This window comes from Tabrizicola piscis (genome assembly GCF_003940805.1).
GTDB classification, from domain to species: domain Bacteria; phylum Pseudomonadota; class Alphaproteobacteria; order Rhodobacterales; family Rhodobacteraceae; genus Tabrizicola; species Tabrizicola piscis.
In genome coordinates this window covers 733,885-956,151 of the sequence record NZ_CP034328.1, presented here as the reverse complement: position 1 = coordinate 956,151, position 222,267 = coordinate 733,885, and the positions used below count along the sequence as shown (strand labels likewise).

At 64.3% G+C, this 222,267-nt stretch carries 229 protein-coding genes, 2 tRNA genes and 3 pseudogenes (2 of these 234 cut by a window edge); 134 read left to right on the top strand and 100 right to left on the bottom strand.

The features are described 5' to 3' along the window. The 3 genes in view from EI545_RS04610 to EI545_RS04600 are tightly spaced (each overlapping or abutting the next) and all read left to right on the top strand, a layout consistent with a single transcriptional unit that may run on beyond the window. A protein-coding gene (locus EI545_RS04610; protein WP_125324382.1) for a response regulator transcription factor crosses the window boundary here: on the top strand, window positions 1-429 show its 3' portion. The gene continues 231 nt to the left of window position 1, outside the view; only the last 429 of its 660 coding nucleotides appear in the window; the start codon falls outside the window, past its left edge; it ends in the stop codon at window positions 427-429. Continuing rightward, on the top strand, window positions 426-1,766 hold the full coding sequence (locus EI545_RS04605) for an ATP-binding protein (RefSeq protein WP_125324381.1): 1,341 nt from the start codon (window positions 426-428) through the stop codon (window positions 1,764-1,766). The genes EI545_RS04610 and EI545_RS04605 overlap by 4 nt, the downstream gene beginning before the upstream one ends. After that, complete coding sequence (locus tag EI545_RS04600; RefSeq protein WP_125324380.1) at window positions 1,763-2,470, top strand: VIT1/CCC1 transporter family protein; 708 nt, start codon at window positions 1,763-1,765, stop codon at window positions 2,468-2,470. Before EI545_RS04605 ends, EI545_RS04600 begins: the two co-directional genes overlap by 4 nt. A 130-nt stretch (window positions 2,471-2,600) precedes the next feature. On the opposite strand, the gene EI545_RS04595 is transcribed toward EI545_RS04600, so the two are convergent. The 4 genes from EI545_RS04595 to EI545_RS04580 are packed head-to-tail and all read right to left on the bottom strand — an operon-like array spanning window position 2,601 to window position 6,257. Further along, window positions 2,601-3,779, bottom strand: a complete 1,179-nt coding sequence (locus tag EI545_RS04595; RefSeq protein ID WP_125324379.1) for a M24 family metallopeptidase — start codon at window positions 3,777-3,779, stop codon at window positions 2,601-2,603. Between the two features lie 3 nt (window positions 3,780-3,782). After that, a complete protein-coding gene (locus tag EI545_RS04590) occupies window positions 3,783-4,199 on the bottom strand; it encodes a cupin domain-containing protein (protein WP_125324378.1) in 417 nt (138 codons plus the stop codon). A gap of 4 nt (window positions 4,200-4,203) precedes the next feature. After that, window positions 4,204-5,040: a phosphoenolpyruvate hydrolase family protein gene (locus EI545_RS04585; protein WP_125324377.1), complete on the bottom strand. Its 837-nt coding sequence runs from the start codon at window positions 5,038-5,040 to the stop codon at window positions 4,204-4,206. Beyond that, on the bottom strand, window positions 5,040-6,257 hold the full coding sequence (locus EI545_RS04580) for a Tm-1-like ATP-binding domain-containing protein (protein ID WP_245990290.1): 1,218 nt from the start codon (window positions 6,255-6,257) through the stop codon (window positions 5,040-5,042). The genes EI545_RS04585 and EI545_RS04580 overlap by 1 nt, the downstream gene beginning before the upstream one ends. 55 nt (window positions 6,258-6,312) lie before the next feature. Between EI545_RS04580 and EI545_RS04575 the strand changes: the two genes are divergently transcribed. The 8 genes from EI545_RS04575 to EI545_RS21530 all read left to right on the top strand — a co-directional run bounded on the left by EI545_RS04575 (window position 6,313) and on the right by EI545_RS21530 (window position 12,849). Continuing rightward, window positions 6,313-6,942 (top strand): TetR/AcrR family transcriptional regulator, encoded by a 630-nt coding sequence (locus tag EI545_RS04575; protein ID WP_125324376.1) that lies wholly within the window; start codon window positions 6,313-6,315, stop codon window positions 6,940-6,942. Between the two features lie 296 nt (window positions 6,943-7,238). After that, window positions 7,239-8,549, top strand: a complete 1,311-nt coding sequence (locus EI545_RS04570) for an ABC transporter substrate-binding protein (RefSeq protein ID WP_125324375.1) — start codon at window positions 7,239-7,241, stop codon at window positions 8,547-8,549. Window positions 8,550-8,622: 73 nt separating this feature from the next. Then, window positions 8,623-9,525, top strand: coding sequence for a carbohydrate ABC transporter permease (locus EI545_RS04565; RefSeq protein WP_216842491.1), 903 nt, complete (start codon window positions 8,623-8,625; stop codon window positions 9,523-9,525). A 1-nt stretch (window position 9,526) separates the two neighbouring features. Next, window positions 9,527-10,489: a carbohydrate ABC transporter permease gene (locus EI545_RS04560; protein WP_125324374.1), complete on the top strand. Its 963-nt coding sequence runs from the start codon at window positions 9,527-9,529 to the stop codon at window positions 10,487-10,489. Beyond that, a complete protein-coding gene (locus EI545_RS04555; RefSeq protein ID WP_125324373.1) occupies window positions 10,486-10,698 on the top strand; it encodes a hypothetical protein in 213 nt (70 codons plus the stop codon). The genes EI545_RS04560 and EI545_RS04555 overlap by 4 nt, the downstream gene beginning before the upstream one ends. After that, a complete protein-coding gene (locus EI545_RS04550) occupies window positions 10,698-11,789 on the top strand; it encodes an ABC transporter ATP-binding protein (RefSeq protein ID WP_125324372.1) in 1,092 nt (363 codons plus the stop codon). Before EI545_RS04555 ends, EI545_RS04550 begins: the two co-directional genes overlap by 1 nt. Continuing rightward, a complete protein-coding gene (locus tag EI545_RS04545; protein ID WP_216842490.1) occupies window positions 11,789-12,574 on the top strand; it encodes an ABC transporter ATP-binding protein in 786 nt (261 codons plus the stop codon). Before EI545_RS04550 ends, EI545_RS04545 begins: the two co-directional genes overlap by 1 nt. After that, window positions 12,541-12,849, top strand: a complete 309-nt coding sequence (locus EI545_RS21530; protein ID WP_216842489.1) for a TOBE domain-containing protein — start codon at window positions 12,541-12,543, stop codon at window positions 12,847-12,849. Before EI545_RS04545 ends, EI545_RS21530 begins: the two co-directional genes overlap by 34 nt. Window positions 12,850-12,902: 53 nt before the next feature. Here EI545_RS21530 and EI545_RS04540 read toward each other — a convergent pair whose 3' ends face one another. The 4 genes from EI545_RS04540 to EI545_RS04525 are packed head-to-tail and all read right to left on the bottom strand — an operon-like array spanning window position 12,903 to window position 16,692. Continuing rightward, window positions 12,903-13,868, bottom strand: coding sequence for an NAD(P)-dependent oxidoreductase (locus tag EI545_RS04540; RefSeq protein WP_125324371.1), 966 nt, complete (start codon window positions 13,866-13,868; stop codon window positions 12,903-12,905). 8 nt (window positions 13,869-13,876) lie between these two features. Further along, complete coding sequence (locus EI545_RS04535) at window positions 13,877-14,566, bottom strand: FadR/GntR family transcriptional regulator (protein ID WP_125324370.1); 690 nt, start codon at window positions 14,564-14,566, stop codon at window positions 13,877-13,879. A 17-nt stretch (window positions 14,567-14,583) separates the two neighbouring features. Continuing rightward, window positions 14,584-15,750 carry a mandelate racemase/muconate lactonizing enzyme family protein gene (locus tag EI545_RS04530; RefSeq protein WP_125324369.1) on the bottom strand — a complete coding sequence of 389 codons (1,167 nt, stop codon included), beginning with the start codon at window positions 15,748-15,750 and terminating at the stop codon, window positions 14,584-14,586. Between the two features lie 54 nt (window positions 15,751-15,804). Beyond that, window positions 15,805-16,692, bottom strand: a complete 888-nt coding sequence (locus tag EI545_RS04525; RefSeq protein WP_125324368.1) for a sugar phosphate isomerase/epimerase family protein — start codon at window positions 16,690-16,692, stop codon at window positions 15,805-15,807. A gap of 246 nt (window positions 16,693-16,938) precedes the next feature. Between EI545_RS04525 and EI545_RS04520 the strand changes: the two genes are divergently transcribed. From EI545_RS04520 to EI545_RS04510, 3 genes are all read left to right on the top strand, one after another. Continuing rightward, window positions 16,939-17,796, top strand: coding sequence for a sugar phosphate isomerase/epimerase family protein (locus EI545_RS04520; protein ID WP_125324367.1), 858 nt, complete (start codon window positions 16,939-16,941; stop codon window positions 17,794-17,796). A gap of 29 nt (window positions 17,797-17,825) precedes the next feature. Beyond that, window positions 17,826-18,884 carry a sugar phosphate isomerase/epimerase family protein gene (locus EI545_RS04515; RefSeq protein WP_125324366.1) on the top strand — a complete coding sequence of 353 codons (1,059 nt, stop codon included), beginning with the start codon at window positions 17,826-17,828 and terminating at the stop codon, window positions 18,882-18,884. Between the two features lie 117 nt (window positions 18,885-19,001). Then, a complete protein-coding gene (locus EI545_RS04510) occupies window positions 19,002-20,171 on the top strand; it encodes a Gfo/Idh/MocA family protein (protein WP_174258185.1) in 1,170 nt (389 codons plus the stop codon). A 166-nt stretch (window positions 20,172-20,337) separates the two neighbouring features. Here the strand turns inward: EI545_RS04510 and EI545_RS04505 are convergent, their stop codons facing one another. Genes EI545_RS04505 through EI545_RS04495 form a run of 3 tightly spaced genes read right to left on the bottom strand, consistent with a single transcriptional unit; the run spans window position 20,338 to window position 23,960 of the window. After that, window positions 20,338-21,237: an alpha/beta hydrolase gene (locus EI545_RS04505; protein ID WP_125324365.1), complete on the bottom strand. Its 900-nt coding sequence runs from the start codon at window positions 21,235-21,237 to the stop codon at window positions 20,338-20,340. Window positions 21,238-21,265: 28 nt separating this feature from the next. Beyond that, complete coding sequence (locus EI545_RS04500) at window positions 21,266-22,729, bottom strand: NAD-dependent succinate-semialdehyde dehydrogenase (RefSeq protein ID WP_125324364.1); 1,464 nt, start codon at window positions 22,727-22,729, stop codon at window positions 21,266-21,268. A gap of 10 nt (window positions 22,730-22,739) precedes the next feature. Beyond that, window positions 22,740-23,960, bottom strand: a complete 1,221-nt coding sequence (locus EI545_RS04495) for an iron-containing alcohol dehydrogenase (RefSeq protein WP_125324363.1) — start codon at window positions 23,958-23,960, stop codon at window positions 22,740-22,742. Window positions 23,961-24,124: 164 nt separating this feature from the next. Here EI545_RS04495 and EI545_RS04490 point away from each other — a divergent pair, with 164 nt between their 5' ends. Then, a complete protein-coding gene (locus EI545_RS04490) occupies window positions 24,125-24,778 on the top strand; it encodes a GntR family transcriptional regulator (protein ID WP_245990288.1) in 654 nt (217 codons plus the stop codon). 62 nt (window positions 24,779-24,840) lie between these two features. After that, on the top strand, window positions 24,841-25,434 hold the full coding sequence (locus EI545_RS04485) for a DJ-1/PfpI family protein (RefSeq protein ID WP_125324361.1): 594 nt from the start codon (window positions 24,841-24,843) through the stop codon (window positions 25,432-25,434). Between the two features lie 275 nt (window positions 25,435-25,709). Here EI545_RS04485 and EI545_RS04480 read toward each other — a convergent pair whose 3' ends face one another. Further along, window positions 25,710-27,509, bottom strand: coding sequence for an NAD(P)/FAD-dependent oxidoreductase (locus EI545_RS04480; RefSeq protein WP_125324360.1), 1,800 nt, complete (start codon window positions 27,507-27,509; stop codon window positions 25,710-25,712). A gap of 214 nt (window positions 27,510-27,723) precedes the next feature. Beyond that, a complete protein-coding gene (locus tag EI545_RS04475) occupies window positions 27,724-28,443 on the bottom strand; it encodes a helix-turn-helix transcriptional regulator (RefSeq protein ID WP_125324359.1) in 720 nt (239 codons plus the stop codon). Between the two features lie 86 nt (window positions 28,444-28,529). Here EI545_RS04475 and EI545_RS04470 point away from each other — a divergent pair, with 86 nt between their 5' ends. After that, window positions 28,530-28,925, top strand: a complete 396-nt coding sequence (locus EI545_RS04470; protein ID WP_125324358.1) for a RidA family protein — start codon at window positions 28,530-28,532, stop codon at window positions 28,923-28,925. 127 nt (window positions 28,926-29,052) lie between these two features. Here the strand turns inward: EI545_RS04470 and EI545_RS04465 are convergent, their stop codons facing one another. Together EI545_RS04465 and EI545_RS04460 are read right to left on the bottom strand one after the other, a co-directional pair. Beyond that, entirely contained in the window at window positions 29,053-31,299 is a 2,247-nt protein-coding gene (locus tag EI545_RS04465; RefSeq protein WP_125324357.1) for a xanthine dehydrogenase family protein molybdopterin-binding subunit, read from the bottom strand. Between the two features lies 1 nt (window position 31,300). Next, window positions 31,301-31,765: a (2Fe-2S)-binding protein gene (locus EI545_RS04460; RefSeq protein ID WP_125324356.1), complete on the bottom strand. Its 465-nt coding sequence runs from the start codon at window positions 31,763-31,765 to the stop codon at window positions 31,301-31,303. 94 nt (window positions 31,766-31,859) lie between these two features. Here EI545_RS04460 and EI545_RS04455 point away from each other — a divergent pair, with 94 nt between their 5' ends. After that, on the top strand, window positions 31,860-32,456 hold the full coding sequence (locus EI545_RS04455; protein WP_125324355.1) for a TetR/AcrR family transcriptional regulator: 597 nt from the start codon (window positions 31,860-31,862) through the stop codon (window positions 32,454-32,456). 103 nt (window positions 32,457-32,559) lie between these two features. Here the strand turns inward: EI545_RS04455 and EI545_RS04450 are convergent, their stop codons facing one another. Genes EI545_RS04450 through EI545_RS04440 form a run of 3 tightly spaced genes read right to left on the bottom strand, consistent with a single transcriptional unit; the run spans window position 32,560 to window position 36,157 of the window. Next, window positions 32,560-33,606: a substrate-binding domain-containing protein gene (locus EI545_RS04450; RefSeq protein ID WP_125324354.1), complete on the bottom strand. Its 1,047-nt coding sequence runs from the start codon at window positions 33,604-33,606 to the stop codon at window positions 32,560-32,562. Between the two features lie 24 nt (window positions 33,607-33,630). Next, complete coding sequence (locus EI545_RS04445) at window positions 33,631-34,653, bottom strand: ABC transporter permease (RefSeq protein ID WP_125324353.1); 1,023 nt, start codon at window positions 34,651-34,653, stop codon at window positions 33,631-33,633. A gap of 10 nt (window positions 34,654-34,663) precedes the next feature. Continuing rightward, window positions 34,664-36,157, bottom strand: a complete 1,494-nt coding sequence (locus EI545_RS04440; RefSeq protein WP_125324352.1) for a sugar ABC transporter ATP-binding protein — start codon at window positions 36,155-36,157, stop codon at window positions 34,664-34,666. 175 nt (window positions 36,158-36,332) lie between these two features. On the opposite strand from EI545_RS04440, the gene EI545_RS04435 reads away from it, so the two are divergent. Beyond that, window positions 36,333-37,298: a LacI family DNA-binding transcriptional regulator gene (locus tag EI545_RS04435; protein WP_216842514.1), complete on the top strand. Its 966-nt coding sequence runs from the start codon at window positions 36,333-36,335 to the stop codon at window positions 37,296-37,298. Window positions 37,299-37,411: 113 nt separating this feature from the next. On the opposite strand, the gene EI545_RS04430 is transcribed toward EI545_RS04435, so the two are convergent. From EI545_RS04430 to EI545_RS04410, 5 genes are read right to left on the bottom strand one after another with little or no spacing between them, the layout of a single operon-like run. After that, window positions 37,412-38,428, bottom strand: coding sequence for a LacI family DNA-binding transcriptional regulator (locus EI545_RS04430; protein ID WP_125324350.1), 1,017 nt, complete (start codon window positions 38,426-38,428; stop codon window positions 37,412-37,414). Between the two features lie 51 nt (window positions 38,429-38,479). Continuing rightward, window positions 38,480-38,815, bottom strand: a complete 336-nt coding sequence (locus EI545_RS04425; protein ID WP_125324349.1) for a putative quinol monooxygenase — start codon at window positions 38,813-38,815, stop codon at window positions 38,480-38,482. Then, window positions 38,812-39,699 (bottom strand): NAD(P)-dependent oxidoreductase, encoded by an 888-nt coding sequence (locus EI545_RS04420; protein WP_125324348.1) that lies wholly within the window; start codon window positions 39,697-39,699, stop codon window positions 38,812-38,814. The genes EI545_RS04425 and EI545_RS04420 overlap by 4 nt, the downstream gene beginning before the upstream one ends. After that, on the bottom strand, window positions 39,696-40,193 hold the full coding sequence (locus EI545_RS04415) for a gluconokinase (protein ID WP_245990286.1): 498 nt from the start codon (window positions 40,191-40,193) through the stop codon (window positions 39,696-39,698). Before EI545_RS04415 ends, EI545_RS04420 begins: the two co-directional genes overlap by 4 nt. Next, the gene (locus EI545_RS04410) at window positions 40,190-40,933 is read right to left on the bottom strand and encodes an SDR family oxidoreductase (RefSeq protein ID WP_216842488.1); all 744 of its coding nucleotides are present in this window, start codon (window positions 40,931-40,933) and stop codon (window positions 40,190-40,192) included. The genes EI545_RS04415 and EI545_RS04410 overlap by 4 nt, the downstream gene beginning before the upstream one ends. A 121-nt stretch (window positions 40,934-41,054) precedes the next feature. Here EI545_RS04410 and EI545_RS04405 point away from each other — a divergent pair, with 121 nt between their 5' ends. Both EI545_RS04405 and EI545_RS04400 read left to right on the top strand, forming a co-directional pair. Beyond that, complete coding sequence (locus EI545_RS04405) at window positions 41,055-42,002, top strand: 2-hydroxyacid dehydrogenase (protein ID WP_125324346.1); 948 nt, start codon at window positions 41,055-41,057, stop codon at window positions 42,000-42,002. Then, window positions 42,002-43,030 carry an L-idonate 5-dehydrogenase gene (locus EI545_RS04400; RefSeq protein WP_125327238.1) on the top strand — a complete coding sequence of 343 codons (1,029 nt, stop codon included), beginning with the start codon at window positions 42,002-42,004 and terminating at the stop codon, window positions 43,028-43,030. Before EI545_RS04405 ends, EI545_RS04400 begins: the two co-directional genes overlap by 1 nt. On the opposite strand, the gene EI545_RS04395 is transcribed toward EI545_RS04400, so the two are convergent. Further along, window positions 43,027-43,449 carry a GlcG/HbpS family heme-binding protein gene (locus EI545_RS04395; RefSeq protein WP_125324345.1) on the bottom strand — a complete coding sequence of 141 codons (423 nt, stop codon included), beginning with the start codon at window positions 43,447-43,449 and terminating at the stop codon, window positions 43,027-43,029. The two genes, EI545_RS04400 and EI545_RS04395, sit on opposite strands and share 4 nt — an antisense overlap. Before the next feature lie 69 nt (window positions 43,450-43,518). On the opposite strand from EI545_RS04395, the gene EI545_RS04390 reads away from it, so the two are divergent. The 9 genes from EI545_RS04390 (at window position 43,519) to EI545_RS04350 (ending at window position 54,015) form a co-directional block, all read left to right on the top strand. Beyond that, window positions 43,519-44,409, top strand: coding sequence for an SMP-30/gluconolactonase/LRE family protein (locus tag EI545_RS04390; protein WP_125324344.1), 891 nt, complete (start codon window positions 43,519-43,521; stop codon window positions 44,407-44,409). Further along, entirely contained in the window at window positions 44,406-45,806 is a 1,401-nt protein-coding gene (gndA, locus tag EI545_RS04385) for an NADP-dependent phosphogluconate dehydrogenase (RefSeq protein ID WP_125327237.1), read from the top strand. The genes EI545_RS04390 and gndA overlap by 4 nt, the downstream gene beginning before the upstream one ends. 383 nt (window positions 45,807-46,189) lie before the next feature. Continuing rightward, window positions 46,190-47,104, top strand: a complete 915-nt coding sequence (locus tag EI545_RS04380) for a UTP--glucose-1-phosphate uridylyltransferase (protein WP_125324343.1) — start codon at window positions 46,190-46,192, stop codon at window positions 47,102-47,104. A gap of 8 nt (window positions 47,105-47,112) precedes the next feature. Beyond that, window positions 47,113-48,264 (top strand): glycosyltransferase, encoded by a 1,152-nt coding sequence (locus tag EI545_RS04375; protein ID WP_125324342.1) that lies wholly within the window; start codon window positions 47,113-47,115, stop codon window positions 48,262-48,264. Beyond that, complete coding sequence (locus EI545_RS04370; protein ID WP_125324341.1) at window positions 48,261-49,238, top strand: glycosyltransferase family 2 protein; 978 nt, start codon at window positions 48,261-48,263, stop codon at window positions 49,236-49,238. Before EI545_RS04375 ends, EI545_RS04370 begins: the two co-directional genes overlap by 4 nt. After that, window positions 49,235-50,086, top strand: a complete 852-nt coding sequence (locus tag EI545_RS04365; protein WP_216842487.1) for a glycosyltransferase family 2 protein — start codon at window positions 49,235-49,237, stop codon at window positions 50,084-50,086. Before EI545_RS04370 ends, EI545_RS04365 begins: the two co-directional genes overlap by 4 nt. Window positions 50,087-50,201: 115 nt before the next feature. Next, on the top strand, window positions 50,202-52,595 hold the full coding sequence (locus tag EI545_RS04360) for an AAA family ATPase (RefSeq protein WP_125324340.1): 2,394 nt from the start codon (window positions 50,202-50,204) through the stop codon (window positions 52,593-52,595). A gap of 124 nt (window positions 52,596-52,719) precedes the next feature. Then, a complete protein-coding gene (locus tag EI545_RS04355) occupies window positions 52,720-52,971 on the top strand; it encodes a hypothetical protein (protein WP_125324339.1) in 252 nt (83 codons plus the stop codon). A gap of 51 nt (window positions 52,972-53,022) precedes the next feature. Then, a complete protein-coding gene (locus tag EI545_RS04350; RefSeq protein WP_125324338.1) occupies window positions 53,023-54,015 on the top strand; it encodes a glycosyltransferase family 2 protein in 993 nt (330 codons plus the stop codon). Here EI545_RS04350 and EI545_RS04345 read toward each other — a convergent pair. Next, window positions 53,994-55,142 (bottom strand): glycosyltransferase family 2 protein, encoded by a 1,149-nt coding sequence (locus tag EI545_RS04345; protein ID WP_125324337.1) that lies wholly within the window; start codon window positions 55,140-55,142, stop codon window positions 53,994-53,996. The genes EI545_RS04350 and EI545_RS04345 overlap by 22 nt on opposite strands. 274 nt (window positions 55,143-55,416) lie before the next feature. Between EI545_RS04345 and EI545_RS04340 the strand changes: the two genes are divergently transcribed. Together EI545_RS04340 and EI545_RS04335 are read left to right on the top strand one after the other, a co-directional pair. Continuing rightward, complete coding sequence (locus tag EI545_RS04340) at window positions 55,417-56,196, top strand: family 16 glycosylhydrolase (RefSeq protein WP_125324336.1); 780 nt, start codon at window positions 55,417-55,419, stop codon at window positions 56,194-56,196. Window positions 56,197-56,273: 77 nt separating this feature from the next. After that, complete coding sequence (locus EI545_RS04335; RefSeq protein WP_125324335.1) at window positions 56,274-57,407, top strand: O-antigen ligase family protein; 1,134 nt, start codon at window positions 56,274-56,276, stop codon at window positions 57,405-57,407. Here EI545_RS04335 and EI545_RS04330 read toward each other — a convergent pair. Next, window positions 57,404-58,627, bottom strand: coding sequence for a polysaccharide biosynthesis/export family protein (locus EI545_RS04330; protein ID WP_125324334.1), 1,224 nt, complete (start codon window positions 58,625-58,627; stop codon window positions 57,404-57,406). The genes EI545_RS04335 and EI545_RS04330 overlap by 4 nt on opposite strands. Next, complete coding sequence (locus EI545_RS04325; RefSeq protein WP_245990284.1) at window positions 58,627-59,259, bottom strand: sugar transferase; 633 nt, start codon at window positions 59,257-59,259, stop codon at window positions 58,627-58,629. Before EI545_RS04325 ends, EI545_RS04330 begins: the two co-directional genes overlap by 1 nt. A 616-nt stretch (window positions 59,260-59,875) precedes the next feature. Here EI545_RS04325 and EI545_RS04320 point away from each other — a divergent pair. After that, window positions 59,876-60,961 (top strand): glycosyltransferase, encoded by a 1,086-nt coding sequence (locus tag EI545_RS04320; RefSeq protein ID WP_216842486.1) that lies wholly within the window; start codon window positions 59,876-59,878, stop codon window positions 60,959-60,961. Continuing rightward, window positions 60,961-62,001, top strand: a complete 1,041-nt coding sequence (locus tag EI545_RS04315) for a glycosyltransferase family A protein (protein WP_125324332.1) — start codon at window positions 60,961-60,963, stop codon at window positions 61,999-62,001. Before EI545_RS04320 ends, EI545_RS04315 begins: the two co-directional genes overlap by 1 nt. Here EI545_RS04315 and EI545_RS04310 read toward each other — a convergent pair. From EI545_RS04310 to EI545_RS04285, 6 genes are all read right to left on the bottom strand, one after another. Then, window positions 61,958-62,878 carry a polysaccharide pyruvyl transferase family protein gene (locus EI545_RS04310; RefSeq protein WP_125324331.1) on the bottom strand — a complete coding sequence of 307 codons (921 nt, stop codon included), beginning with the start codon at window positions 62,876-62,878 and terminating at the stop codon, window positions 61,958-61,960. The two genes, EI545_RS04315 and EI545_RS04310, sit on opposite strands and share 44 nt — an antisense overlap. Further along, window positions 62,875-64,374, bottom strand: a complete 1,500-nt coding sequence (locus tag EI545_RS04305) for a lipopolysaccharide biosynthesis protein (protein ID WP_125324330.1) — start codon at window positions 64,372-64,374, stop codon at window positions 62,875-62,877. The genes EI545_RS04310 and EI545_RS04305 overlap by 4 nt, the downstream gene beginning before the upstream one ends. A gap of 279 nt (window positions 64,375-64,653) precedes the next feature. Further along, complete coding sequence (locus EI545_RS04300) at window positions 64,654-65,352, bottom strand: DUF421 domain-containing protein (RefSeq protein WP_164517208.1); 699 nt, start codon at window positions 65,350-65,352, stop codon at window positions 64,654-64,656. A 64-nt stretch (window positions 65,353-65,416) separates the two neighbouring features. Then, entirely contained in the window at window positions 65,417-65,746 is a 330-nt protein-coding gene (locus EI545_RS04295) for a hypothetical protein (RefSeq protein WP_125324328.1), read from the bottom strand. Further along, entirely contained in the window at window positions 65,743-68,250 is a 2,508-nt protein-coding gene (locus EI545_RS04290) for a cbb3-type cytochrome c oxidase subunit I (protein ID WP_125324327.1), read from the bottom strand. The genes EI545_RS04295 and EI545_RS04290 overlap by 4 nt, the downstream gene beginning before the upstream one ends. Continuing rightward, on the bottom strand, window positions 68,247-68,891 hold the full coding sequence (locus tag EI545_RS04285; RefSeq protein ID WP_245990282.1) for a cytochrome c oxidase subunit II: 645 nt from the start codon (window positions 68,889-68,891) through the stop codon (window positions 68,247-68,249). The genes EI545_RS04290 and EI545_RS04285 overlap by 4 nt, the downstream gene beginning before the upstream one ends. A 39-nt stretch (window positions 68,892-68,930) precedes the next feature. On the opposite strand from EI545_RS04285, the gene EI545_RS04280 reads away from it, so the two are divergent. Beyond that, on the top strand, window positions 68,931-69,458 hold the full coding sequence (locus EI545_RS04280) for a DUF2231 domain-containing protein (RefSeq protein ID WP_245990281.1): 528 nt from the start codon (window positions 68,931-68,933) through the stop codon (window positions 69,456-69,458). Here EI545_RS04280 and EI545_RS04275 read toward each other — a convergent pair. Genes EI545_RS04275 through EI545_RS04260 form a run of 4 tightly spaced genes read right to left on the bottom strand, consistent with a single transcriptional unit; the run spans window position 69,413 to window position 72,882 of the window. Further along, window positions 69,413-69,922, bottom strand: a complete 510-nt coding sequence (locus EI545_RS04275) for a CopD family protein (RefSeq protein WP_125324324.1) — start codon at window positions 69,920-69,922, stop codon at window positions 69,413-69,415. The two genes, EI545_RS04280 and EI545_RS04275, sit on opposite strands and share 46 nt — an antisense overlap. Next, window positions 69,919-70,629: a cytochrome c oxidase assembly protein gene (locus EI545_RS04270; RefSeq protein ID WP_125324323.1), complete on the bottom strand. Its 711-nt coding sequence runs from the start codon at window positions 70,627-70,629 to the stop codon at window positions 69,919-69,921. The genes EI545_RS04275 and EI545_RS04270 overlap by 4 nt, the downstream gene beginning before the upstream one ends. Window positions 70,630-70,639: 10 nt before the next feature. Continuing rightward, window positions 70,640-72,541 (bottom strand): pyrroloquinoline quinone-dependent dehydrogenase, encoded by a 1,902-nt coding sequence (locus EI545_RS04265; protein WP_125324322.1) that lies wholly within the window; start codon window positions 72,539-72,541, stop codon window positions 70,640-70,642. Beyond that, on the bottom strand, window positions 72,538-72,882 hold the full coding sequence (locus EI545_RS04260) for a hypothetical protein (protein WP_125324321.1): 345 nt from the start codon (window positions 72,880-72,882) through the stop codon (window positions 72,538-72,540). Before EI545_RS04260 ends, EI545_RS04265 begins: the two co-directional genes overlap by 4 nt. A 565-nt stretch (window positions 72,883-73,447) precedes the next feature. Between EI545_RS04260 and EI545_RS21305 the strand changes: the two genes are divergently transcribed. Both EI545_RS21305 and ku (EI545_RS04255) read left to right on the top strand, forming a co-directional pair. Next, window positions 73,448-73,588 (top strand): hypothetical protein, encoded by a 141-nt coding sequence (locus tag EI545_RS21305; RefSeq protein ID WP_164517207.1) that lies wholly within the window; start codon window positions 73,448-73,450, stop codon window positions 73,586-73,588. A gap of 86 nt (window positions 73,589-73,674) precedes the next feature. Continuing rightward, a complete protein-coding gene (ku, locus tag EI545_RS04255; protein ID WP_125324320.1) occupies window positions 73,675-74,484 on the top strand; it encodes a non-homologous end joining protein Ku in 810 nt (269 codons plus the stop codon). A gap of 27 nt (window positions 74,485-74,511) precedes the next feature. Here the strand turns inward: ku (EI545_RS04255) and ligD are convergent, their stop codons facing one another. Next, window positions 74,512-76,965, bottom strand: a complete 2,454-nt coding sequence (gene ligD, locus EI545_RS04250; RefSeq protein WP_125324319.1) for a DNA ligase D — start codon at window positions 76,963-76,965, stop codon at window positions 74,512-74,514. Window positions 76,966-76,990: 25 nt separating this feature from the next. Next, a complete protein-coding gene (gene ku, locus EI545_RS04245; protein ID WP_125324318.1) occupies window positions 76,991-77,791 on the bottom strand; it encodes a non-homologous end joining protein Ku in 801 nt (266 codons plus the stop codon). Window positions 77,792-77,999: 208 nt separating this feature from the next. On the opposite strand from ku (EI545_RS04245), the gene EI545_RS04240 reads away from it, so the two are divergent. Together EI545_RS04240 and EI545_RS04235 are read left to right on the top strand one after the other, a co-directional pair. Continuing rightward, window positions 78,000-78,473 (top strand): sigma-70 family RNA polymerase sigma factor, encoded by a 474-nt coding sequence (locus tag EI545_RS04240; protein WP_125324317.1) that lies wholly within the window; start codon window positions 78,000-78,002, stop codon window positions 78,471-78,473. 75 nt (window positions 78,474-78,548) lie between these two features. Beyond that, window positions 78,549-79,046, top strand: coding sequence for a YciE/YciF ferroxidase family protein (locus EI545_RS04235; protein WP_125324316.1), 498 nt, complete (start codon window positions 78,549-78,551; stop codon window positions 79,044-79,046). A gap of 124 nt (window positions 79,047-79,170) precedes the next feature. Here EI545_RS04235 and EI545_RS21300 read toward each other — a convergent pair whose 3' ends face one another. Beyond that, entirely contained in the window at window positions 79,171-79,311 is a 141-nt protein-coding gene (locus tag EI545_RS21300; protein ID WP_164517206.1) for a hypothetical protein, read from the bottom strand. A 29-nt stretch (window positions 79,312-79,340) separates the two neighbouring features. On the opposite strand from EI545_RS21300, the gene EI545_RS04225 reads away from it, so the two are divergent. Both EI545_RS04225 and EI545_RS04220 read left to right on the top strand, forming a co-directional pair. Next, window positions 79,341-80,198, top strand: coding sequence for an SDR family oxidoreductase (locus tag EI545_RS04225; protein WP_125324314.1), 858 nt, complete (start codon window positions 79,341-79,343; stop codon window positions 80,196-80,198). A 77-nt stretch (window positions 80,199-80,275) separates the two neighbouring features. Further along, a complete protein-coding gene (locus tag EI545_RS04220) occupies window positions 80,276-80,626 on the top strand; it encodes a hypothetical protein (RefSeq protein ID WP_125324313.1) in 351 nt (116 codons plus the stop codon). Between the two features lie 211 nt (window positions 80,627-80,837). Here EI545_RS04220 and EI545_RS21295 read toward each other — a convergent pair whose 3' ends face one another. Next, window positions 80,838-80,993 carry a hypothetical protein gene (locus EI545_RS21295; RefSeq protein ID WP_164517205.1) on the bottom strand — a complete coding sequence of 52 codons (156 nt, stop codon included), beginning with the start codon at window positions 80,991-80,993 and terminating at the stop codon, window positions 80,838-80,840. A gap of 91 nt (window positions 80,994-81,084) precedes the next feature. Between EI545_RS21295 and EI545_RS04215 the strand changes: the two genes are divergently transcribed. The 4 genes from EI545_RS04215 to EI545_RS04200 all read left to right on the top strand — a co-directional run bounded on the left by EI545_RS04215 (window position 81,085) and on the right by EI545_RS04200 (window position 82,522). Then, window positions 81,085-81,663, top strand: a complete 579-nt coding sequence (locus tag EI545_RS04215) for a DNA-3-methyladenine glycosylase (RefSeq protein ID WP_125324312.1) — start codon at window positions 81,085-81,087, stop codon at window positions 81,661-81,663. A 103-nt stretch (window positions 81,664-81,766) separates the two neighbouring features. Then, window positions 81,767-81,949, top strand: coding sequence for a hypothetical protein (locus EI545_RS04210; protein ID WP_125324311.1), 183 nt, complete (start codon window positions 81,767-81,769; stop codon window positions 81,947-81,949). A gap of 2 nt (window positions 81,950-81,951) precedes the next feature. After that, window positions 81,952-82,134 (top strand): DUF3008 family protein, encoded by a 183-nt coding sequence (locus EI545_RS04205; RefSeq protein WP_125324310.1) that lies wholly within the window; start codon window positions 81,952-81,954, stop codon window positions 82,132-82,134. Window positions 82,135-82,225: 91 nt separating this feature from the next. Continuing rightward, complete coding sequence (locus tag EI545_RS04200) at window positions 82,226-82,522, top strand: PRC-barrel domain-containing protein (protein WP_125324309.1); 297 nt, start codon at window positions 82,226-82,228, stop codon at window positions 82,520-82,522. Between the two features lie 271 nt (window positions 82,523-82,793). Here the strand turns inward: EI545_RS04200 and EI545_RS21290 are convergent, their stop codons facing one another. Next, window positions 82,794-83,000: a hypothetical protein gene (locus tag EI545_RS21290; RefSeq protein WP_164517204.1), complete on the bottom strand. Its 207-nt coding sequence runs from the start codon at window positions 82,998-83,000 to the stop codon at window positions 82,794-82,796. 284 nt (window positions 83,001-83,284) lie between these two features. Here EI545_RS21290 and EI545_RS04190 point away from each other — a divergent pair, with 284 nt between their 5' ends. From EI545_RS04190 to EI545_RS04175, 4 genes are all read left to right on the top strand, one after another. Further along, window positions 83,285-83,860: a response regulator gene (locus EI545_RS04190; RefSeq protein WP_125324307.1), complete on the top strand. Its 576-nt coding sequence runs from the start codon at window positions 83,285-83,287 to the stop codon at window positions 83,858-83,860. Between the two features lie 117 nt (window positions 83,861-83,977). Then, window positions 83,978-84,478, top strand: a complete 501-nt coding sequence (locus EI545_RS04185; protein WP_125324306.1) for a hypothetical protein — start codon at window positions 83,978-83,980, stop codon at window positions 84,476-84,478. A gap of 669 nt (window positions 84,479-85,147) precedes the next feature. Continuing rightward, window positions 85,148-87,232: a catalase gene (locus EI545_RS04180; RefSeq protein WP_125324305.1), complete on the top strand. Its 2,085-nt coding sequence runs from the start codon at window positions 85,148-85,150 to the stop codon at window positions 87,230-87,232. 69 nt (window positions 87,233-87,301) lie between these two features. After that, a complete protein-coding gene (locus tag EI545_RS04175) occupies window positions 87,302-87,502 on the top strand; it encodes a DUF378 domain-containing protein (protein ID WP_245990279.1) in 201 nt (66 codons plus the stop codon). 57 nt (window positions 87,503-87,559) lie between these two features. On the opposite strand, the gene EI545_RS04170 is transcribed toward EI545_RS04175, so the two are convergent. Then, window positions 87,560-87,871, bottom strand: coding sequence for a hypothetical protein (locus EI545_RS04170; RefSeq protein ID WP_125324303.1), 312 nt, complete (start codon window positions 87,869-87,871; stop codon window positions 87,560-87,562). 288 nt (window positions 87,872-88,159) lie between these two features. Here EI545_RS04170 and EI545_RS04165 point away from each other — a divergent pair, with 288 nt between their 5' ends. The 3 genes from EI545_RS04165 to EI545_RS04155 all read left to right on the top strand — a co-directional run bounded on the left by EI545_RS04165 (window position 88,160) and on the right by EI545_RS04155 (window position 90,465). Further along, entirely contained in the window at window positions 88,160-89,056 is an 897-nt protein-coding gene (locus EI545_RS04165; protein WP_125324302.1) for a PRC-barrel domain-containing protein, read from the top strand. A 171-nt stretch (window positions 89,057-89,227) separates the two neighbouring features. Further along, entirely contained in the window at window positions 89,228-89,812 is a 585-nt protein-coding gene (locus EI545_RS04160) for a hypothetical protein (RefSeq protein ID WP_125324301.1), read from the top strand. Window positions 89,813-89,982: 170 nt separating this feature from the next. Further along, window positions 89,983-90,465, top strand: a complete 483-nt coding sequence (locus EI545_RS04155; RefSeq protein WP_245990278.1) for a DUF2383 domain-containing protein — start codon at window positions 89,983-89,985, stop codon at window positions 90,463-90,465. 68 nt (window positions 90,466-90,533) lie between these two features. Here EI545_RS04155 and EI545_RS04150 read toward each other — a convergent pair whose 3' ends face one another. Both EI545_RS04150 and EI545_RS04145 read right to left on the bottom strand, forming a co-directional pair. Beyond that, entirely contained in the window at window positions 90,534-91,139 is a 606-nt protein-coding gene (locus EI545_RS04150; RefSeq protein WP_125324300.1) for a hypothetical protein, read from the bottom strand. A 53-nt stretch (window positions 91,140-91,192) separates the two neighbouring features. After that, on the bottom strand, window positions 91,193-91,618 hold the full coding sequence (locus EI545_RS04145) for a VOC family protein (RefSeq protein WP_125324299.1): 426 nt from the start codon (window positions 91,616-91,618) through the stop codon (window positions 91,193-91,195). A gap of 280 nt (window positions 91,619-91,898) precedes the next feature. On the opposite strand from EI545_RS04145, the gene EI545_RS04140 reads away from it, so the two are divergent. Further along, window positions 91,899-93,239 (top strand): hypothetical protein, encoded by a 1,341-nt coding sequence (locus EI545_RS04140; RefSeq protein WP_125324298.1) that lies wholly within the window; start codon window positions 91,899-91,901, stop codon window positions 93,237-93,239. Then, window positions 93,236-94,033 carry a COG3904 family protein gene (locus EI545_RS04135; RefSeq protein WP_125324297.1) on the top strand — a complete coding sequence of 266 codons (798 nt, stop codon included), beginning with the start codon at window positions 93,236-93,238 and terminating at the stop codon, window positions 94,031-94,033. Before EI545_RS04140 ends, EI545_RS04135 begins: the two co-directional genes overlap by 4 nt. Before the next feature lie 142 nt (window positions 94,034-94,175). On the opposite strand, the gene EI545_RS04130 is transcribed toward EI545_RS04135, so the two are convergent. The 14 genes from EI545_RS04130 to EI545_RS04075 form a co-directional block, all read right to left on the bottom strand. Then, the gene (locus tag EI545_RS04130; protein ID WP_125324296.1) at window positions 94,176-94,694 is read right to left on the bottom strand and encodes a VOC family protein; all 519 of its coding nucleotides are present in this window, start codon (window positions 94,692-94,694) and stop codon (window positions 94,176-94,178) included. Between the two features lie 51 nt (window positions 94,695-94,745). After that, on the bottom strand, window positions 94,746-94,910 hold the full coding sequence (locus EI545_RS21285; protein WP_164517159.1) for a hypothetical protein: 165 nt from the start codon (window positions 94,908-94,910) through the stop codon (window positions 94,746-94,748). An 11-nt stretch (window positions 94,911-94,921) separates the two neighbouring features. Next, a complete protein-coding gene (locus EI545_RS04125) occupies window positions 94,922-95,254 on the bottom strand; it encodes a hypothetical protein (protein ID WP_125324295.1) in 333 nt (110 codons plus the stop codon). Window positions 95,255-95,266: 12 nt separating this feature from the next. Continuing rightward, window positions 95,267-96,301 carry a ketopantoate reductase family protein gene (locus EI545_RS04120; RefSeq protein WP_125324294.1) on the bottom strand — a complete coding sequence of 345 codons (1,035 nt, stop codon included), beginning with the start codon at window positions 96,299-96,301 and terminating at the stop codon, window positions 95,267-95,269. Continuing rightward, window positions 96,298-97,161 (bottom strand): dioxygenase family protein, encoded by an 864-nt coding sequence (locus EI545_RS04115; RefSeq protein WP_125324293.1) that lies wholly within the window; start codon window positions 97,159-97,161, stop codon window positions 96,298-96,300. Before EI545_RS04115 ends, EI545_RS04120 begins: the two co-directional genes overlap by 4 nt. Window positions 97,162-97,172: 11 nt before the next feature. After that, window positions 97,173-97,298, bottom strand: a complete 126-nt coding sequence (locus EI545_RS21750; protein WP_164517203.1) for a maleylacetate reductase — start codon at window positions 97,296-97,298, stop codon at window positions 97,173-97,175. A 59-nt stretch (window positions 97,299-97,357) separates the two neighbouring features. Then, window positions 97,358-99,886, bottom strand: coding sequence for an ATP-binding cassette domain-containing protein (locus tag EI545_RS04110; protein ID WP_125324292.1), 2,529 nt, complete (start codon window positions 99,884-99,886; stop codon window positions 97,358-97,360). Window positions 99,887-99,964: 78 nt separating this feature from the next. Then, window positions 99,965-101,008, bottom strand: coding sequence for a substrate-binding domain-containing protein (locus EI545_RS04105; RefSeq protein ID WP_216842484.1), 1,044 nt, complete (start codon window positions 101,006-101,008; stop codon window positions 99,965-99,967). A 10-nt stretch (window positions 101,009-101,018) separates the two neighbouring features. Further along, a complete protein-coding gene (locus EI545_RS04100) occupies window positions 101,019-102,053 on the bottom strand; it encodes an ABC transporter permease (protein WP_216842483.1) in 1,035 nt (344 codons plus the stop codon). A 32-nt stretch (window positions 102,054-102,085) separates the two neighbouring features. Further along, entirely contained in the window at window positions 102,086-103,066 is a 981-nt protein-coding gene (locus tag EI545_RS04095) for a zinc-dependent alcohol dehydrogenase (RefSeq protein WP_125324290.1), read from the bottom strand. A 24-nt stretch (window positions 103,067-103,090) separates the two neighbouring features. Continuing rightward, the gene (locus EI545_RS04090; protein WP_125324289.1) at window positions 103,091-104,095 is read right to left on the bottom strand and encodes a Gfo/Idh/MocA family protein; all 1,005 of its coding nucleotides are present in this window, start codon (window positions 104,093-104,095) and stop codon (window positions 103,091-103,093) included. Further along, a complete protein-coding gene (locus tag EI545_RS04085; RefSeq protein ID WP_125324288.1) occupies window positions 104,095-104,379 on the bottom strand; it encodes a YciI family protein in 285 nt (94 codons plus the stop codon). Before EI545_RS04085 ends, EI545_RS04090 begins: the two co-directional genes overlap by 1 nt. 10 nt (window positions 104,380-104,389) lie before the next feature. After that, on the bottom strand, window positions 104,390-105,460 hold the full coding sequence (locus EI545_RS04080; protein WP_125324287.1) for an SDR family oxidoreductase: 1,071 nt from the start codon (window positions 105,458-105,460) through the stop codon (window positions 104,390-104,392). Window positions 105,461-105,491: 31 nt separating this feature from the next. Beyond that, window positions 105,492-106,559, bottom strand: a complete 1,068-nt coding sequence (locus EI545_RS04075) for a 2,3-butanediol dehydrogenase (protein WP_125324286.1) — start codon at window positions 106,557-106,559, stop codon at window positions 105,492-105,494. Between the two features lie 277 nt (window positions 106,560-106,836). Here EI545_RS04075 and EI545_RS04070 point away from each other — a divergent pair, with 277 nt between their 5' ends. Beyond that, on the top strand, window positions 106,837-107,757 hold the full coding sequence (locus EI545_RS04070) for an NAD(P)-dependent oxidoreductase (RefSeq protein ID WP_125324285.1): 921 nt from the start codon (window positions 106,837-106,839) through the stop codon (window positions 107,755-107,757). A 22-nt stretch (window positions 107,758-107,779) separates the two neighbouring features. Next, the gene (locus tag EI545_RS04065) at window positions 107,780-109,519 is read left to right on the top strand and encodes an ABC transporter substrate-binding protein (protein WP_245990397.1); all 1,740 of its coding nucleotides are present in this window, start codon (window positions 107,780-107,782) and stop codon (window positions 109,517-109,519) included. 319 nt (window positions 109,520-109,838) lie between these two features. Here EI545_RS04065 and EI545_RS21610 read toward each other — a convergent pair. The 3 genes and pseudogenes from EI545_RS21610 to EI545_RS04055 form a co-directional block, all read right to left on the bottom strand. After that, window positions 109,839-109,974: pseudogene (locus EI545_RS21610) on the bottom strand (IS6 family transposase); the annotation flags it as partial. Continuing rightward, a complete protein-coding gene (locus EI545_RS04060) occupies window positions 109,973-111,205 on the bottom strand; it encodes a cell wall anchor protein (RefSeq protein WP_125324283.1) in 1,233 nt (410 codons plus the stop codon). The gene EI545_RS04060 and the pseudogene EI545_RS21610, both read right to left, overlap by 2 nt. Window positions 111,206-112,013: 808 nt before the next feature. Continuing rightward, on the bottom strand, window positions 112,014-112,385 hold the full coding sequence (locus tag EI545_RS04055; protein WP_245990276.1) for a DnaJ C-terminal domain-containing protein: 372 nt from the start codon (window positions 112,383-112,385) through the stop codon (window positions 112,014-112,016). 4 nt (window positions 112,386-112,389) lie between these two features. Between EI545_RS04055 and EI545_RS04050 the strand changes: the two genes are divergently transcribed. Further along, window positions 112,390-113,034, top strand: a complete 645-nt coding sequence (locus EI545_RS04050) for a hypothetical protein (protein ID WP_125324281.1) — start codon at window positions 112,390-112,392, stop codon at window positions 113,032-113,034. A gap of 485 nt (window positions 113,035-113,519) precedes the next feature. Here EI545_RS04050 and EI545_RS04045 read toward each other — a convergent pair. Next, window positions 113,520-113,609: transfer RNA gene (locus EI545_RS04045), tRNA-Ser, on the bottom strand. Between the two features lie 285 nt (window positions 113,610-113,894). On the opposite strand from EI545_RS04045, the gene neuC reads away from it, so the two are divergent. From neuC to EI545_RS04030, 3 genes are read left to right on the top strand one after another with little or no spacing between them, the layout of a single operon-like run. Further along, the gene (neuC, locus tag EI545_RS04040; protein WP_125324280.1) at window positions 113,895-115,016 is read left to right on the top strand and encodes a UDP-N-acetylglucosamine 2-epimerase; all 1,122 of its coding nucleotides are present in this window, start codon (window positions 113,895-113,897) and stop codon (window positions 115,014-115,016) included. Continuing rightward, window positions 115,003-116,256: a 3-deoxy-D-manno-octulosonic acid transferase gene (locus EI545_RS04035; protein WP_245990275.1), complete on the top strand. Its 1,254-nt coding sequence runs from the start codon at window positions 115,003-115,005 to the stop codon at window positions 116,254-116,256. The genes neuC and EI545_RS04035 overlap by 14 nt, the downstream gene beginning before the upstream one ends. Then, window positions 116,253-117,575, top strand: coding sequence for a 3-deoxy-D-manno-octulosonic acid transferase (locus EI545_RS04030; RefSeq protein ID WP_125324278.1), 1,323 nt, complete (start codon window positions 116,253-116,255; stop codon window positions 117,573-117,575). The genes EI545_RS04035 and EI545_RS04030 overlap by 4 nt, the downstream gene beginning before the upstream one ends. Window positions 117,576-117,650: 75 nt before the next feature. Here EI545_RS04030 and EI545_RS04025 read toward each other — a convergent pair whose 3' ends face one another. From EI545_RS04025 to EI545_RS03980, 10 genes are all read right to left on the bottom strand, one after another. Further along, complete coding sequence (locus EI545_RS04025; protein WP_164517202.1) at window positions 117,651-118,442, bottom strand: SDR family NAD(P)-dependent oxidoreductase; 792 nt, start codon at window positions 118,440-118,442, stop codon at window positions 117,651-117,653. Further along, window positions 118,439-119,131 carry an acylneuraminate cytidylyltransferase family protein gene (locus EI545_RS04020; protein WP_125324276.1) on the bottom strand — a complete coding sequence of 231 codons (693 nt, stop codon included), beginning with the start codon at window positions 119,129-119,131 and terminating at the stop codon, window positions 118,439-118,441. Before EI545_RS04020 ends, EI545_RS04025 begins: the two co-directional genes overlap by 4 nt. Beyond that, window positions 119,128-120,063 carry a Gfo/Idh/MocA family protein gene (locus EI545_RS04015; RefSeq protein WP_164517201.1) on the bottom strand — a complete coding sequence of 312 codons (936 nt, stop codon included), beginning with the start codon at window positions 120,061-120,063 and terminating at the stop codon, window positions 119,128-119,130. The genes EI545_RS04020 and EI545_RS04015 overlap by 4 nt, the downstream gene beginning before the upstream one ends. Window positions 120,064-120,088: 25 nt before the next feature. Beyond that, window positions 120,089-121,510 carry an amidase gene (locus tag EI545_RS04010; protein ID WP_125324274.1) on the bottom strand — a complete coding sequence of 474 codons (1,422 nt, stop codon included), beginning with the start codon at window positions 121,508-121,510 and terminating at the stop codon, window positions 120,089-120,091. Window positions 121,511-121,642: 132 nt separating this feature from the next. Then, the gene (locus EI545_RS04005; protein ID WP_125324273.1) at window positions 121,643-122,668 is read right to left on the bottom strand and encodes an extracellular solute-binding protein; all 1,026 of its coding nucleotides are present in this window, start codon (window positions 122,666-122,668) and stop codon (window positions 121,643-121,645) included. A 22-nt stretch (window positions 122,669-122,690) separates the two neighbouring features. Continuing rightward, window positions 122,691-123,515, bottom strand: a complete 825-nt coding sequence (locus tag EI545_RS04000; protein WP_125324272.1) for an ABC transporter permease — start codon at window positions 123,513-123,515, stop codon at window positions 122,691-122,693. Then, on the bottom strand, window positions 123,508-124,416 hold the full coding sequence (locus EI545_RS03995; RefSeq protein ID WP_125324271.1) for an ABC transporter permease: 909 nt from the start codon (window positions 124,414-124,416) through the stop codon (window positions 123,508-123,510). Before EI545_RS03995 ends, EI545_RS04000 begins: the two co-directional genes overlap by 8 nt. Next, complete coding sequence (locus EI545_RS03990) at window positions 124,416-125,513, bottom strand: ABC transporter ATP-binding protein (protein ID WP_164517200.1); 1,098 nt, start codon at window positions 125,511-125,513, stop codon at window positions 124,416-124,418. Before EI545_RS03990 ends, EI545_RS03995 begins: the two co-directional genes overlap by 1 nt. A gap of 51 nt (window positions 125,514-125,564) precedes the next feature. After that, complete coding sequence (locus EI545_RS03985) at window positions 125,565-127,001, bottom strand: amidase (protein ID WP_125324270.1); 1,437 nt, start codon at window positions 126,999-127,001, stop codon at window positions 125,565-125,567. Between the two features lie 132 nt (window positions 127,002-127,133). Beyond that, window positions 127,134-127,472 carry a DUF6476 family protein gene (locus EI545_RS03980; protein ID WP_245990273.1) on the bottom strand — a complete coding sequence of 113 codons (339 nt, stop codon included), beginning with the start codon at window positions 127,470-127,472 and terminating at the stop codon, window positions 127,134-127,136. Between EI545_RS03980 and EI545_RS03975 the strand changes: the two genes are divergently transcribed. Continuing rightward, window positions 127,471-128,556: an RluA family pseudouridine synthase gene (locus EI545_RS03975; RefSeq protein ID WP_125324269.1), complete on the top strand. Its 1,086-nt coding sequence runs from the start codon at window positions 127,471-127,473 to the stop codon at window positions 128,554-128,556. The two genes, EI545_RS03980 and EI545_RS03975, sit on opposite strands and share 2 nt — an antisense overlap. 184 nt (window positions 128,557-128,740) lie before the next feature. Then, the gene (gene rpoH / locus EI545_RS03970; protein ID WP_125324268.1) at window positions 128,741-129,637 is read left to right on the top strand and encodes an RNA polymerase sigma factor RpoH; all 897 of its coding nucleotides are present in this window, start codon (window positions 128,741-128,743) and stop codon (window positions 129,635-129,637) included. 51 nt (window positions 129,638-129,688) lie between these two features. On the opposite strand, the gene EI545_RS03965 is transcribed toward rpoH, so the two are convergent. Further along, complete coding sequence (locus tag EI545_RS03965; protein WP_164517199.1) at window positions 129,689-130,306, bottom strand: outer membrane protein; 618 nt, start codon at window positions 130,304-130,306, stop codon at window positions 129,689-129,691. Between the two features lie 218 nt (window positions 130,307-130,524). On the opposite strand from EI545_RS03965, the gene EI545_RS03960 reads away from it, so the two are divergent. The 5 genes from EI545_RS03960 (at window position 130,525) to EI545_RS03940 (ending at window position 134,772) form a co-directional block, all read left to right on the top strand. Next, the gene (locus EI545_RS03960; protein WP_125324266.1) at window positions 130,525-131,217 is read left to right on the top strand and encodes a phosphatidylserine decarboxylase; all 693 of its coding nucleotides are present in this window, start codon (window positions 130,525-130,527) and stop codon (window positions 131,215-131,217) included. Beyond that, window positions 131,217-131,978 carry a CDP-diacylglycerol--serine O-phosphatidyltransferase gene (gene pssA / locus EI545_RS03955; RefSeq protein WP_125324265.1) on the top strand — a complete coding sequence of 254 codons (762 nt, stop codon included), beginning with the start codon at window positions 131,217-131,219 and terminating at the stop codon, window positions 131,976-131,978. Before EI545_RS03960 ends, pssA begins: the two co-directional genes overlap by 1 nt. Before the next feature lie 58 nt (window positions 131,979-132,036). Continuing rightward, the gene (locus EI545_RS03950; RefSeq protein ID WP_125324264.1) at window positions 132,037-132,654 is read left to right on the top strand and encodes a class I SAM-dependent methyltransferase; all 618 of its coding nucleotides are present in this window, start codon (window positions 132,037-132,039) and stop codon (window positions 132,652-132,654) included. 54 nt (window positions 132,655-132,708) lie between these two features. After that, the gene (locus tag EI545_RS03945; RefSeq protein WP_125324263.1) at window positions 132,709-133,692 is read left to right on the top strand and encodes a Gfo/Idh/MocA family protein; all 984 of its coding nucleotides are present in this window, start codon (window positions 132,709-132,711) and stop codon (window positions 133,690-133,692) included. Window positions 133,693-133,923: 231 nt separating this feature from the next. Further along, window positions 133,924-134,772 (top strand): cobalamin B12-binding domain-containing protein, encoded by an 849-nt coding sequence (locus tag EI545_RS03940; protein ID WP_125324262.1) that lies wholly within the window; start codon window positions 133,924-133,926, stop codon window positions 134,770-134,772. Here the strand turns inward: EI545_RS03940 and EI545_RS03935 are convergent, their stop codons facing one another. After that, complete coding sequence (locus EI545_RS03935) at window positions 134,773-136,617, bottom strand: M3 family oligoendopeptidase (RefSeq protein WP_125324261.1); 1,845 nt, start codon at window positions 136,615-136,617, stop codon at window positions 134,773-134,775. It lies immediately after the preceding gene. A gap of 167 nt (window positions 136,618-136,784) precedes the next feature. On the opposite strand from EI545_RS03935, the gene EI545_RS03930 reads away from it, so the two are divergent. Genes EI545_RS03930 through EI545_RS03920 form a run of 3 tightly spaced genes read left to right on the top strand, consistent with a single transcriptional unit; the run spans window position 136,785 to window position 141,050 of the window. After that, window positions 136,785-137,498, top strand: a complete 714-nt coding sequence (locus EI545_RS03930; RefSeq protein WP_125324260.1) for an ABC transporter ATP-binding protein — start codon at window positions 136,785-136,787, stop codon at window positions 137,496-137,498. Beyond that, window positions 137,492-139,852, top strand: coding sequence for an ABC transporter permease (locus tag EI545_RS03925; protein ID WP_216842482.1), 2,361 nt, complete (start codon window positions 137,492-137,494; stop codon window positions 139,850-139,852). The genes EI545_RS03930 and EI545_RS03925 overlap by 7 nt, the downstream gene beginning before the upstream one ends. A gap of 16 nt (window positions 139,853-139,868) precedes the next feature. Beyond that, window positions 139,869-141,050, top strand: coding sequence for an efflux RND transporter periplasmic adaptor subunit (locus EI545_RS03920; RefSeq protein ID WP_164517198.1), 1,182 nt, complete (start codon window positions 139,869-139,871; stop codon window positions 141,048-141,050). Here EI545_RS03920 and EI545_RS03915 read toward each other — a convergent pair. Beyond that, on the bottom strand, window positions 141,047-142,639 hold the full coding sequence (locus EI545_RS03915; RefSeq protein WP_125324258.1) for an ATP-dependent DNA ligase: 1,593 nt from the start codon (window positions 142,637-142,639) through the stop codon (window positions 141,047-141,049). The two genes, EI545_RS03920 and EI545_RS03915, sit on opposite strands and share 4 nt — an antisense overlap. Before the next feature lie 59 nt (window positions 142,640-142,698). After that, entirely contained in the window at window positions 142,699-143,334 is a 636-nt protein-coding gene (locus EI545_RS03910) for a hydrolase (protein WP_125324257.1), read from the bottom strand. A 103-nt stretch (window positions 143,335-143,437) separates the two neighbouring features. Here EI545_RS03910 and EI545_RS03905 point away from each other — a divergent pair, with 103 nt between their 5' ends. Beyond that, a complete protein-coding gene (locus EI545_RS03905) occupies window positions 143,438-143,767 on the top strand; it encodes a winged helix-turn-helix transcriptional regulator (RefSeq protein ID WP_125324256.1) in 330 nt (109 codons plus the stop codon). A 6-nt stretch (window positions 143,768-143,773) separates the two neighbouring features. Here EI545_RS03905 and EI545_RS03900 read toward each other — a convergent pair whose 3' ends face one another. Continuing rightward, window positions 143,774-144,784, bottom strand: coding sequence for a ligase-associated DNA damage response exonuclease (locus EI545_RS03900; protein ID WP_125324255.1), 1,011 nt, complete (start codon window positions 144,782-144,784; stop codon window positions 143,774-143,776). 585 nt (window positions 144,785-145,369) lie between these two features. Here EI545_RS03900 and EI545_RS03895 point away from each other — a divergent pair. From EI545_RS03895 to EI545_RS03870, 6 genes are all read left to right on the top strand, one after another. Next, window positions 145,370-146,761: a circularly permuted type 2 ATP-grasp protein gene (locus EI545_RS03895; RefSeq protein ID WP_125327230.1), complete on the top strand. Its 1,392-nt coding sequence runs from the start codon at window positions 145,370-145,372 to the stop codon at window positions 146,759-146,761. 196 nt (window positions 146,762-146,957) lie between these two features. Next, window positions 146,958-147,908, top strand: a complete 951-nt coding sequence (locus EI545_RS03890; protein ID WP_125324254.1) for an alpha-E domain-containing protein — start codon at window positions 146,958-146,960, stop codon at window positions 147,906-147,908. After that, entirely contained in the window at window positions 147,908-148,714 is an 807-nt protein-coding gene (locus tag EI545_RS03885) for a transglutaminase family protein (protein WP_125324253.1), read from the top strand. The genes EI545_RS03890 and EI545_RS03885 overlap by 1 nt, the downstream gene beginning before the upstream one ends. A 27-nt stretch (window positions 148,715-148,741) precedes the next feature. Continuing rightward, complete coding sequence (locus tag EI545_RS03880; RefSeq protein WP_125324252.1) at window positions 148,742-149,464, top strand: proteasome-type protease; 723 nt, start codon at window positions 148,742-148,744, stop codon at window positions 149,462-149,464. A 55-nt stretch (window positions 149,465-149,519) separates the two neighbouring features. Further along, on the top strand, window positions 149,520-149,846 hold the full coding sequence (locus tag EI545_RS03875; RefSeq protein WP_125324251.1) for a hypothetical protein: 327 nt from the start codon (window positions 149,520-149,522) through the stop codon (window positions 149,844-149,846). Between the two features lie 354 nt (window positions 149,847-150,200). Beyond that, window positions 150,201-150,680: an MmcB family DNA repair protein gene (locus EI545_RS03870; protein ID WP_125324250.1), complete on the top strand. Its 480-nt coding sequence runs from the start codon at window positions 150,201-150,203 to the stop codon at window positions 150,678-150,680. Between the two features lie 49 nt (window positions 150,681-150,729). Here EI545_RS03870 and EI545_RS03865 read toward each other — a convergent pair whose 3' ends face one another. After that, window positions 150,730-150,936 carry a DUF6324 family protein gene (locus EI545_RS03865; protein WP_125324249.1) on the bottom strand — a complete coding sequence of 69 codons (207 nt, stop codon included), beginning with the start codon at window positions 150,934-150,936 and terminating at the stop codon, window positions 150,730-150,732. Window positions 150,937-151,102: 166 nt separating this feature from the next. On the opposite strand from EI545_RS03865, the gene EI545_RS03860 reads away from it, so the two are divergent. Further along, window positions 151,103-151,179: transfer RNA gene (locus tag EI545_RS03860), tRNA-His, on the top strand. 205 nt (window positions 151,180-151,384) lie between these two features. Continuing rightward, window positions 151,385-153,690 (top strand): annotated as a pseudogene (locus EI545_RS03855) (Tex family protein). A gap of 88 nt (window positions 153,691-153,778) precedes the next feature. Here EI545_RS03855 and tldD read toward each other — a convergent pair. Further along, window positions 153,779-155,200, bottom strand: a complete 1,422-nt coding sequence (gene tldD / locus EI545_RS03850; protein WP_125324248.1) for a metalloprotease TldD — start codon at window positions 155,198-155,200, stop codon at window positions 153,779-153,781. Window positions 155,201-155,493: 293 nt separating this feature from the next. On the opposite strand from tldD, the gene coxB reads away from it, so the two are divergent. The 11 genes from coxB (at window position 155,494) to EI545_RS03795 (ending at window position 165,645) form a co-directional block, all read left to right on the top strand. Then, the gene (gene coxB / locus EI545_RS03845) at window positions 155,494-156,405 is read left to right on the top strand and encodes a cytochrome c oxidase subunit II (protein WP_125324247.1); all 912 of its coding nucleotides are present in this window, start codon (window positions 155,494-155,496) and stop codon (window positions 156,403-156,405) included. 100 nt (window positions 156,406-156,505) lie between these two features. Then, complete coding sequence (gene cyoE, locus EI545_RS03840) at window positions 156,506-157,447, top strand: heme o synthase (RefSeq protein WP_125324246.1); 942 nt, start codon at window positions 156,506-156,508, stop codon at window positions 157,445-157,447. Further along, window positions 157,447-157,638 (top strand): hypothetical protein, encoded by a 192-nt coding sequence (locus EI545_RS03835; RefSeq protein WP_125324245.1) that lies wholly within the window; start codon window positions 157,447-157,449, stop codon window positions 157,636-157,638. The genes cyoE and EI545_RS03835 overlap by 1 nt, the downstream gene beginning before the upstream one ends. Then, a complete protein-coding gene (locus EI545_RS03830; RefSeq protein WP_245990271.1) occupies window positions 157,635-158,231 on the top strand; it encodes a cytochrome c oxidase assembly protein in 597 nt (198 codons plus the stop codon). Before EI545_RS03835 ends, EI545_RS03830 begins: the two co-directional genes overlap by 4 nt. A gap of 27 nt (window positions 158,232-158,258) precedes the next feature. Further along, on the top strand, window positions 158,259-159,107 hold the full coding sequence (locus EI545_RS03825; protein WP_125324244.1) for a cytochrome c oxidase subunit 3: 849 nt from the start codon (window positions 158,259-158,261) through the stop codon (window positions 159,105-159,107). A 66-nt stretch (window positions 159,108-159,173) separates the two neighbouring features. Continuing rightward, window positions 159,174-159,848, top strand: coding sequence for an SURF1 family protein (locus EI545_RS03820; protein ID WP_484421911.1), 675 nt, complete (start codon window positions 159,174-159,176; stop codon window positions 159,846-159,848). A 25-nt stretch (window positions 159,849-159,873) separates the two neighbouring features. Beyond that, window positions 159,874-161,259 (top strand): threonine synthase, encoded by a 1,386-nt coding sequence (gene thrC / locus EI545_RS03815; protein ID WP_125327227.1) that lies wholly within the window; start codon window positions 159,874-159,876, stop codon window positions 161,257-161,259. After that, entirely contained in the window at window positions 161,256-162,515 is a 1,260-nt protein-coding gene (locus EI545_RS03810; RefSeq protein WP_125324243.1) for a M16 family metallopeptidase, read from the top strand. Before thrC ends, EI545_RS03810 begins: the two co-directional genes overlap by 4 nt. Continuing rightward, entirely contained in the window at window positions 162,515-163,099 is a 585-nt protein-coding gene (locus EI545_RS03805; RefSeq protein WP_125324242.1) for a GNAT family N-acetyltransferase, read from the top strand. The genes EI545_RS03810 and EI545_RS03805 overlap by 1 nt, the downstream gene beginning before the upstream one ends. A 238-nt stretch (window positions 163,100-163,337) precedes the next feature. After that, window positions 163,338-164,159, top strand: a complete 822-nt coding sequence (locus tag EI545_RS03800; protein ID WP_125324241.1) for an MBL fold metallo-hydrolase — start codon at window positions 163,338-163,340, stop codon at window positions 164,157-164,159. Window positions 164,160-164,235: 76 nt separating this feature from the next. Next, window positions 164,236-165,645, top strand: a complete 1,410-nt coding sequence (locus EI545_RS03795) for an FAD-binding oxidoreductase (RefSeq protein ID WP_125324240.1) — start codon at window positions 164,236-164,238, stop codon at window positions 165,643-165,645. 278 nt (window positions 165,646-165,923) lie between these two features. On the opposite strand, the gene EI545_RS03790 is transcribed toward EI545_RS03795, so the two are convergent. The 5 genes from EI545_RS03790 to EI545_RS03770 all read right to left on the bottom strand — a co-directional run bounded on the left by EI545_RS03790 (window position 165,924) and on the right by EI545_RS03770 (window position 170,065). Then, window positions 165,924-166,463 (bottom strand): adenine phosphoribosyltransferase, encoded by a 540-nt coding sequence (locus EI545_RS03790; protein ID WP_125324239.1) that lies wholly within the window; start codon window positions 166,461-166,463, stop codon window positions 165,924-165,926. Window positions 166,464-166,476: 13 nt separating this feature from the next. After that, entirely contained in the window at window positions 166,477-167,148 is a 672-nt protein-coding gene (locus EI545_RS03785; protein WP_125324238.1) for a DUF2927 domain-containing protein, read from the bottom strand. Beyond that, window positions 167,148-168,023 (bottom strand): S-methyl-5'-thioadenosine phosphorylase, encoded by an 876-nt coding sequence (locus tag EI545_RS03780; protein WP_125324237.1) that lies wholly within the window; start codon window positions 168,021-168,023, stop codon window positions 167,148-167,150. The genes EI545_RS03785 and EI545_RS03780 overlap by 1 nt, the downstream gene beginning before the upstream one ends. Window positions 168,024-168,224: 201 nt before the next feature. After that, complete coding sequence (locus tag EI545_RS03775; protein WP_125324236.1) at window positions 168,225-169,280, bottom strand: Gfo/Idh/MocA family protein; 1,056 nt, start codon at window positions 169,278-169,280, stop codon at window positions 168,225-168,227. Then, window positions 169,280-170,065 carry a ThuA domain-containing protein gene (locus EI545_RS03770; RefSeq protein WP_125324235.1) on the bottom strand — a complete coding sequence of 262 codons (786 nt, stop codon included), beginning with the start codon at window positions 170,063-170,065 and terminating at the stop codon, window positions 169,280-169,282. Before EI545_RS03770 ends, EI545_RS03775 begins: the two co-directional genes overlap by 1 nt. Window positions 170,066-170,209: 144 nt before the next feature. On the opposite strand from EI545_RS03770, the gene EI545_RS03765 reads away from it, so the two are divergent. The 8 genes from EI545_RS03765 (at window position 170,210) to EI545_RS03730 (ending at window position 177,658) form a co-directional block, all read left to right on the top strand. Further along, window positions 170,210-170,572, top strand: a complete 363-nt coding sequence (locus tag EI545_RS03765; RefSeq protein WP_125324234.1) for a winged helix-turn-helix domain-containing protein — start codon at window positions 170,210-170,212, stop codon at window positions 170,570-170,572. A 58-nt stretch (window positions 170,573-170,630) separates the two neighbouring features. After that, window positions 170,631-171,380 (top strand): molybdate ABC transporter substrate-binding protein, encoded by a 750-nt coding sequence (gene modA / locus EI545_RS03760; RefSeq protein WP_425471628.1) that lies wholly within the window; start codon window positions 170,631-170,633, stop codon window positions 171,378-171,380. Continuing rightward, window positions 171,377-172,075, top strand: coding sequence for a molybdate ABC transporter permease subunit (gene modB, locus EI545_RS03755; RefSeq protein ID WP_125324233.1), 699 nt, complete (start codon window positions 171,377-171,379; stop codon window positions 172,073-172,075). The genes modA and modB overlap by 4 nt, the downstream gene beginning before the upstream one ends. Further along, window positions 172,072-173,154 carry a molybdenum ABC transporter ATP-binding protein gene (gene modC, locus EI545_RS03750; RefSeq protein ID WP_125324232.1) on the top strand — a complete coding sequence of 361 codons (1,083 nt, stop codon included), beginning with the start codon at window positions 172,072-172,074 and terminating at the stop codon, window positions 173,152-173,154. The genes modB and modC overlap by 4 nt, the downstream gene beginning before the upstream one ends. A 303-nt stretch (window positions 173,155-173,457) precedes the next feature. Beyond that, window positions 173,458-174,585 carry an extracellular solute-binding protein gene (locus tag EI545_RS03745; RefSeq protein WP_125324231.1) on the top strand — a complete coding sequence of 376 codons (1,128 nt, stop codon included), beginning with the start codon at window positions 173,458-173,460 and terminating at the stop codon, window positions 174,583-174,585. A gap of 177 nt (window positions 174,586-174,762) precedes the next feature. Then, window positions 174,763-175,845, top strand: a complete 1,083-nt coding sequence (locus tag EI545_RS03740) for an ABC transporter ATP-binding protein (RefSeq protein ID WP_125324230.1) — start codon at window positions 174,763-174,765, stop codon at window positions 175,843-175,845. Between the two features lie 3 nt (window positions 175,846-175,848). Continuing rightward, window positions 175,849-176,775: an ABC transporter permease gene (locus EI545_RS03735; protein WP_125324229.1), complete on the top strand. Its 927-nt coding sequence runs from the start codon at window positions 175,849-175,851 to the stop codon at window positions 176,773-176,775. 10 nt (window positions 176,776-176,785) lie between these two features. Further along, a complete protein-coding gene (locus EI545_RS03730) occupies window positions 176,786-177,658 on the top strand; it encodes an ABC transporter permease (protein WP_125324228.1) in 873 nt (290 codons plus the stop codon). A gap of 146 nt (window positions 177,659-177,804) precedes the next feature. Here the strand turns inward: EI545_RS03730 and EI545_RS03725 are convergent, their stop codons facing one another. Both EI545_RS03725 and EI545_RS03720 read right to left on the bottom strand, forming a co-directional pair. Then, on the bottom strand, window positions 177,805-178,623 hold the full coding sequence (locus EI545_RS03725) for an alpha/beta hydrolase (RefSeq protein WP_125324227.1): 819 nt from the start codon (window positions 178,621-178,623) through the stop codon (window positions 177,805-177,807). Continuing rightward, window positions 178,599-180,110 carry a UxaA family hydrolase gene (locus EI545_RS03720; RefSeq protein WP_125324226.1) on the bottom strand — a complete coding sequence of 504 codons (1,512 nt, stop codon included), beginning with the start codon at window positions 180,108-180,110 and terminating at the stop codon, window positions 178,599-178,601. Before EI545_RS03720 ends, EI545_RS03725 begins: the two co-directional genes overlap by 25 nt. A gap of 62 nt (window positions 180,111-180,172) precedes the next feature. Between EI545_RS03720 and EI545_RS03715 the strand changes: the two genes are divergently transcribed. From EI545_RS03715 to EI545_RS03705, 3 genes are all read left to right on the top strand, one after another. Next, entirely contained in the window at window positions 180,173-180,925 is a 753-nt protein-coding gene (locus EI545_RS03715) for a GntR family transcriptional regulator (RefSeq protein ID WP_125324225.1), read from the top strand. Then, window positions 180,922-181,884, top strand: coding sequence for a sugar phosphate isomerase/epimerase family protein (locus tag EI545_RS03710; protein WP_125324224.1), 963 nt, complete (start codon window positions 180,922-180,924; stop codon window positions 181,882-181,884). The genes EI545_RS03715 and EI545_RS03710 overlap by 4 nt, the downstream gene beginning before the upstream one ends. 161 nt (window positions 181,885-182,045) lie before the next feature. Further along, on the top strand, window positions 182,046-182,954 hold the full coding sequence (locus EI545_RS03705) for a PfkB family carbohydrate kinase (protein ID WP_125324223.1): 909 nt from the start codon (window positions 182,046-182,048) through the stop codon (window positions 182,952-182,954). Window positions 182,955-183,122: 168 nt separating this feature from the next. Here the strand turns inward: EI545_RS03705 and EI545_RS03700 are convergent, their stop codons facing one another. Then, on the bottom strand, window positions 183,123-184,145 hold the full coding sequence (locus EI545_RS03700) for an aldo/keto reductase (RefSeq protein WP_125324222.1): 1,023 nt from the start codon (window positions 184,143-184,145) through the stop codon (window positions 183,123-183,125). Between the two features lie 91 nt (window positions 184,146-184,236). On the opposite strand from EI545_RS03700, the gene EI545_RS03695 reads away from it, so the two are divergent. The 4 genes from EI545_RS03695 to EI545_RS03680 are packed head-to-tail and all read left to right on the top strand — an operon-like array spanning window position 184,237 to window position 188,351. After that, window positions 184,237-185,049, top strand: a complete 813-nt coding sequence (locus EI545_RS03695) for a BtpA/SgcQ family protein (RefSeq protein WP_125324221.1) — start codon at window positions 184,237-184,239, stop codon at window positions 185,047-185,049. Then, complete coding sequence (locus tag EI545_RS03690) at window positions 185,046-186,128, top strand: M42 family metallopeptidase (protein WP_125324220.1); 1,083 nt, start codon at window positions 185,046-185,048, stop codon at window positions 186,126-186,128. Before EI545_RS03695 ends, EI545_RS03690 begins: the two co-directional genes overlap by 4 nt. Before the next feature lie 10 nt (window positions 186,129-186,138). Further along, the gene (locus EI545_RS03685; protein ID WP_125324219.1) at window positions 186,139-187,617 is read left to right on the top strand and encodes an FGGY-family carbohydrate kinase; all 1,479 of its coding nucleotides are present in this window, start codon (window positions 186,139-186,141) and stop codon (window positions 187,615-187,617) included. After that, window positions 187,617-188,351 carry a creatininase family protein gene (locus EI545_RS03680; protein ID WP_125324218.1) on the top strand — a complete coding sequence of 245 codons (735 nt, stop codon included), beginning with the start codon at window positions 187,617-187,619 and terminating at the stop codon, window positions 188,349-188,351. Before EI545_RS03685 ends, EI545_RS03680 begins: the two co-directional genes overlap by 1 nt. Here the strand turns inward: EI545_RS03680 and EI545_RS03675 are convergent. The 4 genes from EI545_RS03675 to EI545_RS03660 form a co-directional block, all read right to left on the bottom strand. Next, a complete protein-coding gene (locus tag EI545_RS03675) occupies window positions 188,348-188,803 on the bottom strand; it encodes an RbsD/FucU family protein (RefSeq protein ID WP_125324217.1) in 456 nt (151 codons plus the stop codon). The genes EI545_RS03680 and EI545_RS03675 overlap by 4 nt on opposite strands. A 40-nt stretch (window positions 188,804-188,843) precedes the next feature. Beyond that, window positions 188,844-189,764: a carbohydrate ABC transporter permease gene (locus tag EI545_RS03670; protein WP_125327225.1), complete on the bottom strand. Its 921-nt coding sequence runs from the start codon at window positions 189,762-189,764 to the stop codon at window positions 188,844-188,846. Further along, window positions 189,761-190,864 carry a carbohydrate ABC transporter permease gene (locus EI545_RS03665; RefSeq protein WP_245990270.1) on the bottom strand — a complete coding sequence of 368 codons (1,104 nt, stop codon included), beginning with the start codon at window positions 190,862-190,864 and terminating at the stop codon, window positions 189,761-189,763. Before EI545_RS03665 ends, EI545_RS03670 begins: the two co-directional genes overlap by 4 nt. A 138-nt stretch (window positions 190,865-191,002) precedes the next feature. Then, a complete protein-coding gene (locus EI545_RS03660) occupies window positions 191,003-192,634 on the bottom strand; it encodes an extracellular solute-binding protein (RefSeq protein ID WP_125324215.1) in 1,632 nt (543 codons plus the stop codon). 299 nt (window positions 192,635-192,933) lie between these two features. Here EI545_RS03660 and EI545_RS03655 point away from each other — a divergent pair, with 299 nt between their 5' ends. The 6 genes from EI545_RS03655 to phoB all read left to right on the top strand — a co-directional run bounded on the left by EI545_RS03655 (window position 192,934) and on the right by phoB (window position 197,823). Beyond that, a complete protein-coding gene (locus tag EI545_RS03655; protein WP_125324214.1) occupies window positions 192,934-194,001 on the top strand; it encodes an ABC transporter ATP-binding protein in 1,068 nt (355 codons plus the stop codon). A gap of 72 nt (window positions 194,002-194,073) precedes the next feature. Then, window positions 194,074-194,526, top strand: coding sequence for an RbsD/FucU family protein (locus EI545_RS03650; RefSeq protein ID WP_125324213.1), 453 nt, complete (start codon window positions 194,074-194,076; stop codon window positions 194,524-194,526). A 15-nt stretch (window positions 194,527-194,541) separates the two neighbouring features. After that, entirely contained in the window at window positions 194,542-195,477 is a 936-nt protein-coding gene (locus EI545_RS03645) for a ribokinase (RefSeq protein WP_125324212.1), read from the top strand. 131 nt (window positions 195,478-195,608) lie between these two features. Further along, window positions 195,609-196,406, top strand: coding sequence for a phosphate ABC transporter ATP-binding protein PstB (gene pstB, locus EI545_RS03640; protein ID WP_125324211.1), 798 nt, complete (start codon window positions 195,609-195,611; stop codon window positions 196,404-196,406). A gap of 10 nt (window positions 196,407-196,416) precedes the next feature. Next, complete coding sequence (gene phoU, locus EI545_RS03635) at window positions 196,417-197,127, top strand: phosphate signaling complex protein PhoU (RefSeq protein ID WP_125324210.1); 711 nt, start codon at window positions 196,417-196,419, stop codon at window positions 197,125-197,127. Window positions 197,128-197,130: 3 nt separating this feature from the next. Further along, window positions 197,131-197,823 carry a phosphate regulon transcriptional regulator PhoB gene (gene phoB, locus EI545_RS03630; protein ID WP_125324209.1) on the top strand — a complete coding sequence of 231 codons (693 nt, stop codon included), beginning with the start codon at window positions 197,131-197,133 and terminating at the stop codon, window positions 197,821-197,823. 143 nt (window positions 197,824-197,966) lie between these two features. Here phoB and EI545_RS03625 read toward each other — a convergent pair whose 3' ends face one another. Next, on the bottom strand, window positions 197,967-199,277 hold the full coding sequence (locus EI545_RS03625) for an aspartate aminotransferase family protein (protein WP_125324208.1): 1,311 nt from the start codon (window positions 199,275-199,277) through the stop codon (window positions 197,967-197,969). After that, window positions 199,274-200,329: a phosphotransferase gene (locus EI545_RS03620; RefSeq protein ID WP_164517197.1), complete on the bottom strand. Its 1,056-nt coding sequence runs from the start codon at window positions 200,327-200,329 to the stop codon at window positions 199,274-199,276. The genes EI545_RS03625 and EI545_RS03620 overlap by 4 nt, the downstream gene beginning before the upstream one ends. Before the next feature lie 194 nt (window positions 200,330-200,523). On the opposite strand from EI545_RS03620, the gene EI545_RS21745 reads away from it, so the two are divergent. Both EI545_RS21745 and hemP read left to right on the top strand, forming a co-directional pair. After that, window positions 200,524-200,658: a hypothetical protein gene (locus tag EI545_RS21745; protein ID WP_281275744.1), complete on the top strand. Its 135-nt coding sequence runs from the start codon at window positions 200,524-200,526 to the stop codon at window positions 200,656-200,658. Beyond that, window positions 200,655-200,813 (top strand): hemin uptake protein HemP, encoded by a 159-nt coding sequence (gene hemP, locus EI545_RS03615; protein ID WP_125324206.1) that lies wholly within the window; start codon window positions 200,655-200,657, stop codon window positions 200,811-200,813. The genes EI545_RS21745 and hemP overlap by 4 nt, the downstream gene beginning before the upstream one ends. A 112-nt stretch (window positions 200,814-200,925) precedes the next feature. Here the strand turns inward: hemP and moaA are convergent, their stop codons facing one another. Beyond that, on the bottom strand, window positions 200,926-201,930 hold the full coding sequence (gene moaA, locus EI545_RS03610) for a GTP 3',8-cyclase MoaA (protein ID WP_125324205.1): 1,005 nt from the start codon (window positions 201,928-201,930) through the stop codon (window positions 200,926-200,928). Window positions 201,931-202,015: 85 nt separating this feature from the next. Between moaA and EI545_RS03605 the strand changes: the two genes are divergently transcribed. Then, entirely contained in the window at window positions 202,016-202,495 is a 480-nt protein-coding gene (locus EI545_RS03605) for a D-galactarate dehydratase (RefSeq protein ID WP_125324204.1), read from the top strand. Between the two features lie 18 nt (window positions 202,496-202,513). Here the strand turns inward: EI545_RS03605 and EI545_RS03600 are convergent, their stop codons facing one another. From EI545_RS03600 to glmU, 4 genes are all read right to left on the bottom strand, one after another. After that, window positions 202,514-203,131: a DNA alkylation repair protein gene (locus EI545_RS03600; RefSeq protein ID WP_245990396.1), complete on the bottom strand. Its 618-nt coding sequence runs from the start codon at window positions 203,129-203,131 to the stop codon at window positions 202,514-202,516. A 50-nt stretch (window positions 203,132-203,181) separates the two neighbouring features. After that, entirely contained in the window at window positions 203,182-203,730 is a 549-nt protein-coding gene (locus EI545_RS03595) for a pyridoxamine 5'-phosphate oxidase family protein (protein ID WP_125324202.1), read from the bottom strand. A gap of 110 nt (window positions 203,731-203,840) precedes the next feature. Continuing rightward, window positions 203,841-205,658, bottom strand: coding sequence for a glutamine--fructose-6-phosphate transaminase (isomerizing) (gene glmS / locus EI545_RS03590; protein WP_125324201.1), 1,818 nt, complete (start codon window positions 205,656-205,658; stop codon window positions 203,841-203,843). 2 nt (window positions 205,659-205,660) lie between these two features. Beyond that, window positions 205,661-207,004: a bifunctional UDP-N-acetylglucosamine diphosphorylase/glucosamine-1-phosphate N-acetyltransferase GlmU gene (glmU, locus tag EI545_RS03585; RefSeq protein WP_125324200.1), complete on the bottom strand. Its 1,344-nt coding sequence runs from the start codon at window positions 207,002-207,004 to the stop codon at window positions 205,661-205,663. A 104-nt stretch (window positions 207,005-207,108) separates the two neighbouring features. On the opposite strand from glmU, the gene EI545_RS03580 reads away from it, so the two are divergent. From EI545_RS03580 to EI545_RS03560, 5 genes are all read left to right on the top strand, one after another. Further along, a complete protein-coding gene (locus EI545_RS03580) occupies window positions 207,109-207,762 on the top strand; it encodes an HAD-IA family hydrolase (RefSeq protein WP_125324199.1) in 654 nt (217 codons plus the stop codon). A 169-nt stretch (window positions 207,763-207,931) separates the two neighbouring features. After that, window positions 207,932-209,176, top strand: coding sequence for a TCR/Tet family MFS transporter (locus EI545_RS03575; protein WP_125324198.1), 1,245 nt, complete (start codon window positions 207,932-207,934; stop codon window positions 209,174-209,176). Further along, complete coding sequence (locus tag EI545_RS03570) at window positions 209,173-210,417, top strand: DegT/DnrJ/EryC1/StrS family aminotransferase (RefSeq protein ID WP_125324197.1); 1,245 nt, start codon at window positions 209,173-209,175, stop codon at window positions 210,415-210,417. Before EI545_RS03575 ends, EI545_RS03570 begins: the two co-directional genes overlap by 4 nt. 4 nt (window positions 210,418-210,421) lie before the next feature. Beyond that, entirely contained in the window at window positions 210,422-210,937 is a 516-nt protein-coding gene (locus EI545_RS03565; RefSeq protein ID WP_125324196.1) for a thermonuclease family protein, read from the top strand. Next, window positions 210,937-211,749 carry an MBL fold metallo-hydrolase gene (locus EI545_RS03560; RefSeq protein WP_125324195.1) on the top strand — a complete coding sequence of 271 codons (813 nt, stop codon included), beginning with the start codon at window positions 210,937-210,939 and terminating at the stop codon, window positions 211,747-211,749. The genes EI545_RS03565 and EI545_RS03560 overlap by 1 nt, the downstream gene beginning before the upstream one ends. 289 nt (window positions 211,750-212,038) lie before the next feature. On the opposite strand, the gene EI545_RS03555 is transcribed toward EI545_RS03560, so the two are convergent. Next, the gene (locus tag EI545_RS03555; RefSeq protein ID WP_125324194.1) at window positions 212,039-212,455 is read right to left on the bottom strand and encodes a hypothetical protein; all 417 of its coding nucleotides are present in this window, start codon (window positions 212,453-212,455) and stop codon (window positions 212,039-212,041) included. A 272-nt stretch (window positions 212,456-212,727) separates the two neighbouring features. Between EI545_RS03555 and EI545_RS03550 the strand changes: the two genes are divergently transcribed. From EI545_RS03550 to nuoG, 15 genes and pseudogenes are all read left to right on the top strand, one after another. Then, on the top strand, window positions 212,728-213,093 hold the full coding sequence (locus tag EI545_RS03550) for an NADH-quinone oxidoreductase subunit A (protein WP_125324193.1): 366 nt from the start codon (window positions 212,728-212,730) through the stop codon (window positions 213,091-213,093). Continuing rightward, the gene (locus EI545_RS03545; RefSeq protein WP_174258170.1) at window positions 213,084-213,617 is read left to right on the top strand and encodes a NuoB/complex I 20 kDa subunit family protein; all 534 of its coding nucleotides are present in this window, start codon (window positions 213,084-213,086) and stop codon (window positions 213,615-213,617) included. The genes EI545_RS03550 and EI545_RS03545 overlap by 10 nt, the downstream gene beginning before the upstream one ends. A 3-nt stretch (window positions 213,618-213,620) precedes the next feature. Next, a complete protein-coding gene (locus EI545_RS03540) occupies window positions 213,621-214,244 on the top strand; it encodes an NADH-quinone oxidoreductase subunit C (protein ID WP_125324192.1) in 624 nt (207 codons plus the stop codon). Next, complete coding sequence (locus EI545_RS03535) at window positions 214,241-215,479, top strand: NADH-quinone oxidoreductase subunit D (RefSeq protein ID WP_125324191.1); 1,239 nt, start codon at window positions 214,241-214,243, stop codon at window positions 215,477-215,479. The genes EI545_RS03540 and EI545_RS03535 overlap by 4 nt, the downstream gene beginning before the upstream one ends. Window positions 215,480-215,644: 165 nt before the next feature. Next, window positions 215,645-216,013, top strand: a complete 369-nt coding sequence (locus EI545_RS03530; RefSeq protein WP_125324190.1) for a hypothetical protein — start codon at window positions 215,645-215,647, stop codon at window positions 216,011-216,013. Then, a pseudogene (gene nuoE, locus EI545_RS03525) lies at window positions 216,013-216,924 on the top strand (NADH-quinone oxidoreductase subunit NuoE); the annotation flags it as partial. The gene EI545_RS03530 and the pseudogene nuoE, both read left to right, overlap by 1 nt. A gap of 132 nt (window positions 216,925-217,056) precedes the next feature. Continuing rightward, window positions 217,057-217,641, top strand: coding sequence for an NADH:ubiquinone oxidoreductase (locus EI545_RS03520; protein ID WP_245990269.1), 585 nt, complete (start codon window positions 217,057-217,059; stop codon window positions 217,639-217,641). A 6-nt stretch (window positions 217,642-217,647) separates the two neighbouring features. After that, window positions 217,648-217,875, top strand: coding sequence for a DUF5337 domain-containing protein (locus EI545_RS03515; protein ID WP_125324188.1), 228 nt, complete (start codon window positions 217,648-217,650; stop codon window positions 217,873-217,875). Between the two features lie 10 nt (window positions 217,876-217,885). Next, on the top strand, window positions 217,886-219,181 hold the full coding sequence (gene nuoF / locus EI545_RS03510) for an NADH-quinone oxidoreductase subunit NuoF (RefSeq protein ID WP_125324187.1): 1,296 nt from the start codon (window positions 217,886-217,888) through the stop codon (window positions 219,179-219,181). A 2-nt stretch (window positions 219,182-219,183) separates the two neighbouring features. Beyond that, window positions 219,184-219,936, top strand: coding sequence for a class I SAM-dependent methyltransferase (locus EI545_RS03505; protein ID WP_125324186.1), 753 nt, complete (start codon window positions 219,184-219,186; stop codon window positions 219,934-219,936). Then, the gene (locus EI545_RS03500) at window positions 219,933-220,217 is read left to right on the top strand and encodes a hypothetical protein (RefSeq protein ID WP_125324185.1); all 285 of its coding nucleotides are present in this window, start codon (window positions 219,933-219,935) and stop codon (window positions 220,215-220,217) included. The genes EI545_RS03505 and EI545_RS03500 overlap by 4 nt, the downstream gene beginning before the upstream one ends. A 107-nt stretch (window positions 220,218-220,324) precedes the next feature. Then, complete coding sequence (locus tag EI545_RS03495) at window positions 220,325-220,726, top strand: DUF5333 domain-containing protein (RefSeq protein WP_125324184.1); 402 nt, start codon at window positions 220,325-220,327, stop codon at window positions 220,724-220,726. Then, entirely contained in the window at window positions 220,723-221,226 is a 504-nt protein-coding gene (locus EI545_RS03490) for a DUF3291 domain-containing protein (protein ID WP_125324183.1), read from the top strand. The genes EI545_RS03495 and EI545_RS03490 overlap by 4 nt, the downstream gene beginning before the upstream one ends. A 5-nt stretch (window positions 221,227-221,231) precedes the next feature. Then, entirely contained in the window at window positions 221,232-221,411 is a 180-nt protein-coding gene (locus tag EI545_RS03485; RefSeq protein WP_125324182.1) for a hypothetical protein, read from the top strand. Then, window positions 221,404-222,267 carry the start of an NADH-quinone oxidoreductase subunit NuoG gene (nuoG, locus tag EI545_RS03480; RefSeq protein ID WP_125324181.1) on the top strand. It continues 1,158 nt past the right edge of the window, so only the first 864 of its 2,022 coding nucleotides appear in the window; its start codon is at window positions 221,404-221,406; its stop codon lies off the right edge, out of view. Before EI545_RS03485 ends, nuoG begins: the two co-directional genes overlap by 8 nt.

Here is a 222,267-nt window from a genome sequence, read left to right as displayed (position 1 = left end):
ATGACGGCACTGGATCAGGTGTCCGACCGGATCGAAGGGCTGAACGCCGGGGCCGACGACTACCTTGTCAAACCCTTCGACCTTTCCGAGCTTTCAGCCCGCATCGGGGCTGTGGCACGGCGCTATTCGGGCAATCCCAACCCCTTGATCATACTGGGTGAGCTGTCCATCAACCTTGCCGACCGCCGGGTGACCAAGGCCACGCGCAACATCCCCCTTACCGCCCGCGAGTGGGTGCTGTTCGAAGCCTTCCTGCAGAAACCCGGACAACTTCTGTCCAAGCCGCAGCTGGAGGAACGGCTTTATTCCTTCGACGCCGAGGTCGAAAGCAACACGATCGAAGTGCACGTCAGCCACCTGCGCAAGAAGCTGGGGGCAATGGTCATCTTGACGGAACGCGGGCTTGGCTACCGGCTGGGTCCGGCATGACGCGCCCCTCGATCCGCCTGCGATCTGCTGGCGCCCTGTCGCTGATCGTCACGTTGATCTGGCTGGGCACGGCACTGGTGACGGCGCGGCTGCTGACCTCGGAACTGGATGAAGTCTTCGATTCCTCCCTGCAGGAAACCGGACAGCGCATCCTGCAACTGGCCGTGGTCGATGTGCTTGGGCGTGAGGAGGAAGGGGTGACCCAGCGCGTGATGGCGCTAGACGAGCACGAGGAATACTTCACCTACATCGTCCGTGACGACCGGGGCCGCATCCTTCTGACCTCACATCGCGCGGACCCTGCGCGGTTTCCCGCCTTCAGCGATACCGGGTTTCATCAGGCCGATGACCAGCGGTTCTACCATGAGTCCGCCGTCAGCGGCACAGTCGCACTGACCATCGCCGAACCCCTGTCCCACCGGCGCGAGGTGGCACGCGAGATGGCCCTTTCGCTGGCCCTGCCACTGGTCGTCATGATCCCCCTCAGCATCGCGGGGATCTTCTACGGTCTGGGCTATGGCCTGCGCCCGCTGGTGCAATTGCGCGCCCAACTGGCGCGGCGGGGGGCAAAGGACCTGTCGCCGCTGCCGACCGAGGACATGGCCACCGAACTGCGCCCGATCGCCGACACGCTGAACCAGCTTCTCGCCCGCCTCGACACCGCGTTTGCCGCCGAGCGCAGCTTTACCGCTAACGCCGCGCATGAACTCCGCACGCCGCTGGCGGGCGCGCTAGCCCAGGTGCAGCGCCTGCGTCAGACGGCAACCGACCCCGAAAGCGTGCGTCGTGCGGAAGAGGTCGAGGCGACGCTGAAACGCTTGACCCGACTGTCCGAACGCCTGATGCAACTTGCAAGGGCCGAGGGCGCACGGCTGTTGACCGACACCCCCCAAGACCTGCGTCCGATCCTGCGGATTGTCGCGGGCGACTTCGCCCAAGGCGCAGACGCCGGGCGTGTGACCCTTACGCTGCCAGATACGCCAATCGCCTCTGACATCGACCCTGACGCCGTCGCAATCCTCGCTCGCAACCTGATTGAAAACGCCCTGAGGCATGGGCAGGGACCCGTAGCGGTCACCCTAGACCCGCAAGGCATCCTCACGGTCGAAAACGATTGCCCGCCGATCCTGCCCGATGACCTTGCGGCCCTGTCCGGCCGCTTCGTACGCGGCAAGGATGCCGGTGACGGCAGCGGCCTTGGCCTTGCCATCGTCCACACCATTGCCGAACGGATTGGTTCGCCCCTGCGCCTCGCTTCCCCGCTTTCCGGCAAATCCACCGGCTTTTCCGCCAGCATCCTGCTGCGCGGCACCCCATATCAGGAACCTTCAAGATGACCCTCGCCTATACCTCGGCCCACAAGGAGCTCCACTACCTCGACCGCGCCGGCTGGTTGCGTGCGGCGGTCCTTGGTGCGAATGACGGGATCGTTTCCGTGTCCTCCCTCATCGTCGGTGTCGCCGCAGCCGATCCCAGCCCGACGGCCGTTCTTGTGGCTGGCGCGGCTGGCCTTGCCGCCGGGGCCATGTCGATGGCTGCGGGGGAGTATGTCTCGGTCAGTTCGCAGTCCGACGTCGAACACGCTGACATCGCCCGGGAACGGCAGGCGCTGATCGACACTCCCGAGGCGGAAGAGGCTGAGCTTGCATCGATTTACGAATCCCGGGGCCTCTCGCCCGCCACGGCGGCCCTTGTGGCGCGAGAACTGACGACGAAGGACGCCCTTGCCGCCCATACCCGCGATGAACTGGGCCTGTCTGAGGTTCACGCCGCCAACCCCTTGCAGGCGGCTTTCGCCTCGGGTGTCACCTTCACAATCGCTGCCGCAGTGCCCCTTGCCGCGGCGTTGCTGGCCCCAGCCACGCAGATCATCCCGGCTGTCGTCATCACGACACTGGTCAGCCTTGCGGCCCTCGGGGCCATCGGTGCCACAGCAGGCGGCGCCCCGAAACTGCCGGCCACGGCCCGAGTGTTATTCTGGGGGGCCGCCGCCATGGCGATCACTGCAGGCGTCGGCTGGATCTTCGGCGTGAGTGTCTGATCTTTACCGTTCCCGACGATTGCAAGCCTGGGAAATCCTGGGTCGGCCGTCGATCCGATGGTGGTGCGCCTCGTCTTGGACTCTGTGCACCTTGCGACTGTTCAGCGTTGCAGCCTCAAGAGGGCTTGCCCTACCGGCGTTCGGAAATGTTCCAGCCTCGGCCGGTTGTCCCAAAAAGCTCGTACCCGGCTTCCGTCACCGCCAGTGTGTCCTCAAGCTTGATGAAACCCCGCCTTGGGTGAAGCATCGTTGTCTCCACCGACAGAACCATACCCGCCTCCAAGGCGTGGGATGCGTCTGTGCCTTCATAGGCGACGGGGTGGTTTGTCATGAGAAACGGTGCTTCGTGCGTGATGACTCCCATTCCATGGGCGAAAAAGTCGGTGCAGGCCCGGTTCGGCTGCCGCGCGAGTTCTGCTTCGCCCGCAGCAATCAGGTCGCCCCCAAGGGCGCCGGCGCGGATCTTTGCGAAGGCGGCCTGCTGGACCGTCTCCACCTCGGCCAGAAGGTCGATCAGCTCGGCGTCGGGTTCGCCCAGAACGCCCATCCGGCAGATGTCGCCGATATAGCCTTTGAGGTTGCCGCCAGAATCGATCGACAGCACCTCGCCACTGTTCCAGGTCTGGGACGATGCTGCCCGGTTGTGCGACGCCCCCAGCGTCAGCAGGCAGTATTCGAACTGCAAACCGCGCTCGGTTTCTTCACGGCGGAGCCGGTCGATGATCTGGAACTTGCTGTCGCCTTCACCTGAGGCACGGATCGTTGCCTGCATGGCGCCGGTTATCGCCTCGGACGCCTGCTTGAGCAGCGCGCGTTCGGCATCGGTCTTTACTGCGCGCAGACGCTCCAGCAGGCCGGTTGCGTCAATCAGCGGCGCGTTCGGGAAGGCTGCTTCCAGCACTTTGGCGCTGTTCATCGGCAGGAACGAAGGCTCTACCCCGATGCGGGGCGAGGCGGGGCCGTGGTCCCTGACATGGCGGACAGCTTCGGACATGCTGTCGACCGAGCCCCATGACATCGGCAGGAAATGCGGCGTCCAGAACGGGTGGTTGGCATGTTCGCCGCCTTCCATCTTGTTGGCGACATAGGCGGTCTTGTCCGGCGCGCCCTTCACATAGGCGATGACCGGCAAGTAGCGGCTGTGGCCGATGGCATCCATGGCCGAGAAGAAGATGAAGCGGTAGCCGCCCAGAAGGTATTGGGTATTGTGTTTCGAGGTGACGAGAAGAACGTCGATCCCGGCCTTTTCCATCAGGTCGTCCAGCTTGGCAAAGCTATAGGGCAGGGCGGCGAGTGCGGCTTGGTCCATCGGTCAGGCCTTTCTGGGGATCAGGCGGAAGTCCGGCAGCGTGCGCAGGAATTCTTCTGGGCCCGTGGGGGAATAGACAACGAAAATCTTCATGTCGGCAGCGCCGGTGTTCAACGTCGAATGGAAACGGCTTTCCGGAATGAAGACGCAGGTGCCTGGTTCGACCTGCTCGGTGTGGGGGGTGCCTGCCTCATCTTCCACCATCTGCTCGCCGGTGCCTTCAAGGATGTAGATGATTTCTTCCGCGCCGGGGTGGTTGTGGCGGGTGTGGCCCTTGCCCGGTGGCACGGTGACGACGGCGGCAGAGAACTTCTGCGCGCCGTTGACCTTGGGGCCAAGCACGACCGACAGGTGGCCCCAGTCGAAGCCGAAGGCGTCGACGTCGGTAGGTTTGCGGAACAGGGTCTTGACGTCGGTCATGGTGTCAGCCTTTCGCAGGGATGGATTTGAACGCGCGGATCTGGTCGGCGATGGCGCGCTCGGCCGGCAGGCGTTCGGCGCTGGATGCGCCGTAAAACCCGTGCATCCGGTCGGCGTGGGCCAGCACATAAGCGGCATCTTCCGGCATCGAGATCGGGCCGCCGTGGCACAAAAGGATGATATCCTGGCGGACGGACCGGGCCGCCGCCGCGATGGCGTCAATTTCCGTCACGCATTGGTCCAGCGTCTTGGCCGAGGTGGCACCAATGCTGCCGCCGGTCGTGACACCCATGTGGGCCACGATGATGTCGGCCCCGGCCTTGGCCATGGCGATGGCCTCGTCAGGGTTGAAGACGTAGGGCGTGGTCAGCAGATCCTGCCGGTGGGCTTCGGCGATCATGTCGACTTCCAGACCGAAGCCCATGCCGGTTTCTTCGAAACTTTGCCGCATCTGGCCATCGAACAGGCCGATGGTAGGGAAGTTCTGCACGCCGGAAAAGCCCATGGCTTTAAGCTCGCCCAGAAACTGCGGCATCAGCATGAACGGGTCGGTGCCGTTGACCCCGGCAAGGACGGGGGTGTGCTTGACGACGGGCAGCACTTCGAGCGCCATTTCCTTGACGATCTCATTGGCATTGCCATAGGCCAACAGCCCCGCCGCTGACCCACGGCCCGCCATGCGGTAGCGGCCGGAGTTGTAGATGATGATGAGGTCAATTCCGCCCGCCTCCTCGGCCTTGGCGGAAAGGCCGGTGCCCGCGCCGCCGCCGATGATCGGCTGACCTGCGGCGATCATCTTGTGGAACCGGTCAAGGATGGTCTGGCGGGGTATGGCGGGCATCAGGGCCTCATGAGGGAAAGGAAGGTGTCGGCGGCGGCGCGGGCAAAGGCCGGGTCGTTGATGTGATGCGGCAGGAAGATCAGCCGCGCGGGGTCGGTGATCGTGTCCTTGAGCGCTTGGAAAAGGGCGGCGTCAGCCTTCGGGTCCCAGAACGGGCCGCCGTCGATATCCAGCGCCGAGATGCCCTTTTCGGGGACCAGCAGGCGGATGGGGCCCGGGCAGGCGTTCAGCTTGGCCCCGATCCAGCGGCCCATAGCGGCATTCTCGTCCGGCGTGGTGCGCATCAGGGTGACGTTGGGATTGTGGTGATAGAACATCCGGTCATGATAACGGTCGGGCACGGTCGCCGGGGCCCAGAAGTTCACCATGTCCAGCGCGCCAACCGACCCCACCCAAGGCGCGCCGGTGCGGGCGACCACGTCCAGCCGGTCGGGCAGGGCAGGGAGGACGCCGCCGAAAAGGAGGTCGGCAATCTCGGTCGTGGTGATGTCGATCAGGCCTGAAAGGAGGCGCTGGTCCAGCAACCGCTCCATCGCGCGGCCGCCGGTGCCGGTGGCGTGGAAGACGAGGCAATCGTAGCGGTCGCGCAGGTGGTCGGTGATCGCCGTGACGCAAGGCGTGGTGACGCCGAACATGGTCAGACCGATGGCGGGCAGGTCGGTCGCGGTGGCTGGCGGTGGCGCAGAGACGGCCCCAATCAGCGCATGGGCGGCATTGGACAGGATCACCCGGCTCAGTCGGTTCAACCCGGCGATGTCGGTGACCGAAGGGACCATGACGATATCGGAGGTGCCGACGTAAGGCGCGGTGTCACCCGACGCGAGGGTGGAGACCATCAGCTTTGGCACGCCATAGGGCAGCTCACGCATCCCCGCGCAGGCGATGGAGGTGCCACCGCCACCGCCCACGGCGATGATGCCAGAGATACGTTCGACATTGGCGCGGCACCATGCGGCGAAGGCTGTGCCCATAGCGGCAACGGCGGCCCCACGGTCGGTGGTACTGATCTCGATGCCTTCAGGGTGGCAGGCGGCAACCTCTGCGGCTTGCTCATCGGGTGCAATTGTCGGCGCACGGCTGCCCAGATCGACAATTACCGCCGGATGGCCGGCCGCGACGACAAGGTCACGCAGCCAGGCGACCTCTTCCCCTTTGGTGTCGCAGGTCCCTGCGATGTGGATCGCCTTCACCGGATCATTCCCCCCACCAAGTGGCATCAAGCCGCCTAGGAATCCCCCTTGATCGAAGGTGAGACTGTAGTACCATATTGGCATGCTAGTCCCATTTCAAGCGTCCGTTCCCGACAACCTCGACGCGCCGCCAAAGGGTGCCGCAGCCCGAACGCGGGCGTTGATGGTGATGACCGCCAGCGCGATGATGCGGCGCGGGCTGTCCCCTTCGGTCAGCGAAGTGGCCGAAGCGGCGGGCGTCTCCCGGTCTACGGCCTATCGTTACTTCCCGACGCTGGCCGACATGCTGCGCGCCGTCGTGTCCGAAGCGCTGGGGCCGATCCTTGACTGGGATGACCCGGCGACCGAGGGCGCGGCGCGGCTTGCCTCGCTTTACGGCGAGACCTTCGCGCGGTTGGCCGAGCACGAGGCGACGTTTCGCGCTGCGCTGCGCCAGTCGCTGGAGCCAAGCCTGGAGGCGCCCGGGGACAAGTCGCTGGGCCGGGGTCACCGCAAGGCGCTGCTGGCACGGGCGGTCAGCGATAGCGGTCTAAATCGCGAGCAGTCGGAACGGCTGGTGAATGCTTTGTCGCTGACCTTCGGGATCGAGGCGATGATCGTGTTGAAGGACATCTGCGGGCTGGATGACGACGGGGCGAGCGAGGTGGCGATCTGGGCAGCGCAAGCCATGCTGCTGGCCGCGCGGCGTGAGGCCGAGGTGGAACAAGGTTAGACGCTCTGGTCCGGCCAGAATCAGATAGGATTCTGGGCTGGCGGGGTGGCGTGTGCCCTGCAGCCGAAGTTGATTTGATCCGTTTTGTTCGGATTTTCTAATAATAACAGGGCGATAGGGAGTCGAAGAACGCCCGCGCCTCCAGGTCCTATTCACGGGAATGCATGATTGACACAGGGGCGCATCTGGTATTACCAATTTTGAAGAGTGGAGGAGGCTACCGGTAGCGACATGGGTCCGGGGTGATGTGCACCCCGGGGTCGGGCTGCCTAACAATGATAGCGGGAGGAACTCACATGCATAGATCGTTCTACAAGCTGCTGGCGGGGGCTGCGGCAATCGCGCTGTCCGCACCGGCGGCGTCATCGCAAGAGCTTACCATTTTCTGGGCCGAATGGGACCCGGCAAACTATCTGCAAGAGCTGGTGAATGAATACGAGGCTGAAACCGGCGTCGTGGTCACGGTCGAAACGACCCCCTGGCAGGACTTCCAGACCAAGGCATTCACCGAGTTCAACGCCAAGGGCAGCGCCTATGACATGATCGTCGGCGACAGCCAGTGGCTGGGGTCCGCCTCCGAGGCCGGTCACTACGTCGATCTGACCGAGTTCTTCGCGACGCACAATCTGACGACTGTGATGGCCCCGGCGACCGTCAAGTATTACGCCGAATATCCCGGCAACTCGGGCAAGTACTGGGCCGTTCCGGCTGAGGGCGACGCGGTCGGCTGGTCCTATCGCAAGGACTGGTTCGAAGACCCGGCAGAAATGGCGGCCTTCAAGGAAAAGTATGGCTATGACCTTGCCGTGCCGCAGGACTGGGCGCAGCTGATCGACATCGCCGAGTTCTTCCATCGTCCGGACGAAAACCGCTACGGCATCGCCATCTACACCGACAACTCGTATGACGGCCTTGTCATGGGGGTCGAGAACGCGCTGTTCTCCTACGGTGGCAACCTTGGCGATTACGAGACCTATCAGGTTGACGGCATCCTGAATTCGGAAGCGTCGATTGCCGGGCTTGAGGCCTATCGCAAGCTGTACGGTTTCACCCCACCCGGCTGGTCCAAGACGTTCTTTGTGGAAAACAACCAGGCGATCACCGAGGGCCTTGCGGCCATGTCGATGAACTACTTCGCCTTCTTCCCCGCGCTGGTGAACCCGGCGACGAACCCGAACGCGGATGTGACCGGCTTCTTCGCCAACCCGAAAGGCCCGAATGGCGACCAGTTCGCAGCCCTTGGCGGGCAGGGCATTTCCATCGTCTCCTATTCGGAAAACCAGGAAGAATCGTTCAAGTTCCTTGAGTGGTTCATCAAGGAAGAGACGCAGAAGCGCTGGGCCGAACTGGGGGGCTACACTGCCCATGCAGCGACGCTGGAAAGCGAAGAGTTCCGCAACGCCACGCCCTACAACGAGGCCTTCTATCAGACCATGTTCATGGTGAAGGACTTCTGGGCGGTGCCGGAATACGCCGAGCTTCTGACCGCAGCGAACGAACGGATCTACCCCTACATCGTGGGCGGCGAAGGCACGGCGAAAGAGGTGCTTGATGCGCTGACCGCCGACTGGGAAGAGACGTTCCGCAAGTACGGCCGCATCCAGTAAACCGCAACTCTACGGCGATGGGCGCCCTTGAACCGGCGCCCATCATTTTTCTCAAGATGCAGGATGACCTACCGTGGCAGACGTGATGACCCGGCTGGACCCAGACACGCGCGCTGCTGCGCGCGGCCTGTCCGACCTCTCGATCCGTAACTTGTTCATCATTCCCACGATCGCGTTTCTGATCATCTTCAACGTCTTTCCGCTGATCTATTCCCTGGCGACCGCGTTCACCGATTATCGTGCGTCGACATCAGCGGAATCGAACTGGGTCGGGTTGGCCAACTTTCGTGAGCTTCTGAGCGATCCGAACATCTGGCGGAACTTCACGATCACCGCGAAATACGTCATCATCTCGGTCACCGGTCAGGTGTTTGTCGGCTTTGGGCTGGCGATGCTGCTGAACCGGCCGATCCCCCTGAAGGGGCTGATCACCACGCTGCTCTTGCTGCCGATGATGATGTCACCCGCTGTGGTCGGCCTGTTCTGGAAGCTGCTCTATGACCCGTCGTTCGGGATCATCAACTACTTCCTTGGCCTTGGGAAATTCGAATGGCTCGCCGACCCGCAGATGGCGCTTTACGCGGTGGCGATTGTCGACATCTGGATGTGGTCGCCCTTTGTGATGCTGCTGTCCTTGGCCGGCCTCTCGGCGGTGCCGAAGCATCTTTACGAGGCCGCCGAGATTGACCGCGCCGGACCGTTCTACACTTTCTTCCGGATCACCCTGCCGCTGGTGGCGCCGATCCTGATGATCGCGATCATTTTCCGCACGATGGAAGCGTTCAAGACCTTCGACCACGCCTATATCCTGTCGACCCAGCCCACGACCGAACTGATCGCGATCCGGCTTTACAAGATGGCGTTCCTGGAATGGCAGACCGGCATGTCTTCGGCCTTTGCCTACATCGTGCTGATCGTCGTGGTGGCGATCACCAACATCTACGTGAAATACCTGAACAAGGCGAAGGCGCGCTGATATGGCCGAGGTCAAGACAAAAGGCGAAGTGATCTTCAACCGCGCCGCCGTGATTGCCGTGCTGATTGCGTTGGTCATCATGCTCACGCCGATCTTCTGGATCGCGGCGACGGCGTTCAAGCCGCGTAATCTGGCGACAACCGCTCCTCCGACGGTGTTCTTTGAACCCACGCTGTCGCCCTTCGCAAAGCTCTTCACCAAGCGCAGCCAGCTGCGTGAGCCGGTGGAGGAGGCAACCTACGAAGCCGCGCCCTGGTGGGAAAAGCTGGTCTTCGACGGCGGCGAACAGGTGGTGCGCAACAAGAAGACCGGTGAGGCCACGTCGTCGGGCTATGGCAACCGCTACCTGAACTCCTTGATCGTCTCGATCATCTCGACCTTCCTTGCGGTGTCGATGGGAACGATCACGGCCTACGGGTTTTCAAGGTTCAGGGTGCCGGGGGAGCAGGACTGGCTATTCTTCATCCTTAGTACAAGGATGTTGCCGCCCATCGTGGTCGCGATCCCGATGTTCCTGATGTACCGGGCAGTCGGGCTATATGACACGCATATCGGCCTGATCATCCTTTACACCGCCTTCAACCTGTCCTTCGCGGTCTGGATCATGAAGGGCTTCATCGACGAGATCCCGCGCGAGTATGAAGAGGCGGCGCTGGTTGACGGCTACACGCGGCTGCAGGCGTTTCGCAAGATCGTGCTGCCTGAGGCGCTGACCGGCATCGCCGCCACGGCTGTCTTCTGCTTCATCACCGCCTGGAACGAATACGCCTTCGCGCTGATGATGACCTCGCGCAATGCGCAGACCGCACCGCCCTACATTCCGTCGCAGGTCGGGTCGGGCCTTTCGGACTGGACGGTCATCGCCTCGGGCGCGTTCCTGTTCCTTGTGCCGGTGGCGATCTTCACTTTCCTTCTGCGCAACCACCTTCTGCGCGGCATGAGCTTCGGAGCAATCCGCAAATGACCTTTCGCCAGATGAACGCCAAATACTACGAGCCCGCCGCGCAGTGGACGATGATCTTCGGGGTGATCTTCCTGTGCCAGCCCTGGGTCGAAATCCTGCATCGCTACGGGCTGACGATCATCATTATCGGGCTGGTGGCCTTCCTGATCACCTCGCATGTCCCGCCCGAACCCGAGGCGGAAGAAGAAGAAGAGGAAGAACTCGTCTGATGGCACGGATCGAACTAAGGAACATCCAGAAGTTTTTCGGCGCCGTTCAGGTGCTGCAGGATGTCAATCTGACCATCGAGGATGGGGAATTCGTCGTCATGCTGGGCCAATCGGGCTGCGGCAAGACCACGACGCTGCGGGCGATCGCCGGGCTGGAGACTGTATCCTCAGGCACCATCTCCATCGACGGGAAAGAGGTGCAGGACCTGCGCGCCGCAGACCGGGACATTGCCTTCGTGTTCCAGTCCTTCTCGCTCTACCCGCACATGACGGTGCAGGAAAACATCGCCTTCCCGCTGCGCGCCGTCGGGATGAGCCAGTCAGACCGCGACGCCGCCGTGACCGAGGTTGCCAAGGTGCTGGGGATAGAACGGTTCCTGCATCGCAAACCATCGGCCCTGTCGGGCGGTGACATGCAGCGGGTGGCCATTGGCCGGGCGCTGGTGCGGCGGCCGAAGGCGCTGTTGATGGACGAGCCCATCGGCGCGCTGGACGCCAAGCTGCGCGAACAGATGCGGGCGGAAATCAAACGGCTGCACATCGCGCGGAACTCTACGTCTGTGTACGTCACACATGACCAGATCGAGGCGATGTCGCTGGCCGACCGGATCGTGGTGATGCATGCGGGGCTTCTGCAGCAGGTCGGCGCACCGGAAGAGGTTTACAACCGCCCGGCCAACCTGTTCGTGGCGCAATTCGTGGGCTCGCCCGTGATGAACGTGTCAGACGTCGCGGTTGAAGGTGGGGCAGGGGCGGCGGTGCTGTCCTTCGGTCAGGGCGCGGGGCTTCCCGTGGCTGGCGGCCATGTCGGCCACCTGCCGGGACAACGTCCCGTGAAGCTGGGCATCCGGCCTGAAGCCGTCCTTCTGCGCCATGCGCCGGAGCCGGGGTTTGTCGAAACGGCGACCACAAACATAGAACCCCTCGGCTCGCACGAGATCGTCGATGTTCGGCTGGGCGATGCCACGCTGCGCGCGCGGGTGGAGCCTGGTTTTGTCGGCGACGGACAAAAGGTCTGGGTCGGGATCGACCCGGAACGTGCGCATTTCTTCGACGGGGAATCCGGTATGGCGCTGCGGAGGACTGCCTGATGGCGCGGATCGAACTTAAGGGGATCAACAAATCCTACGGCGCGTCACGCGCCCTGCGCGATCTGGACCTTGTCGTCGAGGATGGGGAATTCTTCGTGCTGCTGGGCCGGACGGGTGCTGGCAAGACCACGACGCTGCGGATGATCGCCGGGCTGGAAAAGCCGGACAGCGGGTCGGTGACCATTGGCGGCAAGGATGTCAGCGACTGGACCGCAGCTGAACGCGACGTGGCGCTGGTCCTGCAGCAATATTCGCTTTACCCGCGCCTGACCGTCCGGGGAAACCTGGAGTTTCCGCTGCGCGCACCGGGGCGAAAATTCTCGGATGCCGAAATTGCCGCGCGGGTCGAAAAGGCCGCGACAACGCTGCAGATCACCCATCTTCTTGACCGCAAGGTCGAACGCCTGTCGGGCGGCGAGATGCAGCGCGTGTCGATCGGCCGCGCCATCGTGCGCCAGCCCTCGGTCTTCCTGATGGACGAGCCTTTGTCAGCGCTGGACGCCAAACTTCGGGAAAGCCTGCGGGTCGAATTGAAGAAGTTGCACAGTAACCTTGGGGCAACCTTTCTGTTCGTTACCCATGACCAGGTCGAAGCGATGTCGATGGGCGACAAGATCGGCGTCCTGCGGCAAGGGCAACTGGTGCAGGTCGGCACGCCGGCCGACATCTATGAACGACCGCTGAACACCTTCGTGGCCAGGTCGGTGGGGTCGCCGCCGATGAACCTGATCAAGGGGCGCCTGTCGGGGGGATGGCTGACTTCGGGTCCTGCCAATTGCCGGTAGCCGCGAACGCAATCGGCAGCGGCACAGTAACCTTCGGCGTCAGGCCAGAGAACGTCGTGCTGGCCCCCGGCGCGCCAGGTGAAGCGCGGATCTTTGACATCGAGGATCAGGGCGTGGTCAAGATTCTGGTCATGGACATGGGCGAAACGCGTCTGCATGTGACCGTGCCCGCGGGCACCCATGTGCAGCGCGACGAACAGGTCCGTTTTGGCTGGAAACCTGACCGGGTGGTGACCTTTGACATCGAAACCGGGGCTAATTTGGCGTTGCTCTGAAAATGGGGCCGGACACTGCTGCCCGGCCCCCAGCGGTCCAGCCTGCGGGAGCGTCAGGCCGGAAACCTGCTGTGGTAAAGTGGCACGGCTTCAGGATTAACCAGGTTTACCGGTAAGGCCCCACTCAGAACGCGCCGCACTTCGGCCACCACGCCCTGTCCCATGCGCAGCATGCTTTCTTCGGTGATCCCCGCCATGTGCGGTGTCAGGATCACGTTGGACAGGCCCATGAGCGGGTGGTCTTTGGCAAGCGGTTGGGTGTCGAAAACATCCAGCGCAGCACCGGCAAGCTGGCCCGAGGTCAAGGCTGCGAGGAGTGCAGGCTCAACCACCAGCGGGCCACGGGCGACATTGATCAGGATCGCCCCAGGCTTCATCTGGGCCAAAGCCGCTGCGTCAATGATCCCCCGCGTCTGGGCCGTCAGGGGCGCGCAAAGAGCAAGGACATCGGACTGTTCCAGCAACGTGTCGAACCCCACGGCCAGCACACCTTCGGCGGTCGCACCGCTGCGGGTATGGGCGATGACCTGCATCCCGAACCCGTGGCGGGCGATGCGGGCCAGTAACTTGCCGATGTTGCCAAGCCCCAGAATGCCCAGCGTGCGGCCCGACAGTTCCCGGCCATGATCGGCATGGGCGCGGGCAACCGACCACCCGGCATGGCGCAGATCGTGGTCAACCTGCGTATGACGCCGCAGCAGGGCCATCGCAGTCCAGATCACATGTTCGGCCACGGTCACCGCATTCGCACCCGGGACATTGGCGACCAGCACCCCTGCCGCCGTCGCCTCATCAACGTCGATCATGTCCAGCCCGGCCCCATGGCGGACAAGTGCGCGAAGACCACGTTCACGCGGCGCGATCCCTTGCGGAATCGGCGCACGGACCACGATGATCTCTGCGCCCACCGACTCGGCAACAATCGCCTCGGCCGTGGGGGCCGAAGCGACCTGAAACGCGCCCAAGGCCTTCAGGTCCGCCGTGACCTCGGGATGCAGCGGGTGGGTCGAAAAGATCATGGGACGGCTCAGCCCTCTGCCGCGGGTTCCAGAAGCTCGGTCCAGTAGCTCATCGCGCCGCGCAGATGCGACACCATCAAGGCCGATGACAAAGCGGAATCTCGGCGCAGCAGGGCATCGAAGATCTGCAGATGCTCATCATGTGACCGCTGGTTCCGCTCGGGGCTGCGGAAATAGACCTTCAGCCGGTTGTGGCTGAGGGCGTAGAACGACGTGCAGATGTTCAGAAAAATCGTGTTCTGCGTCGCGCGGACGATTTCCAGATGAAACTCCTGATCCAGCTGGTCCAGACCTTCGCCGGCCTTCAGGCGTTGCTCTGACCGCGCAAGCACATCGCGCAGGCGGTCGAAGTTTTCCTCGGTTGCGCGGGATGCGGCCAGTTCGGCGGCCTTGATCTCGTGGATCTTGCGCACCTCCACGGCTTCGAAGATCTGCCGGTTCTCCAAGGGCAAGCCGAACCGGGCAAAGAATGACATCGCCTCGATCCCGCCGCTGCCGCCGTTGACATAGATGCCAGACTTCGCCCGGCGTTCGATGACCTGCATCGCCTCCAGAATAGCCAGCGCCTCACGCACTTGGCCCCGGCTGACCGAGAAATGTTCGGCAAGGTCGCGCTCTGACGGGGCCTTCCCGTCGTTCTTCCGGGCCACATCCATAAGATAGGAGGCGAGGGTCGGAAGGAACTCTTCCTGTTGCATGCTTTGCTCCGGCTGCATCAACTTCTGGCGTAGCGCGCGATAACTTCGGTGTCCATGTCGAGACCGAGGCCGGGGCCATCGGGTACGGCGATCGTGCCGTCCTGCACGACAACGGGCGCAAGCGACAGGTCATGGATCATCGGATTGGCGCCCAAAGAGAACTCGACGATGTAACCCGCAGGTGCCGCAGCCAGCACATGCAGCCCGGCAAAGAAGCAGGGCGCCCCGGCCCAAAGGTGCGGGGCAAGCCGCAGGTTGAAGGATGAGGCAAGGGCCGCAATCCGCATCGCCTCGGTGATCCCGCCGCAGAAGGCCGGGTCGGGCTGCAGGATATCGACCGCACGCCCCGCCACCAGCGCTGCAAAGTCGAACCTGGTGCATTCGGATTCGCCAAGCGCGACAGGGATCATGGTCGAAGCACGGAATTCAGCCAGACCGGCCCGGTCGTCGGCACTGACTGGCTCTTCGAACCAGGCAAGATCGCAATCGGCAACCAAGGCTGCAAACCGCTTCGCCTCGGCGACGGTATAGGTGCCATGCGCGTCGACCATCAGCTCTACATCCGGCCCCAGCGCCTTGCGCGCCGCCCGCACCCGTGTGGCTGACACATGCGGCCGGTCGTCCATCGACCCGACGCGCATCTTCACCGCCCGAAAGCCGCCCGAGTCGATATAGGACTGCAACTGCGCCCCGATCCCCGCCGCATCTGCCCAGCCGCCCGAAGCATAGGCCGGCAGCCGGTCCGCCGTCTTGCCGCCAAGCAGCGCCCAGATCGGCTGATCCAGTGCCTTGCCGCGAATGTCCCACAGCGCGATGTCGATGGCGCTGATCGCGGCAATGGTTAGCCCGCGCCGGGCAAGTTCGGGGAGGGGATGCCCGCGTGCGGCCGAAGCCTTGGCCCGGCTGCCGTTATAAAGATCCTCCCAGATCGCCGTGATCTGGCTGGCATCGCGGCCGATCAGGGTTGGCCCGAATTCGTGGTTCAGCAGATGAACCAGCGCTGCATAGTTGCCCGCACTTCCGGCGGCATTCTTGCCTTCGCCCCAGCCGACGATGCCATCTTCCGTCTCGATCCGCAGGATGGCAGCATCAAAGGTGCGCAGGCGGCCGAAGTCGCTGACATGCTGGCGCGCCTCCTCGATCGGGATCTGCACCCACCAGGCCTGAACCGATTTGATCCGCATTCCGAGAGATTCCCTTCGTTGCGGGGCGGCCCTCTGTGGGCCGCCCGCGCCGGTTCACTTGATCAGCGGCAGGATCGTTTCAGCGGTGATCCGCATCTGGTCGGCATAGAACTTCTCGGTCAGCAGGCTAGAGCCGTGGTCCTGAATGAACTTCAACTGCTCGGGCGAGATGTCGACCGGGTTTTTCTCCACCATATCCGGGTAGGGCGCGGCAGGGGTGCGGTCGACCGGGGCCACGAATTCGTTGGTCAGCGCGCCGTCATAGCCGATCTCGCGCAGCGTGCCGATGATCTTGGCCCAGTCGAGGTGGCCAAGACCGGCTGCAAACCGGTTGTTGTCCGCGATGTGAAAGTCGAACAGCCGCTTGCCCGCTAGGCGGATCGCGTCGTGGATGTTCGATTCCTCCATGTTCAGGTGATAGGCGTCCAGACAGACACCACATTCCGGGCTGACGGCATCGGCCAGCGCCAGCGCCTGGGCACAGCGGTTGAAAAGATAGGTCTCGAACCGGTTCAAAGGCTCGATGGCCACCCGCACGCCGACCTTCTGCGCATGGGCAAAGCACTCGCGCGTCGCATCGACCACCCATTTCCACTCCTCCTCCGGGGTGGCATCGGGCGTCACTTTGCCCACGGTGGCGGGAACCAGCGTGATGATCTCGCCTTCCAGTTCTGACACCATGGTCAGCACGGATTTGACATAGTCCACCGACCGCGCGCGCTGGCCTTCATCCTTGGCGGCAAGGTTGCGCTCGCCCAGGGTAAGCGTCACCGCCCCCCAGCAGCGCATGCCGTTGTCCTTCAGAAGCTTCAGCGTGTCCTTCGTGTTGTATTGCGAAGGCTCGCCCGAAATCTCGATGGATTCGTAGCCATATTGCTTGATCCGCCGGACGGTGGTTTCAAGCGGCTCGGCCCGCATCCAGTTGTGCGTCGAAAGATGCATATTCCCTCCCTTGAAGGCGGTTGCACGGCATGACGTTCCGTGGTGCCTTCGCCTTCACTCTGGTTAGACCAGATTGTGCCGGATTGGCAAGACGGTCAAGCGTCCCTTCTAAGGGGGACCGTCACAAAGCCCAAAATAGTGCCGAAAGCTGGTGGAACGGCGCCTGACGGTGAGACGCACAGAAGAGTCTGGCGCGACATATCAAGTTTTGGTAAGACCAGATTCAGATAGTGGCGGGGGGATAGCGTGAAGATTGGAATGTGCATGTTCCTGTGGACGACGCATGTCGGTCCCCAGCACGATGCCCTCCTCGCCGACATCAGGGCAACCGGCTTTGACGGGGTCGAAATCCCGGTTTTCGAGGGCTCGCCCGACGTTTATGCGCGCCTTGGACAGCGGCTTGACGCAGTGGGCCTGCAGCGCACGGCGGTCTCGGCAATCGGTGATCCGGCGCTGGACCTGATCTCGCCCGATGCCGCGGTCCGGCGCGCGGGGGTCGACCGGATGCGCTGGGTGCTGGACTGCAGCGCCGCCCTTGGCGCAGACCGGGTGTCGGGTCCGCTGCATTCGGTGCTTGGGCAGTTCTCCGGTCAGGGACCGACCGAAGACGAACTCGCCCGCGCCGCAGATAGCCAGCAACAGATCGGCGCCCATGCCGCAACCCTTGGCGTGACCGTGGGGCTGGAGGCGCTGAACCGGTTCGAGTGCTATCTGCTGAACACCATGGCCGATCTTGCAGCCTTCATCCGCCGTGTCGACCATCCGAACATCCGCGCGATGTATGACACCTTTCACGCCAATATCGAGGAAACCGATCCCATCGCGGCACTAACCCGCAACCGGGCCGAGGTGGTGCATATCCACATTTCGGAAAACGACCGCGGCGTGCCCGGACGAGGTAATATTCCCTGGGCCGAAACCTTCGCCGCGATCAAGGGCATCGGCTATGACGACTGGCTGACCATCGAGTCCTTCGGTCGCGGCCTGCCCGATCTTGCCGCAGCGACCAAGGTCTGGCGCGACTTCGCCGAAAGCCCCGAGGCGGTCTACCGCGACGGGTTTGCGCATATCACAAGACATCTGCAGACAATCGGCCTGCGATAAAGCGGGCGGGATACTCAAGGGAGACGGGAATGAACACCATCAAGGGTCCTGCGTTGTTTTTGGCGCAATTTGCGGGGGATGCGTCGCCGTTCAATTCGTGGACGTCGATCACGGCCTGGGCTGCGGAGTGCGGGTATCGGGGTGTGCAGGTGCCAAGCTGGGACGCCCGGCTGTTTGATCTGGAAAAGGCGGCGGCGTCGAAGGATTACTGCGACACGTTCAAGGGCGAAGCGGCCGAGAACGGGATCGAGGTGACGGAACTTTCCACCCACCTGCAAGGCCAGCTTGTCGCGGTACATCCGGCCTATGACACCGCCTTTGACGGTTTCGCCGCCCCCGCCGTGCGCGGCAATCCTGCGGCTCGGCAGGACTGGGCGGTGGATCAGGTCAAGAAGGCGCTGACCGCGTCACGCAACCTTGGCCTGACCGCTCATGCCACCTTTTCCGGCGCGCTGGCCTGGCCCTATGTCTACCCATGGCCGCAGCGCCCGGCGGGGCTGGTTGAGGAGGCGTTCGATGAACTCGCCCGCCGCTGGCTGCCGATCCTGAACCATGCCGAGGACTGCGGGGTTGATGTCTGTTACGAGATCCACCCCGGCGAAGACCTGCATGACGGGATCAGCTATGAGATGTTCCTCGACCGGGTGAAGGGGCATGCCCGCGCCAACATGCTGTACGACCCCAGCCATTATGTCCTGCAACACCTTGATTATCTTGACCACATCGACATCTACCATGACCGGATCAGGATGTTCCACGTCAAGGATGCGGAACTCAACCCCACCGGCCGCCAAGGCGTCTATGGCGGGTTCCAATCCTGGGTCAACCGCGCGGGCCGCTTCCGGTCGCTGGGGGATGGGCAGGTCGATTTCGGCGGCATCTTCTCCAAGCTCACCCAATACGGCTTTGATGGCTGGGCGGTGGTGGAATGGGAATGCTGCCTGAAGCACCCCGAGGATGGGGCGCGCGAAGGCGCGGATTTCGTCAACGCCCATATCATCCGGGTGACCGAGAAGGCCTTCGACGACTTCGCCGGGGCCGGCACCGACCGCGCCGCCAACCGCCGCATGCTGGGGCTTGGTGACTGAGCGCGGCAGCGGGGGTTTCACACCCCGTCGTCAGTGGTGCTAGAACCAGTGGCGCACCACTGACGACCCCCGTGGGATATTTCCAGACAGAAAATGAACGACCAGACGAGGTACACCATGCCCATCGACGCCGCCCATACCGCCCGTCCACCCCGCCTCCGCCTTGGCATGGTCGGCGGCGGCCGTGACGCCTTCATCGGTGCGGTCCACCGCATCGCTGCGCGGATTGACGATCAGTATGACCTGGTTGCCGGCTGCTTTTCCTCCAACCCGGAGAAGGCGCTTGCCTCGGCGGCGGATCTTGGCGTGGCGCGCGCCTATACCAGCTTTGCCGAGATGGCCTCGAAAGAGGCGCGGCGCAAGGATGGCATCGACGCCGTCGCCATCGTGACGCCGAACCACATGCACGCCCCGGTCGCGCTGCAATTCCTCAAGCGCGGCATCCATGTGATCTGCGACAAGCCGCTGACCGCCACGCTGGCCGAGGCGAAGAAGCTGGCCAAGGCGGCGGAAGCCAGTGGCGTGGTCTTCGCGCTGACCCACAACTACACTGGCTATCCGATGATCCGGCAGGCCAAGGCGATGATCGCGGGCGGAGAGTTGGGCGACCTCCGCCTCGTCAACGTCGAATATGTGCAGGACTGGCTGACCGAGGCGGTGGAAGCCTCGGGGCAGAAGCAGGCCGACTGGCGCACCGACCCGGCGCGGTCCGGCGCGGGTGGGTCTACCGGCGACATCGGAACGCATGCGTTCAACCTCGCGAACTTCGTCACCGGCCTGACGCTGGACAGCCTTGCCGCCGACCTGACCGCCTTCGTCCCCGGCCGAAGGGTCGATGACAACGGCCATGTGATGCTGCGCTATCAGGGCGGGGCCAAGGGCATGCTCTGGTGCAGCCAGGTCGCCCCCGGCAATGAAAACGCGCTGCGCCTGCGGGTCTACGGCACCAAGGGCGGGCTTGAATGGGCACAGGAGGATCCAAACTATTTGTGGTTCACCCCCTTCGGCCAGCCCAAGCGCCTGATCACCCGCGGCGGCGCCGGCTCCGGCCCCGAGGCCGCCCGCGTGACCCGTGTGCCCCCGGGCCACCCCGAGGGCTATCTGGAAGGCTTCGCCAACATCTACCTTGAGGCCGCCCGCGCCATCCGCGCCGCGAAGTCTGGCACAACGGTCCCCGAAGGCACCACCTTCCCCGGCCTGAAAGACGGCCTGGAAGGGGTCGCCTTCGTCGATGCCTGCGTCAGATCCTCCAACCGAAACGCCGCTTGGGTCAGCCTGAACCTCTGACCCGGCGCATTCGATCAAAACTGTGCTTTCTTTCTGCACAAATATCCCACGGGAGGTCCGGAGGGTGTAAACTCCCCGGGGCCCGCAAGGCGCGCAGCTTAGGGCGTTAGACCCGCGCAGCTACCCGAGCGCGGCCGGGGTACGACCGGCCTGTTCAAGCTGGCGGCTAAACGACACCGGCTCGGGTGGCGCCGGGGAAGGGAAGGGCCACCTGCAATCTGGCGGATTGCACCAGGTTTGCCAGTTTCTGACCAAGAGGTTGGTCGGGATCGGCCAGATCGAGCACGACATTCATGTGATTCAACCCGGGACGCACCATCAGTTCGGTCTTGACCCCCAACCCCCGGCACAGTCGATGCAGGCGACCTGCCTGTGCATGGAAAGGCTCGGTCTCCTCCGCCCCAAGGGCAATAATGCGCTTCGGTCCAATCTGCTGGCGCGCGGTCAGCGGTGACCAGTTTGCAGCCTCGGCTTCGGTCATCCGCGCCTCCTCTTTCAGGAAGCTCTCCGGGATGCCCGAAAGATCATAGATACCGCTCAGAAGCAGCAATCCCGCTACGGGGGTAGCCGGCAGCGAGGCATCGCTCCGACCGGTTGCCGCAAGGTAGCTGGCCAGATGTGCCCCCGCCGAATGACCGCTGACCGTCAGTCTTGCAGGATCCGCACCCAGACCGGGTGCCCGGGCGGCAAGCCAGGCCGCGGCCCGGCGCACTTGGCCGACCAAAGTGCCAAGCCGGGTGCCGGGCATCAGGTCGTATTCCACGATGGCCGCGATCCCCCCAACCGCCAGAACGGGCGCCGCGATGCAAGTGTAGTCGGCCTTGTCGCCCGAGCGCCAGTAGCCGCCATGCACGAACATGTGGATCGGCGCGCCCTGGCGAAGGTTGGGCGGCAGAAGGATATCCATTCGCTCGCGTGCGCATTCGCCATAAGAGCTTCCTGACCAGATCAGTGACCGTGCGGCAAGCGCCTTGCTGCGGGCGGCGATTTCGGCTGTGATGGCATCGAAGTCCGGAACGAAGCTGCGGATGCGGTAGGGGTCGGCATCGGGTTCGGGGCGTGACATGGCGCTGCTTCCCTGCCGGAGCGGTGGGTCAGAAATCAATTGCAAGATACTTTGGCTCCATGAACTCCAGGATGCCGGTGACGCCGCCTTCGCGCCCCAATCCGCTTTGCTTGACGCCGCCGAACGGGGCGGCGGGGTCGGACATCAAGCCTCGGTTCAGACCGACCATCCCGGTCTCGATCGCCTTCGACACCCGCAGGGCGCGCGTCAGGTCGGTCGAGTAGACATAGGCGGCAAGCCCGTATTCGGTGGCGTTGGCAAGGGTGATCGCCTCTGCCTCGGTCTGGAAGCGGTAAACGGGGGCGACGGGGCCAAAGATTTCCTCATGCGCGATGGGGGCGTCTTGCGGGACGTTCTCCAGCACGGTGGGCGGGTAGTAGAACCCCTCGCCATCCAAGGGCACGCCGCCGGTGACCACGCACGCACCACGGGCGACGGCATCGCTGACCAGCCGGTCGATCTTCTGCACCGCCTTGGCCGTGATCATCGGACCGCATTGGGTGGCGGGGTCGGTGCCCGGGCCGACCGTCATCGCCGCCATCCGCGCGGCGAGACCGGCGACGAAGGCGTCATGGATGCCGTCCTGCACATAGAAGCGGTTGGCCGCGGTGCAGGCCTCACCCGCGTTCCGCATCTTGGCGACCATCGCGCCGTCGAGGGCGGCGTTCAGGTCGGCGTCGTCAAAGACGAGGAAGGGGGCGTTGCCGCCAAGCTCCATCGAGCAGCTGACGACGGTCTTGGCGGCTTCGGCCAGAAGCGTGCGGCCGACGCCGGTTGACCCGGTGAACGACAGTTTCCGCACCCGGGGGTCGGCGAGCATGGCTGCAGTCACCGGGCCGGGCCGGGTGGTCGTGATGACGTTGATCACGCCGGGGGGGACGCCCGCCTCTTCCGCCAGCCGGGCCATGGCATAGGCGGTCAGCGGGGTTTCCGAGGCGGGTTTCAGGATCACCGTGCAGCCAGCGGCGAGGGCCGGGCCGATCTTGCGGGTGGCCATCGCGGCGGGGAAGTTCCACGGGGTGATCAGGATGGAAATTCCGATGGGTTCATGGTCGACAAGGATGTTGTGCGACCCGGAAGGGGTGCGGCGGAACTCACCCGGGATGCGGGTGGCTTCCTCGGAGTACCAGCGGAAGAACTCGGCGGCGTAGGCGACCTCACCGCGCGCGTCCGGCAGGGCCTTGCCGTTCTCCAGCGCGATCAGATGCGCCAGTGCCTCGGCCTCTTCGGTCATCCGGGTGAAGATGCGGCGGAGGATTTCGGACCGTTGCCGGGGAGGGGTCGCCCGCCAACCGGCGGCGGCGGCATCTGCCGCATCGACGGCGGCCATTGCTTCGGCAACCCCGGCGTCGGCGACTTCGGCAATCGGGCGGCCGGTCGAGGGGTTGGTCACCGGAATGCCGCCGCCATGCAGCCATTGCCCGCCGATCCACAGGCCTTGGGCATGCAGCGTAGGGTCGGCGTAGTCCCGAAGGGGGGCGTCGAAGGTCATGGGCAGGTCCTCAGGCAGGGGAGCTGGCAGCGGTTTGGGCAAACGCGAGATCGCCGGTGAAAGCCGCGTGCAGCAGGTGGCGCATGTCAGCGGGGGAGATCGGGCGCGGATTGTTCTGCATCAGGCGGGCGATGCCAAGCGATTGGTCGGCAACCCAGTCGATCCTGTCCGCCGCGAGGCCGAGGTCCTGCAGGGTCGCAGGAATGCCGATCCGTCTGAACAGGCCCGACAGCGTCGGGATCACCTGATCGGCATGACCAAGGCCCATTGCCACGGCAATCTCGGCCAGTTCGGGCTGGATCGCAGGGGCGTTCCAGGCCATCACATAGGGCATGAGGCAAGCGACGCCGGTGCCATGCGCGGTATGGGTCAGCGCGCCGATGGGGTACTGGATCGCATGGGCCGCCGCCGTGCCTGCGACGCCGAAGGCCAGACCGGCGAGGGTCGCACCCAGCATCACCTTGCCCCGCGCCTCGGCATTGGTTCCGTCGGTGCAAGCCGCCTCCAGCCCTTCGGACAGAAGCGTGATGGCGCGAAGGGCGAAGTGGTCGGAGGTCAGGTTCTTGCCGACAAAGACCCGTTCTTGCGTCACGCTGGGGGTCAGCGGGCGGCGAATGGCCGTGAAGGCCTCGATGGCGTGGGTCAGCGCGTCTGCACCCGCAATTGCGGTCAGGGCGGGCGGGCAGGTCATCGTCAGTTCTAGGTCACAGATCGCGGTAACGGGGATCAGGTGGGGTGACGAGATGCCCACCTTCAGCGTGCGTTCGGAATCTGACAGGACCGCGACCGGTGTCACCTCGGACCCGGTGCCTGCCGTGGTCGGGACCGCGATCAGGGGAAGGATCGGGCCGGGCACCAGCAACTCGCCAAAGTAATCCTGCGGGCGGCCGCCATGCGTCAGCAGAAGGGCCACGCATTTCGCCATGTCGAGGCAGGACCCGCCGCCGATCCCGATGGCCAGATCAGCCGCAAAGCTGCGCTGCGCCTCGGCCGCTGCGATGGCTGAGGCGACCGGGACATCGGGCAGGGTGCTCGCATCCACCCGGACCTCCAGCCCGGCGTCCTGCAGGTCTGCGACCATGGCTTGGAACATGAGGTCAGCGGCCAGTCGGGCGTCGGTGATGACAAGCGCCCGGGTGCCAAGGCGCTTTGCCACAGCGGCAAGGGCATGGCGTTGACCGGGGCCGAAAAGCACCTCGCGCGGGGATCTGATGGTGGCGAATTGCTGCATTCTTCCCCTCAAAGGACAGGCGTCCGCGCCCGGTTTGGTGGCCGGGTAAATCAGATCGTATATGATAAACGATTTGACATGCGATAGGATATCTGTGACCACTTGCCTCGTGTCAAGCGAAGATGATGGCGATGGAACTGGCAACACAACGGGAAGGTCGACAGGTGTCTTTGCGCCCTGTCAGCATGGTCGATGGCGTCTATGACAACATCTACGAACGGTTGATGTCGCTGGAAATCGCCCCCGGCGCGCGCATCGCCATCGACGTCCTCGCCCGTGATCTGGACATCTCGCAGACCCCGGTGCGCGAGGCGTTAAGTCGGCTGGAACGCGAAGGGCTGGTGCGCAAGGCGCACCTGATCGGCTACTCCGCCGCCCCGCAACTGACCCGCAAGCAGTTTGACGACCTCTACGAATTCCGCCTGCTGCTTGAGCCTGAGGGCGCCAAGCTGGCCGCCCGCAACATGACCTCCGAGGCGATGGCAGCGATTGAGGCCATTGCAGCCGACATGGAAAACAGCGGCACCCCGGTCGACCGCAACAGCCGGTATTCGCGCTTTGCCCGCGCCGACGCGCAGTTTCATGATGCCATCCTTCGGGTAGGTGGCAACAACGTCATGCGGCAGGCGCTGTCTGGCCAGCACGTCCATCTGCACCTGTTCCGGCTGATGTTCCACGCCCGCGTCACTGCCGAGGCGCTGGAAGAACACGAACGCCTGCTTGTGGCCCTGCGCAACCGCGACCCGGATGCCGCCGCCCAGGCGATGCGCGACCACATCCAGCGGTCCCACGACCGACTGCTTGCGGCCTTCGAATAGGCCGGACCGAACCCGCGTCGGCGCAAAGCGCCGTGCGCATCTCACCGAGGAGGAGAAGACAGATGGCTGGCAAGAAGATCCTGATGCTGACGGGCGAGTTCACCGAGGAATATGAGATCTTCGTCTTCCAGCAGGGCATGGAAGCCGTCGGCCACACGGTCCACGTCGTGTGCCCCGACAAGAAGGCCGGTGAGAAGATCCAGACCAGCCTGCACGACTTTGAAGGCCACCAGACCTATGTCGAGCGCTACGGCCACTATGCCGACATCAACAAGACCTTCTCCGAAGCGGAAAAGCAGTTGGACCAGTATGACGCAGTCTATTGCGCCGGTGGGCGCGGGCCGGAATACATCCGCACCGACAAGCGGATTCAGGCGATGGTCCGGCACTTCCACGAGACGAAGAAGCCGATCTTCACCATCTGTCACGGCGTCCAGATCCTAGTAGCCGTCGATGGCGTGGTGCGCGGCAAGAAGGTTGCAGCCCTGGGTGCCTGTGAGCCCGAGGTGATCCTTGCGGGCGGCACATATATCGACGTCAAGCCGACCGAGGCCTATGTCGATGGCACCATGGTGTCGGCGAAAGGCTGGACCGGGCTTGCCGCCTTCATGCGGGAATGCCTGAAGGTCCTCGGCACTCAGATCACCCACACCTGACCACCGAAACATTGCCCGACCAAGGCCATCGCTGCCAAACCGCAGCGATGGCCTTTTCTGTTTGACGCCCGGCGACACGCCGCGTACCTGACCCGCGTTCTTCGACCGCGCCAAGGCAATGGCTTTCTACCGGATCCTTCCCTCCATCCGCGATGGGATCACGGCCCATGGCAAGGACCTGCGATCAAGAAGGAATGACAGACGGAACAGCAGAGCCGGTCGGGGGGCGTCAAAGGTCCCTCTGACGCCCAACATTGCGAAGGGCCGGTTTCAGATCAACTCAGCAGGTGGGTATCGGGGATGCCGTAGACCGTCGTCGCGATGCCCTCCATCCGCGCCTTGAGTTGCAAGGACAGAAACTGCGAATAGTGCCGCGACTGGTGCAGGTTGCCGCCGTGGAACCACAGGCCTTCCTGCTTGGTCGGCTTCCACATGTTACGCTGCTCACCCACCCATGGCCCCGGGTCCTTCGTCGTCGCCGACCCCAGACCCCAGCATTTGCCCACCTTGTCGGCCACATCCTTGCCGATTAGATCTGCGGCCCAGCCATTCATCGACCCATAGCCCGTGGCATAGACGATCACATCGGCGGGCAGCACGGTGCCATCCTCCAGCACCACAGCATCCTCAGTGATCTCTTTCACATTGCCATGGGCCAGTTTGATCTTGCCGTCGATGATCAGCTGGCTGGCGCCGACGTCGATGTAATACCCCGACCCGCGCCGCAGGTATTTCATGAACAGTCCCGAACCGTCATCGCCCCAGTCCAGCCAGAACCCGGCCTTTTCCAGCCCGGCGTAGAACTCGGCGTCACGCTCGCGCATCTGGTTGTACAGCGGGATCTGGAACTCATGCAGGATGCGATAGGGCAGGCTGGCAAAGATCATGTCCGCCTTATTGGTCGTCATGCCGCCCTGCACCGCTTGTTCGGAGTAGAGCCCGCCGAGCCCGATCTCCATCAAGGTGTCAGACCGCACGATGTGGGTAGACGACCGCTGCACCATCGTGACGTCGACATCGTTTTCCCAAAGTGCGGCGCAAATGTCATGGGCCGAGTTGTTCGACCCGATGACCACCGCCCGCTTGCCTTTGTAGGCGTCTGGGCCGGGGTGTTTCGACGAATGATGCTGGTCGCCCTTGAACCGTTCCATCCCGGGATAGCTTGGCATGTTTGCCTTGGCGGACATGCCGGTGGCGAGGACCAGTTGCTTGGGCTTCAGCGTGACCTCGGCACCGTCGCGGTCAACCACCACCGTCCATTCCTGCGTGGCCTCGTCATATGAGGCGTGCTTGCAGGTGGTCTTGGTCCAGTAGTTCAGCTCCATGATCTTCGTATACATTTCCAGCCAGTCGCCGATCTTGTCCTTTGGCGCGAAGACCGGCCAGTTCGGCGGGAAGGGCAGATAGGGCAGATGGTCGTACCAGACCGGGTCATGCAGACACAGCGACTTGTAGCGGTTCCGCCAGCTGTCGCCGGGCCGGGCGTTCTTTTCGACGATGATCGTCGGCACGCCCAACTGCCGTAACCGCGCCCCAAGCGCGATGCCGCCCTGCCCGCCACCGATGATCAGCACATAGGGCTGGCTTGTGTAACCCAGTTCGCGCGCCTCGGCCTCACGTTCTTCCAGCCATGAGGGACGGTGCTTGTCGGCACCATGCTTGGCCCCCAGCGGCCGGTCGTACCCTAGCGGTTCCTCATGGCCCTTCAGTTCGACCATCGAGGTGAGAAGCGTCCAGATCTTGCCGTCCTTCAGACGGATCAGCCCATAGCCCCGGGCAACCTCTGTTTCAAAGCTGATCCAGGCCGTGGTCACGCCGCCATCCTCTGACGCCGTCTCGCCCTCTGCGATTTGCCAGTTCGACGGCTTAGTCGCAGCCAGCTGATGGCGCAACATGTCGGCGACCTCGGCGCGGCCTTCGACCGTCTTGATGTTCCAGGTGAAGGTGACCAGGTCGCGCCAATAGCAATCGTCCTGAAACATCGCCGTCGCGCGGTCTATGTCGCCAGACGAAAGCGCATCACCAAAGTCCGACAAGAACCCGGAGACGTGATCTGTCGCTGTGGAATCGAGCATGGGTTTCCTCCCTCAAGTTCTCCCACATTCAAAGTGACGCACTTCTGCTGCAGCACCAAAGGATATTGCATCGCAAGACTGATAGGCTGGCATCAAACGCACCGCGGGGTATGCCGGACCCAGACCAATCTTATGAACTTCGGATAGTCCGCCTATCCATAGAAGCCCTCATGGATCGAAGCTGTGACAGAATTGAACATCAGCATCGGAACGCTCATCGCGGCAAACTGCTGTACGGGCAGACGTCCTTGTCAAACGGCACATGGCGTTGCCGGAACTTTGTCCCGCCGACGACATTCGGCCTACTGATGCGGTCCATCCGGAAATGCCGGAAATCCTCGCGCGCAGGGTCCCATGCCACCAGATACCACAGGGGCGGCAGGATCAGCATGGCCTGCGGTTCAACCTCGCGGCCCGTCTGTCGGCCTTCAGCATCGCGATACTCAAACCTCAGGCGCAGGCGTTCCAGGAACGCAGTCTCGAAGGTGGGCAACAGATCGGGGTCGATTGATCCCATGTCCGACAAGTCCTGAAACGGCGAAAGCTTCCCAACATGCAGGCAGCCAAGAAACCGGCGCAGATCGCGTACTTTTTCCGGCGGTAAGGTCTTTTCGATCTTGGCGAGTCCGGCATCAGCTAGGCCCGAGAACGGCAGCTGTCCGGCTGCGCGCATTGCGGCCACGCTGATCAGCAGGGCAAAGACCTCGGCCACGGCAAGTCGCGCGGTCGTTTGCATGGACTGTGGGTCGAGTTGCAGGCCGCCGCCGCGTCCGGGCTCGGAGTAAATGACAAACCCCTGATCGCGCAGGGCGACGATGTCGCGCAGCACCGTCCGCCGTGAGGCGCCGACCTCTCGGGCAAGTGCATCGACGGTCGCCGTCCCGGAGCGGCGCAGGCTGCGAACGATGGCATCATGGCGGGCGCGAATATTCATGGGGCCAGCATAGCATGAAAGGTGCCAAAATTTGGCGCCAATAGAGTCTATGGGTTCGGCATGGGCATCAAGAAGGAGAACTTGCCATGCAACGCACTGCCGTCAATCCGTGGGACTGGTCCCTGAAACTGGGATACAATCAGGCCGAGATCATCGAAGGCGCGACGCGCCAGCTCATTTGCGCTGGGCAGACGGCTGTTGATGCGGACGGGAACCCGCAACATCTGGGCGATATGCGCGGCCAGATCGGGCTGGCGCTGGACAATTTGGCAGTGGTCCTTGGTGGCGCGGGCATGGACCTGAGCCATGTCACCCGGCTTGGCATTTTTGCGACGGATGTGGATGAGGCGCTGAGGAATTTCGATTTGCTGGGGATGCGGTTCGGGACGGTGCAGAACGCTCCGCCGATGACCTTGGTCGGTGTGACACGGCTGGCCATTCCGGGCCTGATGTTCGAAATTGAAGCAACTGCCTGCGCCTGACGCAAGTTGATCGCGGAAGCCGCCGTTCACCTTGCAAGGCCGAACGGCGGCTCCCACCCGCACACTGCTATACGTCGGCTCGGTTCACCGTGGGGCGACCGGCAGGGAAGGGCCGACCCTCACCAATCTATAGCGCGAAACTGAACTGCTGGTTCAGCGGCAGGCTCCGCGCGCGGGTTCCGGCAAGGTCGTAAAGCGCGTTCGCAAGGGCTGGTGCTGCAGGCGGCGTGCCGGGTTCCCCCGCGCCGCCGATGTGGCCGAAGGTGCCGTTGTTCTGCAGGATCCTGACCTCGAAAGCCGGGGTCGTGTGCATCCGCAGGGCGTCATAGTCGGGGAAGTTCTGCTCGACCACCTGCTGATCGGCAAAGGTGATCGCGCCCTGCACCGCAGCGGAAAGGCCATAGATCATCGCGCCGGTCATCTGGGCTTCGACAATGCCGGGGTCCATCGCAAGGCCGGGGTCGCAGGCGATCCAGGCGCGGGTCAGCTTGATGCCAGCGGGGGTGTCCTGCACCTCCAGCACCTGAGCGACAGGGGTGCCGAAGGAGTAGCAGAAGGCCACACCCCGCCCGAAGCCCGGGCGTTTCAGGCTATCCCAGCCCGACATGTCGCGCACGGTTTCCAGAAGCGTGGCCGAGGGCGCGTGGGTGTCCTTCATCAGCTCCAATCGAAAAGCCAGGGGGTCGGCCCCGGCAGCGTGCGCGAGTTCGTCGATGAAGCTTTCCAGAAAGAACGCGTTCATCGAGTTGCCGACCGACCGCCAGAAGCCCAAGGGCACGGTCAGGTCGGCCAGATGGCCGTCATAGCGATAGTTCGGCAGGCCGTAGGGTTGGTCAAAGCCACCCTCGACCGTGCCGCGATCCGGGCCGGGGGGCGCAAAACCGACAAGGCGCGCAAGGGCGTTCTGCGCGGCTGAAGGGGCAGCAGCGCGGCCCCAAAGGGCAGTGACCTTGCCATCCTGCAGCCGCCCGGACATCCGGGCGATGGCGGCTGGGCGGTAGAAGTCCTGCGTCATGTCCTCTTCGCGACTGTAGGTAAGTTTCACCGGCGTGTCGGGCATGGCGGCGGCCACGCGCGCGGCAAGGACGGCAGGGACCGGGTCGGTGCGCCCACCAAAGCCGCCGCCCATGACTGGGGTGTGAAGCGTGACCTTGCCCGCGTCGATCTGCAGCGCGCCCGCGATGGCGTCACGGGTCAGGATCGGGGCTTGGTTGCCACACCAGACCTCGACCGCGCCGTCGGGCTTGACCCATGCGGTCGCGTTCAACGGCTCCATCGAGGCGTGGGCAAGGAACGGGATACGGTATTCAGCCTCGATCACGTCACCCTTGGCCAGCTCGGCCTCGACATCGCCGTCATCGCGCAGGCGCGAGTTGGGTTCGGTCGCGAAGGCGGCTTCGATGCGCGACATCATCGCGGCCGTGTCGGCGGGGTAGTCAGCCGCGCCCCACTGGATGTCGACAAGTTGGGCGGCCTGCATCGCCGTCCATGTGTTGCTGGCGACGACGGCGATGCCGGTGTCAAGGTCGATCACCCGGTCAACGCCCGGGAAAGCGAGAGCAGCGGCGGGGTCGAAGCTGGTCATCGCGCCGCCGCGGTTGGGGTTCATCCGGACAGTGGCGAACTTCATGCCGGGCAGGGTGATGTCGATCCCGAAGGTTTCGGTCCCCGTGGATTTGGCGACCATGTCGAGGCGGGGCATAGACTTGCCGACAAAGCGCCAGGTCGACGGGTCGCGCAGGGCCACATCTTCGGGCACCAGTGACGCGGCCTCCTCGGCCAGTTCGGCGTAGGTGAAGGTCTTTTCGCCGATGACTTTGCCACCTTCGGTCTTCAGCGTGTCGGGCAAGACGCCAAGGCGCTTGGCGGCGGCAGCTTTCAACGCTTCTCGTGCCCCAGCACCGGCCAGACGCATCTGGTGGAAGCCGCCGATCGCACCGGTGGAGCCGCCGGTCATCTGCAGAGAGAGGATCTTCGGCAGGGCGGCCAGAATGACATTCGGGGAATTGTCGGCAAGGGAAAGCTTGTAGTCCGGCTCATTCGACATCCGTTCGGCAAAGCCTGCGTTATAATAGGCTTGCGCCGGGGGGCCATGCAGGACGCGGACCTGCGACCAGTCAACGTCCAGCTCTTCCGCCACAAGGGCGGCGAGGGTGGTCGAGATGCCCTGACCCATCTCGGCCCGGGGCGCGATGACGGTGATGCCGTCGGCGTTGATGATGACCCAAGGGTTCAGCGGGGTTGATCCGGGGGCGGGCACAAGCGGGTTCGCCGGAACTTCGGTGACCTTGTAGGCCCCGAAGGCGGCCCCGCCGACCATGGCGGCGCCAAGGACGATGAATGACCGGCGGGTGATGGTTTTCCAGGATGCCATGTCAGCCAGCCTTCATCATTTGGGCGGCCTCATGGATGGCGGCGCGGATGCGAGGATAGGTGCCGCAGCGGCAGAGGTTGCCCTGCATGGAATCGTCGATGTCCTGATCGGTAGGGTCGGGGATTTCGGCCAGAAGGGCGGCCGCCTGCATGATCTGACCCGACTGGCAGTAGCCGCATTGCGCGACCTGGTGCTTAACCCAGGCCTGTTGCAGGGGCGCAAGTGCCTCGGGCTGGCCAAGACCTTCGATGGTCGTGATCGCCCCCGTCGCATCGGAAAGGGGGACCTGACAGGACCGGACTGCCTGACCGTCGATAAGCACGGTGCAGGCCCCGCAGGCCGCGACCCCGCAGCCGAACTTGGTGCCGGTCATGCCCAGACCATCGCGCAGCACCCAAAGCAGCGGCACATCGCCGGGCAGATCCACCTGGTGTGGGGCGCCGTTTATCGACAGAGTAAAGGACATGACTGGCTCCATGGTTTCTGACACTTTAGACGTAATTTGTCAGTCTGTCAATCAGTGATTTGACGCCGGGTGGGGGCTCCTCTATCGTGAAGGAATGACCGCGCTGGATGCCCCTGAGACCGACTCGAAGGAAGCCGCGATCCTTCGCGCGGCCTTTGAGTGCTTTGCGCGTTATGGCTTGCGGCGGACCTCGATGGCCGACATCGCGGCAAGTGCCGGCATGTCCCGGCCTGCGCTGTATCTGCATTATGCGGGGAAGGAAGATATCTTCAACGCGCTGGTCCGCATCCATTTCGAACGGTCAGAAAAGGCCGTGGAACGGGTGCTTGCCGAACCAGGTTCAGCAGCCGAGGTCTTGCTGGCTGCGTTCCACGCGATCGATGGGGAGGCGGTGGAGGTGATGCTGAACTCCCCCCACGCCGATGAGATCCTGTCGGCAAACGGACCGTTTTCGCAGGCCGCCGTTGTGGAGGCGCATGCCCGGATCACAGGGCACATCGCACGCTGGATCGATAAGGGCGTGACGGACGGGCGTTTCAGTCTTGATGGCCTGAATGTCACGGCCGCTGATTTTGCCGCGGCGGTGATGGCGACGAAATTCGGAATCAAGGCCTTTGCCACGGGCTTCGCAGACTACCGCGCAGCCCAGGCGCGCGTGGCCGCGATCTTCGGTAAGGCCTTGTCACGATAGCATCTGAAGCTTTCCTCCAGAGGCGAAGGTTCAGGTGTCAACGACCCTGGAAGAACGAGGGGTGCCACGAACAACTCGCAGCACCCCAAATGTTGCAGAAGGATTACTTGCCCCAGATCGCGGCATAGGCCTCGCGGTAACCGTTGTTGGGATCAAAGGTGTTGCCCGTCGTATTGGCCAGCCCCTCTTCGGTCACCAGCGCAGGCGCGGTGATATAGCCCGAGCAGGCCTCGCCCTGGATCGCGCGGTTCAACTCGTCCACCAGCTGCCAGCCCTGCAGGTTCAGCGGTTCGGCGACCGTGACGGCCTGGTATTCGCCAGTGCGGATGCGCTGGAAGGCGGCCTCCGACCCGTCACCGGCAGACCCAGCCTTTGGCGCGCCCCGGCCGTCGATCCCGGCAGCGGCCAGCGATGGCCCCATGAAGTCGAAGTAGAGATCGTTGATCGCCAACGAGTGGGTCCAGGCCGCACCGTGCTGTTGCAGAAGCGTAGTCGTCAGCGGGCCCATCCGGGTGGAGGTTTCGGCGATGGGCGTGTCGACATATTCCAGAACCGTGCCGCCAGCCTCTTCGATCACCTTCTTCATGCGATCAGCCTTGTCGATGGCGATCTGGTAAGTGCTGTCGGTGAAGATCACGACACCGGGCTTGCCACCCGCATCGTCCAACGCCCATTTCGCGGCTACTTCCGACACCTGCATTGCATCGGTCGAGACGTTTGCGAAAATGCCGCCCGGTGCGTCGCAGCCGATCTTCGGACCGGAATGCCACGAGACGATCGGGATGCCCGCCGCAGTCACGCCTTCCAGCGCGGCCTGCTGTTCGGCGGCGTCAAAGCCGTTGATCACAAGTCCTGCGGGGTTCAGCGCAAGGGCCTGACCCACGGCGGCAGACCGGCTTTGCACCGAGCCTGCGCCGTCAAGGACCTTGACCTCCCACCCGATCTTGGCGGCAGCTTCTTCGATGCCGGTCGTGACGCCAAGGATGCCGCCGTTCTTCAGGTCAGCAGCCAGCACGACGATGGTCTTGCCCTCGGCTGCCTTTGGGCCGGCCGTAGGGCCATCAAAAGCCTCTTGCGCAAGGGCGGTCAGACCCGTCGCGGCCAGGATCGTGCCGGCCATAAGTGTTTGAAGCAGTGTCCGTTTCAGCATGGTGGTTCCTCCCTAGGATGCTGTCTATTTGGATTTCGCGCCCTTCTTGCGCTGCGCGTAACCGGCAATGCCGATCGCGATCAGAAGCGTGGTGCCGTTGAACATCGGCTCGACCCAGAAGCTGCCGCCGAACTGCTGGATTCCCGAGATGCCGACCGCCAGGATCATCACCCCGACAATGGTCCCCCAGACGTTGACGCGCCCCGGCTTGATGGTGGTTGACCCCAGGAACGCCCCCACCAGCGCCGGCAGCAGGAACTCAAGCCCGACCGAGGCCTGACCGATCCGCAGCTTGGAGGCGAGCAGCACCCCCGCCAGCGCCGTCAGCAGGCCCGAGGACACGAAAGCGCCGATCACGAACTTTCGGGTGGGGATGCCGTTCAACTCGGCCGCGCGCTGGTTGGCGCCGATCGCATAAAGGTAGCGGCCTGTGGGCGTGTATTCCAGGATGATCCACAGGGCCAAGGTGATCGCCAGCACGTAGTAAGCCGTGATCGGCAGGCCGAAGACGAAGGTGCCGTTGATGGCCAAAAACGCGTCCGGCAAGGTGCCGACCATCTGCCGCCCGCCGGTATGCCACAGTGCCAGCGCGTAAAGCACGGTTCCGGTGCCAAGCGTGGCGATGAAGCTGTCGATCCGCGCGACCTCGACCAAAAGCCCGTTCAGCGCCCCGGTGATGACCCCGAGGATCAGTACGATCCCGACTGCGACCGGCCAAGGCAGGCCATAAACCGTCTGCAGACTGATCGCGAGGATGTGCCACAGGACGATAGCGTAACCGACGGTCAGGTCGATGCGCCCCGCCACCATCGGGATCATTGCGGCCAGCGCCAGAAGCGCGATGATCGCCTTGTCGCTCAGGATCGACCGCAGGTTCAGGATGGTCGGAAAAGTGTTGGGCAGCAGGATTGAGAACAGCAGGATCAGCCCGACCATAAGGATGACCAAGCCATAGGTCGGTGCCAGTCGCAGCGCCTTCTGCATCACCGACAGACCCCGAAGCTCGTTCTTCGTCGGTTCAACCGCGTTCGATTCAATTCCCGGCATGCATGGGTCCTCAGGCAGCTTCACCGGCCGAAGCGGCCTGGATCAGCGTTTCAGTAGAAAGTTCGACGCCGCTGAGTTCCGCCACGGGCATTCCCCGGCTGAACACAATGGCACGGTGACAGATCGCGGCGATTTCCTCGAAGTCGGTCGAGACGACAAGCACGCCCATCCCGCTGGCAAGTGCCTCGTAGAGCAGATGGTAGATTTCGGCCTTGGCACCGACATCGACACCCGCTGTCGGGTCCTCGGTGATCAGCAGCCTTCGACCGGAATCCAGCCAGCGCCCCACGACAACCTTCTGCTGGTTGCCGCCCGACAACGCCTCGATGGCGAGCGTCGGGTCATTTGGCGACAGGCCGACACGGCGGCCAATGGCCTCTGCCATGTCCTCTTCGCGGCGCGACGACATGACTGATAGCATGCGCCGTCCCGTCGCCGAGGGGTTCAGAAAGGCATTCTCGCGGATCGCCAGCCCCGGTGCCACGCTTTCGCCGATCCGGTCCCGCGCGACCAAACCGATACCGGAGCGCATGGCAGACTGCGCCGAAGCGAGATCAGGTGTCTTGCCGTCCAGACTGACCGTCCCGGCATGGGGGATCACCCCGAACAGCGCCCGACCGATATCCTCATGCCCCGCGCCGCGCAGGCCGGCGAGGCCCAGAAGCTCGCCCCGGCGGATTGCGAAGCTCACCGGGCCGACCGCCGGGGTAGCGAGGCCAGTGACCGTCAGAATATCCGGCCCGTCCAGAACCGCAGGCCGCGCAATTTCACGCGCCTTGCGACCGACGATCAGGCTGACCAGTTCCTCGGGCGTCGTATGGTCAATTGGGCGCATCCCGACCATCTGCCCGTCGCGCAGCACGGCGACCCGGTCGGCAATGCGAAAGATCTCGTCCAGCCGGTGGCTGACGTAGATCATGCCCACACCCTTGGCCTTCAGGGGACGCAGGGCCGCGAACAGCCGCTCCACCTCATCGGCGGGCAGGCTAGCGGTCGGCTCATCAAGCACCAGAAAATCGCTGCTGGCCGCCAGTGCGCGCGCGATGGCGACAAGGGATTTCTCGGTCCGGGTCAGGCTGGACACCCGGGCCGTCGCGGAAAACTCGGCCTCGACCAGCCGCAGCGCCGCATCCGCCGCCGCCTCGGTCGCGGTCCAGTCGATTCTACGGCCTCGGCGGACATAGCCGAGGGCGAGCGCGATATTCTCGGCCACGCTCATCCACTCGATCAGGCCCAGATCCTGATGGATGAAAGCAACCTTCTGCCCACCGGCCTTGCCCGCCTCGTGCGCGTAGGGCACACCGTCGATCGCGACGCCGCCCTCATCAGGCCGATGGATGCCGCCCAGCACCTTGATTAAGGTAGACTTGCCCGCACCGTTCTCGCCGAGAAGGGCGACGATCTCGCCACGGCCAACCGTCAGCGACACACCTTTCAACGCCTGCGTGCCGCCAAAGGATTTGACGACACGGTCAAAGAAAAGGCCGTCAGGCGACGGGTGCATTGCAGGTCCTCCCTTGGCGTAGCGGCGTGGCTGATCTTGCGTCAGGTTTACCGGTAACGTAGCCTAGGGTGGTCCTGCACCCCGTTCATGTCAAGAAGAAAGTTATCGATAACATGAACTCCAGCGCCGCCGAGGAAACACGCCGATGAAGGCCAATTTGGAGGATATCGCCAAAATGGCAGGTGTATCCAAGATGACGGTCAGTCGGGTCCTGCGCGGCGGGACGGGCTTTTCGCAAGACACCCGTGACAGGGTGGTCAAGGTCGCGGAAAAACTGGGATATGTCCCGAACCGCCTTGCTGCTGCCTTCGGCGCGGACCAGGCCGGGACACTGGTCGGCATGTGCGTGCCAAGGCTGGCTTCGGGCCTGTTCGGGCAGGTGCTGGACGGGGTTGACCGCGCCTTGTCGCGGCTGGGCTATCAGCTCATGATCGGTGCCAACAACCATTCCGCCGCCGAGGAAGAGGCCTGGATCCGACAGGTCATCGCCTGGCGCCCGGCAGGTCTGATTCTTTCGGGCCGCACCCATACGCCGGGGACCGTCGACCTATTGCGAAATGCGGCGGCACCGGTGGTCGAGATCTGGGATCTGACGACAAGCCCGATCGACATGTCTGTAGGCTTTTCGCATTTCGATTGCGGGGCGGAGATGGGGCAATTCCTGCTACGCCGTGGTCGACGGCGGGCGGGTTATGTCGGCGCTTTGGCCCGGGCCGACGTGATGGGCGCCGCCCGGCTGGAAGGGTTTGACGCCACCCTATCGCGCGCCGGGCATCCGATAGTCGCGCGCGAGATCCTGCACGACACGCCCGGCTTCTACGCCGGCTACTACGGCCTTGAAACGCTGCTCAGCCGCCAGCCCGCGCTGGATGTCGTCTATTTCCATAATGACGAAATGGCGATCGGCGGCATGGCCTATGCCCAGTCCCGCGGGCTTCGGGTGCCCGAAGACATCGGCATCGCCGGCTGGGGCGGGATGGAGGCCGCCTCGATCCTGCCCCGCCGGTTGACGACCACCGTGGTCCCGACCACCGCCATCGGCAAGGCCGCCGCCGAGGCGCTCGTCGCCCGTCTGAAGGGCGAACCGGGGCTGGACGTGACTGTCGTCCCCACGAGGTTGGAGCCTGGCGCGACGGGATAACCCTTCTTGGGCCGTGGTCCACTACGGCGATGGTGACGGGCGGGATTGAGGCTCTGAGCAAGCAGCCGCCGCTGTGGACCTCAGAAGAGGTGGCGGCAGACCCCGCCCTTTCGTCATCCGCCGGATTGGCGGATCAGCAGTTCCGGGAAGATGGCGATCTTGGTTGGCGCTACCTGCCGGCCGTCCAGCACGTCAAGGATCAGCGCTGCGGCGCGGGTTCCGATTTCGCGGGGGAAGGGGTTGATCGTTGTCAGCGCGGGGACGGCGATCCCTGCGATCTCATAGTCGCCGAAGCCCGCGATCCACAGCTGTCCCGGCACCGCGACCCCGCGCCTTTGGCATTCGCTCAGCGCGCCGAACGCCGACAGGTCGGACACACAGATCACCGCCTCGGTGTCGGGCATCGTGTCCAGAAGGCGCCCCATCGCCTCGGCGCCCTCGCGCATCGAGATCGGCGGCGCGCCCACCGCGATTAGCCGGCTGGCGTCCAGCCCATGCGCCGCCATCGCCGCGACGAACCCCGACCGGCGGTCGGCACCACGGGTGTCGCGGCTGGTGTCGCCGCCGATGAAGGCAATGCTTTTCAGTCCCTTGGCCACGAAATGATCGACCATCCCGCGCACTGCATCGGCGTTGGAAAAGCCGACGACATGGCCGATCGGATCCTCGGGCAGATCCCAGGTCTCGATCACCGGGATGCCTGCGTTTTCCAGCATCCGCCGGGCGCGCGGCGTGTGGCGGCCGCCGGTCACGACAATGGCCTCGGGGCGGCGGCGCAGGAACTGTTCGATCAGGCGTTCTTCCTCGGCCATGTCATAATCGGTGTAGCCCAAAAGGATCTGCAGCCCGCGGGCCTTCAGCCCCTCAGACAGCCCGCGTACTGTTTCGGCGAAGTTGGCGTTGTTGATCGACGGGATGGTGACGGCTATGAAGTCGGTCCTTTGTGACCGCAGGTTCGAGGCCGTGCTGTCGAACACATAGCCAAGTTCATCAGCCGCCTTCAGGATGGCATCACGCGTGGCCTCACTGACAGAGCTGTCGGTCTTGAAGGCCCGGCTGACTGTCATGGGCGAGACGCCCGCAAGACGGGCGACATCTGCCATGGTCCGTGACTTGCGGGGTGTGCTCATTTGGCTTTGGTATCGTTACCCCGATCGAAAATCCAGTGCGGAGGGTGGGCCTTAGATCGGCTCGAAGCTCTGGGCTGTGGTGACATGGTGGTGAATGCGCCCGGTGAAGAAGCGGGACAGCACGCCTTCGGTCGCGGCCCGGCCTTCCTTGCGGATCGGGTGGTCAAGAAAGGCGTCCACCGTGGCGCGGTCCGGCCAGTCGATGGCCAGGATCAGCGGGAACTCTGGCGCGCCCTCATCGCGGTCGTCTGAGAAGGTCACATGGACGGCCAAGGCGCCGGGAAAGCGGCGCCAGACCGGCAGGATCTCGGCAAGAACGGCGGCGCGGAAGGCCTCGGTCTGGCCGGGGCGCACGGTGCCTTCAAACAGGGCATAGCGGGTAATCATTCGAACAGTTCCTTTCGCGGACCCTTGAAGAATTCCATCAGCGCGGCCTGATCTTCACCGCCCAGCCCTGCCGCGGTCAGCATCCGGTGGATTTCGGCGCAAAGGGCAGTCAGGGGCATCGGGGTTTGGGTCAGACGGGCAAGGTCGGCAGCCCCATTCAGGTCCTTGACCATGTTGTCAATCCGGCCCGTACGGCGATAATCGCGCGTAGCGAAGCGGGGCATGTATTCCTGCAGGATGGCGCTATCGGCGCGGCCCCCCTTCAGCGCCTGCGGGATCATTTCGGCATCCACACCCGCCGCTTCGGCAAGCGCAGTTGCTTCGGCCACGGCCAGAAAGCCAAGGCCGCACAGCACCTGATTGATCAGCTTGGTGGTCTGCCCCGCGCCCGGGCCACCCATCCGTGTCTGGTTCGACGCGACCTGTGCCAAGATCACCTGCGCCGCGGCGACATCCCCTGGTGTGCCACCCTGCATCAGGGTCAGATCGCCCATCGCGGCCTTCGGGATCCCGCCTGAAAGCGGACTGTCCACCCATGCGAGGCCCTTGGCTGCGGCTTCGGCTGCCAGCGCCTTCGTTGCCTCGGGGTCGATCGAGGACATGTCGATGATCAGCGTTCCGGGGCCAGCACCTTCGGCCGCGCCGCCGGGGCCAAAGACGGCGGCCCGAACGATATGCGGCGCGTTCAGCGACAGGATCACCGCCCGCGCGCCCTTGGTTGCATCGGCGGCAGAGGTGGCGGCGGTCGCACCAGCAGCCACCAGCGGGGCGACCTTTGCGGGGTCAAGGTCAAACACTGCCAGCCGCGTGCCGGTCGCCACCAGCCGCGCGCCGATGGCGCCGCCCATGGCGCCTGCACCGATCAGGGCGATTTTCTCGGTCATGGGCTGGCTCCCTCCAGATGGATCGCAATTGCAGCGATGAGCGCAGGTAGCGACTGGTCGATGTCGATCGTCAGCGCCTCCTCTGGTCCCGGGGGTTCGAGGGCTGCGAATTGGCTGTCGAGAAGGCTGGTCGGCATGTAATGGCCCGTACGGGTGGCCATGCGCCCGGCGATCAGGTCACGGCTGCCGGACAGGTGGATGAACGTCACCGGCCCGCCCGCGCCCGCACTAAGCCGGTCGCGGTAGGCGCGGCGGAGGGCGGAACAGCCGACGATCACCGGAGCTTCGCTTGCCAGCACGGCGGAAACCCGGTCAAGCCAGGGCCAGCGGTCGGCATCGGTCAGGGGGATTCCGGCGCGCATCTTCTCTACGTTCGCGGCCGGGTGCAGGTCATCGCCATCGCGGTAGTGGATGCCAAGTCGCGCGGACAAGCCTTCGCCGACGCTGGACTTGCCGCAGCCCGACACCCCCATGATGACGATGCGCAAGGTCACAGCGACGCCGTGATGCCGCCGTCGACATAAAGGATGTGCCCGTTTACGAAACTGGCGGCGTCCGACGCAAGGAAGATGCAGGCGCCCTGCAATTCCTCGACCTTGCCCCAGCGACCGGCTGGGGTGCGCTTTTCCAGCCAAGCGGAGAAGGCGGGGTCGGCCACAAGGGCCGCGTTCAAGGGCGTGTCGAAGTAACCGGGCGCGATGGCATTGCAGTTCAGCCCGTACTTTGCCCAGTCGGTCGCCATGCCCTTGGTCAGGTTGCCAACCGCCCCCTTCGTCGCCGTATAGGGGGCGATGGACGGGCGGGCGAGGGCGGTCTGCACCGATCCGATGTTGATGATCTTGCCGCGCCCCCGCGCGATCATGTGGCGGGCTACTGCCTGACCGACGTGGAATACGGATGCGATGTTGGTCTGCAACAACCGCTCGAACGCGTCGGCGGGAAAATCTTCCAGGGGTGCGCGGTGCTGCATACCGGCGTTGTTCACCAGAATGTCGATGGGCTTGCCCGCCGCCTCGAACGCATCCACTGCGGTGCGGACAGCGTCGTGGTCCGTCGCGTCAAAAGCCAGGATTTCCGCCCCCGCGATACGCGCGGCGGCGGCGGCAAGTTTTGCCTTATCCCGCCCGTTCAGCACGACCATCGCCCCCGCTGCGGCCAGACCTTCGGCAAGCGCAAAGCCGATGCCCTGAGACGACCCGGTGACCAGTGCGCGCCGCCCCGTAAGGTCGAACATCTGCTGTCCCAAGTTCTTCTTCCTTTCAGTTCGCACTCGACAACTGTCGTTGCCTCTGTTTATGTTATCGATAACAAGCACTGTCAAGACCAGTCACTGTCAACCCGGGATCGGAAAGAGCATGACCAAGCCCCATATCCTGCAAGTCGGCCCCTATCCCGAATGGGATCAGGTCCCGCTTGATGCAGCCTTCCACATGCACCGATACTTTGAGGCCCCTGACAAGGCCAGCTTTCTGGCCGAAATCGGACCGCAGATCAGGGGCATCGCCACACGGGGAGAGTTGGGGGCCAACGTCGCGATGATCGGCGCTTGCCCGCAGCTGGAGGTGATCAGCGTCTATGGCGTGGGCTACGACGCCGTCGATCTGGCCGCCTGCCGGGAACGCGGAATCCGGGTGACCAACACGCCAGATGTGCTGACCAATGACGTCGCTGATCTTGGCGTCGCGATGATGCTGGTGCAGTCGCGCGGCATGATCGGCGCGGAAACCTGGGTGCGCGATGGGTCATGGGCGGCCAAGGGGCTTTACGCCTTGCAGCGCCGGGTCTGGGGCAAGCGGGCGGGCGTGCTGGGGCTTGGTCGCATCGGGTTCGAAGTTGCCAAGCGGCTGGCGGGCTTTGATCTGGAGATCGCCTATTCCGACGTCGGCCCCAAGGATTATGCCAAGGGGTGGGAGTTCATTGCCGATCCTGTCGCACTGGCCGCGCGGTCGGACTTTCTGTTCGTGACCCTCGCCGCCTCAGCCGCCACCCGCCATATCGTCGGGGCCAAGGTGATCGAGGCGCTGGGGCCAGAGGGCATGCTGATCAACATCAGCCGCGCCTCGAACATCGACGAAGAGGCGCTGCTTGCTGCGCTGGAAACCGGCAAGCTCGGCTCGGCCGCGCTGGATGTGTTTGAAGGTGAGCCGAAGCTGAACCCGCGGTTTCTGGCGCTGTCGAACGTGTTGTTGCAGCCGCACCATGCCAGCGGCACCTATGAGACGCGGCAAGCCATGGGCAAGCTGGTGCGCGACAACCTGATGGCGCATTTCGCCGGTCAGCCGCTGCTGACGCCGGTGGCATGATGCGCGCGATCGTCATTCACGCGGCGAAGGATCTGCGGATCGAGGACCGGCCCGAGGAGACCCCCGGTCCGGGCCAGCTCCGCTTGCGGCTGGCGACAGGTGGGGTGTGCGGGTCTGACCTGCACTATTACAACCACGGCGGCTTTGGCGCGGTGCGGCTGCGCGAACCGATGATCCTTGGCCATGAGGTTTCCGCCTTTGTCGAGGATGCGGGCGACACAGGTTTCACCAAGGGCCAACTGGTTGCCGTGTCACCCAGCCGCCCGTGCGGTGGGTGCAGGTTCTGTCTGGAAGGTCTGTCGAACCAATGCCTGAACATGCGGTTCTACGGCAGCGCAATGCCCTTCCCCCATATTCAGGGCGCGTTTCGTGAAAGCCTTGTGGCCGATGCCAGCCAATGCGTCGATGCCACCGGCCTGACCCCGGGAGAGGCGGCGATGGCTGAGCCCCTTGCCGTGACGCTCCATGCCACCAAACGGGCCGGGGAGATGCTGGGCAAGCGTGTCCTCGTCACCGGCTGCGGGCCGATTGGCGTCTTGTCGATCCTCGCCGCGCGGCGGGCGGGGGCAGCCGAGATCGTGGCGACCGACCTGTCGGACTTCACCTTGGCGCTGGCCCTGAAGGTCGGCGCGGACCGCGTGATCAACACCGGCGCCGAGCCGGACGCGCTGGCCGCCTACAGCCCGGACAAGGGCTATTTCGACGTCCTTTACGAATGCACCGGCGTTGCGGCGGCCTTGGCGGGCGGGATCACGGCCCTGCGCCCGCGCGGGGTGATTCTGCAACTGGGTCTGGGCGGCGACATGACCCTGCCGATGATGGCGATCACCGCCAAGGAGTTGGACCTGCGCGGGTCGTTCCGCTTTCATTCGGAATTCGCCGTCGGGGTGGGCCTGATGCAAAAGGGGCTGATCAACGTCAAGCCGCTGATCACCCATAGCGTCGGGCTGGATGACGCGGAAACGGCCTTCCGGCTGGCCAGCGACCGAAGCCAGGCGATGAAGGCCCAGATCGTTTTCTCCGGCTAGGGTGCGGCGCTTGCGCCAATGGCAGCCAGAGCCGCCTCGGCCACCTCCACATCCTGCGCCCCGGTGCCTGATCCGATGCCGATACCGCCCAGCAGCACGCCGTTCCGCCAGATCGGCAATCCACCGGCAAGGCCGGTCATCGCCCCATCCGTCGCACTTGCGATGGCGGGGCGGACCGCCTCGGGCAGCGCGTCGGACGGTTTGCCGGTCGAGGCCGCCGTTTGCGCCTTGGCCCGGGCCGACCGCAGGGACAGAACCCTTGCCCCCACCATCCGCAGCACCGCAAGTTCCACTGCCGACGGATCGACGATCACGATGCATTGCGGCTGACCCATGGCTTGCGCCTTGGACGCGCCTGCGTGCAACATGGCCAGAAGGGCTGCATCGGTCAGTCTTTCGGTGGGCAGCGTGATCTGCATGGGCCGGCCTTTCGGTTTGACGCTTGGGTCTGGTAACGATAACAATTAGCGGAAGGGGAGACAGCTGTCATGTCATTCTTCGAAGTCCATGATCCTGTATTCGCGACTTATGTGCTTGGCAACGCTCCTGTCAAACGTTTGGCGACCGGGTTTGACTGGGTCGAAGGCCCGGTCTGGTTCGGCGATCTTGGGTGCCTTCTGTTCTCTGACATCCCGAACAACCGCATCCTGCGCTGGACGGAAGACGGCGTAACCACTTTTCGCAGCCCGTCGAACTATGCCAACGGCCATACCCGCGACCGGCAGGGCAGGCTGATCAGCTGCGAACACGGAACCCGCCGTGTCACACGGACCGAATGGGATGGCACGATCACCACCCTTGCCGACAGTTTCGACGGCAAGCCGCTGAACAGCCCCAATGACGTCATCGTCGCCCGCGATGGCGGCATCTGGTTTACCGACCCTCACTACGGGATCATGACCGATTACGAAGGCTTCAGGGCCCCGCAAGACCTTCCCTGCCAAATCTACAAGCTCGACCCCTCGGGCAGGATCGAGGCTGTGATCTCTGACATGGCCTGCCCGAACGGCCTTGCCTTCAGCCCGGATGAGACCCGGCTTTATGTTGCCGACACAGGGCGGATGTTCAGCCCCGACCCCCAGCACATCCGCGTGTATGACATGATTGACGGACGGCCGGTCAACGGGCGCCTGTTCCACAGCATCAGCCCCGGCTGCGCCGATGGCATCCGCTGCGACAGCGATGGCAACCTCTGGTCTTCGGCTGCCGACGGGGTGCATTGCATTGCGCCGGACGGGCGACTGCTGGGCAAGATCCTCGTGCCGGAACTGGTGTCCAACATCTGCTTTGGCGGACGGGCGAAGCATCGGCTATTCATCACCGCGACGACCAGCGTCTATTCGGTGATCCTGAACAGAAGGGGAGTGCAATGGCCATGACCACGCCACAGATCGGGCTGATTGGCCTTGGAACGATGGGGGCAGCGCTGGCCCTGAACATCGCCGAGAAGGGCTTTCCGATAGCGGTCTGGAACCGTACGGCGCAAGTGACGCAGGACTTCCATGCTGCGGCTGGCGATCTGGCTGGACGGATTACCCCGACCGCAACGCTTGCCGATCTGGTGGCGGCGATCTCGCCGCCCCGGTCGATCATCCTGATGGTCCCGGCGGGGCCAGCGGTGGACGAACAGGTGGCCGCGCTCTCGGCGCTGCTTGGACCTGATGACCTGGTGATCGACGCCGGCAATGCGAACTTCCATGACACCAACCGCCGCAATGCCGCTGGCCTGCCGTTCCGCTTCATGGGGATCGGCGTGTCGGGGGGTGAGGAGGGCGCGCGGCATGGCCCAGCGATCATGGCAGGCGGCGCCTCGGCCGATTGGGCGCGCATGGCGCCGGTGCTGCAGGCCATCGCTGCGCGGGCCGAGGATGGCACCCCGTGTGCCGACCACATGGGTCCGGCGGGGGCGGGGCATTTCGTGAAGTCGGTCCACAACGGCATCGAATACGCCGACATGCAGATGATCGCCGAGGTCTATGGCGTGATGCGCGACGGCCTCGGCATGGACGCGCCCGCGATTGGCACCACCTTTGCGCGCTGGAACGAAGGCACCCTGCGGTCCTATCTGGTCGAGATTTCCGGCATCGTCGCCCAGGCCAAGGATGCGGCTTCGGGCGGCCCGCTGCTGGATGTGATCCTTGATGCCGCCGGGCAGAAAGGCACGGGCCGCTGGACCGTGATCGAGGCGCAGAACCTCGCCGCCCCGATCCCGGTGATCGAGGCTGCCGTGATGGCCCGCAACGTGTCATCCCGGGTGGCGGAACGTGCGGCGGGCGAGGCGGTCTTCGGGCCGGGGCCAGAACCTGTCACTGGGCTGTCGACCGGGGATCTGGAGCAGGCCCTGATCGCGGGCAAGATCCTGTGCTATGCGCAGGGCTTTGCGATGATGTCCGCGGCGGGGGGCGAGTTTGGCTGGGCGCTGGACATGCCCGCCATCGCTCGGGTCTGGCGGGCGGGGTGCATCATCCGGTCGGCCATGCTGAACGACATGGCCGAGGCACTGGCCGAAGATCCCGGGCGCAACCTGATGCTGGCCCCCTTCTTCGCCGATCACCTGCGCCTGTCGCTGCCCGCCTTGCGCAAGGTCGTGGCGGCAGGGGCGCTGCACGGTCTGTCGTGCCCGGCACTCGCCTTTGGTCTGGCGTGGTTCGACGCGATGCGCACCGCGCGCGGAACTGCCAACATGATTCAGGCACAGCGCGATTTCTTTGGCCTGCACGGGTTCAAGCGGCTGGACGGACTTGACCTGCCGCACGGCCCCTGGGCCAAGGGCTGATTTGGCTGCAAGTCAGCCTAACTCGCTCTCCACCAGCCGTGTGGACACCACCATGACATGCTGCCCGGGCTTGCCTGCCAAGCGGGTACCCCGGGCGCAGGAATGGGGACACCGGTTTCTGGTTCGACACAGTTTGAACGACCGCAGGCAAAACTGAGCGTCAGGCGCCTGCGCGCAGCGGGCTTCTTCGGAAGTTCGTGAACAATACAATCTGCACAGATTCCTCGCGAACGGCGGACATATGCCTGCGATATGCTGAAATCGGCAGCTTGTCGCCGCACTGCAGCAATTCATTGCGCTTAAGGGGAACGTTCCTCGCTTTCATCTGTTAATACATTCTTAGGTGTTTCCAAAATCACTCACAGCAACCAGGAGATGTGAAAGTGCCGAACAAGGTCACCACTGCCATCTTTCCGATCGCTGGTCTTGGCACAAGGTTTCTACCAGCGACCAAGTCAGTCCCGAAGGAAATGCTAACCATCGTGGACAAGCCGCTGATCCAGTATGCGATGGATGAGGCGCGCGATGCTGGCATTACCGACTTCGTCTTTGTGACCGCCCATGGCAAGTCCGCGCTGGAGGATTACTTCGACGTCAACCGCAGCCTGGAGCAGCAGTTGCGGAAGGATGGAAAGTCCGACCTTCTTGCCACGCTCAAGGATACCAACGTTGGCAGTGGCCATCTGGTCAGCATCCGTCAGCATCAGCCCTTGGGCTTGGGCCACGCGGTCTGGTGCGGGCGGCGGATTGTGGGGGACAGGCCGTTTGCAGTGATTCTGCCGGACGACCTCATCCTTGGCGAGAAGCCCTGCCTGTCCCAGATGGTCGAGGTTTTTGAGGAGTATGGCGGCAATGTCATCGCCACCATGGAGGTCTCGCCCGAACGGACATCGTCCTACGGCATTCTGGACGTGGTCGAAACCATCGGCGACGTGCTTCGGCCGACCGGGATCGTTGAAAAGCCAGCGCTGGGAACCGCGCCGTCAAACCACGCGGTGATCGGGCGGTACATCCTGACCCCGGCGATCATGCATCATCTGAATGCCAAGAAACCCGGTGCCGGGGGCGAGATTCAGCTGACCGATGCGATCGCGCAAGAGATGACAGAGAACCCCGGATCGGTGCTTGGCTATCGCTTCCAGGGCAAGCGCTATGACTGCGGGTCGAAGGCGGGCCTCATTCAGGCGACGGTGGCCATTGCGCTGTCGCGTCCCGACCTGCGCGACGAATTTCGCGCGTTTCTGGATGTCGACATGGCGCCGGTTCCGGCCCGCGCAGTTGCCGCAGCGGCGGAATAGGGCCTGAGATGGCCGAGGCTGGTCCAACGCAGGTCCTGTATCTGGCACACGATCTTGACGACAGCGCCATCTGGCGTCGGCATGACATGCTGCGCCAAGGCGGGGCCGAAGTGCGGCTGGCAGGCTTTCGCCGGGGCACGGGACGTTTGCCCGGCGCAGCACTGGTGCTTGGCCAAACCCGGAACGGGCGCATGGCGGCGCGCGCGGCGGCGGTGCTGCGCTGCCTGCCGGGACTTGCTGGGCGGCTGGGCGATGGCCCTCCGCCCGACGTAATCATCGCCCGGAATCTGGAGATGCTGGCGCTGGCGGTCTCCCTGCGCCGGACGTATCCTGCGGCGCGGATCGTCTATGAACTTCTGGACATCCACCGCTTGCTGCTGGGGCGGGGGCTGGCCTCGCGGATGCTGCGAGCCATTGAGGCTGGGCTGATGCGGCAGGTGGCGTTGGTCATCGTGTCGTCGCCCGGTTTTGTGCGCAACTATCTGACGCCGTTTGACCGTCCGGCGCGGCGGGTTGTTCTGGTGGAGAACAAGCCGTTTCGGACGTCAGGGCAGGCTCATCCCGTCAGGGCTGAGGGGCCGATACGGATTGGCTGGTTTGGCGTGTTGCGCTGCGCGTGGTCGTTGGCGATGCTTGACCGGCTGACGCGCGCGGACCCGGGGCGCTGGCAGGTGATCCTGCGCGGCAAGCCGGCACTGGACGTTGTGCCCGACTTTCACGCCACCGTGCAGGCCAACCCGGACATTGCGTATCTTGGCCCCTATCGCTGGCCGGACGACCTGGCCGAGATCTACGCCGGTATCGACCTTGCCTGGCTGATCGACAGGTATGAGGCGGGGGGCAACTCGGACTGGTTGCTGCCAAACCGGCTGTACGAAGGCTGCGCGCAGGGTGCCGTGCCATTGGCCCTTGACGGCACTGAGGTGGCGGCGCGGCTGCGGTCGCTGGGCATAGGCGTGATCGCCAGTGGCCCCGATGAGGATGACTTGCGCGCAGCACTTGTGGGCGTGGACAGTGCTGGCATTGCAAGCTTGCGGGGCGGGTTGGCAGCCGTTCCACGCTCCACCTGGGAAGCGGGGCCGGACGACAGCCGTGCGCTGGTGGCGCTGCTGGAAGATCGGGACAGCGCCGTGGTTCCAGACGGATGGGTACTGGCATGAGGGTCCTGATCGTGGTTCCGGTCCTGAACGAGGCCGCGCATATCGGCGCGGTCTTGGGCGGCCTTGCCCCCTTTGCACAGCGCAGCGGGGCGACCGTTGTGGTGGCAGACGGCGGATCGACCGATGGGACGCAGGACATCGTGCGCCAGATCGCGCGGACCGACCCGACTGTTCGGCTGATCGACAATCCGAAGCGGCTGCAGGGTGCGGCGGTGAACCTTGCGGTGGCGATGTTCGGCACCTCCGCCGATTGGCTGCTGCGGATCGACGCCCATAGCGCCTATCCGCCCGACTATGTCGACCGCCTGCTGGAGGAAGCACAGCGCACCGGGGCAGACAGCGTGGTGGTCAGCATGACAGCGGTTGGCGACGGGCCGATGCAGCGGCTGATCGCGATGGCGCAGAACTCTCGGCTTGGCAATGGGGGGTCGGCGCACAGGATGCGGGCGCATGGCCGCTGGGTGGATCATGGGCACCACGCGCTGATGCGGATTGCCGCGTTCCGGGAAGTTGGGGGCTATGACGAAAGTTTCAGCCACAACGAGGACGCAGAGCTTGACCACCGGTTGCGGGCGGCGCGGTTTCGGATCTGGCTGACGGCGGAGACCGGGCTGGACTATTTCCCGCGCCGAACGCTTTCAGGCCTGCTTTTGCAGTATTTCCGCTTTGGCAAGGGCCGGGCGCGGAACCTGATGAAACATCGCATGGGGCCAGCGCCCCGGCAGGTGGCAGTGGCGGCCCTTGCTCCAGCGGTGCTGCTGGGCGTGGCCGCGCCGCTTCATCCGGCGTTCGCTTTGCCTGCCGTGCTTTGGCTGATGGCTTGCCTCGGCGGCGGGGTGGTGCTGGCCGTTGCCCGGCGCGAGCCACTGGCCGTCGTCGCAGGCTTTCTGGCGGGGGCGATGCATCTGGCGTGGTCCGCCGGGTTCTGGGCGCAGACGGTCCCCCTGGCCATCGCAAAAGGGGAAACGGCATGACCCGCCCGGCCAAGACAGATGCAGTGATGATCGGCATCTGTACTTTTCGACGGCCCTCTCTGGCGGAAGCCCTCGGGTCGCTGGCCGGGCTGGCGCTGCCAGAGCGCGCGGTAACCGTCGTCGTCGCCGACAATGACGACACCCCAACTGCGTTGCCGCTTGTTGCGGGACTGGCTGCGGCGCATCCCTTGGAATTGCGCCATATTCATGCGCCAGCGCGCAACATCTCGGTCGCGCGCAACGCCATTCTTGCGGCAGGTCGGGGCGCGGGCGCCCGGTTTCTTGCGTTTGTGGATGATGATGAGGAGGTCAGCCCCGGTTGGCTTGCCGCGCTGCTGCGCAAACAGGCCGAGACGGGGGCCGAAGCCGTGGTTGGCCCGGTTCGTGCGATCTACAGCCCGAATGCCCCAAGTTGGATGCAGCGCGGGTCTGTCCATGACACGCGGCCTGAGTTGGGGCCGGGTGGGATCGTGCGGCAGGGCTATACCTCGAACGTCCTGCTGGACTTGGCCGCACCGGCGCTGCAAGGCCTGCAGTTCGATCCGCGACGGGGGCGGACCGGGGGTGAGGACACTGCCTTCTTCCGTGACATGCTGCGGGCTGGCGGCCAGATCGTCTGGGCCCCGGACGCCGTGGTGCAAGAGACCGTGCCGGATGACCGGGCCTCTTTGCGCTGGCTTTTGCGGCGGCGCTACCGGATGGGGCAGACCCATGCCAGCCTCCTGGCCGAAGGCAAAGGAACGCCCGCCCGCGCCACCGCCATGGCAGTTGCGGCCAGCAAGGCCCTTGCCTGCCTTGGCATCGCCGGGGCGCGGTCTTTCGATCAGGGGGGCGGAATCGGGCCCTGATGCGCGGAGCCTTGCACGTTGGCGCCATGGCAGAGCTGGTCGGTCTTGACCGGATCGAGATTTACGGCGACGGCCCCCGGATGCTGCAAGACACCACCCCGGAAGGCGCAGGACGATGACACAGATCGGCCTTCGCCTTGCTGACAGCCCCAACACGCTTTCACCGCGAGCGGCGGAGGAGCGGGCGGACACGATCGATCTGTCGCGTCTGCTTGCCATCGTCAGACGGCGGCGGCGCGCGATCCTTGTGCCGGTTGCGCTAAGCCTTGCGCTAGGGGTCGCCTACCTGGCGACAACCCCGAAAAGCTACCTCGCCTCCTCGACCCTGTTGCTGGACGCAGGCACCAGTGCCGTGGTCCGGGAACTTGTCGCGATGGACAGCAGCCGGCTTTCGGACGTCGCCATCGAAAACGCGCGGCTGGTGATCCGGTCGGATATCCTTGCTGCAGCGGTGGCGCAGAAGCTTGATCTGGCGACAAATGACAGCTTTCTGAACCCGCCCCGGTCGTTGGCATCACGGCTGGTGCGGGGGGCTGTCGGAGTTGTGCGCCTGCCGGTGGACGTGGCGCGGATGGTGTTTCAGCCCGCACCCAGCCCAGCGACTGCGCCGGGCGCCGAAGTGGGACAGGTCCCGCCGCAGATCATTCGCGACCTCAGCGGCAAGATCGGGGTGGAGCGGATCAGTCGCAGTGGCGGCGTGTCGGTCTACTTTCGGTCGCATGACCCGGCGCTGGCAGCAGCGATCGTGAATGCCTATTCCGAGGCCTATATCGCGGATGTTCTGAGCGCCAACTTCGAGTCGACCGAGCGGACGACGGAATGGCTGCAGGGCCGCTTGTCCGATCTTGAGGCTGCCGCTGCCGACGCTGCCGCGGCGGCCGAGGCGTTCCGGGCCGAGAACGGGCTGATGTCCTCAGACGGGCGCTTCATGTCCGAGGAATCGGTCAGCGAGCTGAATGCAGACCTTGGTGAAGCGATTGCCGATGCGGCACGCAGCAAGGCGCTGGTCGAAAGCTATGAAGCCGTCGTGTCGCGGGGCGTCGAAGGGCTGCAATCCGGCGCGCAGGTGGGCACTGGCACCACGGTCGATCCGGCGCTGGAGGAGTTGCAGTCGAACCTGTCCAATGCCGTGGCTGACCTGAACCGGATCACGGCAAGCTTTGGCGCTGACCACCCGCAGGCCGAGTTGATGACTGGCGCGGTGGCCACGGCGGCAGAGCGGCTGTTCACCGGCGTTCAGCAGCGGCTGGAGCGGGCGCGGGGCGAATATGCCGTGTCGCAAGCCAGGGTAGAGGCGTTGCGCGACAGTCTTGGCGTGGCCATGGGCGACAACGCGGCGGGCGGCGCAGCGAGGGTGGAGCTTCGGGCGCTGGAACAGCGGGCCGAGACTTTGTCGACGCTCTACCAGACTTTCCTGACGCAGTTTCAGGAGATCGACCAGCAGAAGGATTTCCCGATCGCTGACGTGCGTATCCTGTCGCTGGCGGAGGTGCCACGCGATGCGGATGGGCCAAGGGCCAGCCGGGTGCTGGCGGTGATGTTGGTGATGGGTCTGTTCTTCGGAACGCTCCTGGCGGCGGTCCGCGAATGGCGCGACCGCTTCCTGCGCACGGGCGAAGATGTGGCGACGGCCTCTGGCCTGCCCTTTCTGGGCTACCTGCCGGACATGACCCTTACGACACCTGCGACCACGTCGCTGCAGCGGGTCTGGCAGGCTGCACGTCGCCTTCTCAACCGAAGTGATCATGACGCGCCGGATGAACCGCCGTTGGAGGTGCAGAACCATGCGATCTACACCGAAACCTTGCAGAACATCCGCCTTGGTCTAAGCATCCTGCACGCCAGCGGGCGTGAGCGGCCGCTTGGGATGCGGCGCGTACGAGAGGTTCCCCCGGGCGGGGAACACCTTGTGGTGGGCATCACCTCGGTCAGGCCGGGTGAGGGGAAATCGACGCTGGCTCTGGATCTGGCCAGCACTCTGGCGGCCAGTGGTAAGCCGGTCCTGCTGATCGACGCGGACATGCGACGGTCAGGCCTCAGCCGGGGGCTGGGCATCACCTCCGGTCCATCGCTGGTGGAGGTGGCCTTGGGTCAGGTTCCATGGACCGAGGCGCTTCGGAAACATGATCTGGCCGGCGTCGACGTTCTGCCCTGTGTCTTTCCTGGCGGAATTGTGCATGTGGCCGAACTTCTGACCTCAAAGCCGGTGCAGGATATGCTTCGCGATGCGCGTCAGACCTATGCCCATGTGATCGTGGACCTGGCACCGCTTGGCCCGGTGGTCGATGCCCGGCTTCTGCTGCGCGCGCTGGATCACGTGGTGATGGTCGCCGAATGGGGCACCACGCCCAAGGCCCTGCTGCGCCGGGTCGTCGAAGCCGAGCAAACCTTGGCCGAGCGTCTGGTGGGCGTGGTTCTGAACCGGGTCGATATGGTGGCCCTGCGCGACTACGTCGACCGCTCAAGTCTTGAGGCTTACTTGGGCACCTACGGCGAGTATCAGTCCTGACTCCCCCGCCCCCATCAGGCCGCATGGCGCCCTTCTCTGCTGAAGTTCTTGCCTTCGGCAGATTCTTGCCCAACAGTTGTCCCATTATCCTTGTAGGCATTCCGAACGATTGGGAGGCGTTCGCTTGCATATCATCGGATTCGTTGTGGGCTCTGCGATCGTTGCGGCTGGCGTCGCTGCGGCGGCTGTTGCCATGGGCTATTCCGGTTGGGGGGCCTTCGGACTGGCCGCTGCAAGTTTCGTCGTTGGACAACTCCTTTACGTGGCGTGGGTTGCTGCCATGGCGCAGTCGGAAGCACGGCGGCGAAAGCTGCAGGGCGCAGAGGCCAGCGGCCTTCCCGCGAAGCCGGCGCAGAACGTCGCCCAAAAGGGCTGACCACCTCGCCTCAGGGCCGTCGTTTGGCGTGATGTTGCCTGAGGTGGCGGCATGACCGGCCCCGTTGCTGTCATCATCACAGCCCGCAATGCCGAAGCCACCATCGGCGATGCCGTGCAGTCGGCGCTGGGTGAACCCGAAGTCGCTGAGGTGATGGTGGTGGACGATGCCTCCACCGATGCGACCGGGGCTACCGCCCGAACGGCTGCGGCTGGCGACAAGCGGCTTGTCGTCCTGCGGCAAGAGGTGAACATCGGCCCCGCCGCCGCACGCAATCTTGCCATCGCGCAGTCGACCGCGCCCTTCATCGCCATCCTTGACGCTGATGACTATCTGCTGCCCGGCCGCTTTGCCCAGCTTCTTTGCCATGCGGAGTGGGACATCATTGCCGACAACATCGTTTTCGTTCCCGAAAGCACGCCCGGCAGGATTGATCCGAAGACTTTGCCACGCGCGACCAGCGGCAGCGAACCGATTGATCTTGAAGGTTTTGTGCAGGGCAACATCTCCCACCGTGCGGTCAAACGCGGGGAACTCGGGTTTCTGAAGCCGGTGATCCGACGCAGCATTCTGCTCAACGGCTTGGTTTACGATCCCGCGCTTTGGCTGGGGGAGGATTATGACCTTTACATCCGGCTTCTGCTGCAGGGCGCGCGGTTTCGGTTGACCCGGCAGATCGGCTATGCCGCGCGGGTGCGGGCGAACTCGCTCAGCGGGCAGCACCGGACGGGCGATCTGTACGCCCTTCTTGGCGCGACGTCGCGGCATATCGCGGCGGCGGTCAGCTTTCCTGCGGCGCAGGCGGCCATGCGGCGACATCAACGGCAGGTCCGCGATCGTTATCTCTTGCGCAGTTTTCTTGACAGAAAGGCGACGGACGGGGTCGGCCAAGCCGCGAAGTTTGCGCTGTCGTCGCCCTCCAGCCTGTGGCCAATTGCTGGCGGTATCCTGTCAGACAAGCTTGCATCCCTGCTCTCGACAAAGCACGAGACATTGCCCCCCCAGCGCGTCCTGTTGCCGGTTCAGAGGTCCTCAGCCGTCTGAAGCGCGGCGAGGAGGTCTGCCGCCCAAGCCCCTGCATCGTCCAGCACGACCGGGGACAGATCGTGAAGCGCGGACAATCGGGACAAAGCCGCTGCCATTCGGGCCGGCGGGGTTTGCCAAGCCTCACCCGGTACCGGAACGGCCGGGCAGGGCAGGGAGAGCGGCTGGGTGTCGCTGAACGGGGCATCAGCACCAAGGCGCAGGCCTGCCGGCTGCCTTTGGGGCGGGGTTTCCGCGCGGCGGGAAAAGCGTTCGGACAGGCTGCGGCCAAGGTTCATGACCAGACCGGGGTGCAGCAGCAGCGCAGCGGCGGCGCGACCGGGGTCACGGTTGCGGATGGCCTCTACAAGCTGTTCGTAGCGCTTCAGCGCGACCAGCCCCCGTCGCCGTTCCTCTAACGCCTGGCGCAATGCAGGCTCTGCCAACGGGGCCATACGGTCATGCGCGGCCAACATCGCATCCACGGCCGGCACGCTCAGCCGGTGCGAGATGGACGCCCCATGGCGGCGGTAAAGATACATCGGATCAGGCAAAGCGACGTAGCGCAGACCGGAAAGGAGCAGGCGGAGGACAAGATCAAAATCCTCACCAATCCGGAGGGATTCGTCGTAGCGGGCCGCGTCCATGCGGCTGCGGCGGATCATCGGTTTCAGATAGCCAAGCGCGGGCATGGTGCGATCTTCGCCACTTGCCTGCAGGAACATGTCGGGGGACACCGCAAGAGCCCCTCGCAGATCAAGCGGCAGAAGCAGCGTCGTGCCGCAGGCCGCCGGTGAGGTGCCGAAGAACATCAAGTCATCGGCAATGATGTCGGCTTCCAAACGATCGGCAGCGCGCAGAAGCCGTTCAAGGCGCTGCGGATGCAGCAGGTCGTCACTGTCGACGATGGCGACCCATTCGCCAGACGCCAGATCCAAGGCACGGTTTCGCGCGGCTGCAGGACCCGCATTCTGCGCGGTTTCAATCAGACGGACGCGGTCATCGGTCGCCATAGCCGCCCGCACGACTGCGCTGCTGCCATCGGGCGAGGCATCATCCGACACGATCAGTTCCAGATCAGCGTAAGTTTGCCGCAACACCGATGCCATGGCGGCGGAGAGGTGCCGGGCCCCCCGGTAATTCGCCATGATCACAGAGACTTTCAGGACAACTTGCCTTCTTCCGGGTATCTTTGCTGCACTGCCGCATCGCCTTGGCAGGGATGCACCATTTGCCGCTGAATGACCATGTCCGCAGGCTGGCCGGTGGCGGAAACCTGACCAAGGCGTTGAATTTCTGGGCAGAGTCTTGCCGCTGCGCCCGTAGATTCAGTTTTGACTATACAACCAAGACGAAAGTTGAGCTACGCAAACTCTCCCCATTTTCGCGGGATGGCCGAATGAAAAAGAAGGATGCTTGCCGATGCCAGTTTTCGCCAGTCGACCCGCCGGGCTGATGTTTGCCTGCGCTCTTGTCCTGCTGCCATCGGCGGTCTTCGCCAACGAACCCGTAGGCGCGGCCTTTCGGGATGAGTTCGACACGCTGGACCCGGGCATCTGGTTCACCTCGGATGGCTGGACCAACGGGCCGCACCAGAACTGTACTTGGTCAAAGCAGGCAGTCACCGTGGTGGATGGCATCCTGCATCTCAGCTTTATGCCCAGTACCGAGGGCCAGTCTGGCCATCTGTGTGGCGAGATTCAAACCAATGCGACGTTCCACCACGGCACCTATGAGGCGCGCATCCGCACGGCAAAAGGCTCGGGCCTGAATGCCGCGTTTTTCACCTACATCGGGCCGGTCCACAACGCGCCGCACGACGAGATCGACTTTGAGGTCCTGACGCGTGACACGGGCCGCATATCGCTGAACACCTTTGTGAGCGGCACCCAGCAGAATGGCACCACGGTCCCAGTCGATCCGCCAACAGACGCGGCGTTCCATGACCTTGCCTTCATCTGGGAACCCGACAGCATCCGCTGGTTCATCGATGGCGTTGAGGTCCACCGGGCAGAGAGCAACCTGCCGGTCACGCCGCAAAAGCTGTACTTCAGCTTCTGGGGCAGCGACACGCTTGTCGACTGGATGGGCCCGTTCGAGGCACCGCAAGGTCCGCTGGTGATGGAGATCGACTGGACCGCCTTCACCCCCCTTGGTGAGGACTGCCAATTCCCCGAGTCCGTGCTGTGCAAGACGCCCTGACCCGGACCATATCCGCGGACAGCGGGCCGGTTATCCTGCAGATATCACCGAATGTCGTGCTGTGCTTTGCCGCACTGATGTGCCTGCACCTTGTGCCGATGGTTGGAACGCTTGCGGCACTTGGGTTTCTGTCCTCTGCGATGGCCTTCGTCGCACGCCGCCCCGCAGCGGTGCCCGCTGAGGTGGTGGGCCAGCCACTTCTGTGGGCCATGGTCGGCTGGTGCCTGCTGTCTGTCCTCTGGTCTGACGACCCGGAGCGCAGCCTGCGGCATGGCCTGCAACTGGTCATCACGGTGCTTTTTGCAACAACGATCGCAGCGCGAATGCCCCCTTTGGCCATGCTGAAGGCGATGGCGGCAGCGTTCCTTGTTGCCTGTGCAGCAAGCCTGGCCTCAGGCCGGGCGCGGGCCGATGGCGAGGGGTTTCTTGGCATCTACAACAGCAAGAATGCCATGGCGGCCTCAAGCTCTATCCTGCTGTTGATCGGTCTGTGCCTGATCGTCGACCGGCAGCTGCCGACACGCTGGCGCGCGGTTGGGGCGATCAGCGTTGGTCTTGGCGGGCTGTTGCTTGTGCGGGCAAACTCGGTTGGCACGGTCGCGGCGATGATCGTGGTCTGCGCGGCGCTGATGGTGATCCTTGCGCTGCGCAGACTGGCGCAACCGCAACGCCTGGTGGCGGTTGGTCTGGCTGTTCTGGCCATTGCAGCCACAGTGCTGGTGATCGCGGCCAGCTTCGATGGCCTCTCTGTGATGCTGCTGGATGCCACCGGCAAGGATGTGTCGCTGACGGGTCGGACTGACCTCTGGCAGGTCGCCCTGGATGAAATTGCACAGCGCCCATGGCTGGGTTCGGGGTTTCAGGCCGTCTGGGTGCCGGGAAACCCATTGGCTGAAATGCTTTGGGACGACTTTGGGGTGGAAAGCCGTACTGGCTTTCATTTTCATAATGCCTATCTGTCCAACGCCGTGGAAATCGGGATCGTCGGCGCTGCGTTGCAAGCCGTTCTGGTTCTTGGTGGATTGGCGGGTGCGCTGGCTTGGGTGATGCGCGACTTGCGTGCCGAAACGCTGTTTCTGGCGCTGTTCATGGTTCGGCAGGCCGTTCTATCCATGGTCGAGGTGCCGTTCTTCCTTCAGTTCGACATCGGGACCATTCTGACCGTCGCGGTACTGGTCTACATCTCCCGGGCCAGAAGGCTGAGGCTTTAGCCGCCACTGCCCAAGGGCATGTCCATGGGCAGCGTGACTTCGACCAGATCACCGGGCTGCAGCACCGTGTCGGGACTATCGGGCAGGACGGAAGACTTGCCATCCATCGTGCGATAGATCGTCACTTCCAAAGCGGTCGCGCCCCCAGCCTCGCCCATGTCCGCCGACAGGAAGCCAGCAAGGGCTCGTTGCAAGGCGAGCCGTTCGCGCACTTCCGATAACGCAACCTCAGCAGTCTCCAGTTCCACCATCAGTTCGGAGGCGCGGCCTTCGACCAATTGGAGCCTTTCCGACTTGGCAACTTGTGACAGCTGCCTTGCCCGCAAGAGTGCTGTTGCCACATCCAGCACCTGCGTTTCGACGGTGACGAGTGTTTCTTCGGCATCCAGCAGCCGGACGTTCGCCGCAAGGCCGCGTTCGGCAAGGTCAGCGATGCCCGCCCGCGCTTCCTCGGCCAAGGCACGCTGCCGCTCCAGCGCCGTCTGCTTGGCGCCAAGGGCAACAATCTCTTCGTCCAGCAGGGCGATCCGGCCATCGATCAGTTCAAGTTCACGTTCCAGCCGCTCTTGCCGCAGCGCAAGCAGCCGTTCCGCGTCCGCACGCAGGGTGGCTACGGTGGCACCCTCGCCTGCCGGCAGAGCAACCGGCGGCAGGACCGAAGCGCCGTCCAGTTCGGCGCGCAGCCGTGCGATGCGCAGCGTGGCTGCGGCTTCCTGATCGCTCAGGATACGGACTTGCGCGGCGGCGGTCAGCATCTGCACCATGACCGACGCCTGATCAGCACCGGGCGTCACGACCCCGCCGGCCTGAGCAATGGCATGGCGTGCGGTCATCCCGGTGGTAAACGGCACCTCACCCGGGCTGCGGACCACTCCACCCACCAGAATGGGCCGACGCTCGGTGATCGAGATGCTGGCGAAGGGCTTGTCGGCCAAGGCGAAGCGCTGTTTCAACTCTTCGCCAATCCGTTCGCCAATCTCGACCGGGGACATGCCTGCCACGGCGATTTCGCCAATATAGGGAAAGGCGGCACGGCCATCGGCTGAAACCGTGTAGGTCCCTGAGATCGCTTCCCATTCGTGCAACTCGCCATCAACCGGCCGCCAGTCGGTCACGCGCATGGTCAAGACGTCCGACGGTGCAATCACTTCGGCTTCGGCACCTGCTGGCCGCGCTGCCACGGTGGAGAGCAGGGCAAGGCACAGAACGACATGTCGCACTAGCTTGCCCCGCGTGAGGAAAGGACCGCCGGAACTGTCAGCACAACGATCCGCAGATCAAGCAGCATAGACCAGCGCAAGACATAGAGCCGGTCCAGAAGCACGCGCTTTTGGTACCCGGTTTCGTTGCGACCGCTGATCTGCCAAAGGCCCGTCAGCCCGGGCCGCGTGCGCAGGTAATGGGCGGCCGACCCACCATAAATCTTGAGCTCATCCGCCACCACGGGACGCGGGCCGACAATGCTCATCTGCCCCATGATGATGTTGTAAAGCTGCGGCAGCTCATCAATGCTAAGCTTGCGAAGGATGGCACCCAGCGGCGTGACGCGGGGGTCATTGCGCAACTTGCGTTCAGCCAGCCAGACGTCCCGTTCGGCGGGGAACTGGCGGAAATACTCCTCCAACACCCTATCGCCATCCACGACCATCGTGCGGAACTTCATGCAGCGAAAACGCCGCCCGCCTAGGCCGACGCGTTCATGGCCATAGAAGACAGGCCCGCGGCTGGTGACCTTGAGCAGCAGGGCAACACCAAGCAAGATCGGCAGCAGCCCGATCAGGGCAATGCATGCCAGCGCAATATCCGATACCCGTTTGGCGTTCCCACCCACAGCCTGGGCCGGCCGCGACACGGGCAACCGGTCCGCGGACGGATGCGCGACGCTACCACGCCTGACCTGTTCACCATAGGTTTGGGCGGTCGTTGCAGGGGCGTTCATATCCATCAAGTGTTGCGCGCGAAGTCCCATCGAATGCCCTCTCTGCCTGGTCAATCGCCATGAACTTGGCATGATCGTTTCAATTTCGTGGACCATTACTCAACCTAGAATTATCAAAACCGAACTTCCACTCATGCCAAGGTAGAAACAGGTTTCGTGCTGTGCAGCAACCGGAGTGATGCTGCTTCAAGTGGCGGGAAGCATGGTTGCGCCTACTGAAAAGGCGCAAATGGCAGAGAACTGCCGCTGCACTGCGGCATGCCTCCGGATCGGGGTACTGTCATGTGGCTGTGTGCTACCTTTGGTTGAGCACCTGCAGAAAACTCACGCTGCGTGATTCGGGGCAGGGACTTGGTTGCTGCGCTGCGGAATAGCCCGGTAGGCCGCATCATTCGAGAAACGGAGGCTTCCTGATGAAGCTTTATCAGACACAGTTTTCAGACGGCCTTGACGGGCAAGCGGCGGAACAGGACGGCGCAACGCCACGCTGGGGGCTTGGCAATCTGAGTCGACGCATGGGAACCGCCCGGTGACGCGGACCTTGGACATCGTCTTTGCCGGCGGCAACGGATATCCGCCGCAGGCGGCCGGTGGGGTGCAAAGCAGCACCCACCATCTGGCGCGCAAACTTGCCGACACAGGCCATCGGCCACAGGTGCTTGCGCCCCTGTACGGCGAGGGTTGGTTCGGATTGCAGGCCCGCGCGCGGCTGAAGCTTTCAGGTAAGGGCTTTGTGACCGACATGACACAGGGCTACCCGGTCCATCGCGCCTGGTTTCCAGATCAGGTTGCCAATACGGTCGTGCGTCAGGTGCAGCCTGATGTTGCGGTCATCCAATGCCACGGGACCGTGCCGATCGGCAGGGCCTTTGCCGCCGCGGGGGTGCCACTGGTAGTCTACCTGCGAAACGTGGAGTTTGCAGAGCTTGGCGGCGATATCCGCAGTCTGCACGGCGCGCGCTTCATCGCAAACTCTGCCTTCACGGCGCACCGCTATGCCGAAACTTTTGGGATCGAGGCCACGATCATCCGGCCCAGCATCGACCGCACCCTGTATGAGACAAGCCCAGACGGCGACCTTGTCACATTCATCAATCCCGTCCCGGCAAAGGGCCTTGACCGCGCCATGGAGATTGCAGCGCATTGCCCGGAGATTCCGTTTCTTTTCGTCGAAAGCTGGCAGCTTTCACCCGACCAGCGCCGGGACCTTGCGAAACGGATCAGCGGGTATTCAAACATCCGGTTCGAACCGCGGACGAACGACATGAAAGGTCTGCTCCGTCGCACCCGCGTGCTCTTGGCACCCAGCCGCTGGGAAGAGGCGTGGGGCCGTGTCGCGTCAGAAGCGCATTGCAGCGGCATCCCCGTGGTCGGATCGACGCGCGGCGGTCTGGGCGAGGCGATTGGCCCGGGCGGCATTGCGCTTGACTATGACGCCCCGCTTGCAGACTGGGTCGGGGCAGTGAGCAGATTGTGGGCCGATCCGGACCACCATGCCGCGCTTTCGTCCGCCGCGCTGAAGTATTCCCTGCGCCCCGAAATGGACAGCGCGCGCCAGTTCGACACCTTCCTGTCAGTGGTGGAAGACGCCGCCCGGCTGCGGACTGCCGCGTGATGTCAGCGGGTCAGGCCAACAGCACACGGACAATCGCGGTGGTGATCCCATTCTTCCAGCGCGCGCCCGGCATCCTTTTTCGCGCGCTGCAAAGCGTCTTTGCGCAGGACCTTCCGCCAAAGACCATGATCAAGGTCTACATCATCGACGACTCATCCCCCGTGCCGGCCGAGGCTGAGCTTTCGGGGCTGGCCCCCGTGCCGAATGTCACTGTCCAGGTCGACCGTCAGCCAAACAGCGGCCCTGGCGGCGCGCGGAACCGGGGCCTTTCGCTGGCCGAAGGCGATGGCGCGGACTTCGTGGCGTTCCTTGATTCAGATGACATCTGGTTGCCGACGCACCTGCGCGATGCGTTGCAGGCTTTGGACTTGGGCCATGACTTTTACTGTTGCGACAACAGCCGTGAGGGTGCCTTCGATCTGTTCTCGCAGGACGTGCCACTGCTTGCCGACAAGGGACGCGCGCTGGTTGATCGCGCAACCTTGCTTGACCCGAAGGGTCCTGTGCTGGGCTTTGCGGCACATGCCCTGGATGATGAGTTCGTCACCGGCTACCTGAGCCACACTTCGACCGTTGTGGTCCGCGCGTCGCGGATCAGGGGCCTGCGGTTTGACCCCGACCTTCGCAGCGCCAGCGAAGACCGTATGTTCTGGCTGACCGCCGTCCTGTCTGGCGCTCCAGTTGCCATATCCTGGCGCTGCAACGTGATCTGCGGCAAGGGCGTGAACATCTTCTTCGCCGCCCATGACTGGAACGCGCCCGCCACGTTGGAGCGGATCGGCTGCCAGCTTCTTTTCGCCGAGAAACTGCTGCGGATGACCAGCATGACACCGAGCCGCAGCGCCTTTGCCCGCGACCGCGCCCGGACGAAACGACGGGAGTACAGTTTTCTGTTCCTGCGCACGCTGCTGCGGGGCCGTCGGCCCCCTATGGCAAGCTTCTGGAAGCTTTTGCAGCATGACCCGTTGCTGCCACTGCGAATGCCGCCGCTGTTCCTTACCGTTCTTTGCGACCGGCGGCCGCAGGCGCGGCAGTTCTAGACCGCACGAACCGGTCCAGTGCCTCAACGCTGCGCTCTGTCGCGCGGTCGATCTCTGCGTCGCCACTCAGCTGCGGCGCGCCCTTTTCCGCCAACCGGCGCAAGCTTAGGGCGGCGCGGTACACCAGCGCCTTGTTGACCGGTGCCGCAGGCCACGACCTGAACATCGCACGCGACCGCTGGCCCTTTCCCGGCAAGCCTGTGAACAGCGTATAGGTCTCCAGCAGGTTCGAAGGCGGCAATGTTGCTGGGGAGAGGGTGACGGCAAGCGATCGGGCCCAGTCTTCCCACTTCGCCCGGTGTTGCGGGAAGAAGGGCAGAATGGGAATCCAGGGCACCCGCAATGCATCGGCCACGATGGCGCCGTGCATCGCCTCGGTGATCATCAGGCGGGCCCCGCGTATCTTGGACAAAAGCTCCACACAGTCACCTCGCGGATCCAGATAGTCGATCCCCGCCAAGGCGCAGACTTTCTGCCAACTGCCACGGGCCGCGCTTTCGAAATGCGGCATGAAAACTGTTCTCCCGCCGCCCAACGGCGGTGGCAGGGTCGTTGCGCGCAAAAGGATGGCAGAGTCACAGATGGCAAGACTTGGGTCGAGCCCCAGCTTTTCGGCGGTGATCGGGCCGCGCAGCCAGACGACATTCCATGATCCGTCATGCACATCTGGCGGGGCGGTATATCCGCCAAAGCCCGACCCCATCACATGCTTGATTGGCGATTTCGGCAGGTGGTCCCACAGGATTGACCCAATCCCCAAGAAAAGCTCGGTTTCATCCTCATCAAGAAACCCGGGGGGCACCAGATTGTGCCACATGAACGCGTTGATCTCGTCACCAAAATTGGCCGGAGTGTTCCGGAAATAGGTCAGCTTCATTGCGTCTTACCCCGTGCGTTGCGCAGCAGTCTGCCGGTCTCAAGCAATGATCGGAACGACGTGGCCGCAAGGACCAACGCATAGACGACAGCGCCCGAAGCGACCTGCAGCAGCAGCGTCAATCCGACCGACGCGCCCGGCCAAAGCCCCGGCAGCAGCAGGACCCAGACCACCATTGCGGCAGACCCAAGCGCTGGGCCCCGCAGGCTGCGGAAGTAGTGCCACAAGGGCATCTCCAGCATCCGCTGTGCCATCAACACGGAATGAGGCCAAAGGAACACTGTTTTCAGGACGATGGCGATCATCACGACGTCCAGACCGAAGCGGTAGAAGATCAGCACGACCGGAACCGTCGACAGCTGGACAACGGCCTGATACCAGAACCACCAGTCCGGCCTGCCAAGATTTCGGATCAACGCGGCCTGCATCTGGCCAAGCCCGGCCATCATGCCGATTGCGCAGAAACACTGGACGGTGAAGACCGCGCTTTGCCATTGCTGGCCGAAGGCCCAAGGGACCGCGGCAGGTGCCACGGCCATCAGCCCCGCGAACAACGGAAACGCCAGTCCGGCCGATGCATAGCTGGCGACAAGATAGGCCCGCCGCCTTTTTTCGACCTCACCCTGCAGGCTGGCCAGCAGGACGCTCGACACAGGAGAGAATGCGCCGACGGTCAGGTCCTTCAGCATCTGAAACAACCGACGCCCGAAATAGAACAGACCAAGGACCGCCGGACCAAGCAGAACCCCAAGCAGGAACTGGTCGATCCGCAGCTCATTCAGAAGCCTGCCGCCCATGGCATAGCCGCCAAAGCCCATCAGATCGCGCAACGATTGCCAGCGCACCTGTAGGCCGGGCCGCCAGCGCGCACCGGCAAATGCCACCACCATGGCCACCAAGGATGCGATGACCTGCGACGCGACCAGCGCCCAAAGCGCATAGTCCATCAGAACCATGACAAGGCAAACGACCGCTCCGATCCCGTTGGCGATCGCCGTGCGCACGGCCACCGCGCGGAACTGCATCCGCCGCATGATCAGCGAGGCCGGCACAGTCAGCAGCCCATCGAAGACCAGCCGCAGGCCAAGAACCGGCAAAATTGACGCAAGCAGGGGAACCCCGCTCAGGTCGGCGATGGCGGGTGCCAGCAAGACCAGAATGCCGTAGCCCATCCCCGAAACCAGAAGGGTCAGCCAGAACAGCGTATCAAGATGGTCGCGCCCTAGCAGTTTGCGCTGAACCAGAGCTTCGCCAAAGGCCGTAGGGGTCAGGACAGCAAGCACGGTGATGATCGAGGCGGCAAAGGCGACCGCGCCAAAGTCATCGGGCAGAAGGTATCGCGACGTGACAAGGAACACCCCAGCGGCAAGAAGTGTCGAGACCGCAGTGTTCAGGAAGCTCCACAAGACGCCAAGCAACGCAGCGCGTGCCCTTCCGGCGGAAAGATGCGCCAGCCCATCGCTCTGGCCATTGGAAGGGGTCGCGGTGTCGGCCATGGCTCAACTTTGTAAGGCCAGCACAGGCTGGGTGACGACAAAGCGCAGATCGCGCAGTCAGCGTATGTCCCTCCAAGGTGGATGCTGAAAGGCCAAATGAGCCCGTCGATGCCGGGCGGGCAAGTCATTGCCGATCTGGGTCGCTGGCGGCAAAAAATCGCGCAAACTGCCTGCCCAGACGGCAGACTGCAGTCCAAAATGCGCGACGCGGGGCAGCCGACCTCCCGGTGCCCGTAGCCACCGCGCCTATGCTTCAGGCACTCAACCTTGGTGCCAGCCTCACGCTGATGAGATTTCCCGGCTTTCCAGCCTTTCGGCGCGGGTGACTTCCGTCGCTCCACATTCGGCACATGTGCCGTCTGCCGTCGCCCGGACCAGACCGCAGGATGTGCAGCATGCCCCTGAAAGCGCGTCGGGCGCAGGAAGGCGGCGCAATTCCAACGGCGGGACAATCGTCAGGCCCGGGCGGGGCTGATCGTAAAGGAAGGTCGATACGGTGCCGGACGGTTCCATATAGGCATATTCCACCTGCCCAAGGTTACGAACGCCTGCGCGCCGCAACATTTCCATAACCTCCGTTGGCCCAATTCCCTTTTTGTCGAGCCCGGCATGGCTAAGATGCCCCTCGCGCAGGATCTCGGTGGGCCTTCCATCAACCAGACGCTTTGCGGTGGTCCAGTACCGGAAGGCGTGGTCAACAGCCTTGTCCGCAAGCACGACGAGCAGGATCGTGAGCATCCCATATAGCAACGGAACGTCAGCTTGGAACATCGGGTCACCAACCGCCGATCCCAGCGCGATGACCAGCAGGAACTCAACCACCGACATTTGTGAGATGCTGCGTCCGCCGACCCACCGCAAAAGAACGATCGTCCAGATCCAGATGACCCCCACCCGCACCGCAATTTCGAGGTAAATCAATGCGGGCGCGCTGCCCCAGATCATGCGTTCAGGATCGAAGGGAATGATCTGGTCCATGGCCGTCTCCGGATGCAGGTGCGAAACGCAATGGGGCTCATCGGGGTTCCCGACCATGGTCCCGTCAGTTTCCGCAAGTTGGCAGCAGGGCGATCGGGACGACCGTCCAGACCGTGGCCACCAAAGCGACGACAGCAAGCGCCAGGCTCGTTTGCCGCACGAACCCAGAAGCGGCGCCGACCCGGGATCCGAGAAGCAGGAAGATCATGGCCCCTTGCGTCAGTAACGCGACGGCAGCAGCGACAAGCAGGGCTGTTCGGCCAAGGGGCAGGCTGCCAAGCCCGGGGTCGGCCCCCCAGTTACCAGCGCAGATCAGCCCGTGCAGCCCATAAAGCGCGCTGAAGGTGATCAGCCAAAGGGTCAGCGGCAGCGACAGGCGCAAGACATCCCTCATGCGAATGCCCCCGGGGCCCATGCGGCAGCCAAAGCCATCACTGCGGTCAGCGCGGTGAAATCGGCCCACAGTTGGACGATCCGCGCCTCGCCCACCCGACCGGAGGAAGCGTAGCCCGCCCAGATGCGGGCAGACAGGAATCCCAGCATGATCAGCGTGATCGTGGTGTGCAGCGCGACATGGCCTGCCAGCAGCCAGAGCGTCGCGTTGTAAGCATGACCCGCCGGATCAGGCAACGAAAGCCAGACGGACCCCGCAGCCATGGTCAGGGCAATGGTGCCCAGGATGGCAAGTCCAAGCCCCGGCCAGGCCCAGCGGTCTGCGGCAACCGCCGACACCACTAGACGCGGCCCGACGACCAATGCGGCAATCCCTCCAAGCGCCAAGAGCGGTGCCGTTGTCCCCGGTTCAACCCAGGCGGGGGGCGGCCAGTTCGGCGCGATGGTCCACAGGAACGCATAGCCGAACAAGAGCGATCCGAAATGCACCCCGTCCGCCAGCAACAGCATCAGCGACCCCCACCATCCGGGTGGGTCGGCCACCTCCCACGAGGTTGGCAGATTTGCGCCATGGCCGGCGTCAACCGGGCCCTCGACAGTCTTTGCCCCCAGACCCCAGCACCAGATCAGCGCGATCACGACCACCGCCCCCAAGGCGATGCCCGAGACGATATAGGCCCCGAAAAGGGGCGCAAGGAACGAGGCGCTGGTGGCCACGGCCAGCGGGAACGGCAGCCAAGAGTTTCCGGGAAGGATCGCGACCTGTGCTGGCGACCCCGTCGCGGTATCGACAATCAGCGTCTCGCGTCGGTTGCGCGAGGCGTTGGCCAGATACCCCTCGCCCCGCGCGATGCGGTGGGCCAGTTTCGGGTCCTCGGCCAGCGGGTAGCGGCCGTCCACGATGGGAACCGACGCGAACCCATAGGCCGGAGACGGCAGGATCGTCGCCCATTCCAGCGTTCCCGCGCCCCAGGGGTTACGGCGACCGCGGACAGCGACGACGCTGTTCACCACGATGTCCAGAATGACCAGCGCAAAGCCGATCGCCATCACGAAGGCACCGATCGAGGCGACCAAGTTGATCGCCTCCCAGCCCTGGCCTGCATCATAGGTCGAGGTCCGTCGCCGCTGACCCAGAAGCCCCACCCAATGCACCGCAAGGAAGGTGACGTGAAAGGCGGGAACCGTGATCCAGAAGGCAATCTCGCCCAGACGGAAGAACCGCGTCCGGCCGGTAAGCGTCGGCAGAAAATAGTAGACCGCAGCGACCATCGGGAAGACGTAGCCGCCGATGAGAACATAGTGGAGATGCGCCACCACGAAATGCGTGTCATGCGCCTGCCAGTCGAAGGGCACGATGGCCAGCATGACCCCCGTCAGCCCGCCGATCACGAAGGTGGCGAAGAACCCCATGATCCACAGCATCGGCAGGTGCATGGTCGGACGACCTTTCCACAGCGTGCCGATCCAGGAAAAGATCATCACCGCGGTTGGCACCGCGACCAGCGTCGAGGCGGCCGAGAAGAAGGCAAGGCTCAGGTGCGGGATGCCGGTGGTGAACATGTGATGGACCCAAAGCCCGAAGCTGAGGACCGCCAGGGATATTGCCGCCGTGACGACCCAGCCGTAGCCTAGCAGTGTCGTCCGCGCCATCACCGGCAGGATCGTCGCGATCATGCCGGCTGCGGGCAGGAAGATGATGTAGACCTCCGGGTGGCCGAACAGCCAGAAAAGGTGCTGCCAAAGCAGCGGGTCCCCCCCGTTTTCCACCTGAAAGAATGGCCAATCCAATGCGCGTTCGACCTCTAGAAGCAATGAGCCAAGGATCATCGGCGGAAAGGCCGTCAGGATCATCACCGCCACGACAAGAATGAACCAGGCAAAGATCGGCATCCGCGCCAAGGACATTCCTGCGGCCCGGTACCGCAGCACCGTCACGACGATCTCGCAGGCGGTGGCGATGGCCGACACCTCGATCGAGGTGATCCCCAGAAGCCAGACATCCGCCCCTATCCCCGGCGAGAAGGCGGCAGAGGATAGCGGTGGATACATGAACCAACCGCCACTTGGGGAAAGACCCATCAGCATCGCGATGATGACTGCGCTGCCGCCGAAGATGTAGACCCAAAGACCGTAAGCCCCCAGACGCGGAAAGGCCATGTCGCGGGTGCCCAACATCCCCGGCAGCAAAAGCATGGCCATCGCCTCGAAGAACGGGATGGCGAACAGGAACATCATCACCGTGCCATGCATGGTGAAGATCTGGTTGTAGACCTCGGGCTCCATGAAGGCCGAGCGGGGTGACGCCAGCTGCGCCCGGATCAGCAGGGCAAGAATTCCACCGATGATGAAGAATGCCGTGGCCACGCACAGGAACAGGACACCAATGTCATTGTTGTTGTTGGTCGTCAGCCAACCCCGCAGGCGCGGATCGGACGACCAGATCGGCATCAGCCGTCGGTGCAGCCGCAGTGCAAGGGCGCGGCGGGGCTGGGGCGCGGTCATGGCAGGTCCGCCGTCAGGAATGCGGCCCAGCCCGCCGGATCATGCGCGCGGACGGTGAAAACATGGTCGCGGTAGCCGGTACCGCTGAACTCGGCGCTTGCGCCGGCGTAATCGCCGGGATGGTCCGCCTCGATCCGCAGGCGGTTGGTCCGGCCGGGAATGGCATCCAGCTTGCCCGCCAGACGTGGCACCCAGAAGGCGTGGACCACATCCCGGCTCGTGATCTCCACATCAACCGGTCTGCCGGCGGGGATATGCAGGATGTCATCGGTCCTAAGGCCGGGGGCGTCGGCATAGCCAAAGGACCAGGCCCACTGCCGCGCTTCAGCCCGGACGACAACGACATCCGGGCTTGCCACCGGGCGCAGCCGTTCCCCAAGAACAAGGCCATAGGCCGTCAGGGCCGTCAACGTCACCAAAGGAAAGGCAAGCCCCAAGCCCCAGAACCACACGCGATCATCGGCGCGCGCGCCGTTGCCGCGCCAAGCCATCACCAACAAAAGCATGACGAACAGGAAGATTCCCCCCGCCCCGATCAGCATCACCGTCCACAACGTGGCGATTTCGCGCGCGGCCGGGCCAGCAGGATGCAGCGCCGACAGCGTTTCCGTGCAACCGGCAAGCCCGTTCAGCGTTGTCATCGCAGCAAGCGAGAAGGCAAGGCGACGATGGCGCAGGAAATGATTCAGCCTGAAGGCAAGCCCGCACCGGGGCTGGACGATCCGGTCGCCGACTCGATCAACTCTGGAAGCAGCGAATCCAGAATCGCGATCTGGGGCCATCCGCTGCACGCGATGACTGTGGCGTTCCCGGTCGCGCTTACCTTTTGCGCCTTCGGGGCTGACGTCTTTTACTGGTGGTCCGGCGCGGCCCGCTGGGCCTGGGCGGCCTACTGGGCCTCGGGCACGGCATTTCTGTTCGGGCTCATGGCCGGGGCGACCGGCACACTGGAGCTTTTGAGCGTCCCCGGTATCCGCATTCGCGCGGCGGCTTGGACCCATTTCATCATCGCGGTCATGCTTCTGTCGCTTCTTGGCCTGAACTGGGGCTGGCGGCTGACCGGATACCAAGAGGCCGTGCTGCCCTGGGGCATTCTGATGTCCGGCTTTTCGGTGCTGGTCGTGATTGCGACGGGTTGGCATGGTGGGATACTCGTCTTCGACTACGGATTGGGCACGTCGAAGGGCAAGTCGCGCCCCAAGGGCTGAGCGAGCCAAGCGGGCACTGGCAACTCGTCAAGTTCTGGCTTGGCAAGCACCAGGGTGAGCACGGCAATCGCCAGAACGCACAGGATCACCGTCGGCAGGAAGGGACCGGGTGGCTCATGTCGCCCCTCGGTTTCGGCCACCGCGACGATGGTATGGCCGACCCAGGCGTGGACGGTGACCAACCCGGCGACGCCGACGAGCTTGACGAACATCCAGCCGGTGAACACGTCGCGCAGAAAGATCAGCGTGGTTCCCGTGGCCACGGTCAGCACAGCGGCGGGGGTCAGGAACCAGATATAGCCGTAATGCGTGGCCCGCCGGATGCGGGCAAAGTCGCCCTGTCCAATGGCGCGGTCGTGCCGGGCAAGCATGGCAGGAAGGGCCGCCAGCCCCGCAATCCAGACCGCCATGAACCCGACATGCAGAGCCTTCAGATGGGGGATGATCGCGTCGAATGCGGTCATGCCAATGCCCCCAGTCTGCGCCATCCCCGCCTGCCAATCAGGCCGATGATGACAAGAAAGGGCAGCCCCGCCGGTATCCACATGATCAGGCCGCCAAGCTGCTGGTCAGCAAGTTGCGACAGCCCGAAGGCCATCGGCGCAGTCGTGTGGATTGCGTACAGACCCTCAGGCGCGAAAGTCAAAAGTGCGCCCAGAAGCGCCATCTGCACGAAGGCCCCCAGCGTGGCCATGATCGCCAGATGCGGCGGCTGCGCAGGGTGCAGGACGCTTGCCCAGAAGGCGACTGCCGTGCCCAGTAGCGATGCCTGCATCAGCCAGTAGACCGCGATGTTGCCCAAGGCCAGGTCATAGGCCGCAGGCAGATGCCACAGCCATAGGACCGCTGTCGCCGCTACAAACGCCAGAACCGTCGACCGAGCTGTCCCCTTTGCCATCCCTGCCGCCAGCAGGGGGGCTGCCACGGCCACCAAAAGGACGTGATGGACGACGCGCGCTGAAAACAGCGCAGCCGACAGCGCGCAAAGCGGGGACACGAAGGCCACCGCCAGCACAGCGACCCCAGACAGGGCCATGGGCTTTCGCCTGACTGAAACCGCCATCAGCGACAAGGCCGCAAGCAGCGCCGGGTCCAGGTTCCACCGCGACCACAGCCCCGCCGGGTCCGGCGCTGGCCCGCAGTAGATGCCCTGAAGCGCCGCAAGGTCCATCAGGGTCCGCCTACTGTTCAGCCAGACGGTAGGCCACCACCTGATCTGCCACCTGTGGTTTCAGGATCGAATTTCCGCCAGCGGTGAAGACGACGTAGTCCACCCCTTCATGCGTGAAGACGGCCGGGATCGACACCGAAGGTGCGGCCACGATGTCGGACCAAAGCTCACGCCCCGTGCTTGCCTCCAGCGCCCGAACCCGGCTGTCCATCGATGCGCCGATGAAGACGACGCCGCCAGCCGTAATGACCGGTCCGCCAAGGGTTGGCGAACCCCAGTCGCGCAGGCCGTAGAAACCCCACTGCTGCGTCAGCCCGAACGGCACTTCGTAAAGTTGCTCGCCCGTAGACAGGTCATAGGCGGCGAAGGTGCCGAAGGGCGGTTCCCAACAGGGCAGCCCCAGACTGTTCGTCCATTCGAAAAGTTCGATCCCGTAGGGCGAGCCTTCCTGCGCATGAAACCCCCCTTCATTGCCGCCCTCGACGCTGCCATTGGTCGCGTCGCGCACCTCGGCCTCATAGTTTTCGCGCGGGATCAGGCGGATCACCTGCACGACGCGGCTTGTGTTGACGTAAAGGATCCCCGTACGCGGATCAACCGCAGCCCCACCCCAGTTGTTGGCGCCCGCCGTTCCCGGCCAAAGAAACGTGCCTTCCACGGATGGTGGTGTGAAAAGGCCATCGTATCGGTAGGTCTGGCGATCCTCGGAACACTGACCAAGCGACAGCGTGTCGGCCAAGGCCCAGACATCAGGCATCGCCTCGACCGGCGCGGTGGGCGCGGGGGTGGTGACGAAGGGCTGTGTCGGGGCCGCCACTTCGCCATCTGCGGTGGAGGCGGGAACCGGGCGTTCCTCGATCGGGAAAAGCGGCGCGCCCGTGCGGCGGTCAAGCACGAAGATGAAGCCCTGCTTGGTCGTCTGGACCAGCGCCGGGATCGTTTCGCCATCGCGCGAGATGTCGACAAGCGTCGGCGCAGAGGGCGTGTCATAATCCCAGATGTCATGGTTTATATGCTGGAAGGACCAGGCGATTTCACCAGTCTCGATGTCGACCGCCGTGATCGACGTTGCCAGCGGGACACCTTCCAGCCGGTTTCCGCCCCAGTAATTCGGCGAAGGCGAGGATACGGGCACATAGACCAGCCCAAGGTCAGGATCGGCGGACATGGAGGACCAGATGTTGGCGGTCCCCGTTTGCGGGATCAGGTCGGTCGGGATGAAGCCTGTATCCCAAAGCAGTTCGCCGGTCCGCGCGCTGACGGCCATCAGGTTGCCCGGGGGCTCGACGGTATAGGCCCAATCCTTGCCGGCCCAGCCGATCAGGATGGTGTCACCCACGATGGTTGGCGGCTGCAGCAGGGAGAAGGGAAAGACGTCGTTCGTCTCGTTCCACTGGTTTACGTTTAGGATGCCGTTCTGGCCGAAGTCCTGACATGGCAGACCGGTATCGGCATCGACGGCGTGCAGGGTCGCGTCCATCGTGCCAAGGTAGACACGCTTTTCGCACACCCCCTCGGCCCCGCTTTCCCAATAGGCGACCCCGCGGTTCTTGAGCGCGGCCTGGGTCAGCGCCTCAAGGGTCGACTGGCTGTCGTAGCGCCACCGTTCCTCCCCCGTCGCGGGATCCAGCGCCAGGATGCGGTAGAACGGCGTGCCCAGATAAAGCGTGCCGTTTGCATAGATCGGCGTGGCTGACCAAACCGTTTCCGGCAGGTCCCCGGTACCGTCGGCGACATCGCCGGTCCGCACCTCCCATGCGCGCTCCAGGTCGCCTACATTTTCCGGGGTGAATGTGGACACATCCGCGAATTTCGTTGCATCCAGCCTGCCGTTGAACGTGTCCCAGCGGGTTTGGTCGGCATGGGCCGGGGCTGCGCAGGCGAAGGCCAGCAAAAGCGCGAAACGTGTCATACGGTGTGAACCTTCCGGCTGTAAAAACGGCCACTTGCGACGAATGGAATGGCGAGGCAGACAAATGCCATGAGGGCGGCCAGGATGTTCTGCATCAGGAACCATGCCGCCACGGCGGTAAGTCCTGACGCGAGGACTGCGGTGACTGCGACCAGCCGCTGCATGCCGCGTCCCAGCCTTACGCCCGCAAGAAGCACCACGCCAACCAGCGCTGCCGCCGCGCCGAGAACGGCAAGCCACGCGCCCAACGTGCCTGTCACACCAGTCCCCTCCATCACAACCGCCAGAAGCGCCAACGTAAGACCAGCGACAGCCGCCAAAGTGACAAGGGGATTGAGCACGTTTTCTTCTCCTGACTGGCGACCATCATTGGTCGAACTGGACGTGCAGGCGATCACACGGATCCGGGTTCACGCCCGAGGAACACCCGCATTCCAAGCAGCGTCACGGCTGTGAAGGAGGCTGCGGCTCGTCCGTTGTTGGTGTGGGTGTCACGGCTTGCGGGACAGGCGCTGTTTCCGGCACCGGCGCCGCGGTATCCGCGGCATCTGCCGGAGGCACGTCGGTCGCATCGGTCGCGCCACGCGTTTCATAAAGCAACCAGCCCAAGAAAAGGACCGCGACAAAGCCCCCTACGGCCAACATGCCAAGAAGTGGCCCGCGGTGACGCGAAACCTGGCGATCAATGTTCGTTTTTGGTGCGGACATGCGCGGCCTCCTTTGGCAGACTCTCACCGATACAACCGGCGGTGGCCAAAAAGGTTCCAACTGAAGTTACCCCTTCAGTCCAACAGTGGCAGAGGCTGCCAAGTTTCGGCAGCCCCTGCCTTTGTGCGATCGGCTTTACCGGCGCTGCTCTTGATTGCGGTCTTGCTGGCCTTTCGGGTGGTCATTCTTTTGCTGGCCTTGTCCAGCGCCGCCGCCTTTCTGTTGCCGGTCCTGGTCGCGCTGGCCTTGGCGAGCCTGCTCGCCCGGCTGGTCCTTTTGCGGTTTCTTGTCCTGATTTTGGTTTGCCATCCTGCGATCTCCTCTGTTTCAGGTGGATAATCGACAAAACCAGTGGTCTCCGGTTTTGTTCCCGGGAACCAACTGGCGGACGGCAGGTTGAATTCTGTGCGGGAACGGAGTTTGCCATGCCAAGACAGAGTTTCTGGAAAGGCTATCTGAAGCTGTCGCTTGTGACCTGTCAGGTGGCGATGCAGCCCGCAATTTCGGACAGCGCGCGCGTCAAGTTTCACACGATCAACCAAAAGACCGGCAACCGCGTCCAGCGCAGGTATGTGGACGCGGAAACAGGCAAGCCCGTGAAAGACGAAGATCAGGCCCGCGGTTACCCGCGCGGCGAGGATGACCATGTCGTGCTGGAAGAGGAAGAGCTTGATGCCGTGGCACTGGACAGCACGCGCACGATCGACATTCTGGAATTTGTGCCGTCCGAACGGATCGGATGGATCTGGTTTGACCGTCCCCACTTCCTGTTGCCCGATGACGGCGTTGCGGAAGAAGCGTTTTCCGTCATCCGTGAGGCGATGCGGTCCACCGGAACCGTCGGCATTGCCCGGCTTGTCCTTTACCGACGCGAACGCGCGGTGATGCTTGCCCCGCGGGGAAAAGGCATCATCCTGTGGACGCTGCGCTATGGCGACGAGGTGCGCGATGCCAAGACGTATTTTGACGGCACCGGCGACGAAAAGCCTGACGCGCGTGCGCTTAAGCTGGTCAAACAGTTGATTGAACGCCGCACCGCCGAATGGACCCCGAAGATGGCGGAAGACCCGGTGCAAGACCGCTTGCTGGAGCTGATCGAGTCAAAGCAGAGCGGTCGCAAGCGTCCGCGCAAGGTTCAGGCGAAGGAACCGCAGCAAAGCGGCAAGGTCATCAGCATCATCGACGCCCTGAAGCGAAGCATCGATGCGGAAAAGGGCACATCCCGCAAACGCTAACCGAAAAGCCGGATGAAGGGACGCGCCTTAACCCGGCAGTGGTCGGGCAGACGCGGCAAAGTCGCTCCACGGATCGCGGCGCAAGGCGGCCAGTCGGGCGGGCATCGTGCGGATGGTGAAGTCGGCGGGGGACAGCCCGCTGTCCAGTTCGTCCCAGCTGACGGGGGCCGACACCAGACCCCCCGGCCGTGCGCGGGTAGAGTAGGCGGCCACCGCAGTCGCCCCGCGCTGGTTGCGCAGATAGTCGATCAGGATCTTTCCCTGCCGCTTGGATTTGGTGATCGTCGCCACATAACGTGCGGGATCGTCCCCTGCCATGCTGCGTGCAAACTGGCGGCAGAAGGACTTGACCGCAGGCCATTCGGCCTTTGCGACCAAAGGGGCCACGACATGCAACCCTTTGCCGCCCGAGGTTTTGACAAAGGCCGCAAGCTCCGCGTCTTTAAGGCGTTGCCGAACCTCTTGCGCAGCAAAGGTCAGGTCATCCCAGCCGACACCGTCACCGGGATCAAGGTCAATGACAATGCGGTCAGGCCGTTCCCAATCCGCAAGGGTGCTGCCCCAAGGGTGAATCTCCAGACTGGCCGCTTGGGCAAGGGCGGTCAGGCCGTCAAAGTCGGCGATGGCAATTGACGGCGCGTCCTTCGGATCTGTCGGGTCCGCCACGCGCAGGATGGCAGCATTCATGCCCTTCCAGTCGTGTTTTTGAAAGAATTTCTGGCCGCTGATCCCGTTCGGGCAACGCAGAAGGGCCAAGGGCCGGCCACTGACATGCGGGGCGATCCAGGTCCAGACGTCGGCATAGTAGTCGGCAAGGTCGGCCTTGGTGATGCCTGCGTCTGGCCAATAGACCCGGTCGGGGTTGGTCAGCTTGATCCGCCGCACTGGCAGGGCAGGGGGCGGTGTCGTGTCCTCTGGCGCAGACGGGGGCGTCGAGAGGCCCTCGCCCGTGACGTCCTGCGGGTCCTTATCCTCGCGCAGGCCGCGGAAGGCGGCGTGGCGCAGGTTGCCGTCATCCGTCCAGGCGCGGAAATCGACTTCGGCGACAAGATCGGGCCTGACATGGCGCACCCCGCGCTTTGCCTGACCCGTGAGCGGCGGATCAAAGGGCGACTGCGGCGTTTCCAGCGCGGTCAGCCGGGTGTAAAGGTCCTCGGCCACGGCAACGGAAAAGCCGGTGCCGACACGCCCCACGCTGCGCAACCGGTCGCCATCATAGACACCCATCACCAGCGACCCGATCGCACGGGGCGAGGCGGTGGAAGGCACGAAGCCGCCGATCACGAATTCTTGCCGGGCCGAGCATTTCGACTTGACCCAGGCATTGCTGCGCCCTGACCGATAGGGACTGTCGCGCAGTTTCGAAATGATCCCCTCAAGCCCCATGCGGCAGGCGTGGCGGAGGACGATGGCACCCTGGTCCGACAGGTGCTCGCTAAGCCGGATCGGATCCTTCGCGGACCGCAGGATAGTCGCCAGCAGGCGCTTGCGTTCGACCAGCGGCAGCGGCGTCAGATCGCGCCCATCAAGGTGGAGCAGATCGAAGGCATAAAAGGTCATCCGGTCGGTGCGGCCTTCAGCCAGATCAGCCTGCAGCGCAGAAAAGTTGGACGAACGACCGCCTGTTTCCACCACCACTTCGCCGTCCAGTACAGCCTGACTGACCGGCAGCGCAGTCAGCGCATCGGCAAGGGCCGCACCGAAGCGGTCAGTCCAGTCCCGCCCCGACCGGGTGAAAAGACGGGCCTTGCCGTCCTCCACATGGGCCTGAATCCGGTAGCCGTCGAACTTGATCTCATGCAGCCAGCGGTCGTCGCCCGGCGTGGCCTTGACAAGTGAGGCGAGCATTGGCGGCAGAAAGCCCGGCATCGGTTTGTCCGTGCCTTGCTCCGTGGTCTTTCGGGTGCGGGTCTTTCGCGCCGGGGTCTTGCGGGCGGGTTTGCCGGCAACGGCCTCGATCGTGCGACCAGACGTCACCGACTGCGGGCTTTGTTCCAGAATATCCGGGGCGGACGGGTCGCGGGCGCTGGCATCCTCGCCCTTGATCAACAGCCAGTTTTCGCGCTTGTCCTTGGGCTTGCCGCGCATGCGGATCAAATGCCAGCGACCGGTCAGCTTTTCGCCCTTGAGCTCGAACTCCAGATGCCCCTTGGCATAGCCCTTGTGCGGATCGATAACCGGGGTCCAGGTGCCACGGTCCCAGACAATCACCGTGCCTGCGCCGTACTGGCCTTCCGGGATCGTGCCTTCGAAGTCACCGTAGTCCATCGGGTGATCCTCGACATGCACGGACAGTCGCTTTTCACCCGGAACAAGGCTGGGGCCGCGGGTGACGGCCCAACTTTTCAGAACGCAATCCATTTCCAGCCGCAAATCGTAATGCAGCCGGCGGGCGGCGTGTTTCTGGACGACAAACACCAAAGCTCCGGTGGATTTGTGCTTGCGCCCCTTGGGTTCCGGGGTTGCCTTGAAGTCGCGCATCGACTGATAGGTTTCAAGCACCCTGTCACCCCGCTTTGCGCCGCGGGGCCTTTGTCGCTTTGACGCTGTCCCTGAGCGCCGCCATCAGGTCGATAACCTTGGCCTGCGGTTCCGCTTTCCGGCGCGGTGGCGGACGGCCTTGCAGTTTCGCGCGGACCAGATCGGCCAAGGCGGCTTCGTACCGGTCATCGAAGGTCGAGGGGTCGAAATCGCCAAGCTTGGTACTGATGATGTGTTTGGCAAGGTCCATCATCTCGGCATCAATCTTCACATCGCGGATGTCAGTGAAGGCATTCTCCGGTGACCGAACCTGATAGTCGAAGTTCAGGGTGTTGGCGATGAACCCCTGACCATGGGGCCGGATCATCAAGGTCCGCAGGCGGCGGAATAGAACGGTCCGCGCCAGGCCGGCGACCTTCTGCCGTTCCATCCCATCACGCAGCAGCGAAAAGGCATCGACCGATGCGGCTTCAGCCGGGGCAAGGTAGTAGGGTCGGTCGAAGTACAGCGTGTCGATGTCCTTGCAGGGCAGAAATGCCTCAATTGCCAGGGTCTTGTCCGACTCGGGCACAGCCGCGGCGATTTCCTCCGGGTCAAGGTGGAGGTAGTCGTCGGTGTCGACTTCGTACCCCATCACCTCGTCTTCCTTGTCGACAGGTTTGCCCGTTTCGGCATCGACAAGTTCCGCCCGCAGACGGTTGCCCGTGGCGCGGTTGATCATGTGCAGGGCAATGCGGTCTGACGTGACAGCTGCAGTGTAAAGCGCAACGCCGAAGCCCACTTCACCAAGCCTGATCCGGCCCTTCCAGTTTGCGCGCGGTGCCATCCCGACTTCCTTTTCTGCGACCGGCCACAGCCGGTGCTGAACATTGAACCGGTTTGCGCAGCGGTTGGTTCCGATGACCGGATCATTTAGGTCCGCGACATCGGCAAGATCGTGCCGCCTGCGGCGGATTTTGGGGTGGGGGGCGGAACCGGCAGGCGGCCGCGGCATTAATTTTCCGTTAACCTTGCCGTCCCGCAGGAGGGAACTGATGTCCGACGACGTGCTAAGGCATATCCCGGCCTTGCGCCTGTTCGCGCGGTCGTTGACCGGACGCTACGGAGATGCAGATGATCTGGTTCAGGATACGCTTGTAAGGGCGATTTCCAGTGCCGCCCGCTATACCCCGGGCACCAATATGCGCGCGTGGCTGTTCACCATCATGCGCAACCATTTCTACAACCAGCGGGTAAAACTGGTCCGGGAACGCCCCGGACTTGAAGATTGCGTGTCGGGGCAGCCGACCACGCCTGACCAGCAATATTGGCACGTTCGTGGCCGCGAAATCGAGGGCGCTCTCTTGGCACTGCCACGCACCTACCGCGAGGCGGTGATGCTGGTGCTGGTTACCGGCGAAAGCTACCAGTCGGCGGCGGATATTCTGGAAGTGGACATCGGCACGATCAAAAGCCGGATCAATCGCGGACGCCGGATGCTGCAAGATGCCTTGGGGGAAGAGGTCTAGCGGCGTCTGGGAACAATCCGGACAGCGAACGGTTGAAGCCGAACCAACGCTCAACCGGATTGGCAGGAGATGACCATGAAAACGAAGACCCTTGAAGACCTGTTCCACGAGACGCTGAAGGACATCTACTACGCTGAACGCAAGATCCTTACGGCGCTGCCCAAGATGGCACGGGGGGCGCAATCCTCGGAATTGCAGGCGGCATTCGAAAAGCGCGCAGAAGAAACCCAGATGCAGGTGGAGCGTCTGCAGCAGGTATTTGAGCTGATCGGCAAGGCGGCGCGGGGCAAGACCTGCCCGGCAATCGATGGCATCCTGGAAGAGGGCGAAGAGGCCCTGCAGGCCTTTGCCAACAGCCCGGCGCTGGACGCAAGCCTCGTCGCAGCAGCGCAGGCGGTCGAGCATTATGAGATCGCGCGCTATGGAACCCTGCTGCGCTGGGCGCAGGTGATGGGGCTGAAGGATGCGGCCAAACTTCTGGAGCAAACCCTGCAGGAAGAAAGCATGACCGACGAAGCATTGACCCAGATTGCCGATGGGTCGGTCAATCAGGCGGCGCTTGAGGCCGCGTGACACCAACTGTGTCCTGTCCCGCGCCGGCGTTCCCGTCGGCGCGGACAAACTGGCGGGTCGGCAGAACGAACCGCCCGCGCCAAGGAGGAGGCTTCCGATGAGCCGGGACCAAAAGTCACAACCGTCAAATGAAGACCTGCGGCGACCGAAGGCAAACGTGATCGACCAGCGCCAGCAGCAGATCGATCCGTCCGGACAGGAGCGCCTGGACCCAAACGCGCGCCCCGATGCCAACCGCAAGCAGCCCGGTGGTCACATCCACCATGGCGAACGCACTGACGAAGGATCCGCATCATGAACGACCATCCCAAGCCGCCCTTTCCGAAGCAGACGCAATCCGCCCCGGGCACCTTTGCTTCGATGCAGCCGCGCCCCGACCATGGCGAAACAACCTGGGTTGGGGCCGGTCGGCTGCAGGGTCGCGTTGCGCTGATCACCGGGGCAGACAGCGGCATCGGCCGCGCCGTAGCCATCGCCTATGCCCGCGAGGGCGCAGACGTTGCCATGTGTTTCCTGAACGAGTGTGACGACGCCGCCGATACGGCAAGACTCATCGAAGACGAGGGCCAGAGCTGCATGAAGATTCCGGCCGATCTTTCCAACCCTGACGAATGTCGCAGCGTAGTGCAGCAGGTGGTGAACACCTGGGGCCGGATCGACATCCTGGTCAACAACGCCGCCCACCAGACTGTCTGCGACCGGTTCGAGGACCTGACGCCCAAGGAATGGGACAAGACCTTTGCCGTCAACATCGACGCGGTCTTTCATGTGGCCCAGGCGGCGGTGGCCCACATGGGTGCGGGCAGTTCGATCATCAACACCGCCTCGATCAATTCCGACAAGCCGAATCCGTCCTTGCTGGCCTATGCCACCACCAAGGGCGCCATCCGGAACTTCACTGCGGGACTGGCCCAACTGCTGGCCGACCGGGGCATCCGCGTGAACTGCGTCGCCCCCGGCCCGGTGTGGACCCCGCTCATCCCGGCCAGCATGCCGGGTGAAAAAGTGGCCAGCTTCGGTCAGGACAGCCCGATGAAACGTCCGGCCCAACCGGTGGAGCTTGCCTCCGCCTACGTGATGCTGGCCGAGCCGATGTCGAGCTACGTCTCCGGCGCGACAATCGCGGTCACGGGCGGCGCGCCAATGTTGTAGGGGCTGGCGGTCGGGAACAATCTCGGCTGGTTCCGGTTCTATCGGGCAGGACGCAATTGCGACAGAAAGGATACCTCATGACCGATATTCCCCCCAGAACCCCGCCCGGCAAGGTGGATCGGCGCACCGATACGCGCCCGCCCCAGACGGGCATGTGGCTTGTCTTGCTGGTCGTCGTTGCCCTGATCGTGGCCGTCGTGGTCTTCACCTTTGATCGGTCGGCCAGTGTCCTTGATGAGCCGGATACAACCCCGGCATCGACGGCGCCTGACCAAGGCGGCGTGGGTGCGCCCGAGACTGCCCCGGATCAGACAGGCACTCCCACCGGAACAACCACGGACACAGGGACCGATGACGGCGCCGCTACGGTCGACCCGACTGCGCCAGCGCCGGGAACCGCGGTCGAAACGCCGCCTGCCGAACCGTAAGCACACTGACATCTCCCACCAGGAAAAGGTCGCGCCCCGTCCGCGCGGCCTTTTTCAGAAGTATGCTGCGGGGATAGCTGTGTTCGCGCATCCTTCAATCGCGTTTGGCCTGCGCGAGACGGGCCAACATCCTGAACTCATCGGCCCGGGCCAGTTCCAGTTCAACCCCAATACTCGGCACAGCGGCCGGATCCTCTTGCCCGTCCTGCAACTAGGTGCGCTCCTCCATCCACTCGATGAGCTCATCAAATCGGTCGCCGGGAAGACGCTGCAGAAGTTCGATCAGAAGGCTGCGGTGGGCAAGCACCCGCCCTTCCAGCGACAGCGAAATGGGATTGAGATTTTGTTGATCTCTGTCTTTTGTCATCTTGATCGCCTCCACCGCTTTCAGTCCAGAACGCCTATCAGGACCAATATGTTCCCTCGCGGCCGGGGGCAGTGCTATTCCAAGGATCACAATGCTGATCTACGATCAGGACATTCCCAACCTTGCCCGCGCCTTGATCGGGGCGCGGCTTTTGGTGCGCGGGGTCGGCGGCACCGTCATTGAGACCGAGGCATACGGACGCGATGATCCCGCATCGCACAGCTTTGCAGGCAAGACGGCGCGCAATGCGGCCATGTTCGGCCCTCCGGGCAGCGTCTATGTCTATCTGTCCTACGGTTGCCACCTTTGCCTGAACGTCGTCGGTCGTGCCGGTGAGGCGGTGCTGATCCGGGCGATCCGTCCCGAAATCGGGGTCCCGCTGATGCAACAGCGCCGAGGCCGGGAGGATGCACTTGCCACGGGCCCCGGTCGCTTGGGCCAGGCCTTGGGGATCCGTCTTTCCGACAATGGCAAGCCTTTTGGGGGCAAGCAGTTCGGGGATAAGAAGTTCGGAGGGGACGAGTTCCTGCTTGATCCGGGCGAAGCCAACGCGCCTTTGCTCGTCGGCCCCCGGATTGGCATCACCCGGGCCGCTGACAGGCCGTGGCGTTTCGGACTGGGCGGGGCAGGGGGGTTCAGTCGCCCGTTCCCGGTCGTGCCTGGCCCTTGAACCGGCGGAAGTCCGCGATGTTCCGGACGTTTGGCGAATAGACCGGAACAAATGGCCGGGGTTGCGGCTTGAAGCACCATCAGGTCGCCTGAGGAGCACCCGAATGCCCAACGAACCGAAGCCCGCCGCGCGCAAGCGCACGCCGCCGGAAGACCGGCGGAACGCGCAAAGTGACCATGAAGGCTCTCCGCACCGGCCGGAAGAGTTTGACGACGTCAATCCAGCGAAACAGGTCCCGCCAGTCAAGCCGACCGGGTCCAAAGACCGCAGAAGAAAGGAAATGTGACAATGCCAGCAAAATCCAAAGCTCAGCAAAAGGCGGCAGGCGCAGCCCTGGCCGCAAAGCGGGGCGAGGCGGACCGAAAGTCGCTTGTCGGCGCGTCCAAAGAAATGGCGAGCTCGATGACCGAAAGCGAGTTGGAAGACCTGGCCAGCACCTCGCGAAAGGGCCTGCCAGAGAAGAAGAAATAGGACTGTCGCCTCAGTTGGAACAATTTTCCCACATGCGCGTTGATTGTCCATACGGCCGAACCGCATTCGGCTTAGCGCGAGGAAACCTGACATGGACCACAATACGCAAAGCTCATCAGGCAGTTTTGACCTGAACGAGGCCGATCTGATCGGCACCCCGATCTACGACATCGACGGCGAGAAGGTCGGCAGCATTTCGCATCTCCACCATGCGGCGACCAGTCGTCAGGCGGTCGTGGATGTTGGCGGCTTTCTGGGCATCGGGACGAGACCGGTTCTGGTCAGTCTGGACGACCTGACCATCCAGCAGGACCCGGATGGGAATGTGTACGGCGTGACGTCATGGACCAAAGACCAGATTACCGCGTTGCCCGAACACTACGACTGAATTGCCGCGCCAGCACATCTGGACCCCGTCAAGCCACTGCGGTGCGTGATCGGGGGCAGGACTTTCACAGGAAGGACACCGACATGCAGATGTTTCAAGAAGGACGCCCCGGGGAAAAACCGGACCTCCCGTCACCGCCCGACCTTCCCGTCCCCGGCGAACCTGCCGAGCCGGACGTGTACCCCGACCCGATGCCAGACCCGCAGCCGATCCCGCCACAAGACCCGATCCCGCCCGGTCCCGGAGAGGTCACGCCCCCGGTATATGGAGGTCAGCGCGGTGGTTTCGCAACCTTATCGTGATTGCCGCGATCCTGACTGGGGTCTGCAGCCAGATCGGAGATCGCGCTTTCAAGCTTGTGGGCAAGGGTGATGAGCGCTTCGGGAATTGGCTCCGCTTCCGCATCTTCAAGAACGGTCTTGGCTAAAGCGGCCATGCTTGCCGCCCCCTTTGCATCGGTTCCTGAATCTTGCGGCATCCAACCCTCCGCGCGCCAACGTCACGCCACGTCCTCTGATCATAGCCCACGGTGGCCGTCAGCGGCGATCGAAAATCATCCGCCCACCACAATGTTACTCCCTGATATGATTAAACTAAAGCGCTGTTTCCAAAGTAAAGCCGCTGACCGCGCCTTTCCGCCCGGTTTGCCGGCCCTTTGGCTGATCCCACACTCCGAAATGCCCGAAACGACAGCAGCCAAAGTTTTGGCTGCCGTCGTCCGCCACTGTCCCGTCCCGAACTTCGCCGAAGGGAATTCCGAAGATGCCATTTGATTTCCAGGGAAAGCGCATCCTTATCCTGCAGGACAATCCTGTCGCGGGGGCCGAAATTGCCATCGCTCTGTCGACCGCGAACGCCACCGTGCTGGGGCCGTGCCATGATCTGGGTACTGCTGAAATGCAGGTGATGCACAGCGAACTGGCAATCCTTGATGTCGACGTCCGCGGCCGCAGGACCTTTGCGCTGGCAGACCGACTGGCGGTGCAGAACGTGCCTTACGTCTTCTTTTCCGCCACTGCCGGCTGCCGCCTGCCGGAGCGTTTCGCCAGGATCGACTGCATAGCACGACCGTCCTCTCCGCTCGTTGCGGTCAGGCGTCTGGAACTCCGGTCACGCGAAGCCGAACCGCCGACCTTCCCTGACCTTGTCCCGCTTCTTCGCCAACGTGCGTGCGGCATCCTGAAGGACCCGCTTGCCGCAGATCGGCTGGTGGAGCGTACCCTGCAACTCGCCCTCGAAGACAGCGGCACCCTTCCTTGCCAGTCAGGTCTGCTGGCTTGGTTGCATGGCCTTATGGACCGTGCGCTGCAGGTGGGCAGGTCTCAATTCCTCAACTGATCCGCTGCTGCGGGAACAATTCACCGCCCTTTCGGTTGGAAGAATTGGCAACTTCAGGCCAACCGTGGAAACCGCACGTTTCCGCGCCTTATCCAGCAAAGACTGAAAGGATGGAACATGAAACACCTCCTTGCGGTACCGGCACTGGCCCTGTTTGCGGCGACTGCCATGGCCCAGACCGATACGACCACAGGCGTTGCAACCGGCACCGACGCGACGGCTGGTTCTGGCGAAACCTTTGGAACCAACTGGTCGCTCTCTGTCGGGACGACCTTTTTCACCGATGGTGAGAACGGCACTCTGCGCCCCTCCGAAGAGCTTGCTTCGGGTTGGCAGTCCCTGTCGCAAGAAGATCGCGACATGATCACAGCAGATTGCCAGACCTTCGAAGCCGCGCATGGTGATGCCGCCGCAGCCGGTTCGACCGAAACAACCGGCACAGCCGCCACCGATGGCACTGCGGACACGACGGCAGGCACCGATACCGGCACGGCGACGACAGACACGACCGCCACGACTGACACTGGCACAGCTGCAGGCGGGACGGATACCTCCATGGCAGTAGGGTACGACATGGCTGAAATGCAGGCCATTTGCGACGCAGTCGGCCAGTTCTAAGCGGACCAGCCGCCCCAAATTGCCCCCTGTCTGACTTTCGGCAGATGTAAGCCCTCAACATCTCGCCGAGCCGGTGACCAATATGCGGAAACGCTGGTCACCGGTTTTTTCATGAATGCGAGCTGCGGGATAAACCGCCATCTGGCTGGAACATTCCGAACCCGCGCCGGTTGAGAAGATGGCCGCAGAACGGGACGACCACAGTCCTGTCAGCGGACACTCAACGGGAGAGGACCATGGCACAAAGATTTGAAGTCGACCCACAGCGCATGCGCTCGTTCCGTAATGATCGTGACGACCACCGCAGCCCACAGGGCGGCTACCGGGGGCGCACGCGCGAGCAGTCCGGGCAGGGCGCGTCGGTCGGCGAGGGCCATCAAGATGACTTCGACGGTAGCAGATCCCGGCGCGGATCGGCATCGCGGTGGCCCGAGGAGGACGACCACTCAGGGAACGATCATGACCAGCAGGGCGCAGATCCATCATTCCGTGCCGGTGACGACCGTAACGACCGCAGCCATAGCGGTTGGATCGGAGATTCAGATGGCCACCGGGATGCGGCCCGTCGCGGTGGGCGCAACCGCTGACTGGCCGCGCTGGCCCCGGCAGCTCCCCACGTCGGGGCCAGCTTCACAACTGCAGGCAACTTAGCCCACTGGAGAGAAGACAATGAAAATCAACACCCAACTGCAGAACGGAACGGACGGCGGACCAGCCGAAGTCCACCAGACCGTTGCCGCCGGGGCCGATGCGCTGACGACCTCGCAGGGGGTAAAGATTTCGGATAATCAGAACAGCCTCAAGGCAGGCGTGCAGGGGCCGACGCTGCTGGAAGACTTTGTCCTGCGCGACAAGATCTTTCATTTCGACCACGAACGTATTCCGGAACGCGTGGTCCACGCCCGCGGCTTTGGCGCACATGGCACGTTCGAATGCACGCGCGATCTGTCGCAGATCACCCGCGCCGCGCCGTTCCAGAAAGTCGGCAAACTGACCGAGACTTTCGTTCGGTTTTCCACCGTTGCCGGGTCCAAGGGGTCGATGGACCTCGCCCGCGACGTGCGGGGCTTTGCGGTGAAGTTCTACACGGATGAAGGCAACTGGGACCTCGTCGGCAATAACATCCCGGTCTTTTTCATTCAGGATGCGATGAAGTTTCCCGACCTTGTCCACGCGGTCAAACCGGAACCCGACCGGGGCTTCCCGCAGGCCCAATCGGCGCATGACACATTCTGGGATTACATCTCACTGACCCCTGAATCGATGCACATGGTCATGTGGCAGATGTCCGACCGCACGATCCCCCGTTCCTTCCGCACGATGGAGGGGTTCGGCGTCCACACCTTCCGCTTGGTCAATGCGGCGGGCGAGTCACAGTTCGTCAAGTTTCACTGGAAGCCACGGCAAGGGCTGCAGTCGGTGTTGTGGGATGAAGCGGTCAAGATCAACGGCGCCGATCCCGACCACCACCGCCGCGACCTGTGGGAGGCGCTGACCACCGGCGACCATCCCCAATGGGACCTTTGCCTGCAAGTCTTTGACCAGGCCTTCGCCGACAGCTTCGACTTCGACATTCTGGACGCGACCAAGCTCATCCCCGAGGAACTGATCCCGGCCGAACCGGTGGGCACCTTGACCCTTGACCGCGCCGTCGACAATTTCTTCGAATTTACCGAACAGGTTGCCTTCTGCACCCAGAACGTCATCCCCGGCATCGACTTTTCCGACGACCCGCTGTTGCAGGGGCGGAACTTTTCGTACCTCGACACCCAGTTGAAGCGGCTTGGCAGCACGAACTTCACCCAGTTGGAGGTCAACCGCCCACGGGGATGCCCGATGCACAACTTCCAACAGGACGGCCATATGCGGAAAGGCAACCGCAAGGGTCAGGTTATGTATGAGCCGAACGGCTTTGAAGTTGGCCCGCGCGAGGATCCGCTTCAGGGCTATGTCAGCTATGCCGCCCCGGTCGAGGGGGCAAAGGTCCGCATCCGGGCGGAAAGCTTTGCCGACCACTACAGTCAGGCCCGGCAGTTCTATCTTAGCCAAACCCCGGTCGAGCAGACTCACCTGCGCGATGCCCTGGTGTTCGAGCTGTCGAAATGCGAGCACACCCGCATCCGCGCGGCCATGGTCGGCCATCTTCGCAACATAGACGAAGACCTTGCCTCGGGCGTGGCAAGTGGCCTTGGGCTGCCCGAACTTCCGCCACCGGCAACGGCGGCGCGGCCAACCCGGCAAGACCTTGTGCTATCGCCCGCACTGAGCATTCTTGCCAACGGACCGACCAGCTTTGCTGGCCGCGTTATGGGCGTGATGGTCAGCAACGGCTTTGACGGAACGGTGCTGGATAGCCTGACGAGTGCCATCACCGACGCAGGGGGCAAGGTGAAACTCATCGCGCCCCGCGTCACGGGCGCGCTGGATGACCGGGGTGACCTGCACGAGGCGCAGTTCTCCATTCCCGGCGGCCCATCCGTTCTGTTCGACGCTGTGGCCGTGATCCTAGGTGCGGATGATGAAAAGACAGTCGCCGAAATGCCCCAGGCCCAGACTTTCCTGCGCGATGCCTTTGCGCACGGCAAGTTCATCGGTCACGCAAGTGCTCAGGCACTGTTCCAGAGTGCCGGCTTGGACACTAAGATTGACGACGGCTGCTTTGACCTTGGCCTGATCGACGACGGCGACACGATGGCAAGGTTCATCTCAAGCTGCGCGGATTTGCGCTACTGGGCGCGACGCGGAATGGTATGATCCAGCCCACCCGGAACCCTGCGGCAAAAGGAGCTTGCCTTGCGGACAATCCTTGCCATCGCGCACCTGATGCTGATCGTCGGCGGTCTGAACTGGCTTGCGGTCGGCATTGCGCAAATCGACGTGGTCGCCGCAGTCTTTGGCGGGCAATCGGCGCTGCTGGCGCGCGTTGTCTACGTGCTTGTCGGACTGTCGGCGATCGTGGTGGCCATGACGATACCGCGCCTCCTGGGAACCGCAATCTTCAGCGACCTGCCAAGACGCAGATAATTGATCCGGGCCTTTGTCCGGGCCGTGGCAGTTGCTGCACGAACGCGGCGCGGTACGTCAACCGCTTCGGGTTTTTGCGCCAGCCTTTTCAAGCTCATCCGCAATTTCCCGGAACAGGTCGGGAAGCTGCCGCGCCGCTGCCGTTTCTACGGTCACCCGGTCAGCGAAACGTCCTTCCGATTGCACCGTCGTCGTAAGCTCAAAATGCTCGGTCGCACCGCGGCCGACCTCCTCCCGACTGACGGACAGGTCGAACGTCACCTCACAAACCAGCGGCAATGGTTTGTCCGAGGATGAGGTTCGCGATTGGTCCCGATCTGGCCGCGATACCACCGCTACTCCTGCACATTTTTGTTCAAGCAGTTTCATGCGATCCTCCGTCCTGCCACCCAGTCCAGAGCGTCAATCATGCTACAAATCTTCCAGATTCGGCTTGCCGCTTTTGCTGAATCCCAAGGGCTTTCGGCCAAACTTCGCCGATGCAAGGCAGTCAACCAAGGCGCGTTATTGGCCAATGATCCGGATATGGCTGCGCGATCAGAAGCATAGCCGAATTCGGTGCTGGAACGCCGCGCCATGGGAACAAAGCGGCGCGCCAACTGTTTCTCTCCCAAGCGTCCCTTCTGGGCGCCACCATCTTAAACCATGGAGAGAGAGATGAAAAATCTTATGCTTGGGACCGCAATGGCGTTGGCGTTCGGAACGGTAGCGTCGGCACAGGACCTGTTCCGTGCCGAAATGGATCCCGTTGCCATTGCTGCGTCCGATTTCATCGGCATGCGCGTCTACGCTGCCGAAGCCGCGGTTGACGCGGAAGAATACGCCGGCGTGCAAGACGGCTGGGAAGACATTGGCGAGATCAATGACGTGATCCTGACCCGCGATGGCGCCGTGGATTCCGTGCTGGTCGACATCGGCGGTTTCCTTGGCATGGGCGAGCGTCAGGTCGCACTTGGCATGGAAAGCATCCGCTTCGTCTCGGACAGCGCGACGGCGGATGCGGCGAACGACTTCTTCGTGGTGATCAATGCCGACCGTTCGGTTCTTGAAGGCGCGCCAGACTACATGCGCACCGGCGAAATGTCGGCTGATCCCGCCGCCACCGAGCCTGCCACGGAGACCGCCATTACCGATGCGGCAACCGCCGATGACCCGGCCACCACGCCGGTAACGGAAGATGCGGCGATCGATCAAGGCCAGGTCGCTGCCACTGATGGTGCCACCGACGGCGCTGTCGTCGACGGCGCGGCCCCGATGGAGGGTTATGCCTCGGTTGACGTGGCGGGCATCACCGGCGACCAACTGCGCGGCGTGCGCGTCTATGGTCCGAACGAAGAGGACCTTGGCGAAATTTCGGAGGTCGTTCTGACCGAAGCAGGTGCGCCCAACCAGGTCATCGTGGACGTCGGCGGGTTTCTTGGGATTGGCGAAAAGCCGGTTGCACTAGATATGACCGCACTGCAGCTGGTCCAGTCCTCAGACGGTGGTGACCTGCGCGCCTACGTGCGGATGACGCAGGAAGAGCTTGAGAGCCTGCCGAAAGCAGAAATGTAATCTGCGCCACCCCTTGCAAAAAGGCCCGCACACTGCGGGCCTTTTTCGTTTGCTCTGATCGCCAAGGTATCAGGGTCCGCACCACATCCCGACCGGCACTCAAAGCTGACGTGGGAACAATTCCCGCGAGTTGCTGTTTGACTCACTGATCGCTGACGGAAAGGATTTCAGATGTTTCGATACGCACTATGCGTGGCCTGTGTGGCCGCAACTCCCGCCTTGTCCCAGACTGCTGGCGATGACCAGCCATCGACCGAGAACTGGTGGGATCGCGTGGGCTCAGGATTTTTCAGTGACGAGGGGCTGACTGTCCTTCGTCCCGAGCCTGAAATTCGGGCGCACTGGACCGCCTTGAGTTCAGACGATCAGGCGGCCGTTCTGGAACGGTGCGCGATCCTGATGAACCAGGCCGGAACGCCGGACACCAGCGGTACATCCGTACCGTCAGAGCAACTGGGTTCCAACACCGAGCTTGGTGAAACCACGACGGACGGCCTTGCCACCGGGGACGCCGGTGATGGTGCCCTGCAAGACGACAATGTGGAACTGCCCGCCGATGAAGGCGCGCCGCGCGCTGAGGCGACGGCAGACACTGCCACTGGTGCGGCAAATGAGACATCCGTGACCGGCGCGATTGACGGGGCCGAGGTTCACAGCCCGGACGATGACGTGCAGACCTATACCGGGCTTGCGGGCGGTGTCTCACCCGAAGACGCGCAGTTGCGCCCGGTCTGCAGTGTAATCGCAAGCATCTAGCCTTAAGTCTTCGGGCCTTTCACGGGCACCCGCAAAAGATGCTGCCTGCAGCGGTGTCGGCGCATCCCACGGGAGAGGCCGCTGAACTTGCGGCCCGCGAAAGAAGGAACCGTGTTGCCGCTTTCGCGTTGCCGACAAGAGTTCGCATGATCAGACAGGAAGGATCCCCGATGACCACCCCCTTTGTAGCCGGCATGATGCTTGATGAAACTGCCAGCGAGCCTTCCGCTGGCGTGCCCGACGCTGAAGCCGCACTTGCCACGCTTCACACGCGCACGGTCGATGCGCTCAAAGGCTTCGTGAAGATGGTCGAGAACGCCGAGCCTGAGTTCCGGCCCGTTGTCCAGAAGTTCCACGATCTGCATGTCCGACATGCCGAAGAAATCGGTCGCCTTCTGATGGCCAGAGGCAAAACGGTAGACGCCGATGGGTCGTTCATGGGGACGATCAACGAGACCGTGGTCGGCCTGCGCGCCTTCTTCGACGAAATCGACGAAGAAGTCATGAGCAGTGTGCGCAGCGGCGAAGGCCATGTTCTCAAGGCCTTTGATGAGGTGCTCAAATCGCCCGTTGAAGCCCATGAACACTCGGACATCGCGACGATGCGGGCCGAGTTGGCTCAGTTGCTGCAGGAAACGCGGCACCTCGATTGACGCACCTAAGCCAGATGTGAGGGAAAGCTTGGCTGGCGCGCAGCTTGTCGCGCGCCAGCCGTGCTGGGTCAGGACCAGTTGCGATCGTGGTCGGCATGGGTCGGCAGATAGGCACCCGGCTCGAAATGCGTGTCGTAGAACCCGGTATCCAGCCGATGCGCTTGCAGGTAGGTGTTGATGAACACCGCCGGGGCCGTGGCCGGGAACCGCCCGAAGGTCGAAAACACGTATTCCGCCATGATCGTCGCAATCTCCACCGCCTCGGCGTCGATCTTTGCAGCCGCCCCACGGACAGCGGCATTCTCCCGGTAGGGGCCACTTTGGCCCGCGTCAAACGGACCCCCCGCGCCGAACTTTCGGGCCACCACCGCCTCGACCGCCGCGCGCATGCTGGCGTGATGCGGCGGCACATGCGCCTCGAACACGCCGGGCAGGCCCGTGATATAGGGCAGGGGGCTGCCCTCGCGCATCTGGAACTGGAACCCAAGGCCCGGCACTGCCGGATCGCCGCTGGCACCCAGCACGACGAAGGGGTTGATCCCGGTATACATCCAGCCCCCCAGACCCAGCGCCTGCAGCATCAGCGCCCCGGCATAGCAGGCGGTTCCAGTCTCGGTCGCCACATCGGTCATCGCCACCTGTTCCAGAAAGGTCATCGGATAGGCGACCGACATGGCTGGCACGAAAAGCGCGCTCTCGCCTGCCAGCCAGTAGCCAGGACAACCCCTCAGTCATCCGGTGGAAGCAGCGCCGGATTCCAGACGATTTCCCACAGGTGGCCGTCGGGGTCGCTGAAATAGCCCGCATAGCCGCCGTAGAACGTGTCCTGCGCGGGCTTGATGACTTCCGCCCCCGCCCGCGCGGCAGCCTCCATGCCCTGATCCACCTCCTCGCGCCGCGCCACATTGTGGCCGATGGTGACGGCAGTCGGGCTGACGGGCTGCATCTGCAATCCGGTATCGTGCGCAATGTCGCGCTGCGCCCAAAGGGCGAGTTTCACCCCGCCCGCGAGGTCAAAGAAAACAACCGCGCCATGCTCGAACTCCCGCCCGATGATGCCATCGGTCGGCAGCCCAAGCCCGTCACGGTAGAAGGCAAGCGATCGTTCAAGATCAGCGACGCCAAGCGTCACGACAGAGATTCTGGGTTTCATTCCACGCCCTTTCTATCGGTCCCCGCACCAAGCAGAGACCCTGATAGTCTTGGGCCGTTGGCTTGCAACGGAAGGACCCGCGAGGACGGGGGCCGGGCCAACCTTCCCGCGCCTAACCTGTTTCAGACGGGTCGAGCATAGGCCGGTGCCTATGGAGGGTCAACGAACGCGCTAACGCCGTTCTGACAATTCTGCGAGTAGCCCGAAAACGGTGATTTTGGCGTTGTGTGGGCAGAGCACTCCACCCTAACCTCGTCAGCTTCGGCAATCGGGGGCGACAATGGACGACAACCGTGAGCGACAGATGTCTCAGGCTGAAGCTGTCGGGCTTCTCCAGGCGAAAGAGATTGAAGGACACCTGACCGCACTGGACAGCTTCGCCCCCATGGCGCTGGGTGTGCTTGCGGTCGCGTCGGGGATCTACACTTACCTCGGCGTACGCGCCCAGCTTGATGGGTCCGGCGCGCTGACGCTCTTCGCCGCCGTTGCCTATTCTCTTGCCGTCTCCGTCGCGATCTTTGTGTTCTGGAGCTACATGCTGCGCTTGACCCCCGCCATGCGCACGGCCCGATCTCGGCTTGGAATGCTGCTGACAATGGCTCTCGGCTCGCTTGCGATTGTCGCCATGTCATCCTGGCTGAATGCTGCGGCATTGGCCGGATCGGCGGCGGTCGAGCAACATCTGGCGCTGACCGTGCAGGACTATCAGACAGAGCTGGAGCAAGCGAACCGCGTTGCGGTCGCGTCACAGGGGCTCCAGCTTGACGTCAGCCGCGCGCGGCAGGCCTTTGAGGATCTCTCAACGCAAGAGGCTGCAGGCAATCTGTCGGGGACGTCCGGGCGCGGTGCCGTCTTCCGCGTCCTGACCTCAAAGGGCGACGAACTCGCCGCCCTGGAGTCACAGATCGAAGCGCAGGGACCGTTGATCGAGGCGGCCTTTTCCGAAGGCAATGCCATCCTGTCACGGATGCGCGAGCTGACGGCCGCCGCTGGGCCGGTAAGCGAGCGATCCGTCGTCTTTGCCGAAGAGTCGGTGCGGCTGGCCGGCTTGATCGCCCGGCTCAGGCAGCTTTCGGTGGCACCGGTCGTGGACCGCGCAGCCCGCGATCTTGCCGCCTCTGTCGTGCTGCCCGAACTTGATGGCCCAAACGACAGCATTCGTGGCGCACAACAGACCACGATCGAGTCCGTGCTGGAGCTTTTGGGTCAGCGTGCGGAATCCCTGCGCGACGCGGCCCAGGAAGTGATTGCGCTTCCCGCCGCAGAAGAAACGACCTACCAGCCGATTTCAGCGGCAGACGCCGTCTTGCGCTATGCCGGCGACTTCATCCCGTCCTGGGCAGGCGCGATTGCCATCGACCTTTTGCCGGCGGTCCTGGTGTTCATGATGATGGTTGCCCAGTCCGCCATCCGCGAAGATCGGGCCATGACGAACCCCGAGGACACGATGACTTTGCGTGAGTTGCGGGCCGCCATGATCGCCTATCGCGGACTGGACTCCGCAGGCTTGCGCGACGACACGACCGTGCCGGAGGCTCAGGGGACGGATCTGCCGTCCCAAGCGGAAACGGACACCGCGTTCGACAAAGTCGCACCCATAGACCGAAGCCTGCGCAAATGAGCGACGCCGTCGTATCGGTCCGCAATGCCAAGCGCTGGAGCGGGGCCAGGATACTCAAGCTGACACTCGTCGCTCAGTGCGCCCTTGGGGTGTTCGTCGTGCTTGCCGACCTGCCGAGGGAGTTTCTGGCTGGACTGACCGGTACCGAACGTTCCCCCGAGATGGATGTCCCCATCGCCCCGGGAAATCAGACCCGCCGTTTCGAGCCGCGGCGCGCTCCCCTTGACCTTCCGGCACCTCCAGGGTTTCAGGGCGATGACTCCGTCCCCTCCCGACTGGAGTTCACCAGTACCGATCTCGAAAATCGGGACGGCGCGGCCCTGCTGAACGGCACCATCGCGGAAGGCGACGCCGAGCGTTTTGCGGACTGGCTACTGGCCTTGCCTGCGCTGCCTTCGGCCATTGCCTTGAACTCTCCGGGCGGCAGCGTGGGTGACGCCCTGACGATCGGCCGCCTGGTCCGCGAAAAGGCGATCCCGATGGTCATCGCACCAGGCGCTTTCTGTTTCTCTGCCTGTCCCTACATTCTGGCGGCCGGCGTTGAGCGTGAAGTGTCAAAAGAGGGGTTCGTGGGCGTTCATCAACACTACTTCGGCGAGAACACCTATCTCCCGGCGTTCCTTCTGGTGTCGGATATTCAGGCCGGCCAAGGCGAGGTCATGGCCTATCTGGAGGAGATGGGGATCGACCCGATGATCATGGCCAAGGCGCTGGTGACGCCGCCGGATGACATCTACATTCTGCTGCCGGAAGAGCTTGAAGCCTTCAGACTCGCAACCGAAGTGACCGAGTAAACCAAGCGCCTGAACCGCTGGGGCGGTCCGCCGGCTGCCGGCTGAAGGCTCTTGCAGAACCGTATCCGATCCGCCCCACAACGTCGTTCAAAGACTGACTGCCCACGCGCAGAAGGCCTCTCGCGACCGTCATGCGCCAGCATCAGCCCATAAGCTTTGCACTCCAGATGCGCTGCGTCGTGTTCGTTTCGTACCCCAGAGACGAGAAGCTCGCAATTTCCAGGGACTGCCCCCATGGCGAGTTGAAATAGATCCAGTTGAAGCCCGCCAGCGGTCCTTCCGTCACGGTGTTGGGGCCGTCCAGGAACTCGATCCCTTCAGCACGCAGTCGCTCCACTGATGCGAAGACATCTTCCACCTCAAAGCACAGGTGCGTCCCGCCAATCTCTGAATTTCGTCTTGGCCTGGCAGAGCTGTCCTCACCTTCGTATTCGAACAGCTCAACGTTCGTGCCGGCTCCACAGCGCAGGAAAACCAGATCGCGGATGCGGGTATGTCCGGGCGTTCCCAGTTTCCGCTGCATGAACGCCTCATCCACATCGAAAGGGCCTGTGCGAAACACATCGACAGCCCCGAAAACAGCTTTGAAAAAGCGGATGCCTTCTTCGATGTCCGGCACTGTGATGCCGATGTGATGCATCCCATAGACGTGTTCAGCCATGATCCCGTTCCTCCCTAAAACTGCAGTCAGCTGCGAATGTGATGTTCCCCGTCAGACCCGTTCCAGTGCGATGGCGATCCCTTGGCCCACGCCGATGCACATGGTCGACAAGGACCGCCGTCCCCCCGTCAGGGCCAGTTGCAGCGCGGCGGTCCCGGTGATGCCATCGGCGATCCCGGCAACCGCAGCCTTCAGGTCGGGAAGTATCTTGTCCATTTGGTCGCTTCCTATTTCAGGGCGATGTAGGTTTCGGGGTCCAGCGTGGTGACCCGGACAGCCACTTGGGCGCCCGTCGCTGCTCCCAACATCTCGCGCAGTTTCGTGCTGACCCCCAGTAGCACCGCCCGCGTGCGTTCCGGGCGCGGCATGATCGCGATTTCAACATTGACGGGCGGCAGGCCGGGCATGGCCAGCACAGGCATCACCGCCAACTGGCAGGCCGGACGATCAACGCCGAGGTCATGGCACAGCATATCAAGGATCGGACCCAGCGCGGCAGGCAAGCGGCCACGACAGGAGGGATAGATCACCTCGTCGACGAAGATCTTTACGTTTGGCATTTTTCCCCCGGATCACCGCGGCATGAGCAGGTGCACGTTTTCCGGCCGCGGGGCCAGCTTGCCGGCCTCGATCTGCAGGGCTGTCTCGACCACCCGCCGGTTGACCGGTGCATCGCGACCATGGGCGGCCAGCGTGTTCACGACCCAGCCGTTCACCTCTTCCACCTCGGCCCGGCGGCCCTTGCGCCAATCCTGCAGCGAGGTGGTCAGCGTATCCTCGCGCGAGAATGTGCGGAGAACTTCATCAAAGATCTCATCGACATATCGCTCGGGATCGTTGCTCATCGTGGGTGGCATCCCGATGATCGGCATGATCGTGGCACCATCGGCCAGCGCGGCCTGCATCGCCTCGTACCCCGCTTCGCGCATCACCTCCAGCATTCCCGGCGCGCGGGCGGCGTCGTTCAGTGCGGTGTCGATGATGGCAGAGGGGATCAGTTCGGCGGCATTGACGACCAGCTTCATCCATTTGGCCGACCGGATGTTATCGGTCATCTCGACCCGGCCGGAATGGCGCAGAAGGTCGGCCACGGCCTCGACCCGGTGCTGTTGAGCGAGGTCCAGAGCGCCCATGGCAAACCAGGATTCGTCATGGTCATTCTGGCGGTTGGTGACACCGGGCACCCACATGTTCGACGCAATCTGGATCACCGCGCCAATCGTGCGGTGGCGGCCGACGACGGCGGCAATGTCTTCGTGGGTCATGCCGTTTTGCAGACCGATCACAAACCCGTCTTCGGCCAGAACCGGCTTGATCAGCTGGGTGGCCCAAGTCGTGTCATAGGCTTTGACCACCAGAAAGATCAGATCGAAGGGCTGCTTGATTTCGGCCACCTCGCACAGATGCAGGGCGGTGACGCGGGCGTTGATCTGTCGTGTCGGCAGGTTGACCGTGATGCCATGCGCGCGGATCGCCTCGATATGGGCGGGCCACTGGTCGATGAAGGTGACGTCCAGCCCCGCCAGTGCAAAATCAGCGGCGATGGAGGCTCCCTGCGCCCCGGTTCCCAAGAACGCGATGCGGGGGCTTTTGTGATGCAGCGTCATTCTGCTGCAACCTTGTTCAGGACGAAATCGAAGGTCGAAAGCCACTTCGTGTCGCCCCCGGCCACCGGTTCAAACGGCGCGATCAGCGATTGCTTGACCCCAAAGACAGCATCCGATTGCAGGTAGTCATCACCCGCCACAAAGCTGTGCGTGACGACGGTTTCAAACCCCTCCCGGCTGACGATGAAATGCATGTGCGCCGGGCGGAAAGGGTGACGACCAAGCTTGCCAAGCATCTGCCCAACCGGCCCGTCGTCTGGAATGGGATAAGACACGGGCTTGATCCCTTTGAACCAGTAGCGCCCATCTGGGCCGGTGACGAAAACACCCCGGTTGTTGTGGATCGGCTGCGTCCCCGGCTGCTGGACATCGTAAAAACCGTCCTCATTGTCGGACCACACATCGATCCGCACCCCTTCCAGCGGGATGCCGTCAAGATCTTTCACCTGGCCCTGAAAGAGGCACGTCTCCCGCCCGCCGTCCTGTGAGATATTTGCCCCCATCGGATATTTCGGCACGCCCTCCACATGGAACGGCCCCAGCACGGTGTTCTCCGTGGCGCCTGAGGGGCGGCGGTTGTTGATCGCATCCACCAGCATCGACACGCCCAGCACATCCGACAGCAGGATGAATTCCTGCCGGTTGGCGTCACAGATCTGACCCGTGCGGGTCAGAAAGTCGATTGCCGTCGCCCATTCCTCTTGCGTCAGTCCGACATCCTTGATGAAGGCATGCAGATGCGCCACCAGCCGCGCCATCACATGTGCCAGCCGCGGATCGGTGGCCTTGCCCATCCGCCCATTCACGGCCTCGACCGAATGGCTTTCGGTGAAATAGTCATTGGCGGCAGTTGCGGTCATGGTTTGTCCCTTCAGTTCAGATCGCGCCCGATCCGGGCGGCACGCGCGTCGGCATCGTCTTTCTGGAACGATGTCGAAAGGATCAGGGCACGGGTGCCGCCGATGAAGTCGATCACTTCGGCAAGGTGGCGCAGCATGCCCGCTCCGCACCGCCCCCGGATGGACGGCGACTGACAGATAACCGCATCGCCCCTCATCAGTTGCCCGCTTGCCGCCGCGCCGTGGAATAGATCAGCGCCGCCGCCAGTATCAGGGCGCCTTGGAAGAGGTATTGATAGGTCTGCGACAGCCCCAGGAAGGACACCGCATTCAGCACTTCGGTCAGCAAGACCGCGCCCATCACCGTGCCGATGAAGGTTCCCCGCCCACCACGCAGGCTGGTGCCGCCCAGGACCACGGCTGTAATGCTGGCCAGCGTGTAGTTCACGCCCTGCGCCGGATCGCCCACGCCGATCTGCACCATCAGCATGACCGCCCCGAGTGCGGTGAACAGCGACACGGCGATGTAGCCCCCGATGATCACCAGATTGACGCGGATACCCATCCGGCGGGCCGACTCCTCATGCGAGCCAACGGCGCGGAACTGCCAGCCAAGGCGACGCTTGCGCAGCACATACTCCGCCAGCAGGGCCACGACGACCAGCACAAGAAAGGCAACCGGGAGCGGCCCAAGTTTCCAGCCGATGGTGTCCATCACGGCGAAATTGATGTACCCGCCCGGCCCGTCACGCAGCACGAAGCTAAGGCCCTGCAACCCGATATACATCGCCAAGGTCGCGGCGATCGGGGTGAAATTGGCAAAGCGGATCAGGCAGCCATTGATTGTCCCCACCGCCAGCGCGGCCAGAAACATCAGCGCAAAACCAAGCGCGATGGTCTGCGGCGATTGCCCGTCATTGATGAAGAATGACGCGACAACCACCAGAAACCCGGCCAGTGGCCCGACCGAAAGGTCGATCCCGCCCATCAGCAGCGCGACGGTCTGACCAAGGGCGATGAACCCCAGCGCCGTCGCCAGCAGCAGGATGTTCGAGATGTTGAAGGCCGACAGGTAGTTTTCGTTCTGCCCGAAGACGTAAAGCCCCAGCATGACCACAACCGCAGCCAGCGGCACGACTGTGGCATTGTCGCTTTGCAGGAACTGACGCAGGCCGCCGCTGGCAGATTTTGCGGCCTTCGTCGCCTCACCCACACCCGCGACATGGGACTGCGCCTTGACGGCAGCCGCCACGATGCGGCCTTCGGTGACATCTTCGCCGCGCAATGTCTCGGCGACCCGCCCCCGCGACATGACGATCACCACGTCGCACAGACCCTCCAGTTCAGCCGCGTCGGATGAGTTCACGATCACCGGCGTACCGGATTGCGACACTTCGCGCAGGATGCGGTAAATCTCGAACCTTGCGCCAACATCCACGCCTTGCGTCGGCTCATCCGCCAGAATGAAGCCGGGGCGCGACATCAGCGCCCGCGACATCACCACCTTCTGCTGGTTGCCGCCGGACAGCGACAGGATGCCCGCATCCAGCCCCGGTGTCTTGACCGAGAGCGATCCGAACACGCGGCCAACCTCACCAAGTTCCTTGCGACGGCTGAGAATGCCCAGATGGCTGAATTGATCCAGCGCCGAGAAGGTCGCATTTTCCCGCACGGTCAGGTCGGCGATGATCCCCTCTTCGTGGCGATCCGACGGCATGTAGGCCGATTTCGCTTTCACCTCGGCGGCGGAAAGCGGGACGCCTTTCAGAAGCACCTCCCCCTTCCAGGGTTCCAGCCCGGCAAGGGCGCGCATCACGCCCGACTGGCCGTTGCCTTCCACCCCGGCGATGCCGATGATCTGCCCGCGCCCGATGGCAAAGTTGATGTCATGGAACTTGCGACCCGACAGGCCTTTGACGACGAAATTGATTTCGGGGTCCGCTTCCTGGGCCTTTGGCGGAAAGGCGGACGCCAGACTGCGCCCCACGATCATGGCAAGCAGATCGTCGTCGGTCACATCCCGAACCAAGGCGCCACCGGCATACTGGCCGTCGCGCAACACCGTCACGCGGTGGGCGATTTGGCGCAGTTCGGCCAGACGGTGGGTGATATAGATGACGGCGGTGCCTTGCGCCGCGACGCTGCGGATGCGGGCGAACAGCATCTCGGTCGCATCCTGATCCAAAGCCGCCGTCGGCTCATCAAGGATCAGCACGGGGGGCCGGGTGGCAAGCGCCTTGGCAATCTCAAGCAAGTGCTTTTTCGCCACGGTCAGACAATCGGCGCGCGCAGTCAGCGGCACATGCAAGCCCACGTCGTCCAGCATGGCGCGGGCAATCTCAGCCGGGTTGCCAACAGCAAAAACGCGGTCCGGAAGCGCCACCCGCAGGTTTTCCAGCACCGAAAGGTCATCCAGCACGGCCGGATGCTGATAGGAAATCGACACGCCCAAGGCAGCCGCGCGTTCCGGCGTCATCGGAGAGATGACCTCACCGTTGAATTCGATCACGCCGATGTCTGGCTGCAAAACGCCCGAGATGATGTTCATCAGCGTGGACTTGCCCGCGCCGTTCTCGCCCAGAATGGCGTGAACCTCGCCGGGCAGAATTTCGACCGACACGTCAGACAGGGCCACAACGCCGGAAAACAGCTTGGTGATACTGGACAGCCGGATCGTCGGCGCTGCCTCAGGCGCGCTGCTCAAAGGTGCCGTTTCCACAAGTTTCATCGCTGCGACCTTGGGCATATCACGTCCTGCCATACCTGCGGGTGTTCGGAACGGGGGGGCGGCCCCGGGGCATGGTGCCCGGGGCCGCGAGTTTGATCACTGACCGACAGCTTTCGCTTGCGCGTCATCTGCCATCTCAGCCGACAGGTAGATTGATCCGGGCAGATCGGGGCGGCAGGTCACCGGGTTCGGCGTGCCCGAGACCGAGTTTTCATAGACCGGAGCCTTGAAGATCTCGTCGGTGGGCGGGGTGCCCCCGGTGGCCAGAGCGACCGCCCATTGCACGGCCAGACGGACGTTGTCGTTGCCGGTGGCGACGGTGAACAGTTTGAAGTCCGGGTTGGCCTCCTTGTTCTCTTCCCAGAAGCAGGACAGCGAATTGCCGTCCGACGTGGCAAGCGCCGGGATCGACCGGCCGAATTCCGCAAACACCGGCAGCGCGCCGACCAGCGACGGCCCGAAGTCCGACACGATCACGTCGATCTTGTCGTTCTTGGCAATCTCGGCCGACAAGACCTGCTGCGTCAGCGACGGGTCCCAGTTGGTGACGGCAAAGGGTTCGGGGTTGATGAAGACATACTTGTCATCCAGCACCGACTTCATGCCAGCCAGTTCATCCGTGCCCTGGCTGTTGCCGGCCGGGCCGCTGAGGAACAAAAGGTTGCCACCTTCCGGCAGGATTTCCTTGATCCAGTTGCCCCAGCTGACGCCATCCTCGAAGAAGGACGAGCCGATGAACTTGGCATAGTTCTCGCCCTCGGTGCCGCCCACGTTGACACGGTAAGGAACAACGATGGTTCCCGCGCGATGCGCATTGGTCAGCGCCGGCAGGACAGCGGGGCCGGCATCGCCAAACACGACCATCGCCTTGATCCCGCGTGCGGCCATCGAGTTGATGTCCGAGATGGCCTTCTGGGTATCACCCTGACCATCGGCATATTCATACTGGGTGATGCTGGGGCATTTCGCGGCCTCTTCCGCACCCGATGCCGTGGTGACCAGACGCCAGCTGTTGCCGCCAAAGCCGTCCAGCAGCGCCAGCGACGCCTCATTGGGCCCGCACCAGGACGGGGTCTGCGCCAGGGCGGTCGAGGCCGCAAGTCCCATGGTCAGCGTGGCCACCGCACATGCGGCAGTCATCTTCATTGCCTTAAACTTCATTGTCCGTTTCCTCCGTTTTGGACTTTAGTGCACGTTTGGTTGCCGCCTGTTTCCAGCGCAGCGAGTAGACGCCGATCCCAAAGACCAACGCCAATGCCTGAATGATGGTCTGCGCCGAGAAGGGCACCCCGACCGCCAGCGCGAACTGGCTAAGCTGGTTCAGAAAGAACGCCGCGATCACGGTCGAGATGGGAAAGCCGCGCCCGCCCAGCAGGGATGTCCCTGCCAGCACCACCACGGCCACCGAAGGAAGAAGAAGGCTGTCGCCCTGAAAGGCGGTGGGTTCGCGCGTGATCCCCGAAATCAGAATGCCCGCGACGCAGTAATGAAGCTGGGCAAAGACGTACGCCATTGCCTGATAGAGCTGCACCTTCAGGCCCGCCGCATGGGCCGCTGCCGGATTGGCCCCGATCGCCTCGAACCGCCGCCCGATGACCGTCTTTTTCAGAACGAAGCTGACCAGCAGCATGATGCCCAGGGCAAAGAGGACAGAGTTCGGAATGCCAAGCGTCTTTCCGGCGGCAATCTGCGACATCAGCGGTGTGGTGATCCGCGGCACGCCGCCGGAAACCGCAAAGACAGCGCCGTAGAGCAGCGCGTTCATCCCGATGGTGGCGACAATGGCGTTCAGCCGCAGCACGCCCACCAGGACGCCATTCACCACCCCGGCCACCACCGCGCAGCCAAAAGCGAAGGCGATGGACCCAAGCAGCTGCGCGTCATCGCCGCCCGACATATGTGTGGTGATCACCACCGCCAGCGACACGCCCCCGGCCAGCGACAGGTCAAACCCGCCCTGCTGCACCACCAACATCTGCCCCAGCCCGACGATGGCGATGATCGCGGCGAAGGGCAGGCTGCCTGCCAACCCCCCCGCCGAAATGGCCGAGGGCGCGAAAATGGCACAGACAGCAACCAGCGCCATGGTCGAGATGACAACCGTCACGAACCCCCGTGCCGGTTTCAACGACCGCAGATCAAGGCCAGAGCCGTCCTGTCCCGCTATCTGTTGGTACTGTGCCATGATCCCCTCCCCCCGTTTGGCGCCAGCTGGCGTCAAGCGATTTCCAGCGTGATCTTCACCGCCTTGGTCGGGTCTTTCCCGAGGTCGTAGGCCTTGATCGCATCGTCCAGCGCAAAGCTGTGGGTCTGGATCGGCGACAGGTCGATCCCCGTCCGCTCCAGAAACCGGATCGCCGCAGGCCAGACACCGGGCGACCCGATACAGCCGCGCACGGTCAGGTCCTTGATCTGGATCTTGCCCAGTTCCACCGGGATCTTCTGGCCGATGCTGATCCCCACCATCGACACAAACCCCTCGGGCCGGGCATAGTCGAACACATTGGCCAAAGATGATGGATGCCCGGCCGCCTCGACCACAAGGTCGGCGCCGCCCTTGGTCATCTCGGTCACCGCTTCAACCGGGTTGCCCGCCGTTGGGTCCACCGTGCCGGCAGCCCCCAGCTTCATCGCAATCTCGCGGCGCAGCGGCACGGGATCGACCACGATCACCTTCGCCCCCATGCCAATCGCCGCCGCCGCCGACACCAACCCAATGGTCCCGCCGCCTGACACCACCACGGTCTGCGACGCATCGACCCCGCCGTGCCGCAGCACTGCGTAATAGCCGCAGGTAAAAGGCTCGATCAGCGCGCCTTTGGCGTCATCCACGCCGTCGGGCAGCTTGTGCAGCCATTCGGGCCGCGCGGCAAAAAACTCGCGGTTCGCCCCGTCCATCGAAAAGCCGAAATGGTGGATACGCTCGGGCGTGCGGATCACGCATTCGCCGACCACCCGATCGCCGCGCTGCAATCCTTTGACGTTGCGGCCTACTTCGACCACCTCGCCCACCCATTCATGGCCGGGCGTCACCGGGTAGGAAATCGGGATGATGTAGTTGCCCGACAGAAGCTCGTAGTCGGAATGGCAGATGCCAACGCGGCGCGAGCGGACCATCACTTCATTGTCGCCGATGCTGGGCATCTGGATGTCGGTGACGACAGGCTTGTTCGGTTGATCGAAAATCAGCGCTTTCATCGGTGTCTCCGTCAGCTTGGCGGCTTACGCCACGGTTTCGATACGGCCGCTTTTCGCCGAGGCGAAGACCGCCTCCAGCAGGGCAATGTTGTTCACCAGATGGTCGGCGGTGATCGGATAGTCCGCGCCGCGCACGGCCCGGGCGAAAGCCACCAGATTATCCTTCACCGGTTCGGCCTTGCCGATTTCGCGGGTGACAATCGGGCCACCGGCCATGGCTGAAGTGACGATCCAGCCATCAGGCGCCTCGACATGCGCCTTGTCGCGGATGTCGATCCAGCCCTTCGATCCGAACACCGCAAAGCGCGAGATGAACGGGTTGGCGAGAGAGGCCGAGACATAGGACGTCCCGCCGCCCTTGAACTTGACGAAGGCCGCCACCGTATCGCCCTGCGGCAGGTCCGACGACAGCTGCTCACAGATGCACAGCACGCTTTCCGCAGCCCCCAGCAGCCGCACCGACAGATCCAGAAGGTGGATGCCGGTCGCCGTCATCCCGCCCGCCGGGGCCTGATCGGCCTTCAGTCGCCAGTTGTCGCGGGCAAGGGTCAGGAACTTGTCATGGCTGAAATTCGCCTCGATCTGGTGGATACGGCCCAAAGTGCCCGCATCGGCCATTGCCAGCATCTCGGCCACTGGCGGCTCAAACCGCCGCTCGTGGCCCATGCCCAGCACCAGCCCTGCATCGCGGCACAGGGCAACCGACCGCTCCGCCTCGGCCTTGGTCAGGGCCAACGGCTTTTCGCAGAAGATGTGCTTGCCCGCCGCCACCGCCTTGGCGATCTGGTCGGTGTGCAGCGAATGCGGCGTGGCCAGCACCACCGCCTCGACCGCAGGATCGTTCAGCGCATCGGCATAGTCCGCCGACAGCGCGATGCCTTTGTCCGCGCACAGCTGGCGAACGGTGTCGATGTTGGGCTCCACCGCGCGCACCACCTGAATGTCCTCAGGCGCGGATTGCAGGACCGAGAGCATCTTCTGCCCCCACCACCCCATGCCCACGAGGGCGATCTTGACCGGATGTGCCATCAGCGGTTGTCCACCCGCTTGGAGAACGGGCGGATCGACACGGTCTTCCACAACCCCACCTTTGCGAAGGGGTCGTTGCTGTTGAACGCTTCCACCTCGGCCAGGCTGTTGGCCTCCAGCACGAAGCAACTGCCGATCATGGTCTGTTCGTCATCGGCCAGCAGCGGGCCAGAGATCACGGTTTTCACGGGTGCGGCGGCCAGATAGGCCTTGTGCGCGTCGTAATTCGCCAGCCGCTTGTCGACGGCGCCCTCATGATCCAGGCAGTGAACAACGTAGTGCATTTCTGTCTCCTCAGGCCGGGATGATGCGACGGGCGCGCAGTTCGTCGAACACGTCGGTGAAGCTGCTGCGGGTCGACTGATAGGCATCGAACCCCAGCGTCCGGCTGTTGGTCATGTCGGTGAAGCATTCCAGCGTGCGGCCAAGGTCGGCGTCGCTGTGCCACCAGGACGCCAGCTTCGACACCGGAATGTCCTGCAAGCCGTGCTTGGCCACGATCTCGGACCACACAGTCTGCGCGTCGGCCATCTGGCCTTCCAGCGGCGTCGGCTGGCCCGGATAGGCGGCGGCCTCGATCCCGAAATAGTCAGCGATCTGCTGCCAAAGCCAAGTCCAGCGGAACACGTCGCCGTTCGACGTGTTGAACGGCATGTTCGCCGCCGCGGGCGTGGTGGCGGCCCAGTGCAGTTGCTTGGCCAGCAGGCGCGCGTCGGTCACGTCGGTGACGGCATTCAACTGCTCCGGCGATCCCGGATAGACGAAGGGCCGCCCGGTGTGCTTGCAGATGCTGGCATAGACCGCCAGCGTCACCGCCATGTTCATGGCGTTGCCGATGACAAAGCCAATCATGGTATGCGGGCGATGGACTGACCAGGTGAACCCGCGCTTCTCCGCCATTTCGAACAGGACGTCCTCCTGTGCGTAGTAGAAGTTCAGACCGGGCAGACGCGGGCTGCTTTCCAGAAACGGGGTGTAGGGCTTGACCTTGGCATAATCGTCGAACGACCCAAGGTAGTGCTTCAGCCCCGTCACCAGCGCTGCATGCTTGATCGTCGCATGGCCCAGCCCGTCAAACAGGTTGCGGATCATCCCGGCATTGACGCGGACATTCTCTGCTTCATTCGCTTGCCGTGACCAGGTGCAGAAGAACACATGCGTGACATCCCCTGCCGCCTTCAGTGCCGTCGCCGTTAAGGCCGCGTCTTGCAGGTCGGCTGCGATGTGGCGATCGGAAAACTCCAGATCTGCCGCACCGCGTGACAGCGTCACCACTGTCCAGCCCTGTTCCTTCAAAAGCCGCCCGGTGTAGCTGCCAGACAGCCCCGTGGCGCCGACGATAAGAGCGACGTTTTCTTTGGTCATTGGTCTTTTCTTTCTGTTCTTGGTCCAGAGGTCAGGTCGTGACCAGAATCTTCAGATGCTCGCCCGTCGGGTTCAGCAGCGCCTCGAACCCCTTGGCCACCACATCCTTGGCGTCGATGCGGGCGGTGATCACCTTTTCCACCGGGAATGTGCCTGCCGCGATCATCCGGGCGATGCGCGGCCAGATCTGCGTCGGATAGCACCACGTTGCCTCAACCGTGATGTCCTTTAGCGCCCAAAGCATCGCGTCAATGCTGGCGGGCTTCATGTGCAGCCCCACCTGCACGACCTTGCCCTGCCGCCGCACCGCCTGCACGCAGGCGTTCAGCGACGCTTCAAGCCCGACGCATTCCAGCGCCACGTCAACGCCCACGCCTTCCTCGGTCAGGTCGCCAACAACCTGTGCCAGCGTGCCATCGCGCGGGTCCACGACATGGGCATAGGGCGCGATCTCAGAGATGATGCGCCGCCGGTTCGGGTTCGGTTCGGACACGATGATGGTCGATGCCCCCGCCGCCTTGGCCGCAAGGATCGTCAGCGCCCCGATTGGCCCTGCTCCCGACACCAGCACCGTTGATCCCGCCGTGATCCCGCCGCGATCCACCCCATAAAGCGCCACCGCCGCAGGCTCGATCATCGCGGCCTGATCGTCGGTGATGCCGTCCGGCACTGGCTGGGCATTGTAGTCTTTGACGATGGCCTTTTCGGCCATCCCGCCCCAGGCCCAGCTCAGGCCCACACAGCCCATCTTCGGCGACAGGTGGTAAAGACCACGCTTGCCGTAATAGTCATTGCGCGGCGACAGAAGCGGCTGGATCGAGATGCGATCCCCCGCCTTCACATGGCTGACGGCATCGCCCACCGCCAGCACGCGGGCGGAAAACTCATGCCCCAGGATCTGCGGATTGCTGGCACCAGTGAAGATGTGCGGCTCTTTCGGGGTGACGATCGGCCCAGCGATGTATTCATGCAGGTCGGTGCCGCAAATGCCGGTGACAGCAGGGGCGATCAACACGTCATCCGGCGCAAGTGGCCCTGATGGTTCTGCCACATCCTCAACCCTGATGTCCTTGGCACCGTGGAACCGAATTGCTCTCATCCTGTCTTCCTCCCTCAGACCCGTAGCCGCAGCCACGGCACCCAATGCCACCGTCGCAGGTCAGCCGTCAGCAAGCGGACAAGGGCACCCTTGGCCTGCAACCCCATGGGGCTGGCTGCGTCTGGCAAACATAGTGGCGATGACTCACTCCCACGTTGATTGCTATCAAATCTCGATAAGCTGTTTTGATGAAATTTAGCCGATCCGAAGAAATTACCCCAACCACCGCCGCTCCGGCGATTTACAGTCGGGGGCGGAGCGAGGGGTGGAATTCGGCATGCAATCGAAGATGGCAGAGGCAGCGCACGCGCAACCGGGCGGCCGGGGCATTGGCTGGATCGGCGCCGGGAAGATGGGCGCGCCGATGATCCGCAACCTGCTGGCCGCCGGTACCAAGGTGGCCGTGACAGAGCCGGACCGGCAGGTCATCCGTGATCTTGAACGCGCAGGCGCTGTCAACGCCGGTTCGCTTGACCAGCACAGCCGGAACGACGTCGTCTTTTCCACGCTGCCCAATGACAAGGTCCTGCGCGAAGTGGTGCTCGGCACCCAGGCCGCGACAGGACTGATCCATCACATGACCCGTGGGTCGATCTTTGTCGAGATGAGCACGGTCTCGCCCGGTTGTTCGGCGGAAATAGCCGCAGCGCTGCGGGAATGTGGGGTCGCATACCTGCGCGCGCCGCTTTCTGGCAGTACGGCCCTTGCCGAAAAGGCTGCGCTGACAGTCCTCGCTTCAGGCGATGAGGCGGCTTGGACCACCGTCCTTCCCATGATCCGTTTGCTGTCGGCGCGGCAATTCTACCTTGGGGCCGGCGAAGAGGCCCGATACATGAAGCTGGTGATCAATACCCTTGTCGGCGCCAGTTCGGCCATTCTTGCCGAGGCTGTGGCGCTGGGCGAAAGCGGCGGCCTGTCCCGCGCCAGCATGATGGACGTGATCTGCGAAAGCGCCGTCGCCTCCCCCCTGTTCAAGTACAAGTCTGATGCGGTGGTGTCCGACGACTATGCGCCGGCTTTTACCATCGCGCAGATGATCAAGGATTTCAGCCTTATCAGCGATGCCGGACGCGCCAACGGCGTGCCCTTGCTGACCACCGGGTTGATCCTCGAGCTCTATCGTGCTGCGGCCAATTCGGGGTTGCGGGATCAGGATTTCTTCGCTTTGGTGAAATGGCAGACCGACATCTCCACTTAGCAGGGTTTCGCCCGTGCAACAGATGAACACGTCAACCGCTTCTGGGACAGCCCCACGATCCGAGCTTACCAGCCACGAACTGTCGCGCATCGTCGACTTCCTGCGCAAGCTGCGCGCGCCGTTTGACACCGGCGTGCCGGGGGCCAGCAAGGATGTGTTCTGGAACATCGTACTAGAGCTTGTCGATGCCCACCTGCACCGCCGGCCCATCGACAAGTCGGGCCTGGTGACGCTGGCTGGCGTGCCCTACAGCACTGGCAACCGGATGATCACCAAGATGATCGCCGACAACCAGATCCGCCAAGTGCCACGCGGTGGTGGGCTCAAGACGCACTTTCTGGAACCAACCGACACGCTGCTGCACGCCTTCATGGACTATGCCACGCATGTGAAGGGTCACCTTGCCAAGACCTTCGGCTTGCGCAAAGGGACCGAGGCGAACGAGTATTACTTCGGGGGCAGCTATTTTGCCGCGCAGATCATCTCTCCCGTTCAGGGCGATGATATTGCCGTCAAGGTGCCCGGCGATATCCGGTTCCTTCTGAACGACGACAACTACTTTTCCGCCATGCGGAACATGTGGTCGGATTTTCGCAATGACCTGAGCCGCAAGAGCAGCTTCCAACTGCACCGCTTGCCCGACCTTTACACCAATGCGCACAAGGCCTTTGCCGCGCCGACACCCGACCATGATGTCGTGGCGCTCAACATGCCGTGGCTTGGTGAATTTGCCGAAAAGGGCTGTCTTGCCCCTCTGGATGAGCTGCTCAATGACGCGGCCATCAACCCTTTGGATTTTCATCCCTCCGTCTGGGGCACCGGAAACTGGAAGGGCACTCAATACGGCATCCCGCTTTACTGCACGATCGAGATTCTGGCCGCCCGCCGCGACCTGTTTGAAGACCGCGGCCTGACCTATCCGCGGACCTTCGACGAGACCATCGCCGCGGCCAGGGCGCTGCACCGCCCGGCGAATGATTTCTACGGCATTGCCTGGAACGGTCAGCGCGGCATGCCGATCGCCAATTCCTTCATGTTCTTCTTGGCCGCATGCCAGAAGACCATCATCGACATTCCGATGCACAATCGGGAAAGCTGGACCTATGACCGCTTCGAGAAACTGAAGCTGCAGATCAACACGGACGATTCAGTCGATGTGATTGAGTACATGAAGCAGCTGGCCGAAGTTTCGCCCCCCGACATCGCCGAGGTCGACTGGGAACGCGGGCTGAATTACTTCATGTATGGTCAGGTCGGATTGGCCTATTGCTGGACGATGCGCGCCGCCCGGTTCGAACATGAGCTCAGCTCGCAAGTCGCCCGCCGCGTGGCCTATCTTCCCCCACCGTCCCGCCGGATGCGCCAGATTGCTGCGCCGGTGGGTGGCTTTCTGATGACCATCCCGGCGCGCGTCCCACCGGCCCGGCAACGCCAGATCATGAACGCGCTTGCCTGGATGGTGTCACCCGAAGCGATGAAGGCCCATGTGAAGAACGGCTTCCCCGTCGCGCCCCGCTTTTCGGTCTGCGCAGACCCCGAGGCGCTGGCTTCATCACCAATCGTCAGCATGGTGGATCAACTGGCCCGCAGGAACGAACTCGTCACTTGGGCAAGACCCCCAATACCCGAGTTTAGTCTGATCGAAGCGATCCTCGGAACCGAGATCCACGATGCGGTCTTTCATGGAAAGGCGGCGCGGCAAGCGCTCCGAGACGCCGAGAACCGAATTCACAGCGGTCTTCAATTGAAGGGCGGGGTTTAGACAAGCTCGGCGCCGGCCAATCCCCAGTACCCAACCCGATAGTGTCTGCGTCTTGCCGTCATAACCCGCATTATTCGGTGCTCGAGCAGAGAGCGAAATGTAGACTCTCCGGACTCTGGTCGCGACCGCCCGAACCCTGATCACCAGTTCTTCGCGCACGGCAAATCTGTCCGTCCAAGGCATGGATTTTGCGCGTCTTCTACGGCGTAGGGGCGATAGACTGGCCCCTGATAGCTGCGCGCGAAATGCAAACAACTCCCTGTCATCTCGGGAAGAACAGCGAACTCACCTGCTACGAAGCCAGCTGGAGAGGCAACGTCCCATCTCGCGAGATAGTGCGTCACCCCGTTGATCTTCACGCAGACCTCGTCCAGGGGCCATTGCCAGTGGCGGTGGGCGCGCATCGCCTGTACGCGTTGCCCTCTGATCTCGGCGGCGAACATCGGGCCGAACTTAGCTCTTGCCGCCGTCGCCCTTGTCGCCGTCGCCCTTGTCGCCGTCGCCCTTGTCGCCGTCGCCCTTGCCGCCGTCACCCTTGCCGCCGTCGCCCTTGCCGCCGTCACCCTTGCCGCCGTCGCCCTTGCCGCCGTCGCCCTTGCCGCCGTCGCCCTTGCCGCCGTCGCCCTTGCCGCCGTCGCCCTTGTCGCTGTCGCCCTTGCCGCCGTCGCCCTTGTCGCCGTCACCCTTGCCGCTGTCGCCCTTGCCGCTGTCGCCCTTGCCGCCGTCGCCCTTGTCACCGTCGCCCTTGCCACCGTCGCCCTTGCCACCGTCGCCCTTGCCACCGTCGCCCTTGCCACCGTCGCCCTTGTCACCGTCGCCCTTGTCGCCGTCACCCTTGCCGCCGTCGCCCTTGTCGCCGTCGCCCTTGTCGCCGTCGCCCTTGCCTTCGTCGCCCTTGCCTTCGTCGCCCTTGTCGCCGTCGCCCTTGCCGCCGTCGCCCTTGCCGCCGTCGCCCTTGTCGCCGTCGCCCTTGCCTTCGTCGCCCTTGCCGCCGTCGCCCTTGCCGCCGTCGCCCTTGCCTTCGTCGCCCTTGTCGCCGTCGCCCTTGCCGCCGTCGCCCTTGCCGCCGTCGCCCTTGCCGCCGTCGCCCTTGCCGCCGTCGCCCTTGCCGTCGTCGCCCTTGCCGTCGTCGCCCTTGTCGCCGTCGCCCTTGCCGCCTTCGTTGTCGGTGCCATTGCCACCGCCTCCGCCATTACCGGTGCCGCAGTTTCCGCCACAGGGGTTGCCACCGCTACCGCCACCAACGTCGGTTGTATCGGTCGGATCGGTCGTGTCAGTGGTATCCGTAGTATCGGTCGGATCGGTCGTGTCAGTGGTATCCGTGGTATCGGTCGGATCGGTCGTGTCAGTGGTATCCGTGGTATCGGTTGGATCGGTCGTGTCAGTGGTATCCGTGGTATCGGTCGGATCGGTCGTGTCAGTGGTATCCGTGGTATCGGTCGGATCGGTCGTGTCAGTGGTATCCGTGGTATCAGTTGGATCGGTCGTGTCAGTGGTATCCGTAGTATCGGTCGGATCGGTCGTTTCAGTGGTATCCGTGGTATCGGTCGGATCGGTCGTGTCAGTGGTATCCGTCGTATCGGTTGGATCGGTCGTGTCAGTGGTATCGGTCGGGTCGGTGGGGTCGACAGGAATGATGTCATCCGGAAGTTGCCGCTTGATCCCGACAGGCTCGGCGCTGCCCAACAGACCCTGGCAAGCCAACTCGTGGCAGATCAACTTTGTCTGGCGTCCATTTTCCTGTGACAAGGCGATCCACGGACGGACACTGCGATCCAAATGTCTTGTCTCTGCTGCCGCGTGATCTGCGAACGAGATCGAGGCAAACGGTGCCAGAGAAAACGCGACTACGAATCTGAACTTTTCCATATCTGACGGTTCCATAATTGATGCCGGTTGCGTGTTTGTGACCGGGAATGTCGTCTTTCTAGACGGCGAGTTCGTCCCTCCTTCGACCAAAAGTAGGTATTCTTATGTTTCATTAGAATATCTACTATTTTGCGTGCGAAGTAGCCTCTTGGGTGCCGCTGCGCAGATCAAATCCAAATAATTATCAATATTTCCAATAAATTAGAAATTCCCAATGGCGCAAGCCAGCAAGCACGAGCGTGTCGCAACGATGTTCCAGGATTGGGCTTCAGCAACTGGAACGCCACCCTCCGCCACTTTCTCGACATCGTCATCAGCCCAAATCTGCCGCTTGCTCGCTTCCATCTGAGCATCAACGAACCGGACATTCGGGCGTCGTGCACCATCTGGAACGGTTGAAGCTCAGCTATGCGGATCATGCGGACCTACATGCAGACCGGCCCAACTTGCGTATTCGGCCCATAGCCGACACTCGTGCTCAACAATGGGATGCCGGGCTGAACCGAGCAGTCACCCTTTCCGCTCCTAAGGTGAACCTGTCGCGGAATGAGACTTCGAAGAGCGCCAATCGATCCCGCGTCTGCTTGACGTCCAAGGGCCGACCGGGCGTCTAGCCCGATGTCACTCATGGGACCGCCTCTTTCAAAAGCTCGGCACGGATATCGTGGTGGTGTCCGATGCGCCAGTTGGTCAGCAAGTCGCGCAATTCCGGGTCAATCTCCTTTGGAACGACGATCCGCAAGTCGACAAGCTGATCGCGGACACTTTTGCCAACCGTCCTCGCAAGCCCTCGCCCGCGCAAGCGCAGCAGGCGGCCCGAACTGGTGCCGGGAAGGATTGTTAGGCTGACCGGGCCGGTAATGGTTGGGGTGCTTACCTTGCCGCCCAGGATGGCTTCGTCGATGGTGATGGGAAGCGTGACCAGAATGTCGCCAAGCTGCTCACCGCAGGCGCGCGACCTCGGGGGCGCAGTCCCAACCGCAACAGATGCGCGCATCCTCATGGGCAAGCTCCGGGACGAGACCGGCGATCATCTTACCCCGACCCATACAAAGCGGCGCAGGCGGCGCTTTGCCTACTATGTCTCCAACCGGCTGATTACGGGTGGCACAAACCCCTCTGGCTCGCGGCTGCCCGCCGAAGCCCTGGAGGCGGCCATCGGGCAGATCATCGCCGGGCATCTGCGCAAGGCAGCCGCGGGCCATGCGCTTCTGGCAGCGTCCGAGGCAAGCAGTGCCACGGAGCTGCTGCACCGCGCGACAGCTCTTGCAGATCGGGTCGAGGGCGATTTAGCGCTTCTTGGCAAGATCATCGCCTCCGGTACCTTGGCGCTAGGCCAGTTGCAGCTTGACCTTGATCCGGTCGCGATGGCGGGGGCGCTGGACGTACCCGCAGCGGCCCTGTCGGGCAAGCTTCTCCACGTCATCTCTGCCTTCGCCCTTCGGCGCCGGGGCGTCGAGACCCGGATCATCGCGGGAGAGACCATCCCGGCTCCGGACGAAGTCCTGCAGCGGACCATGGCCGAAGCACATCTCTGGGCGCGGGCCTTGCGCGCCGGCACTTCGCTCATCGAGATCGCTCGCCAGACCGGACGATCCGAACCCTACATCCGGCCTCGCATTCCGCTCGCCTTCCTTGCCCGATAGGTGCAGGGAGCGATCCTGGACGGGCGCCAACCCGCGGATCTCTCCGTAGCGCAACTCATCCGCGACGGCATTCCGATGGGCTGGCGCGAGCAAGCGCAGCTCTTCCAGATCGCCTGATCCGGCGAGAGCCGCGGCATCGTCATCGACTGCGGCGTCTGCCTTGAGGATCGGGCCGTAGGGCCGGAATTCGTGCCTTCCCTGTTCCTGTCGAGCAGGGACTTCGCCCGTAACCCGCTGAAAACGCGCGTAGATTTGAGGCGCATGATCGCCAAACTGGCTCTGGAAAGACCGAAACTCCCTGATAATTCCCTGTTCTTTGAGCGTGGGCACACCGAACGAGACGCCCCGGCCACGGAGACGAGAGGCGCGTTTGCAGGCAAAAGAAGGAAGGAGGGGCGTCTTTCCTGCAGGTAAACCGCCGTAACCTGCGGTTACTTGGGGTAAAGGCCTGCCAGAACGGAAATAGCATAGATATCAATGGGTAATGGCGGACAGTGAGGGATTCGAACCCTCGAGACGGTTCCCCGCCTACACACTTTCCAGGCGTGCGCCTTCGACCACTCGGCCAACTGTCCGTCGCGCCCTTCTGCCAAGACCGGCCAGTTTATGCAAGAGCGAACGGGTGGCATTTCTGTCAAGGCGTTTCGGCTTTGGACTGTCTGGCGGGGCAGGGTGGCCGTCCACCCGAGCAGCCCGGCAGCCTGGGTGCCTGCAAAAGGCCGACCGGGGCCGCGCACAGCCGTAGCCCAGCGAGGGCGGACCCTCGCCCAGCCCTGTGGCGCAACTGGACAAACCGGCGCTTTCTGGCCATAAGCCCAAGTCCGTCCCCGTACCGCGCCGCCAAGGACCAAGGCCCCCGCATGACCCGCCATCTGCTTTTCCTCACCGGGACGCGCGCCGACTTTGGCAAGCTCGAACCCCTTGCCGCCGCCGCCCGCGATGCCGGGCACCGGATCACTTTCTACGTCACCGGCATGCACATGATGGACCGCTATGGCCTGACCCGGAACGAGGTGCGCCGGATGCCCGGTGTCACCACCCACGAATGTGCCAACCAGACCGAAGGCCAACCGCAGGACCTTGTCCTTGCCCAGACGATCACCGGCTTTTCCGCCTTCGCCACCGCCAACCGGCCCGATCTCATCGTCCTGCACGGCGATCGGATCGAGGCGCTTGCCGGGGCCCTTGTCGCCGCGACCAACTACATCCGCTCCGCCCATGTCGAGGGGGGGGAGGTGTCGGGCACCATTGATGAGGTCTTTCGCCACTGCAACACCAAGCTCTGCACCCATCACTTCGTGTCCTCCGACGCCGCCGCCCGCCGTGTCATGGCCCTTGGCGAACCGGCCGAGACGATCCACACCATCGGCTCGCCCGAGCTTGATTTTCATGCCCGCCCCTCGGGGGTGACGCTGGAGGATGTGCGCACCCGCTATGCCATCCCGTTCACCGACTACGGCATCGTGGCCTTCCACCCCGTGACCAGCGAACAGGCCACCATCGGCGCGCAGGCCACCGCGCTGTTCGGCGCCCTTGCCGACAGTGGCCGCAACTTCGTCGTCATCGCCCCGAACAACGACCCCGGCTCGGCGCAGATCTTCGCCACGCTTGACACCCTGCCGCAGGACCGCTTCCGCATCCTCCCCTCCATGCGCTTCGCGCATTTCTCGGAACTGATGAAGAACGCCGCCTGCATGGTCGGCAACTCCTCCGCCGGGGTGCGTGAGGCGCCGTTCCTTGGCCTGCCTTCCCTTGACATCGGCACCCGCCAGACCAACCGCTCAGACGCCCCGTCCGTCACCGCCTGCGAGGCTGCGGATCGTCCGGCGATCCGGCAATTCCTGCAAACCCACTGGGGCCGGCAGGCCACGCCACATGAAGGTTTCGGCCAGGGCACCGCGGCCGAGCGCTTTGTCGAGGTCCTCGCCCGCCCGGAATTCTGGACGCTCAGCCTGCAAAAGGCCTTCCGTGACCTTGCCTAAGGCCCCGGGGCCCCAGCTTCGGGCCTATCTCATCGCCTCTCGCGCGATCCCGCTTGTCGCGCCCGCCGTCCTGAAACGCCGCCTTGCCAAGGGCAAGGACGACCCCGACCGCTGGCGCGAGAAACTGGGCGAGGCCAGCCAACCCCGCCCGAATGGCCCGCTGATCTGGTGTCACGCCGTGGGTCTTGGCGAAACTCTGGCGCTGCGCGGCCTGATTGCCGAACTTGCGGCACAGGCCCCGCAGGCAAACTTCCTTGTGACCTCCACCACCCGCGCCTCGGCTCAGGTTTTCGCCCAGAACCTGCCGCCGAAAACCCGCCACCAATTCCTGCCCCTCGATGCGCCCGGCTACCTGACCCGTTTCCTTGACCACTGGCGCCCTGCGCTGTCGATCTGGGCGGAACAGGACCTTTGGCCCGGTGCCGTTGCGGCGACCGATGCCCGCGGCATCCCGCTTGCGCTGGTGAATGCGCGCATGAACGCCGACGCCTTCGCCCGCCGCTATCGCTGGCGCGGGTTGTTTGCCGATCTTTTCGCCCGGTTTCAGCTTGTCACCGCGCAGGACAGTGCGACGGCCCAGAACCTGCAAGGCCTTGGCACCAAAGGGGTCCGCACCACCGGGTCGCTCAAGGCCGCCGCGCCGCCGCTTGCTGCCGACCCTCAGGCCCTGCGGGACACCCGCGCCCAGCTTGCAGGCCGCCAACCTGTGCTTCTCGCCTCCTCCCACCCGGAGGATGAGCTTGTGGCCCTGACCGCCCTGAAGTTGGCCCAGCACAAGCCGCTCCTCCTCATTGCCCCACGCGATCCGCACCGGGGGGCCGAAATCGTCGGCATGGTCCATGACCACGGCCTTTCCGCCACCCGCCGCAGCTTGGGTGAGGGGCCGGACAAGGATGTCTGGGTCGTCGACACCTTTGGCGAGATGGGGCTTTGGTTCCGCCTTTGCCCCGTGACGATCATCGGCGGCACCTTTGGCGCGACTGAAGGCCACAACCCGTGGGAACCCGCCGCCCTTGGCTCTGCCATCCTGCATGGTCCCCGCATCGCCAATTTCGCCGCCGATTTTGCCGCCTTGCATGGGGCAGGGGGGGCGCTTTCGATCACGCCCGAAGCGCTCGCCTCCGCCTTTGGGGATGACCACAGCGCCATGGCCTCCCGCGCCAAGGCGCTGTCCGACAGCGCGCAGGGTTCCATTGCGCCCCTAGCCGCTGAACTCCTTGGCCTTGCGGGGCTGGCATGAGGCTTTGGGTCTTTCTCCGCCTCTGGTCGCTCCTCTGGCACCTTGGGCTGCCCGTCGTGCTGATCTACCTCTGGCGCCGGGGCCGCAAAGACCCGCTCTATTCCCAGCGCCTTGCCGAACGCTTTGGCCGCTACCCCCAGCGCCTGCGTGGCGCCATCTGGGTGCATGCTGTCAGTCTTGGCGAAGTGCGCTCTGCCGTCCCCCTGATCCGGGCGCTGCTCGACCGGGGCGAAACGGTTGTCACGACCCATTTCACCCCCGCTGGCCGGCGTGAGGCGCTCCGCGTCTTTGCCCCCGACATCGCCGCCGGGCGCCTTGCCGCCGTCTGGGTGCCGTTTGAAACGTCCTGGGCCTACGCGGGCTTCTTCCGCGCCTTCCGCCCCCGCGCCGGACTGGTGATGGAGATCGAGATTTGGCCCCGCATGATCTTCGCCGCCAAAGGGGCAGGCGTGCCGCTTTTCATGTGCAACGCCCAATATCCAACGAAATCAATGGCCCGCGACGCGCGCTTCACCTTGCGTCACAAGTTGATGCAGGGCTACGCCGGGGCCTTCGTCAAATCCGACCTCCAAGCGCAGCGCTTCGCCTCGGTCGGTGTCCCGAACATCACCGTGACGGGTGAGCTGCGCTTTGACCAACCCGTCCCCCCCGCCCAGATCGCCGCCGCAACGGCGCTTCGCCCCGCGCTGTCAGGGGATCGTCCCGTCATCACCTTCGCCTCGGCAGTGGAAGGCGAGGATGCGCTCTATCTCGATGCCATCACCGCTGCTCTCAACCACCCCTCACACCCTTTCGTGGTCTACGTCCCGCGGAAGCCCGAACGCTTTGACGAGGTGGCCGAACTCCTTGCCACGCGCGGCCTGAACACGATCCGCCGCAGTCAGGCCCTTGATGCAGCGCTGGGCCTCAGGCACCTCCCCTCGCCCTCCTGGGGCGGGGATGGGGGTGGCGGGCCACCGCCAAAGGCCGACATCCTTCTGGGTGACTCCTTGGGTGAGATGTATTTCTACATCGCCCTCTCCGACCGCGTGGTCACCGGCGGCGGCTTCACCCCCCACGGCGCACACAACATCATCGAACCGCTGGCGCTGAAGCGGCCGGTGATCGTCGGCCCCGAAATCCACACCATCGAATACCCGGCGGTCGAGGCGATTGCCGCTGGCGTCTGCCTCCGAGTGGAAACCCCCGCCGCCCTGACCGCCGCTTTGACCGACTGGCCCGGCCCCGATGCGCAGGCCATCTCAAGCTTCTTCACCGCCCATTCGGGGGCTGCGCTCAAGACGCTGCAAGCCCTCGACGCCCGCCTTGGCCAAAAGTGAAGGCCGGGTTAATGGCTTTGGCCAAGTCATTGAAACTACCTGATTGCAAGACCTGTCCCTGCCCGGGACACCCCCTCACCAGCCGCTGAAACCCCCATCCACATTGACCATCTGCCCGGTCATATACCCCGCCTGCGCGCTTGCCAGAAACAGCATGACATCGGCAATCTCGTCCGGCTTTGCCATCCGGTCCAGCATGATCAATTCCCCCACCCGCCGCTGAAACTCCTCCGAGTGGTTGTTGAACACCGCCCCCGGCGCGATGGTGTTCACCGTCGCCCCCCGCGCCGCCCAATACCCCGCCAGCCAGACCGTCAACCCATGGATCCCCGCCTTCGTCACCCCGTAGGCCGAGAAATTCTTGAACGGCATCCCCTCATAAATCCGATGATGCGCCCCATTCAGCGCGTACATGCTGGCCACGTTGATCAGCGTGCAGGGCCACTTGCCCACAATGTCCCGGTCCATCTGCCGCGCCACCATGAACGGCCCCGTCAGGTTGGTCCGCAGCGTCTTCTCCCAGTCGCTGACCTTCAGGTCGGCAAAGTCCGGAAACGCCTGCCCCGCCCCCATCAACAGCTCACCCGTGATGGCCGCGTTGTTCAGCACCACATTCGGCTCCCACCCATCCTTCAGGATGCGCTGGAAGATCGCGGTCACTTCATCTTCGCTCGCCACATCCAGCGGATAGAACCGAAAGCGGTCGTTCGCCCCATGCGCCTCGACCAGCGCGTCGGCCCGGTGGCCGGGAAGGTCCGACCCGATCACCCGCGCGCCCTCGGCCAGCATCCGGCGGACATAGGTCGACCCCAGCACCCCCCCGGATCCGGTGATGAAGACGGTACGTCCCTTCAACTGGTCAGTCACGGGTTGGCCTCCTGCATGAGAAATTCGACAAGGCGGAAATCGAACGGCGTGTCGATGTCGACGCAGCGTTCCGGCGGCATCAGGTAGGGGATCACACGCCCCGCCCACAGCCCGCCCGCCCGCTTCAGATAGGCGGGCGACACGACATAGGTCGACGCCGCGTGTTCGTAGACAACCGGAGCCTGCTGCCGCGCGACCACGCCCCCGGGCAAGGGCTTTGACACATGCAGCGCCCCACTGGCATCAGGCTCCACAAGGTTGAAATATGGATTCTTTCGGGCCTCACAACAGCTCATCACGAGGTCTGGATGTTCGATATTGTAAAGCTGCAAAGCCGCCGAGATATCCTCGGGCAGGCGCAGGGGGGACGTGCAATCAAGGTCAAGGAAGGCCGAGACTGGCCCGATCAGCGCCTCTGAAGCCTCCAGCGCATGCTGCCAGACGCCCCACTTTCCTGCGGTATCGGTCGCAAGATGCGCCGGCCGCAGCCCGATTTTCAGGGCACCCTTGGCCACCGCATGATCGTAGATTTCTTCGTCATCGGTCGACACGACCACTGCGTCCACCTGCGGATGCGCAAACAACTGGTCCAGCGACCAGTCGATCAGCGGTTTGCCATGGATGATCCGGAAGTTCTTGCGCGGCACGCCTTTGGAGCCTTTGCGCGCACCGATATGCCCAAGGATCATGGGATCTCCTTCGTGATCACACCGACGAATTCGCGCGCCGCCCAAGCCGAGGCGACCAGGCGGGCCGAGGGCAGGCACAGGTCAAGGCGCGGGATCAGCGGGTTGCCCGAGGTCGGCAGCCCACCGGCAAGCGCCAGAAAGTCGCGCATCGCATCCAGAAACATCGCGTTTCGTTCTAGGGGCAAGTCCAGTTGGCGGGGACCCTCGCTTTCCACCACCTGATAGGTCTGGGTGGCAAAGTCAAAGTCATGCATCCGTTCATGCCCCCGCAGGATCGTGCGGCGATGCAGTCGGGGCGTCAGATAGTCCATCGACACATCGCCCACACACCCCTGATTTTGCAGCGAAATCCGGCTGGCGAAATCCACGCCCGGAAAGTCCGGCTGGCCGATGCTTTCCACCCGCGTGACCTGCAAGCCGGGGAACAGACAGACCGCCAGATCAAGCTCGTGACACAGGTCCAGCAGCACGCCGCCGCCGTCGGCCCGGGCGGCGTAGCTTTCGGAAAACCGCCAGTTCTCGCGCCATTGGGTCACGTCATGGCCGATGGTCAGCGCAAACTGGAACACGTCGGACAAGTCCGCCGCGGCAAGGGCACGAACGGCCGGGTGATAGCGCAGCATCAGGCCCAGCATCGACCGATCCGCCACCGGCGCAGCAACGGCGGCAATCGCTTCCACCTCCGCAGGCCGAAACGCCAGCGGCTTTTCAACATAGATTGGCAACCCGCGCGCTGCGGCAGCTTCGATCAGGGGCAGGCGGATATCCGTGGCCGTCGCGATGACCACGGCGTCGGTCTGGTCCATCTCGGCAACCGCACCGTCCAACCCGGCCGCGCGCCACGACACCAGCCGCGAGGCCGCGCCAAGCGTTTGAAGATTGTCGTGGTGCCTGCGGCCGATGGACCCGGAACCGATGACGAGAACCCGCATGATCCCCCCTTTGCCTTGGGCAGGCCTAGCGCGAAACGTCGCCGCCTGCCAGAGGCGGGCGCTGCTGTGGCCATTCCGTCGCGCGGTGCCAGGCCTGGCCGATCGCCAGCACCCCGGCGTCATCGCCCGAACGGCCAATGATCTGCATGCCCATCGGCAGGCCCTGCGCGCCAAATCCCACCGGAACGGACAGCGCGGGAAGGCCGATCAGGCTGGCGGGGATCACCACCTCCATCCAGCGGTGATAGGTGTCCATCGGCTGCCCGTTGATCTCTTTCGGCCAGCGCCAGTCGGCGGGGAAGGGCCAGACCTGCGCCGAAGGCAGGACCACGGCATCAAACCGGTCAAACAGCCGCGCGGCATGGGCGTACCAGCGGCTGCGGATCACGCTGGCCTCATGCACCGCCTGCGCGGACAGGGTCAGCCCCTGCTCGATTTCCCAGATCGTCTCGGGTTTGGTCAGGGCGCGCTTAGCAGGGTCCTCGGCCAGGGCACGCTTGCCCCCCGCGTTCAGCATGGCGCGCAGGGTGGTCCAGGAGTGCCACAGCTTTTCCGCCGGGAATGGCGGTGGCAGCGGTTCGACCACCGCACCCATCTCTTCCATCTGCTTCAGGGCCGCGTCACAGGCGTCAAGGATCCCCGGCTCCATCGGGTAGGCACCGCCCCAATCGCCCAGCCAGCCAATGCGCAGGCCCTTGATGCCCCGGTCAAGGCCCGCCAGCAGGTCTGGGACCGCGCGGGGGAAGGGCACTTGCGGATTTTCGCCCGCAAGCACAGACAACAGCCGCGCCAGATCCTCGACCGTGCGCGCCATCGGCCCTTCGGTCGACAGGGTGGCAAGGTGGGTGTCCCCCTCGGCATCCGCAGGCACAAGGCCCCAGGTCGGACGAAAGCCGTAGACGTTGCAAAAGGCGGCAGGGTTGCGCAGCGATCCCATCATGTCGGACCCGTCGGCCACCCAGAGCATCCGTGCCGCCAGCCCCGCCGCCGCCCCGCCCGAGGACCCCCCGGCGCTGCGTGCCAGGTCATAGGGATTGCGCGTCACGCCGAAGACCGGGTTGAAACTGTGCGACCCCTGGCCCCATTCCGGCACATTGGTCTTGGCGGTGAACAGCGCCCCCGCCGCGCGAAGCCGGGCGGCAACCAGATCATCCGTCAAAGGCACATGGTCGGCGTAGATCGGCGACCCCCAGGTGGTCCGTAAACCCTTCGTCGCCACCAGATCCTTGACCGCAAAGGGAATCCCATGCAGCCAGCCTGCAGGCTTCACATCATCCAGCGCCCGCGCCTCGGCCAAAAGCACGTCAGGGTCGCGCGTTGATACCAGCGCGTTCACACTGCCGTTCAGCGCCGCCACCTGTGCCAGATGGGCGGCCATGACCTCGGACGGGGCGATCTTGCGGGCGTGGATTGCGGCCGAGAGGTCGGTGGCGGATGCCTCAAGCATGGGCTTGCTCTTTTCCAAATACTCTCTGGGGGTGCGGGGGGCGAAGCGCCCCCGCCGCGCGCGCGGCGGCGCGCGCCAGTGAAGGGGGTGTGCCGGGGCCTTGGCCCCGGCACTCCGGTTGGTGACGTGCGCTTACTTCTGCAGTTCGGTCCAGATCGCGGTCATGTATTCCCGCGCTTTTTCGCTGCAGACCGGCAGGAAGACGCCATTGGCCTTGTGCTCTTCCGGGATCACGACTTCGGGCGCGGTGGCCATGGCCGGGTCCATGAAGGGTTCCGACCCGGCAATCCCGTTCGCGTATTTCGCGAAGTTCGAGATCAGCGCCGCGTTCTCGGGCTTCATGATGAAGTCCATGAAGGCGTAGGCCTCATCCACGTTCTGCGCGTCTTTCAGCAGCATGACGCTGTCCATCCACAGGGTGTAGCCCTCTTTCGGATAGCCATAGACCACGGTCGGCACGTTTTCACGCACCCGCATGGTGGACCCGTTCCAGTTGACCGAGGCCGCCCAGTCCTTGTTCGACATCTTCTCGGTCGCGCCGTAGTCCATCGCGATCCAGTTCGGCTTGGCGGCCAGAAGGCCGTCGCGGACCTTTTTCAGGACCTCAAGGTCTTCGCTGCACGGCTCGCCACCGTAATAGAGCGTCGCCAGGCTGATGATGTCGGTCATCTCTGGCACGACGTTGATCTTGCCCTTCAGCTCATCCGGGACTTCCAGCCAGACGGCGCTGGTGTTGATGTCGCCGGAATAGACCGCGGTATCGACGGCGATGCCGACCGAGCCCCACTGCCACGGGATGGAGTTGGTGCGACCCGGATCCCAGACCACGTCCATCCATTCCGGTGCGATGTTGGCGTGGTTCGGCAGGCGGGCGAGGTCGAGGGGCGTGGTCAGGCCCTTGTCGGCGAAGATGGTCACATAGTTGGCCGACGGCACCACAAGGTCAAACCCATGCCCGCCCGCCTCGATCTTGGCCAGCGCCACGTCGTTGCTGTCATAGTCGGTGACCGTGACGGTGATCCCGGTTTCGGCTTTGAACTTCTCCAAAAGCTCCGGCGAGGTGTAGTTGCCCCAGTTGTAAAGCTGCAGCACCCCTTCGGCCGAGGCGAGGCCGGTCGTGGCCATCAGAAGGGCGGTTGCGGTCATCATTCTTTTCATCAGAAGTCTCCCGGTTGGTTTTTCAGGTTTTCTTGCGCGTCAGAAGAAAGAACGCGGTCAGCAGCACGACCGTCAGGCCCAGAAGCATGGTCGAGACGGCGTTGATTTCGGGCGTCAGCTGGCGCCGCATCTGGCCCAGCATGTAGGTCGGCAGAGTATCCTGCCCGCCTGATTTCACGAACTCGGTAATCACCACATCGTCAAGGCTGATGACAAAGGCCAGCATCGCCCCGGCAATCATCCCCGGTGCCAGAAGCGGCAGGGTCACCCGCCGGAAGATCTGCCAAGGTGTAGCATAAAGGTCGGCGGCGGCAGTTTCCAGCGTCAGGTCCATCCCTTCCAGCCGTGCGCGGATCGGCAGGTAGGCGAAGGGAATGCAGAAGGCCGAATGGGCAAGGATCAGGTAGCCCAGCCCCGTGGTCAGCGCACCCATCCCGTTGGCCGTCAGCCAGACCTTCACGAGGCCAAAGACGATCATAAGGGCCACGGCGGTCACAATCTCGGGCACCATCAAGGGCTGGTTGATCATCACATAGATCAGGGTCTGACCCTTGAACGCCCGCCGCCGCGTGGTGCCCAAAGCCGCCATGGTCGCCACGGTGGTTGAGATGACGGCGGCAAAGCTGGCAATGATCAGCGACCGCAGGGTGGCGTCCTTCACTTGGCTGTTGTCCCAGGCCTTGGCGTACCAATCCAGCGAAAACCCGCCCCAGATCGCCAGCGAGGTGCTGGCGTTGAAGGAATAGGCGACCAGCGTGAAGATCGGCAGGTACAGCGCCACGAACACGATGATCGCCGTGGTGGCAAAGCCCGGCAGACGGGCGACCTGAAAGCCACGCTCAGCCATGGGACGACCCCTTGTTGGCATAGCGCACATAGACCAGCAGCGCGACCATCACGATCACCAGCAGCAGCATCGACAGCGCCGCCCCGAGCGGCCAGTTCTTGCCCTGCAGGAACTGCAGTTCGATGAAATTGCCGATCATCATCTGCTTGCCACCGCCCAGCACGCGCGGCGTGACATAGGCCCCCAGCGAGGGGACAAAGACGAGGATCGACCCGGCGATGATCCCCGGCTTGACGATGGGCAGGATCACCCGGCGCAGCACCTGCATCCGGCTGGCGTAAAGGTCATACCCGGCCTCCAGCAGTTTCATGTCAAAGCGGTCGATGGCGGCGAACAGGGGCAGGACCATCAGCGGCAGGTAGACATAGGTCATCCCGATGAAGATCGCGGTCTGGGTATAGAGCACCTCGATCGGCGAGTCGGTGATCCCAAGGCCCATCAGGACGGTGTTCATCAAACCTTCCTTCCGCAGCACCTCGTTGATCGCGTAGGTGCGGATCAGAAGGTTGGTCCAGAAGGGAATGGTGATGAGGAACAGCCAAAGCGCGCGTTCCTTTGGCGGCCTTGTGGCGATGAACCATGCGGTGGGAAAGCCCACCAGAAAGGTGAAGGCGGTCGTCATCAAGGACAGCCAGAGCGACCGCCAGAAGATCGCCAGATGCGCGTCGGCCAGCATCCATTCTTCGCTGAAGATGTCCTTGGACCACAGGATGCCGACCCAGCCATTGGTCGAGAAATCCCAGACCACGTTGCCATGTTGGCCCGGGGTCAGGAAGGAATAGATCAGGACGATCAGCAAGGGCCCCGAGGCCGCGAAGAACAGGATCACCAGCGCGGGCGTGGACAGGATCCAGCCATTGCGGGCCGACGTGCGGATGGCGTTGTCTTCGGCGGGGCTCATCAGTCCTCCACCCGTTGTGTGGCGCCGGGGATGAAGGTGATGCCCACCTCTTGCCCCTGCACAAGGCCACTTTCGCCGTCCGCCGGGCTTTGCAGACGGGCGACCACCTCGGTCCCGTCGGCAAGGTGCAAATGGCAATGAGTGTCCGTGCCGAAATAAACCAGCGAGGCGACCCGCGCCTTGATCGCCCCGGCATCCGCCGCCCCAAGGCGCAGCTGTTCCGGCCGGAGCGCCACGGTGATGGGCCGTCCGGTGTCTGCCGCAGGCAAGGGCAGGGCGATCAGGTCCCCCGTTGGCAGCCGCACGCCATCCGCCTCCGCCACACCGGTCAGAAAGTTCGTCTCGCCGATGAAGCTGGCGACAAAGCGGTTCTTCGGGCGGGTGTAGATGTCCTTGGCGCTGCCGACCTGTTGCAGCTTGCCGTTCGACATCACGCCGATCCGGTCCGACATTGTCAGCGCTTCTTCCTGATCATGGGTGACAAAGACAAAGGTGATGCCGGTTTCCATCTGCAGGCGCTTAAGCTCGATCTGCATCTCCTTGCGCAGCTTCAGGTCGAGCGCGGAGAGCGGCTCGTCCAGAAGCAGGACCTTCGGCTGTGGTGCCAGTGCCCGGGCCAAGGCCACGCGCTGCTGCTGGCCGCCGGAGAGCTGCGCCGTCTTGCGGCTGGCCAATGCCTCAAGCTTCACCAGTGCAAGCATCCGGTCGGTCGTCGCGCGCACCTCAGCCGCCGGTTTGCCCAACATCTGCAGGCCGAATGCCACGTTTTCCGCCACCGTCAGGTGGGGAAACAGCGCGTAGCTTTGGAACACCGTGTTCACTGGCCGCTTGTTCGGCGGCAGCGTGGTGATATCGGCCCCGTCGAGCAGGATCGTCCCGGCCGAGGGCATTTCGAACCCCGCGATCAGGCGCAGAAGTGTGGTCTTGCCACAGCCAGAGGGGCCAAGCAGCGTGAAGAACTCCCCCCGCCGGATATCGACCGACACATCGTCCAACGCCCGCATCTGCGCGGCACCCTGGCCAAAGGCCTTGACGACATTGCGGGCAGAGATCGTCACCTCATCGGCCAAGGTCAGACCTCCTTCACTTTTGTTCATTTGATCATATTGAGACGCTGGATTGTGCGCTGACAAGCGATTCCTTCCCCGTCACTGCGACATCGGTGCCCGAAGAGCCCCCCATGGGGCGGCTTGCTCAAGCTCTGCGCACAGGGAAATCAGGGTTTCGTCCTGCCCGAAGGCGGCTGCCAGATGGATGCCAATCGGCAGGCCATCCGCCGAGCATCCCAGTGGCAGACTTGCCGCTGGCTGGCCCGAGGCATTGAAAGCGGCACAGAAGGGCGAATAGGCGAAGATCCCCTCGGGCCCGGTGCGGTAGGCGACGTAATCTTCGGTGGCGTGGTCGAAGCGGCCCACTTTTGCGGGCGGTTCGGCGAGGGTGGCGGTCAACAGGATATCCGGCCCCTGATCGAAGAACGCCGCCATCTGGCGCCCGAAGGCGTGGATTTCCCCCACCGCTTCCAGATAGCGGGTGGGATGCAGGGTTTCGGCATGGGCGCAGGCGCCGCGACTGACGCCCTCCACAAGGTCGGCGGTCAGGGGCCGGCCTTTCAGCGCCGACCGGATGCCAAGCGCGGTGCCCACGGCAACGATGTCTGTCCAGGCCCGCATCATGCCCAGAACATCAGCACGCGGCTGGGCAGGTTCGACAACATGCCCGAGCGATTCCAGAAGTTTGGCTGCCGAACGGACCGCCGCAGCGACCTCGGGGTGGATCGGGTCCCCGGTCAGGGTGGTGTCACACACTGCGATCCGCAACCGCCGGGGTGGCCGGCTGATCGCGGCGGCATGGCCGCGCGCCAAGGGCGGTGCCCAATAGGGTGCTCCAAGGTCTGCGCCTTCGCAGGCGTCCAGCATGACCGCAGTGTCGCGCACCGACCGGGTGAGGAACCCGTCAATCGCCATCCCGGCCCACCCCTCGCCGGCATAGGGGCCATCCGGCAGCCGTGCCCGCGTCGGCTTGAACCCGAAAAGCCCGCAGCTTGACGCCGGGATCCGCACTGATCCGCCCCCGTCCGACCCATGCGCGAAGGAGACGATGCCGGCTGCCACCGCCGCCCCGGCCCCGCCGGACGAACCGCCGGGCGTGTGGTCAAGGTTCCACGGGTTCCGCGTCGGGCCGCCATAGACGGCTGCCTCGGTCGCGGCACCGATCCCGCCTTCTGGGGCGGTCGTGCGTCCGAAGGTCACGACGCCTGTGGCCTTGATCCGCTTGAAGATGCTGCTGTCACCCCGGTAGACCGTATTGGCCAGCAGACGACTGCCGTTGTGGCTGGGGAAATCCTTCGCCTCGATCCCAAGGTCCTTGATCAAAAAGGGCACACCCCGGAACGGCCCCCTTGGCAGGCCTTCGGCAATCGCCTTGCGGGCCACACCTTCTTGCATCAGGACCACCGCGTTCAGCGCACCATTATGTGCCTCGACCGCTGCAAGGGCTGCGTCCAGCAGTTCATCGGGCGTCACCTCTCCCGTTGCCACAAGGCCCGCCAAGGCCGTTGCATCTGCCGCGCCAAATTCCCAGGTCATCCAGTCCCCCATCGGTTTTCCCGAACCCTGCAGCCGCCACCGCCAAGTGGCAAGTCCATACCCGTCACCACGGGGTCGGTTTCCGGACATGGCCCGAATGCGCCGAAAAGTTCGACCTCCGGGCTCCGGGGGTCAGGGTGCGATGCTGATGTCCTGGCGCAAGGTGCCGTCAGTGCCAAAGACCAGAATGCGGTCGTCCTCGGTCACGACTGCGACCCAGCCCTTGCCAAAGGTCACGGCAGCAGCCTTCGTGCCCTGCGGCAGGACAAGGTTTTCCGGCACAATCGGGGCTTGGGTGGCAAAGGCCTGCGGCATCCGGGTGACAATCAGCGCCACCACCGTTATGAGCCCGCAGATCAAGGTGATCGTCAGCACAATCACCAGCCACTTCAACAGCCGCAGGCTGGGCGGCAGCGCCATCTCCTCCGGATCATCGGGAGGGGCGGACAATTGCGGGTCAGGATCGGACATGGACGAGGCTTTCGAGGATGGTGACGATGTGGCGGCCGACGGGCTTTCCGCAGGCGGAACCCTTGCGGTCACGATTGGCGAAGATGCGCCCTCGCGTCTTGATAAGGCGCTTGCCGCCGCGGTGCCAGAGGCAGCGTCCTTGTCCCGCTCACGCCTGATGCGGATGATCGCGGACGGAGACGTCTTTCGCAACGACGTGGCGGTGACGGACCCAAAGGCCAAGGTTGCGGCAGGTGAGGTCTACGTTCTGACCCTTGCCCCCGCCGCGCCGGTTGAGACTTTGGCCGAGGACATTCCCCTTACCGTGCTGTTTGAGGATGACGACCTGATCGTCATCGACAAGCCTGCTGGAATGGTGGTGCATCCCGCGCCCGGTTCACCTTCGGGAACGCTGGTCAACGCGCTCTTGCACCACTGCGGTGACACGCTTTCGGGCATCGGCGGGGAACGGCGGCCGGGGATCGTTCACCGGATCGACAAGGACACGACCGGGCTTCTGGTGGTCGCGAAATCAGACAGGGCGCATCACGGCTTGGCCCGGCAGTTCGAGGATCATTCGGTCACCCGCCGCTATGTCGCGGTGGTGTACGGCGTACCGCAGGCGTCGGACCCGCGGCTGCGCGGCTTGCGGGGGGTCACCTTCGAGGCGGGGGGCATCCTGCGGATCGCCACCGGCCTTGCCCGCCACAAGACCGACCGGCAGCGTCAGGCGGTCGTGTGGGAAAGTGGCCGCCATGCGGTCACCCGTGCCCGGGTGATCGAGGGGTTTTCCGGCGAAGCCGCGCTGGTGGAATGTTGGCTGGAAACCGGGCGAACCCATCAGATCCGGGTGCACCTGTCCTATGCGGGCCACGGGCTTGTGGGCGACCAGACCTATGGCGGCACGCGGCGGCTGTCGGAAAAGGTCTTTGGCGCAGGGGCAGGGCGGGCCAACACCTTCCCCCGGCAGGCGCTGCATGCGGCAAGTCTTGGCTTTGATCATCCGGTCACGGGAGAGAGGGTGGAATTCACCTCTCCGCTCCCAGAGGATATGGCCGAATTGATAGCGGGATTGCGGGGCCAGCCTGTGCCAGCAGAACCGTGACTCGTCGCAAGATTTTGGTGACGTTTTCGTGAGTAGAATGTCACAACGCTTCACATACCGGGCACTGACGCACATTTGCCATCGAAAGAGGGTATAAGCGGAACGGTTGCGTCCGTCCGATAGTTACCTCAGATTACGCGATCTTCCGGGGGCACAATGCACCGGAACGACAAGGGGGCATGACATGAGCACCTATACAAACCTTCCTGCACCCAGCCCGGAACAGGGGCTGAACCGGTACATGCAGGAAATCCGCAAGTTTCCGCTGCTGGAGCCTGAGGAAGAGTACATGCTGGCCAAACGCTGGGTGGACCATCAGGATACCGAAGCGGCGCACAAGATGGTGACCAGCCACCTGCGGCTGGCGGCCAAAATCGCCATGGGCTATCGGGGCTACGGGTTGCCGCAGGCCGAGGTCATCAGTGAGGCGAACGTCGGCCTGATGCAGGCGGTCAAGCGGTTTGATCCCGAAAAGGGCTTCCGCCTTGCGACCTATGCAATGTGGTGGATCCGCGCGAGCATTCAGGAATACATCCTGCGGTCGTGGAGCCTGGTGAAACTTGGCACCACCAGCGCGCAGAAAAAGCTGTTCTTCAACCTGCGCAAGGCAAAGGCCAAGGTCGGCGCGCTGGAAGAGGGCGACCTGCGGCCCGAAAACGTGGCCCAGATCGCCAAGGATCTGAGTGTGACCGAGGCCGAGGTGGTGGACATGAACCGCCGCCTTTCGGGGTCGGATGCCAGCCTGAACGCGACCGTCGGGTCGGATGGTGACAGTTCCACCCAATGGCAGGACTGGCTGGAGGATGAAGACAGCGATCAGGCCGAAGCCTATGAAGCCAAGGATGAACTTGATGCGCGGCGGGCGCTGCTGTTTCAGGCGATGTCCGTGCTGAATGACCGCGAAAAGGACGTGCTGATGCAACGCCGCCTGTCGGAAGAACCGGTCACGCTGGAGGAGTTGAGCGAAAGCTATGGTGTCAGCCGCGAGCGGATCCGCCAGATCGAAGTGCGGGCCTTTGAAAAGCTGCAGGCCAAGATGCGGGAACTGGCCAAGGGCAAGGGGATGGTGATCCCCGCCTGATGAAATTTGGGCGGGCCATTTGGCCCGCCCGCCGTCAAATCACCGGTCCGGTCAGAACTGCAGCGCGTAGCCGACCGAAACGCGCGTGGCGTCCATGTCGTATTCGTGGATGTCGTCGCCGTAGAAGTTGATCTCGTGCTCGCCATACCGGGTGCGTTCCACTTCGAACCGCACCAGCGACCGTTCCCCCATCGACCAGTCAACCCCAAGCGCTATCGACGTTCCGTTCGCCTTGTCGCCCCAGATATCGTCAGCCAATCCGTCGCCTTCATGGTCGGCTTCCCAGGCGGTGCGGGTCATGCCAACCGAAAGGTAGGGCAACATGCGACCGGTGACAAAACCGACGCGGCCCCGCAGGCCAAGCGACCATTCGGCGGTGGCCGGCACCAGAAAGTCACCGTCGTCGCCTTCGCCGGAATGCGTCGCGGCCATCACCTCGGCGCCATAGACAAGGTTGCCGGACTGGAGATTGTAGCCGGCAAAGATCCCGACACCGGCACCGTCAAGGTCGACGGGCCCGTCACCATAGGTCAGATCGTTCACTTCGATCTGGTCATAGTTCAGCGTGCCGCCCGCATAAAACCCGGACCAGTCCTGCGCCAGCGCCGGAGTGCCCAGACAGATCAGTGCCAGCAAGCAGGCCTGAGTTCGCACAATTTTGTTCGACATTTGTGTGTTCCAGTTCTGAATATGGCTGTTTTTTGCGCCAAGTATTTCGATTGATGTACGATAATTGAAAATTCGTATTTTTGTGTGTAAATCAGCCCGGTCCGAATGCATGGTTTCGCAAGGTGTGGCAGACATGCCCGCTTTGCGGGTCCAAAGCGTTTTCCGTTGCCTGTCCTCGGCTGTGGAAGTAGTAGGCGACCCTCAGAAGGGTGAACCCAATGCGCATGGTCGATACGTTCCTCAAGCCGATGCACCCCGAGGGGTGGAAATTCGTGGCGGTCTTTGCCGCGATCACGCTGGTGCTGTTCTGGCTGTGGGAGCCGCTCGGCTGGATCGGCGCGGGCCTGACGGTCTGGTGCTATTACTTCTTCCGCGACCCCAAGCGCGCCGTGCCGCAGAATGCGGGGCTTCTGGTCAGCCCGGCGGATGGGGTGGTCAGCCTGATCGAACGCGCGGTTCCGCCCCCCGAACTTGGGCTTGGGCCCGAGGCGCTGATGCGGGTCAGCGTCTTCATGTCCGTCTTCAACTGCCATGTGAACCGCGCGCCGATTGCGGGGAAGATCACCGCGGTGGCCTACCGGCCGGGGACCTTTGTCAACGCGTCGCTGGACAAGGCGAGCGAGGACAATGAACGCAACGCGCTTGCGATCGAGATGGCTGATGGCCGAACGATTGCAGTGGTGCAAATCGCGGGACTGGTGGCACGGCGGATCATGTGCTGGAAAAAGCCGGGTGACGTGGTGCGGACCGGGGAACGCTTTGGCCTGATCCGCTTTGGCAGCCGGCTGGATGTGTATCTGCCCGATGGGGTCGAACCGCAGGTGGCGCTGGGCCAGACCATGGTGGCGGGTGAAACGGTCCTTGCGCTGATCGGGCAGGACGCCCCGGCGCGTGCGGCGCGGATCGAGTGATGGGACGCCGTCCGTCAGAGGCCCCGCGCGAGCTTCTGGTGCTGAAGCTTTTGCCCAATCTGGTGTCGATTCTGGCGCTTTGTGCCGGGCTGACGGCCATCCGCTTTGCGATTGCGGGGAATTTCGCCATGGCGATCCTGCTGATCGGGACGGCGGCGGCGCTGGACGGGCTGGATGGTCGGCTGGCGCGGATGCTGAAATCGGAAAGCGCGATTGGGGCGGAACTGGACAGCCTGTGCGACTTCGTCAACTTCGGCGTGACTCCGGCGCTGGTGCTGTACCTATGGGGCCTGCGGCCCGAAACCAGCCTGGGCTGGATTGCCGTGCTTGTCTATGCGGTCTGCTGCATGTTGCGGCTGGCGCGGTTCAATGTCGGCAACCGCGCGGTGGGGGAACCGGCGGAGAAGACGGTGTTCATCGGCGTGCCGTCCCCTGCGGGCGCGATGCTGGCGCTGGCGCCGATGTATCTGGCCTTTGCGCTGTCTGATGCGCTGGGCGGTATCGTCCCGCTGCCTCCGGTTCTGGTGGCGCTGTGGATGGTGGGAATCGGCGCTTTGATGATCAGCCGGGTCCGCACACCATCCCTGAAGCGGATCACGATCGCGACTGACTATGCCCGCTATGCGCTTGTCGGGTCAGTGATGGTGGTTGCAGCGCTGTTGACCTATCCTTGGGTCACGCTTCTGGCGTTGTCGTTGGGCTATCTGGCGGCGATCCTCGTGATCTTCCTCCGCTCCATCCGGGCAGGGACGTCCATCTGACTTGCATTTCCGTGCCAGCTGCGCAGGCTGGGGTTGAAAGACCAAGGGAATCATATGCATGCAAGTGGACACCATACAGAAAACCTATCGCCGCTGGGCGCCGGTCTATGATCTGGCGTTCGGCCGGATCACCCAGGGCGGGCGCATTCTGGCGGCCCGGCATGTGAATGCCACCGGCGGATCGGTGCTGGAGGTGGGCATCGGGACGGGTTTGGCGCTGGGCTATTATTCCCCGAAGATTCAGGTCACGGGCATTGACGTCTCCGCCGAAATGCTGCGCGGGGCGGAGGCGCGGGCGGCCAAGCTGGGCTTGCGCAACCTGTCGGGGCTGCACCAGATGGACGCCCGCGCCATCGACCTGCCCGACGCGTCCTTTGACCATGTGGCCGCCATGCACATCATGTCCGTTGTCCCCGAACCCGAGCGGGTGCTGGATGAAATGGTGCGCCTCTGCCGCCCCGGCGGGTCGGTGCTGATTGCCAACCACTTTGCCGGTCGGGTCGAGGGCTGGTCGCTCGCCGTCCGGATGGCCGCGCCGCTCGCGGATTTTCTGGGCTGGCATGCCGATTTTGCCATCGACCGCGTGCTGGGCCACCCCGGCCTGATGCTGGAGGAAAGCCGACAGGTGCGACCCTTCGGCCTGATGACGTTTCTGCGCTTTCGGCGGGTTGATTGATCGGCGGAATTCTGGACAACTGCCCGTCGTAGGGAATACGGGGGGGAGATTGCCATGAAACCAGTCAGATGGGGCGTGCTTGGGGCTGCGAAATTCGCGCGTGAGCATATGGCGCCCGCGATCCACGCCGCGCAGGGGGCCGAACTGGCCGCGCTTGCGACATCGGACCCGGCCAAGGCCGACGGCTTTCGCGCCTTCTGCCCCGGAATTGCGGTCCATTCCAGTTACGACGCGCTGCTGGCCGACACCAGCATTGACGCGGTCTACATTCCCTTGCCGAACCATCTGCATGTGGAATGGACGCTGAAAACCCTTGCCGCCGGCAAGCATGTGCTGACCGAAAAGCCCATCGCCATGAAAGCGCGCGAGATTGACCAGATCATCGCCGCGCGCGACCGGACCGGGCTTCTGGCCGCCGAGGCCTACATGATCGTGCATCACCCGCAGTGGCAGCGCGCGAAAGAGTGGTTCGAGGCGGGCGAGATCGGCACGCTGGTCCATGCCGACGTCGCCTTCAGCTTCAACCTGACCGAGGGGGGCAATATCCGCAACAAGCCGGAAACCGGTGGCGGGTCCTTGCGCGACATCGGCGTCTACACCTTCGGCTGCGCCCGGTTTGTGACCGGGGCCGAACCCGTCGACCTGTCGGCGCGCATTCACCGTGAAAACGGGGTGGATGTGTTTGCCCAGGTGGCCGGGGTGATGGACGGGCCGGGTGGGCGGTTCACCTATGGCTCGATGACCTCGATGCGGATGTACAACCGGCAGGTGGCGACGTTTCAGGGCACCAAGGGGATGATCCGGCTGGAAGGCGGGCCGTTCAACGCCAACGTCAATGACTTGGCCGAGGTGGAACTGCACCAGAATGGCAACCGGGTGATCGTGGAACGCTTCCCCACCGCCAACCACTACAAGCTGCAGGTCGAGGCGTTTGGACGGACCGTGCGCGAGGGCGTGGCCTATCCTTGCCCGCTGGAATTCGTGCGCGGGACGCAAAGCATGATGGACCGGGTTTATGAGGTGGCGGTCGAGATTTGATTGCCGTGGCGATCGTGTCCGGGATGGCAAATGGCCTTGCTGCAGCGCGGCGGCGAATTTGGTTCCATGGTCACAGCGCTGTGATAGGCTCACCCAACGTCGCTGGATCAGCCTCAGGGCCGCTGCCACCCGACTGCTTCTGCGACAGTGCTGAGTTTTGCGCGAAAAACTGTGTAACTGGTTCTTTTATTGCCGGTTTACTCCCCGTCGCTTCAGTTGGAAGGCCCGCCAATGTCTGAAGAATTCCACCCCATTCCCGGCTTTCCGGTGCCGCAGGTGGCCCGCGCGCACGAATCGCTGGTCAGGCGAGGTGAGACCCTTTCCGTCACGGCGCTGCGGGTTCTGGCGCGTGAGGTGATCTTGCGGGTCAGTCGCAGCGAGGCGCCTGTCGCGCTGCACAACGACCACCCCGGCAGCGCCGCAATCGAGCTTCTGTGCGACGCGCTCTTATCGCGCGATGACACTGCCGCCGCCGATCTGGTGCAAAGCGCGCGGCTGGATGGGATGTCGGCTGACACGATCTATCACGTCTATCTGGCCGAAGCGGCCCGCCGTCTGGGCCAGCGCTGGGACCGGGATGAGGCGACCGCGGCCGAGGTGATCCTTGGCGCCGGGCGCATCTATGCCATTCTGCGCGACCTTCGGACGGTGTTTCTGGCGCAACGCCTGGTGGCACCTCCGGGGGCCGAGGCGATCTTCGCCAGCGTCCCGGGCGAGGTGCATGGCATTGGTGCCACCATCGCGGCGGATACCATGCGCCGCCGGGGGTGGGATATCTCGTTGCGGCTGGGGCTGGGCCATGACGCGCTGGTCGAGGAAATCGCCCGGCTGCAGCCGACGATGCTGGGGCTGTCCGCGTCGCTGCCGTCGATGACCTTTGCCACCGCGCGGCTGATCGTGGCACTGCGGATCCGCTGCCCGCATATCTGGATCCTCGTCGCCGGACAGATCGTGGCGCATGACCCCGACATTGCCCGCATCGTCGACGCCGACGCCGCCGCGGCCACGCTGGACGAGGCCGAGGCGACGCTGACCGGACATCTGGCCGAGTTGACGCGGCTTTCCGTCCGGCAGATGTGATCAGCCTTCCATCGACTCAAGCTCGTCGATGAAGCCTGCGATCATGCTCAGGCCCTGATCCCAGAACGCGGGGTCCGACAGGTCAAGGCCGAAGGGCGCCAGCAGGTCCTTGTGGTGCTTTGACCCGCCAGCTTTCAGCATGTCGAAATACTTGTCCTCGAACCCCGGCATCCCATTGGCATAGGCCGCATAAAGCGCGTTCACCAGCCCGTCGCCAAAGGCATAGGCGTAGACGTAGAACGGCGAATGGACGAAGTGCGGGATATAGGCCCAGAACGTCTCATACCCGTCCATGAACTCGAACGCATCGCCAAGCGACTGGGCCTGAACCGACATCCACAGGGCGTTGATGTCATCGGGCGTCAGTTCGCCCTGGGCCCGGGCAGCGTGAAGTTTGCATTCAAAGTCGTAAAACGCGATCTGGCGGACGACCGTGTTGATCATGTCCTCGACCTTGCCGGCAAGAAGGGTCTTCTTTTCCGCCGGGGTCTTGGCGTTGTCCAGAAGCTTGCGGAAGGTCAGCATCTCGCCAAAAACGGATGCGGTTTCGGCAAGCGTCAGCGGGGTGGAGGCGAGAAGTTCGCCCTGGCCGGCCGCCAGCACCTGATGCACGCCATGGCCAAGTTCGTGGGCCAAGGTCATCACGTCGCGCGGTTTGCCAAGATAGTTGAGCATCACATAGGGATGGACGGTCGTCACCGTGGGGTGGGCAAAGGCGCCGGGGGCCTTGCCGGGTTTGACGCCTGCATCAATCCAGCCCTTGTCGAAGAAGGGTGTCGCAAGGTCGGCCATCCGCGGATCAAAGGCGGCGTAGGCGTCGGTCACGGTGGCCCGGGCCTCGGCCCAGTTGACAAGGCGGGGGGCTTCGGTCGGCAGGGGCGCGTTGCGGTCCCAAACCTGCAGCTTCTCCAGCCCCAGCCATTTCGCCTTCAGCCGATAGTAGCGGTGGCTCAGCTTCGGGTAGGCGGCGACGACGGCATTGCGCAGCGCTTCCACCACCTCAGGCTCAACATGGTTCGAAAGGTGGCGGCCGTGCTGCGGGCTGGGCATCTTGCGCCAGCGGTCGTGGATTTCCTTTTCCTTGGTCAGCGTGTTGTGGATGCGGGCGAACAGTTTGACGTTCTTGCCAAAGACGTCGGCCAGCGCATGTGCCGCCGCCTCACGCCGCGCGCGCACCGGATCGGTCAGAAGGTTGAGCGTGGCTTCAAGGTTCAGCTCCTCAGCCTCACCGGCGACGCTAAACATCAGACCGGCCATCGTCTCATCAAACAGCTTGTTCCAGGCGCTGGCACCGACCACGCTTTCGTCATGCAGGAACTTTTCCAGCTCGTCCGACAGCTGGTGCGGCCGCATGGCGCGCATGCGGTCAAAGACGGGCTTGTAGCGGGCGAGGGCCGCGTTTTCCGCCATCAGCCGGGTCAGATGGGCATCGTCCAGCCGGTTGAATTCAAGGCTGAAGAACACCAAGGGCGTGGTGGCCGTGGTCACCTTGTCCTGCGCGTTGCCCATGAACTGGGCACGCTCGGGGTCCATGGTGTTCTGGTAGTAGCGCAGGCCCGCATAGGACATCAGCCGCCCGGCGATCACGTCGATGCGTTCATATTCCTGCACGCAGGCCAGCAGCGCGGCGGCGTCCAACTGCCCAAGCCGCCCTTCGTAAGCCGTCGCAAACGCGGCGCAGGCGCGCTCAAGCTCGGCCATGTCGGTGGGAAAGGCCGGGGCGTCGGGGGCGGGGTAAAGGTCGGTCAGGTCCCAGTCGGGCAGATCGCCAAAGCCGCCTGCACCGCCGCTGGCATGGGCGTCAAAGGCGGGCAGGGAGGCGGGCAGGATCTGGGGCAGGGGCATGGGACACTCCGGGGTAAACTGGCTGATGTCATCTAGGGGGCAGTTGCGGGCGGGTGCAACCCCGGTTGCCCGCCCGGTTGCCGGATCGTGAAGCGCGGTTTGATTTATGTCACCGCCTGATCTGGCCCACTGGTCTAGAATTCCACCTGCAGAAGGACATCAGCACTATGGCAGCAGCGGAAACCGTCTTTCGCACGACTGGCCTGACCAAGGTCTACCGCAGCGGCGCGGGCGAGGTGCATGCCCTGCGCGGGGTCGATTTTCAGGCCGCCCGGGGCGAGTTCATCGTGATCCTTGGCCCCTCGGGGTCGGGCAAGTCCACCTTTCTGAACATCGTCGGCGGCCTTGATACCGCAACGGGGGGCGAGGCGTGGTTTGAGGACCACCAGTTGACCGCACTGGATGAGGCCGGGCTGACCCAGTTCCGGCGTGACCATGTGGGCTTCGTCTTCCAGTTCTACAATCTGGTGCCCAGCCTGACCGCCCGCGAAAACGTGGCGCTGGTGACCGAGATTGCCCGCCGCCCGATGACCCCCGACGCGGCCCTTGCGCTGGTCGGCCTTTCCGACCGCGCCAACCATTTCCCCGCGCAGCTTTCCGGCGGCGAACAGCAGCGCGTGGCGATTGCCCGCGCCATCGCCAAGAACCCCGAGGTGCTCTTGTGCGACGAACCCACCGGCGCGCTGGATTCCGCCACCGGCATCCGCGTGCTTGAGGCGCTGACCGAGGTGAACCGGACCGTCGGCGCCACCACCCTTGTCATCACCCACAACGCCGCCATCCGCGAAATCGCCGACCGCGTGGTACGCTTTGCCGATGGGCGGATTGTCGAGGAGACGGTGAATGCCACCCGGAAAACCCCGGCGGAGGTGTCATGGTAATCTCGCCCCTGCGCCGCAAAGTCCTGCGTGATCTCGTCCGGCTTTGGGCGCAGGCGCTGGCGATTGCGCTGGTGCTGGCGGCGGGGGTGGCGACGCTGATCCTTGGCAACGGGGCCTATGCGTCGCTGTCGGAAACCCGGGATCGGTACTACGACAGCTACCGCTTTGCCGATGTCTTTGCCGACGTGACCCGCGCCCCCCGCGCCCTGATGGGCGAGATCGGGGATATCGACGGCGTGCTGGCGGCCGAAGCGCGGATCGTGAAGCTGGGGCTCTTGGACATGCCGCAGATGGTGGAACCGGGGACGATCCTTCTGGTGTCGCTGCCTGCGGCGGGCGGGTTGAACCGGCTGCACTTGCGGCAGGGGCGGTTGCCTGACCCGCAGTCAGCCCGCGAAATCGTGGTGTCAGAAGGCTTTGCCGCCGCGCATGGCTTGCGGCCCGGTGCGACGTTGAACGTGGTGATGAACGGCCAGCGGCGCGAACTGACCATCACCGGCATCGCCCTGTCGCCCGAGTTCATCTATGCCCTCGGCCCGGGTGAGATGATGCCCGACCCGCGCCGCTTTGGCATCGCCTGGCTGCCCCTCCCCAGCCTTGAGGCGGCCTATGACCTTGAGGGCGCGTTTTCCAATCTGGTGCTGAAGCTTGCCCCCGGCGCATCGGTCGACCGGGTGATCGAGGCCGTGGACCGGCTGACCGCGCCCTATGGCCGGGTTGGCGCAACGGGGCGCGAGGATCAGATCTCGCACGCGTTTCTGGACGCCGAGTTGAAGCAGCTTTCGGCCATGGTGAAGGTCTTGCCGCCGATCTTCCTTCTGGTGGCGGCGATGCTGGTGAACATGACGCTGTCCCGCCTGATCACGCTGGAGCGCGCGCAAATCGGGCTGTTGAAAGCAATCGGCTATACCTCACGCGCGATTGCGCAGCATTATGTGGAGTTTGTGCTGGCCATTGCCGTGGTCGGCATCGGCATCGGCTTTGCGGCGGGGGCATGGCTGGGGGCAGGGCTGGCGCAGCTTTATGCCAAGTTCTTCTCCTTCCCGTTTCTGGTCTTCACGCGCGATCCGCAGATCTACGGTCTGGCCGCCATTGTTACGGCGGCGGCGGCGGTCGGGGGGGCCATCATGGCCGTGCGCGCGGTGCTGGCGCTGCCGCCCGCCGTGGCAATGGCGCCGCCGGCCCCGGCGGATTACCGGTCCGGTGGTGGGGTCTTCTGGCGGCTTCTGGCCTTCCGGCAGACAGCGGTGATGGTTGCGCGGCACCTGTTGCGCTGGCCCATGCGCACGGCCTCGGGCATCCTTGGGGTGGCGATGGCGGTGGCCATTCTGGTGGCCTCGCTCTGGTCCTTTGGGTCGATCGACCACATGATCGACGTGACCTTCGCCCGGTCCGAACGGCAGGACGCGATGGTGGCCTTCGGCGCGCCCGAACCGGCCCGCGCCCTGAACGCCGCCCGCCAGATGCCCGGGGTGCTGGTGGCCGAGCCCTTCCGCGCCGTGGCCGCGCGGATCAGCAACCGCAACCTGTCGCGCAAGCTGTCGATCATGGGCAAACCGGCCGAGGCAAGGCTGTCGCGCGTCCTTGACCCCGACCTGCGCCCCATGGCGATGCCAGAGGCCGGGCTGATCCTGTCCGAAGCGCTGGCCGAGGCGTTGCAGGTCCGCCCCGGCGACCTTGTTACGGTCGCCTTTCTGGAAGGCGCGCGGCGGACGGTGACCCTGCCCGTCAGCGGGGTGTCGCTGGGCTATGTCGGCCTTGGCGCTGCGATGGAGATTTCGGCCTTGAACCGCGCGGTTGGGGAAGGGGCAGTGATTTCCGGCGTGAACCTCCAACTGGACGCGGCGGAGCAAGCCGATTTCTATGCCGCCACAATGGCCGCGCCGAAGACCGGGTTTGTCACGGTGATGGCGCTGACCGTCGGGCGCTTTCGCGAAACGCTGGCCGAAAACATCACGGTGATGATCACGGTCTATGTCGGCCTTGCCAGCATCATCGCGGTCGGGGTGGTCTACAACTTCGCCCGCATCGCCCTGTCCGAACAGGGGCGGGAACTGGCCAGCCTGCGGGTGCTGGGCTTCACCCGGGGCGAGGTGTCGGGCATCCTCTTTGCCGAACTGGCGATGATCGTCCTTCTGGCGCAACCGCTGGGCTGGGTGATCGGCTACGCGATCGGGCTGGGCATGGTCACCGCCTTTTCATCCGACCTTTACCGCGTGCCCTTCGTCATCGGGCGCGACGTCTATGCCACCGCCACGCTTGTCGTCCTTGCCGCAGCGCTTGCCTCGGCCTGGGCGGTGCGGTGGCGGATCAACAGCCTTGATATGATCGAAGTCCTTAAGACACGCGAATAAAGACTGGGGAATGACCATGCGCCGATTGATCCTTGTGCTTGCCGCCCTGTCGCTGGTTGGCCTTGCCTTCTGGGCCTTCAAGCCCCGGCCCATTGCGGTGGAACTGGCCGAAATCGCCCCCCGCACCCTCGAAGTCGCGGTGGAGGAGGAGGGTGAGGCGCGCATCCGCGAAGTCTTCACCATCTCGGCCACCATCGGGGGCAAGCTGCAGCGGATCGGCCTGCATGCGGGCGACGACGTGGTGGCCGAGGAAACCGTGGTGGCAGTGATCGGCCCGGCCGCCCCCGCGCTTCTGGACGCCCGCGCGCGCGCCGTGGCCGAGGCGACAGTGGCCGCCGCGCAATCCGCGGTCGATCTGGCCCGCGCGCAGGTGGCCCAAGCCGAAGCGGCAGTAGAATTCGCCACGGCCGAGGCGAGCCGGTCCATCGCCCTTTTCGAACGCGCCGCAGTCTCCGCCCGGCTGCGGGATACCGCCATACTGGACCAGCGCACCGCCATTGCCGCACTGGACAGCGCCCGCGCCAACCTTTCCGTGCGCGAGCGCGAGTTGGAAAGCGCCCGCGCGGTTCTGGGCACCCCTGACGCCGCTGCGGCCGAGGCTTGCTGCATCAGCCTGACCGCTCCAGTTTCCGGCAAGGTCCTGCGTGTGTTAAGCGAGGATGAGCAGGTGGTCGCCCCCGGCACCCCGATCCTCGAAATCGGCAATCCCGGCAATCTTGAGATCACGGTCGATCTTCTGTCGCGCGATGCGGTCCGGGTGCGCGAAGGCGCCTCGGCGACGGTCAGCGGCTGGGGCGGGCCGCCAATCCCGGCGCGGGTCGAACGGATCGAACCTTCCGCCACGACTCGCGTCTCGGCCCTTGGCATCGACGAACAGCGCGTCGGCGTGATCCTGACGCTTGAGGGCGATCCGCAGGACTGGCAGCTCCTCGGCCACGGCTTCCGCGTTGTTGCGCGCATCACCCTGTGGAAAGGGGATCAGGTGCTGTCGATCCCGGTAGGGGCCCTGTTCCGTGACGGCTCCGACTGGGCGGCTTTTGTCGTGCAGGGTGGCCGGGCGCGGTTGCAGACCATCACCCTTGGCGAACGGAATGAGGATTTTGCACAAGTGTTGACCGGCCTTGCGGCAGGCGACACGGTGATCCTGCACCCCAGCGACACGGTGGCCGACGGCGTTGCCGTCGCGCCCTTGCCCTAACCCGCCGCCCGCAGCAGCGCGCGCAGGCTGTCCAGCGTGTCGATTTCGTTCACCGGCTTGTCACGGCGCCAGCGCAGCATCCGGGGAAAACGCAGCGCGATCCCGGATTTGTGGCGCGGGCTGGCCTGAATCCCCTCGAACCCGATCTCGAACACCAGTTCGGCGGGCACCTTGCGCACCGGCCCGAAGCGTTCCAGCGTGTGGGACTGGACCCAGCGGGTGATCTCGGAAAATTCGGCGTCGGTCAGGCCGGAATAGGCCTTGGTGAAGGGCACAAGCTCATTGCCGTCACGGATGCCAAAGGTGAAATCGGTAAACAGGTTCGCCCGCCGCCCATGCCCGGCCTGGGCGTACAGCATCACGGCATCCACCGTGTAGGGGTCCAGCTTCCATTTCCACCAGTCACCCCGCTTGCGCCCGGTGAAATAGGGGGAAAGGGCGCGCTTCAGCATCACGCCTTCGGCCTCCCGTTCGCGTGCCGTGGCGCGCGTCCGGGTCAGGCTTTCCCAAGTGTCGAACGCCACCACGGGCGAGGCAGCCAAGGGCAGGCCCGGCGGCAGCGCTGCAAGGATCGCCTCCAGCCGTGCCCGGCGCTGCGCGAAGGGGCGGTCGCGGATGTCGGTCCCGCCGTCCTCCAGCAGGTCATAGGCCAGCATTCGGGCCGGGGCGGATGCCAGCAACGCCTTCGGCACGGTCTTGCGCCCGATCCGCTTTTGCAGGGCGGCAAAGGGCAGGGGCTGGTTGGCCGGGCTGTCCCAGGCGACGATTTCGCCGTCAATCACCGTGCCGGGGGGCAGAAAATCGGCCAAGGCGGCAAGCTCCGGGAAGCGGTCGGTGATCAGTTCCTCCCCCCGGCTCCACAGCGCAAAAGCGCCGGGGCGGGCGATCAACTGCCCCCGGATGCCGTCCCACTTCCACTCCGCCAGCCAGTCCTGCGGGGGGCCAAGGCTGTCTGGCCCGTCCTCAAGCTGGCTGGCAAGGGCAAAGGGGTAAGGGCGCGCATCGCCGCCTGCATTGCCCTCGATCAGGGCGGCAAAGGGGGTGTGGGCCGGGTCCCAGTTGCCCATCAGGCGGTGGGCAAGGGTGGCTTCTTCCACCCCCGTAGCCTGCGCCAGCGCGCGGGTCAACAGGCCCTGCGCCACACCCATGCGAAAGCCCCCGGTCAGCAGCTTGTTGTAAAGGAACCGCTCCGTCGCGGGCAGTTGGGACCAGGCGGACAGGACGGCGGCCCGGCGCACCTCGACGGGTTGGCCCGTCAGGCGGATCTGGCCGCGAATGGTTTCATCCAGCGTGATGCCCGTGGTGATTTCTGGCGGCGGTAGCAGCAGGGCAATGGTTTCGGCCAGATCGCCGACCACGGTATAGCTTTCCTCAAACAACCAGTCGGGAATGTCTGCCGCCTCGGCCGCCCAAAGACGCAGTTCGGTGGAATTGACTGCCCGCCTTGGCCTTCGCCCGGTCAGAAGCGCCACGGTCCAGACCCGGTCCGCTTCGGGGGCCGCACGAAAATAGTCGGCCAGCGCGGCTGTCTTGAGGCCGGTCTTCGTGGTGCCGTCAAGAGCAGCGAAAAGGGCGGCAAAGCGGTGCATTGTGGGGGAAGGATAGCGCCTTTCCCCGGCAAGGCGAATGCGTGATGGCGCAACCGGCGTCAGCCCGCTTGGCGCGGCAGGTTTGCCATGATGTATTCCACCGCCCATTGGACCCCGCCCCCATGGGCCAGCGCAATCGGATACATCCGTGGATATTCCGGCGCGGTGTTGTCGGGGCACCATTCGGCGGCGACCGCGAACCATGTCATCGGAACCGCGCCGGCCTGGATCATCCGCTGGCAGGCCCGTTCATGCGACTCGGTCGACAGCCCGCCTGAGGCGTCTGAGACGAAATAGACCTCATACCCTGCGTTCAGCGCAGAAAGGGCAGTCTGGGCCAGGCAGACCTCGGTCCAAAGCCCCGCCATCACCAGCTTCTTGCGGTCCGTCGCCTGCACGGCGGCCACAAAGGCCGGGTCGGCCCAGGCGTTGGTGTTGCGCCGGTCAATCGGCTCTGCCCCGGGGTGAAGGTCGGACAGCCCGGCAAAAAGGGGATCGTTCAGCGGCCCGCCCTTGGCGTTGATCGTGCTGAGGATGGTCGGAACCTCCAGCGCCTTTGCGGTCTTGGCAAGGGCCAGGACATTGTTTGTCAACACCTCAGGCGTGATGGAGTGGATCGGAAAGGCAACCCAGGGCTGGTGGTCGATCAGGCAAAGGACAGAGTTCTGGGGTGTGAGCGTGTTGATCGATTGCATGGAGCCCTCTTGATCATCGATTACTATAAGTAAGTATGTATCGTTAGCTATGGCAGTTTCAAGCAGGGTCGAAAGCAGATGTGAAATCGGCTAGCGTCACGGAATGGACAAGGCGCGTGATCAGGATGGCTGGATCGGCAAAGGGCCGTTCGACGCGGCGTTTCAGGACGCGGCAGAGCTTGTGGGCAAGCGTTGGGTCGGCGCAGTGATCTGGGCCGTGGTCCATGGCAAGCACCGCTTTGCCGAGATCCGCAACGCCATCCCCGGGATCAGTGACCGCCTGCTGGCCGAGCGTCTGAAAGAGCTTGTTGATCGGGATATCCTTTGCCACCGCGACACGGGCGACCCGGTGCCGGGCTACCACCTGACCCCACGCGGGGCAGCCTTGCGGCGCGTGCTGATCGCGCTGCATGACTGGGCCAAGCAGCGCTGAGCCTGATCAGCCGGTCACAACCTCGGTGTCAGCGTCGTCGCCGGTGAACTGGGTTTCCACGATCCCGGCGTCATAGCCTTGCGTTTCCAGCCAGTGCCGGAACGGGGCGGTGTAGCCGTGGGTGACGAAAACCCGTTCGGCCCCGGTCGCGCGGATCGCTTCGTTCAGACCGGCCCAGTCGGCGTGGTCGGACAGGACAAAGCCGGTGCCAAGCGCGCGGCGGCGGCGGATGCCGCGGACGGCCATCCAGCCGGACACGAACGCCTCCTCCGCCGGGCCAAGGCGGGTGGCCCAGGCGGAGCCAAGGGCGGACGGCGGGGCGATGACCAGCGCGCCGGGGTGCGTCTTGGCGGTGACGTCGGCCGTGGCGCGGATGGTGGGGGGCAGGGGGTAGCCCTGCTGACGCAGGACCTCGGTCATCTCCTCAACCGCGCCGTGGGTCAGGATCGGGCCGATCCGGGGCAGACCCGCCATCAGGCGCTGAGCCTTGCCGAAGCTGTAGGCCCCAAGGATCGACGTCTTGCCCGCGGCGGCATTGGCGGCCCACCAGTCGGCGATGCCCGACATGACCTTTGGCTGCGGGTCCCAGCGGAAGACGGGAAGGCCGAAGGTGCACTCCGAGATGAAGGTGTCGCAGGCGACGGGGGCGAAAGCCTCGGCCAGGCCGTCGGGTTCGGTCTTGTAATCGCCCGAGACGACCCAGACCTCGCCCCCGACCTCGACCCGGATCTGGGCGGAGCCCGGCACATGGCCTGCGGGGTGGAAGGAGACGGTCGCGCCGCCAACCTCGCGGGTCTCGCCGTAGGGGATGCCTTCGGCGGTGATGGGGCCAAGGCGGCGGCGGATCACGGGCAGGGCGTGGGTGGTGGCAAGGTAGGCCCCCATGCCGGAGCGGGCGTGGTCAGAATGGCCGTGGGTGATGAGGGCGCGGGGGACGGGGCGCCAGGGGTCGATGTAGAAATCACCAGCAGGGCAGTAGATGCCGCGGTCGGTGAAGGTGAGGACGGGCTGGGCCATGTGGAGAAGGTAGCACGGGGGCGGGGGGGTGCAAGGGTGTGGGGGAAGTGTCCCTGCAAGGGACACATATGGTAGTTTAATGATTTCAAGGTGTTAGTGGGCCGCGTTAAGGAATTTTCAAGGAACGGGCGGTTGTGGCGCTGGCGCGGGTTGAGCGATGGCTTGTGGTGACATGGGCTGCGCGGACCTTTGTACACCAGGGCGCGCGGTCAATTGGGCGGGGCTTTGCAGATGGTGCCTTGCACGGGGGCATGGCAGACGGGGCCCAACAGACGGGGTCAGGCACATGGGCCCAGCAGACGTGCCCAGCGGCGGACCCAGCAGACGGGCCTTGTGGACGTGGCCTTGCGGAGGGTGCCATGCGGATCGGACAGCAAGGGCAAATCCGGGCGCTGGTGCGGCGGCGGGCGGCAAAAGCGCGGACGACCCCAGGATGGGGACCGGTGTCACACAACAATTGCCCAAAACATGGGCGGATGGTCACATGGCGGGCGAAATTTCCGAAGAGGGGACTTTTCGTGGCCGAAGCCGCCTGTTCTAGTGGGGCGGCAGAGTGGGGGTGACGGCGTGACGCAGTTCAACGAAATGTATCAGGGCACGGGCGTGCGCCCCCCCTATGCGCGGCTTGACGATTGGGTGGCGGCGATGCCGCAGGAACTGCGCAGCCTGAAGCAGGCGGAAGCCGAGGCACTGTTCCGGCGGATCGGGATCACCTTTGCCGTCTACGGCGAAGGCGGCGACCCGGATCGGCTGATCCCCTTCGACATGTTTCCCCGGGTGTTCGCTGCGGCCGAATGGGCCAAGCTTGAACGCGGGATCAAGCAGCGGGCCCGGGCGTTGAATGCCTTTCTTGTCGATGTCTACGGGCGGGGCGAGATCATTCGCGCCGGCCGCATCCCGGCGCGGCTGGTCTACCAGAACGAGGCCTATGAAAAGGCCGTCGCGGGGTTTGTGCCGTCAAAGGGGGTCTATAGCCACATCGTCGGCATCGACATCGTGCGCACCGGACCGGACGAGTTCTATGTGCTTGAGGATAACTGCCGCACACCAAGCGGGGTCAGCTATATGCTGGAATCCCGCGAGATCATGATGCGGATGTTTCCCGAACTGTTCCGGGAAAACCGGATCGAGCCGGTGGATGGCTATTCTGAAAAGCTGCGGCGCACGCTGGCCAGTGTGGCCCCAAAAAAGTGCAAGGGTGAGCCGACGGTCGTGATCCTGACGCCGGGGCATTTCAATTCTGCCTATTATGAACATTCGCTGCTGGCGGACCTGATGGGGGTCGAACTGGTTGAGGGGCAGGACCTGTTCGTTGACGGCGAATATTGCTGGATGCGCACGACGGAAGGTCCGCGCCGGGTGGATGTGATCTATCGGCGGATTGATGACGCTTATCTGGACCCGCTGTGCTTTCGCCCCGACAGCATGCTGGGCATCCCGGGGTTGATGGACGTGTACCGGTCTGGCGGGGTCAGCATCTGTTCCGCGCCGGGGGCAGGCGTGGCCGATGACAAGGCGGTCTACTGCTATGTGCCTGATATGGTGCGGTTCTATCTGGGCGAAGAGCCGATCCTGAAGAACGTGCCAACCTGGCAATGCGGCAAGTCGGACGATCTGAAATATGTGCTGGACCAGTTGCCGGAGCTGGTGGTGAAAGAGGTCCATGGCTCGGGCGGCTACGGGATGCTGGTCGGGCCGAAGTCCAGCCGCGAGGAGGTGGAGCGCTTCCGCGCCAAGATTGTCGAGGACCCGGGCAATTACATCGCGCAACCGACGCTTGCGCTGTCCTCGGTGCCGACCTTTGTCGAGGAAGGCGTGGCACCCCGGCATGTGGACCTTCGGCCTTATTGCCTTGTGGGGGAACGGATCGAACTGGTTCCCGGCGGGCTGACGCGGGTTGCGCTGAAGGAAGGGTCGCTGGTCGTGAACTCTTCGCAAGGGGGGGGTGTCAAGGACACCTGGGTGTTGGCGGAATGAGCTTGGGTTTTATGTTGGTCGCTTGCCCCCCCACCCCATCCCTCCCCCACAAGGGGGGAGGGGGGCGCGGAGCGCAATCGTCGTGCTTGCCTTCGGGCGGATCATTTGGCTTTGCCGGCAGGGAGGGGCACCTCCCTCCCCCCTTGTGGGGGAGGGATGGGGTGGGGGGGCCTGCCCAAAGGCTGGAGGGCTACTCATGCTGAGCCGCACCGCCGACAACCTTTACTGGATCGCCCGCTACATGGAACGGGCCGATACGGTCGCGCGGCTGCTGGAAGTGGGCAGCCGGATCAGCCTGATCCCATCGGTTCACGGCTATCGCAGCGAATGGGACAGCCTGTTGCAGGCCACGGGGATGGCCGATTCCTTCGCCAAGAAATACGGCGACCCGGTGCAGCGGAACATCGAAAGCTTTCTGTTCTTTGACCGTGACAACCCGTCCTCGGTCGCCAGTTGCTTTACGGCGGCGCGGGAAAACGGGCGGATCGTGCGGACGGCGCTGACGACGCAGGTCTGGGACGCGCTGAACACCGCGTTCCAGGAACTGAAAGCGCTGGAACGCACGCCAAGGTCAGAACTGGAACTGTCGCGCCTGACCGAATGGGTGATGCGCCACGCTGCGATGGTGCGGGGGGCGATTGACGCCACATTGTTGCGCAATGATGGCTATAACTTTCTGAACATCGGGTATTATCTGGAGCGTGGCGACAATACCGCGCGGCTGATGGACGTGAAATACTATGTCCTGCTGCCCCGGGTGGATTTCGTCGGCTCGGGTCTGGACAACTATCAATGGACCACGCTGTTGCGCGCCATGGGGGCGCAGCGGGCGTTTCACTGGGCCTATGGGGGCGAAGTGACGGCGGCCAAGATCGCCGACTTTCTGATCCTGAACCCGCAGTCGCCCCGGTCGCTGGCCACCTGCTCGGCCGGGTTGGTCAATCACATGGGGCGTGTGGCCAAGGCCTATGGGCGCGAAACGGCGGCGCAGGACAAGGCGCGGGTGCTTCAGGCGGAAATCGAGGGCGCGACGGTTGAGGCGATCTTCGAAGAGGGGCTGCACGAATACCTGACGCGGTTCATCGCCGAGGTGGCGGTGCTCGCCCAGGCGATCAACGAGGCCTATCTGAGCGGGGAGATGCGCTGATGCGGCTGACGGTGGATCATGTGACGCGCTATCACTACGACCGCCCGGTGCGGTCGGTTGTGCAAAGCCACCGGCTGCAGCCATCGGTCTTTGCCGGGCAGAAGGTGTCCGAGTGGGAGGTGACGGTCACGGGCGGGGTGCGCGGGGCGGCGTTCCGCGATGGGGCGGGGGATCAGGTGCAGGGCTGGACGGTGGCCGGGCCGGTCAGCGAAGTGACCGTGCGGGTGCAAGGCACGATCGACACGGTGGACTTGACGGGCGTCTTGCGCGGCCACAAGGAAACCGTGACGCCGGACTGCTATCTGCGCGCGACAGTTCCGACGCGGGCCGATACCGCGCTGGCCGGGCTGGCCATGCAGGCCGAGGGGGCGGATCCCCTTGCGCTGGCCCATGCGCTGAGCGCTGTGGTGGCGGATGCCATCGCCTACAAGCCGGGGGTGACCCATGCCCACACCACGGCGGCCGAGGCCCTCGCCTTGGGTGAAGGCGTGTGTCAGGACCATGCGCATGCGCTGATCGCGGTGGCGCGGGTGCGGGGGCTGGCCGGGCGCTATGTGTCGGGCTACCTCTTTGCCGATGCGGACGGGCAAAGCCATGAGGCGGCGCATGCCTGGGCCGAGCTGCATCTGCCCGGTCTGGGCTGGGTCGGGTTTGACCCGGCCAACCGCTGCTGCCCGGATGACCGCTATATCCGGTTGGGGTCAGGCTTTGATGCACAGGATGCAGCGCCCATCCGCGGCATTGCGCGGGGCGGCGGCAAGGAAGAGATGGATGTGACCGTTGCGATCCTGCAGGCAAGCCAATAGGCTGACCGCCGGAATAGGGAGACGGGAATGACCTACTGCGTCGGGCTTTTGCTGAATGAGGGCATGGTGCTCTTGTCGGATACACGCACCAATGCCGGGCTCGACAATATCTCGACCTACCGCAAGATGTTCACCTTTGAAGAGCCGGGTGAGCGGGTGATCGTCATCATGACAGCGGGCAGCCTGTCAGTCAGCCAGACCACGCTGGCGCAGCTGCGCGAGGCGATCGAGGATCCAGAGGCGACGGCCGAGACCAGCATCATGCTGGCGCCGACCTTGCTGAAAGTGGCCGAGATCGTGGGCGACCGGCTGGCGAAGGTGCGGGAAGAGATCGACCACAAGCTGTCAGCCGCGCAAGGAGCCAGTGCCAGCATGATCGTCGCGGGGCAGCGCAAGGGCGGCGCGATGCGGCTGTTCCTGATCTATCCCGAAGGCAACTTCATAGAGGCGACCGAGGACGCCCCGTTTCTGCAGATCGGTGAACACAAATATGGCAAGCCGATCCTGGACCGGGTGGTGAAGCCTTCGACCAGTCTTTCCGACGCCCAGAAGGCCGTGCTGCTGTCGATGGATTCGACGCTGCGGTCCAACCTGTCCGTGGGGATGCCACTGGACCTTGCCGTCATCGAGAAGGACGCCTGTCAGGTCACGCTGCGCAGGCGGATCGAGGCGGGCGACCCGGCGTTTCGCGCGATGAGCGAGGCATGGTCCACCGCGCTGCGCGACGGATTCGCAAGAATTGTCATCTGAGGCTTGGCAATCCGGCGCTGCAGTCCTACGTTCCCCTTGCAGCATGGAGGTTCCGATGCCCGAACTCGTCCGTCTTTACATCCGCAGCGTGGCGATCGGCTTCGGCGTCGCGGTGGTCTTTACCGCAGGTCTTGTGTGGCTTGATGTGGCCGGGATCGGCCATCTGATCCTTGGGTCTGACATCGGCTGGGTCGCTGCCCTGATGATGGTGTTCTTCAACGGCATCATTTTTGGCGCCGTGCAGTTCGCCTATCAGATCATGGGTATGGCTGAAGATGACGGCAAGATCGGGGGCCGGGGCGTCTTTGAACGCGCGGCGGAACCGGTTCTGATCCCGGTGACCGTTCCGGCGAAGGAAGCCGCGAAGGCACGTCGGTCCTAAGCACTGTCCTGAGCGTCTGGCCCCGATTTCTTTGAAGAAATCGGGTCGGAGCCTTTGAAGGCTCCGGTCCGGAGTTTTTGAAAACTCCGGCGTGCGGCGTCAGATCGGTGGAAAGGGTGGCGGGCCCGCAGCAACCGTGGAGTGCCGGGATTTTCCCGAGAGCCAGAGGTCTCAGGTGGGAGCCAGATAACAGGACCAGGATCCTGTCAGAGCCAGCCCCCGTGCGTTTGCTTATCGGCCACTGGAAAAAAGGCCTCGCACGAGAGGAGCAGCACCCGCCGTCCTGATAGATAGGCCTTACAAGCACGCGCTGCAAGGCTGGACAGATGTTCACCTTTGGTTCATGATTTCCCAATGGACCAACCGGTTGACAGTTTGCCCGAGATCCTGCCGCCCCTGCCGGGGCAGCGGCTTGGCCGTGGCGTCTGTCGCGGGTTGCGGGCGCTGGATTTCGTTTGCGTCGAGGAATTGGTGCCTGCCCCCGGCTTGCGCGTGGACGTCATGGCCTTGGGTCCGAAAGGCGAAGTCTGGGTGGTGGAATGCAAGTCCGGCCGGGCGGACTACCGGGCTGATCGCAAGTGGGCGGGTTATCTTGACTGGTGCGACCGGTTCTTCTGGGCGGTGGACGCGGCCTTTCCGGTGGATTTGCTGCCGGAAGGCACCGGGCTGATCCTTGCCGATCCCTACGACGCCGAGGTGGTGCGCATGGCACCGGAAGTGACCCTGTCACCGGCGCGGCGCAAGGTGGTGCTGCGGACCTTTGCGCGGACGGCGGCGGCGCGGTTGCAGGGCCTGCGCGATCCGGGCTTTGTGGGCGACGTCCGGTTTTTCTGAGATGGACAGCGGGCAGCGGCCCGGTTCAAGGGGCTTGCGCCCCTGGGCGTCAGCGCTTCTTCGGCTTTGATCCGATGGCGCGGGCCGCTTCAGCCGCTGCGCGCAATTCTTCGGCGATTTCGTCGGCTTCTTCAGGGTCGAAATCCATGGGAAGTTCGATCCCGCCATCGGCTTCGACAAAGATGCGGACCATGCCAGAGTCGGTCGGCCCGATCTGGATGTTGGCGGCGATATCACTGGGAGAGTTGATGCCCATTCCGATTGGCTAGCGCAGGGCGCAGGCGCTGTCCAGAGGGGTGATGCCAGACCGTGGGGTTTGCATCGCGGTGCAAGGCCCATCCCAACGGAAGCGAAACAGGGCTGGGAAATCACGCTCGAAGGCTTGCATCGCCGCCGCCTTGGCGCTATGTGCCGCACCGAGTGCAGCTTTAGCTCAGTTGGTTAGAGCGCTAGATTGTGGATCTAGAGGTCCCCCGTTCGAGCCGGGGAAGCTGTACCATTCTCCTCATCCATTGCTGTCTTGCCCAAGGGTCGTCTTGGGCGGTGGCCGCGTTGCGGGATTATTCCATCCCTTCATGGGCTTGTGCGGCCACGGACCCCTGTTCGGCAGGATTGCGGGTGAGGCGGTGCGGAAGGTGGGGTGGCGGTCTTCACCCCCCTTGCCCAAGCGGCTAAGGTGACCGCCCCTGCCTTTGAGGAATCGCATGAGCCTTGCCCTGATCCCCCGCACCATCGCCACCGAGATTGCTGCCACGCCGGCTCAGGTGACGGCGGCCATCACGCTGCTGGACGAAGGTGCCACGGTCCCTTTCATCGCCCGCTATCGCAAGGAGGTGACCGGGGGGCTGGATGACACCCAGCTGCGCAATCTGGCCGAACGGCTGGGCTATCTGCGCGAGTTGGAGGCGCGGCGGGTGGCGATTGCGGGGTCGATCACCGAGCAGGGCAAGATGACGGATGCCCTGGGCGCGGCGATTGCCAAGGCGGTGACGAAGGCGGAACTGGAGGACATCTACCTGCCCTATAAGCCCAAGCGCCGGACCAAGGCGATGATCGCGCGGGAGAACGGGTTGCAGGGGCTGGTCGACGCCATTCTGGCGGACCGGGCGGCGGATCCGGTGGCGCTGGCGGCGGGGTATGTGACCGAGGCGGTGCCGGACGTGAAGGCAGCGCTGGAAGGCGCGCGGGACATCGTGGCGGAGGGGCTGGCTGAGGACGCGGGGCTGCTCGGGCGGTTGCGCAGCCACATGAAGCAGGTGGCGCGGCTGACCTCGGCCGTGGTGGAGGGCAAGCAGACCGAGGGGGCGAAGTTTTCGGACTATTTCGCCCATTCCGAGCCGTGGGCGGGGGTTCCAAGCCACCGCGCGCTGGCGATGTTCCGTGGGCGGAATGAGGGGTTCCTGACGCTGGATCTGGCGGTGGACCCGGATGCCGCGCGGGGGGACAGCCCGGCAGAGCGGGCCTGTGGTGCGGCTTTGGCGGCTACCGGGCAGGGCGCGGGGGACCGCTGGCTGCGCGAGGCGGCGGCCTGGGCCTGGCGGGTGAAGCTGCGGACCTCGCTGACGCTTGACCTGATGGCGGAACTGCGTGAGGCGGCCGAGGCGGAGGCGATCCGGGTCTTTGCGCGCAACCTCAAGGACTTGCTGCTGGCGGCTCCGGCGGGGGGGAAGGCGACGATGGGGCTGGACCCCGGCATCCGGACGGGTGTGAAGGTCGCGGTGGTTGATGCGACGGGGAAGGTGCTTGAGACGGACACCGTCTATCCGTTCCAGCCGAAGAACGATCTGCGCGGCGCGCAGGTCGCCTTGGCGAAGCTGATCGGGAAACATGGGGTAAAGCTCATCTCCATCGGCAATGGCACGGCCAGCCGCGAGACCGAGAAGATGGTGGCCGATATTCTGGCGGTCCTGCCGGGGGAAAAGCCGGTCAAGGTGATTGTCAGCGAGGCGGGGGCGTCGGTTTACTCGGCCAGCGAACTGGCGGCGAAGGAGTTTCCGGGGCTGGATGTATCGCTTCGCGGCGCGGTCAGCATTGCGCGGCGGTTGCAGGATCCCCTGGCGGAACTGGTGAAGATCGAGCCCAAGGCGATTGGCGTCGGGCAATACCAGCATGACGTGGATCAGCACCGTCTGGGCCGCAGCCTTGAGGCGGTGGTGGAAGATGCGGTGAACGCGGTTGGGGTGGATTTGAACACCGCCTCGGCCCCCTGCTGGCGCGGGTGTCGGGCGTGGGGCCGGGGCTGGCCGAGGCGATCGTGGCGCACCGCGATCAGAACGGGCCGTTCGCCACGCGGAAGGACTTGCTGAAGGTCGCGCGGCTGGGGCCGAAGGCGTTTGAGCAGGCGGCGGGGTTCTTGCGGATTTCGGGCGGGAAAGAGCCGCTTGATGCCTCATCCGTGCACCCCGAGGCCTATGACCTCGCGCGGCGCATCGTGGCGGCCTGTGGGCGTGACTTGCGGGCGGTAATGGCGGAGCCTTCGGTGCTGAAGACGGTAGAGCCGCGGGATTTCGTGGATGATCGCTTCGGTCTGCCCACGGTGAAAGATATCCTCACGGAACTGGAAAAGCCGGGGCGCGACCCCCGGCCAAGCTTCCGCACGGCGACATTTGCGGATGGGGTGAACGACATCAAGGACCTGAAACCGGGGATGCTGCTGGAAGGCACGGTCACCAATGTCGCGGCCTTTGGGGCCTTTGTCGACGTGGGGGTGCATCAGGACGGGCTGGTGCATGTGAGCCAACTGTCCGACAGCTTTGTGAAAGACCCTCATGCCGTGGTGAAGGCCGGGGATGTGGTCAAGGTCCGGGTGGTAGAGGTGGATGTGGCACGGAAACGCATCGGGTTGACGATGAAATCCGGCAGTGCCGACGCGCGTGAGGCGGTGCGGGAACGTGCGCCTGCCCCGGCAAAACCGGTGCGCGGGCCGATGAACGCGGGGCCGCAAGTTGGGGGCGCTCAAGCGGGTGGAAATGCCTTTGCGGATGCCTTGAAGGGCAAGTTCGGGCGGTAGGTCGAGTCCGGAATTTTCGAAAATTCCAGTTCGGAGCCTTTGAAGGCTCCGGTCCGATTTCTTCGAAGAAATCGGTGCTGCGCTCCGCTCAGGCCGCAGCACCCCCGACCGTGAGGCCGCCGATCAGCAGCGTTGGTTGGCCCACACCCACCGGCACCCACTGCCCGGCCTTGCCGCAGTTGCCGATGCCGGGATCAAGCGCCAGATCGTTGCCGATGGCGCGGATGCCTTTCAGCGCGGTCGCGCCGTCGCCGATCAGCGTCGCGCCTTTGACCGCAGCGCCGATCACGCCGTTCTTCACCCGGTAGGCCTCGGTGCAGGAAAAGACGAACTTGCCGCTGGTGATATCCACCTGTCCGCCGCCAAAGCCCACGGCGTAGATGCCATCCTTGAGGCTGGCGACGATCCCGGCCGGGTCATCCTTGCCTGCCAGCATGTAGGTATTGGTCATCCGCGGCATCGGGATATGCGCAAAGCTTTCGCGCCGCCCGTTGCCGGTGGGGGCGACACCCATCAGGCGGGCGTTCTGGCGGTCCTGCATGTAGCCGACCAGCACGCCATCCTCGATCAGCACGTTCTTGCCGGAAGGGGTGCCTTCGTCGTCTATCGAGATACTGCCGCGCCGGTCGGGGATTGTGCCGTCATCAAGGACAGTCACGCCTTTTGAGGCGATCTGTTTCCCCATCAGGCCCGCGAAGGCCGAGGTTTCCTTGCGGTTGAAGTCGCCCTCCAGCCCGTGGCCGATCGCCTCGTGCAGCAGGATACCGGGCCAGCCGGGGCCAAGGACCACGTCCATCTCGCCCGCCGGGGCCTCGACCGCGCCAAGGTTCACTTGCGCGATGCGCAGGGCTTCGGCCAGCAGCGGCTTCCAGGTTTCGGGCAGCATCAGTTGGGCCAGCCCGTAGCGCCCGCCCATGCCGGTGCCGCCCTGTTCGCGGCGGCCGCCGTCTTCGATCATCACGCTGACGTTCAGCCGGGCCATCGGGCGGATATCAGCCAGCCGCTGCCCGTCAGGGCGCAGGATCTCCACCTCTTGAATGCTGGCGCTGAGGGTGGCGGAGACCTGCACGACACGCGGGTCCAGTGCGCGGGCATGGGCGTCAATCTCGCGCAGCAACTCGATCTTCACGGGGAAGGTCGCGTCGGCCATCGGGTCATCGGGGCGGTACAGCCGGGTGTTGGTGCCGCGCGGGCCTTCGGCCATGGTGCCGCCCCCGGCACCGACGGCAAGGCGCGCCGTTTCTGACGCCCGGCGCAGGGCGGTTTCGGTAATCTCGGTCGAATGGGCGTAGCCCGCAACCTCACCCCGCACGGCGCGCAGGCCGAAGCCTTGGCTTGCATCATAGGTCGCCTGCCGGATGCGGCCGTCATCCAGCATGATCGCCTCTGCCCGGCGGCGTTCAAGGAAAAGCTCGCCATCGTCAGCCCCATCGGTGGCCGCGCGCAGGGTGGCAAGGGCAGCGGCTTCGTCGAGGTGGGTTTCGAAGGGGCGGAAGGGGGCGTCGGTCATCGGGGGAGCCTTTTCGCGGGGAATGTCACAGATGGGCCGGGCAAGGCCCGGGGTCAAGGCCGCAGGCTGAGCGGTGGTCTTTCGACCATGGGACGGCGTCGGCCCGGGTGCGGCACGGAAAGGCCCCGTTTTCAGCCGGGCACGCCAGCCATGGCGCTGCTATGTCGCAACGGTTTCGCTTGTCGCGGCGCTGTCATTATGGTTTGAAGCGTTCGGGATACAACGGGATTCTGTCCTTGATGGCAGACCTGAAAAAGGGCGGCGGCAGGCCGCCTCACGAACGGGAAACAGACATGCGCCTTTCGACTGCGATGACCGGTATTGCCGCGGCCTGTGCCGCAAGCCTTGCGGCAGGGGCCGCCCTTGCCCAGCAAGCTCTTGAGATCGTTGGCCAGCCGGTCGATGGTGCCATGGGCTTCCAGCCTGCTGGCACCCCGGGTGCCGCCGATCTGCAATGGCTGGACGGGATGATCCTTTATATCATCACCGCCATCGTGATCTTCGTCACCGGCCTTCTGATCTACGTCATGATCCGGTACAATTCCAAGACCAACCCGACCCCGGCGCGGTTCACCCACAACTCGCCGCTGGAAGTGGCGTGGACGGTGATCCCGATCGTGATCCTTGTGTTCATCGGGGCGTTTTCGCTGCCGGTGCTGTTCAAGGACCAGGAAATTCCGGTTGGCGACGTGACGATCAAGGCCACGGGCTATCAGTGGTACTGGGGCTATGAATATGTCGATGAAGATGTGGCTTTCGAAAGCTACATGATCGGCTCGCCCTCGCTGGGTGGCAACAACATGCTGACGCCCGAGGTTGAGGCGGAGCTTGTCGCGGCGGGCTATACGCGGGAGCAGTTCCTGCTGGCGACGGATACGGCGGTTGTGGTGCCGGTCGGCAAGAAGATCGTCATTCAGGTGACGGCGGCGGATGTGATCCATTCGTGGAAGATCCCGGCCTTTGGCGTGATGCAGGACGGGGTGCCCGGCCGGATCGCGGCGCTGTGGTTCCAGCCGGAGCGGGAAGGCATCTACTTTGGCCAGTGTTCGGAACTTTGCGGGCAGATGCACGCTTATATGCCGATCACCGTGAAGGTCGTGTCGGAAGCGGCCTATGCCGAATGGCTGGTCAAGGCCAAGGCGGGCGATGTGGAACTGTCGCATCTTGAGGCGGCCGCGCCGGTGGATGTGGCGCTGAACGACTGACCCGCCGTCTGGGCGCGGCAAGGGCGGGGCCAGTTTCGGTTGGCCCGCTTTGCGCTTCAGGCAAGGACGAGAAAACAGGACGACGAAAAGCAGGACCTGGATGAGCGATATCGGAGCATATCAGGCCACACCCGCGCCGTATGAGGCAGGGTTCGGCGATTACGTGCAGCTGTTGAAGCCGCGCGTGATGTCGCTTGTGGTCTTCACCGCGCTCGTGGGTCTGCTGGTGGCTCCGGTCTCGCTCCACCCGGTTGAGGCGTTTGCCGCGATCCTGTTCATTGCGCTGGGGGCCGGTGCCTCGGGTGCGTTGAACATGTGGTGGGACGCGGATATCGACGCGGTGATGGCGCGTACCGCCCGCCGTCCGGTGCCTTCGGGCCGGGTGCAGGCAGGTGAGGCGCTCGCGCTGGGGCTTGGGCTTTCGGGCATCAGCGTGGTGATGCTGGGGCTGGCGACCAACCTGATGGCGGCGGCGCTGCTGGCCTTCACGATCTTCTTCTATGCAGTCGTCTATTCGATGTGGCTGAAGCGGTTGACGCCGCAGAACATCGTCATCGGTGGGGCTGCCGGGGCGTTTCCGCCGATGATCGGCTGGGTCGCCGCGACGGGCAGCGTGTCGATTGAGGCGGCGCTGATGTTTGCGCTGATCTTCATGTGGACGCCGCCGCATTTCTGGGCGCTGGCCCTGTTCATGAAGGCTGATTACCACACTGCAGGGGTGCCGATGCTGACCGTGACCCATGGCCGGCGGTCAACGCGGCGGCATGTGCTGGTCTATACGCTTCTGCTGGTGCCGGTGGCGGTTGGCGCGGCGCTGACCTCGCTGGGCGGGCCGCTGACGCTGGCGGTGACGGTGGCGCTGAACCTGTGGTTCGTGCTGGGTGCCTACCGGATCTGGCGGCGGGACGAGGCTGTGGCCGAGGCTGACAAATACGCGGTGGAAAAGGCGTTCTTCCGCTTTTCGCTCCTCTACCTGTTCCTGCATTTCGCCGCCTACCTTGTGGAAGCGGCACTGCGGTCCTTTGGCGCTGGGGGCTGGTGATGGCCTTTCCCCCCACCCACGAGCTGCACAAGCGCCGGTTTTCCCGCAACCTTGGTCTTGGCCTGACGCTGGCCGCCTTCGTGGCGCTGGTCTTTGCGCTGACCGTGGTCAAGGTTCAGCGCGGCGATCCGTTGCAGGGCTATGACCATGTCGTCCAGCCCGAGGCTGTGCCGCAGGAGGACGCCGGATGATGTTCCCCCGTCTGCAAGGCAACCAGCGCACCTTGGCCCAGCTTGTGGCCCTTGTCGTCACGCTGACCTTCACGACCATCGTCATCATCCCGCCGTTCTATGACTGGTTCTGCCGGGTCACTGGCTTTGGCGGTGCAACCTCGGTCGCCGAGGCCGGGGCTGACACGATCCTTGACCAGACCGTGAAGGTGCGCTTCGACGCATCGCTGGAGCAGGGGATGCCTTGGACGTTCAAGCCGGTCGTTCATTCGATGGACATCCGGATCGGCGAAACCGGGCTTGCCTTCTATGAGGCGCACAACCCGGCAACCCGCCCGGTGGCCGGCACAGCCAGCTTCAACGTCTATCCCTATGCAGCAGGCGGCTTTTTCACCAAGATCGAATGTTTCTGCTTCACCGAACAGATCCTGCAACCCGGTGAGACTGTGCAGATGCCGGTCAGCTTTTACGTTGACCCCGCCATGGTCACGGATGAGGAAGGCCGGTTTGTGAAAGAGATCGTCCTCAGCTACACTTTCCACGAAACACCGCTGCCTGAAGAACAGGCGGCGCTGCCAACTGCCGCAGCACCCAACGCCGGTGCAGTGAACTGACCTAGAAAAACGAGGGAACCGTCGGCCATGGCCAACGCAAAGAACCACGACTACCACGTTCTGCCACCGTCGATCTGGCCTTTGGCCGGGGCGCTTGCCGCGATCATCATGCTGTTTGGCGCAGTGATGGGGATGCATGCGCCCGATGCGTCGCCGGATACGCCCTATGGCTTTGTCGATTTCGTCAGCGGCTACTGGCTGGCGCTGCTTGGCCTTGCCGGTGTGCTTTACGTCATGTTCGCCTGGTGGTCGGAAGTCGTGCACGAAAGCAGCGTCGGCGACCATACGCCGGTCGTGCGGCTGGGCCTGCGCTATGGCTTCATCCTGTTCATCATGTCCGAGGTGATGTTCTTCGCGGCCTGGTTCTGGACCTTCTTCAAGCACCGCATGTATCCAATGGGGCCAAACAGCCCCGCGGTTGACGGTGTCTGGCCCCCTGCCGGGATCGAGACGTTCGACCCCTGGCACCTGCCGCTCATCAACACGCTGATCCTGCTGTTGTCGGGCTGTGCGGCCACCTGGGCGCACCATGCGCTGGTCCATGAAAACAACCGCAAGGATCTGGTCAACGGGCTGATCCTGGCCATCGGCCTTGGCGTCGTGTTCACCGGGATGCAGGCCTATGAATACAGCCACGCGGCCTTCGGCTTTGCCGGCAACATCTATGGCGCCAGTTTCTTCATGGCGACGGGCTTCCATGGGTTCCACGTCATCATCGGGACGATCTTCCTGACCGTCTGCCTGATCCGCGCGCTGAAGGGGCACTTCACCCCAGAAAAGCATGTCGGGTTTGAGGCCGCCGCCTGGTACTGGCACTTTGTCGACGTGGTCTGGCTGTTCCTTTTCGCCGCCGTCTACGTCTGGGGCCAAGGCTGACGCCCACACCGGTTTGAACAGGAAATTGCGCGGGCCTTCGGGCCTGCGCGTTTCATTTCTGGGGGAATGATGCTGCGCAACACGATCTTCGCTTTGGCGCTGGGGCTGTCGGGGGTCGGGGTCCTGATCGGCCTTGGCCTCTGGCAGATGCAGCGGCTGGCGTGGAAGGAGGGCATCATCGCCGGGGCTGAGACGATGATCGCCGCCGATCCGGTGGCGCTTGGGTCCAGCCTTGATCCGGTGGCCGATCGCTACCGCTCGGTGGTCGTGAACGGCGCCTTTACGGGCGAGGAGGCACATGTCCTCACCTCATCGCGTGAGGCAGGGCCGGGATTCCTGGTGATTGCCGCTTACCTTACCGACGACGGCCGCCGCATCCTGATCGACCGGGGGTTTGTGCCGGAAACCGAGAAGTCCACACCGCGCGCGGGGCGGGAGGTCACGGTGACCGGCAACCTGGCCTGGCCCGATGACATCACCGGATCGACCCCGCCCTATGACGCCCAACGCGCCATCTGGTATGGCCGCGACCTGCCCGGGATTGCAGCGCTGCTGGGGACCGAACCTGTGCTGGTCATCGCCCGCAACGATACGGGTGACGGCATCCTCCCGCAGCCCGTCACCGTGGCCGGGTTTCGCAACAACCACTGGCAATATGCCGTGACCTGGTTTTCTTTGGCAGCCGTGTGGCTGGGGATGACAGTCTTTCTTCTCTGGCGTATCAGGTTTCGGACTGTTTGACGGCAGGATGACTGAAAGTAGAATGATGCACTACGTATCCACGCGCGGCTCGGCCCCCGTCCTTGGTTTTGGCGAGGCGATGATGACTGGCCTGGCCCGCGACGGCGGGCTTTACGTTCCCGACACGGTGCCGGAGCTTTCCCATGGCGACATCGCCGCCATGGCGGGCCTGCCGTATGAGGAGGTGGCCTTTCGCGTGATGCGCCCCTATCTGGGTGGCTTTTTCGGCGATGACGAATTTCGCGGCCTGATTGACGCGGCCTACAAGGGCTTTCACCACACGGCCCGCGCGCCGCTGGTGCAGCTGGCCCCGAACCATTTCCTGCTGGAGCTGTTCCATGGGCCGACGCTGGCCTTCAAGGACTTCGCCATGCAGCTGATCGGCCAGATGATGCAGGCGGCCCTTGCCAAGTCGGGCGAGCGGATCACGATTGTCGGCGCCACCAGCGGCGATACCGGGTCGGCGGCGATGGAGGCGTTCCGGGGGCTGGCCAATGTGGATGTGTTCATCCTGTTCCCGCATGGCCGCGTCAGTGACGTGCAGCGGCGGCAGATGACCACTCCGGTCGAGGCGAACTGCCATGCGCTGGCGATGGACGGCGACTTTGACGCCTGTCAGGCCCGGGTGAAGGACATGTTCAACGATTTCGCCTTCCGCGATGGCGTGCGGCTGGCCGGAGTGAACAGCATCAACTGGGCGCGGGTTCTGGCGCAGGTGGTCTATTACTTCTACGCGGCCACCGCCTTGGGCGCACCGCACCGCAGTGTCAGCTTCACCGTGCCGACGGGCAACTTCGGCGACATCTTCGCCGGCTACATCGCCCGCCGCATGGGGCTGCCCATCGAAAAGCTGGTGATCGCGACCAACCAGAATGACATCCTTGACCGGGCACTGCGGGCCGGGGACTACCGGACCGATGGGGTCAAACCGTCGATCAGCCCGTCGATGGACATTCAGGTGTCGTCGAACTTTGAACGCGCGCTGTTTGATGCCTATGGCCGCGATGGCAATGCCGTTTCCCAACTGATGGCCGAACTGAAAACCGGCGGCTTTCATATCAGCCAAGGTGCGTTGGAAACGCTGCGCGCCACCTTCGCCTCGGGCCGCTGTTCCGAGGAAGAGACGCTCGCCACCATCACCCACCAGTTGCGCACGACGGGTGAGCTTTTGTGCCCGCACTCCGCCGTTGGTGTGAAGGTGGCGGAAGACCACCTTGGCGCGGTGCCGATGATCACACTTGCGACGGCGCATCCGGCCAAGTTTCCCGATGCGGTAGAACGCGCCACCGGCATTCGCCCCGGCCTGCCGCCGCATATGGCGGACCTGTTTGACCGTCCCGAACGGATGACCCGCGTGCCGAATGACCTTGCCGCGCTTCAGGCGCTGGTGCGCGAAAGGATTGCGCCTTGACCGAACAGATTCACACGCTGCCGAACGGCTTTCGCATCGTGACCGAGGCGATGCCGGGCCTGCAATCGGCCAGCATCGGCCTCTGGGTCGAGGCTGGGGGGCGGCATGAGACGCCGGCCCAGAACGGCATTGCGCATTTTCTGGAACATATGGCGTTCAAGGGCACGCGCCGTCGGTCTGCCCTGCGCATCGCCGAGGAAATCGAGGACGTGGGCGGCTACATCAACGCCTACACCAGCCGCGAGATGACGGCCTATTACGCCCGCGTCCTGTCCAGCGATGTGGTCATGGCGCTGGACGTGATTGCCGATATCGTCCTGAACCCCTTGTTCCGCAAGGCGGATATCGAGACGGAGCGGCACGTCATCCTGCAGGAGATCGGGCAGGCGCTGGACACGCCCGACGACATCATCTTCGACTGGCTGCATGAAGTCAGCTATCCCGACCAGCCCTTCGGCCGCACGATCCTTGGGCCGGAAGACCGGGTGGCCTCGTTCAAGAAGGCGGATTTCGAAGGCTTTGTCGGCCATCACTATGGACCGGACCAGATGATCCTGTCCGCCGCCGGTGGGGTTGACCATGCCGCCATCGTGGCTGCCGCTGAACGCATCTTTGGCGGGCTGAAGCCGGTTGGCGCCTCGACCGTGCAGCCAGCGCGGTTCGAAGGCGGTGAGCGGCGGGAAGTGAAGGATCTGGAGCAGGTCCACTTTGCCCTGTCCTTCGAAGGGCCGGGCTACCGGGATGACGCGGTCTATGCCGCTCAGGTCTATGCGACCGCGATGGGCGGCGGCATGTCGAGCCGCCTGTTCCAGAAGATCCGTGAGGATCGCGGTCTGTGCTATTCGATCTATGCCCAGTCCAGCGCCTATGAGGATACCGGCCAGATCACGATCTATGCCGGCACCTCGGCCGAAGAGATCGGCGATCTGACGCAGCTGACCATTGATGAGCTGAAACGGGCCGCTGATGACATGTCCGAAGCCGAGGTGGCCCGCGCCCGGGCGCAGTTGCGGGCCGGGCTGCTGATGGGGCTGGAAAGCCCCTCAAGCCGTGCCGAACGCAACGCGCGGCTGCTGTCAATCTGGGGCCGTGTGCCTGCCGTCAGTGAAGCCGTCGCCAAGATCGACGCCGTCAACACCGACACGGTGCGCGCCTATGCGGGCCGCCTGACCACGGCGAAATCGGCATTGGCGATCTATGGCCCGGTTGCCTCTGCCCCGGGGATAGACCGCATCCGCCGTGGGTTGACCGGCTGATGCTTGGCCTGAAGCGCCGGGTCCGGGTCGAGACGGAGCGGATGACGCTGCGCTTGCCGGACCATGGCGACTGGCGGCAATGGTCGGAATTGCGCGAAACCTCGGCCGAGTTTCTGGCGAAATGGGAGCCGGTCTGGGCCAATGACCACCTGAGCCGGCGATCCTTTACCAATCGCGTCTACTGGGCGCAGCGGGCCGAGGCGCAGGGGACGGCGCTGCCGATGCTGCTGATCCGGCGCGAGGACAATCAGCTTCTGGGCGCGCTGACGCTGGACAACATCCGTCGCGGTCCGGCACAGGCGGGCACGCTGGGCTATTGGATCGGCCAGCCGTTTTCCCGGCAAGGCTATATGCGCGAGGCGATCCTGGCGCTGAATCACCACGCCTTCACCCGGATGGACCTGTCGCGGATCGAGGCTGCCTGCCTGCCGGAAAACGCCGCCTCACGCGGGGTGCTGGAAAAATGCGGCTTCAAGTATGAAGGGGTCGCGCAAAGCTATCTGCAGATCAACGGGCGCTGGCGCAACCATGTGCTTTACGCCAACCTGCGCGGCGACCGGCGCGGTCGGACGGATGTTGGCTGACCGGGTGCGGGCGGTTTTCAGATTGAGCGCGTGCCGCGCAAGGTTCTTGTCTCTCGCTTTTGCGTGAAGAACGCAAAAGCGCTCGGGCCAAGGGCCTCCGGCGGGGATATTTGGGCCAATGTGAAAGGCGGGAGTGGTCGAGGCCGTGGGGTCCGGGGGTCCTCGCGCATCCGTGATCCAAGGAGTGGGTGACGCAGCGGCAATCCGGGTTACCCTTCCCAAAATCCGGAGGTGAGTGATGCGCCCAGCCTTGATCCAAGCCGTTGTTTTCGCTGCCGCGGCCCTTGGGGTGGCGCCCCCGGTGCTGGCGCAGGAGCGCATCCCTTCGCATTGTATCGCCCTGGCGGCCGGTGAAGCGACCGTTCAGCCCGCCGCCCTGAACGACGGGCTTGAGGACGGCAGTGTGCTGATCCGCTATATCGACCATGCCAGCTTTGCCATTGTCACGCATGACGGCACCGTGGCCGTGACCGACTACACCGGTTACATCGGCACGCAGGATGTCGTTCCGGACGTGGTGACGATGAACAACGCGCATTCCACCCACTGGACCGCCGCCCCGGACCCTCGCATTCCGCATGTGCTGCAAGGCTGGGCCACGGGCAGCGCGGCGGACCACCGGCTGGACCTTGGCACCATGCTGGTCCGCAACGTCCCGACCGATACGCGCGGCCCGTTTGGTGAGGGCGCGCGGGCCAACGGCAACTCCATCTTCATCTTCGAGGCGGGGGGGCTTTGCATCGGCCATCTTGGCCACCTGCACCAGATCCCGTCCGACGCGCAATATGCGGCCATCGGGCGGCTGGACGTGGTCATGGTGCCGGTGGATGGCGGCTATACCTTGCGTCTGGGCGATATGGCCGGCGTCGTGCGGCGGCTACGATCATCGGTCGTGATCCCGATGCACTGGTTCAGCCGGGCGTCGCTTGACGCCTTCCTGACCGAGATGTCCGCCGAATTCACCGTGGTTGAAACCGGCGGCGCGCAGCTTGCGCTGTCGCTGGACGATCTGCCCTCGGCCCCGACGATCATGGTGCTTGAACCAGCCTATCTGGATTGATCCCCCCTCTGGCGCAGGGATGCTGCGCCCGCTACCACTGTCGGGCCACCGCACCCCAGTCGGGAAGGAGCGCCCGATGCTGAACCCCTGCGACGACGCCTTCATTGCCCGCCTGCAGGGCCTTTTGCCCGAGGGGCGCCTGACCGCGCCCGAGCCGCGGTATCTGGAAGAACCGCGGGGCCGGTGGCACGGGCTGGCCGGGGTTCTGGCCCGGCCCGGGTCAGTGGAGGAGGTGGCCACGATCATCCGCGCCTGCGCCGATGCGCGGGTTGGGGTCGTGCCATGGGGCGGCGGCACGGGGCTGGTCGGTGGGCAGGTCATGCCCGAAGGGCCCGCGCCTGTTCTGGTGTCGCTGGAGCGGATGGCGGCCTTGCGCGGGGCCTATCCGGCGGAAAACGCGCTGGTGGTCGAGGCGGGGATGATCCTTGCCGATGTGCAGGCCGAGGCGGCACGGATCGGCCGTCTGTTCCCCCTGTCGCTGGCGTCGGAGGGGTCGTGCCGGATTGGCGGCAATCTGGCTTCAAACGCCGGGGGCACGGCGGTCCTGCGCTATGGCAACGCGCGCGACCTGTGCCTTGGGCTTGAGGCGGTGATGCCCGATGGCAGCATCTTCAACGGGTTGACGCGGCTCCGGAAGGACAATGAGGGCTATGACCTGCGCCATCTGCTGATCGGGTCGGAAGGCACGCTTGGCGTGATCACTGCGGCCAGCCTTCGGCTGTTCCCGCGCCCAGCCGCCACGGTGGTGGCCATGCTGGCGGTGCCCTCACCCATGGCGGCGCTGGACCTGCTGGCCTTGGCGCAGGGGCGACTGCCGGGTATGGTGTCGAGCTTCGAGATCATCCACCGGATGGGCTTTGACTTTCTGGCCGAGGTGATGCCCGAAGTCCGCGCCCCCTTTGACCCCTTGCCCGACTGGCTGGTGCTGGTTGAACTTGGCCTGCCGATGGGGCTGGATGCCGAGATGGCGATGGCCAACCTTTACGACGCCGCCGATGATGCGGGGCTGGTGACGGATGGGGTCATTGCCACCTCTGACGCGCAAGCGGCGGCGCTGTGGCAGCTGCGCGAGATGATCCCCGAGGCGAACCGTCGGATCGGCGCAATCTCCAGCCACGACATCTCGCTGCCGTTGTCGGCCATCCCGGGCTTTGTCACCGCAGCACCTGATGCCCTGCGCCCCTTGGGTGAGTTCCGGATCAACTGCTTCGGCCATCTTGGCGATGGCAACCTGCATTGGAACGTCTTTCCGGCGCGGGGGGCTAACCGCAAGGTCGATGAGGCGCTGCGCGACAAGGTGAAAGCCACGGTGCATGACATGGTGCATGCGCTTGGCGGGTCGGTCGCGGCGGAACATGGGGTGGGGCGGTTGAAGACGGGCGACCTGCAGCGCTACGCCGACCCCGGCAAGCTGGCCGCGATGCGGTCGATCAAGGCGGCACTGGACCCGCAGGGTATCATGAACCCCGGGGCGGTGTTGGGCTGACGATCTTTGGAATGAAATTACCCCGCCGCAGAAGCTGCGACGGGGTGCTTTGGGGGGTGTGTGGATCGCGCCGTGGGTAGCGGCGCGGTCAGGCTGGGTAGGCCTGACAAGACCCGGTGTAGGGCGATTCTCTTTCAGGACGGTTAACCGATCCCGCTTTGGCCGAGCGGTAGGCGATTTCTTCGAAGAAATCGCAGCGGAGCCTTTGAAGGCTCCGAACCGGAGTTTTCGAAAACTCCGGTGTCACGACCGGGCGTCGGGCCGGGATTGGTGGGGTGCTAGAGCCCTTCGAAAGCGCACAGGGCGTGGACGTCCATGCCCATCGCCTCCAGCTTCTTGCGGCCGCCAAGGTCGGGCAAGTCCACGACGAAGGCGCAGCCCACCACCTCGGCCCCAAGGCGTTCGATCAGCCGAATGCCCGCCTCGGCCGTGCCGCCGGTGGCCAGAAGGTCATCGACGAGCAGGATCTTTTCACCCGGCTGCATCGCGTCGTCATGCACTTCGACAACGGCCTCGCCATATTCCAGCTTGTAGGACTGGCTGATCGTCTGGCCGGGCAGCTTGCCCTTCTTGCGGATCGGGACAAACCCGGTGGACAGCTGATGCGCGACCGCACCCCCAAGGATGAACCCGCGCGCTTCCAGTCCGGCGACCTTGTCGATCCGCATCCCGGCATAGGGGGCGAGCAGTTGGTCAACGCACATCCGGAACCCCCGCGGGTCGGCGAACAGGGTGGTCACATCGCGAAACAGGATCCCCTCATGCGGGAAGTCCACGATAGTGCGGATATAGTCCTTGACGGTCTTCCGTGCGGTCATTGTCTGGTCCTGTTCAGGGGTTGGGCGGATAGTGCAGGCGCAGCAGGGCGGCATCCTGTCCGACAAGGGTTACGGTACTGTTCGATGTCTGCGACAGGATCGAGCGACCCTCATAGGCCGGGCCATCGATATCATAGAGAAAGCCAAGCGACTGGGTCACCTCTTCCAGCATGACCGAGGGCAGGTCTGCATCGGTGATCTTGGTCGAGATCAGGATGACACCCTCCTGAATCGTGTTGGTCTGATCCGACCAGACGGTCATGTAACCCACGCCCATGATCCCGTGGCCGGAAAACCCCGGCGTTTCGGTGAGGACGGTGCCTTCGGGCAGGTTTGTGGGGCGCAAGGTGATATCGGCTGCCGTTGCTGCCGTCGGGCGGATGCTGATGCCGGACCCGGTGCCATTGACCTCGGCCAGCGCGTCCAGAAGCGCGGATTTCAGCCGTGCCTCAAAACCTTCGGGGACCGGAGCGCTGCCAAAGTCGATCCGGATGGTCAGGTCGGGCTTGCCCCAGCGCAGGGCGGCGGTCTGACAGGCCCCGCCGGGTGGGGCGCCGCAGGTCGCCAGGCGGTAGAAGTCGGCGTCCGACACCAACCCGGAGACTGCAACCCCATCGGTCAGCGGCGGCTCGGCTTGGGCGGGGGCTACCAGACCGCACAGGGCAAGGACGAGGTAGCGGATCATCACAGGGCCTGAAGCACCCGTCCGGCCACGGCATCCAGCCGGTCCAGCAGGGCGGCGTCGCGCTTGTCGGGGGCGGTGATGATCGCGTGGTCCAGCGCCCGGTCGCAGCCGTGCGGGCAGGGGCTGCGGTCAAGGTCCAGAAGCCCGGGAAGCTGCGCCACCAGCCCGCGGGCGGAGTCGGCATTGGCGCGGACCACGGCGATGACCTGCGCGACATCCACGGCGCCATGGGTTTCGTGCCAGCAGTCGTAGTCGGTGACCATCGCGACCGAGGCATAGCAAAGCTCGGCCTCGCGGGCGAGGCGGGCTTCGGACATGCCGGTCATCCCGATCACATCGGCCCCCCAGCTGCGATACATCCGGCTTTCGGCGCGGGTGGAAAACTGCGGGCCTTCCATCGACAGGTAGGTGGCGCCGGTGTGGACGGTCAGGCCCTCGATCCGGGCTGCGGCGGCACATGCCGCGCCAAGGCGGGGGCAGGTGGGGTCGGCGAGGCTGACATGGGCCACGCAGCCGTGGCCGAAAAAGGACATCGGGCGGTGGTGGGAACGGTCGATGTACTGGTCGACGATCACGAAATCCCCCGGCGCGAAGTCTTCGCGGAGGGACCCTACGGCAGAGACGGCGACGATGTCGGTGCAGCCCAACCGTTTCAGCGCGTCGATGTTGGCGCGGTAGGGGACGGTGGCGGGGTCGTGGACATGGCCGCGGCCGTGACGGGGCAGGAAGGCGATGGGAAGGTCGTTGAGGCGGCCGACCAGCACCTCGTCCGAGGGGCGGCCCCAGGGTGAGCGGGCCTTGACCCAGCTTGCCCCTTCCAGCCCGTCGATCTGATAGACCCCCGATCCGCCGATGACGCCGAGCATGGTTTGCATGGGCCTCTCCCTTTCACTGGATGGGGCGAGGATAGACGGCCCGGGCGCGGGGGAAAAGGGGGATGTCCCTGCAAGGGACATCATTGTGAGACAAGGAAATTCAACAGGTTGTCGGCGGGCATTCACATTTCGGTAAGGTTTGCCCGCCAGACCTGTGGCCCCCGGGACGGCCACTTGCAACAGCCGCCCCGCAAGCCTGTGTCAGACGGACAGAAGGCGGCCGTCTTCGGTGGCCGAAGCCTCGGCCTTGTCCAGCAGGCGTTGCAGCGCCGCGCCACGGGCAAAGTCGGGGTCGGCCACGCCTTCGCCCCGGATCGCGGCGATGAAGCGCTGGTAGATCGTCGGGACAGGGGGGCAGTCGATATCCACCCAAGTGCCGGACTGGATATTGTCACCAAGGCAGGCGCGCAGATGGCTGTGGGCCTTTTCGAACGTCACCTCAAGCCCGCCGGTCTGGCCGTAAAGGCGCAGGCGCAGGTCGTTGAGATGGCCGGTGGCAAAGCGCGTGGCAGCCACGGTGCCAAGCGCGCCATTGGCAAGGCGCAGCTGCAGCGTGGCGCTGTCATTGGCGTCAAGCGTGTAGTCGCCGATCTTGCCGCCCGGTGCCTTGTCGAAGGTGGCCAGCAGGCAGGAGACCTGCACCGCGTCCATGCCCGCGATGAAGGTGGCGAAGTCGAGGATGTGGATACCCACATCGCCCAGAACCCCCTTGGACCCATGCGCGGTGGACAGCCGCCAGAGCCATTGCGCCTCACGGTCCCAATGGCCCCATGCGGGCTGGGTCAGCCAGCTTTGCAGATAAGACGCCTCAAAATGCCGGATAGGGCCGATGGCACCATCGCGGACCATCTGCGCTGCCTGCTGCAGGGCGGGGACATTGCGGTAGCTGAGGTTGACCATGTTCACCACGCCGGCCTGAGCGGCGGCCGTGGCCATGGCCTCGGCGTCGGCAGCGTTGGTCGCAAGGGGCTTTTCGCACAGCACATGCTTTCCCGCCGCAAGGAAGGGCAGGGTGGTGGCGTAGTGGGCGGCATCGGGGGTGACGTTGGTCACCGCGTCGAATTCGCCCCAGTTTAGCGCCTCCTGCACGGACTGAAAGCCGTGCGGGATGTTGTGGGCCTGCTGAAACGCGGCCAGCCCGTCAGGGCGGGTGTCGATGCCCGCGACAAGGCTGACACCGGGGATGGCGGCGAAAGCCTCGGCATGGTTTTTCGCCATGCCGCCAGTGCCAAGGATCAGAAGGCGGAGGGGTTGCATCAGCGGTATCCTTCCTCGCCATCATGGTGCAAGCGGGGGCCGCGTTCGGTGATCGGCTCCAGCGCCTTTGCCACGGGGGTGTTCGGTGCGTCGTTCGGGTTCAGTATCCGCGCTTCGGGGTTGTGCGCCCAGCGGACGGCATTGGCGATGACCTGCTGCACCAGCGGCTGGTGGTAGGTGGGGTAGGTTTCATGCCCCGGGCGGAAGTAGAAGATGTTGCCCGCGCCGCGCTTGTAGGTCAGGCCGGAGCGGAACACTTCACCCCCGGCGAACCAGCTGACGAACACGGTTTCTAGGGGTTCGGGGACGCCGAAGGGTTCGCCGTACATCTCTTCGTGTTCAAGTTCGAAATGGTCGGGGATGCCGCGCGCGATGGGGTGCTGGCGCGAGGTGACCCAGAGGCGTTCGCGTTCCCCCGCCTCACGCCAGGTGAGGTTGCAGGGGGCGCCCATCAGGCGTTTGAAGGGTTTGGCGAAATGGGCGGAGTGCAGGAAGATCACCCCCATGCCCCCCCAGACGGCGTTGCAGACGCGTTCCACCACGTCATCGGCGACGTCGCCATGGGCGGCGTGGCCCCACCAGATCAGGACATCGGTTTCCGCCAGCTTCTGCGGTGTCAGCCCGTGTTCGGGGTCTTGCAGCGTGACGGTGGAGGCGGTGATGCCGTCCTGCAGGTTCAGCGCTGCGGCGATCGTGCCATGCATGGTCGCAGGGTAGACTTCGGCCACCACCTTGTTCTTCTGTTCATGGACATTTTCGCCCCAAACGGTGACGCGGATGGACATCTGTCATCTCCCTGCTGCGGCGCCGAGGGGGCGCGCTGGAACGGTCGGCGGATCGGGTGACTCCTATTGTCCAAACCGCTTTGGGTCAAGGGTGGCCGCCCAAGGGCGCTTGCCAGTCGGCGGTGTTGCGGTGATCCTAGGGCCATGACACCTGACGCCACCTTGCGCCTGCGGCTGCTGTTCGGGGACCGGCTGGTTCTGGGGCCGGGCAAGGCCGAACTTCTGGCGCGGATCCGCGACACCGGGTCCATTTCCGCAGCCGGGCGGGCGATGGGGATGAGCTACAAGCGCGCGTGGTCCTTGGTGGAGGAGATGAACGCGGCCTTCCGGGTGCCGCTGGTCACCAGCGCGCGGGGCGGGGCGGGTGGCGGCGGGGCCAGTCTGACCGAGGCGGGCGGCGAGGTGCTGGACGCCTACCAGTCGCTGCTGGCGGCCAGCGTGGCGGCAGCGGCCCCCGATGTGGCGCGGATCGCGGCGCTGCTGCGGGATATGTCTGGCCAGAAATAACGCTTGCATCCGGGCGCGGGCTTTGCCGATATGTTCGGGCGAACATATGGAGGTGTCGATGCTGCGCGCAATCCTGCTTGTCCTGATGATGGCCACCCCGGCGCGGGCGGCCGAGGTGACGGTCTTTGCCGCCGCCAGCCTGAAGACCGCTTTGGACGAGATTGCCGCAGAGTGGCAGGCCGACACGGGGCACAGCGTGGTGGTGTCCTATGGGGGAAGCTCGGCGCTGGCCAAGCAGATCATCGAGGCGGCGCCGGCAGACATCTTTATCTCAGCGTCGATCGAGTGGATGGATGCGGTGGCGGAGGCCGGGCTGGTGCGCGACGGCACGCGGGTTGATCTTCTGGGCAACCGGCTGGTGCTGGTGGCGCATGGGGCCGGGGCGGCCCCGGTGGCGCTGGACGCCGGCACTGATCTGGCGGGGATGCTGGCGGGGGGGAAGCTGTCGATGGCGATGGTGACATCGGTTCCCGCCGGGCAATACGGGCGTGAGGCGCTGACAGCGCTGGGGCTGTGGGACAGCGTGGCGGGCAGCGTGGCGCAGTCGGAAAACGTGCGGGTGGCGCTGCAACTGGTCGCGCTGGGGGAGGCGCCGTTGGGCATCGTCTACGCCAGCGATGCGGTGGCAGAGCCGGGGGTGACGGTGGTGGCGACCTTTCCTGAAGGCAGCCATAGCCCGATCATCTACCCGGCGGCGGTGCTGCAGACCGCGGTGCCTGAAGCTGAGGCCTTTCTGGACTATCTGAGCGGGCCGGATGCGCGGGCGGTGTTCGAGGCGCAGGGCTTTCTGCCGCTGGGCGCCCCGTGAGCGACTGGCTTTCCCCGGAAGAATGGCAGGCCGTGGCGCTGTCCTTGCGGGTGTCGTTCTGGGCGACGGTGCTGAGCCTGCCGCTGGGTGTGCTGGCGGCGGTGGCGCTGGCGCGGTGGAGTTTTCCGGGCAAGGCGGTGTTGAACGGGCTGGTGCATCTGCCGCTGATCCTGCCGCCGGTTGTTACCGGGTATCTGCTGTTGCTGACCTTTGGCCGGATGGGGCCGGTGGGGGGTGCCCTGTACGACTGGTTCGGCATCACGCTGGCCTTTCGCTGGACCGGGGCGGCGCTGGCGGCGGCGGTGATGGCCTTTCCGCTGATGGTCCGCGCGATCCGGTTGGCGGTCGAGGCGGTGGACCCGAAGCTGGAGGAGGCGGCGTCGACCTTGGGCGCCTCGCGCCCGGTGGTGTTTGTCACGGTGACGCTGCCCCTGATCCTGCCGGGGGTGATTGCGGGGGCGATCCTTGCCTTCGCCAAGGCGATGGGCGAGTTCGGGGCGACGATCACCTTCGTCTCCAACATCCCCGGTGAGACGCAGACGCTGCCCTCCGCCATCTATGCCTTCCTGCAGGTGCCGGGGGGGGATGCGTCGGCATTCCGGCTGGTGGTGATTTCCATCGTGCTGGCGATGGGCGCGCTGATCCTGTCTGAGTGGCTGGCGCGGCGGGTGCAGGCGCGGGTGGCGGGGCGATGAGCCTTTCGGTCGAGATTGCGCATCGGTTTCCGGCGTTTCAGCTGGAGGTGGCCTTTACCGCGCCGCCGGGATTGACCTGCCTGTTCGGGCGGTCGGGGTCGGGCAAGACGACGATCATCAACGCGGTGGCGGGGCTGCTGCGGCCCGATCAGGCGCGGATCACGCTGGACGGGGTGGCACTGCAGGATCTGGCGCCGCACAAGCGGCGGGTGGGCTATGTGTTTCAGGACGCGCGGCTGTTTCCGCATCTGACGGTGGCGCAGAATCTGGCCTATGGCGCGAAGGTGCGGCGGTTGCCGTTGACCGGGTTTGACCGGATCGTGGACCTGCTGGGGATCGGGGGGCTGCTGGAGCGTCGGCCAGCCACGCTGTCGGGCGGTGAGAAAAGCCGGGTGGCGATTGGGCGGGCGCTGTTGTCCGGCCCGCAGATCCTTTTGATGGACGAGCCCTTTTCGGCGCTGGATGAGGCGCGCAAGGCTGAAATCCTGCCTTATGTCGAGGCGCTGCGGGATCAGATGGGGCTGCCGATCCTGTATGTCAGCCATTCCCTGCCCGAGGTGGCGCGACTGGCCACCACGATTGCGGTGATTGATGCCGGGCGGCTGGTGGCCTTTGGCCCGGCGGCCGAGGTGCTTTCGGACCCGGTGACCGCGCCTCTGCTGGGGTTGGCGGATGCCGGGGCGATCCTGACGGCGCAGATTGCGGCGCATGAGGCGGACGGGCTGACGCGGCTGGAGACGGGGGCGGGGCCGTTGTGGTTGCCACGGCTTGCGGGCGCCATTGGGGGCCAAGTGCGGGTTCGCATCGCGGCGCAGGACGTGATCCTGGCAAGGGCGCGGCCCGACGGGCTTTCGGCGTTGAACATCCTGCCCTGCCGGGTCAGCGCGGTGCAGGAGGGGCGGGGGCCGGGTGTTCTTGTGCAGCTGGACCTTGGGGGGGCGGCGCTGTTAGCGCGGATCACACGGCGGTCGGCGCAGGCGCTGGAGATCGCGCCGGGGCTAGCCGTTTTTGCGGTGGTCAAGACCGTGGCGGTGGCGCAGGGGGACGTGGGCGCCGAGCGCGGCTCACCCTTGGGTTGAGGCGGGGCGAATCGGGCCGAGGCAAAGGGCAGGGTCGCCGCGCAGTGACGGCGCGCAAGTGCCTGAAAAAATGGCAGGAAACCTGGGCTGTTTGGCCGTGGTGAGCGCCCATCCGATGCCACATTGACAGGTGCCCTGAAAACCAGATTAGACTTGCCGCGTCCGTGCCTTTTCGGCCGGGTGACACAGCCTTGTTACGGGGTTTCGTTACCGCAGGAAAAGCGCGCACCGCGTGCGTAACCACAACCAGAAAAACCGGGGACAGCCCGTGCCTCTGAACGACTCAAACCAGGGAGACTATTCGTGAAAAACTCAACCTCAGCCTTCAACCGTCGCCGGTTCCTGCAAGGCTCTGCCGCAGGTGCGGGCATCCTTGCCGCCCCGGCCATCATTTCGTCCAAGGCGCTTGCGTCGTCGGGCGAAGTGAATTTCGTCGGCTGGGCGGGCTATCCCGCGCTGGTCGAAAAGGTGTTCCCGGCGTTCGAAGCCGCGACCGGCATCAAGGTGAACTTCAAGGAACTGCCCGATCAGGACACCATGTTCGGTGAAGCCAAGGTCGCGCTGGAAGCCGGCGGGATCGACCTGATCGAGCCGACGATCGACCGCGTCGGCGCATGGGATTCGAACGGCCTGCTGGGCGCGTTTGACGAATCCAAGCTGGCGATGGACAACTACCTTCCCGGCCTCGCCGATGGCGCGGCAGGCGAACGGTCGCGTCCCGGCGGGATGCTGAAATATGTGCCGTCGAACTGGGGCACGGAATCGCTGGTCGTGAACACGGCTGACGCCAAGCTGTCGACCCCGCCGTCGCTGGGCGACCTGTTCAGCCCCGACAACCAGTCGACGCTGCGCCCGCATTCGGCGCTGGCTGCGATGGGCCGCTGGCTGGATGCCACGGGCCAGCTGCCGCGTCCGTGGATGGACGGCTACAGCGACATGGGCGCCATGGTCGAGCTTTGGGACATCGCGCTGGCCAAGGCCGTCGAGATGAAGGGCAACGTCGTCCAGTGGTGGTCGGGCGAAAACGAGGCGAACGCGGGCTTCACCGCCAACGGCGCCACGGTTGGCCTGTGCTGGGATTCGACCGGCTTCAACCTGCGCAATGACGGCTATGCCTATCTGGCCCCGGTCGAAGGTGCCTTTGCCTGGCACCAGGGCTTTGTGCTGATGAAGAACGCGGCCAACACCGAACAGGCGCATGAGTTCGTCAAGTTCGTGTCGACCCCGGAAGGGGCTTCGGGCTGGGCTTCGGCCTTCTCGTCCAACCCGGTCGGCAAGGGCGCGTCGGATCTGATGAACCCCGATGTTGCCACCTATTACAACGGCACTTTCAACGACGAAGCGCTGTCCAAGCTGTGGTGGTGGCCCGACCAGTCGGCCGAGTTCCTCGCCAAGCGGGCCGAGTATTCGGACAAGTACAAGGCGGCCTGAGCGCGCTGCATTTGACTGGACGCCGGGCCCGAAAGGGTCCGGCGTGCCTTATTCATGTGCTGCGATGTCGTTCTGGACCCAGTGACAGGCCCAATCTGGCGATACCGATTGAACGGGGCCGGTTGCCTGCTAGCCTGAAGCGACAAAAAGACGACATACCCAGGGGAGCCACGCGGCATGAGCGCCGGAATTGATCTAGAAAACGTCTGCTGCGACTTCGGCACCTTCCGGGCCGTGGACAACGCCAATGTGTCCATCAAGCCGGGCGAGTTCTTTTCGTTCCTCGGGCCATCAGGCTGCGGCAAGACCACGATCCTGCGCATGGTTTCGGGGTTCATCGAGCCGACGCAAGGCATGATCCGCATTGGCGGCAAGGACATGAAGGGCCAGCGCCCGAACCAGCGGCCCACGGCGCTGATCTTCCAGAACCTGGCGCTGTTTCCGCTGATGCCGATCTGGGAAAACATCAGCTTCGGGCTTGAGGTGCGGGGCGTGGACAAGGCCACCCGCCGCGCCAAGGCGGAAGAGCTGTTGCGGCTGGTCGATCTGCCGGACGCGGCCGACAAGTATGTCAGCCAGCTTTCGGGCGGCCAGAAGCAGCGCGTGGCGATTGCCCGCGCGCTGGCGGTGGAACCGCAGGTGATGCTGCTGGACGAACCGCTGTCGGCGCTGGACCTGAAGCTGCGCCAGCACATGCGGGCGGAGCTGCGGGCGATCCAGAAGCGGACGGGCGTGACCTTCATCTACATCACCCACGATCAGGGCGAGGCCTTGGCGATGTCGGACCGCGTCGGCGTCATGTCCCAGGGCCGCATCCAGCAGATCGCCGACCCGCGGGAGATTTACAACAACCCGGTCAACGGTTTCGTCGCCAGTTTCGTGGGCGAAAACAACGTCTTTACCGGCGATGTGCAAACCGCCGCCTCTGGCATGGCCAGCTTTGCTACGCCGCACGGCACCTTCCGGGCCCGGCTGGGCGACATCGGCAGTGACAGAAAGGCCAAGCTTTATGTGCGGCCGGAACACACGCTGATCTCGGCCACCGCCGCGCCCGAGAATGCGATTCCGGTCACGGTGGGGGATGTGTCGTTCGAGGGCAACTTCATCGCGGTGCATGCCATCAGTGACAGCGGGGCGCATCTGACCTCGGAAATCCGCAATGACGGGTCGGCGACCGTGCCGGAGAAGGGGGCGAAGGCGTTCATGTCCTTCGACGCCACCCGCGCCTCGATCCTGCCCGACGCGAATGTGAGGTCCTGATCCATGCAGGACATGCTGCGCCGCTATGGTCTGGGGCTGACCGTGACGATGTGCCTGCTGGTGGCCTTCTGGCTGATCATGCTGGTGATCGTGCCGAACATCACGCTGCTGGAGCAAAGCTTTCGCCCCTATCTGCCGGTGGTCGACATCGGCGGTCCGCGTGACACCTACAGCTTCGACAATTACCTCAAGGTCTTTGACGGCAATGTCGACAAAAGCCTGTTCGGGATCAGCTTTTCCATTCCGGTGCACGTCTATACCTTCGGGCTGACGATCCTGTATTCGATGCTGGTGACGGTGATCTGCTTTGCGATGGCCTATCCGCTGGCCTATTTCATGGCCAAGATCGTCAACCCCCGGTCCCTGCCGACGCTGATCCTGCTGCTGTTCATCCCGCTGTGGGTGTCCGAGGTGCTGCGCGCCTTTGCCTGGTGGATCATTCTGGCCTTCAAGGGTCCGCTCAACGCGCTGCTGTTGGCGGTGGGGGTGATCGAAGATCCGATCCGCTGGACCAACCTGGGCTATACCGGCGTGGTGATCGGGCTGATCTACACTTACGTCCTGTTCATGCTGTTCCCGATCTACAACGCGATCCAGTCCTTGGACACCAACCAGATCGAGGCGGCGGAGGACCTTGGGGCGCCGTGGTGGAAGATCCACTGGAAGATCGTGCTGCCTCATTCCAAGCCCGGCATCGCCAGTGGGTCTGTCATGGTGTTCATGCTGTCGGCGGGGTCCTTGCTGGTGCCGTCGATCCTTGGGTCCACCACCTCGCAATGGTTCACCCAGACCATCGACCAGTGGTTCAAGGACGCCTTGGACTGGAACACCGCGTCGGCCTATGCCTTCATCCTGCTTCTTCTGTGCACCGTCTTCGTGAGCGTCGCGATGTGGCTGTTCAAGGTGAAGCTGTCCGATATCGCGAAATAGGGGGTCTGCGATGCACAAGTTCCGACAGACTCTGGCGCGGGCCTATACGGTGCTGTTCCTGATCTTCCTGCTGGCCCCGCTGGTGGTGATGTCGGGGGCGGCATTCAACGACAGCAAGTTGCCCTCTATCGTGCCGTGGAAGGGTTGGACCACGATGTGGTTCAGCGAGATGATTCAGGACCAGCGGATGATGGTGGCCTTTGCCAACACGCTGTGGGTGGCGGTGGCCGTGGCGGTGATTGCGGTCATCGTGGGGACAGCGGCGGCGATCCTGATCAACTCGACCTCTGGCCGGGCGCGGACGGCACTTTACGGGATGATGATCTCGACCATCCTGATCCCCGGCGTGGTGATCGGGATTTCGACGATGATCCTGTGGACCAAGATGGGCGGGGTTCTGTTCGGGCCGGAAGGCAAGCCCTGGCCGTTCATCCCCGGCCTGCACCTGAGCGTGCTGGGGCAGGTCAGCTATATCGCGGCGATGGTGATGCTTCTGGTGCTGGCGCGGCTGCAGTCCTTTGATGCCGGGCTGGAGGAGGCGGCGCTGGACCTTGGTGCCAGCCATGCGCAGGTGATGCGGCGGATCCTGTTGCCGCATCTTTACCCGGCAATCGGGGCTGGGGCGGCGGTGGCCTTCTTCCAGTCGATCGAGAACTTCAACGTGACGCAGTTCACGCGGGGCGGGGCGGATACGCTGACGGTCTATGTCTTCTCCAAAGTGCGGGCCGGGATCACGCCGACGATCAACGCGCTGGCGTTCCTGTTGATCATGGTGACGCTGGTGCTGGCCGTGATCTACGAGATCAACCGTCGCCGCCGGGCGCGGGTTGAAGCCGCGCGTGAGGCCGAGGCGCGCCGGGCGGAAGAGGCGATGTTGCTTTGATCTTGCCGCACTTGTGAAGCGGAGCGCGTTCCGCGCGAAGTCCCTTTATCTCGGCCCTCGCGCGCGGAGCGCGCGAGGACCTCGGTCACTGGGGGTTTCACACCCCCAGACCCCCGTGGAGTATTTCCAAAAGAGCAACTGCCTGCCTAAAGCGGACCAAGCAGCGTTTCAACAAGCAGGGAGGCGGGGTCCGTCAACGCATCGATCACGTCGAAGTGGTGGCGGTCGGCGTCGGCGGTCCACGGACAGGCCCATTCCTCGGCCAAGGTACGGGCTTGCCACAGGAAGGCAGGGCGTTCGGCGGCACCCACCCAGACATGAGCGGCCACCTCGGGCCGCAGGCCAAGCCGGGCGGGGCTTTCGCTGGCGGCCTCTGCTTCATCTAGGCGGAGTTTGGCGTTCATCGTGGTGGCCATCAGGGGGCCGAGTTCGGTCAGGGGTGAGATCGGCACAACCCGCGTCAGCGGCAGGGCGATGTCGGTGCAGGCCATCCGCGCGGCGAGGTGGCCGCCGGCGGAATGGCCGGTGACCACCAGCGGGCCCGCGATCCGGGTGGCGACAAACCAGCAGGCTTTTGCAATCTCGGCCGTCATCGCGCTGATCCGCGCCTCGGGGGCGAGGGTGTAACCGGGCATGGCGACGGCAAACCCGCGCGCCAGTACCCCTGCCGCGAGGTGTGACCAATGGGATTTGTCGAACAGGTGCCAGTAGCCGCCGTGGACAAAGACCATGGCCCCGCGCGGCGGGCCTTCGGGCAGGAAGAGATCAAGTTTCTGCCGGGGGGCGGGCCCATAGGGCAGGTCAAGTTCGGCGCGGGGGCCGAGGGCCGCGCGGAAGGCTTCGGCCTTTGCCTGCCAGCGCGGCGGGTAGTCGGCAGCGCCGGGGATGAAGGCGCCGTTCGTGTAGTCGCGGTCGGGGTCGGGCCAGCGGTAAGGAGGTCTCACATCACTGCCCCGATCTGCCATGGCACGAACTCCGCGCCGCCAAAGCCCAACTCCTCGGACAGGGTCTGCTGGCCGGAGGCGGTGGCGATGATCTTGTCGAGGATCTCCTCACCCTTCGCCGCGATGCTGACGCCATCGAGGATATCGCCGCAGTTGATGTCCATGTCTTCCTTCATGCGGGCGTACATTTCCGAGTTGGTGGCCAGCTTGATGCAAGGGGAGGGTTTGTAGCCCGAGACCGACCCGCGCCCGGTGGTGAACACGATCAGGGTGGCGCCACTGGCGATCTGGCCGGTGACAGAGCACGGATCATAGCCGGGGCTGTCCATGTAGACGAAGCCGGGGGTCGTGATCGGTTCGGCGAATTTGTAGACGCCGGAGAGGGGGGCGGTGCCGCCCTTGGCCACCGCGCCGAGCGACTTTTCAAGGATCGTCGTCAGCCCGCCGCGCTTGTTGCCGGGGGAGGGGTTGTTGTCCATCTCACCCTCATTGCGGGCGGTGTAGTCTTCCCACCAGCGGATGCGTTCAAGGAGCGTCTCGCCCACGTCACGGCTGACGGCGCGGCGGGTGAGGAGGTGTTCGGCCCCGTAAATTTCGGGCGTTTCGGACAGGATCGTGGTGCCGCCCATCTGGACCAGAAGGTCCGAGGCATGGCCAAGGGCGGGGTTGGCGGTGATGCCGCTATAGCCGTCCGAGCCGCCGCATTGCAGCCCGACCACCAGTTTGGACACCGGGGCGGGCGCGCGGGGGGTGCGGGCGGCGACCTCGGCCATCTCGCGCAAGGTGCCGAGCGCGCGGTCGATGGTAGCGCGGGTGCCGCCTTCGCCCTGGATGGTCATGTAGCGGAAATTGCCATCCGGGCGCAGGCGGCCCTGGCCGACAAGGTCGGGGACCTGCATCACCTCGCACCCCAGGCCAACGAGAAGGATGCCGCCGAAGTTCGGGTTGCGCGCATAGCCTTTCAGCGTGCGCATTAGGGTGGCGTAGCCTTCATTCGTGCCGGACATCCCGCAGCCGGTCTGGTGGACGATGGGCACGATCCCGTCGATCCCGGGCATGGCGGCAAGCACGGGGTCTTTCTCGGCCGCCTCGGCGATGAACCGGGCGACGGAGCCGGAGCAGTTCACCGACGTCAGGATGCCAAGGTAGTTGCGGGTGCCCACAGTGCCATCAGGGCGGTGGTAGCCCATGAAGCTGCGGGGGGACAGCGGCGGCAGGGGGCGGCATTCGCTGCCGATGGCATAGTCGCTGCTGTGGGGCCCCATGCCAAGGTTGTGGCTGTGGATATGCGCACCGGCCGGGATGTCGGCGGTGGCCTGTCCGATGATCTGGCCGTAGCGGATCACCTCATCCCCCTTGGCGATGTCGCGGGCGGCGATCTTGTGGCCGCGCGGGACGGCGCCCGGCAAGGGCGCGGCTACGGCCGCCACCACGGCACCTGCCGCAAGGTCCTGAAGGGCGATCACCACATTGTCGGACCCGTGCAGCCGGATTACCCCATCAGCCATTGCAAACCCTTTCCTGACGGCCCCATTCTTGACAGGGCGGCGCAGTCGCCTAACATGTTAGCATGTTACAACCAGCCGCCGCCGCCAAACAAGAGCCCTCAGCGCCCGCACCGTCAAAGCGGCTTCGGCCCTTGGCCGAGTTTTCGGGGTCGCTTGGGCAGCGCGTCTATCAGACGTTGCGGCAAGGGATCCTGTCGCTTGCCTATCGCCCGGGAGAGATCCTGCGCAAGCCCGAGGTCTGTGCGGCCCTTGGCGTCAGTCGCAGCCCGGTCGCCGATGCAGTGGCCCGCCTGCAGGCCGAGGGGCTGGTCGATGTGATCCCCCAGGCCGGCACCTTCGTGGCCCGTTTTTCGATGGAGGACATCCGTGAGGGCGCCTTTCTGCGCGAGGCGATCGAGGTCGCTGCCATCGAACGCGTGGCCGCCCGCATCACGGACGATCAGCTGCAGCTTCTGCGCCGCAATCTGACTGTGCAGGCGGCTTTGGTTGCCGATGGGGACATTCCGGGGTTTTACGCCATGGATGCCGCCATGCATGAGCTGCTGTTGTCATTCACCGGCTTTCCCAAGCTGTCACAGGTGGCCGAAACCGCCTGGCTGCATGTCAACCGCGCGCGGCAGCTGATCCTGCCGGTGCCGGGGCGGATTGCCGCCACGCTGGCCGAACATCAGGCGATCCTGACGGCGCTTGAAGCGCGTGACCCCGACGCGGCCCGCGCTGCCATACAGGCGCATCTGCGGCAACTCCTGACCTATCTTGAACCCTTGGAACGCGACCGGCCCGAGTTGTTCAATCCTGACCGAGGGACAGCATGATTCCCAATCGCCCCCGCTATGCCGCGCGGCTGAATGCCTTCAAGGTCAGGGGCGGCTCGGTGGCCGAGATGATCCTTGGCGTGGGGCAGGTGGGCGGGCTGTCCGCCGCCGACCTCAACTATCCCGACCATTTCGCCGCGCATGACCCGGCGACGCTGACCGGGTTGCTGTCGGATCAGGGCCTTGTGCTGAACGGGCTGGCGATGCGCTATTACACGGAAAGCGGCTTCAAGCTGGGGGCCTTTACCCACCCCGACCGTGCCGTCCGGCAGGCAGCCATCGACCTGACCAAGCGCGGGATCGATGCCTGCAGCGCGATGGGGGGCAGCCAGATGACCCTCTGGATGGGGCAGGACGGGTTCGACTACAGCTTTCAGGCCGATTATGGCCGGATGTGGGATGATACCATCGCCGCGATGGTCGAGGTTGCGGACCACAACCCCGCCATCGACATTGCCGTCGAATACAAACCCAACGAACCCCGCGCCCATGCGCTGATGCCCGACATGGCCACCACACTTCTGGCATTGGAGGAGGTGGATCGCCCCAATACCGGCGTGACGCTCGACTTTGCCCATATGCTTTACGCGGGCGAGATGCCGGCCAAGGCCGCGATGCTTGCCGCGCGCCGGTCCCGCATTCTGGGGCTGCACCTGAACGATGGCTACGGCAAGCGGGACGACGGCCTGATGGCCGGTTCTGTGCATCCCGTGCAAACGGTGGAGCTTTTGGTGGCCATGGCCCGCGCGGGCTATGCCGGGGTGATCTACTTTGACACCTTCCCCGACCTGTCCGGCCTTGATCCGGTGGAGGAGGCGCGGACCAACATCCGCCTGACCGACCGGCTGGTCGATCTGGCAGCACGGTTGGCGGATGATCCGGCGCTTGAGGCGGCACAGGCGCGTCAGGATGCGGCGGCGGCGACGCGTCTGGTGATGGCCGCGCTGTTTGGTGCATGAACCGGCGTTGACCTGCATTTTCGAGTCTTGCCAGTTGCATACCATGGTCTACAATTCCGCCAATGACCGCGCCCGCAGCCCCTGCTGAATGACCCGCCACAAATGACTCGTCCTGTGCCTTTCTGTCCTGCCCACCCTTCACCAGTTCCGACGATGCCGTGATGCGACCGAAGCCCGTTCTACTTTGCGCAGGGTCCCTGCATCATGACGTGATCGTCGACGCCCCCGGCTTGCCGCGGGCGGACCAGACGATGGTGGGCAGCGCCGTCCGCTATGCCTTTGGCGGCAAGGGCGGCAATCAGGCCGCCGCCGCCGCCCGCGCCGGGGCCGAGGTGCATATGGCCGGGGCGGTCGGGTCCGATGACGCGGCGATGCTGTTGCGCAGCGCTTTGGACATGGCGGGGGTACGCCGGTCTGCCGTGCAGACCCATCCCGGACCCTCTGGCATGTCTGTGGCGATCTCGCTGCCTGACGGGGCCTATGGGGCGGTCATCGTGTCGGGCGCGAACTTGCTGTTTCGGCCCGAGGCCGTGCTGTTCCCCAAGGATTGCGCGGCGCTGCTTTTGCAAAGCGAAATCCCCGAGGCGGCGAACCTCGCGCTCGCGCGGCAGGCGCGGGCGGCGGGCGTCCGCGTCATTCTGAACGCGGCCCCCGCGCGCGCGGTGGCCCCTGACCTTCTGGCGCTGACCGATCTTCTGGTGGTGAACCGGGGCGAGGCGGCCGATCTCCTTGGCCGTGCCGAGACGGGCCTCGATGCGACCCGGGCCGCAGAGGACCTCGGCAAACAGGGCCCGCGCGCGGTGATCGTGACCTTGGGGGGCGACGGGCTGGTGATCGCCGAAGCGGGGCAGCTGGCCCTGCAGTCTGCCAATCGGGTCAAGGTGGTCTCCACCCATGGCGCGGGGGATGCCTTCATCGGCGCGCTGGCGGCGGAATGGGCGGGCGGTGCCAGCCTTGTCGCTGCCGCCGCCTTTGGTCAGGCCGCCGCAGGTCTGCATGTCAGCCTGCCATTGGACCAGCGCCCGACGATCGACGCCGCCATGATTCGCGCCACCCTTGCCGGGGCCTGATGACCCTGCGGGGGCTGTCCCGCAACACGTAAACCCAGTTGCTCTTTTCGAAATACTCCCCGGGGGTTTTGGGGGCAGGATGCCCCCATCACCCCGAGCCGGTTGGCGCGCGACTTCGCGCGCCAGAGGCGAGACAAAGGCTTGCGCGCAAGCGCTCAATCAAACGGGTCAGCGACCGGGGGTGGTTTCGGGGATCAACCCTTCGGCTGACAGGGCCTGCCACAGGGCTTCGGGGATCCGGGCTGCGGAAGCCTTGATGTTGCTGGTCATCTCAGCCAATCCCTGCCCGCCGGGGATGACGCTGACGACCGCCGGATGCCGCAGTGGAAACTGGAAGGCCGCGTCGACCAGCCGCACCCCCTGCGCTTCGCACAGCGTCTGAAGCCGGGCCGCGCGGTCAAGCACGGCCTCTGGGGCCGGGGCATAGTTGTAATGCGCCCCGGGTTTCGGACCGGTGGCCAGAATGCCGGAATTGTACGGCCCGCCGATCACGACCCCCACCCCCTTGGCATGGGCGCGGTCCATGAAGCCCGCCGCCCCCTGTTCCAGCAGGGTATAGCGCCCGGCCAGCAGGAAGAGGTCGAACTCGCCCCGCTCCAGCAGCCAGTCGCAGGGTTCCCATTCGTTCACACCGGCGCCAAAGCCCGCGATCACGCCTTCGTCGCGCAACCGGGTCAGCGCCCGGTAACCACCGGCCATGAATTCGGCCAGCGGCGCGGCCTTGGCGGCCTCGGACCCGTGGGTAAAGATGTCCAGATCGTGGACGTAAAGCACATCGACCCGGTCCAGACCCAACCGCTCCAGACTGGCCTCAAGGCTGCGCAGCACGCCGTCATGGCTGTAGTCAAAGGTTTCGCGGCGGCTGGGCACATCAATCCACTTGCCGATGCCATCCCCGGTTCCGTGGGGCACAGCCGACAACAGCCGCCCGACCTTGGTCGAGATCACATACTCCGCCCGCGGCTTTCCGCGCAGGAAGTGGTTGATCCGGGTTTCGGACAGGCCAAGGCCGTAGAGAGGTGCCGTATCGAAATAGCGCACGCCTGCGGCCCAAGCCGCCTCAAGGACTGCCTGCGCTTCATCCTCGCTGATCGCCTTGAACAGGTTGCCCAAAGGCGCCGCGCCAAAGCCGAGTTCGGTGAAGGAAAGTCCCCCGGCCCCGCGCCGATCCCACTGCCGCCTTGCTTGCATCCCTGCCTCCACTGTTTGCTGACATGCTAGTATGTTGCGCTCTTCCCGACCACCCGCTTTCGCGCTAGCCTTGCCGGAATGGGGGGATGTCATGACACGTTTCGAACAGGTTTTCGGGCAGGGGAAGCCCGTCATCGCGATGGTTCATCTGGGGGCGATGCCCGGCACGCCGCTGCATGACGGGGCAGGCGGGGTCGAGGCGATCCTTGCCGGGGCAGAGGCTGATCTTGCGGCATTGCAGGCCGCCGGGGTCGATGCGGTGATGTTCGGAAATGAGAATGACCGGCCCTATGAGTTGAAGGTCGACGCTGCCTCAACCGCGACGATGGCCTATGTGATCGGCCGGTTGCGCGACCGGATTGCTGTGCCCTTCGGGGTCAACGTGCTGTGGGACCCGATGGCAACCATGGCGCTGGCTGCGGCCACCGGTGCTGCCTTCGTGCGCGAGATTTTTACCGGCACCTACGCCAGCGATATGGGCCTTTGGGCACCCGATGCCGGTGCGGCCCGGCGCTATGGCAGCCGGCTGGGGGCGGGGAACGTTGCCACCCTCTACAACGTCTCGGCGGAATTCGCGGGGTCGCTTGACCCGCGACCCCTGCCGGATCGGGCGCGCAGCGCTGTCTTTTCTTCGATCCCGGATGCCGTGCTCGTGTCCGGTGCAATCACCGGCGAAGCCGCCCGGATGGAGGATCTGGAGGCGGTCAAGCGTGTCCTGCCCACCACGCCGGTGCTGGCCAATACCGGGGTCAAGCACGCCACTGTCGCTGACGTGCTGCGGATTGCCGATGGCTGCATCGTTGGCAGCGCGTTGAAGCACGGGGGCGACACTTGGGCCGCCGTTGATGCCGAGCGCGCCAAGGATTTCATGGACCGTGTCCGTGCGGTGCGGGGGGGCAGATGATCCGCGATCTCTTGACCGAGTTGATGCTGATCCCGGGCCTGTCCGGGTATGAGGGGCGTGTGGCCACGGCCATCGCCGCGCATCTTGACCGGCTGGGCCTGCCGCATCGGTCTGATCGGCTGGGCAATCTGATGACCACGATCCCGGGCGATCCGGCCCTGCCCTCGGTGATGGTCTTTACCCATATGGACCAGCTTGGCTTCATCGTCCGCAAGGTTGAAGCCTCGGGGTTGATCCGGCTGGAACGCCTTGGCGGCGTGCCGGAACGCGCTTTGCCCGCGCAGGCGGTGGTTCTGAGCACGGACAAGGGCGACATTCCCGGTGTCATCGCCAACAAGTCGCATCATGCGACGGGACCGGAGGAGAAGTACAAGGTCCTGCCCTATGCTGACCTTTACGTTGATGCGGGATTTTCCTCGGCGGATGAGGCGCTGGCGGCGGGTGTCAGGATCGGCACTCCGGTCACCTACCTGCCACGGGTTCTGCCGCTGCATGGCAACCGGATCGCCGGGACGTCGGTCGATGACCGGGCAGGGTGCGCCGTGCTGCTGGCGCTGGCGGCGGCGCGGTTGGGCAAGCCGGGGCCGACGCTGCACCTCGTCTGGTCGGTGCAGGAGGAATACAATCTTCGCGGGGTTCTGCCTGCGGCAACCGCTTTGCAGCCCGACATCGCGCTGCAGATAGATTTGCTGCTGGCCTGCGACACGCCCGACATGACCGGACGGGGTGAGGTGACCCTGGGCGGTGGCCCCGGCATCAGCCTGTATTCCTTCCACGGGCGCGGCACGCTGAATGGGGTGATCCCGCATCCCGCGCTGGTCAAGCTGGCCGAGGCGGCGGCGGAGGCGGGCGGGCTGCCCTTGCAGCGGTCGGCCCATACCGGGGCGCTGACCGATCTGTCCTATATCCAGTTCATGGGGCAAGAGGGGGTGGCCTGTCTCGATGTCGGCTTCCCCATGCGCTATTCGCATTCGGCGCTGGAGGTGGTGGATACCGCCGATCTGGACGGGCTGACCCGGCTGCTTGATGGCATGCTGGACGGCATCACCCCCGACCTTGCCCTGACGCGCAGCCCATAAGGCCCGGACCATGACCTACACCCTCGGCATCGATATCGGCACGTTTGAAACCAAGGGCGTTCTGGTGGCAAGCGACGGGACGATCACCGCCACCGCCTCGCGCCCGCACAAGATGATCGTACCCCGCCCCGGCTGGGCCGAACACCGGGCGGAGGAGGATTGGTGGGGCGATTTCGTCCATGTGACGCGGACGCTGCTGGCGCAGTCCGGGATTGATCCAAAGGCGATCCGCGCCGTGGCCGCCAGCGCCATCGGGCCCTGCATGCTGCCGGTGGACAGCGCGGGCGCGCCGTTGATGAATGGGGTGCTTTACGGTGTGGATACCCGGGCATCGGCCCAGATCGAGGCGCTGAATGCGGCGATTGGGGAGGATGTGATCCTGTCGCGCTGCGGCAATGCGCTGACTTCGCAATCGGTGGGGCCAAAGATCCTGTGGCTGAAGGAAACGCACCCGGAGCTTTTTGCACGGACGGCAAAGGTGCTGACCTCGACCAGCTACCTGACATGGAAGCTGACCGGGGAATATGCGATTGACCACTACACGGCGGCGAACTTCTCGCCGCTTTACGATGTCAACAGCTTGGGATGGACGGCCGAGCTTGCCGATATCCTACCGCTGGACCGGTTGCCGCGCCTGATGTGGTCCACCGACATCGCCGGGCATATCACGGCAGCTGCCGCGGCGGAGACCGGGCTGGCCGAAGGCACGCCCGTCACCTGCGGCACGATTGATGCGGCGGCAGAGGCGGTCAGCGTCGGCGTTCAGGCCCCGGGTGAAATGATGCTGATGTATGGGTCAACCATCTTCATCATTCAGGTGACCGCCGCCCCGGTCCGCGATGCGCGGCTGTGGTATGCGCCGTGGTTGTTTCCGGGTCTGCATGCGTCAATGGCGGGGCTGGCGACGTCGGGCACGCTGACCCACTGGTTCCGCGACCAGTTGGCGCGGGACAGTGACTTTGCCACCCTTGCGGCTGAGGCGGCGGCCAGTCCGAAGGGGGCCAAGGGGTTGATCTGCCTGCCCTATTTCTCGGGTGAGCGGACGCCGATCCATGACCCGCTGGCCAAGGGGGCGTTTTTCGGGCTGGACCTGACCCACACCCGGGCCGACCTTTTCCGTGCGGCGCTGGAGGGCGTTGCCATGGGCACGGCGCATGTCTTTGACACCTACCGTGAGCTGGACGCAGCCCCCTCGCGAGTGTTGGCCGTGGGTGGGGGCACGCAGAACGCGGTCTGGATGCAGGCCACCTCGGACCTGGCGAAGATCCGGCAACTTGTGTGCGAAAAGACCATGGGGGCGAGTTACGGCGATGCCTTCCTGGCTGCCGTGGCCATCGGGGCTGCGATGCCGGACGAGATCAGCCGCTGGAACCCGGTGTCCCGCACTGTGACGCCCGAGGCGGTTGCGGCCTATGACCGGCAATATCCGCTGTGGAAGGCGCTTTACCGCCAGACCAAGGACATTGCTCACGCGTTAGGGGCAGAGTGATGCAGTTCGACCGGATGCGCCCGCACCAGATTGCCGAGGCCATTGCGGCGGGGACTCCGGTGGTGTTGCCGATTGGCGTGATGGAATACCACGGGCAGCACCTGCCCGCCGGGGTGGACCTTTTGATCGTGACCGAGACGCTGAAGCGGCTTGGGGACCGGATCATCCTGCTGCCGCCCTTCGCATATGGCGCGGCGAGCCATGCGGTTGCGGGGCCGGGGGCGGGGACGCTCCATCTGGAGCCCGCCACCTTCCTGCCCATGGCTGAGGCGCTGTTTGCCGGGTTGCTGACGACCGGCTTTCGCAACCTGCATGGGGTGATCCATCACCAGACCGAAAACTTCTCCCAAGGGATGCCCACCGATCTGACCTTTCGCCTTGCCGCCCGCAACGCGATCTTCCGGTATCTTGAGGCGGCGCGCGGCCCGGGCTGGTGGGGCGACCGGGGGATGCAGGACTACTATGCCCAGCACGAGGCTGGGGCGGACCCGTTCAACTGGATCAGGATCCATCCGCTGTTCCCGAAAGGGGCCGATTTCCCCTTTGACCATGCCGGGGTGGGGGAGACGTCGCTGATGCTGGCCCTGGCGCCCGACACGGTTGACATGGCGCGGGTCGCCGAAGGCGGGCATTGGTATACCGAGACCGCGCCTGCGGCCACGGCGGAGTTAGGCGAGCAGGGCGTGGGGATTGCGCTGACGCATATGACCGGGGTGCTGGGGCTTGAGCCTTAAAGCTCGGGCAGGTCGATCACGCCTTTTTTCAGGATGAAACAGCCGTAGGGGCCCGAGTCCGCCGTGCGGATGATGGCGAAGGCGCGTTTCGCGGCCTCGTAGAACGCGAAGCGGTCGAGGGATTGCATGGGGACGGGGCGGCCCTCTGCGCTGTCTGCGACAGCTTGCATTCGGGCGAAGATCGGCCGGTCGGCCGTGGGGTCACCGACCACCTGCATGCGGGTGATCGGGGCGTCGACGAAAGTGTCGAGCGGCATCAGCGTCAGGATCGCGCGGGCGGCGGTGGGGATGTCGCAGCCGGGCATGTCGACCAGCCGGCCGTAGGTGGTTTCGGCGGCGATGGTGGCGGCGGGGTGGTTCACATCGCAGATCACCAGATCATCGCCATGACCCATCAGCATGAGGACATGGACGATTTCCGCGCTTAACCGTTGGTCGATGCCTTTCAGCATCCGGGGCGGGCCAAGAATTTTCGGCGAAAATTCTTGGGTGTCATTTGACGGCACCCGCGGCCATGCCCTTGATGATGAAGCGTTCCAGCACCACGCCGATCACGATCAGCGGCAGGATCGCGGCGGCGGACAGTGCGGCCATCGACCACCAGGAAATGCCCTGTGACCCCGTCTGGCTGGCGACCATCACCGGCAGGGTATTGGCATGTGTCGAGGTGATGAGGGCGGCGAAGAAATATTCGTTCCACGTCAGCACCAGCGACAGGATGAAGGCCGCGACCATGCCGGGCAGGGCGATGGGCAGGATGATGGTGAAGAACGCCCCCCAGACGCCAAGGCCGTCGACCATGGCCGCTTCTTCCAGTTCGGTCGGGATGCCGGCGAACTGGTCGCGCATGATCCAGATGACGATGGGCAGGACCGAAAGGGTGTACAGCAGGATCAGGCCGATCCGCGTGTCGAGCAGTGCCAGTTCCTTGTACAGCACCAGAAACGGCAGGGCGAGCACGACGGGCGGCAGGATCAGCTGGCTGAGGAAGAAGAACGAGATATCGTCATTCTTCATGAAGCCGAACTTGTAGGTAAAGCGGGACAGGCCATAGGCGGCCAGTGAGCCGAGGATGACGGCAAGGGTCGAAGATGACAGCGAGGTGATGACGGAGTTCAGGAAGCGTTTCATGAACTCCTCCCGCACGGTCGATTCAGCGCCGATGGTGTCGGGCGACAGGCCAAGCGACCGCCAGCCCAACCATGCCGGGTTGTAGTCGACCCATGGCACCAGATTGCCCTGCATCACGTTCGGGGCCATCTTGAAGCTGGTGGTCAGCGTCCAGTAGATCGGGAACAGGCAGATGACCGCCCATAGGATCAGCACGCCATAGACGGCAAAGCGGTTGACCCACCATTTGGCGCGAAAGCTGCGGTCCGCCTCGGAATCCTTGAAGATCGCGGTTTCGGTCATGTTCTGGGTCTTGTCCAACGGGCGGCGAGTTTCATCAGCGCGGTCATGAAGATCACGATCAGCACAAGGTAGACCATGGCCAGCATCGTGCCGTAGCCGACGTTCGACCGGTCGCGGTATTCGCGGAAGATGAAGCTGGTGACGGTATCCGTGGCACCGCCCGGACCGCCGGAGGTGACGTTGATGACGATGTCGGCCAGTTTCAGCTTGAAGATGATGCGGATCAGGATTGCCGTGATGCTGACGGGCAGCATCAGGGGAAATGTCACCTCCCAGAACGACCGCCAGCCGGTTGCACCGTCGACGCGGGACGCCTCGGTCAGTTCCTTGGGGATCGCCTGCAGACCGGCCAGCAGCATGATCATCATGAAGGGGATGAAGGTCCAGGCATCCATCAGCATGATGGTGATCTTGGCCACCTCGGGCGAGCCGAAGAAGGACGGGTTTTCCCAGCCCAGCCAGCGGGCAAGCCGCGCGATGGGGCCGAACCGTGCCTCAAGCATCGATTTGCCGATCATCCAGCTGACGGCGACGGGGGACAGCATCAGCGGCAAAAGGAAAGCGACGCGGAAGAACTTGCGCGCCCTGATCTGGCTGTTGAGGAGGAGGGCGAGGCCGAAGGCGATGGCGTATTCCACAACGATGGCAAGGGTATACCAGACCATGTTGGTCATGGCGTTCCAGTAGAACGGGTCGTTCCACATCTGCACAAGGTTGGCTATGCCGTTGAACTGGCGGCCGTCCGGGCTGGCAAGGTTCCAGCTGGAAAAGGCGATGATCAGGCCGAAGAGAAGCGGGAACACGGTCAGCGAAATGACGAACAGGGCGGCGGGCAGGACAAACAGGGTGCGCTTGCCCTGTTCGCCGCGCAGGATGACCTGCGCCCAGCACAATGCGGTGGCCCAAAGGCAATAGGCGTAAAGCGTGGGCCGCCAGGTGGTGAAGCCCGCGTCCCACCAGCCCAGCGTCTGGCCCAGTTGCGCCAGCGCCACAAGGCCCAGCACGGCGGCCGAGCCCCAGATCATCGCATGGCCCAGCCGTTTGCGGCTGTCGGTGATGGTGTCGCTGGTGACGACGTGAAGGGCTGCGCCGCTGCTCAACTGTCTGTGCCTGCAAGGTAAGGTGCCGTGCCACCGGACTGGTGGCGTCTGGCAAGGGAATTTAGGGTGGACAGGCCTGTCCACACCGCGGGAAGGGGCGTGCAAGGCGGGCATTGCTGCCCGCCTTGCAGTTTAGGGTCACATCCCCAGCGAGGCTTTGTAAAGCGCGATCTGGCTGTCGCGGCCGATCTGGTCGGTGATCTTCTCCCAGGCGGCGGCGATGGCATCTGCCGTTTCCTGCGCCGATGCGTACTGGCCGGCAAAGCCCTTGGCCAGTTCATCCTCGGCAACCGAATAGTACTGGAAGATGCCGGGGATGCGCGGTTCGATCGCGGCGTTGGGGTGGTTGTAGCTGTCGGCGTTCGACCCGAGGTAATCCTCGATATAGGCGCGGTCGTAGCCGGCGGTTTCCCATTCCGCATAGTCGAAGTGAGAGTTGCGGTAGGGCTGGAAGCCCGACGGGTAAGCGGCGGTCCAGAGCGACAGGTCCTTGCCGCCCAGATGGGCAGCGGCGGACCAGGCGGCCTTGCGCTTCTTCTCATCAGCCGAAACGCGGGAGGTGACGTAGACGCCCCAGCCGATATAGGCCATGAGCGGCGCTTCGTTTGCGGTTTCCTCCCATGCGCCGGCGGCGGAGTTGTAGCGGCGGGTAGAGCCGGGGTTGATCCCGAAGCCCACGACATCGCCCACGACCGAGGTGTCGGAGGTGCGCGCGGACGACCCCACGTCACCCCACCACATCAGCATGGAGCCCGTTCCGGCCAGGAACTGGCTGAAGGCCGTGGTGCCGGGATCGGCGTTGATCTGGTCGGCGGGGTAGGCGCCAGCGGCGATCAGGTCCATCACGTCCTGGATCGCCTGCACCCAGCCCGGGTTGTTGACGCGCGGCTTCATCGTGTCGGGGTCGAACAGCCATGCCGGATCATCAGGGTGCTTGACGTAAGCGGTGGCACGGTTGGCGATGAAGTACATCCCGAACCCGCCCCAGCCTTTCAGCGGATCAAGATAGCCATGCGCGGGCAGGCCGGTCAGCGGATCGGTCTGGCCGACAAGGGCCTTGGAGACTTCGTTGACGGCCTGCCATGTGGTCGGAACCTCGGCCCCGCCAATCGCGCCTTCACCGAAGTAGTCCTTGCGATAGGCGAAGGTGTGGCAGTCGCCGTCGATGGTGACGCGGTACTTCTTGCCGTCCCAGGTGCCGACAGGTGGCTTGAGATAGCCGACAAGGTCCTCTTCATCGATCTGGGCCGAGACCCAGTCGGGCATTTCGTCTAGAAGGCCCTTGCTGGCGGTATCGCCTTCGAAGGGGGCGCCCATTTCGAGGATGTCAAAGTCAACCGTGCCGGTGGCGATGGCCTGCTGCAGGCGGCTGTTGTAATCGGCTTGCGCGAGGTCGATCCAGTTGATCTTGGCGCCGGTATAGGCCTCCCACGGCTTGAGGAAACCGCGGAACAGGAAGTTGTGCAGGTTCTGGTTGTTGAGGCCCATGAAGGTGAGTTCGACCCCGGCGAATTCGCCTTCGGTGACGCTTGCCTTGGTGGCGGCAAGGCACATCTCGCCGACCTTCTGCCAATCGGCATCCGTGGGCGAGCCCATGCCAACGCCGGGAATCTTCAGGATTTCGGCACGCACATTGCCATGCGCCTCGGCAAGGGCGGTTTTCACGCTGGCAGGCACCATGGCCATGGCCGAAAGCGCGGTCGCGCCCTGCAACATGCGGCGGCGGCTGATCTGTGCGCCCATGAGCGCGTTGTAAAGTCCTACTTTCACGAGTCGTCCTCCCTTTGAGTGGACCCTCTGCCCGGCACAGATCGGCGAGGGCGTGGTCCTTTTTCGTTGCGATTTTCGTCTTCCGGAATTCTGGCACCCGCCACCGAAGCCCGTCACATCGCGCCAGCGGCAAAGAGCACTGCCGGGCCTTCCCCCCCCCAGCGGCAGCAATCCTCGGGGCGTAGCTTGGCAAGGGGCGCAGGGCCTGTCAAGATTCTAACATGTTAGTATGATCAGCCGGTGGACAGGCCCGCGCGTCGCCGCTAGCCTTGCCAAAGTCTGAGGGAGGGGAAAGGCCAATGGCCGAAGTCACGATCCGCGAGCTGAAGAAGTTCTATGGCGGGGTACAGGTCGTCCACGGCCTTGATCTGGATATTGCGGATGGTGAATTCGTGGTGCTTGTCGGACCGTCGGGCTGTGGCAAGTCCACGCTGCTGCGGATGATCGCGGGGCTGGAGGAAATCTCCAGCGGCGACATCCGGATTGGCGACCGGCGGGTGAACAACCTGCCGCCAAGCGAGCGCGACATTGCCATGGTGTTCCAGAACTATGCGCTTTACCCGCACAAGACCGTGGGCGCGAACATGGGGTTCGCCCTGAAGATGCGGGGAATGGACAAGGCCGTGATTGCCGAGAAGGTGACCCGCGCGGCAGGGATCCTTGGCCTGACGCCCTATCTGGACCGTTACCCTCGTGCGCTGTCGGGTGGGCAACGCCAGCGCGTCGCCATGGGCCGCGCCATCGTGCGCGACCCGCAGGTGTTTCTGTTCGACGAACCGCTGTCAAACCTGGACGCCAAGTTGCGCGTCCAGATGCGCACCGAGATTCGCGAACTCCATCTCCGGCTGAAGACCACCACGGTCTATGTCACCCATGACCAGATCGAAGCGATGACCATGGCCGACAAGATCGTCGTCATGCAGGGCGGCCGGATCGAACAGGTCGGCGCGCCGCTTGACCTTTATGACCGGCCCGCCAATGCCTTTGTCGCAGGCTTCATCGGCAGTCCGGCGATGAACATGCTGCCGGGCATCGTCCGGCGCGGCGTGGTCGAGATTGACGGCGGCGCACGGCTGCCGCTGCCGGCAGGTTCGGCACTGGCCGAGGGGCGCGAGGTGACCTATGGCATCCGGCCGGAGCACCTGACGGTGGGCAGCGACGGGATTGCCGGCAGCGTGGCCGTGGTGGAGCCGACCGGGTCAGAGACCCATGTCGTCCTGCGGTTCGGGCAGGACGGCGGCGGTCGGGATGTGGTGGCGATGTTCCGCGACCGGGTGGCGTTCCGGCCGGGCGACGCGCTGACCTTTGCGCCCGATGCGGAAAAGGTGCATCTGTTCGACAGATCCTCGGGCGTGCGGCTTGCGTGACATCTCGCGGAGCGGGGGCCAGCCCCCGCACCCCCGGGATATTTGTGGACAGAAAATGAAGGGGGAGCGGGGATGCTCAAGGGAATCGACAACCGGCTGAATGCCGAAGTGCTGGCCTGCCTGCGGGGCATGGGGCATGGCGATGTGCTGATCGTGGCTGATACCAATTTCCCATCCGATTCCGTGGCGCGGGCCACTGTGACGGGCAAGCTGTTGCGGATGGAGAACCTGAGCTGTGCCGAAGCGGTGCAGGCGATCCTTTCGGTGCTGCCGCTTGACACTTTCGTCGACGATTTCGCGGGCCGGATGGAAGTGGTCGGCGCGCCGACCGAGGTGCCTGCGGTGCAGGCCGAGGTGCAGGCCGAGATCGACCGGGCCGAGGGGCGCGCGCGGCCCATGGTCAGCATCGAGCGGTTTGCATTCTATGACATGGCGCGGCAGGCCTATGCAGTGATCCAGACCGGGGAACGGCGGTTCTACGGCTGCTTCATGTTCCGCAAGGGCGTGATCCCGCCGGACGCCTGAGAAGGAAGACGTGAGATGACAAAACCGATCGTGATTCTTGGGATCTTCGTGGCCGATACCGCCTATCGGGCGGAGCGGCAGCCGAAGATGGGCGAGACGATTCTGGGCAATTCCTTCGTGTTGGGGCCGGGGGGGAAGGGGTCGAACCAGTCGGTCGCTGCGGCGATGGCGAGCGCTGGGAATGGCGGCAAGGTGCATTTCATCACCCGGCTAGGCCGCGATGCCTTTGCCGATATTGCCCGCGCCACCTGGGCCCGGGCGGGCGTGGTACCCGAAGTCACCGAGGATGGCGAAAGCTACACTGGGGCGGCCTATATCTTCATCGAAGCGGCCACGGGCAATAATGCGATCATCGTGGCCCCCGGTGCGGCAGGTCGGGTGTCGGTGGAGGATGTGGAGGCAAAGCGCGCGTTGATCGAAAGCGCGTCCGTCTTCGTGACGCAACTGGAACAGCCGATCCCCGCCGCGCGGCGCGCGCTGGAGATTGCGCGGGCGGCAGGTGTCGTGACGATCCTGAACCCGGCCCCGGCAGCACCGCTGGACGATGCCATGCTGGCGTTGTGCGATTTCGTGACGCCGAACGAATCCGAAGCCGAGGCTTTGACTGGTCTTCCGGTGACCAATGTGGCCGAGGCGGAAGCCGCCGCCGATGCGCTGCTTGCCAAGGGCGTGGGCGCGGTGGTTGTCACGCTTGGGGGGAATGGCGCGCTGTATCGCGATCGGAGCCGGTCGGTACATGTGCCGGTGATCAGCGCCGGACCCGTGGTGGAAACCACTGGCGCTGGCGACGCCTTCAACGGCGGCTTTGCCGTGGCGCTGTCGGAAGGCCGCGACGTGGTCGACGCCGTGCGCTTCGGCTGCGCGACGGCGGGGATTTCCGTCACCCGACCCGGAACCGCGCCCGCCATGCCCGCGCGGGCGGAGATCGAGGCGCTGCTCGCGCGCTCCTAGGCCGAGACCGGCCGTCCTGTCATGCAGCTGTTACAAAATCGACGCATAGGGGTCATCATAGCCGCTTATGCGCAAGGTGAGGGCTGACGCGGCCAGCGCAGGTAAGGGCGGCCAGAGACGGAGCAGGGCTGATGGACGACGTGCGGACGGCGGGACGGGGCATCGTGGCCGCCACGGCAAAGATCGAGGCGCGTGGGGTTCAGGTCCACTACGGGACGACCCATGCGCTGAAGGATGTGGATGTGTCGATCCTCGACCATGCGGTCACGGCGTTCATCGGGCCGTCGGGCTGCGGCAAGTCCACCTTCCTGCGCTGCCTGAACCGGATGAACGACACCATCGCCTCCTGCCGGGTGACGGGCAAGATCACGCTGGACGGCGAGGATATCTATGCCCCCAAGGTGGACCCGGTCCAACTGCGCGCCAAGGTGGGGATGGTGTTTCAAAAGCCGAACCCATTTCCGAAATCGATCTATGAAAACGTGGCGTACGGGCCGAAGATCCACGGGCTGACCCGCAACAAGGGCGAGCTTGACCAGATCGTCGAAGCCTCGCTGCGCAAGGCGGCGCTGTGGGCTGAGGTGAAGGACCGGCTGGACAGCCCCGGCACCGGGCTTTCCGGCGGCCAGCAGCAGCGGCTGTGCATCGCGCGGGCGATTGCGACTGGGCCCGAGGTGCTGTTGATGGACGAACCCTGCTCGGCTTTGGATCCGATCGCCACTGCGCAGGTCGAGGAGTTGATCGACGAGTTGCGGTCCAGCTTTTCGGTCGTGATCGTGACCCATTCGATGCAGCAGGCCGCGCGCGTCAGCCAGAAGACGGCGTTTTTCCACCTGGGCCACCTGGTGGAATACGGCGAGACGGCCGAAATCTTCACCAACCCGAAAGACCCACGCACCGAAGCCTATATCACCGGGCGCATCGGGTAAGGAGACAGGGATGAACATGGCGCATATTGCAACCGCCTTTGACCGCGATCTTGAATCCACCCAGGCGCTGGTCCTGCGGATGGGGGGGCTGGTTGAAACCGCCCTTCTGGACGCGGCCGAGGCGCTGGATGCACGGGATGAGGATCTGGCCGCGCGGGTGCGGGCGGGCGATGCCGCCATCGACGCGCTGGAGGACCAGATCAACAGCGAATGTGCGCGGCTGATCGCCTTGCGCGCGCCCACGGCGGGGGATTTGCGCACGGTCCTGACCGTGATGAAGATTGCCGCTGCATTGGAACGGGCCGGGGACTATGCCAAGAACCTGGCCAAGCGCACGGCGATCTTGAGCCAGATGCCGCAAGTGCCGGGGGCCAGCGGGTCGATCCGGCGGCTGGCCAAGGCCGTGGTGGTGATGCTGACCGATGCGCTGGATGCCTATATCCGCCGGGACGCACGGCTGGCCGAGGATGTCCGCCAGCGCGACCGCGAGATTGACCAGATGTACAACTCGATCTTTCGCGAGTTCCTGACCCATATGATGGAGGACCCGCGCAACATCGGGCCCTGCATGCACCTGCACTTCATCGCCAAGAACATCGAGCGGGTGGGTGATCATGCGACCTCGGTCGCCGAACAGGTGATCTATCTGGTGACCGGTTCGATGCCCGAAGATGACAGGCCAAAGGTGGACAGCACCGGTGCTGTCGTGGCGAGGGGGTAAGGCATGGCACGCAGCGGACAGCCACGGGTTCTTCTGGTCGAGGATGAGCCGGCGCAGCGGACGGTTCTGGCCTATAACCTTGAGGCCGAGGGCTTTGCGGTCACGCAGGCCGACAATGGCGAAGATGCGATGGTGCTGGTGGACGAGGAAGAGCCGGACATCATCATTCTGGACTGGATGATGCCGAAAGTGTCGGGGATCGAGGTGTGCCGGCGGCTGAAGATGCGGCCGGATACGCGCGGCATCCCGATCATCATGCTGTCGGCCCGGGCGGAAGAGGTGGACCGCATCCGCGGGCTTGAAACAGGCGCGGATGACTATGTGATCAAGCCCTATTCGGTGCTGGAGCTGATGGCGCGGGCCAGGGCCCAGTTGCGCCGGGTGCGCCCGTCCACCGCCGGCGTGGTGCTGGAGCACGAGGATATCCGCCTCGATCCCGAAAGCCACCGGGTTTATCGGGCGGACAAGGTGCTGAAGCTGGGCCCGACCGAGTTCAAGCTTCTGGTCACGCTGATGGAGCGGCCGGGGCGGGTGTTTTCGCGGGAGCAGCTGCTGGATCTGGTCTGGGGGCGCGACATCTATGTCGATACCCGGACGGTGGATGTGCATGTGGGACGGCTGCGGAAATCGCTGATGCAGTTCGGCGGCGCGGACCCGGTGCGGACTGTGCGCGGGGCAGGCTACGCGCTGGGCTGATCTTCTGCAGCGGTTGGTGAATTGAGCGCTGGCGCGCAAGCCTTTAGTCTCGCCTCTGGCGCGCGGGCGCGCGCCAACCGGCTCGGTCAGCGGGGGTGTTCCACCCCCGCACCCCCGGAGAGTATTTGCAAAAGAGCAAGGGCTTAGGGGCGCGTGAGCACGCGGTCGAGGGTGGTCAGGAACTGATCGGCATTGGCCAGTGAAAAGGGCAGGGGCGGGCGGATCTTCAGGATGTGGCCCTGTGGGCCGGTCGCGCTGATCAGGATGCCGTTCTGGCGCAGCGCGTTCACGATGCGCCCGGCGCGGGTAGCGTCAGGCTGGCCGCCCGTCAGGATGTCGGTGCCGAGAAACAGGCCAGCGGCGCGGGTTTCGCCGAGGGTTTCGTGCCGGGTGGCAAGATCGCGCAGGCCCGCGGCGAAGGCGGTGCCCACGGTGGCGGCGTTTTCCATCAGGCCTTCGTCGCGGACGACATCCAGCACGGCAAGGCCCACGGCGGCGGCGACGGCGTTGCCGCCGAAGGTGTTGAAGTAGCGTGCCTTTGTCCCGAAGGCCTCGATGATCTGGGGTTGCAGGACAAGGCCCGCCATCGGATAGCCGTTGCCCATAGGCTTGCCCAAGGAGACCATGTCCGGGATCAGCCCGTGACGGTCAAAGCCCCACATGTGGCTGCCCGTGCGGCCGAAGCCGGGTTGCACCTCATCGGCGATGAACAGGCCACCTGCGGCGCGGATCGCGCTGGCGGCGGGGGCGAGGAACCCGGCGGGGTCGGGCAGGACGCCATCGGAGGAAAACACCGTGTCGACGATCAGGGCGCAGGGTTTGATCCCTTGGGCCTGCATCCGGTTGCAGGCGGCGGTGACGGCGGCGGCGAAGCCTGAGGCGATGCCGTCTGGATAGTTCGTGGCGCTGGGGGCGGGAACTGGAAACACGGTTGGCCCGGGGGCCACGGCGGGGCCAAGCGACATGGACGCCTCGGCCGTGACGAGCGTCACGCCATGGTAGGCGTTGTCGGTGACGATGATCCCGGTGCCGCCGGTGGCGGCGCGGGCGATGCGGATGGCAAGGTCATTCGCTTCGGACCCGGTGCAGGTGAACATGACATGGGCGAGGGCGGGGGGAAACAGGGCAAGCAGACGCTCGGCGTAGTCAAGGATGCCGTCGTGGAGATAGCGGGTGTGGGTGGCCAGCGTGGCCGCCTGACCAGCCATCGCGGCGACGACGCGGGGGTGGCAATGCCCGACCGAGGCCACGTTGTTGTAGGTGTCAAGGTAGGCGCGGCCGTCGCGGTCGTAAAGCCAGACGCCTTCGCCCCGGACAAGGTGCAGGGGTTCTTCGTAAAACAGCCGGTAGGCGGGGCCGAGGAGGGCGGCGCGGCGGGCGATCCGCGCGTCGTCCTGCGGATCAAGGCGGATCGCGCCGGGGGTATAGGCGTTGGGCATCTGGGGGCGGGTCATGGGCTTGGCCTTTCGCAGGCGGCTTGGATATGGGCGGGGGTCAGGCTGGCGGCGGCGGTCAGGCCTGCCCGGGCTGAGGGGGCGTTGCGCAGGATGTAGGCCGCATTGTCCGGATAGCGCGCCGCGCGCCAGGCCGAGATCGTGAGAGTGGTCAGCATCCGCGCGGTGATCAGATCGGGGAGAAGCGCGATCTCATCCTCGGTCAGCGGCAGGTTGGCATGATAGGCGGCAAGGAGAGGGGAGAGGAGGGCCAGCGGATCGTCCGGGTCGATCTGGTAGGAGCAGGCGGTGGCAAGGTCGCAGATCCGGTGGCTGCGGACCATGTCGCCAAAGTCGAGGATGCCGGTCAGGGTGTCTGGCTGGGCGGGGTCGGCCAGAAGGTTGTGTGGGTTGAAATCGGCATGGACGACTTGCTTGGGCAGGCTGGTCAGTGCGGGGGCAGTTTCGGCGGTGAATCGGTGCAGGAATGCCTTTCCCATGGGCTGGAGATCGGCGGGCAGGGCCGGCAGGAGCGGGGCCAGGCGGGGGAACTGGCGGATGTCCCACAGGAGGACGTGGTCGGCGGCGGGGTGGTCGAAGGCGGCAAGGGCGGTCGTCAGGCGGGCGAGGGCGGCACCGATGGCGCGGGCCAGCAAGGGCGTGCGGGGCAGGTGGGCGATGGGCGTGCCGGGGCACCAGGTCAGCAGGCGCAGCGCGCCGTCCGGCAGGGGCAGGATTGGGCGGCCGTCAACGGTTGGGACCACGCGGGGGGTGGGAAGGCCTGCGTCGGCAGCGGCGCTGTGAAGCAGGGCCTGCGTCTGGAAATCGGTCAGCGCCGGGGGTTCTGCCGGGTTCGAGAGCTTTACCGTGTAGCTGGCGGAGCCAGTGTCGAGGCGGTGGTTCAGGTCCCGTTCCGAGGTGAGGAGTGTGAGCGTTCCCGTCAGGTTCCAGTGGGCCGTGACGAGGCGGGCGAGGGTGGCCGTGTCCATCTTGGGCGGGGGCAGGCTGAGGAGATGGCCCACGACATCTATATCTGTGGCGTCAGCATCTGTCGGCTCAGGATCTGTTGGCATCGGGCTTGACGGCATGACGGGCGGCTTTCTTGCAATGCCGCGACGATAGCGGCTTTGCCGGGCGGGGCCAGTGGAAAGCGGTGTGTGGTCGAGGGTTGACAATGGTGACTAAAACACTCAGGTTAACGATCATGCCCAGCCAGCCGCTCTGATCGAGGGGCACGCCCGGTGTCCTTCAAAAGGTGGAGTTCACCATGCCCAACCCAATGCCACTGCCCGACCCGGCACCCGCCTCCGAGATATTGGAACTTTTGCTGAGCGCGGCTTCGGGGATATTCCCAGGCCCGGTTCTGGAAGCGCTGATCGCGCGGCTGGAGGTGGGAAAATGAATGCGCAGGTGGATATCTGGCTGACGACCGATGCAACGCCCGTGCATGAGGCGCGGGTCTTGACCGAGGGTGGCAGTCTGGCGCGGATCACCCTGGACGGGCAGGTCTACAGTTTGCGGATCACCCGGGCGGGGAAGCTGATCCTGACAAAGTAGGGGCGGTCGGCCCGAGGCTTCCTGCTTTGCAGCGGTGGGGCTTGCTGGGCCGGCGGATGCCTCCGGCGGGGATATTTGCAGAAGAGAAAGCCGCTTTCGGGCACGAATGGGCTTAGCCGCCGGTATGGCTCATGTGGCGGGTCATCTGGCCTTTGATCTTCTGCCGCGAATAGTCGAAATCGTGGCCTTTCGGCTTGCGGGCAATCGCCGCGCGGATGGCCTGTTCCAGTGGCGCATCGTCGGGGCTGGCGCGCAAGGGGGCGCGCAGGTCGGCCATGTCTTCCTGGCCAAGGCACATGTAAAGTTCGCCCGTGCAGGTCAGCCGCACGCGGTTGCAGCTTTCGCAGAAATTATGGGTCAGGGGCGTGATGAAGCCGATTTTCTGGCCGGTCTCTTCCAGCCGCACATAGCGGGCCGGGCCCCCTGTCCGTTCGGCAAGATCAATGAGGGTGTAGCGGTCTGCCAGACGCTGGCGAAGATCCTTCAGGGGCCAGTACTGATCAAGCCGCAGGCCGTCGCCCATGTCTTCGCCCATCGGCATCACCTCGATGAAGGTGAGGTCGTGGTCATTGGCGGCGCACCAATCGGTCAGGGTGAAAAGCTCGGACTCGTTGAAATCCTTGAGCGCCACGGCGTTGATCTTGACGCGCAATCCGGCAGCCTTGGCGGCAGTGATCCCGTCAAGCACCTGCGACAGGCGACCCCAGCGGGTGATCTTGGCGAACTTTTCCGGGTCCAGCGTGTCAAGGCTGACGTTGATGCGCTTGATCCCCAAGGCGGCGAGCGGTTCGGCGAATTTCGCCAGTTGGCTGCCGTTTGTAGTCAGGGTCAGTTCCTTCAGCGCGCCGGAGTGCAGATGACGGCTCATCGCTTCGAAAAAGGTCAGGATGCCCTTGCGGACAAGTGGTTCGCCCCCGGTGATGCGCAGCTTTTCCACGCCCATGCGAACGAAGGTGCTGCAAAGCCGGTCCAACTCCTCAAGCGAGAGGAGGTCGGCCTTGGGCAGGAAGGTCATGTTTTCCGACATGCAATAGCTGCAGCGGAAATCGCAGCGGTCGGTGACCGACACGCGCAGGTAGGAAATCGCACGGGCGAAGGGGTCGATGAGCGGGACCATGGCACAAAGGTAGGCTTGCGCGGGGGGCCGCACAAGGCGGAAAGCGGCAATTGCAGGGGCGGAGGCGGCAGGGTAGCCTTGGGGCATGAAACATCATGCCCTTAGCCTGTCGCTGCTGCTGGTCTTGCCCGGCTGCGCAATTTTGTCCCCCGGCGGGGGGAATGGACCCACGTCGATCACCGGCCCGTCCGAACGCGAACCCGCGACCGAAATGGCGGCCGCCGCTGGCACGACCGCGCTGGGGGCGCGGGCGGTGCGGGCCGAGGTGCTGGACACCACAACGGCCGAGGAGAAGGCCGCAGCACTGGCCGCCCCCGCTGCAAGTGGCGAGCGTGAGCTGGGGCGGGTGGTGGTGGCGCTTGGACCCCCGGCCGAACAGGGCATCTGGCTGAAGACGTCGCTTGTCAGCGAAGTCGTGCAGGGCCGGGTGGAAACCGCGTCGGGCAAAAGCTTGACGCTGGAACTGCGGCCGGGCACCGGTGGCGCCTTGCTGTCGCTGGCGGCGTTTCAGGCGCTGGGGTTGAACCTGACCGAGTTGCCGGAGGTCAGGGTTTTCGGGCCCTGAACTCGCGCGGCGAGGTAGTTAGGATTCGAGATGGCGTGCGGCTTCCTTGCGCGCAAAGGGTTTCAGTGTTTCGCCATGCGCTTCAAGGAATGCTGTCGCACGCGGGGCGTCATGCTTTGACAGATCGCGGACCCACCAGGCGATGGCTTTCTGAATGAACCAGTCGCGATCGGTGGCAAGGGTGGCGCACCAGCCAAGCACACGGTCGCGGATGGCCAGTTCCTCGGGCTTGGGGTGGTTCTGCTTGGTCCATGGCAGCGTCATTACCAGCGCGGCACGGCGGGTCCACATGTGCGGCGAGGCGATCCAGCTTTCCACCGTCTCAAGGCGTGTGGGGTCTGCGACGAGGCGCTTTTGTCCGGCGATGCTGGCGTGATCCGCCAGGGCCCAGCCATCGAAATCGGACACCCAGGACAGGATCAACTCCCATGCGGCATCGTCGGGGCGAATGCGGGCCTGGGTCAGAAGTTTGGCGGCGGCGACCCGGGCCTCGTGGATGTCAGTCGCCCAAAGGCTGGCGGCGAGGGCGAGACGGTCCTCCAGCGTGAGGTCGGCGCGCCACTGGTCAGTCAGGCCCTCAATCTCGGGCACGGGGATGCCGAGGTAGCGGCGGGGGACCTTGTGATAGGCCTCCATCTCCGACGCCCTGGCAGGGTTTTCCAGCGCTTCGAGTTGGGCGAGGGGGGTCACAGGTTGGCCTCGGTCCCGGTGGGCAGCCCGTCGATGGTTTCGCGGTTGCGCGTGTCCCAATAGTCGCGCAGGCCATCGGGGCCCTTGTCCGTTGCCCATTTCTGCAGAACGGGGCGGTCTTCGCGGAAGTCCATGAAGGGGACGGCAAAACCGCAGGAGGATTGGACGAGGTCGATGGTTACATCCACGATCTGCCGCGCGCCGGGCTGGTCGGGAAGATGGGGCTTGAGGCTGGACCAATCCGGGTCGCCATGGTGGACCGCGCGCGCATTGCCATAGGCGCGCAGGATGATCGGGCGGGTGGTGAAGCTGCACCACATGAGGGTGATGCGGGGGTCAAGCTGCAGATGGGCGGCGGTTTCGTTGCCCGAGCCAGTAAGGTTGAGCCACAGGATGCGGGTCGGCGTCAGGACGCGGAGGGAGTCCATCCCCTTGGGCGACAGGTTGACGCGCGCCCCCGGCGCGGCAGTGCCGACAAAGTAGACGTGCTGGTCCCCGATGAACGCGATCTGGTCGGGTTGCAGCTGGTCGTAGCGCTTGCCCATTGGCGGGTCCTTTGCAGGCCGGGGACTGGAGGGTTTCACACCCTCCAGACCTCCCGTGGGATATTTGGCGAAGAGAAAGACGAAATTTTAGATAGATTTTAAAGGCTTGCCTATTCGACGGTCACGGATTTGGCCAGGTTGCGCGGCTGGTCCACGTCTGTCCCCTTGGCGATGGCGGTGTGGTAGGCGAGGAGTTGGGCCGGGACGGCATAGAGGATGGGCGCGAAGGCGGATGACACCTCGGGCAGGGTGATGGTCTGCCAGGCGCCTTGGCCAGCCTCGGCGATGCCCTTGGCGTCAGAGATCAGCAGGACGCGGCCGTGGCGGGCCATCACCTCTTGCATGTTGGAGACGGTCTTGTCGAAGAGCGCGTCTTTTGGGGCCAGCACGATCACCGGAACGGCGGCGTCAATCAGGGCGATCGGGCCGTGCTTGAGTTCACCTGAAGCATAACCTTCGGCGTGGATGTAGCTGATTTCCTTCAGTTTCAGCGCGCCTTCCAAGGCCAGCGGATACATGGTGCCGCGCCCGAGGAAAAGCACGTCCTGCGCGCGGGCCAGATCTTCGGCAATCGCGGCGATCCGGGGCGACAGGCTGAGGGTGTGGTTCATCAGCCCCGGCAGGGCGTTCAGGTCGGCGACATGCCGGGCCAGCGCTTCGGGGGTCAACCGGCCCCGGTCGACGGCCGCCTTGAGCGCGAGCAGCGCCAAGGTCACCAGCTGGCAGGTGAAGGCCTTGGTCGAGGCGACGCCGACCTCCACCCCCGCCATGATCGGCAGGGCAAGGTCACTTTCGCGGGCGATGGAGGAGGTGGGGACGTTCACGACCGACAGGACCCTGGCCACCTTGTCGCGGGCGTAGCGGAGCGCAGCAAGGGTATCGGCGGTTTCGCCGGACTGGCTGACGAACAGCGCCCAGGAATGGGGCGACAGCGGCGGTTCGCGGTAGCGGAATTCCGACGCGATGTCGATTTCGGCGGGCAGGCCGGCGATCTGTTCGAACCAGTATTTCGCGATATGGGCTGCATAGGATGCCGTGCCGCAGGCCACCAGCGTGATCCGGTCAACCCCGGTGAAGTCGATGCCTTCGGGCAGGTTCAACTGGCCGTCCGGCGTGGTGTAATGCTTCAGCGCCTCGGCGATGACCACGGGTTGTTCGGCGATTTCCTTGGCCATGAAATGCTTGTAACCGGCCTTTTCGATCCGCGTGGCGTCGATCTGGATCCGGGTTTCGGCGCGGTTGGCAAGGCGATCTGCCGCGTCAAAGATCTGGGCCCCGGCACGGGTGATGACGGCCCAGTCGCCTTCTTCCAGATAGGTAATGCGGTCGGTCATCGGGGCCAGCGCGATGGCATCTGACCCCACGAACATCTCGCCCGTGCCGTGGCCGATGGCGAGGGGCGAGCCCTTGCGGGCGGCAATCATCAGGTCTTCCTCGCCATCAAAAAGAAAGCACAGCGCGAAAGCACCGTGCAGACGTTTCAGGGTGGCGCGGGCGGCCTCGACCGGGGTGGCGCCGCGGTCGAGTTCGCGCCGGGCGAGCAGGGCGACGGTTTCGGTGTCGGTCTCGGATTCCTGGGCGTAGCCGTCCGTCGCCAGTTCGGCGCGCAGGTCGCGGAAGTTTTCGATGATGCCATTGTGAACGACAGCCACACCCCCGGCCCGATGGGGATGGGCGTTGGTCACGGTGGCCGCGCCATGGGTGGCCCAGCGGGTATGGCCGATCCCGGATTTGCCCGCCAGCGGTTCGTGGACCAGAAGGTCAGACAGATTGACCAGCTTGCCAACCGCGCGGCGGCGGTCCAGCTTGCCCTTGTGGACAGTGGCGATCCCGGCGGAATCGTAGCCGCGATACTCCAGCCGTTTCAGCGCCTCAACCAGCAGGGGGGCTGCTTCATGGTCGCCCAAGACCCCAACAATACCGCACATCTTTACCGCCCCTTCGCCTTTTCGGCCCGTAACCTGTCAAACATCCGCGTCGCAAGACCGGGCTTGGTCACCTGGCGAGCCCGGCCGATCGCCACCGCCTCGGCGGGGACATCTTCGGTGATCACCGACCCGCTGGCCGTAAAGGCGTCATCGCCCACGGTGACGGGGGCGACCAGCATCGTGTCCGACCCGATGAAGGCGCGCTTGCCGATGGTGGTGCGGTGCTTCATCACGCCGTCGTAGTTGCAGGTGACGGTGCCCGCGCCGATGTTGGTGAAGTCACCGATATCGGCATCGCCCAGATAGGTCAGGTGGCCAACTTTAACGCCCTCGCCCAGAATGGCATTCTTGACCTCAACGAAATTGCCAACATGCACATCCTCGGCCAGTTCGGCGCCGGGGCGCAGTCTTGCGAAGGGGCCAACGGTGGCACCGCGGCTGATGTGGCAGCCCTCCAGATGGCAGAAGGCCTTGATCTCGGCACCGGATTCGATGGTGACGCCGGGGCCGAAAATCACGTTCGGCCCGATCACCGCATCGCGGCCGATATAGGTATCCAGCGCGAAGAACACGGTTTCAGGGGCAGTCAGGGTGACGCCGTTTTCCAACGCATCAGCCCGGGCGCGGGACTGGAAGGCGGCCTCGGCCTCGGCCAGCTGGGCACGGGTGTTGACGCCAAGCGTCTCGGCCTCGTCACACAAGACAACGCCTGCGGACAGGCCGCGGGCGCGGGCAAGCTCGACGATGTCGGTCAGGTAGTATTCCCCGGCGGCATTGGCATTGCCGACCTCGGCCACCAAGGACAGAAGAGTCTGCATATCAGCACAGACCACACCGGAGTTGCACAAGGTTATCTTGCGTTCTTCGGGGGTTGCGTCCTTGAATTCGCGTATTGCACGAAGGTCGTCGCCCTGCGTGATCAGCCGGCCGTAGCGGCCCGGGTCCTTGGCGTGAAAGCCAAGGATGACGACGGCATGCCTTTCCCGGGCGTCCAGCATGGCGCGAAGGGTCGCCTCGCGGATCAGGGGGGTGTCGGCGTAAAGGACGATGGCATCGCCTTGCGCATTGGCCAGCAAGGGGGCAGCCTGCTCGACTGCATGGGCGGTGCCAAGCTGGGGGTCTTGCACCACCGTTTCCACCGCGTCGGACCAGGCGAGGGCGGCGGCGGCAACTGCCTCGCCGCCATGGCCGGTGACGACGACGATGCGCGACGGTTCAAGGCTTTGGGCTGTGGCCAGCGCGTGGTGCAAAAGCGGTGCAGCCGCCACGGCATGCAGAACCTTGGGCAGGTCGGAGTTCATCCGCGTGCCCTGACCCGCTGCCAGCAAGATCACTGAAACCTGCATTCTGCCCCTTCCTTTATCGTTGCGCCCGTTTTACCCCCGTGGCGCGGGGTGGCAAGGGGCCTCACCCTCACGCTGTATTTCAGGGCCGTCACAGGATTTTCGCAATGCGCTGTGTTGTTTTCGATCTGGATGGGACGCTGGCCGACACGTCGGCCGATCTGCTGGCGGCAGCGAATGCCTGTCTGCCGGGGGGCGCGGTCCTGGGGCCGGGCGACGCGCTGACGGCGTTTCATGGCGGTCGGGCGATGTTGCGGCTCGGCTACACGCGGCTTGGCCGGGACTGGACCGAGGCCGATGTCGATGCGGCCTATCCCGTGCTGCTGGAGGCGTACCGGGGGGCCATCGCGGTGCACACGCAGCTTTACCCCGGCGCGATGGAGGCGGTGGAGGTGCTGAAGCGGCAGGGCTTTGCGGTGTCAATCTGCACCAACAAGCCCGAGGCGCTGGCCGAAACCCTGCTGCGCGCTCTGGGAGTGCGGGAGGTGTTCGATGCCATGATCGGCGCCGATACCCTGCCGGTGCGCAAGCCTGACCCGGCACCCTACCGGGCGGCGGTCGAGCTTGCCGGGGGGCTGGTCACCCGGTCGATGCTGGTCGGCGATACCGAGACGGATGCCAAGACCGGGGTTGCCGCGGGCGTTCCGGTGGCGCTGGTCACCTTCGGGCCGGAAGGCGCGGGGGTCAGCCGGTTTCAGCCTGCCGCCCTGCTGGACAGATACGAGGACTTGCCGGCGATGGCGGCGCGGCTTCTGGCTTAGCGTAGGTTGACGCGGTGGACTGGGGGGTTTCAGACCCTCCAGACCTCCCGTGGGATATCGTCGCAGAAAGAAAGGGGCAGGGGCATGACATCGGGCCGTTATCCCTTGGGTCGTACAGGTCGTTTCGACGGGTTTGACAGGGCATGTTGCCGCTCATACGGTCGCGGCCATGAGTGACGCCGTCGTTCCCCAGGCTGCCGGGCCGCAGGTTTCGCGCCATGCGGTGACCTTTGTGTTGATCACGGTGTTTCTGGACATGGTGGGCTTTGGCCTGATCATGCCTGTCCTCCCCGCGCTGATCGAGGAGGTGGGCGAGGTCGGGATCGACCGGGCGGCGGTAATCGGCGGCTGGATGTTTGCCGGGTTCAGCCTCGCGCAATTCGTCTTTGCACCCCTGATGGGGAACCTTGCGGACCGGTTCGGTCGGCGGCCCCTGTTGTTGCTGGCGATCTTCGGGCTGGGGATGGATTTCGTCCTGTCGGCCGTGGCCCCGACCCTGTTCTGGCTGTTCGTGGGCCGGATCTTCGCGGGGATCTGCGGCGCAAGCTGGATCATCGCCAGTGCCTTCATCGCCGATGTCACCACGCCAGAAGAACGCGCGCGGGCTTTCGGCCTGATGGGCGCAGCATTTGGGGTGGGCTTCGTCATCGGTCCAGCAATCGGCGGGCTTCTGGGTGAGCTTGGCCCCCGGGTGCCGTTCTGGGTGGCGGCGGGAATTTCGCTTTTGAACTTCGTCTACGGCTGGCTGGTGCTGCCGGAATCGCTGCCCCCGGCCAAGCGGCGGCGGTTCGAGCTTTGGCGCGCCAACCCGTTTGGCGCGTTTCGGGTCTTTGCAACCTATCCCGGCGTGCTGCCCATGGTGCTGGTGCTGGGGCTCTTTTTCTTCTCGACCTCGGTCTACCCGGCGATCTGGGCCTTCTGGGGGATTGCCAAGTTCGGCTGGTCCGAGGCGGTGGTCGGTCTGACGCTGGCGATCTTCGGGCTGATCGCGGGCGGGTTTCAGGGGTTCCTGACCGGCCCGGCAGCCGCGCGGTTCGGAGAGTGGCGGGTGGCGCTGTTCGGGATGATCTGCGCCACGCTGGTGCTGGTCGGCTATGGCATGGTCGGCAGTCTGGGCGCAGTGGTCGCGCTCATGATCCTGCACGGGCCTGAGGGGTTTGTGCACCCGCTGATGACCGCGATGCTGACCAAGCGCGTGCCCGAGGATGCGCAGGGCGAATTGCAGGGCGGCATCTCGGCAGTGATGAATGTGGCGATGCTGTTCGGCACAGTGTTCTTTGCGTTCCTGTTCGGGCATTTCATGGCCGAGGGGCGCAACTGGCAATCGCCCGACGTGGCCTATCTTGTGGCGGGGGGGTGTATGGCGATAACCACCCTGATGTTTGCGGTGTTGAAGCGGGCGGAGAAGGCATGAGCGAACGGTTTGGCGGCAGTTTCACCCAGCAAGAGCCGATCCCCGAGGCGGGGATTGAGGCGGCGATGGCGGTGCTGCGGCATGGACGGCTCCACCGCTATAACACCGCGCCGGGCGAAGTGGCGGAAACCGTGCTGCTGGAGGAGGAATTCGCCGCCTATGTGGGGGCCAGGTATTGCCTCGGGCTCGCCTCTGGCGGGGCGGCGATGGCCTGCGCGCTCAGGGCCTTGCAGGTGCAACCCGGCGATCCGGTGCTGTCGAACGCCTTCACGCTGGCGCCGGTGCCGGGGGCGATTGCCAGCCTTGGCGCGCGCCCGGTCTTTGTCGAGGTGACGGAAGACCTGACCATCGACCTTGCGCATCTGGAGGCGCAGGCCATGGCCTCGGGGGCGAAGGTTCTCCTCCTCAGCCACATGCGCGGGCATGTCTGCGACATGGAGGCTTTGGTTACCCTGTGCGACCGGCTGGGCGTGCGGGTGGTCGAGGATTGCGCGCATACGATGGGCGCTGCGTGGAAAGGTGTGCCATCGGGCCGGCATGGGGCTATCGGCTGTTATTCGACGCAGACCTATAAGCATATGAATTCGGGTGAGGGCGGGTTTCTGGTCACCGATGATGCCGAACTGGCCGCGCGGGCGATTTTGCTGTCAGGGTCCTACATGCTTTACGCCCGCCATCGCGCGGCCCCGGGGCCTGAGGTGTTCGAGGCGCTGAAGCTGGATGTCCCCAATGTCTCCAGCCGGATGGACAATCTGCGCGCGGCGATCCTGCGACCGCAGATCGCGATGCTGGATGACCGCCGCGCGCGCTGGCGGGTCCTCTATCAGGCGATGGAGGCAGGGCTGGCCGGGGTGCCGGGGCTGCGGCTGATCCCGCGGCCGCAGGTGGAAGACTATGTCGGGTCAAGTTTCCAGTTCCTGCTGCCGGGCTGGGACGGCGCGCGGGTTGCAGCACTTGTGGCGGCAGCAGCGGCGCGGGGGGTCGAGCTGAAATGGTTCGGCGCCGCCGACCCGCTGGGCTTTACCAGCCGCTACGCCCATTGGCGCTATGCCGCCCCCGAGGCCTTGCCGCAGACCGACCGCATCCTTGCCGGGCTGATCGACATGCGCCTGCCCCTGACCTTCACCCCCGAGGATGTGGCGCTGATCGCCCGCATTCTGGCAGATGAAGTGACCAAGGCCACCAAGGCGGGGACGCCAGCCCAGGTGGCAGCCCCGGTCGCAGTCCCGGCGGCGGACTAGGGCTGTGGCGCGGCTGCTTCGCCCGGCGCGTGCCCCCGGACCGGTGACGCGGCTTCTGCAGCGGCTGGTGTCGCCGCGCTTCTACCTCAAGACCGCCATGACGGCGCTGGTGCTGGGCCTGATCCTGGTGCCCACTGTGGCCGATCTGGTAAACGCCGCGCTGAAACCGGTCTCGGGTGAGGGTGAAACCTGCCGGATCCTGCGGGTGATCGACGGTGATACCGTGTCGCTGATGTGCCCGGAGGAGGGGTTGGAAAGCGCGCGCCTGATGGGCTTTGACACGCCCGAGAAATACGCGCCCCAATGCCTGTCCGAATTCATTGCGGCGGAACGGGCCAGCTGGGCTCTGCGCACGATGATCCAGAAGGCCGACCAGCTGGCGATCACCCGCGACGGCACGGACCGGTTTGGCCGGGCGCTTGTCCGGCTGGAACTGGACGGCGTCGACGTGGCGCGGCTGATGGTGCGGGCGGGACATGCCCGCATCAACACTGGTGGCCCCCGTGGGAGCTGGTGCTGATGCGGATCCTGCGGCAGGGGCCATTGTCGATCGAGGTGGAACTGGCGGACCTGTCCGTCATCATGCTGTCGGATGGCGAGACGGGGATGCCGCCTGCGCATCTGCGCGGACCTGACGGCGCCGCGCTGCCTGCCGATGACCTTGCCGGCGCGGATCTGGTGGCAGGCAAGCTGCGCCTGCCGGTGCGCGCCTTCGTGGTGCGGGGTCCGGCGGGCTGTCTCCTGATCGACAGCGGGGCAGGGCGGGCCTGGCACCCGACGCTGGGCCGACTGCCAGCCGCGATGGTTGAGGCCGGGGTAGGCCCGAACGAAGTGACCGACATCGCCTTGACCCATACCCATATCGATCATCTTGGCGGGCTTGTGGGTGACGACGGCGGTCTGGCCTTCCCCAATGCCCGCCGGGTGCTGGTCGCAACCGAAGAGCTGTCCGCGTTCCGCAACACCCCCCGCATGATCCCGGTGCTGCCAAGGGTCATTCCGCTGGAACAGGGGGATGGGCCGATGCGGGGTGTCACCGCGATCAATGCGCCGGGCCATTCCCCGGGCCATATGGCCTTTCTGGTCGACGGCCGGCTCCTGATCTGGGGCGACCTCGTCCATCACGCCGCCCTCCAGTTTCCCCGGCCCGAGATCACCTGGACCTTCGACGAAGACCCCGCGCAAGCCCGGGCCAGCCGGATCGCCCTGATGGAACAGTCGGTCGAGGCTGGCTGGCTGGTCGCAGGGGCGCATCTGCCGTTTTCCGGGATCGGCAGGATCTCACGCCAAGGCGACGGCTATGCCTTCCACCCCATCACGCGGGGCGCCTGACTCAAACACAGGCAAAACGGGCTCCACCAGAACAGAGCGGCGTTCCGCCGCACGTCCTTTGTCTCGCCTCTGAACAACTGCGCCAACCGGCTCGGGATCGGGCAGGCGTGTCGCCCTCAAACCCTCCGGGTGGGGTCACAAGCAAAACCTGATCGCTTGCTCTTTGCCAAATACTCCCCGGGGGTTTGGGGGCAGGATGCCCCCATCAGCCGAGGCAGAGCGCGCAAGCGCGAGGCCGAGACAAAAGGCTTGCGGCGGAACGCCGCGCTGCAAGATTACCGCGGGCTGGTCACTGCGGATAGGGTGAGGTTCCGCCAAGGCTGGCGTTGGTGTGGTCGATCAGCACGGCACAAAGGCAGGCCGCATCCGTGCAGGCGTCACGGGCGGCCAGAAAATCGGCATCGCGCGGCGGGGAATAAAGGTCAACCTCCTGACCTGTCGCGTTTTCCAGCGCATAGACCCAGGCCAGATCATCCAGCCGCCCCATGCGCCACAGGTCGTCCTCCGGTGTCTCGGCGGCAGTGCACATCAGTTGGTGTGCGGCCACCGTAGGCATGTCGCAGCCGATGTCGGACAGCACCAACCCATAGCGGCCCTCCAGATCGGCAATGCGCGCCTCGACGCCGGCAAGGTCGATACCGCAGCTGGCCGCCTGCAGCGGCAAGGCGGGCAGGGCGCAAAGCAGGAAAGCAAGACGGGTCCGCATGGCAGGTCCTTTCACAGGGTCCGTTTGGCAAGTCAGGGCGCTGCCTCAGGCGCCAACACAAGTCCCGATCGCCCCTTCGGTCAAGGTGGGAAGAACCGCCCCCCCTCTTGCCATGCCTGCCCATGCCCGCCGCATTTTCTGCATCTGCAAAGTGGCCTTTTCCCCCTGCCTTCGGTTGACCCTGACCGGGGGGCGGAGTAAACGGGCGCAGAGATCAAGCGGTCCGGTTCGAGTCCGCACGCTCGCGTGTCGCCAGCATCAAGGAGCCCCTCGTGGATCTGCTTCTCCGAGAGTATCTTCCCATACTCATTCTTCTGGCCATCGCCATCGGTCTGGGCCTAGTGCTGATCCTGGCGGCTGCCGTCCTCGCCGTGCGCAATCCTGACCCCGAGAAGGTGAGCGCCTACGAATGCGGCTTCAACGCCTTTGACGACGCGCGGATGAAGTTTGACGTGCGGTTCTACCTCGTGTCGATCCTGTTCATCATCTTCGACCTTGAAGTTGCGTTCCTGTTCCCCTGGGCTGTCGCCTTTGGTGAAATCAGCATGGCGGCCTTCTGGTCGATGATGCTGTTCCTTGGCGTGCTGACCATCGGTTTTGCCTATGAATGGAAGAAGGGGGCCCTGGAATGGGAGTGATGACCGGTGCCAATACGGCGGGCGGCGACCATGACGTTGCCGTGCAATCCCTGAACCGGGAACTGGCCGACAAGGGGTTCCTCCTCACCTCGACCGAAGACATCATCAACTGGGCCCGGATCGGGTCCCTGCACTGGATGACCTTCGGCCTTGCCTGCTGCGCGGTCGAGATGATGCACACCTCGATGCCGCGCTATGATCTGGAACGCTTTGGCACCGCGCCGCGCGCCAGCCCTCGCCAGTCGGACCTGATGATCGTGGCGGGCACGCTGACCAACAAGATGGCCCCGGCCCTGCGCAAGGTCTATGACCAGATGCCGGAACCGCGCTATGTGATCTCGATGGGCTCCTGCGCCAATGGCGGGGGGTACTACCACTACTCCTACAGCGTCGTGCGCGGCTGTGATCGGATCGTTCCGGTCGACATCTACGTTCCCGGCTGCCCGCCCACGGCCGAGGCGCTGCTTTATGGTATCCTGCAGTTGCAGCGGAAAATCCGCCGCACCGGCACCTTGGTGAGGTAGAAGATGAGCGAAGCCCTGCAAGAACTGGCCGCGCTTATCGGGTTGAAACAGCCCGAGGCTGTGCAATCCTCAGCCGTCGCCTTTGGCGAGTTGACGCTGGTGGTGAACCTGCCAAACCTTGTGTCGCTGGTCGAATTCCTGCGCGAAGATCCCGCCTGCCGCTTCACCAGCCTGGTCGACATCACGGCCATCGACCTGCCGGAACGCAGCGCGCGGTTTGATGTGGTCTACCACTTCCTGTCGATGTACCGGAACCACCGCATCCGCCTGAAGGTCGCCGTGGCCGAGACGGACATGGTGCCGTCGCTGGTCGATCTGCACCCCAGCGCCAACTGGTTCGAGCGTGAGGTGTTCGACATGTTCGGCATCCTGTTCAGCGGCCACCCCGACCTGCGGCGCATCCTGACGGACTACGGCTTCCGGGGCTATCCGCTGCGCAAGGACTTTCCGACCACCGGCTATACCGAGGTCCGCTATGACGAGGCGCTGAAGCGGGTGGTCTATGAACCGGTGAAGCTGGTTCAGGAATACCGGCAGTTCGACTTCATGTCCCCGTGGGAGGGGGCGGATTACATTCTTCCGGGGGATGACAAGTCGCGGGCCGGCGCACCGGGAGAGAAGCCATGATGGACGGCGATATCCGCGTGAACACCTATGACGACGGCTCGACCGATTTCGAGACCGGCGAACAGCGCATCCGCAACTTCAACATCAACTTCGGCCCCCAGCATCCGGCGGCGCATGGCGTGCTGCGGCTGGTGCTGGAGCTGGACGGCGAGATTGTCGAACGCTGCGATCCGCATATCGGCCTTTTGCACCGCGGCACCGAAAAGCTGATGGAGTCGCGCACCTATCTGCAGAACCTGCCGTACTTCGACCGGCTGGATTATGTCGCGCCGATGAATCAGGAACACGCCTGGTGTCTGGCGATCGAACGGCTGACCGGCACGATAGTGCCGCGCCGGGCCAGCCTGATCCGGGTGCTTTACAGCGAAATCGGCCGGGTGCTGAACCACCTTCTGAACGTGACAACCCAAGCCATGGACGTGGGCGCGCTGACGCCGCCGCTTTGGGGCTTTGAGGAACGCGAAAAGCTGATGGTGTTCTACGAACGGGCCTGCGGCGCGCGGCTGCACGCGGCCTATTTCCGGCCCGGCGGCGTGCACGTGGACCTGCCCGATCAGCTGGTTGAGGATATCGACCTATGGGCAGTGGAATTCCCCCGCGTGCTGGACGACATCGACGGGCTTCTCACCGAAAACCGCATCTTCAAGCAGCGCAATGCCGATATCGGCATCGTCACCGAAGCGGATATCCAGAAATGGGGCTATTCCGGCGTGATGGTGCGGGGCTCCGGCCTTGCCTGGGACCTGCGCCGCGCGCAGCCCTATGAATGCTACGACGAATTCGACTTCCAGATCCCCGTCGGCAAGAACGGTGACTGCTATGACCGCTACCTCTGCCGGATGGAGGAGATGCGCCAGTCGACCAGCATCATCCGTCAGGCCTGCGCCAAGTTGCGGGTCGAAAAGGGCGACGTGCTGGCCCGTGGCAAGATCACCCCGCCAAAACGCGGCGAGATGAAGACCTCGATGGAGGCGCTCATCCATCACTTCAAGCTTTACACCGAAGGCTTCCACGTCCCCGCGGGTGAGGTTTATGCCGCGGTTGAGGCACCGAAGGGCGAATTTGGCGTCTATCTGGTGGCCGATGGCACCAACAAGCCCTACCGCGCCAAGATCCGCGCGCCGGGGTTCCTGCACCTGCAGTCGATGGACTATATCTGCAAGGGCCACCAGCTGGCCGACGTCAGTGCCATCATCGGCACGATGGACGTCGTCTTTGGGGAGATCGACCGGTGATCGCCGCCTTCTCGATCGCTCCGGTCGTGGTGCTGATCCTTCTGTCATCGCAGCCTGTGCTTCTGCCGGCTATTGTCGGCGCAATGATGGGTGCGGCCTGATGCGCGGCCTTACCCAGATCGTCACGGCCGCGCTGATTGCCTCCCAGATGGCGGAGCGTTGCGCATGACGCTGGCTGTCCTGACCATGGTCTGCGGGGTGATCACGCTGGGGATCCTTGCCGTCATGGCAACGGCCTTCTGGGCCAGCCCGGAGCGTGGGTTGCAGCTGACCACCCACCGGGTTGACCTTCTGCCGCGCGTGATGGCCGGGCGCTACACCGCCTTTGCCTTGCTGGCCATCTTTGCGCTTGTGCAGGGGGACGCCGCCCTCTTTGCCGCCTTTTTCGCCATCTGCGCCTTCATGGGCTTTGCCGATGGCCTGATCTATGCCCGTGCCGGGCTTCCGCATATGAAACACACGCTCTCGGGGGTATTGTCGGTGATCGCGTTTGGCGTCGCCATGGCAAACCTGCTGGTCGAGAAAGGGTCCTGATGCTTCGTCGACTTCACCCACAGCAGCCCGCCTCGTTTGCCTTCACGCCGGCAAACTTGGCCTGGGCACAGGGCCAGATCTCCAAATACCCCGAGGGTCGGCAGGCCAGCGCGATCATCCCGCTTCTGTGGCGCGCGCAAGAGCAGGAGGGGTGGCTGTCCCGCCCCGCCATCGAACATGTCGCCGAAATGCTGGGCATGGCCTATATCCGCGCGCTGGAAGTCGCGACCTTCTACTTCATGTTCCAGCTGCAGCCGGTGGGCAGCGTCGCCCATATCCAGATCTGCGGCACGACCAGCTGCATGATCTGCGGGGCCGAGGATCTGGTGGCCGTCTGCAAGGAATTGATCGCGAAGCAGCCCCATGCCCTGTCCGCCGATGGCAAGTTCAGCTGGGAAGAGGTGGAATGTCTGGGCGCCTGCGCCAATGCGCCAATGGCCCAGATCGGCAAGGACTATTACGAGGATCTGACGCCCGACGGGTTGCGCAAGCTGATCGCCCGGTTTTCCAAGGGCGAAGTGCCGCTGCCGGGTTCGGAAATCGGGCGCTATGCTGCGGAACCGCTAGGGGGGCTGACCAGCCTGACCGAATACGAAAAAGGCCGGAATCCCTACAACGCCAGCGTTCAGGCGGCGGTGGACCTTGGCGATACCGTCAAACGCATCGACGGAACCGAAGTGCCGCTGACAACGCCCTGGCTTGGCAAGGCCGCCCCGGCAAAACCGGCGCGCGGCAAGGCCAAGGAAGCCAAACCCGCCGCAGGCCTTCCCGCCGATGCAACCGGGGTGACGGTGCAGGAAGCCCCCGCCGTGTCGACCGGCAAGCCCGAGGCTGACGGCAATGCGCCAGAGGCCACCCCCGCCGCGACCCCAGAGGCGAAGACCCGCACCAGGACACCCAAGGCAACCGACACGGCCGCCCCGACGGCCAGCAAGCCGCGCCCGAAGAAGGCGTAGGCAAGACCCGAAAAGACGTAAGGAAGCAAGGACACGGCAACACGGCAACCACGCCCGAAAAGGGCAAGTAAGGGAGAGGGACGGAAAATGCGCAAGGCTGAGAACATGAATGCCCCGATGCTTGCGGGATGGATCATAGGCGCCGCTGCCGGTCTGGTGGCTTTTGGCGTGCTGGTCGTTGTCGGCAAGTTCGATCTGTTTCCCGCGGCTGCCTTGGGCGGCGGCGTTGCGGCGGTTGCCGGTCTGGTCCTTGGCATGCCTTGGGGCGCCTCGGCCCCCGCGCCGATGCCTGCCGCCAAGGCCCCTGCGGCCAAGCCTTCCGCAGCCCCGGTTGCCGAGGCCGTCGTGGCGCCCGCCGCGTTCGTGTCGGCCCCGGTTGCGGCTGCCAGCGCAGGTCCGCTGCGCCTGAAAGCCGCCCGCGCGGGTGTGGCCGACGACCTGAAGGAAATCGAAGGCATCGGCCCGGCGATGGAAAAGCTGGTCAACGAACTGGGCTTTTACCACTTCGACCAGATCGCCAGCTGGTCTGACGCCGACGTGGCGCTGGTGGATGCCGAGATGAAGGGTTTCAAGGGTCGCATCACCCGCGACAAGTGGGTGGCGCAGGCCAAGATCATCGTAACCGAAGGGCTTGAGGCGTTCCGCGAACGCGCCAAGACCAACAACTACTAAGGGCCCATGGTGGACCAGCGTCCCGATCCAGCCGAGGTGAAGCGTGCCGCGCAGGCTCGGCTGGTCGCCATCGTCCTTGCTGCGACGATGGTGCTTTGGATGGGGGCGCAATGGCTGGGCGGGCAGATGGGATGGGAAACGCGCTTTGTGTTTCTTTTCGACTTTGCCGCATTGGCCGCATTCCTTTGGGCCATGGTGGTGACGTATCAAATCTGGCGTGGACGCCAGAGTTAGGAAGACTGTGATGCTCAAGGATCAGGACCGCATTTTCACCAACCTCTACGGGATGCATGACCGCAGCCTGAAGGGCGCCATGAAGCGCGGGCATTGGAACGGCACGGCCGACATCATCAAGCGCGGCCGGGATATGATCATCGAGCAGGTCAAGGCCTCGGGCCTGCGCGGCCGGGGCGGGGCAGGCTTTCCGACCGGCCTCAAGTGGTCGTTCATGCCCAAGCAGTCGGACGGGCGGCCCAGCTATCTGGTGATCAACGCCGACGAATCCGAACCCGGCACCTGCAAGGACCGGGAGATCATGCGGCACGACCCGCATACGCTGATCGAAGGCGCGCTGATTGCCAGCTTCGCGATGAATGCCAACGCCTGCTACATCTACATCCGCGGCGAATACATCCGTGAGCGTGAGGCGCTGCAGGCCGCGATCGACGAATGCTATGACGCGGGGCTGCTGGGCAAGAACGCCGCGAAATCCGGCTGGGACTTCGACTGCTACCTGCACCACGGTGCGGGGGCCTATATCTGCGGTGAAGAAACGGCGCTGCTGGAAAGCCTGGAAGGCAAGAAGGGCATGCCCCGGATGAAGCCGCCGTTTCCGGCAGGCTCCGGCCTTTACGGCTGCCCGACCACGGTGAACAACGTCGAATCCATCGCCGTCGTCCCCACGATCCTGCGCCGGGGGCCGGAATGGTTTGCCGGCTTTGGTCGGCCCAACAACACCGGGACCAAACTTTTCGGCATCTCCGGCCATGTGATGAAGCCATGCGTCGTCGAGGAATCGATGTCGATCCCGCTGAAGGAACTGCTGGAACGCCACTGTGGCGGGGTCCGGGGCGGCTGGGACAACATCAAGGCGGTGATCCCCGGCGGGTCCTCGGTGCCGCTCCTCACCAAGGCACAATGCGACGACGCGATCATGGATTTCGACTGGCTGCGCGAGCAGCGGTCGGGCCTTGGCACGGCGGCGGTGATCGTGATGGACCAGTCCACCGACGTCATCAAGGCGATCTGGCGGCTGTCGAAGTTCTACAAGCACGAAAGCTGCGGCCAGTGCACCCCCTGCCGTGAAGGCACCGGCTGGATGATGCGCGTGATGGACCGTCTGGTCCGCGGCGAGGCCGAGGTTGAAGAGATCGACATGCTGCTGTCGGTGACCAAGCAGGTCGAAGGCCACACCATCTGCGCCCTTGGCGACGCTGCCGCCTGGCCGATCCAGGGCCTGATCCGCGCCTTCCGCGATGAAATCGAGGACCGGATCAAGGCCAAGCGCACCGGCCGCGTCAGCGCCGTCGCGGCGGAGTAGGCATGCAAGTCGGCTCTCTCCTGTCTGAACTCAGGGCACGGTATCTGGCACCTTCGCTGCTCCGTCGCTTTACGCATGACGGAGAACGCCCCGACACGCGCAGGCCTGCGACCGTGTTCGAAGACCTGTTCTGGACGCATGACGGGCCGGTTGTCGACAAATGGCATCACTACCTGCCGCTGTACGACAGGTATCTGACCCCTTGGCGCAACACGCCGGTGCGGATGCTGGAAATCGGTGTCAGCCGTGGCGGGTCGCTTAAGATGTGGCGCAAGTATTTTGGCCCGGACGCCGTGATTTTCGGCATCGACATCGACCCCCGCTGCGCCCGCCTGAACGGCGACGCAGGGCAGGTCCGGATCGGATCGCAGGACAACCCGAAGTTCCTGAAACAGGTCGTCGCCGAAATGGGCGGTGTCGACATCGTGCTGGACGACGGCAGCCACGTATCGGCCCATATCCGCGCCAGTCTGGACACGCTGTTTCCGATGCTGGCGGACGGCGGCCTCTACATGATCGAGGATCTGCACGCCTGCTACTGGGCGCCCTTCGGCGGGGGGTATCGGCGGCCGGGCAGCTTTGTCGAAACCGTCAAGACGATGATCGACGACATGCACCACTGGTACCATGACCAGGGTGAAAGGATCGGCGCGACGGCGGGTTCCCTCGCGGCGATCCACGCCCATGACAGCATCGTGGTCCTTGAAAAGACAACCGTTGCCCCGCCGCGCCGCAGCCAAAGGGGGCGGGCATGACCGTGGCTTTGCATCCGCCCCTCGGCCAGCGGCGGCTGACGCCGGTTGCCTTGACGCTCGCCCTCCTGGCCTCGGGCTGCGTTGCCGGGCAGGAACCGCCTGTGGCGTCTTCTGACCCGGTGCGCGTCACCAATGCGGGGCAGCCGTTCCAGATGTGGGACGGTGCCGCCGCGCGCAAGGCTGCTGACGCCCAGTGCGGCCCGCGTGGCGTGCGTGCGTCACTCTACGACCGCTTTGATCGGGCCACCGGCGCTTGGGTCTATCCGGGGGGCTGCGCATGACAAGTGCCGTCACCTTCGGTCACAAACCGCTGATGAATGCCGTTTGTCATGGCATATCAAAGGGGTTCTCCCCCATCTCTGCGGCAGTTTCAGCCAAGGAGGCCTTCATGAAACGCTTCACCCTGACCCTTGCAGCGCTGGCCATTGCCGCGCCGGCCTATGCACTGGTGCCGATCAACGAAGAACCGGTGATCGTCGAAACCCTGTTGCAGGGCTTTATCGGCGACGCCATCGACGACAACTGCCCAACGCTTGAGGCCCGCAAACTGCGCGCCCTGTCCGAACTGACCAAGCTGCGCGACTATGCCTTGAAGCAGGGCTACTCGGCCTCGGAAGTCCGCGCCTTCGTCACCTCGAAGGAAGAAAAGGCCAAGGGCAAGGCGATTGCCGCCGAACGCCTCAAGGAACGCGGGGCTGAACCCGGCAACCCCGACGCCTATTGCGCCATCGGCGAGGAAGAGATCGCCAAGGACAGTCTGATCGGACAATTGCTGAGGTCGACGAAATGATCCAACCGCCCGGGCATCATCTGGCCGAGTTGAACGTGGGGCGCCTTCTGGCCCCCACCGACGACCCGCGCGTGGCCGAATTCATGGCCGCCCTTGACCGGGTGAACGGCATGGGCAAACGGATGCCGGGCTTTGTCTGGATGATGGAAGGCTCGGGCGAACCGGGCACGGGGAACACCGAGGCGAAGATTGGCGGCGACCCGCAATATGTGTCGAACCTGACGGTCTGGAAAAGCGTGGAGACGCTGGAACATTTCGTCTGGAACACCGTCCACCGCACGTTCTATGAGCGGCGGCAGGAATGGTTCGAGGTGCTGGGGAAGATGCATTTCGTCATGTGGTGGGTGCCCGCAGGCCACCGCCCCACACTGGACGAGGCATTGGAACGGTTGGAGCATCTGCGCGCCCATGGCGACAGCGACCATGCCTTTGGGTGGAAATATCTGAAAGACGCGCAGCTGTGGAAAACCCACGGCTGCGCGCAAATGGCGGCGGAGTGACGGGCATGTGCTACGGCAATCTCGACCCGAAATACATGATGCGCGACATCGAAGCGCGTGTGAAACACCTGTCATATGAACAGGATACGATGAAACAGGCAGCCCCCGCGCGCCATGCCGGGGTGTTCGCCCGGCTGCGGCTTGCGCTTCGCGGGCTGCTGCGGAAGGACCGGGCCCATGTCTAACCTCAAGAAAATCAGCATCGACGGGATCGAGGTCGAAGTTGATGGCGCGATGACCATCATTCAGGCTGCGGAAGTGGCCGGGGTGGAAATCCCTCGCTTTTGCTACCACGAACGGCTGACCATCGCCGGGAACTGCCGGATGTGTCTGGTCGAGGTTGTTGGCGGCCCGCCAAAGCCCGCCGCAAGCTGCGCGATGCAGGTCAAGGACCTCCGCCCCGGCCCGAACGGTGAGGCTCCGGTCGTCAAGACCAAGTCGCCCATGGTCAAGAAGGCCCGCGAAGGGGTGATGGAGTTTCTGCTGATCAACCACCCGCTCGACTGCCCGATCTGCGATCAGGGCGGCGAATGTGACCTGCAGGATCAGGCCATGGCCTACGGCGTGGACTTCAGCCGCTTCCGCGAACCGAAGCGCGCGACCGAAGACCTGAACCTTGGCCCCTTGGTCGCCACCACGATGACCCGCTGCATCAGCTGCACCCGTTGCGTGCGCTTCACCACCGAAGTCGCCGGGATCACCCAGATGGGCCAGACCGGGCGCGGAGAAGACAGTGAAATTACCAGCTATCTGAACATGACGCTGGATTCGAACCTGCAGGGCAACATCATCGACCTGTGCCCTGTTGGCGCGCTGACGTCGAAGCCCTACGCCTTCACCGCCCGCCCGTGGGAACTGACCAAGACCGAAACCATCGACGTGATGGACGCGCTTGGGTCCAACATTCGTGTTGATGCCAAGGGCCGCGAAGTCATGCGCATCCTGCCGCGCAACCATGACGGAGTGAATGAGGAATGGATCAGCGACAAGACCCGCTTTGTCTGGGATGGCCTGCGCCGCCAGCGGCTTGACACGCCCTAT

Bases quoted from the DNA above. Each gene is read 5' to 3' on its own strand.
- EI545_RS03935 (WP_125324261.1), bottom strand. From the start codon at position 136,617: ATGCCCCTGCCCCAGATCCTGCCCGCCTCCCTGCCCGCCTTTGACGCC.
- EI545_RS03675 (WP_125324217.1), bottom strand. From the start codon at position 188,803: ATGCTGAAAGGCATCGACCAACGGTTAAGCGCGGAAATCGTCCATGTC.
- EI545_RS03995 (WP_125324271.1), bottom strand. From the start codon at position 124,416: ATGAGCCCCGCCGAAGACAACGCCATCCGCACGTCGGCCCGCAATGGC.
- EI545_RS04530 (WP_125324369.1), bottom strand. From the start codon at position 15,750: ATGCGGATCAAATCGGTTCAGGCCTGGTGGGTGCAGATCCCGATCGAG.
- EI545_RS04065 (WP_245990397.1), top strand. From the start codon at position 107,780: ATGAACACGTCAACCGCTTCTGGGACAGCCCCACGATCCGAGCTTACC.
- EI545_RS03575 (WP_125324198.1), top strand. From the start codon at position 207,932: ATGAGTGACGCCGTCGTTCCCCAGGCTGCCGGGCCGCAGGTTTCGCGC.
- EI545_RS04335 (WP_125324335.1), top strand. From the start codon at position 56,274: ATGTGCCTGCACCTTGTGCCGATGGTTGGAACGCTTGCGGCACTTGGG.
- EI545_RS03600 (WP_245990396.1), bottom strand. From the start codon at position 203,131: ATGGAGGCCTATCACAAGGTCCCCCGCCGCTACCTCGGCATCCCCGTG.
- EI545_RS03780 (WP_125324237.1), bottom strand. From the start codon at position 168,023: ATGCAAACCATGCTCGGCGTCATCGGCGGATCGGGGGTCTATCAGATC.
- EI545_RS04155 (WP_245990278.1), top strand. From the start codon at position 89,983: ATGACCACCCCCTTTGTAGCCGGCATGATGCTTGATGAAACTGCCAGC.
- EI545_RS03890 (WP_125324254.1), top strand. From the start codon at position 146,958: ATGCTGAGCCGCACCGCCGACAACCTTTACTGGATCGCCCGCTACATG.
- EI545_RS03545 (WP_174258170.1), top strand. From the start codon at position 213,084: ATGGGAGTGATGACCGGTGCCAATACGGCGGGCGGCGACCATGACGTT.
- EI545_RS03710 (WP_125324224.1), top strand. From the start codon at position 180,922: ATGATTCCCAATCGCCCCCGCTATGCCGCGCGGCTGAATGCCTTCAAG.
- phoU (WP_125324210.1), top strand. From the start codon at position 196,417: ATGAACATGGCGCATATTGCAACCGCCTTTGACCGCGATCTTGAATCC.
- EI545_RS03895 (WP_125327230.1), top strand. From the start codon at position 145,370: ATGTATCAGGGCACGGGCGTGCGCCCCCCCTATGCGCGGCTTGACGAT.
- EI545_RS03910 (WP_125324257.1), bottom strand. From the start codon at position 143,334: ATGCAATCGATCAACACGCTCACACCCCAGAACTCTGTCCTTTGCCTG.
- EI545_RS04115 (WP_125324293.1), bottom strand. From the start codon at position 97,161: ATGACCGCAACTGCCGCCAATGACTATTTCACCGAAAGCCATTCGGTC.
- EI545_RS04235 (WP_125324316.1), top strand. From the start codon at position 78,549: ATGAAAACGAAGACCCTTGAAGACCTGTTCCACGAGACGCTGAAGGAC.
- EI545_RS04170 (WP_125324303.1), bottom strand. From the start codon at position 87,871: ATGAAACTGCTTGAACAAAAATGTGCAGGAGTAGCGGTGGTATCGCGG.
- EI545_RS04600 (WP_125324380.1), top strand. From the start codon at position 1,763: ATGACCCTCGCCTATACCTCGGCCCACAAGGAGCTCCACTACCTCGAC.
- EI545_RS04585 (WP_125324377.1), bottom strand. From the start codon at position 5,040: ATGCCCGCCATACCCCGCCAGACCATCCTTGACCGGTTCCACAAGATG.
- EI545_RS04090 (WP_125324289.1), bottom strand. From the start codon at position 104,095: ATGGCACATCCGGTCAAGATCGCCCTCGTGGGCATGGGGTGGTGGGGG.
- EI545_RS04290 (WP_125324327.1), bottom strand. From the start codon at position 68,250: ATGACCGCGCCCCAGCCCCGCCGCGCCCTTGCACTGCGGCTGCACCGA.
- EI545_RS04190 (WP_125324307.1), top strand. From the start codon at position 83,285: ATGCCATTTGATTTCCAGGGAAAGCGCATCCTTATCCTGCAGGACAAT.
- EI545_RS21295 (WP_164517205.1), bottom strand. From the start codon at position 80,993: ATGACAAAAGACAGAGATCAACAAAATCTCAATCCCATTTCGCTGTCG.
- EI545_RS04485 (WP_125324361.1), top strand. From the start codon at position 24,841: ATGGCTGGCAAGAAGATCCTGATGCTGACGGGCGAGTTCACCGAGGAA.
- EI545_RS04215 (WP_125324312.1), top strand. From the start codon at position 81,085: ATGCTGATCTACGATCAGGACATTCCCAACCTTGCCCGCGCCTTGATC.
- EI545_RS04270 (WP_125324323.1), bottom strand. From the start codon at position 70,629: ATGGACCTTGCGGCGCTTCAGGGCATCTACTGCGGGCCAGCGCCGGAC.
- EI545_RS03495 (WP_125324184.1), top strand. From the start codon at position 220,325: ATGAAACGCTTCACCCTGACCCTTGCAGCGCTGGCCATTGCCGCGCCG.
- EI545_RS03670 (WP_125327225.1), bottom strand. From the start codon at position 189,764: ATGACCGAAACCGCGATCTTCAAGGATTCCGAGGCGGACCGCAGCTTT.
- neuC (WP_125324280.1), top strand. From the start codon at position 113,895: ATGACCCGCCATCTGCTTTTCCTCACCGGGACGCGCGCCGACTTTGGC.
- EI545_RS03740 (WP_125324230.1), top strand. From the start codon at position 174,763: ATGAGCGCCGGAATTGATCTAGAAAACGTCTGCTGCGACTTCGGCACC.
- EI545_RS04420 (WP_125324348.1), bottom strand. From the start codon at position 39,699: ATGACCGAGAAAATCGCCCTGATCGGTGCAGGCGCCATGGGCGGCGCC.
- EI545_RS03765 (WP_125324234.1), top strand. From the start codon at position 170,210: ATGACACCTGACGCCACCTTGCGCCTGCGGCTGCTGTTCGGGGACCGG.
- EI545_RS04095 (WP_125324290.1), bottom strand. From the start codon at position 103,066: ATGAAAGCGCTGATTTTCGATCAACCGAACAAGCCTGTCGTCACCGAC.
- EI545_RS04150 (WP_125324300.1), bottom strand. From the start codon at position 91,139: ATGTCGGTCGCCTATCCGATGACCTTTCTGGAACAGGTGGCGATGACC.
- EI545_RS04460 (WP_125324356.1), bottom strand. From the start codon at position 31,765: ATGTCCTTTACTCTGTCGATAAACGGCGCCCCACACCAGGTGGATCTG.
- EI545_RS04165 (WP_125324302.1), top strand. From the start codon at position 88,160: ATGAAAAATCTTATGCTTGGGACCGCAATGGCGTTGGCGTTCGGAACG.
- EI545_RS04535 (WP_125324370.1), bottom strand. From the start codon at position 14,566: ATGCAACAGGAAGAGTTCCTTCCGACCCTCGCCTCCTATCTTATGGAT.
- EI545_RS04350 (WP_125324338.1), top strand. From the start codon at position 53,023: ATGACCGGCCCCGTTGCTGTCATCATCACAGCCCGCAATGCCGAAGCC.
- EI545_RS04455 (WP_125324355.1), top strand. From the start codon at position 31,860: ATGACCGCGCTGGATGCCCCTGAGACCGACTCGAAGGAAGCCGCGATC.
- EI545_RS04175 (WP_245990279.1), top strand. From the start codon at position 87,302: ATGCTGATCGTCGGCGGTCTGAACTGGCTTGCGGTCGGCATTGCGCAA.
- EI545_RS04595 (WP_125324379.1), bottom strand. From the start codon at position 3,779: ATGGACCAAGCCGCACTCGCCGCCCTGCCCTATAGCTTTGCCAAGCTG.
- EI545_RS04015 (WP_164517201.1), bottom strand. From the start codon at position 120,063: ATGCGGGTTCTCGTCATCGGTTCCGGGTCCATCGGCCGCAGGCACCAC.
- EI545_RS04540 (WP_125324371.1), bottom strand. From the start codon at position 13,868: ATGATCTTTTCGACCCACCCGCTGCATCCCGAGGTCACGGCGGACCTG.
- EI545_RS04545 (WP_216842490.1), top strand. From the start codon at position 11,789: ATGGCGCGGATCGAACTTAAGGGGATCAACAAATCCTACGGCGCGTCA.
- EI545_RS04445 (WP_125324353.1), bottom strand. From the start codon at position 34,653: ATGCCGGGAATTGAATCGAACGCGGTTGAACCGACGAAGAACGAGCTT.
- EI545_RS04475 (WP_125324359.1), bottom strand. From the start codon at position 28,443: ATGAATATTCGCGCCCGCCATGATGCCATCGTTCGCAGCCTGCGCCGC.
- coxB (WP_125324247.1), top strand. From the start codon at position 155,494: ATGCGCCTTTCGACTGCGATGACCGGTATTGCCGCGGCCTGTGCCGCA.
- EI545_RS03865 (WP_125324249.1), bottom strand. From the start codon at position 150,936: ATGGGCATCAACTCTCCCAGTGATATCGCCGCCAACATCCAGATCGGG.
- EI545_RS03930 (WP_125324260.1), top strand. From the start codon at position 136,785: ATGGCAGCAGCGGAAACCGTCTTTCGCACGACTGGCCTGACCAAGGTC.
- EI545_RS04205 (WP_125324310.1), top strand. From the start codon at position 81,952: ATGCCAGCAAAATCCAAAGCTCAGCAAAAGGCGGCAGGCGCAGCCCTG.
- EI545_RS03720 (WP_125324226.1), bottom strand. From the start codon at position 180,110: ATGGCTGATGGGGTAATCCGGCTGCACGGGTCCGACAATGTGGTGATC.
- EI545_RS03540 (WP_125324192.1), top strand. From the start codon at position 213,621: ATGAGCGAAGCCCTGCAAGAACTGGCCGCGCTTATCGGGTTGAAACAG.
- EI545_RS03485 (WP_125324182.1), top strand. From the start codon at position 221,232: ATGTGCTACGGCAATCTCGACCCGAAATACATGATGCGCGACATCGAA.
- EI545_RS03690 (WP_125324220.1), top strand. From the start codon at position 185,046: ATGATCCGCGATCTCTTGACCGAGTTGATGCTGATCCCGGGCCTGTCC.
- EI545_RS04340 (WP_125324336.1), top strand. From the start codon at position 55,417: ATGCCAGTTTTCGCCAGTCGACCCGCCGGGCTGATGTTTGCCTGCGCT.
- EI545_RS04480 (WP_125324360.1), bottom strand. From the start codon at position 27,509: ATGCTCGATTCCACAGCGACAGATCACGTCTCCGGGTTCTTGTCGGAC.
- EI545_RS04010 (WP_125324274.1), bottom strand. From the start codon at position 121,510: ATGCTTGAGGCATCCGCCACCGACCTCTCGGCCGCAATCCACGCCCGC.
- EI545_RS04265 (WP_125324322.1), bottom strand. From the start codon at position 72,541: ATGACACGTTTCGCGCTTTTGCTGGCCTTCGCCTGCGCAGCCCCGGCC.
- pstB (WP_125324211.1), top strand. From the start codon at position 195,609: ATGGACGACGTGCGGACGGCGGGACGGGGCATCGTGGCCGCCACGGCA.
- EI545_RS04395 (WP_125324345.1), bottom strand. From the start codon at position 43,449: ATGCAGATCACGCTGCCCACCGAAAGACTGACCGATGCAGCCCTTCTG.
- EI545_RS03790 (WP_125324239.1), bottom strand. From the start codon at position 166,463: ATGACCGCACGGAAGACCGTCAAGGACTATATCCGCACTATCGTGGAC.
- moaA (WP_125324205.1), bottom strand. From the start codon at position 201,930: ATGGTCCCGCTCATCGACCCCTTCGCCCGTGCGATTTCCTACCTGCGC.
- EI545_RS03805 (WP_125324242.1), top strand. From the start codon at position 162,515: ATGCTTGGCCTGAAGCGCCGGGTCCGGGTCGAGACGGAGCGGATGACG.
- phoB (WP_125324209.1), top strand. From the start codon at position 197,131: ATGGCACGCAGCGGACAGCCACGGGTTCTTCTGGTCGAGGATGAGCCG.
- EI545_RS03975 (WP_125324269.1), top strand. From the start codon at position 127,471: ATGGACGAGGCTTTCGAGGATGGTGACGATGTGGCGGCCGACGGGCTT.
- EI545_RS04220 (WP_125324313.1), top strand. From the start codon at position 80,276: ATGACCGATATTCCCCCCAGAACCCCGCCCGGCAAGGTGGATCGGCGC.
- pssA (WP_125324265.1), top strand. From the start codon at position 131,217: ATGGGACGCCGTCCGTCAGAGGCCCCGCGCGAGCTTCTGGTGCTGAAG.
- EI545_RS03885 (WP_125324253.1), top strand. From the start codon at position 147,908: ATGCGGCTGACGGTGGATCATGTGACGCGCTATCACTACGACCGCCCG.
- EI545_RS03875 (WP_125324251.1), top strand. From the start codon at position 149,520: ATGCCCGAACTCGTCCGTCTTTACATCCGCAGCGTGGCGATCGGCTTC.
- EI545_RS03625 (WP_125324208.1), bottom strand. From the start codon at position 199,277: ATGACCCGCCCCCAGATGCCCAACGCCTATACCCCCGGCGCGATCCGC.
- EI545_RS03770 (WP_125324235.1), bottom strand. From the start codon at position 170,065: ATGTCCATCCGCGTCACCGTTTGGGGCGAAAATGTCCATGAACAGAAG.
- EI545_RS04020 (WP_125324276.1), bottom strand. From the start codon at position 119,131: ATGATCCTTGGGCATATCGGTGCGCGCAAAGGCTCCAAAGGCGTGCCG.
- EI545_RS03490 (WP_125324183.1), top strand. From the start codon at position 220,723: ATGATCCAACCGCCCGGGCATCATCTGGCCGAGTTGAACGTGGGGCGC.
- EI545_RS04130 (WP_125324296.1), bottom strand. From the start codon at position 94,694: ATGGCTGAACACGTCTATGGGATGCATCACATCGGCATCACAGTGCCG.
- EI545_RS04285 (WP_245990282.1), bottom strand. From the start codon at position 68,891: ATGACAACGCTGAACGGGCTTGCCGGTTGCACGGAAACGCTGTCGGCG.
- EI545_RS04430 (WP_125324350.1), bottom strand. From the start codon at position 38,428: ATGAGCACACCCCGCAAGTCACGGACCATGGCAGATGTCGCCCGTCTT.
- EI545_RS04030 (WP_125324278.1), top strand. From the start codon at position 116,253: ATGAGGCTTTGGGTCTTTCTCCGCCTCTGGTCGCTCCTCTGGCACCTT.
- EI545_RS03870 (WP_125324250.1), top strand. From the start codon at position 150,201: ATGGACCAACCGGTTGACAGTTTGCCCGAGATCCTGCCGCCCCTGCCG.
- EI545_RS21300 (WP_164517206.1), bottom strand. From the start codon at position 79,311: ATGGTGGATGTGACCACCGGGCTGCTTGCGGTTGGCATCGGGGCGCGC.
- EI545_RS04005 (WP_125324273.1), bottom strand. From the start codon at position 122,668: ATGAAAAGAATGATGACCGCAACCGCCCTTCTGATGGCCACGACCGGC.
- EI545_RS04185 (WP_125324306.1), top strand. From the start codon at position 83,978: ATGAAACACCTCCTTGCGGTACCGGCACTGGCCCTGTTTGCGGCGACT.
- EI545_RS04375 (WP_125324342.1), top strand. From the start codon at position 47,113: ATGGCCGAGGCTGGTCCAACGCAGGTCCTGTATCTGGCACACGATCTT.
- EI545_RS04525 (WP_125324368.1), bottom strand. From the start codon at position 16,692: ATGCATCTTTCGACGCACAACTGGATGCGGGCCGAGCCGCTTGAAACC.
- EI545_RS04370 (WP_125324341.1), top strand. From the start codon at position 48,261: ATGAGGGTCCTGATCGTGGTTCCGGTCCTGAACGAGGCCGCGCATATC.
- EI545_RS04410 (WP_216842488.1), bottom strand. From the start codon at position 40,933: ATGTTCGACCTTACGGGGCGGCGCGCACTGGTCACCGGGTCGTCTCAG.
- tldD (WP_125324248.1), bottom strand. From the start codon at position 155,200: ATGACCGACGCCCCCTTCCGCCCCTTCGAAACCCACCTCGACGAAGCC.
- glmU (WP_125324200.1), bottom strand. From the start codon at position 207,004: ATGCAGGTTTCAGTGATCTTGCTGGCAGCGGGTCAGGGCACGCGGATG.
- EI545_RS03500 (WP_125324185.1), top strand. From the start codon at position 219,933: ATGACCGTGGCTTTGCATCCGCCCCTCGGCCAGCGGCGGCTGACGCCG.
- ku (WP_125324318.1), bottom strand. From the start codon at position 77,791: ATGGCACCGCGCGCAAACTGGAAGGGCCGGATCAGGCTTGGTGAAGTG.
- EI545_RS21530 (WP_216842489.1), top strand. From the start codon at position 12,541: ATGGCTGACTTCGGGTCCTGCCAATTGCCGGTAGCCGCGAACGCAATC.
- EI545_RS03620 (WP_164517197.1), bottom strand. From the start codon at position 200,329: ATGCCAACAGATCCTGAGCCGACAGATGCTGACGCCACAGATATAGAT.
- EI545_RS04425 (WP_125324349.1), bottom strand. From the start codon at position 38,815: ATGATTACCCGCTATGCCCTGTTTGAAGGCACCGTGCGCCCCGGCCAG.
- EI545_RS04305 (WP_125324330.1), bottom strand. From the start codon at position 64,374: ATGGCCGACACCGCGACCCCTTCCAATGGCCAGAGCGATGGGCTGGCG.
- EI545_RS03940 (WP_125324262.1), top strand. From the start codon at position 133,924: ATGTCTGAAGAATTCCACCCCATTCCCGGCTTTCCGGTGCCGCAGGTG.
- EI545_RS04295 (WP_125324328.1), bottom strand. From the start codon at position 65,746: ATGAGGGATGTCTTGCGCCTGTCGCTGCCGCTGACCCTTTGGCTGATC.
- EI545_RS03645 (WP_125324212.1), top strand. From the start codon at position 194,542: ATGACAAAACCGATCGTGATTCTTGGGATCTTCGTGGCCGATACCGCC.
- EI545_RS03990 (WP_164517200.1), bottom strand. From the start codon at position 125,513: ATGAACAAAAGTGAAGGAGGTCTGACCTTGGCCGATGAGGTGACGATC.
- EI545_RS04070 (WP_125324285.1), top strand. From the start codon at position 106,837: ATGCAATCGAAGATGGCAGAGGCAGCGCACGCGCAACCGGGCGGCCGG.
- EI545_RS03880 (WP_125324252.1), top strand. From the start codon at position 148,742: ATGACCTACTGCGTCGGGCTTTTGCTGAATGAGGGCATGGTGCTCTTG.
- EI545_RS04225 (WP_125324314.1), top strand. From the start codon at position 79,341: ATGAACGACCATCCCAAGCCGCCCTTTCCGAAGCAGACGCAATCCGCC.
- EI545_RS03520 (WP_245990269.1), top strand. From the start codon at position 217,057: ATGCGCAAGGCTGAGAACATGAATGCCCCGATGCTTGCGGGATGGATC.
- EI545_RS03685 (WP_125324219.1), top strand. From the start codon at position 186,139: ATGACCTACACCCTCGGCATCGATATCGGCACGTTTGAAACCAAGGGC.
- EI545_RS21745 (WP_281275744.1), top strand. From the start codon at position 200,524: ATGCCCAACCCAATGCCACTGCCCGACCCGGCACCCGCCTCCGAGATA.
- EI545_RS21750 (WP_164517203.1), bottom strand. From the start codon at position 97,298: ATGCTGCGCCACCTTGCCGAAGTGATCGACTTCATCGGCGGCACCCGT.
- EI545_RS04465 (WP_125324357.1), bottom strand. From the start codon at position 31,299: ATGGCATCCTGGAAAACCATCACCCGCCGGTCATTCATCGTCCTTGGC.
- EI545_RS03985 (WP_125324270.1), bottom strand. From the start codon at position 127,001: ATGACCTGGGAATTTGGCGCGGCAGATGCAACGGCCTTGGCGGGCCTT.
- thrC (WP_125327227.1), top strand. From the start codon at position 159,874: ATGCACTACGTATCCACGCGCGGCTCGGCCCCCGTCCTTGGTTTTGGC.
- EI545_RS03925 (WP_216842482.1), top strand. From the start codon at position 137,492: ATGGTAATCTCGCCCCTGCGCCGCAAAGTCCTGCGTGATCTCGTCCGG.
- EI545_RS04400 (WP_125327238.1), top strand. From the start codon at position 42,002: ATGCGCGCGATCGTCATTCACGCGGCGAAGGATCTGCGGATCGAGGAC.
- EI545_RS04055 (WP_245990276.1), bottom strand. From the start codon at position 112,385: ATGCGCGCATCTGTTGCGGTTGGGACTGCGCCCCCGAGGTCGCGCGCC.
- EI545_RS04200 (WP_125324309.1), top strand. From the start codon at position 82,226: ATGGACCACAATACGCAAAGCTCATCAGGCAGTTTTGACCTGAACGAG.
- EI545_RS03835 (WP_125324245.1), top strand. From the start codon at position 157,447: ATGGCCTTTCCCCCCACCCACGAGCTGCACAAGCGCCGGTTTTCCCGC.
- EI545_RS03965 (WP_164517199.1), bottom strand. From the start codon at position 130,306: ATGTCGAACAAAATTGTGCGAACTCAGGCCTGCTTGCTGGCACTGATC.
- EI545_RS03655 (WP_125324214.1), top strand. From the start codon at position 192,934: ATGGCCGAAGTCACGATCCGCGAGCTGAAGAAGTTCTATGGCGGGGTA.
- EI545_RS04300 (WP_164517208.1), bottom strand. From the start codon at position 65,352: ATGGACCAGATCATTCCCTTCGATCCTGAACGCATGATCTGGGGCAGC.
- EI545_RS03595 (WP_125324202.1), bottom strand. From the start codon at position 203,730: ATGGGCAAGCGCTACGACCAGCTGCAACCCGACCAGATCGCGTTCATC.
- EI545_RS21285 (WP_164517159.1), bottom strand. From the start codon at position 94,910: ATGGACAAGATACTTCCCGACCTGAAGGCTGCGGTTGCCGGGATCGCC.
- EI545_RS04365 (WP_216842487.1), top strand. From the start codon at position 49,235: ATGACCCGCCCGGCCAAGACAGATGCAGTGATGATCGGCATCTGTACT.
- EI545_RS04450 (WP_125324354.1), bottom strand. From the start codon at position 33,606: ATGCTGAAACGGACACTGCTTCAAACACTTATGGCCGGCACGATCCTG.
- EI545_RS04470 (WP_125324358.1), top strand. From the start codon at position 28,530: ATGCAACGCACTGCCGTCAATCCGTGGGACTGGTCCCTGAAACTGGGA.
- EI545_RS03830 (WP_245990271.1), top strand. From the start codon at position 157,635: ATGATGTTCCCCCGTCTGCAAGGCAACCAGCGCACCTTGGCCCAGCTT.
- ku (WP_125324320.1), top strand. From the start codon at position 73,675: ATGCCAAGACAGAGTTTCTGGAAAGGCTATCTGAAGCTGTCGCTTGTG.
- EI545_RS04125 (WP_125324295.1), bottom strand. From the start codon at position 95,254: ATGCCAAACGTAAAGATCTTCGTCGACGAGGTGATCTATCCCTCCTGT.
- rpoH (WP_125324268.1), top strand. From the start codon at position 128,741: ATGAGCACCTATACAAACCTTCCTGCACCCAGCCCGGAACAGGGGCTG.
- EI545_RS04275 (WP_125324324.1), bottom strand. From the start codon at position 69,922: ATGACCGCATTCGACGCGATCATCCCCCATCTGAAGGCTCTGCATGTC.
- EI545_RS03800 (WP_125324241.1), top strand. From the start codon at position 163,338: ATGCGCCCAGCCTTGATCCAAGCCGTTGTTTTCGCTGCCGCGGCCCTT.
- modA (WP_425471628.1), top strand. From the start codon at position 170,631: ATGCTGCGCGCAATCCTGCTTGTCCTGATGATGGCCACCCCGGCGCGG.
- ligD (WP_125324319.1), bottom strand. From the start codon at position 76,965: ATGCGCGACTTCAAGGCAACCCCGGAACCCAAGGGGCGCAAGCACAAA.
- hemP (WP_125324206.1), top strand. From the start codon at position 200,655: ATGAATGCGCAGGTGGATATCTGGCTGACGACCGATGCAACGCCCGTG.
- EI545_RS04505 (WP_125324365.1), bottom strand. From the start codon at position 21,237: ATGTCACGCCCCGAACCCGATGCCGACCCCTACCGCATCCGCAGCTTC.
- EI545_RS04550 (WP_125324372.1), top strand. From the start codon at position 10,698: ATGGCACGGATCGAACTAAGGAACATCCAGAAGTTTTTCGGCGCCGTT.
- EI545_RS03570 (WP_125324197.1), top strand. From the start codon at position 209,173: ATGAGCGAACGGTTTGGCGGCAGTTTCACCCAGCAAGAGCCGATCCCC.
- EI545_RS04210 (WP_125324311.1), top strand. From the start codon at position 81,767: ATGCCCAACGAACCGAAGCCCGCCGCGCGCAAGCGCACGCCGCCGGAA.
- EI545_RS04280 (WP_245990281.1), top strand. From the start codon at position 68,931: ATGATTCAGCCTGAAGGCAAGCCCGCACCGGGGCTGGACGATCCGGTC.
- EI545_RS04405 (WP_125324346.1), top strand. From the start codon at position 41,055: ATGACCAAGCCCCATATCCTGCAAGTCGGCCCCTATCCCGAATGGGAT.
- EI545_RS04050 (WP_125324281.1), top strand. From the start codon at position 112,390: ATGGGCAAGCTCCGGGACGAGACCGGCGATCATCTTACCCCGACCCAT.
- EI545_RS04570 (WP_125324375.1), top strand. From the start codon at position 7,239: ATGCATAGATCGTTCTACAAGCTGCTGGCGGGGGCTGCGGCAATCGCG.
- EI545_RS04605 (WP_125324381.1), top strand. From the start codon at position 426: ATGACGCGCCCCTCGATCCGCCTGCGATCTGCTGGCGCCCTGTCGCTG.
- EI545_RS03680 (WP_125324218.1), top strand. From the start codon at position 187,617: ATGCAGTTCGACCGGATGCGCCCGCACCAGATTGCCGAGGCCATTGCG.
- EI545_RS04105 (WP_216842484.1), bottom strand. From the start codon at position 101,008: ATGACTGCCGCATGTGCGGTGGCCACGCTGACCATGGGACTTGCGGCC.
- EI545_RS04310 (WP_125324331.1), bottom strand. From the start codon at position 62,878: ATGAAGCTGACCTATTTCCGGAACACTCCGGCCAATTTTGGTGACGAG.
- EI545_RS03730 (WP_125324228.1), top strand. From the start codon at position 176,786: ATGCACAAGTTCCGACAGACTCTGGCGCGGGCCTATACGGTGCTGTTC.
- EI545_RS03795 (WP_125324240.1), top strand. From the start codon at position 164,236: ATGCTGAACCCCTGCGACGACGCCTTCATTGCCCGCCTGCAGGGCCTT.
- nuoF (WP_125324187.1), top strand. From the start codon at position 217,886: ATGCTCAAGGATCAGGACCGCATTTTCACCAACCTCTACGGGATGCAT.
- EI545_RS03950 (WP_125324264.1), top strand. From the start codon at position 132,037: ATGCAAGTGGACACCATACAGAAAACCTATCGCCGCTGGGCGCCGGTC.
- EI545_RS21290 (WP_164517204.1), bottom strand. From the start codon at position 83,000: ATGCCGCAAGATTCAGGAACCGATGCAAAGGGGGCGGCAAGCATGGCC.
- EI545_RS03505 (WP_125324186.1), top strand. From the start codon at position 219,184: ATGCAAGTCGGCTCTCTCCTGTCTGAACTCAGGGCACGGTATCTGGCA.
- EI545_RS04315 (WP_125324332.1), top strand. From the start codon at position 60,961: ATGTCAGCGGGTCAGGCCAACAGCACACGGACAATCGCGGTGGTGATC.
- EI545_RS03915 (WP_125324258.1), bottom strand. From the start codon at position 142,639: ATGCACCGCTTTGCCGCCCTTTTCGCTGCTCTTGACGGCACCACGAAG.
- EI545_RS03820 (WP_484421911.1), top strand. From the start codon at position 159,174: ATGATGCTGCGCAACACGATCTTCGCTTTGGCGCTGGGGCTGTCGGGG.
- EI545_RS03700 (WP_125324222.1), bottom strand. From the start codon at position 184,145: ATGCAAGCAAGGCGGCAGTGGGATCGGCGCGGGGCCGGGGGACTTTCC.
- EI545_RS03715 (WP_125324225.1), top strand. From the start codon at position 180,173: ATGTTACAACCAGCCGCCGCCGCCAAACAAGAGCCCTCAGCGCCCGCA.
- EI545_RS04080 (WP_125324287.1), bottom strand. From the start codon at position 105,460: ATGACCAAAGAAAACGTCGCTCTTATCGTCGGCGCCACGGGGCTGTCT.
- EI545_RS03705 (WP_125324223.1), top strand. From the start codon at position 182,046: ATGCGACCGAAGCCCGTTCTACTTTGCGCAGGGTCCCTGCATCATGAC.
- modC (WP_125324232.1), top strand. From the start codon at position 172,072: ATGAGCCTTTCGGTCGAGATTGCGCATCGGTTTCCGGCGTTTCAGCTG.
- gndA (WP_125327237.1), top strand. From the start codon at position 44,406: ATGACCACGCCACAGATCGGGCTGATTGGCCTTGGAACGATGGGGGCA.
- EI545_RS04075 (WP_125324286.1), bottom strand. From the start codon at position 106,559: ATGAGAGCAATTCGGTTCCACGGTGCCAAGGACATCAGGGTTGAGGAT.
- EI545_RS03785 (WP_125324238.1), bottom strand. From the start codon at position 167,148: ATGATCCGCTACCTCGTCCTTGCCCTGTGCGGTCTGGTAGCCCCCGCC.
- EI545_RS04575 (WP_125324376.1), top strand. From the start codon at position 6,313: ATGCTAGTCCCATTTCAAGCGTCCGTTCCCGACAACCTCGACGCGCCG.
- EI545_RS04100 (WP_216842483.1), bottom strand. From the start codon at position 102,053: ATGGCACAGTACCAACAGATAGCGGGACAGGACGGCTCTGGCCTTGAT.
- EI545_RS04345 (WP_125324337.1), bottom strand. From the start codon at position 55,142: ATGGCGAATTACCGGGGGGCCCGGCACCTCTCCGCCGCCATGGCATCG.
- EI545_RS04180 (WP_125324305.1), top strand. From the start codon at position 85,148: ATGAAAATCAACACCCAACTGCAGAACGGAACGGACGGCGGACCAGCC.
- EI545_RS03945 (WP_125324263.1), top strand. From the start codon at position 132,709: ATGAAACCAGTCAGATGGGGCGTGCTTGGGGCTGCGAAATTCGCGCGT.
- EI545_RS03560 (WP_125324195.1), top strand. From the start codon at position 210,937: ATGCGGATCCTGCGGCAGGGGCCATTGTCGATCGAGGTGGAACTGGCG.
- EI545_RS03605 (WP_125324204.1), top strand. From the start codon at position 202,016: ATGAAACATCATGCCCTTAGCCTGTCGCTGCTGCTGGTCTTGCCCGGC.
- EI545_RS04590 (WP_125324378.1), bottom strand. From the start codon at position 4,199: ATGACCGACGTCAAGACCCTGTTCCGCAAACCTACCGACGTCGACGCC.
- EI545_RS04440 (WP_125324352.1), bottom strand. From the start codon at position 36,157: ATGCACCCGTCGCCTGACGGCCTTTTCTTTGACCGTGTCGTCAAATCC.
- EI545_RS03825 (WP_125324244.1), top strand. From the start codon at position 158,259: ATGGCCAACGCAAAGAACCACGACTACCACGTTCTGCCACCGTCGATC.
- EI545_RS03905 (WP_125324256.1), top strand. From the start codon at position 143,438: ATGGACAAGGCGCGTGATCAGGATGGCTGGATCGGCAAAGGGCCGTTC.
- EI545_RS04145 (WP_125324299.1), bottom strand. From the start codon at position 91,618: ATGAAACCCAGAATCTCTGTCGTGACGCTTGGCGTCGCTGATCTTGAA.
- EI545_RS03530 (WP_125324190.1), top strand. From the start codon at position 215,645: ATGACGCTGGCTGTCCTGACCATGGTCTGCGGGGTGATCACGCTGGGG.
- EI545_RS04160 (WP_125324301.1), top strand. From the start codon at position 89,228: ATGTTTCGATACGCACTATGCGTGGCCTGTGTGGCCGCAACTCCCGCC.
- EI545_RS04495 (WP_125324363.1), bottom strand. From the start codon at position 23,960: ATGCAGCAATTCGCCACCATCAGATCCCCGCGCGAGGTGCTTTTCGGC.
- EI545_RS04140 (WP_125324298.1), top strand. From the start codon at position 91,899: ATGGACGACAACCGTGAGCGACAGATGTCTCAGGCTGAAGCTGTCGGG.
- EI545_RS04135 (WP_125324297.1), top strand. From the start codon at position 93,236: ATGAGCGACGCCGTCGTATCGGTCCGCAATGCCAAGCGCTGGAGCGGG.
- EI545_RS04120 (WP_125324294.1), bottom strand. From the start codon at position 96,301: ATGACGCTGCATCACAAAAGCCCCCGCATCGCGTTCTTGGGAACCGGG.
- EI545_RS04560 (WP_125324374.1), top strand. From the start codon at position 9,527: ATGGCCGAGGTCAAGACAAAAGGCGAAGTGATCTTCAACCGCGCCGCC.
- EI545_RS04580 (WP_245990290.1), bottom strand. From the start codon at position 6,257: ATGCCACTTGGTGGGGGGAATGATCCGGTGAAGGCGATCCACATCGCA.
- EI545_RS04435 (WP_216842514.1), top strand. From the start codon at position 36,333: ATGGCAGGTGTATCCAAGATGACGGTCAGTCGGGTCCTGCGCGGCGGG.
- EI545_RS03735 (WP_125324229.1), top strand. From the start codon at position 175,849: ATGCAGGACATGCTGCGCCGCTATGGTCTGGGGCTGACCGTGACGATG.
- EI545_RS04110 (WP_125324292.1), bottom strand. From the start codon at position 99,886: ATGCCCAAGGTCGCAGCGATGAAACTTGTGGAAACGGCACCTTTGAGC.
- EI545_RS03775 (WP_125324236.1), bottom strand. From the start codon at position 169,280: ATGCAACCCCTCCGCCTTCTGATCCTTGGCACTGGCGGCATGGCGAAA.
- EI545_RS03535 (WP_125324191.1), top strand. From the start codon at position 214,241: ATGATGGACGGCGATATCCGCGTGAACACCTATGACGACGGCTCGACC.
- EI545_RS04510 (WP_174258185.1), top strand. From the start codon at position 19,002: ATGCCCATCGACGCCGCCCATACCGCCCGTCCACCCCGCCTCCGCCTT.
- EI545_RS04555 (WP_125324373.1), top strand. From the start codon at position 10,486: ATGACCTTTCGCCAGATGAACGCCAAATACTACGAGCCCGCCGCGCAG.
- cyoE (WP_125324246.1), top strand. From the start codon at position 156,506: ATGAGCGATATCGGAGCATATCAGGCCACACCCGCGCCGTATGAGGCA.
- EI545_RS03695 (WP_125324221.1), top strand. From the start codon at position 184,237: ATGACACGTTTCGAACAGGTTTTCGGGCAGGGGAAGCCCGTCATCGCG.
- EI545_RS03580 (WP_125324199.1), top strand. From the start codon at position 207,109: ATGCGCTGTGTTGTTTTCGATCTGGATGGGACGCTGGCCGACACGTCG.
- EI545_RS04085 (WP_125324288.1), bottom strand. From the start codon at position 104,379: ATGCACTACGTTGTTCACTGCCTGGATCATGAGGGCGCCGTCGACAAG.
- EI545_RS03650 (WP_125324213.1), top strand. From the start codon at position 194,074: ATGCTCAAGGGAATCGACAACCGGCTGAATGCCGAAGTGCTGGCCTGC.
- EI545_RS03725 (WP_125324227.1), bottom strand. From the start codon at position 178,623: ATGGCAGATCGGGGCAGTGATGTGAGACCTCCTTACCGCTGGCCCGAC.
- glmS (WP_125324201.1), bottom strand. From the start codon at position 205,658: ATGTGCGGTATTGTTGGGGTCTTGGGCGACCATGAAGCAGCCCCCCTG.
- EI545_RS03980 (WP_245990273.1), bottom strand. From the start codon at position 127,472: ATGTCCGATCCTGACCCGCAATTGTCCGCCCCTCCCGATGATCCGGAG.
- EI545_RS03920 (WP_164517198.1), top strand. From the start codon at position 139,869: ATGCGCCGATTGATCCTTGTGCTTGCCGCCCTGTCGCTGGTTGGCCTT.
- EI545_RS03960 (WP_125324266.1), top strand. From the start codon at position 130,525: ATGCGCATGGTCGATACGTTCCTCAAGCCGATGCACCCCGAGGGGTGG.
- EI545_RS04360 (WP_125324340.1), top strand. From the start codon at position 50,202: ATGACACAGATCGGCCTTCGCCTTGCTGACAGCCCCAACACGCTTTCA.
- EI545_RS03555 (WP_125324194.1), bottom strand. From the start codon at position 212,455: ATGCGGACCCGTCTTGCTTTCCTGCTTTGCGCCCTGCCCGCCTTGCCG.
- EI545_RS03515 (WP_125324188.1), top strand. From the start codon at position 217,648: ATGGTGGACCAGCGTCCCGATCCAGCCGAGGTGAAGCGTGCCGCGCAG.
- EI545_RS04390 (WP_125324344.1), top strand. From the start codon at position 43,519: ATGTCATTCTTCGAAGTCCATGATCCTGTATTCGCGACTTATGTGCTT.
- EI545_RS04515 (WP_125324366.1), top strand. From the start codon at position 17,826: ATGAACACCATCAAGGGTCCTGCGTTGTTTTTGGCGCAATTTGCGGGG.
- EI545_RS04240 (WP_125324317.1), top strand. From the start codon at position 78,000: ATGTCCGACGACGTGCTAAGGCATATCCCGGCCTTGCGCCTGTTCGCG.
- EI545_RS04000 (WP_125324272.1), bottom strand. From the start codon at position 123,515: ATGGCTGAGCGTGGCTTTCAGGTCGCCCGTCTGCCGGGCTTTGCCACC.
- EI545_RS03900 (WP_125324255.1), bottom strand. From the start codon at position 144,784: ATGGCCCAGCCCGTCCTCACCTTCACCGACCGCGGCATCTACTGCCCT.
- EI545_RS04500 (WP_125324364.1), bottom strand. From the start codon at position 22,729: ATGACCTTCGACGCCCCCCTTCGGGACTACGCCGACCCTACGCTGCAT.